Origin of the sequence: Pedobacter montanisoli (assembly GCF_022809115.1) — a bacterium.
In the GTDB taxonomy this organism is placed as follows: Bacteria; Bacteroidota; Bacteroidia; order Sphingobacteriales; family Sphingobacteriaceae; genus Pedobacter; species Pedobacter montanisoli.
The window spans coordinates 1,319,929-1,549,182 of record NZ_JALGBH010000002.1 but is presented as its reverse complement, the minus strand read 5'-3'; the positions used below and the strand labels follow the sequence as shown (position 1 = coordinate 1,549,182).

The 229,254-nt window shown below is 36.7% G+C and carries 190 protein-coding genes and 3 tRNA genes (1 of these 193 only partly in view); 101 read left to right on the top strand and 92 right to left on the bottom strand.

Annotated features, from left to right (window positions below; genetic code table 11):
- Positions 1-296 precede the first annotated feature (296 nt).
- Complete coding sequence (locus MMF97_RS14545) at positions 297-1,277, top strand: acyl-ACP desaturase (protein WP_243363285.1); 981 nt, start codon at positions 297-299, stop codon at positions 1,275-1,277.
- A 39-nt stretch (positions 1,278-1,316) separates the two neighbouring features.
- Here the strand turns inward: MMF97_RS14545 and MMF97_RS14540 are convergent, their stop codons facing one another.
- The 11 genes from MMF97_RS14540 to pyrR form a co-directional block, all read right to left on the bottom strand.
- A complete protein-coding gene (locus MMF97_RS14540) occupies positions 1,317-4,679 on the bottom strand; it encodes a methylmalonyl-CoA mutase family protein (protein WP_243363284.1) in 3,363 nt (1,120 codons plus the stop codon).
- Between the two features lie 169 nt (positions 4,680-4,848).
- The gene (gene pafA / locus MMF97_RS14535) at positions 4,849-6,504 is read right to left on the bottom strand and encodes an alkaline phosphatase PafA (protein WP_243363282.1); all 1,656 of its coding nucleotides are present in this window, start codon (positions 6,502-6,504) and stop codon (positions 4,849-4,851) included.
- A 70-nt stretch (positions 6,505-6,574) separates the two neighbouring features.
- The gene (locus tag MMF97_RS14530; protein WP_243363281.1) at positions 6,575-7,861 is read right to left on the bottom strand and encodes a bifunctional folylpolyglutamate synthase/dihydrofolate synthase; all 1,287 of its coding nucleotides are present in this window, start codon (positions 7,859-7,861) and stop codon (positions 6,575-6,577) included.
- A gap of 43 nt (positions 7,862-7,904) precedes the next feature.
- Positions 7,905-8,720 carry an energy transducer TonB gene (locus MMF97_RS14525; protein WP_243363280.1) on the bottom strand — a complete coding sequence of 272 codons (816 nt, stop codon included), beginning with the start codon at positions 8,718-8,720 and terminating at the stop codon, positions 7,905-7,907.
- Position 8,721: 1 nt separating this feature from the next.
- Positions 8,722-9,123, bottom strand: coding sequence for an ExbD/TolR family protein (locus MMF97_RS14520; protein ID WP_243363279.1), 402 nt, complete (start codon positions 9,121-9,123; stop codon positions 8,722-8,724).
- Positions 9,123-9,830, bottom strand: a complete 708-nt coding sequence (locus tag MMF97_RS14515) for a MotA/TolQ/ExbB proton channel family protein (RefSeq protein WP_243363278.1) — start codon at positions 9,828-9,830, stop codon at positions 9,123-9,125. The genes MMF97_RS14520 and MMF97_RS14515 overlap by 1 nt, the downstream gene beginning before the upstream one ends.
- Positions 9,831-9,841: 11 nt before the next feature.
- A complete protein-coding gene (locus MMF97_RS14510; RefSeq protein WP_243363277.1) occupies positions 9,842-11,179 on the bottom strand; it encodes an HU domain-containing protein in 1,338 nt (445 codons plus the stop codon).
- Between the two features lie 33 nt (positions 11,180-11,212).
- Positions 11,213-12,925 carry a TonB-dependent receptor gene (locus MMF97_RS14505; RefSeq protein ID WP_243363276.1) on the bottom strand — a complete coding sequence of 571 codons (1,713 nt, stop codon included), beginning with the start codon at positions 12,923-12,925 and terminating at the stop codon, positions 11,213-11,215.
- A 15-nt stretch (positions 12,926-12,940) separates the two neighbouring features.
- Positions 12,941-15,958 carry a tetratricopeptide repeat protein gene (locus MMF97_RS14500; RefSeq protein ID WP_243363275.1) on the bottom strand — a complete coding sequence of 1,006 codons (3,018 nt, stop codon included), beginning with the start codon at positions 15,956-15,958 and terminating at the stop codon, positions 12,941-12,943.
- A gap of 196 nt (positions 15,959-16,154) precedes the next feature.
- Positions 16,155-17,090, bottom strand: coding sequence for an aspartate carbamoyltransferase catalytic subunit (locus tag MMF97_RS14495; protein WP_243363273.1), 936 nt, complete (start codon positions 17,088-17,090; stop codon positions 16,155-16,157).
- 81 nt (positions 17,091-17,171) lie between these two features.
- Positions 17,172-17,732: a bifunctional pyr operon transcriptional regulator/uracil phosphoribosyltransferase PyrR gene (pyrR, locus tag MMF97_RS14490; protein WP_243363272.1), complete on the bottom strand. Its 561-nt coding sequence runs from the start codon at positions 17,730-17,732 to the stop codon at positions 17,172-17,174.
- A gap of 223 nt (positions 17,733-17,955) precedes the next feature.
- Here pyrR and MMF97_RS14485 point away from each other — a divergent pair, with 223 nt between their 5' ends.
- From MMF97_RS14485 to MMF97_RS14470, 4 genes are read left to right on the top strand one after another with little or no spacing between them, the layout of a single operon-like run.
- Positions 17,956-18,408: a MarR family winged helix-turn-helix transcriptional regulator gene (locus MMF97_RS14485; protein WP_243363271.1), complete on the top strand. Its 453-nt coding sequence runs from the start codon at positions 17,956-17,958 to the stop codon at positions 18,406-18,408.
- The gene (locus MMF97_RS14480) at positions 18,405-19,793 is read left to right on the top strand and encodes a TolC family protein (protein ID WP_243363270.1); all 1,389 of its coding nucleotides are present in this window, start codon (positions 18,405-18,407) and stop codon (positions 19,791-19,793) included. Before MMF97_RS14485 ends, MMF97_RS14480 begins: the two co-directional genes overlap by 4 nt.
- Before the next feature lie 2 nt (positions 19,794-19,795).
- Complete coding sequence (locus MMF97_RS14475) at positions 19,796-20,758, top strand: HlyD family secretion protein (protein WP_243363269.1); 963 nt, start codon at positions 19,796-19,798, stop codon at positions 20,756-20,758.
- Positions 20,758-21,921 (top strand): ABC transporter permease, encoded by a 1,164-nt coding sequence (locus MMF97_RS14470; RefSeq protein ID WP_243363268.1) that lies wholly within the window; start codon positions 20,758-20,760, stop codon positions 21,919-21,921. The genes MMF97_RS14475 and MMF97_RS14470 overlap by 1 nt, the downstream gene beginning before the upstream one ends.
- Positions 21,922-22,018: 97 nt before the next feature.
- Here the strand turns inward: MMF97_RS14470 and MMF97_RS14465 are convergent, their stop codons facing one another.
- Positions 22,019-22,867: an aminotransferase class IV gene (locus MMF97_RS14465; protein ID WP_243363267.1), complete on the bottom strand. Its 849-nt coding sequence runs from the start codon at positions 22,865-22,867 to the stop codon at positions 22,019-22,021.
- A gap of 79 nt (positions 22,868-22,946) precedes the next feature.
- Here MMF97_RS14465 and MMF97_RS14460 point away from each other — a divergent pair, with 79 nt between their 5' ends.
- On the top strand, positions 22,947-23,366 hold the full coding sequence (locus MMF97_RS14460) for a thiol-disulfide oxidoreductase DCC family protein (protein ID WP_243363266.1): 420 nt from the start codon (positions 22,947-22,949) through the stop codon (positions 23,364-23,366).
- Between the two features lie 9 nt (positions 23,367-23,375).
- Here MMF97_RS14460 and MMF97_RS14455 read toward each other — a convergent pair whose 3' ends face one another.
- From MMF97_RS14455 to cmk, 16 genes are all read right to left on the bottom strand, one after another.
- Positions 23,376-25,055: a beta-N-acetylhexosaminidase gene (locus tag MMF97_RS14455; protein ID WP_243363265.1), complete on the bottom strand. Its 1,680-nt coding sequence runs from the start codon at positions 25,053-25,055 to the stop codon at positions 23,376-23,378.
- A gap of 453 nt (positions 25,056-25,508) precedes the next feature.
- Positions 25,509-27,440: a 30S ribosomal protein S1 gene (gene rpsA, locus MMF97_RS14450; protein ID WP_243363264.1), complete on the bottom strand. Its 1,932-nt coding sequence runs from the start codon at positions 27,438-27,440 to the stop codon at positions 25,509-25,511.
- A 250-nt stretch (positions 27,441-27,690) separates the two neighbouring features.
- On the bottom strand, positions 27,691-27,888 hold the full coding sequence (locus MMF97_RS14445; protein ID WP_243363263.1) for a hypothetical protein: 198 nt from the start codon (positions 27,886-27,888) through the stop codon (positions 27,691-27,693).
- 24 nt (positions 27,889-27,912) lie between these two features.
- Positions 27,913-29,079: a DUF1624 domain-containing protein gene (locus tag MMF97_RS14440; RefSeq protein ID WP_243363262.1), complete on the bottom strand. Its 1,167-nt coding sequence runs from the start codon at positions 29,077-29,079 to the stop codon at positions 27,913-27,915.
- A gap of 6 nt (positions 29,080-29,085) precedes the next feature.
- A complete protein-coding gene (locus tag MMF97_RS14435) occupies positions 29,086-29,841 on the bottom strand; it encodes an alpha/beta hydrolase (RefSeq protein WP_394801177.1) in 756 nt (251 codons plus the stop codon).
- 143 nt (positions 29,842-29,984) lie between these two features.
- Complete coding sequence (locus MMF97_RS14430; RefSeq protein ID WP_243363260.1) at positions 29,985-30,512, bottom strand: hypothetical protein; 528 nt, start codon at positions 30,510-30,512, stop codon at positions 29,985-29,987.
- A 42-nt stretch (positions 30,513-30,554) separates the two neighbouring features.
- Positions 30,555-31,187, bottom strand: a complete 633-nt coding sequence (locus MMF97_RS14425) for a class I SAM-dependent methyltransferase (protein WP_243363259.1) — start codon at positions 31,185-31,187, stop codon at positions 30,555-30,557.
- 76 nt (positions 31,188-31,263) lie between these two features.
- Positions 31,264-31,662 (bottom strand): nucleoside 2-deoxyribosyltransferase, encoded by a 399-nt coding sequence (locus MMF97_RS14420; protein ID WP_243363258.1) that lies wholly within the window; start codon positions 31,660-31,662, stop codon positions 31,264-31,266.
- Between the two features lie 3 nt (positions 31,663-31,665).
- Positions 31,666-32,025: a cupin domain-containing protein gene (locus tag MMF97_RS14415; RefSeq protein WP_243363257.1), complete on the bottom strand. Its 360-nt coding sequence runs from the start codon at positions 32,023-32,025 to the stop codon at positions 31,666-31,668.
- Positions 32,026-32,119: 94 nt separating this feature from the next.
- A complete protein-coding gene (locus MMF97_RS14410) occupies positions 32,120-32,554 on the bottom strand; it encodes a carboxymuconolactone decarboxylase family protein (protein ID WP_243363256.1) in 435 nt (144 codons plus the stop codon).
- An 86-nt stretch (positions 32,555-32,640) separates the two neighbouring features.
- Complete coding sequence (locus MMF97_RS14405; RefSeq protein ID WP_243363255.1) at positions 32,641-33,345, bottom strand: DUF4386 domain-containing protein; 705 nt, start codon at positions 33,343-33,345, stop codon at positions 32,641-32,643.
- A gap of 68 nt (positions 33,346-33,413) precedes the next feature.
- Positions 33,414-34,112, bottom strand: a complete 699-nt coding sequence (locus tag MMF97_RS14400; protein WP_243363254.1) for a CPBP family intramembrane glutamic endopeptidase — start codon at positions 34,110-34,112, stop codon at positions 33,414-33,416.
- A gap of 56 nt (positions 34,113-34,168) precedes the next feature.
- Positions 34,169-34,690, bottom strand: a complete 522-nt coding sequence (locus MMF97_RS14395) for a hypothetical protein (RefSeq protein WP_243363253.1) — start codon at positions 34,688-34,690, stop codon at positions 34,169-34,171.
- A gap of 29 nt (positions 34,691-34,719) precedes the next feature.
- Positions 34,720-35,574 carry a sulfurtransferase gene (locus MMF97_RS14390; RefSeq protein ID WP_243363252.1) on the bottom strand — a complete coding sequence of 285 codons (855 nt, stop codon included), beginning with the start codon at positions 35,572-35,574 and terminating at the stop codon, positions 34,720-34,722.
- 10 nt (positions 35,575-35,584) lie between these two features.
- Positions 35,585-36,421, bottom strand: a complete 837-nt coding sequence (locus tag MMF97_RS14385; protein WP_243363250.1) for a 3-keto-disaccharide hydrolase — start codon at positions 36,419-36,421, stop codon at positions 35,585-35,587.
- Positions 36,422-36,458: 37 nt separating this feature from the next.
- Complete coding sequence (gene cmk, locus MMF97_RS14380) at positions 36,459-37,145, bottom strand: (d)CMP kinase (protein ID WP_243363249.1); 687 nt, start codon at positions 37,143-37,145, stop codon at positions 36,459-36,461.
- 184 nt (positions 37,146-37,329) lie between these two features.
- On the opposite strand from cmk, the gene arfB reads away from it, so the two are divergent.
- Positions 37,330-37,740: an alternative ribosome rescue aminoacyl-tRNA hydrolase ArfB gene (gene arfB / locus MMF97_RS14375; RefSeq protein ID WP_243363247.1), complete on the top strand. Its 411-nt coding sequence runs from the start codon at positions 37,330-37,332 to the stop codon at positions 37,738-37,740.
- A gap of 166 nt (positions 37,741-37,906) precedes the next feature.
- Here arfB and MMF97_RS14370 read toward each other — a convergent pair whose 3' ends face one another.
- Both MMF97_RS14370 and lon read right to left on the bottom strand, forming a co-directional pair.
- On the bottom strand, positions 37,907-38,824 hold the full coding sequence (locus tag MMF97_RS14370; protein ID WP_243363246.1) for a lipid A deacylase LpxR family protein: 918 nt from the start codon (positions 38,822-38,824) through the stop codon (positions 37,907-37,909).
- 43 nt (positions 38,825-38,867) lie between these two features.
- Positions 38,868-41,336, bottom strand: coding sequence for an endopeptidase La (gene lon / locus MMF97_RS14365; protein ID WP_243363245.1), 2,469 nt, complete (start codon positions 41,334-41,336; stop codon positions 38,868-38,870).
- Between the two features lie 264 nt (positions 41,337-41,600).
- On the opposite strand from lon, the gene MMF97_RS14360 reads away from it, so the two are divergent.
- Entirely contained in the window at positions 41,601-42,227 is a 627-nt protein-coding gene (locus tag MMF97_RS14360) for a tetratricopeptide repeat protein (protein ID WP_243363244.1), read from the top strand.
- A 44-nt stretch (positions 42,228-42,271) separates the two neighbouring features.
- Here MMF97_RS14360 and MMF97_RS14355 read toward each other — a convergent pair whose 3' ends face one another.
- Complete coding sequence (locus MMF97_RS14355; protein ID WP_243363243.1) at positions 42,272-42,598, bottom strand: DUF3276 family protein; 327 nt, start codon at positions 42,596-42,598, stop codon at positions 42,272-42,274.
- Positions 42,599-42,698: 100 nt separating this feature from the next.
- Positions 42,699-44,480, bottom strand: a complete 1,782-nt coding sequence (locus MMF97_RS14350; protein WP_243363242.1) for an ABC transporter ATP-binding protein — start codon at positions 44,478-44,480, stop codon at positions 42,699-42,701.
- 120 nt (positions 44,481-44,600) lie between these two features.
- On the opposite strand from MMF97_RS14350, the gene MMF97_RS14345 reads away from it, so the two are divergent.
- The 5 genes from MMF97_RS14345 to MMF97_RS14325 all read left to right on the top strand — a co-directional run bounded on the left by MMF97_RS14345 (position 44,601) and on the right by MMF97_RS14325 (position 48,489).
- Positions 44,601-45,689, top strand: a complete 1,089-nt coding sequence (locus MMF97_RS14345) for a Glu/Leu/Phe/Val family dehydrogenase (protein ID WP_243363241.1) — start codon at positions 44,601-44,603, stop codon at positions 45,687-45,689.
- An 85-nt stretch (positions 45,690-45,774) separates the two neighbouring features.
- Positions 45,775-46,695, top strand: coding sequence for a transcription antitermination factor NusB (gene nusB / locus MMF97_RS14340; RefSeq protein WP_243363240.1), 921 nt, complete (start codon positions 45,775-45,777; stop codon positions 46,693-46,695).
- 7 nt (positions 46,696-46,702) lie between these two features.
- Positions 46,703-47,140 carry a DUF1573 domain-containing protein gene (locus MMF97_RS14335; protein WP_243363239.1) on the top strand — a complete coding sequence of 146 codons (438 nt, stop codon included), beginning with the start codon at positions 46,703-46,705 and terminating at the stop codon, positions 47,138-47,140.
- 23 nt (positions 47,141-47,163) lie between these two features.
- Positions 47,164-47,478: a preprotein translocase subunit YajC gene (gene yajC / locus MMF97_RS14330; protein WP_243363237.1), complete on the top strand. Its 315-nt coding sequence runs from the start codon at positions 47,164-47,166 to the stop codon at positions 47,476-47,478.
- 111 nt (positions 47,479-47,589) lie between these two features.
- Complete coding sequence (locus tag MMF97_RS14325; protein WP_243363236.1) at positions 47,590-48,489, top strand: MBL fold metallo-hydrolase; 900 nt, start codon at positions 47,590-47,592, stop codon at positions 48,487-48,489.
- A 230-nt stretch (positions 48,490-48,719) separates the two neighbouring features.
- Here the strand turns inward: MMF97_RS14325 and MMF97_RS14320 are convergent, their stop codons facing one another.
- Positions 48,720-50,264, bottom strand: a complete 1,545-nt coding sequence (locus tag MMF97_RS14320) for a M20/M25/M40 family metallo-hydrolase (protein ID WP_243363234.1) — start codon at positions 50,262-50,264, stop codon at positions 48,720-48,722.
- A gap of 185 nt (positions 50,265-50,449) precedes the next feature.
- Between MMF97_RS14320 and MMF97_RS14315 the strand changes: the two genes are divergently transcribed.
- Both MMF97_RS14315 and MMF97_RS14310 read left to right on the top strand, forming a co-directional pair.
- Positions 50,450-51,448, top strand: a complete 999-nt coding sequence (locus MMF97_RS14315; protein ID WP_243363233.1) for a phosphatase PAP2 family protein — start codon at positions 50,450-50,452, stop codon at positions 51,446-51,448.
- 46 nt (positions 51,449-51,494) lie between these two features.
- Positions 51,495-52,553, top strand: coding sequence for an NAD(P)-dependent alcohol dehydrogenase (locus tag MMF97_RS14310; RefSeq protein WP_243363231.1), 1,059 nt, complete (start codon positions 51,495-51,497; stop codon positions 52,551-52,553).
- 153 nt (positions 52,554-52,706) lie between these two features.
- Here the strand turns inward: MMF97_RS14310 and MMF97_RS14305 are convergent, their stop codons facing one another.
- Entirely contained in the window at positions 52,707-53,435 is a 729-nt protein-coding gene (locus tag MMF97_RS14305) for an N-acetylmuramoyl-L-alanine amidase (protein WP_243363230.1), read from the bottom strand.
- A 132-nt stretch (positions 53,436-53,567) separates the two neighbouring features.
- Positions 53,568-54,413 (bottom strand): acetyl-CoA carboxylase, carboxyltransferase subunit beta, encoded by an 846-nt coding sequence (gene accD, locus MMF97_RS14300; RefSeq protein WP_243363228.1) that lies wholly within the window; start codon positions 54,411-54,413, stop codon positions 53,568-53,570.
- 170 nt (positions 54,414-54,583) lie between these two features.
- Here accD and fbaA point away from each other — a divergent pair, with 170 nt between their 5' ends.
- Positions 54,584-55,663, top strand: coding sequence for a class II fructose-bisphosphate aldolase (gene fbaA / locus MMF97_RS14295; RefSeq protein WP_243363226.1), 1,080 nt, complete (start codon positions 54,584-54,586; stop codon positions 55,661-55,663).
- A 78-nt stretch (positions 55,664-55,741) separates the two neighbouring features.
- The gene (locus MMF97_RS14290) at positions 55,742-56,167 is read left to right on the top strand and encodes a GNAT family N-acetyltransferase (RefSeq protein WP_243363224.1); all 426 of its coding nucleotides are present in this window, start codon (positions 55,742-55,744) and stop codon (positions 56,165-56,167) included.
- 270 nt (positions 56,168-56,437) lie between these two features.
- Here MMF97_RS14290 and MMF97_RS14285 read toward each other — a convergent pair whose 3' ends face one another.
- The 3 genes from MMF97_RS14285 to MMF97_RS14275 form a co-directional block, all read right to left on the bottom strand.
- Positions 56,438-57,103 carry a response regulator gene (locus MMF97_RS14285; RefSeq protein ID WP_243363223.1) on the bottom strand — a complete coding sequence of 222 codons (666 nt, stop codon included), beginning with the start codon at positions 57,101-57,103 and terminating at the stop codon, positions 56,438-56,440.
- Between the two features lie 11 nt (positions 57,104-57,114).
- Positions 57,115-58,755 (bottom strand): tetratricopeptide repeat-containing sensor histidine kinase, encoded by a 1,641-nt coding sequence (locus tag MMF97_RS14280; protein ID WP_243363221.1) that lies wholly within the window; start codon positions 58,753-58,755, stop codon positions 57,115-57,117.
- Positions 58,756-58,849: 94 nt separating this feature from the next.
- Complete coding sequence (locus MMF97_RS14275) at positions 58,850-59,032, bottom strand: hypothetical protein (RefSeq protein WP_243363220.1); 183 nt, start codon at positions 59,030-59,032, stop codon at positions 58,850-58,852.
- Between the two features lie 357 nt (positions 59,033-59,389).
- Here MMF97_RS14275 and MMF97_RS14270 point away from each other — a divergent pair, with 357 nt between their 5' ends.
- Both MMF97_RS14270 and MMF97_RS14265 read left to right on the top strand, forming a co-directional pair.
- On the top strand, positions 59,390-60,223 hold the full coding sequence (locus tag MMF97_RS14270; protein WP_243363218.1) for a hypothetical protein: 834 nt from the start codon (positions 59,390-59,392) through the stop codon (positions 60,221-60,223).
- Between the two features lie 337 nt (positions 60,224-60,560).
- Entirely contained in the window at positions 60,561-61,355 is a 795-nt protein-coding gene (locus MMF97_RS14265; protein ID WP_243363217.1) for a Cof-type HAD-IIB family hydrolase, read from the top strand.
- A gap of 2 nt (positions 61,356-61,357) precedes the next feature.
- Here the strand turns inward: MMF97_RS14265 and MMF97_RS14260 are convergent, their stop codons facing one another.
- The 3 genes from MMF97_RS14260 to MMF97_RS14250 are packed head-to-tail and all read right to left on the bottom strand — an operon-like array spanning position 61,358 to position 63,936.
- Positions 61,358-62,236, bottom strand: a complete 879-nt coding sequence (locus MMF97_RS14260) for a hydroxymethylglutaryl-CoA lyase (protein ID WP_243363216.1) — start codon at positions 62,234-62,236, stop codon at positions 61,358-61,360.
- Positions 62,208-62,657: a methylglyoxal synthase gene (locus MMF97_RS14255; RefSeq protein ID WP_243363215.1), complete on the bottom strand. Its 450-nt coding sequence runs from the start codon at positions 62,655-62,657 to the stop codon at positions 62,208-62,210. The genes MMF97_RS14260 and MMF97_RS14255 overlap by 29 nt, the downstream gene beginning before the upstream one ends.
- On the bottom strand, positions 62,647-63,936 hold the full coding sequence (locus MMF97_RS14250; RefSeq protein WP_243363214.1) for an NAD(P)/FAD-dependent oxidoreductase: 1,290 nt from the start codon (positions 63,934-63,936) through the stop codon (positions 62,647-62,649). The genes MMF97_RS14255 and MMF97_RS14250 overlap by 11 nt, the downstream gene beginning before the upstream one ends.
- A 204-nt stretch (positions 63,937-64,140) precedes the next feature.
- On the opposite strand from MMF97_RS14250, the gene MMF97_RS14245 reads away from it, so the two are divergent.
- From MMF97_RS14245 to MMF97_RS14195, 11 genes are all read left to right on the top strand, one after another.
- Positions 64,141-68,142, top strand: a complete 4,002-nt coding sequence (locus tag MMF97_RS14245) for a DUF5977 domain-containing protein (protein ID WP_243363213.1) — start codon at positions 64,141-64,143, stop codon at positions 68,140-68,142.
- Positions 68,143-68,153: 11 nt separating this feature from the next.
- Positions 68,154-71,312, top strand: a complete 3,159-nt coding sequence (locus tag MMF97_RS14240) for a DUF6443 domain-containing protein (RefSeq protein ID WP_243363212.1) — start codon at positions 68,154-68,156, stop codon at positions 71,310-71,312.
- 1 nt (position 71,313) lies between these two features.
- A complete protein-coding gene (locus tag MMF97_RS14235) occupies positions 71,314-71,697 on the top strand; it encodes a hypothetical protein (protein ID WP_243363211.1) in 384 nt (127 codons plus the stop codon).
- A 543-nt stretch (positions 71,698-72,240) separates the two neighbouring features.
- Positions 72,241-73,260 carry an RHS repeat domain-containing protein gene (locus MMF97_RS14230; protein WP_243363209.1) on the top strand — a complete coding sequence of 340 codons (1,020 nt, stop codon included), beginning with the start codon at positions 72,241-72,243 and terminating at the stop codon, positions 73,258-73,260.
- A complete protein-coding gene (locus MMF97_RS14225; RefSeq protein WP_243363208.1) occupies positions 73,232-73,621 on the top strand; it encodes a carboxypeptidase regulatory-like domain-containing protein in 390 nt (129 codons plus the stop codon). Before MMF97_RS14230 ends, MMF97_RS14225 begins: the two co-directional genes overlap by 29 nt.
- 50 nt (positions 73,622-73,671) lie before the next feature.
- Complete coding sequence (locus tag MMF97_RS14220; RefSeq protein ID WP_243363207.1) at positions 73,672-74,613, top strand: RHS repeat-associated core domain-containing protein; 942 nt, start codon at positions 73,672-73,674, stop codon at positions 74,611-74,613.
- Positions 74,610-75,185 carry a hypothetical protein gene (locus MMF97_RS14215; protein WP_243363206.1) on the top strand — a complete coding sequence of 192 codons (576 nt, stop codon included), beginning with the start codon at positions 74,610-74,612 and terminating at the stop codon, positions 75,183-75,185. The genes MMF97_RS14220 and MMF97_RS14215 overlap by 4 nt, the downstream gene beginning before the upstream one ends.
- A gap of 714 nt (positions 75,186-75,899) precedes the next feature.
- Positions 75,900-76,361 (top strand): RHS repeat-associated core domain-containing protein, encoded by a 462-nt coding sequence (locus tag MMF97_RS14645; protein ID WP_317228613.1) that lies wholly within the window; start codon positions 75,900-75,902, stop codon positions 76,359-76,361.
- Between the two features lie 11 nt (positions 76,362-76,372).
- Positions 76,373-76,762, top strand: coding sequence for a hypothetical protein (locus MMF97_RS14205; protein WP_243363205.1), 390 nt, complete (start codon positions 76,373-76,375; stop codon positions 76,760-76,762).
- Positions 76,763-77,258: 496 nt separating this feature from the next.
- Positions 77,259-77,699 carry a tetratricopeptide repeat protein gene (locus tag MMF97_RS14200; protein ID WP_243363204.1) on the top strand — a complete coding sequence of 147 codons (441 nt, stop codon included), beginning with the start codon at positions 77,259-77,261 and terminating at the stop codon, positions 77,697-77,699.
- Between the two features lie 107 nt (positions 77,700-77,806).
- A complete protein-coding gene (locus MMF97_RS14195) occupies positions 77,807-78,058 on the top strand; it encodes an RHS repeat-associated core domain-containing protein (protein WP_243363203.1) in 252 nt (83 codons plus the stop codon).
- A gap of 47 nt (positions 78,059-78,105) precedes the next feature.
- On the opposite strand, the gene secDF is transcribed toward MMF97_RS14195, so the two are convergent.
- The 3 genes from secDF to MMF97_RS14180 all read right to left on the bottom strand — a co-directional run bounded on the left by secDF (position 78,106) and on the right by MMF97_RS14180 (position 82,586).
- Complete coding sequence (secDF, locus tag MMF97_RS14190; protein ID WP_243363202.1) at positions 78,106-81,075, bottom strand: protein translocase subunit SecDF; 2,970 nt, start codon at positions 81,073-81,075, stop codon at positions 78,106-78,108.
- Between the two features lie 109 nt (positions 81,076-81,184).
- Positions 81,185-81,691, bottom strand: a complete 507-nt coding sequence (locus tag MMF97_RS14185; RefSeq protein ID WP_243363201.1) for a dihydrofolate reductase — start codon at positions 81,689-81,691, stop codon at positions 81,185-81,187.
- 100 nt (positions 81,692-81,791) lie between these two features.
- Positions 81,792-82,586 (bottom strand): thymidylate synthase, encoded by a 795-nt coding sequence (locus tag MMF97_RS14180; RefSeq protein ID WP_243363199.1) that lies wholly within the window; start codon positions 82,584-82,586, stop codon positions 81,792-81,794.
- 173 nt (positions 82,587-82,759) lie between these two features.
- Between MMF97_RS14180 and MMF97_RS14175 the strand changes: the two genes are divergently transcribed.
- From MMF97_RS14175 to MMF97_RS14150, 6 genes are all read left to right on the top strand, one after another.
- The gene (locus MMF97_RS14175) at positions 82,760-83,347 is read left to right on the top strand and encodes a DUF1287 domain-containing protein (protein WP_243363198.1); all 588 of its coding nucleotides are present in this window, start codon (positions 82,760-82,762) and stop codon (positions 83,345-83,347) included.
- 47 nt (positions 83,348-83,394) lie between these two features.
- Complete coding sequence (gene ispE, locus MMF97_RS14170) at positions 83,395-84,198, top strand: 4-(cytidine 5'-diphospho)-2-C-methyl-D-erythritol kinase (protein WP_243363196.1); 804 nt, start codon at positions 83,395-83,397, stop codon at positions 84,196-84,198.
- A 126-nt stretch (positions 84,199-84,324) separates the two neighbouring features.
- The gene (locus tag MMF97_RS14165; protein WP_243363195.1) at positions 84,325-84,741 is read left to right on the top strand and encodes an OsmC family protein; all 417 of its coding nucleotides are present in this window, start codon (positions 84,325-84,327) and stop codon (positions 84,739-84,741) included.
- Positions 84,742-84,769: 28 nt separating this feature from the next.
- Positions 84,770-85,930, top strand: a complete 1,161-nt coding sequence (locus MMF97_RS14160) for an O-succinylhomoserine sulfhydrylase (protein WP_243363192.1) — start codon at positions 84,770-84,772, stop codon at positions 85,928-85,930.
- Between the two features lie 112 nt (positions 85,931-86,042).
- The gene (locus MMF97_RS14155; protein WP_243363190.1) at positions 86,043-87,794 is read left to right on the top strand and encodes a tetratricopeptide repeat protein; all 1,752 of its coding nucleotides are present in this window, start codon (positions 86,043-86,045) and stop codon (positions 87,792-87,794) included.
- 108 nt (positions 87,795-87,902) lie between these two features.
- On the top strand, positions 87,903-89,711 hold the full coding sequence (locus MMF97_RS14150; RefSeq protein ID WP_243363189.1) for a T9SS type A sorting domain-containing protein: 1,809 nt from the start codon (positions 87,903-87,905) through the stop codon (positions 89,709-89,711).
- Between the two features lie 59 nt (positions 89,712-89,770).
- Here MMF97_RS14150 and MMF97_RS14145 read toward each other — a convergent pair whose 3' ends face one another.
- Together MMF97_RS14145 and MMF97_RS14140 are read right to left on the bottom strand one after the other, a co-directional pair.
- Complete coding sequence (locus MMF97_RS14145; protein ID WP_243363187.1) at positions 89,771-90,601, bottom strand: CvfB family protein; 831 nt, start codon at positions 90,599-90,601, stop codon at positions 89,771-89,773.
- A 222-nt stretch (positions 90,602-90,823) separates the two neighbouring features.
- Positions 90,824-92,599 (bottom strand): aminopeptidase P family protein, encoded by a 1,776-nt coding sequence (locus MMF97_RS14140; RefSeq protein ID WP_243363185.1) that lies wholly within the window; start codon positions 92,597-92,599, stop codon positions 90,824-90,826.
- Between the two features lie 104 nt (positions 92,600-92,703).
- Between MMF97_RS14140 and MMF97_RS14135 the strand changes: the two genes are divergently transcribed.
- The 5 genes from MMF97_RS14135 (at position 92,704) to MMF97_RS14115 (ending at position 98,331) form a co-directional block, all read left to right on the top strand.
- On the top strand, positions 92,704-93,579 hold the full coding sequence (locus MMF97_RS14135) for an AraC family transcriptional regulator (RefSeq protein WP_243363183.1): 876 nt from the start codon (positions 92,704-92,706) through the stop codon (positions 93,577-93,579).
- Positions 93,580-93,667: 88 nt separating this feature from the next.
- On the top strand, positions 93,668-94,585 hold the full coding sequence (locus MMF97_RS14130) for a dihydrodipicolinate synthase family protein (RefSeq protein WP_243363182.1): 918 nt from the start codon (positions 93,668-93,670) through the stop codon (positions 94,583-94,585).
- A gap of 10 nt (positions 94,586-94,595) precedes the next feature.
- Positions 94,596-96,074 (top strand): aldehyde dehydrogenase (NADP(+)), encoded by a 1,479-nt coding sequence (locus tag MMF97_RS14125; protein WP_243363180.1) that lies wholly within the window; start codon positions 94,596-94,598, stop codon positions 96,072-96,074.
- Positions 96,071-97,069, top strand: coding sequence for a 4-hydroxyproline epimerase (locus MMF97_RS14120; RefSeq protein ID WP_243363179.1), 999 nt, complete (start codon positions 96,071-96,073; stop codon positions 97,067-97,069). Before MMF97_RS14125 ends, MMF97_RS14120 begins: the two co-directional genes overlap by 4 nt.
- Before the next feature lie 8 nt (positions 97,070-97,077).
- Positions 97,078-98,331 (top strand): NAD(P)/FAD-dependent oxidoreductase, encoded by a 1,254-nt coding sequence (locus MMF97_RS14115; protein ID WP_243363177.1) that lies wholly within the window; start codon positions 97,078-97,080, stop codon positions 98,329-98,331.
- A 2-nt stretch (positions 98,332-98,333) separates the two neighbouring features.
- Here the strand turns inward: MMF97_RS14115 and MMF97_RS14110 are convergent, their stop codons facing one another.
- Positions 98,334-98,783 carry a universal stress protein gene (locus tag MMF97_RS14110; RefSeq protein ID WP_243363176.1) on the bottom strand — a complete coding sequence of 150 codons (450 nt, stop codon included), beginning with the start codon at positions 98,781-98,783 and terminating at the stop codon, positions 98,334-98,336.
- Between the two features lie 91 nt (positions 98,784-98,874).
- Between MMF97_RS14110 and MMF97_RS14105 the strand changes: the two genes are divergently transcribed.
- On the top strand, positions 98,875-99,654 hold the full coding sequence (locus tag MMF97_RS14105) for a C40 family peptidase (RefSeq protein ID WP_243363174.1): 780 nt from the start codon (positions 98,875-98,877) through the stop codon (positions 99,652-99,654).
- A 260-nt stretch (positions 99,655-99,914) separates the two neighbouring features.
- On the opposite strand, the gene MMF97_RS14100 is transcribed toward MMF97_RS14105, so the two are convergent.
- On the bottom strand, positions 99,915-100,565 hold the full coding sequence (locus MMF97_RS14100) for a YceH family protein (protein WP_243363173.1): 651 nt from the start codon (positions 100,563-100,565) through the stop codon (positions 99,915-99,917).
- A 94-nt stretch (positions 100,566-100,659) separates the two neighbouring features.
- Here MMF97_RS14100 and MMF97_RS14095 point away from each other — a divergent pair, with 94 nt between their 5' ends.
- Positions 100,660-101,748 (top strand): serine hydrolase domain-containing protein, encoded by a 1,089-nt coding sequence (locus tag MMF97_RS14095; protein ID WP_243363172.1) that lies wholly within the window; start codon positions 100,660-100,662, stop codon positions 101,746-101,748.
- A gap of 7 nt (positions 101,749-101,755) precedes the next feature.
- On the opposite strand, the gene MMF97_RS14090 is transcribed toward MMF97_RS14095, so the two are convergent.
- The 10 genes from MMF97_RS14090 to hisG are packed head-to-tail and all read right to left on the bottom strand — an operon-like array spanning position 101,756 to position 110,309.
- Positions 101,756-102,655, bottom strand: a complete 900-nt coding sequence (locus MMF97_RS14090) for a WD40 repeat domain-containing protein (RefSeq protein ID WP_243363171.1) — start codon at positions 102,653-102,655, stop codon at positions 101,756-101,758.
- 12 nt (positions 102,656-102,667) lie between these two features.
- Positions 102,668-103,039: a hypothetical protein gene (locus MMF97_RS14085; protein ID WP_243363170.1), complete on the bottom strand. Its 372-nt coding sequence runs from the start codon at positions 103,037-103,039 to the stop codon at positions 102,668-102,670.
- Positions 103,040-103,041: 2 nt separating this feature from the next.
- Positions 103,042-103,653, bottom strand: coding sequence for a bifunctional phosphoribosyl-AMP cyclohydrolase/phosphoribosyl-ATP diphosphatase HisIE (gene hisIE / locus MMF97_RS14080; RefSeq protein ID WP_243363169.1), 612 nt, complete (start codon positions 103,651-103,653; stop codon positions 103,042-103,044).
- 24 nt (positions 103,654-103,677) lie between these two features.
- Positions 103,678-104,433, bottom strand: coding sequence for an imidazole glycerol phosphate synthase subunit HisF (hisF, locus tag MMF97_RS14075; RefSeq protein ID WP_243363168.1), 756 nt, complete (start codon positions 104,431-104,433; stop codon positions 103,678-103,680).
- Positions 104,434-104,452: 19 nt separating this feature from the next.
- Positions 104,453-105,202 carry a 1-(5-phosphoribosyl)-5-[(5-phosphoribosylamino)methylideneamino]imidazole-4-carboxamide isomerase gene (gene hisA, locus MMF97_RS14070; protein ID WP_243363167.1) on the bottom strand — a complete coding sequence of 250 codons (750 nt, stop codon included), beginning with the start codon at positions 105,200-105,202 and terminating at the stop codon, positions 104,453-104,455.
- Between the two features lie 10 nt (positions 105,203-105,212).
- Complete coding sequence (gene hisH, locus MMF97_RS14065; protein WP_243363165.1) at positions 105,213-105,848, bottom strand: imidazole glycerol phosphate synthase subunit HisH; 636 nt, start codon at positions 105,846-105,848, stop codon at positions 105,213-105,215.
- 8 nt (positions 105,849-105,856) lie between these two features.
- Positions 105,857-107,020 carry a bifunctional histidinol-phosphatase/imidazoleglycerol-phosphate dehydratase HisB gene (hisB, locus tag MMF97_RS14060; RefSeq protein WP_243363162.1) on the bottom strand — a complete coding sequence of 388 codons (1,164 nt, stop codon included), beginning with the start codon at positions 107,018-107,020 and terminating at the stop codon, positions 105,857-105,859.
- 3 nt (positions 107,021-107,023) lie between these two features.
- Positions 107,024-108,079: a histidinol-phosphate transaminase gene (hisC, locus tag MMF97_RS14055; protein ID WP_243363160.1), complete on the bottom strand. Its 1,056-nt coding sequence runs from the start codon at positions 108,077-108,079 to the stop codon at positions 107,024-107,026.
- 32 nt (positions 108,080-108,111) lie between these two features.
- Entirely contained in the window at positions 108,112-109,398 is a 1,287-nt protein-coding gene (gene hisD, locus MMF97_RS14050) for a histidinol dehydrogenase (RefSeq protein ID WP_243363158.1), read from the bottom strand.
- Between the two features lie 59 nt (positions 109,399-109,457).
- Positions 109,458-110,309: an ATP phosphoribosyltransferase gene (gene hisG / locus MMF97_RS14045; RefSeq protein ID WP_243363157.1), complete on the bottom strand. Its 852-nt coding sequence runs from the start codon at positions 110,307-110,309 to the stop codon at positions 109,458-109,460.
- 262 nt (positions 110,310-110,571) lie between these two features.
- Between hisG and MMF97_RS14040 the strand changes: the two genes are divergently transcribed.
- The 19 genes from MMF97_RS14040 to MMF97_RS13950 all read left to right on the top strand — a co-directional run bounded on the left by MMF97_RS14040 (position 110,572) and on the right by MMF97_RS13950 (position 131,284).
- Complete coding sequence (locus MMF97_RS14040) at positions 110,572-112,155, top strand: L,D-transpeptidase family protein (protein ID WP_243363155.1); 1,584 nt, start codon at positions 110,572-110,574, stop codon at positions 112,153-112,155.
- A gap of 178 nt (positions 112,156-112,333) precedes the next feature.
- Complete coding sequence (locus MMF97_RS14035) at positions 112,334-114,379, top strand: BatA domain-containing protein (RefSeq protein WP_243363154.1); 2,046 nt, start codon at positions 112,334-112,336, stop codon at positions 114,377-114,379.
- Positions 114,376-115,638 carry a dihydroorotase gene (locus tag MMF97_RS14030; RefSeq protein WP_243363152.1) on the top strand — a complete coding sequence of 421 codons (1,263 nt, stop codon included), beginning with the start codon at positions 114,376-114,378 and terminating at the stop codon, positions 115,636-115,638. Before MMF97_RS14035 ends, MMF97_RS14030 begins: the two co-directional genes overlap by 4 nt.
- Positions 115,631-116,305 carry a hypothetical protein gene (locus tag MMF97_RS14025; RefSeq protein WP_243363150.1) on the top strand — a complete coding sequence of 225 codons (675 nt, stop codon included), beginning with the start codon at positions 115,631-115,633 and terminating at the stop codon, positions 116,303-116,305. Before MMF97_RS14030 ends, MMF97_RS14025 begins: the two co-directional genes overlap by 8 nt.
- 11 nt (positions 116,306-116,316) lie before the next feature.
- On the top strand, positions 116,317-116,907 hold the full coding sequence (locus MMF97_RS14020; RefSeq protein ID WP_243363149.1) for a DUF4199 domain-containing protein: 591 nt from the start codon (positions 116,317-116,319) through the stop codon (positions 116,905-116,907).
- 98 nt (positions 116,908-117,005) lie between these two features.
- On the top strand, positions 117,006-117,959 hold the full coding sequence (locus MMF97_RS14015; protein WP_243363148.1) for a glycosyltransferase family 2 protein: 954 nt from the start codon (positions 117,006-117,008) through the stop codon (positions 117,957-117,959).
- Positions 117,960-118,019: 60 nt separating this feature from the next.
- A complete protein-coding gene (locus MMF97_RS14010) occupies positions 118,020-118,988 on the top strand; it encodes a glycosyltransferase (RefSeq protein ID WP_243363147.1) in 969 nt (322 codons plus the stop codon).
- Entirely contained in the window at positions 118,985-119,863 is an 879-nt protein-coding gene (locus MMF97_RS14005) for a hypothetical protein (RefSeq protein WP_243363146.1), read from the top strand. The genes MMF97_RS14010 and MMF97_RS14005 overlap by 4 nt, the downstream gene beginning before the upstream one ends.
- A 36-nt stretch (positions 119,864-119,899) precedes the next feature.
- Complete coding sequence (locus MMF97_RS14000; protein WP_243363145.1) at positions 119,900-121,399, top strand: GH3 auxin-responsive promoter family protein; 1,500 nt, start codon at positions 119,900-119,902, stop codon at positions 121,397-121,399.
- Between the two features lie 36 nt (positions 121,400-121,435).
- Positions 121,436-121,813 (top strand): four helix bundle protein, encoded by a 378-nt coding sequence (locus tag MMF97_RS13995; RefSeq protein WP_243363144.1) that lies wholly within the window; start codon positions 121,436-121,438, stop codon positions 121,811-121,813.
- Between the two features lie 70 nt (positions 121,814-121,883).
- Positions 121,884-123,050, top strand: a complete 1,167-nt coding sequence (locus MMF97_RS13990) for a 1-deoxy-D-xylulose-5-phosphate reductoisomerase (RefSeq protein WP_243363143.1) — start codon at positions 121,884-121,886, stop codon at positions 123,048-123,050.
- 19 nt (positions 123,051-123,069) lie between these two features.
- Positions 123,070-124,470 (top strand): RIP metalloprotease RseP, encoded by a 1,401-nt coding sequence (gene rseP / locus MMF97_RS13985; RefSeq protein WP_243363142.1) that lies wholly within the window; start codon positions 123,070-123,072, stop codon positions 124,468-124,470.
- An 83-nt stretch (positions 124,471-124,553) separates the two neighbouring features.
- Positions 124,554-125,075, top strand: coding sequence for a Fe-S protein assembly co-chaperone HscB (gene hscB / locus MMF97_RS13980; RefSeq protein WP_243363141.1), 522 nt, complete (start codon positions 124,554-124,556; stop codon positions 125,073-125,075).
- 176 nt (positions 125,076-125,251) lie between these two features.
- On the top strand, positions 125,252-126,154 hold the full coding sequence (locus MMF97_RS13975; protein WP_243363139.1) for a LysR family transcriptional regulator: 903 nt from the start codon (positions 125,252-125,254) through the stop codon (positions 126,152-126,154).
- Between the two features lie 90 nt (positions 126,155-126,244).
- Positions 126,245-127,411, top strand: coding sequence for a threonine synthase (locus tag MMF97_RS13970; RefSeq protein WP_243363138.1), 1,167 nt, complete (start codon positions 126,245-126,247; stop codon positions 127,409-127,411).
- 82 nt (positions 127,412-127,493) lie between these two features.
- On the top strand, positions 127,494-127,787 hold the full coding sequence (locus tag MMF97_RS13965; RefSeq protein ID WP_243363137.1) for a DUF3817 domain-containing protein: 294 nt from the start codon (positions 127,494-127,496) through the stop codon (positions 127,785-127,787).
- A 103-nt stretch (positions 127,788-127,890) separates the two neighbouring features.
- Positions 127,891-127,973, top strand: a tRNA-Leu gene (locus MMF97_RS13960).
- A gap of 415 nt (positions 127,974-128,388) precedes the next feature.
- Positions 128,389-129,786, top strand: a complete 1,398-nt coding sequence (locus tag MMF97_RS13955; protein WP_243363136.1) for a S41 family peptidase — start codon at positions 128,389-128,391, stop codon at positions 129,784-129,786.
- A 379-nt stretch (positions 129,787-130,165) separates the two neighbouring features.
- Complete coding sequence (locus MMF97_RS13950) at positions 130,166-131,284, top strand: alpha/beta hydrolase family protein (RefSeq protein WP_243363135.1); 1,119 nt, start codon at positions 130,166-130,168, stop codon at positions 131,282-131,284.
- Here MMF97_RS13950 and MMF97_RS13945 read toward each other — a convergent pair.
- The 3 genes from MMF97_RS13945 to MMF97_RS13935 form a co-directional block, all read right to left on the bottom strand.
- On the bottom strand, positions 131,281-134,376 hold the full coding sequence (locus tag MMF97_RS13945) for a lantibiotic dehydratase (RefSeq protein WP_243363134.1): 3,096 nt from the start codon (positions 134,374-134,376) through the stop codon (positions 131,281-131,283). The two genes, MMF97_RS13950 and MMF97_RS13945, sit on opposite strands and share 4 nt — an antisense overlap.
- Before the next feature lie 6 nt (positions 134,377-134,382).
- Positions 134,383-135,567, bottom strand: coding sequence for a lanthionine synthetase LanC family protein (locus tag MMF97_RS13940; protein ID WP_243363132.1), 1,185 nt, complete (start codon positions 135,565-135,567; stop codon positions 134,383-134,385).
- A 112-nt stretch (positions 135,568-135,679) separates the two neighbouring features.
- Positions 135,680-135,958, bottom strand: coding sequence for a class I lanthipeptide (locus MMF97_RS13935; RefSeq protein WP_243363130.1), 279 nt, complete (start codon positions 135,956-135,958; stop codon positions 135,680-135,682).
- Positions 135,959-136,253: 295 nt separating this feature from the next.
- On the opposite strand from MMF97_RS13935, the gene MMF97_RS13930 reads away from it, so the two are divergent.
- Genes MMF97_RS13930 through MMF97_RS13920 form a run of 3 tightly spaced genes read left to right on the top strand, consistent with a single transcriptional unit; the run spans position 136,254 to position 152,790 of the window.
- The gene (locus tag MMF97_RS13930) at positions 136,254-149,822 is read left to right on the top strand and encodes a T9SS type B sorting domain-containing protein (RefSeq protein WP_243363129.1); all 13,569 of its coding nucleotides are present in this window, start codon (positions 136,254-136,256) and stop codon (positions 149,820-149,822) included.
- Between the two features lie 13 nt (positions 149,823-149,835).
- Complete coding sequence (locus MMF97_RS13925) at positions 149,836-150,822, top strand: PorP/SprF family type IX secretion system membrane protein (RefSeq protein ID WP_243363128.1); 987 nt, start codon at positions 149,836-149,838, stop codon at positions 150,820-150,822.
- A 12-nt stretch (positions 150,823-150,834) separates the two neighbouring features.
- Complete coding sequence (locus MMF97_RS13920) at positions 150,835-152,790, top strand: OmpA family protein (RefSeq protein WP_243363127.1); 1,956 nt, start codon at positions 150,835-150,837, stop codon at positions 152,788-152,790.
- Between the two features lie 40 nt (positions 152,791-152,830).
- Here the strand turns inward: MMF97_RS13920 and MMF97_RS13915 are convergent, their stop codons facing one another.
- Together MMF97_RS13915 and gpmI are read right to left on the bottom strand one after the other, a co-directional pair.
- A complete protein-coding gene (locus MMF97_RS13915) occupies positions 152,831-153,355 on the bottom strand; it encodes a hypothetical protein (protein ID WP_243363126.1) in 525 nt (174 codons plus the stop codon).
- Positions 153,356-153,363: 8 nt separating this feature from the next.
- Positions 153,364-154,884 (bottom strand): 2,3-bisphosphoglycerate-independent phosphoglycerate mutase, encoded by a 1,521-nt coding sequence (gene gpmI, locus MMF97_RS13910; protein ID WP_243363125.1) that lies wholly within the window; start codon positions 154,882-154,884, stop codon positions 153,364-153,366.
- Positions 154,885-155,031: 147 nt separating this feature from the next.
- Here gpmI and MMF97_RS13905 point away from each other — a divergent pair, with 147 nt between their 5' ends.
- The 4 genes from MMF97_RS13905 to MMF97_RS13890 are packed head-to-tail and all read left to right on the top strand — an operon-like array spanning position 155,032 to position 157,896.
- Positions 155,032-155,430 (top strand): DUF4783 domain-containing protein, encoded by a 399-nt coding sequence (locus tag MMF97_RS13905; RefSeq protein WP_243363124.1) that lies wholly within the window; start codon positions 155,032-155,034, stop codon positions 155,428-155,430.
- Positions 155,431-155,476: 46 nt separating this feature from the next.
- Positions 155,477-156,319 carry a carboxylating nicotinate-nucleotide diphosphorylase gene (nadC, locus tag MMF97_RS13900; protein ID WP_243363123.1) on the top strand — a complete coding sequence of 281 codons (843 nt, stop codon included), beginning with the start codon at positions 155,477-155,479 and terminating at the stop codon, positions 156,317-156,319.
- A gap of 57 nt (positions 156,320-156,376) precedes the next feature.
- The gene (gene plsY / locus MMF97_RS13895; RefSeq protein WP_243363122.1) at positions 156,377-157,024 is read left to right on the top strand and encodes a glycerol-3-phosphate 1-O-acyltransferase PlsY; all 648 of its coding nucleotides are present in this window, start codon (positions 156,377-156,379) and stop codon (positions 157,022-157,024) included.
- Between the two features lie 56 nt (positions 157,025-157,080).
- Positions 157,081-157,896, top strand: a complete 816-nt coding sequence (locus MMF97_RS13890) for a M48 family metallopeptidase (protein WP_243363120.1) — start codon at positions 157,081-157,083, stop codon at positions 157,894-157,896.
- A 23-nt stretch (positions 157,897-157,919) separates the two neighbouring features.
- Here MMF97_RS13890 and MMF97_RS13885 read toward each other — a convergent pair whose 3' ends face one another.
- Positions 157,920-159,179: an anthranilate synthase component I family protein gene (locus MMF97_RS13885; RefSeq protein ID WP_243363119.1), complete on the bottom strand. Its 1,260-nt coding sequence runs from the start codon at positions 159,177-159,179 to the stop codon at positions 157,920-157,922.
- A 76-nt stretch (positions 159,180-159,255) separates the two neighbouring features.
- On the opposite strand from MMF97_RS13885, the gene MMF97_RS13880 reads away from it, so the two are divergent.
- A complete protein-coding gene (locus tag MMF97_RS13880; protein WP_243363117.1) occupies positions 159,256-159,855 on the top strand; it encodes a hypothetical protein in 600 nt (199 codons plus the stop codon).
- A 45-nt stretch (positions 159,856-159,900) separates the two neighbouring features.
- Here the strand turns inward: MMF97_RS13880 and MMF97_RS13875 are convergent, their stop codons facing one another.
- Both MMF97_RS13875 and lpdA read right to left on the bottom strand, forming a co-directional pair.
- Complete coding sequence (locus tag MMF97_RS13875) at positions 159,901-160,740, bottom strand: MBL fold metallo-hydrolase (RefSeq protein ID WP_243363116.1); 840 nt, start codon at positions 160,738-160,740, stop codon at positions 159,901-159,903.
- A gap of 86 nt (positions 160,741-160,826) precedes the next feature.
- Positions 160,827-162,215, bottom strand: a complete 1,389-nt coding sequence (gene lpdA / locus MMF97_RS13870) for a dihydrolipoyl dehydrogenase (protein ID WP_243363114.1) — start codon at positions 162,213-162,215, stop codon at positions 160,827-160,829.
- A 314-nt stretch (positions 162,216-162,529) separates the two neighbouring features.
- Here lpdA and MMF97_RS13865 point away from each other — a divergent pair, with 314 nt between their 5' ends.
- Entirely contained in the window at positions 162,530-165,871 is a 3,342-nt protein-coding gene (locus tag MMF97_RS13865) for a TonB-dependent receptor (protein ID WP_243363113.1), read from the top strand.
- 292 nt (positions 165,872-166,163) lie between these two features.
- Here the strand turns inward: MMF97_RS13865 and MMF97_RS13860 are convergent, their stop codons facing one another.
- Both MMF97_RS13860 and MMF97_RS13855 read right to left on the bottom strand, forming a co-directional pair.
- Positions 166,164-167,342 (bottom strand): AIR synthase related protein, encoded by a 1,179-nt coding sequence (locus MMF97_RS13860; protein ID WP_243363112.1) that lies wholly within the window; start codon positions 167,340-167,342, stop codon positions 166,164-166,166.
- Between the two features lie 221 nt (positions 167,343-167,563).
- Complete coding sequence (locus tag MMF97_RS13855; RefSeq protein ID WP_243363111.1) at positions 167,564-169,750, bottom strand: glutamine synthetase III family protein; 2,187 nt, start codon at positions 169,748-169,750, stop codon at positions 167,564-167,566.
- 185 nt (positions 169,751-169,935) lie between these two features.
- On the opposite strand from MMF97_RS13855, the gene MMF97_RS13850 reads away from it, so the two are divergent.
- From MMF97_RS13850 to MMF97_RS13840, 3 genes are all read left to right on the top strand, one after another.
- The gene (locus MMF97_RS13850) at positions 169,936-170,826 is read left to right on the top strand and encodes an energy transducer TonB (RefSeq protein ID WP_243363110.1); all 891 of its coding nucleotides are present in this window, start codon (positions 169,936-169,938) and stop codon (positions 170,824-170,826) included.
- A 116-nt stretch (positions 170,827-170,942) separates the two neighbouring features.
- Positions 170,943-171,902, top strand: coding sequence for a hypothetical protein (locus MMF97_RS13845; protein WP_243363109.1), 960 nt, complete (start codon positions 170,943-170,945; stop codon positions 171,900-171,902).
- On the top strand, positions 171,903-173,081 hold the full coding sequence (locus MMF97_RS13840; protein ID WP_243363108.1) for a glycosyltransferase: 1,179 nt from the start codon (positions 171,903-171,905) through the stop codon (positions 173,079-173,081).
- On the opposite strand, the gene porU2 is transcribed toward MMF97_RS13840, so the two are convergent.
- Together porU2 and purL are read right to left on the bottom strand one after the other, a co-directional pair.
- Positions 173,066-177,940 carry a putative type IX secretion system sortase PorU2 gene (gene porU2 / locus MMF97_RS13835; protein WP_243363107.1) on the bottom strand — a complete coding sequence of 1,625 codons (4,875 nt, stop codon included), beginning with the start codon at positions 177,938-177,940 and terminating at the stop codon, positions 173,066-173,068. The two genes, MMF97_RS13840 and porU2, sit on opposite strands and share 16 nt — an antisense overlap.
- A gap of 134 nt (positions 177,941-178,074) precedes the next feature.
- Positions 178,075-181,740, bottom strand: a complete 3,666-nt coding sequence (gene purL, locus MMF97_RS13830; RefSeq protein ID WP_243363106.1) for a phosphoribosylformylglycinamidine synthase — start codon at positions 181,738-181,740, stop codon at positions 178,075-178,077.
- A 119-nt stretch (positions 181,741-181,859) separates the two neighbouring features.
- On the opposite strand from purL, the gene MMF97_RS13825 reads away from it, so the two are divergent.
- Genes MMF97_RS13825 through fbp form a run of 5 tightly spaced genes read left to right on the top strand, consistent with a single transcriptional unit; the run spans position 181,860 to position 186,966 of the window.
- Positions 181,860-182,567, top strand: coding sequence for a tRNA1(Val) (adenine(37)-N6)-methyltransferase (locus MMF97_RS13825; RefSeq protein WP_317228612.1), 708 nt, complete (start codon positions 181,860-181,862; stop codon positions 182,565-182,567).
- Positions 182,568-182,624: 57 nt separating this feature from the next.
- Positions 182,625-184,796: a tetratricopeptide repeat protein gene (locus MMF97_RS13820; protein WP_243363104.1), complete on the top strand. Its 2,172-nt coding sequence runs from the start codon at positions 182,625-182,627 to the stop codon at positions 184,794-184,796.
- Between the two features lie 10 nt (positions 184,797-184,806).
- Positions 184,807-185,394: a response regulator transcription factor gene (locus MMF97_RS13815; RefSeq protein ID WP_243363102.1), complete on the top strand. Its 588-nt coding sequence runs from the start codon at positions 184,807-184,809 to the stop codon at positions 185,392-185,394.
- A 36-nt stretch (positions 185,395-185,430) separates the two neighbouring features.
- Positions 185,431-185,922, top strand: coding sequence for a metallophosphoesterase family protein (locus MMF97_RS13810; protein ID WP_243363100.1), 492 nt, complete (start codon positions 185,431-185,433; stop codon positions 185,920-185,922).
- A 24-nt stretch (positions 185,923-185,946) separates the two neighbouring features.
- On the top strand, positions 185,947-186,966 hold the full coding sequence (gene fbp / locus MMF97_RS13805; protein ID WP_243363316.1) for a class 1 fructose-bisphosphatase: 1,020 nt from the start codon (positions 185,947-185,949) through the stop codon (positions 186,964-186,966).
- On the opposite strand, the gene rnhA is transcribed toward fbp, so the two are convergent.
- A complete protein-coding gene (gene rnhA / locus MMF97_RS13800) occupies positions 186,961-187,434 on the bottom strand; it encodes a ribonuclease HI (protein WP_243363098.1) in 474 nt (157 codons plus the stop codon). The two genes, fbp and rnhA, sit on opposite strands and share 6 nt — an antisense overlap.
- A gap of 175 nt (positions 187,435-187,609) precedes the next feature.
- On the opposite strand from rnhA, the gene MMF97_RS13795 reads away from it, so the two are divergent.
- Positions 187,610-187,685: transfer RNA gene (locus tag MMF97_RS13795), tRNA-His, on the top strand.
- A gap of 110 nt (positions 187,686-187,795) precedes the next feature.
- On the opposite strand, the gene MMF97_RS13790 is transcribed toward MMF97_RS13795, so the two are convergent.
- Positions 187,796-188,905 carry an Ig-like domain-containing protein gene (locus tag MMF97_RS13790; protein ID WP_243363097.1) on the bottom strand — a complete coding sequence of 370 codons (1,110 nt, stop codon included), beginning with the start codon at positions 188,903-188,905 and terminating at the stop codon, positions 187,796-187,798.
- 89 nt (positions 188,906-188,994) lie between these two features.
- Positions 188,995-189,972 carry a GlxA family transcriptional regulator gene (locus MMF97_RS13785; RefSeq protein WP_243363095.1) on the bottom strand — a complete coding sequence of 326 codons (978 nt, stop codon included), beginning with the start codon at positions 189,970-189,972 and terminating at the stop codon, positions 188,995-188,997.
- Positions 189,973-190,104: 132 nt separating this feature from the next.
- Between MMF97_RS13785 and MMF97_RS13780 the strand changes: the two genes are divergently transcribed.
- The 6 genes from MMF97_RS13780 (at position 190,105) to MMF97_RS13755 (ending at position 194,097) form a co-directional block, all read left to right on the top strand.
- A complete protein-coding gene (locus MMF97_RS13780) occupies positions 190,105-190,524 on the top strand; it encodes an SRPBCC family protein (RefSeq protein WP_243363093.1) in 420 nt (139 codons plus the stop codon).
- Entirely contained in the window at positions 190,524-190,895 is a 372-nt protein-coding gene (locus tag MMF97_RS13775) for a DoxX family protein (protein WP_243363091.1), read from the top strand. The genes MMF97_RS13780 and MMF97_RS13775 overlap by 1 nt, the downstream gene beginning before the upstream one ends.
- A gap of 5 nt (positions 190,896-190,900) precedes the next feature.
- Positions 190,901-191,350 carry an SRPBCC family protein gene (locus MMF97_RS13770; protein ID WP_243363089.1) on the top strand — a complete coding sequence of 150 codons (450 nt, stop codon included), beginning with the start codon at positions 190,901-190,903 and terminating at the stop codon, positions 191,348-191,350.
- A 10-nt stretch (positions 191,351-191,360) separates the two neighbouring features.
- Positions 191,361-191,759: a VOC family protein gene (locus MMF97_RS13765; RefSeq protein ID WP_243363088.1), complete on the top strand. Its 399-nt coding sequence runs from the start codon at positions 191,361-191,363 to the stop codon at positions 191,757-191,759.
- Positions 191,760-191,924: 165 nt separating this feature from the next.
- Positions 191,925-192,782 carry a DUF5694 domain-containing protein gene (locus tag MMF97_RS13760; RefSeq protein ID WP_243363087.1) on the top strand — a complete coding sequence of 286 codons (858 nt, stop codon included), beginning with the start codon at positions 191,925-191,927 and terminating at the stop codon, positions 192,780-192,782.
- Positions 192,783-193,002: 220 nt separating this feature from the next.
- Positions 193,003-194,097: an acyltransferase family protein gene (locus MMF97_RS13755; RefSeq protein ID WP_243363085.1), complete on the top strand. Its 1,095-nt coding sequence runs from the start codon at positions 193,003-193,005 to the stop codon at positions 194,095-194,097.
- 28 nt (positions 194,098-194,125) lie between these two features.
- Here the strand turns inward: MMF97_RS13755 and MMF97_RS13750 are convergent, their stop codons facing one another.
- Genes MMF97_RS13750 through MMF97_RS13730 form a run of 5 tightly spaced genes read right to left on the bottom strand, consistent with a single transcriptional unit; the run spans position 194,126 to position 204,212 of the window.
- Complete coding sequence (locus tag MMF97_RS13750) at positions 194,126-196,468, bottom strand: hypothetical protein (RefSeq protein WP_243363084.1); 2,343 nt, start codon at positions 196,466-196,468, stop codon at positions 194,126-194,128.
- 4 nt (positions 196,469-196,472) lie between these two features.
- Complete coding sequence (locus MMF97_RS13745) at positions 196,473-200,063, bottom strand: BamA/TamA family outer membrane protein (RefSeq protein WP_243363082.1); 3,591 nt, start codon at positions 200,061-200,063, stop codon at positions 196,473-196,475.
- 3 nt (positions 200,064-200,066) lie between these two features.
- Positions 200,067-200,960 carry an SdiA-regulated domain-containing protein gene (locus tag MMF97_RS13740; protein WP_243363080.1) on the bottom strand — a complete coding sequence of 298 codons (894 nt, stop codon included), beginning with the start codon at positions 200,958-200,960 and terminating at the stop codon, positions 200,067-200,069.
- Positions 200,957-202,990: a polyphosphate kinase 1 gene (ppk1, locus tag MMF97_RS13735; protein WP_243363079.1), complete on the bottom strand. Its 2,034-nt coding sequence runs from the start codon at positions 202,988-202,990 to the stop codon at positions 200,957-200,959. The genes MMF97_RS13740 and ppk1 overlap by 4 nt, the downstream gene beginning before the upstream one ends.
- Before the next feature lies 1 nt (position 202,991).
- On the bottom strand, positions 202,992-204,212 hold the full coding sequence (locus tag MMF97_RS13730; RefSeq protein WP_243363078.1) for a Pycsar system effector family protein: 1,221 nt from the start codon (positions 204,210-204,212) through the stop codon (positions 202,992-202,994).
- Positions 204,213-204,453: 241 nt separating this feature from the next.
- On the opposite strand from MMF97_RS13730, the gene MMF97_RS13725 reads away from it, so the two are divergent.
- Positions 204,454-204,828, top strand: a complete 375-nt coding sequence (locus tag MMF97_RS13725; RefSeq protein ID WP_243363077.1) for a hypothetical protein — start codon at positions 204,454-204,456, stop codon at positions 204,826-204,828.
- Between the two features lie 73 nt (positions 204,829-204,901).
- Here the strand turns inward: MMF97_RS13725 and MMF97_RS13720 are convergent, their stop codons facing one another.
- The 5 genes from MMF97_RS13720 to MMF97_RS13700 form a co-directional block, all read right to left on the bottom strand.
- Positions 204,902-205,306 carry a ribosomal maturation YjgA family protein gene (locus MMF97_RS13720; RefSeq protein ID WP_243363076.1) on the bottom strand — a complete coding sequence of 135 codons (405 nt, stop codon included), beginning with the start codon at positions 205,304-205,306 and terminating at the stop codon, positions 204,902-204,904.
- A gap of 19 nt (positions 205,307-205,325) precedes the next feature.
- A complete protein-coding gene (gene creD, locus MMF97_RS13715; protein ID WP_243363075.1) occupies positions 205,326-206,711 on the bottom strand; it encodes a cell envelope integrity protein CreD in 1,386 nt (461 codons plus the stop codon).
- 53 nt (positions 206,712-206,764) lie between these two features.
- A complete protein-coding gene (locus MMF97_RS13710; protein ID WP_243363074.1) occupies positions 206,765-207,073 on the bottom strand; it encodes a winged helix-turn-helix domain-containing protein in 309 nt (102 codons plus the stop codon).
- Complete coding sequence (locus MMF97_RS13705; RefSeq protein WP_243363073.1) at positions 207,070-207,690, bottom strand: hypothetical protein; 621 nt, start codon at positions 207,688-207,690, stop codon at positions 207,070-207,072. The genes MMF97_RS13710 and MMF97_RS13705 overlap by 4 nt, the downstream gene beginning before the upstream one ends.
- Before the next feature lie 82 nt (positions 207,691-207,772).
- Positions 207,773-208,645, bottom strand: a complete 873-nt coding sequence (locus tag MMF97_RS13700; RefSeq protein WP_243363071.1) for a ChaN family lipoprotein — start codon at positions 208,643-208,645, stop codon at positions 207,773-207,775.
- A 154-nt stretch (positions 208,646-208,799) separates the two neighbouring features.
- Here MMF97_RS13700 and MMF97_RS13695 point away from each other — a divergent pair, with 154 nt between their 5' ends.
- From MMF97_RS13695 to MMF97_RS13675, 5 genes are read left to right on the top strand one after another with little or no spacing between them, the layout of a single operon-like run.
- Complete coding sequence (locus MMF97_RS13695; protein ID WP_243363069.1) at positions 208,800-209,594, top strand: LiaF transmembrane domain-containing protein; 795 nt, start codon at positions 208,800-208,802, stop codon at positions 209,592-209,594.
- A gap of 10 nt (positions 209,595-209,604) precedes the next feature.
- Positions 209,605-210,666 (top strand): sensor histidine kinase, encoded by a 1,062-nt coding sequence (locus MMF97_RS13690; RefSeq protein ID WP_243363068.1) that lies wholly within the window; start codon positions 209,605-209,607, stop codon positions 210,664-210,666.
- A complete protein-coding gene (locus tag MMF97_RS13685) occupies positions 210,644-211,387 on the top strand; it encodes a LytR/AlgR family response regulator transcription factor (protein ID WP_243363066.1) in 744 nt (247 codons plus the stop codon). Before MMF97_RS13690 ends, MMF97_RS13685 begins: the two co-directional genes overlap by 23 nt.
- A gap of 56 nt (positions 211,388-211,443) precedes the next feature.
- Positions 211,444-212,625, top strand: coding sequence for a DmpA family aminopeptidase (locus MMF97_RS13680; RefSeq protein WP_243363065.1), 1,182 nt, complete (start codon positions 211,444-211,446; stop codon positions 212,623-212,625).
- Positions 212,626-212,661: 36 nt separating this feature from the next.
- A complete protein-coding gene (locus MMF97_RS13675; RefSeq protein ID WP_243363064.1) occupies positions 212,662-213,405 on the top strand; it encodes an aspartate/glutamate racemase family protein in 744 nt (247 codons plus the stop codon).
- A gap of 323 nt (positions 213,406-213,728) precedes the next feature.
- Here MMF97_RS13675 and MMF97_RS13670 read toward each other — a convergent pair whose 3' ends face one another.
- Together MMF97_RS13670 and MMF97_RS13665 are read right to left on the bottom strand one after the other, a co-directional pair.
- Entirely contained in the window at positions 213,729-216,161 is a 2,433-nt protein-coding gene (locus tag MMF97_RS13670; RefSeq protein WP_243363063.1) for an AsmA family protein, read from the bottom strand.
- Between the two features lie 81 nt (positions 216,162-216,242).
- The gene (locus tag MMF97_RS13665; RefSeq protein WP_243363062.1) at positions 216,243-216,728 is read right to left on the bottom strand and encodes an ABC transporter ATPase; all 486 of its coding nucleotides are present in this window, start codon (positions 216,726-216,728) and stop codon (positions 216,243-216,245) included.
- Between the two features lie 51 nt (positions 216,729-216,779).
- Here MMF97_RS13665 and MMF97_RS13660 point away from each other — a divergent pair, with 51 nt between their 5' ends.
- Positions 216,780-217,268, top strand: a complete 489-nt coding sequence (locus tag MMF97_RS13660) for a hypothetical protein (protein ID WP_243363061.1) — start codon at positions 216,780-216,782, stop codon at positions 217,266-217,268.
- A 57-nt stretch (positions 217,269-217,325) separates the two neighbouring features.
- On the opposite strand, the gene MMF97_RS13655 is transcribed toward MMF97_RS13660, so the two are convergent.
- Positions 217,326-218,114, bottom strand: a complete 789-nt coding sequence (locus MMF97_RS13655) for a (Fe-S)-binding protein (RefSeq protein ID WP_243363060.1) — start codon at positions 218,112-218,114, stop codon at positions 217,326-217,328.
- A gap of 57 nt (positions 218,115-218,171) precedes the next feature.
- Positions 218,172-219,467 (bottom strand): 4Fe-4S dicluster domain-containing protein, encoded by a 1,296-nt coding sequence (locus MMF97_RS13650; RefSeq protein ID WP_243363059.1) that lies wholly within the window; start codon positions 219,465-219,467, stop codon positions 218,172-218,174.
- A gap of 235 nt (positions 219,468-219,702) precedes the next feature.
- Between MMF97_RS13650 and MMF97_RS13645 the strand changes: the two genes are divergently transcribed.
- The 5 genes from MMF97_RS13645 to MMF97_RS13625 all read left to right on the top strand — a co-directional run bounded on the left by MMF97_RS13645 (position 219,703) and on the right by MMF97_RS13625 (position 222,150).
- Positions 219,703-219,775, top strand: a tRNA-Phe gene (locus MMF97_RS13645).
- A 135-nt stretch (positions 219,776-219,910) separates the two neighbouring features.
- Positions 219,911-220,699 (top strand): aminoglycoside 6-adenylyltransferase, encoded by a 789-nt coding sequence (locus tag MMF97_RS13640; RefSeq protein WP_243363057.1) that lies wholly within the window; start codon positions 219,911-219,913, stop codon positions 220,697-220,699.
- A gap of 153 nt (positions 220,700-220,852) precedes the next feature.
- Positions 220,853-221,053, top strand: coding sequence for a hypothetical protein (locus tag MMF97_RS13635; protein ID WP_243363055.1), 201 nt, complete (start codon positions 220,853-220,855; stop codon positions 221,051-221,053).
- A gap of 26 nt (positions 221,054-221,079) precedes the next feature.
- Entirely contained in the window at positions 221,080-221,643 is a 564-nt protein-coding gene (locus tag MMF97_RS13630) for a YeeE/YedE family protein (RefSeq protein WP_243363053.1), read from the top strand.
- A 9-nt stretch (positions 221,644-221,652) separates the two neighbouring features.
- Positions 221,653-222,150, top strand: a complete 498-nt coding sequence (locus tag MMF97_RS13625; protein ID WP_243363052.1) for a DUF6691 family protein — start codon at positions 221,653-221,655, stop codon at positions 222,148-222,150.
- A 56-nt stretch (positions 222,151-222,206) separates the two neighbouring features.
- Here the strand turns inward: MMF97_RS13625 and MMF97_RS13620 are convergent, their stop codons facing one another.
- The 3 genes from MMF97_RS13620 to MMF97_RS13610 all read right to left on the bottom strand — a co-directional run bounded on the left by MMF97_RS13620 (position 222,207) and on the right by MMF97_RS13610 (position 226,324).
- Positions 222,207-223,484 (bottom strand): adenylosuccinate synthase, encoded by a 1,278-nt coding sequence (locus MMF97_RS13620; protein ID WP_243363050.1) that lies wholly within the window; start codon positions 223,482-223,484, stop codon positions 222,207-222,209.
- A 32-nt stretch (positions 223,485-223,516) separates the two neighbouring features.
- Positions 223,517-224,005, bottom strand: coding sequence for a Fur family transcriptional regulator (locus MMF97_RS13615; RefSeq protein WP_243363049.1), 489 nt, complete (start codon positions 224,003-224,005; stop codon positions 223,517-223,519).
- A 108-nt stretch (positions 224,006-224,113) separates the two neighbouring features.
- Positions 224,114-226,324, bottom strand: a complete 2,211-nt coding sequence (locus tag MMF97_RS13610) for a RelA/SpoT family protein (protein ID WP_243363047.1) — start codon at positions 226,322-226,324, stop codon at positions 224,114-224,116.
- A gap of 112 nt (positions 226,325-226,436) precedes the next feature.
- On the opposite strand from MMF97_RS13610, the gene MMF97_RS13605 reads away from it, so the two are divergent.
- From MMF97_RS13605 to bshB1, 3 genes are read left to right on the top strand one after another with little or no spacing between them, the layout of a single operon-like run.
- On the top strand, positions 226,437-227,054 hold the full coding sequence (locus MMF97_RS13605) for a DUF4294 domain-containing protein (protein WP_243363044.1): 618 nt from the start codon (positions 226,437-226,439) through the stop codon (positions 227,052-227,054).
- Between the two features lie 15 nt (positions 227,055-227,069).
- Positions 227,070-227,576, top strand: coding sequence for a glutathione peroxidase (locus MMF97_RS13600; protein WP_243363043.1), 507 nt, complete (start codon positions 227,070-227,072; stop codon positions 227,574-227,576).
- Positions 227,576-228,292, top strand: a complete 717-nt coding sequence (gene bshB1 / locus MMF97_RS13595) for a bacillithiol biosynthesis deacetylase BshB1 (protein ID WP_243363041.1) — start codon at positions 227,576-227,578, stop codon at positions 228,290-228,292. Before MMF97_RS13600 ends, bshB1 begins: the two co-directional genes overlap by 1 nt.
- A 50-nt stretch (positions 228,293-228,342) precedes the next feature.
- Here bshB1 and MMF97_RS13590 read toward each other — a convergent pair whose 3' ends face one another.
- Together MMF97_RS13590 and MMF97_RS13585 are read right to left on the bottom strand one after the other, a co-directional pair.
- Positions 228,343-229,056 carry a rhodanese-like domain-containing protein gene (locus MMF97_RS13590; RefSeq protein ID WP_243363040.1) on the bottom strand — a complete coding sequence of 238 codons (714 nt, stop codon included), beginning with the start codon at positions 229,054-229,056 and terminating at the stop codon, positions 228,343-228,345.
- A gap of 8 nt (positions 229,057-229,064) precedes the next feature.
- Positions 229,065-229,254, bottom strand: partial view of a GNAT family N-acetyltransferase gene (locus tag MMF97_RS13585; protein WP_243363039.1) — the 3' portion only. The gene runs 290 nt beyond the window's last position; 190 of the gene's 480 nt are visible here — the last part of the coding sequence; the start codon falls outside the window, past its right edge — the gene reads right to left on this strand; its stop codon occupies positions 229,065-229,067.

Genomic DNA, 229,254 nt, shown 5'->3' with positions numbered 1-229,254 from the left:
GAAGCCTTTCGTCATTGACGGAGGGCTTTTTCTGTTTAAGGGCGTTCCAGCCCAGGGGCAGCCGTGACCGTCCCCTTCCCCCGACAGCACCTCCCCGCGCAAACAGAAAAGTGTTAACGTCTGTTAATTAAGTAAAGCATGTTGTCTACAGAAAATTAACTTTGATCAGATTATATATTGATATTCGTCATTTTTCTGTTTTTCTGCTATAAATGATACATAGAAATGCAAATAAATCCATATAAAACAGTACTTTATGAGTATATTTGCGGTTCGAAATTAGAATGTAATCACAAATGAATTTTTTTGTTGAAAAAAGAAGGGAAGTTATGCAACATATTGAAAAATATATGTTGGAAATGATGCCTGAATATTTGAAACCTATTGATGAGATCTGGCAACCTACAGATTTCTTGCCTGATGCAAGCAAAGATGACTTTTTTGACAAAGTTAAAGCATTACAGGAAAGTGCTAACGAACTTTCTTATGACTTGGTTGCTGTTTTAATTGGAGATACCATAACTGAAGAAGCTTTACCAACTTATGAAAGCTGGCTTTCAATGGTTGAAGGTGTAAGTAAAGATGAAGCCGGTGGCTGGATGAAATGGAACAGACACTGGACAGCAGAAGAAAACCGTCACGGTGATTTATTAAATAAATATCTATACCTTTCAGGAAGGGTAGATATGCGTCAAATGGAAATTTCTACTCAATACTTAATTGCTGATGGTTTTGACATAGGAACCGGACATGATCCTTACAGAAACTTTATCTATACTTCTTTTCAAGAGATGGCTACCAACATTTCGCATAGGAGGGTAGCTTCTCTGGCTAAGAAAGACGGAGATACTTTATTGTCGAAAATGTGTGGTGTAATTGCCAGTGATGAGGCAAGACATGCCAAAGCATATAAAGATTTTATCAAGCAGATTTTTAAGGTTGATGCAAATGAAGCGATGCTTGCATTTGATGATATGATGAAGAAAAAGATTGTAATGCCTGCTCATTTCTTAAGAGAAGTAGGTTTACCAATTGGCCAGGTTTTCGGTCATTTTACTGATGCGGCTCAGCGTTTAGGTGTTTATACTGCGATAGATTACGTAGATATCTTGAAACAATTAATCGTAGAGTGGAATATCGAAAGTGTAAAAGAGCTAAATGAAGCGGGAGAGAAAGCAAGAGATTATATCATGAAGCTTCCTGATCGTTTACTGAGAGTAGCTGAAAGAATGAAAAATCCAACAATAGATTATAAATTTAAATGGATTTTAGCTTAATAAAAAAGGTCTGAACATTGTTCAGACCTTTTTGCTTTCCTACATATTTCTTCGGTATTGACCACCTACTTCATATAGTGCATTACTGATTTCTCCTAAACTGCATATTTTACAAACATCCATTAGTTTATTAAAGATATTTTCGCCTTTTATGGCAGCCAATTGCAATTCTTTTAAGGAATTAGCTGCAGTATTTTTATTACGTTCTTTAAACTCATTTAACGCCTTAATCTGATATTGCTTTTCTTCCTCAGTTGCCCTGATTACTTCTGCAGGAACAATGGTTGGAGAACCTTTTTTGTTAAGGAAAGTATTTACACCTATAATAGGGAATTCTCCTGTATGTTTTAAAGTTTCATAATATAAGCTCTCTTCCTGTATTTTACCACGTTGATACATGGTTTCCATTGCACCTAAAACACCTCCACGATCATTAATTCGTTTAAATTCAGCCAATACAGCTTCTTCTACCAGGTCTGTAAGATCTTCTATAATAAATGAACCTTGTAATGGGTTTTCATTTTTAGCCAAGCCCAATTCACGGTTAATGATCAGCTGGATGGCCATTGCCCTACGCACCGATTCTTCAGTAGGTGTAGTAATCGCTTCATCATAAGCATTGGTATGCAATGAATTACAGTTATCATAAATGGCATATAAAGCCTGCAAAGTTGTTCTTATATCATTGAAATCGATTTCCTGAGCATGTAAAGATCTTCCCGAAGTCTGAATATGATATTTTAATTTCTGAGAACGATCGTTGCCCTTGTATTTGTTCTTAATGGCTTTAGCCCAAATTCTACGTGCCACACGGCCAATTACCGAATATTCAGGATCTATACCATTACTAAAGAAAAATGAAAGATTTGGTGCAAAATCGTCAATATGCATTCCTCTGCTCAGGTAGTATTCAACAAAAGTAAATCCATTACTTAAAGTAAAAGCTAGCTGAGAAATAGGATTGGCACCAGCTTCAGCAATATGGTAACCAGAAATAGAAACCGAATAAAAATTACGTACATTATGATCGATAAAATATTTCTGAATATCGCCCATCATTCGTAAAGCAAATTCTGTAGAGAATATACAAGTATTTTGTGCCTGATCTTCTTTTAAGATATCCGCTTGTACAGTTCCGCGGACAGCACTAATAGCTCTGGCTTTAATCTGCTGATACACATCCGCTGGTAAAACCTCATCACCAGTTACACCCAATAGCATTAAGCCTAAACCATTGTTCCCTTCAGGCAAATTACCCTGATATTTCGGTCTTTCTAATCCTTTTTGCTTATAGATGTTTTCTATCTTTTGTTTTACTTCTTCTTCCAGACCGTTTTCAATGATATATTTTTCGCATTGTTGGTCAATAGCGGCATTCATAAAAAAGCCTAAAAGCATTGGAGCCGGGCCATTTATGGTCATTGAAACAGAGGTAGAAGCTGCACATAGGTCAAAACCTGAATATAATTTTTTGGCATCATCCAAAGTAGCTATACTTACACCTGAGTTGCCAATTTTTCCATAAATATCAGGTCTGTGATGAGGATCTTCGCCATATAAGGTTACCGAGTCGAAAGCAGTTGACAAGCGGTGTGCAGGTTGTCCTAAAGACACATAGTGGAAACGTTTGTTTGTTCTTTCAGGACCTCCTTCGCCGGCAAACATACGGGTAGGATCTTCTCCATCACGTTTTAAAGGGAAAACTCCTGCTGCATAAGGAAATTCGCCCGGAACATTCTCTGTTAGTAACCAGCGTAAAATATCGCCCCAATCTTCATAACGAGGTAATGAAACTTTAGGGACCTGTAATTTAGAAAGCGATTCGTAATATAAAGGTTGTTTAATTTCTTTATCTCTTACTTTATAAATAAAGAACTCATTTTTATAACGCGTTTTGGTTTCTGGCCAAGCTCTTAATAAACGTTTGCATTCTCCGTCCAACAGATCTTCATAATAACTGAAAGTATTTTTTAAAGATGAGGTATCCTCATTCTTAGGACCTAATAATTCTATTACACCATTTAACTGATACATTTTGCGAGCTAAATCAACTTGCTTAGCTACCCATTCATCGTAAGCTGTACTGGCTTCTGCTATTTCTGACAGGTATCTTATCCTGTCTGGAGGTATAATATATATTTTTTCAGACTGCGTTGAGGTGATCTCCATTTTGGCATTGAAATTTACACCTGTTTTTTCTTCTACTTTGTGAAGCAATGAAACAAACAGATTATTCATACCGGGATCGTTAAACTGTGAAGCCATGGTTCCGTAAACCGGAATTTCTTCATCTTTGGCATCAAAGATATTGTGGTTGCGTTTATATTGCTTCCTTACATCTCTTAATGCATCTAAGGCACCTTTTTTGTCAAATTTATTGATGGCAACAAGATCAGCAAAATCAAGCATATCGATTTTCTCCAGCTGGGTTGCCGCACCAAATTCAGGAGTCATTACATATAATGAAACATCACAATGTTCTGTGATTTCGGTATCAGACTGTCCGATACCTGAGGTTTCCACAATAATCAGGTCATAACCTGCGGCCTTGCAAATGTCAATGCTTTCCTGTACATTTTTAGAAAGAGCCAAATTAGCCTGTCGTGTAGCCAATGAGCGCATATAAACACGAGGATTATTGATCGCGTTCATTCTAATTCTGTCACCTAATAGTGCACCACCTGTTTTTCTTTTGGATGGATCTACAGAAATAATGGCTAAAGTCTTTTCAGGTACTTCTATCAGAAATCTACGTACCAGTTCATCAACTAATGACGATTTACCGGCACCGCCTGTTCCTGTAATACCTAATACCGGAGGATTATTTTGATTGTTCTCCTGCAATTTATGTATCAGTGTAAGTCCTTCGTCAGGATTATTCTCAGCAATGCTAATGGCATTTGCGATCTGATGAATATTTTTTTCTTTAATTTCAGTAGTACTTACCTGAGTATTTTTAGTAGTTACAAAATCGGTTTCTTCTAACATGAAATTGATCATGCCCTGTAAGCCCATTTTACGGCCATCATCAGGTGAAAAGATTTTGACAATACCATATGCCTGCAATTCTTCTATTTCTGAAGGAAGGATTACACCGCCACCGCCACCAAAAATCTTGATATGACTTGCTCCTCTTTCCTGAAGCAAATCATACATATATTTGAAATATTCTATGTGCCCACCCTGATAAGAAGTCATGGCAATTCCTTGTACATCTTCCTGTATAGCACAATTTACCACTTCATCTACTGATCTGTTATGGCCTAAGTGGATAACTTCTGCTCCTGATGACTGTAAAATTCTGCGCATAATGTTAATGGTAGCGTCATGTCCGTCAAAAAGTGCAGCAGCAGTTACAAATCTGATTTTATTTTTGGGTTTATAAACTTCTATTTTTTCCATAATGAAATTAAGTTTAACACATTAAATGTGTTAAAAAGCCAGTTTTATTTTGGTTAGCGTTAGAGCTGTAAAGTTACGTTTATATTGCGGTTTTGGCAATATAGCGGCTCAAGTTTAGGTAAGATTTTGGTAACAAAAAAGCCGCTTTAAGCGGCTTTTTTGTTTGTTTTTATTTGATCAGTTCGGTAATTGCTGTACCAATGTTACCACTAGGCTCCTGTATGTGCAGCAGCGCTGCAAGGGTAGGGGCAATATCTGTCATATAATATCTTTTATTGGTTTTTCCTGGTTTTACGCCCCAGCCCATAAATACCGCCGGTATATGGCTATCGTAAGGGTTCCAGGCCGCATGTCCGCTTCCAGGGCTTGTTGAAGGATAAACTCCTGGTTTTAAAATCACATAAATATCACCGCTGCGTTTAGCATTATAGCCGTTTATAAGGCGGTTTTTAACTTCTTCAGGAAGTGTGGCATTTGAAATGTTTTTAATGTCAACGGCTTGCAAAACCGCATCCTGCTTGTTCAAGTAATCGATACAGCTTTGTTTTACTTTTACATAATCTGCATTAGCCGCTTTAATTATATCTAAATCAAATATTACCTGATTGTTCTGTAAAGCTGAGATACCTTTTTTTACATTGAAATCTTTTAAAAGCAGGCTGTCTAAATCAGTTTTATATTTTCTGATAGCTAAACCACCGCCTGGTAATTTATTCTCTGTAGTAAAACCGGGCGCATGGGTTACGCCGTGATCTGCAGAAAGGAAAAATATATAATTGCCTTTTCCAATGGTTTTATCCAGGTAGTTAAAGAAATCTTCTAAATCTTTATCTAATCTTAAATAAGTGTCTTCAACTTCGATAGAATTTGGACCAAACTGGTGTCCGATATAATCTGTTGATGAAAGACTAACTGCTAAAAAGTCAGGGACTTCATTTTTTCCTAAATTTTCTTCCTTGATTGCAGTTTTAGCTAAATCTAAAGTGAAAGTGTTACCGTAAGGAGAACTTTTAATTAATTCGTAATCCTTGCCTATAAACTGTTTAAAAAGGTGAGGGAAAACAGGTGCTTGTTCGCCTTTATATTTTCCTTCAAAAGGTTTATCATCTGCTGTACTTTGTTTATAGGTAGTGATAGGATAAAGCGTATGCCAGTCTTTATCAAAATATTTATCTACCAGTTTTTGTGCATTAAAATCATTTACCCACTTAGGTAATTGTTGAATATAATGTGTGCTACTGATCCAATTTCCATTGCTGCTATCAAACCAGTAGGCCGCATTAGCTACGTGGCCTCCCGGTAAAATAGAACCTCTGTCTTTAAGTGAGACACTAATTACTTTGCTCCTGAAATTGGTCGCTAATCTTAACTCATCTGTAATGGTAGTGGTTAACAGGTTTTTGGGCGACATTTTTCCCGCATTTGATGTACTGCCAACAGATACTACACCATTATCTTCGGTACAATACACATCTCTTTTCAATAAAGGATCAAACCAGTTATTGCCAATAATTCCATTAATAGCAGGAACACTACCTGTATAAATACTAGAGTGGCCACAGGCAGTAGCTGTTGGAACATAAGGGATATAGGTGTTTTCTGCAGAGAAACCTTCATTCAATAAGCGCTTAAAGCCTCCATTACCATATCTTTCATTAAAACGGTAAAGATAATCCCAACGCATCTGATCAACCACCATTCCTACAATAAGTTTGGGTCTTTGTACACCGTTGGTATGATTAATAACCGCTTTCGGTTTTTGAGCAGTGCCTGTAAAAGCCAGGCTAATGATAAATAAGAAAAAGAATAATTGTTTTATTTTCATGCTTGTGTAATAAGTGGTTGGTAAATGTAGGTATTAGCTATTAAGTAGGGGCTAATTTTATGTAAATATATTATATCACTTCTGCTACTACAAAGGTACTTCCACCCACAAAAATAAGATCCTGTTCTGATGCTTCTTGTTTTGCAGCTTTAAGTGCCGCTTTTACGCTGGGATATGCTGTTCCTTTAAGATTGAAGTGCGCAGCTTGTTGTTTCAAATCGTTTGCATTTAATGCTCTTTCCAGATCAGGAGCACAAAAATAATAGGTAGCTGTTTGCGGTAATAATTGCAATACGCCACTAATATCTTTGTCTTTTACCATACCCATAACCATGTGCAACTTTTTAAATTTTTGGTTTTGGATATTTTGAATAATCTCCGTTATACCTGCTTTATTGTGGCCGGTATCTGCAATAATCAGTGGCTTTTTACTTAAGGTTTGCCATCTTCCCTGCAAGCCGGTAATTTTCTTTACTTTTTTTAAAGCATTATAAAGTGCCCGATTACTAATATGATATCTTAATTCTCTTAAAATGCTTACAGTCTGTATTACAGTTAAAATATTTTTATCCTGATATGTTCCGGTTAGATCTGTTTTAAGGTTATCTAGTATAACCTCATCATCCTGCCAGATATTGCCTATCAGTTTATTGTTCCCTCTTTTAAGTACTTCAAATTTTAAATGATCTTCTGCAAAGTATAAAGGTGCTTTAAGTTTTTTTGCTTTTTCGATAAATACGGAGTCTGTTTCTATATGGTGTTCACCAATAATTAGAGGTGTATTTTTCTTAATGATACCTGCTTTTTCAAAAGCAATTTCGGCATGTGTATTACCTAAAATATTGGTGTGATCTAAACTGATGTTTGTGATGATAGAAAGATCTGGATGAATGATATTGGTAGAATCCAATCTGCCACCTAAGCCTACTTCAATAATAGCCACATCTACTTCTGCATCGGCAAAAGCTTTAAAGGCCATAGCCACGGTAACTTCAAAAAATGAAGGCTCAATCGTTTCTATTAAGTGCTGGTTCTGCTTTACAAATTGTTTTACAAAGTTCTTGCTAACTTTCTGACCATTTATACGGATGCGCTCCCTGAAATCTTTAAGGTGAGGGGAGGTATATAATCCGGTTCTGTAACCTGCTTTTTGTAAAATTGCAGCTAACATGTGTGAGGTAGAACCTTTTCCATTGGTGCCGCCTATATGTATGGTTTTGTACCGCTGTTGAGGGTTGCCCAGTGCGTTACAAAATTGAATGGTATTGTCAAGATCTTTTTTGATGGCCGATGCACCCACTTTGGTAAACATCGGCAATTTACTGTACAGGTAATCGACAGTTTCTTTGTAGTTCATTTTGATACGAATTTTCGTAACAAAGGTAAGAAAGCGAAATGTTTTATTTTACCTTAAACTTAAAAGGAACATAAAAAACGCGTACATCAGGACCATTACTGATGGCATTAAGTTGAGCATTGAGCATGGCATCTTCGCATTTTCTGAATAGCGTGCTATTTGAAAAGGTAGTGCCTTTTGCACCTGCAGTTGCTTCAATAATACGACCTTGTTTGTTAACTCGTATTCTTACCATAATGGTTCCCGTTTCCTGTCCGTTATCTTCAGGTTTTACCAGATTTTTGAAATGATTTAGCGGTAAAGGTTTGTTTCCAAAACCTGAGCCTCCATCTCCATAAAATGGCGTTAAAGGATCGCCATCAGGATCTCCCTGGTTACCTGGAACAGTTCCGGTGCCATCACCACCGCCGGTAGCATTATTCTTATTGCCTTTATATAAAGCATTAGGATTAATGGCTGGCTCTGCTGGTTTATTTTCTTTGTTGGTATTGTTAGCCGAAGTACTTTTTGCCGCTTTGGTGTTTACGTTTACGGCTTCTTCAGTATTTTGCGTGGCAATATCCTTATCCGTGAATTGCGATGAAGTACTTTCTTTAACCGTTTGTTCTGGTGTAATCTTATCTGGTTTTTTATTATTGGCATCAGGTGCTGTAGAAGGTTCTTCTATACTGGTATAATCTGTACCCATACCTTCAACAGAAGTACCGTAATTCACAACCATACCACCCATTCCTAATTCTTCGGGTGGTTGAAAAGCTCCAATTACCCAAAAGAAACTCAGGCCAATAAAAACCGCCATAATACCGGTAGATATAGCCAATGCTTTAGGGTAATTATTTTCTTCGTTGTGTGCTGCCATTTTATTTTTTCTGCTCTACTGCTAAAACAACTTTAAGTTTTAATTTATTTGCCACATCAAAAACCTGCATAGTATTCTCTATGGAAACCCCGCGTGCCACATATAATACAATTGTAGCATCGGTGTCTTCTTTAAGATGACTCTGTATGGCAGTTTCCATATTTTCTAAGGTAACCGGCTGTTTATCTACAAAGTAATTTAAATTTTCATCTATACTTACTGTTATCGATTTCTGTTGGTTGGCCTGCTGCCCTGCTTCAGAACGCGGCAGCAGTAGTTTTACCACTTGCGGATTTACTACAGCCGAGGCTAAAAGAAAAAACAGCAAGAGAAAAAACATGATATCGTTAAGTGCCGAGGTATGCACTTCAACGTTTCCTTTTTTCCTGTTCCTTAAGTTCATTATTTACCCGGTTCTTCTAATAAATCAATAAATTCTAAGGCTTCTGTTTCCATTTTAAGGATGATTTTCTCAACCATCATATTCAGGATATGGTAAAGTACATAAGCAATGATACCAATGATTAAACCTGTAGCCGAAGTGATCATCTTTGTATATAGACCACCTGAAATGGTTCCAATTTCAATGGCACCTTTTATAGATACATCGTGGAAAATGGTAATTACCCCGATAATGGTACCTACGAAACCTAACATGGGAGCTATACCCGCTATAATACCTAAAATACCAATGTTTTTTTCGAGCTTAGAAACTTCTAATTTTCCGGTATTTTCAATAGAACCTTCAATTTCTTTAATCGGGCGACCAATTCTTTTTAAGCCTTTTTCTAACATTCTGGCCAATGGAGAATTGGTGTTTTTGCATAAAGCTATGGCATTTTCCAAACGTCCATCACGTACATTCTGCCTGATCTGAAATAAGAGATTTGAATCATTTTTAGATGCCTTTCTGATGGTTATATAGCGTTCGGTAAATATAACCAGCCCTAAAAATGCCAAAAGCGCTAAAGGTACCATTACCCATCCGCCTTTAAACAGAAGGTCTATAAAATGAAGTTCTTGGGGAGGCGTACTTACCGGTGTTGTGGTTACATTGTTTACACTATCGGTAATTTGTTGTAAGGTGTCTATTGCGGTTAATAAAATCATCGTTTATGCGTTTATTTATGCTCGTTTATAAAGATATATAATTCAGGGTTTTTAAATTTTGCTCTTAATTCTTTCAGGTCTTTTTTTGCAGAGTCTATATTGCTGTATGAGGCAATACTTACTTTTTTATAGATTTTTCCAGGCATTGCCGGAATAACTTTTGCATCAATACCTTTATTTTTCATGGTATGAATGAAGTCATCTACTTCTTTTTGCGTGGCAAAAGCGGCGCCGATAACTTCATACGTAGTTAGCTGTAAAGGTTTGACCTGAGTGGTAACCTTTAAAGTATCTTTTGATGGTTCAACCTTTAAACCTGCCTGGTGTGCTGCACGCATAATGCTGTCTGCAAGTGACAATGAATCAGCCTGTGTTTGAACAGCTTTACCCTGATGCGCCGGTAATGTACCAACCGGTTTATTGTTTTTTGAAAAGTTAAATAAATCCGGTCTTACAAAATATGCAATAGCACCTAATAACAGTAAAACCAAAAGAATGATAAAGAAAATCTTAAGTCCGGAGCCTGATTTTACAGGTTCGTCTTCTGTATAGTCTGTACCTGATTGTCTTTGTTCAAATGCTTTATCAAAATCGTTGGCGAGTTCATTTTCAACCTCGTCGTAACTTTTTTCTACAGTTTCTATCTGGTTGTTGAAACCTTCACTTTGTGTTTCTGTTTTAGTCTGGGTTGTTAATGGTGCTTCGCTGATTTCTTCAAATATTTCTTCCTGTGCCGGGATATTTTCTGCAGATAGTGCCTCATTAACAGGTTCTTCTCTCTGTTCCGGAATATCATTAACAGTGTGTGCTGTTTCTTCAGATTTTACTTCTTCAGAAGCCTGTTCCGTTTCGGTAGGTATACTATTTTCCTCGCTTAAGCTTGTATCTGTCTTTTCTTCGACCGGAAGGGGAGCAGGAATGTGTTCTTCTGTATCCGGAGCAGAAGCATTCTCAGAAACAGCAGGTAAGGCATAATAATCAAAACCAGTGTTTACACTTGATTCAGGAGAAAAGCTGAGCGAACCATTTTGGTTCGATAGTTTGCCTATGCCTTCCAGTTTAAACTCGCCTTTTTGTTCGAGTTCCTTATGAATATCGTTAACAAACTGAGCAATAAAATACTTGGCCGAATCAACCGAAATATTTCTTTTTGCAGTTACATAACTTAAAAGGTTTTCATCTTCTTTAATCTCTGTGGTAAAAGCCAGAATGTAACTTGGGGGAAGAAACATATGTGTATCCACATCGTATCTCCCCGGTTTTTTTTGTTTATATATTGTACCCAAACCGTCTATGCCCACTTCTTTATGACTCTGCAACAGTTCTAAAAGGTATTGTAATATATCCATTCTGGTAAATTTAATTTTGCCTTAGATTTTTTCCTAGTTAAAAGAATAGGTTAAACCTCCAAAGATATTAAAACCATTTACACGATAGTATAAATATTTACTGTAATTGCTGTTTAAAATATTATTTGCTTTGGCAAAGGCCGAAAATTTGCTGTTAAACTTATAGGTTGCACCTACACCCAGGTCTACAAATCCTTTAATGTTTACCATTTGTTCTTTGGTATCGTCTGGTAGGGCAGGATAAGAACCATCAGGATTTAACGGGTTGGCTGTAAATACTTTGGCTTTGCTATCATCTTGTAGATAAACACCTGCATCAAAGCTTAACTTTTTGTCAAATACAAATAAAAGATTAGAACTTAACCTCAATTGTGGTTTGTAAAATACATTATGCTCTTTACCGGCTTTGTAATCTTCTATGTTCAGTTTGCCTGTCCATTTCAGATTGTCACTTACCTGTACAGATAACTCACCTTCTAATCCCAGTAATTTAATTTTATCAAAATCATAGATGACATCAAATTTATTAAAATCGGTAAAGTTGTTTACAAACATAGGCAGGTTATCGATCTCTTTACTGTAGAAACGGGCTTTATAGCCAAATCCAGGGCCACCTGTGCCTTTGATACCTGCGCTAAAGCTTATTTTTTCTACGCTATTTTTTAACAGGATATTGCTGTTGAGGAAAGGATTTTCATCTGTAAGGTTTTTCAACGTGTTTCGGTTAACATCGCCTTTAAGTTCTCCAAAAACCTGTAAGAAATCAGGAATTAAAGTGAAATCGGCGGTAACGGCAGGGAAAAATCTCAAGCTCGAAGAGAAACCGAATTCCTGAACAATATTAGCTCCGGCAACAATCTTAACGCCTCCGGCCTGTAATTTAATATATGGGTTTATACGTAACAGATTATTAGAAATATCTGTTTTTACATCTTTTGAGCTGCCAAATTCTGCTCCAGCAGCCAAACCTAAATTAAAACCTTTAATACGTTTGTTCAAGTAACCAGTTAGGGTTAATTGTTTTTCTTTGGCACTGAATTTATCATTCCAGAAATAAGCATTTACTTTAGCTGCATAGCTCAAGGCATTTTCATCGGGTGTATATTTATTTATTGCTTCACCTTCCAGTTCAAGGAAATTAAAAGCCTGTTTTTGAGGGTCAGGATTTAATGTGGGCTTATTATCATCTATGCCATAGAAATATACACCGTGTCTTTGGTAATTGGCACGGCCACTTAAAGTAGTCTTTTCGCCAATGCTGCGCCCAAAAGCGCTAAGTTGCTGGTTGCTCTCATTTTGTTTATTTAAGCTGCCCTGCTGGCTAAAATGTCTAAAAAATGCTCCGGCCTGTAACGCAGGATCTTTGCCCATGGCTATATAAGCCTCGCCCAGAAAAGTTGTTAAGCTACCTACACCGCCTTTTACATAATTGTTGGTAGGTTCTTCTATTTTGGCATCTGCAAGTTGTTGAGCTTGTAATTTCTTAATGTCGGTATTCAGCTCAAGCTTCTTATCTAATAAAAGATAGTTGTATTTTGCTTTATAGGTTCTTACATTTTCTAAATCAGGACTGCGACGCAATTTTACCGCTTCGGCTAAAATCGGTTTATAGGGCCTGATAATTTCAATTTCCTCACTAATGTTTTTCTCTGTCTTTTCAGGCGGTTTAACATCCTGTGCTTTGGCATAATACGTTGCACATAAAACAAAAGACAGCGCCAGGTATATATTCTTATTTAAAGTCATTTCTCTGTGTGTTGATTATTTGATTTTAGCCAGTTTTTCTTTTGCCGTAGGTACAATGTCATCTTTGCCTTCATAGCCATCGATGATACTCATCAATGTACTTTTTGCCTGCAATTTATCGCCTAATGCTAAATAATTATCTGCCAATAATATAAAGGCTTTTGCTACCCAGTAATCATAAGAAGGCATATTGTTGATTAGGTCAAAGCATGTTTTCTGTGATGTTTTATAGTCGCCTTTGGTGTATTGCAAAGCAGCAATGTTATATTTTGCTTCGGCAGCAGCTAGTGTTTTTGTGTGGGCAACTACATTGTTAAATGATTTGATGGCCGCAGTAGTATCTGCTTTTAATAATAGTGCTTTGCCAGCGTAAAGATCTGCCGAATTTTTCTCCTCCTCAGATGATTTATCAGAGTTTTTGATCAGATCGGCATAATTCAACATATCATCAGGCATACTCAAAGCAGTATAGGCTTTAATTAAGTTGTTGATGGCATAAGTATAGTTTGCCTTATAGTCGGCAGTGGTTTCAAGACGTTTTAAGTAAACAATGGCCTCGTTGTATTTTTTCTCGTCCATTAAAACTTTGGAAACACTCATTAATGAACGCTCAGTATAATCGCTGGTCCAATCGTTTAAAATGAAATCGTAATCTGCAATAGCTTCAGTAGAACGGCCTAATTTTACCAGAGATTCAGCACGAATAAATTTAGCCTGTTTCAAATGGATGGCTTTAGGAAATTTTTCTAAATAAGCGTTAATGGCTTCATAAGCACCTTTTGCATCACCTTTTAGGTAAATATTATTAGCAGCCTGGAATAAGATATTATCTTGCTCGCTTAGAGAATAATTACCCAGAGGTGTAGTAGCAGCATAAGCTATAAATCCATTGGCATCTCCACGATCTACATAAATATTCTTGATGGCCTCTAATGCCTGTTTGGCTTCAGGTAAACTTGGGTAATCTCTAATAACTTTCTTGAAAGATTCTAAAGCCATATCATCCTGATCCTGATTGTACTGCACCAAGCCAATGGTAACCAAAGCTTTTGGTACATAGCTACTACGTGGATATTTACTTACCAGAGCAACTAAATCTGTTTTAGATTTTTCAAACTCGCCTTTGTTGAAATAAGTATAGGCCATTTCAAACCCAGCATCATCGGCATAATTGGATGTAGGAAATTTAGACAGCAGGTTTTGCATGGTGGCAATTTTTGCATCGTCCTGTTTTTGTAAGCCTTGTATCATGCCTCGTTGAAATAAAGCATAATCATCGCCTGTAAGCTTACCGTTAATGATCTTGTTATAGTAGTTTAGCGCATCACCATAGTTTTTGTTTACGAAATAAGAATCGGCCAAACGGGTAATGGCATCGGTAACGGTTTTACTGTCTTTATCTTTGCCATTTAAGAAACGTTCAAAGTAGGTTGCTGCTTTGGCATATTTTTCGTCTTCAAAAGCGGCATAGCCCAAAGCATAGTTAGCAAAATTATAAACCTCTGTTTTAGGTGCTTCTTCCATGCCTAGGAAAGTTTCAAAGGCTTTTACTGCTTCGCCATATTTGCGGAGTTCATACATGCTTTCGCCCATCCAATAAGTACTTAAAGCATGTATCTCTTTGTCTTCAGCAAAATTATTTGAACGTAAAAACATGGAAAGGGCATTAGGGAAAGCTCTTTCGTTATAAAACTCCAAACCTCTGAAATAGGTTACTTTCTGGTAAGCTTCTTTGGCCTGCTTTGTTTTATTTTGTATAGGCTCTAAAATATCAATGGCTGCCTGGTAGTTCTTAGAAGTTAGTAAGATTTCGCCTAAAAGTGTTTTAGCTTCGTTTGTTTTTTGAGAATTAGGGAATTGCTTTAAGAAATTTTGCGTGTACTCTAAAGCTTGTTGATTAAATTCTAATTCATAACTTAATTTGGCATAGTTTAACCAGGCATCTTCCTGTAAATTCTTATCGAAATCTAAACGTGACGCTCTGTAAAATGCGCTTCTTGCTTTTTGCTTGTCGTTTAATTTTAAGGCAGCATTGGCAAGTGTGTACATTCCGCTTTGAAGGTAAATATCTTCGCCATTTAATTTTTCGAGCACATTTACCGCATCTTTATATTTTCCGTTCTGAACTAAAGCATAGCCATATTGGTAAATGAATAGGTTCTGTTTTTGCTCATTCTTGTCTTTTTCAAAGAATTGGGCAAAGTATTTTTCTGAATTTTTAAATTCTGATTTGGCAAAGTAAGAAGCCGCAACCAAACTCAGCATTTCGGGCTCATATTTTTGTTTGGTTTTTTGCATTACGGGAATAGCATAATCGATTACATCATCATAACGTTCATCTAAATAATACATAGAAGTGATGTAATAAGGATAGCTGGCTTCATAAGTAGGAGAGCCCTTTAACTTTTCAAAGTTAGCAAGGGCTGTTTTATATTCTTTATTCAGGTAATTGATATAAGCAAAGTAATAAGTGGCACTTTCCTGAAAAGGTGATTCCTGTTTTTTTACTTCTTCAAATAAAGGTTCTGCTTTTTCAAAATCCTGCAATTCAAAATAAGCGTAAGCCTGTTTAAATTGGTATTCTAATCTTTGTTTTTGCGAAAGAGAACTGGGATCAGCTTTTTCAAACCATGATAAAGCGCTTTTGTAATCGTTCTTATTGAAATAAGATTTACCGATATGGAAATAAGCTAATTTAGTATTTGGATTTAAGGGGTATTCACGTATAAACTCCTGTATCAGTGCTTCAGCATCATCGTTTCCAAGTTCAATAGCACAAATGGCATTGTAGAATTTTGAGTTTTCCTTTAAGATAGATAGCTCTGCATTACTCTGTGTCTGGGTGCTGGCTTTATCTCTTGCCTGTTCAACCAATTTAAATTGCTGCGCAGCTGCTACATATTTTTCATTTTGCAACAACTCCAAACCTGTAAGGTAGTTTTTGTTTAACCGGGTAATCTCACTGGTTTGAGCATAAGTCAAACCTAGTCCTGAAGCAATAAAAACGGGAACTAATAGGTACTTTTTTTGCATTTGGTGTTAAATATGGTTGCTACTAAAATATAACTTATGTTATTAGATATCAACAATAGAAATTAACATCTGTTAATAACACAAATAACGAAACGTTTTGAGGATTGGTATTTGAGAAAATCTCAAATCCATAATTTGTGGAAAAATAACCAGCGTAGTTATGATGATTTATCCGCTCAAGCCAATGGCAAAAAGATCACATATCATTTTGGCTTGCCAGTAAATAAAGTACGGCCATACGTACGGCTACTCCATTTTCTACCTGCTCCAATATAATAGACTGTTTGCTATCAGCCACATCGCTGGTAATCTCTACACCTCTGTTGATCGGGCCCGGATGCATTACGATAATTTCTTTATCCAGATTATCCAAGATTTGCTTATTCAGACCGTACATCATCGAATATTCTCTGCTTGTAGGAAAATATTTAATATCCATACGCTCTAACTGAATGCGCAACATGTTAGCTACATCGCACCAGTTTAGCGCTTTGATCAAATCATGTTCTACTTTTACGCCTAATGAAGCAATATGTTTGGGGATAAGGGTAGTTGGACCGCAAACCATTACTTCGGCCCCTAACTTACGTAAACAAAGAATATTTGAAAGTGCTACACGTGAGTGAAGAATATCCCCTACAATCACTACTTTCTTACCGGCCACATCGCCTAATTTCTGTTGTATGGAGAATGCATCTAAAAGTGCCTGTGTAGGGTGTTCATGAGCACCATCGCCAGCATTTACAATCTGTGCGTTTATATGCTTACTTAAAAACTGTCCGGCTCCGGCATAGGGATGTCGCATCACCACCATATCCACCTTCATAGCCAAAATATTATTTACCGTATCTATCAGGGTTTCGCCTTTGCTTACCGATGAAGATGAGGCCGCAAAATTGATCACATCGGCTGATAAGCGTTTTTCTGCCAGTTCAAAAGATAACTTTGTACGGGTTGAGTTTTCAAAAAAGATATTGGCAATGGTAATATCCCTTAACGAGGGAACTTTCTTGATTGGTCTGTTAATGACCTCTTTAAAATTGGCAGCAGTTTCTAAAATCAATTCAATATCATTTCGGTTAATATCCTTAATGCCCAAAAGATGTCTGCTTGATAATTTTTCTGCTCCCATTTTTATTGTTTTTTATCTGTTTTTTATCTTGTTTTCAGCTGTCAAATAGAGCTTACCCCGTCCAAATAATGTTTGTTTTAATTAGGTTTTTTTGGACGGGGACGGTTCTGATAATAAGATTACTTTATCTTCTCCGTCGTTTTCTTCCCAGCTTACTTTTACTTTTTGCGAATCAACGCTATCTACTTTTAAGCCTACATAATTGGGTTCGATAGGCAAATGCCTTGAAAATCTGCGGTCTATTAACACCATCAGTTCAACACGTTCAGGTCTGCCGTACGCCAATAGAGCATCCATTGCTGCACGTATGGTTCTACCAGTCCAAAGCACATCGTCAATTAAAATCACCTGCTTGCCTTCAATAATAAAATCGATTGTATTGCTAGATGCAGTAACCAAACCATCTTTCCTTCTGAAATCGTCCCTAAAAAAAGTAATATCCAGATTACCCTTTTGAATGTGGTCGTTTTTAAGGATAGCAGACAATTCCTGATAGACACGATCTGCGAAGAAAGCGCCACGGGGCTGTATCCCTATTAAAACTGAATTGCTAAAATTGTTGTGATTCTCAATTAACTGATGACAAAGTCTTTTAATTGTGATTTGAAGTTTCTGACCGCTTAAAAGTGTTCGCTTTTGCATTGGACTAAGATTTGGCAAATATAATGAAAATCAAAAAATAAAGACAAAAACTTTGAAAGTTTAGGGTTTGATACTGTGCTTTTATTCTAAGTGCTTAATTGTTAAAAACGTACAGATAAGTATTTAGAGAGAGTTTTTACCAAAAGAATAAAACAATTATAAAAAATAGTTGTTTAACTAACTAAATTGATTTACCTTTGTGGTTGTTTATGCAACTATTGTTATGAATACTAACTTAATTTCTTTAGAAGATAAATACAATTTGCTAACCGGGCGGTTGTTTATGTATGTAAACAGATACCTGGCGCAAAAGTTTAAAAATAATGCGGTTTCACTTACCCGTGAGCAATGGACTATCTTGGTTCAACTGTGGAAACACGATGGTGTATCGCAGCAAGTTATCGCAGATGAAACCGGCCGAGATAAGCCCAGTACAACCAGATTGCTGGATAATTTGGAGCGAGATGGTTATATTGTAAGGAAACCAGATGCTCATGATAGAAGACTAAACCTGATTTTTTTAACCGAAAAAGGTAAAAAGGCAGAGAAAAATATCATGAAAGTAGCCAATGAAGCACTGAATGATATTTCTGTAGGTTTAACTGCAGAGGAAATGCAAACGGTTAAGAATGTATTTGAAAAAATTTATAAAAATATAGACACTGCCAAATCATGAAAAAACTATTTACCACAATTCTGATCTTGTGCTTTTCGGGTTTGCCCGTATTGCATGCGCAGCAGGTCAGAATCTCAAAATCATTAAAGCAGGCTATTGATGCTGCCATTAGCCAAAGTACAGATTTAACCAATCATTATCTCGAAACAGATAAGATGGAACTGGAAAGAAAAAGTGTTTTAAGTAAATATATTCCAACAGTAAGTGCCAATGCCATGTATGGCTATTTTAACAATACTTTAAGTTTGGATATACCTACGCTTACTTTACCGCTTACGGGTATAAATCTGTTTTCGGGCGATCAAAAGTTTGAAAATAATGGAAACCTGCTATTGGGAGGCGTTACAGCTAAAGCCATACTTTTTAGCGGCGGACAAATTTTAAATGGAGCCAAAGCACTGGACGCTAAGAAAAAGGGAACCGATTTAATGGCCGAGCCTAAGAAAGATGCTATTATTAAAGATGTGATCAACTCTTTTGACCAAATCAGATTATTGAATGAGGCTAAAAAACTGATTGATGAGAGCGAAGTGCGTTTAAAAAAAGAAACCGAGCGGGTTGAAAAAGCCATTGCAAATGGTTTGGCTATTCCTTACGACAGAGATAAGATCAAACTTGCTATGCTGGAACTGAGTTCTAAACGCTTTGAGATAGAAGGTAAGCATAAAGTGCTTTACCAGAAAATTAGCATGGTAACACATTATAATGAAGCCCAGATTGATAGTGTGGTTTATGATCTGGAACCCATTGTGCTTACAGATGGTTTAAATACAGAAAACCGTTCTGAATTGAAAGCTTTAGCTCAATTTAAAAATGCTTATGAGTACGCATTGAAAAAAGAAAAAGGTTCTTTATTGCCAAATTTAGGTGCTTTTGGAAATTACAGTTATGCGTCTGTATTTGATGCAAAAAGCAGTTTTTCGGGTCCCATAACTGGAAATAATTATAAAATGAAGCTTAATTCAGCTACTTTGAGTCCAAGTTTTGTAGTAGGTGTAGCTTTAAAATGGGATATTTTTAGTGGTTTTGAACGTAAGCATAAGATAGATGAAGCGAAGATCAATATCAGGCAGATTGAAAATCAGATCAGCGATTCGAAAGAGAAAATGCAGTTGCAGTTACAAAATAATAATGTGCAATATGAAACATTGTTAAAACAGATTGAGGTTGCCGATCAACGTGAGAAAATTGCAAAAAATAACCTGAACATGGCTCAAAAGCAATATAGTGCCGGATTGATCAACGTAACTGAACGCTTAACCGCCGAAACAGATATTTATCAGGTATCATTAAATAAAATAACGAATATTGTTGAACAGCGTAAAATGGCTATAGAAACGCTTTCATCAACAGGAAATTTACAAAACGCTATTCAAGTAAAATAATCATGAAAAAATATTCATTACTACTCATCAGTTTAATTGCATTTACAGCATGCAATAGAAAAGATACGGCTAACAGCCTGATACAGGGAAAGGTTGAGCGTGAAGAAATAGCTGTGGTAAGTAAAGTACCCGGCCGTATTCTTAAAATTAATTTTAATGAGGGTGATCAGGTGAAGAAAGGTGATACTCTAGCTATTTTGGATATCCCCGAGGTTGATGCTAAGAAAGCACAGGCTCAGGGCGCTGTAAAATCAGCCGATGCGCAATATGCCATGAGCGTACGCGGAGCTACTGCCAACCAGCTGAAACAATTGGATGCGAAAAGAAATGCGTTGAAAGAACAATATGATTTTGCCAAGAAATCTTTAAGCCGCATACAGGCTATGGTGAGCGATTCTTTGGTGCCGCAACAACAATATGATGAAGTTTATGCGAAATATCAGGGTGCATTGGCGCAGTACACCGCTGTTGAAGCAGAGATAGCTGATGTTAAAAATGGGGTGAGAATAGAACAGCAAACCATGGCATTGGGACAGAAAGACCGCGCCTTAGGTGCTTTACAGGAGGTGCAGACAGCAGAAAAAGAACGCTATATTATTGCTCCGCAAGATATGACCTTAGAAAGCATTACTCTAAAAGTAGGAGAGTTGGCACTGCCTGGTTATACCTTATTTACGGGATCGCTTAAATCGAGTACTTATTTCAGGTTTACCGTGCCCGAAAGTAAAATAGAACAGTATAAAAAAGGTGAGCAGATTGAGGTTACTATTCCTTATCAGGATAATAAAAAAATAGAAGGAACCATCAGAAATGTTAAGCAGATAGGGGCTTATGCCAATATTGCAACAGCATATCCTGATTATAATATGCAGGATGCATTATATGAGATTACGGTAGAACCTAAAAATATAGCCGAAGCCAGTGAGTTGTTCTCGAAATCTACGGTTACCATAAACAAAAAGTAATGAAAACATTTTTTGAATTGCTTAAGCGTGAATTCGCGATGTTCTGGAATAACAGCGTTTTACGTATCCTGTTTATAGGAGCACCCATTATGTATGGTGTACTTTTAGGCTATGTATATAACAAAGGAAAGGTAACACATTTACCTATTATTGTGGTAGATCATGATCAGAGTAAGTTGAGCAAGAGAGCCATTGAAATGATGGGAGATAATGAAGTATTATCTATTGCTGTGCTTCAATTTGACGAAAATAACCTTTCTAGATTGATGATTGAGAAGGATGCTGCCAGTGTGGTTATTATACCTGAGGGTTTTGAAAAACAGGTTTTAACTAAGAAATACCCTGAAATTACCACCATTGTAAATACGGCAAATGTTTTAACGGCCAATTACGCATCAACGGCCATACAAGTTGTTTTAGGTACGTTGAAAGTAGGCGTACAATTAGAAACATTGCGCAAACAGGGTGTGCCCGAAAATTTACTGATGAGCCAGTATGAGCCTTTTAAAACAACTTTCATTAAGAAAAACAACCGCTCAACCAATTACATGTATTTCTTGTGGCCGGGTATTCTTGCCACGGTATTGCAACAGGTACTTATGTTAGGTTTAGCTTTGTCTTTTGCGGCAGAATTTGAGAATAATACCTTCAAAGAGCTTGTTTATAAATCATCATCAACGTTTAAATTGCTGATGGTTAAAATTATACCTTATCTTATCATGAGTTTTGGTATATGGTTGTTGTACTGGTTCTTTACCTGGTGGTTTAAAATCCCGTTTTATGAAAACCTGGGTACCTTAACCTTGATAGCTGGTTTATTTGTGGTTTCGGTATGTTTTATTGGGGTGCTGGTCAGTATTTTACTGCCAAACCAATTAAAGGCTACAGAGGTATTGATGGTAATTGCAACTCCCAGCTTTATCTTATCGGGTTTTACCTGGCCTTTAAGTCAGATGCCGGTATGGATACAGGATATTGCGAGTATCATACCTTTAACCCATTTCTTACCCATATTCAGGATATTGATCATAGAAAACGGACCTGTAGATCTGACTTATCCATATATCCATAAGCTATTGCTTATAATGGTTATAGGTTTTGTACTGTCATTTATAGCTTTGTATATTAAAAAGAGAAAAGTGCTGAAAGAGGTTAAAGCTTAGACTAATAGTTAAATTTTTAAAACATGAAAGCTTACAAGAATAGGTGTAAACGCATCTTTTGTAAGCTTTTTTATTTAATTTTCAGAAAGATCGAATATTAAAAACCGTTTTTACTATCGATGTCTTTGTTGATGAGTTGCTGCAACAGTACACTTAAGCTGCGGGTAATCTCACCTATATTTCCTTCATTAACAGGTTTTCCGTCAATTTGTAAAACAGGACATATGTTTTTGGTGGTAACTGTAATAAAAACCTCATCTGCGGTTTGCAGTTCTTCCAGAGAAAAATCTCTTTCTGTAATGTTTAGATGAGCTGTTTCTAAGGATAGCACTTTGCTCCGTGTAATGCCTCGCAGAATATCGGTTTTAGGTGTGAAAACTTCCTTGCCTTTTACCATAAAAATGTTGGCACGTGGACATTCTCTAACTGCTCCGTCTTTATGGTATAAAATATCATCAGCATGATGACCAATAACCTGCGGCCATGTTTTTATCGCTTGCAGATAATCTATGGTTTTAACAGAAGGTACCTGTCGTTGAAAATTGTTGGTAATCAGTTTAAGTCCTTTTTCAAAGCTCTCATTTCCGATATTTAAAGGACTTTGCACCATCATAAAATTGGGCTTGGTAGTGATGGTAAAACCATCTTCAGAAAACCCACCCGTTAGTATCAGTTTAATACCCGAATTGGCAATATTATTCTTTTCTATCAATTGCCTGACTAAGGATTTAAGCTCGTTACGTTCATAAGGAGGTTCCAAATTCATTTCTTTTGCAGAGCGGTAAAAACGATCTAAATAATCATCTATAAATACAGGATGAAAATCAATGGTTTTCAAAAAATCAAATATGCCGTAACCTCTTTGAATACTTAGATCTGATACGTGTAATTTGGCTTCGGTATGAAGAATAAACTGATCGTTTACGAAAATATATTTGTTCTCCATTTTAGTTCAGTATCGCAATTTGCGTAATTTTATAGTGGATATCAGTTGTTGCCTGTCATTGCAAGTTAAAAATAAAAGAATGAACGAAGTGCGGTTTCCTGAAAAAAAGCTAGTGGTTTTCTTTGACGGGGAATGTAACCTATGTAACCGATCGGTACAGTTTATTATAAAAAGAGACCGTAAAGATTGTTTCAGTTTTGCTTCTTTGCAGGGCGAAACCGCTAAAGGTATGCTTGCTGATCTTGGTTTGAGTAATGGAACAAATCAGAGCATTATTTTATGGGAGAACGGTCGCTTGTACCGACAGTCTGATGCAGCACTGAGAATAGTAAAGCGTTTAAATGGTTTTTGGTCTTTGTTGTACGGATTTATAATTATACCTGCATTTATAAGAAACCCAATATATAATTACATTGCCCGGAACAGGTACAAATGGTTTGGTAAAGCAGACCACTGTTTAATACCTGCACCGGAACTCAAACATAAATTTTTACCTTAAACAATAAATTTATTTTCCTGTATAAGCAGGATCTAAATATCGTTTGCTATAAGTAATTCCCATCAGATCATAGCGTTTAAATTGCGTTTTTAGCCTGTTTAAAAATTCTGGATAGTTTTTTTGTTCTTTGGGCGACCATTGCATCTCACTTAAGGCATCGATACGCGGAAAAATCATATATTCTACTTTTGCAGGATTGGCAATGTACTCAGACCATAAATTGCCCTGTGCGCCCCAAATATATTTTGCCTGTTCTGCATTAAGTTCTGCTGGAATTGGTTCGTAGTTATAAACCGTTTCAAGTGGCAAGAATTTATTCGCTGCTAAACTATCCTCTTTCATAAATTGCTTATGGTTGAGGTATAATTTTTCTTCGGGACTCATAATTACCTTTTGTTTTACTTTTGCTGCGGCAATACCACCTTTTTCTCCACGCCAGCTCATTACCACTGCATTAGGAGCTAATCCTCCATCTAAAATTTCGTCCCAACCAATAATAGTCTTGCCTTTGTTGTTCACAAATTTCTCGATACGATGGATGAAATAACTTTGCAGAGCAACTTCGTCTTTGATGCCTTTCTCCTTCATGATTTTCTGTGTTTCTGCAGATTGTCTCCACCATATTTTAGAAGCTTCATCGCCACCAATATGGATGTATTGTGAAGGGAATAGATTCATGACTTCCGTAAGCACATCTTCTAAGAAAGAAAATGTTTTTTCGGTAGGTTGAAGTACATTATTGTACTTGTTCATCATGCCCCAGGTTTCGGCTACCTGATATTTTTTATTTGGTTCGGTTCCAAGCTCTGGATAAGCTGCCAAAGCTGCCATGCTATGTGCCGGCATCTCAATTTCAGGAATAATGGTGATGTATCTATCGGCGGCATATTTGATTACCTCTCTGATCTCGTCTTGGGTGTAGAATCCACCATGGCGAATGCCATCAGTCTTGATCACTGCATCTTTTGGCGTAATTTTTACGTCATCAGGTAAAACCTGATACTTAATATTTTCATTGCCTTTTCCTGGCCAAAGTCCTATAATACTACCATTTCTCCAGGCTCCAACCTCAGTAAGTTTTGGGTATTTCTTGATTTCAATTCTCCAGCCATGATCATCAGTTAAATGCCAATGAAAATAGTTCATTTTATGTAGTGCAAGGTAATCAATGTATTGCTTTACAAAAGCTACATCAAAAAAATGACGGCTTACATCTAAGTGCATACCGCGATAGCTGAAACGAGGATAATCGGTTATAGTAACTGAAGGTATATTAAGTTCGTTCTTTTTTTCGGTAGGCAATAATTGAATTAGGGTTTGAATGCCATAAAAAACTCCGGGTTTAGAAGTTCCGGTAATAGAAATGTTCTTTGATGAGGTACTCAGAATATAGGCATTGTCAAATTCGCTTACCTTAGTGTTAACTGTTAAAGAAATATAATTGGTTTCGGGTTTAACGTTGGTAATGGTAAGCTTAAATTGAAGATATTTTTGTAAATAATCATTAAAGAAAACGGCTGCATTTTTTAAAGAATCGCTTTCAATAACAATTCTTGTTTGATTATTAATGGTAAAACCTTTTTGCTGAGCTTCTTCTTTTAAATAAACGGGCTTAGGGATAATGTTTATTTGTGCTATCGACAATAATACACTGGCCAACATTAATCCGGTCAATACTAATTTCTTCATATTCAAAATTAGTATTTTTTGTGAGTTTTTTTAATGGAATTTGCAGGTATTTGCGGAAATATCTTGTTGCGCATATTAATAAACCTGATTGAAAGAATAGCCCACAAGAGACCATAATTAGTGTCATTAAATTAATAAGAAAAGTAAAAAAATATTGTCACCCAGAGCCCTGTCGAAGGATAAATATTTTTACTTTTCAACTGTGAAAATTAGTCTTCGACAAGCTCAGACAGACACTAGAACCCTAATTAATGACAGCGAAATGAGGATACTATGTTTAAGGCAGGACAAGGATAGCCCAAGAATTAAGGAATTGATTTTAATTATTAGCTAAACTAAGGTCTTAAAAAATGAACAGAGATTCCTCGTCGTTATGTTTCCCTTGGAATGATAAACAAAAAATCCCGATAGCGAAAGTTATCGGGATTTAATATTTATGGGTTGGTTAAAGAATTAGCCTTTAGCTTTTTTCTCTTCACCTTCCATTTGAGATTTCAATTGAGCCAATACATCAAGATCACCTAATGTTGATTTCTCTACTGAATCTTTCACTTTTTTAACTGCTGAGTTAGCTGCTTTAGCTTCTTTTTTCTTAGCTGCTTTTTCTTCAGCTACGGCTTCAGCTTTAGCTTCTTCCCAAATACGAGCGTGTGAAACTACGATACGTTTAGCATCTTTGTTAAACTCGATGATTTTGAAATCAGCAACTTCTTCTGCTTTTAATACAGAACCGTCTTCTTTAGCCATGTGTTTTGTTGGTACAAAACCTTCAACTCCGTATGGTAATGCAATTACAGCGCCTTTATCAGTTACTTTAATTACTGTACCTTGGTGAATTGAATCTAAAGTGAAGATTGTTTCGAAAGTATCCCAAGGGTTTTCCTCTAGTTGTTTGTGACCTAAAGATAATTTGCGGTTCTCAACATCAAGTTCTAGAACTACAACATCTAATGTATCACCAACTTTGGTAAACTCGTTAGGGTGATTGATTTTTTTGCTCCAAGAAAGATCAGAAATGTGGATTAATCCGTCAATTCCTTCTTCAATTTCAACAAACACACCAAAGTTAGTCATGTTTTTAACAACTGCTTTGTGTTTGCTTCCAACTGGATATCTCTCAGCAACATTTTGCCATGGATCTTGAGTTAGTTGTTTAATACCCAAGCTCATTTTGCGCTCATCGCGGTCTAAAGTTAATACTTCAGCTTCGATTTCGTCACCAACTTTTAAGAACTCTTGTGGAGAACGTAAGTTTTGTGACCAGCTCATTTCTGAAACGTGGATTAAACCTTCAACACCTGGAATGATTTCTAAGAATGCACCGTAATCTGCAACAGTTACGATTTTTCCTTTTACTTTAGAACCAACTTGGATAGCTGAATCTAAGTTCTCCCAAGGGTGAGAAGTTAATTGTTTTAAACCTAAAGCGATACGTTTTTTCTCATCATCAAAATCTAAAACAACAACGTTGATTTTCTGATCTAATGCTAATACTTCTTTAGGGTGGTCTATGCGGCCCCAAGAGATATCAGTGATGTGTAATAAACCATCTACGCCACCAAGATCGATGAATACACCAAAATCAGTGATGTTTTTAACTGTACCTTCAAGTACCTGACCTTTTTCTAATTTAGAAACGATCTCTACTTTTTGGCTTTCTAGATCGTCTTCAATTAATACTTTATGAGAAACTACAACGTTTTTGAACTCATGGTTAATTTTAACCACTTTGAATTCCATAGTTTTACCTACGTAAATGTCGTAATCGCGGATTGGTTTAATGTCAATCTGAGAACCTGGTAAGAATGCCTCAACACCCATAATGTCAACGATAAGACCACCTTTAGTACGTGATTTAACGTAACCGTTGATGATCGTGTCATTGTCAAGGGCTTCGTTGATGGTTTCCCAAGAACGTTGAGTTTTAGCTCTCTTACGAGATAGAATTAACTGGCCATTAGCATCTTCAGGTGCTTCTACAAACACGTCAACTTTATCGCCAATTTTCAAATCAGGAAGATCACGGAACTCTGAAGCAGATACTAAACCGTCTGATTTAAAACCAACGTTTAATACTACGTCTTTGTTGTTGATTGATACTACTGTACCAGAAATGATCTCACCTTGAGTGATTTGATTGAAAGTATCTGAATACATTGCTTCAAACTTTTTACGGTCTTCTTCATTGTAGTTACCAAATACTTTTTCGTCAGCATCCCAGTCAAAATCTTGATCTGGAGTTGCCAATTGTGATTTGATCTGTTCGATCGATACTGAATCAGCTTCTGATTCAATAGTTTCTTTTTGGTTCAAACGGGCGTCTGCACCTTGTAGTTCGGCTTTTTTAGCCTCTAGTTCTTTTTCTGCTACTTGTTTTTTAGCCATTAATTAATTATCTCCTTTTTCCCTGTTTAGGGACCGCAAAGGTACGGATAATTTTAATAAAGCAAAAGATTTTTGAAATAAATATGGCTGATATTTAGTGGGTTACTTTTGGCTATTTGTTTTTTATACAACATTCTCGCATAAGAGGTAATTTGGTATAGGCAGAATTATGTAGAATACAAGCTTGCTTCAAATTTATAAAGCAAAAGACTGATGAATAAAGAGTTGTTTTTATTTATAAATAAATGAGTTAGCTGTTTTTTGCCAATTCCTTAAATAGCTGTTCATACTCTTCAAACCGATGTGCTCTTATAGGCCTCACTTTAGGTTCGGTATTAAAATGCAGCAATAAACAGGGCGATATGTTCTTATAGCGTTCTACGTATTCATAACGAACCAATTCATTATTTGCTATTCTTTGCTTAATTTTATTATGGTAGGGATACATGGTAATAGTTTATGAATTCGTTTCTCATAAATAACTTAGCCACCATTGCTTATGCTTGTTCGCAGCTTTATATTGTGCGTACCACAAACAGGGTTTATAAAGTATGACAACCACACTGATCCAAACAATATAGATCGCCCATAATGGTAGGCCACTTTGCAAAGCTCTTGGTCTGCCAAAAGTACCTGTTGCAAATTCCATTTGTGAAAAATTAAAACCTTGTAATAACAACATTAAGATGGCGAGTAAATGGATAAAATAAAAATGTACGATAAAATAAAATAAAGGTACCTGTCCATACACAGCCGCAATACTTTTTACTTTGTTGGTAAACTGCTCGGCAAAAGCCAGTAGCAAAAACATAATGCCTAATGTAGATAAACAGAATACCAGCGATGGTGGGTATTTGCTTACATTCATAAAAGATAAGAAGGTAAACCATCCATTTTTTTGTTGCGACCACTGTAAAGAATCACCATATAGATTAATAAAACGAACAATTACGAATAGAATTAAGGCTCCTAATCCCAACTGTGTAAAAACCTTTTTTCTTTTTTCTGCAGAAAGTTCAAATAATTTACCACTGGCAAAACCAATTAGCATTATGCCTAGCCATGGAATAGGTGGGTAGGCTATGATAAATGCTTTTCCTGAAAGAAGAGGAATGATAGTTAGGTTAAAAAGAGGTGTTAAAATACTTTTGAAAGGAGAAGTTTCTGTGAATGGAATAAGTGGGGTAAGGTTATGAAAGAAAATAATAATCAGTCCTAAGATTCCTATTTGACGTGGAGATAACTTTAACATCAAGCCTAAAATAATGAAACCGATACCTATGGTAGCAATCACTTCAAAAAGAATGGAGTGAAAACCGATATCAAAGAATATGGCAAAATTTACAATGGTAAATTCTAATACAATTAACCATAAGCCTCTTGTGATGAGGGTTTTTCTGAGGATAGAAATTGTTTTTTCTTTTAGCGAAAGATATACCGATGTACCTGCCAGAAAAACAAAAACCGGGGCACACAGATAAGTAATCCAACGTGTAAAAAATAATGCAGGTGTAGTAGTTAGCAGATTGGTTGGGCTTTCTGTAATTGAATTGATGTGCATTAAATCCCTTACATGGTCTAAAGCCATGATGATCATTACAATTCCCCTTACAATATCGATAGAAACAACTCTTTTCATTTTCTTTTACTCGATTTGTGGTTTAAGATATATGTGCCTAAATGCATTGGAAACAGCCTGATGCATGATCGTTGCATGGTTTTCTAAAGGTAAATAATCAAAATGTACGGTCACATTTTTTCTGTTAAGGTTTTTGATTTTATCTGCAAGCACATTGGCATCTACTTCCATTACCCGTGGAACAGCAGTAGGTGTTAACCCTTCTTTACCTACGGCAATATAAATATCTGTACGCTCAAAGTTAGCAATGGATTGATTGAGCAAAGAACCATTATCCCACCATAAACTCGGGCTAATGATGATGTATTTATTAAATAACTTAGGTTTGTTAAATAAGATTTCTGTTACTAATAACCCACCTAAAGACTGCCCGATAATGGTTTTTGTTTGATTTGTGCGATATTTTGACTGGATATAGGGTTGCAGCTCTTTTTCAATAAATGCTATAAAGCTATTGGAATGTCCTGTAGTAGGATATGCTTTTTTATCTGCTTCTATAGTGGTTGGAAAAGTAAAATCTCTTCTTCTATCAACCGTAGCAATGCCAACTACAATTGATTTTGGAATATAATTAACCCATTCAAAACTATTGAATTGAACAAGACCAGCAATATGGATAAAATCTTCATCAGCAGAGCCGTCTAATAAATAGATAACAGGGTATTTTACGGTGTCTTGCGGGTTGTATCCTTCCGGCAAATAAATGTTCAATATTCTTTTTTCATTGAGTTCTTTTGACTGGATTTCATCAATTTGACCAATTATAAATGGCCTGGTTTTATTGGTTTGCGCAAAAATTGAATTTGTAAAAAGGATTAAAAAAAAAAGTGGTCAGTATTTTATTCATTTTTGTGATATCTTCAAATATAGTTTGGTGTACTTAAGATAGGCGCATTTTTATATACTTACTTAGACCAAATGATTTGATTTGTTCTGCTAAATTTAATTTCTTTTGCGTTTGTCAAGAACGATTGCTCAAAGGTATTTGATTTGGTGAAGTCTTTTAATTCTGCAATAATCTTGTCTAAAATTTGATTATGGGATAAGTTTTGAGCAAACTCTTTAGGGAGCTTGAAATAGGCGTTTTTTGGAATGAAATCATTACGTATTTCTGAATGATTAGCTTTATTGTAGGTATTTGTACCTATTAAATGAAGCATATATTCCTTGTTCCCTTTAAGATCCTCTCCTTCAATAAGTCCGATTTCAAATTTTGAAATTTCGACTTTAGGTTGGTCATGGCTGCAGATATCGTTTAGCCAGTCATGAATATTTTTAAAATTTGATTGTAAAATAGGTGGTGGTGTATCTACATCAACAGAGACTCGAGAGGTTATTGTTTGTGTAGTTAGTTCTTCTTTATTAGATTCTGGATTTGAAGAGTTGCATGCCATAATTAAAAATGTGAGGTAAATTATTTTGTTGGTTTTCATGATAAAATGTTCATAGATTAATACTGTTCATATGAAATGATTTTATGATCTTGTTGCAGTCAGAATGGTATGTGTCTCTGTTTCGGTTTCTGATTTTTTAAATTTTACATTGAATACTTGTATATCCTGAAATTTATGAACCGTTAATTGCTGGGTTAGTTCGGTTAAATCATGAAAATAAAAATAGATTCTGTTACCACTGCTACTTGTTTGATAACCCGATCTGTTGGGATGGCCTTCAACGAAACTTAAATACAACAGTCCATTGCTGTTTAACAAATTATAAGAATCTGCAATGAGTTTAATTACATCAGTATGTGATAGATAGGGTAAACAAAAGCCACAGATGATGCCATCATATGTATTTTCAAGTTTGCTGATCTGTCTACTGTCCATTACTGCAAAATTTGCTGCAGGGTTGTTCTGTTTGGCAAGCTGAACCATATTTGGTGCAATATCAATCCCCAAAATATCAAAATCAGGCCGTTTAGCTAAAAGGTACTTTGTAATATTGCCGGGACCGCAACCTATTTCTAATAACTTGGCGTTTTTAGCGCCGATAGAATTGCAAATAAAGTTGTAAGATTCATTATAGAGGTCTAAATCCATGAACTTATCCTGATATAATGTAGCTACCTTATTCCAGGTATCAAAAGTTTCTTGGTATTTATCCATTTAAATTATAGTCTGTTTAATATAAAGATACTATTCTCTTATGATAAATTGCCTATAACAAAGAGCGTAATCAAAGCTAAGCTTTCAGCATGTTTACGGTTTGGGCAAGCTGCTTTTCTAAATCTCCCGTATCTGTGTAAATGATCCTGAAATCGGCAATTCCTGAAACGGTTGTAGAATGTTCAGCATCCGCTTTGCGCATATAGATAATTGGTTTGCCCTTTGCTTTTGCATAGCCAACTTCTATTCCAATGCCAATGCCTTTGTCTGATGTTTCTGCTATAAGCAGATCACAACCGTTAATATCTGACATGGCCTGTAACATCATTTGTTGTTCTTGATGAGGATAAAATTGGTACTGATCAACAAATACAATAGACGCGATGTCAAATTTATTTAAAGTATGTACAATTGTTGTAATCTCAGCATCCATTGATTTTCTTTTGCTGAAACTGACCGAAATATATGCCCGCATAGCTTATATCTTATCTAAAATGTGTTTTGTAAGCTTGCTTTCTGTATTGCCCGTATTCAATGTTGAAGCTGGCTCAAAAAGCATGATAAATACCTCTTTTTCTGCAACGGGCCTATGTTCAATACCTTTTGGAACAATGACAAATTCATTTTCGTTTATTATAACTGTTCTATCACGGTATTCCATTTTGAAACTTCCTTTTACAACGAAAAACAGTTCATCTTCATTATCATGTTTATGCCATACAAACTCACCTTTGAGCTTAGCAAGTTTTACATGTTGACCGTTAAGTTCACCAACAATTTTAGGTGTCCAGTATTCGTTAAACAGAGCAAATTTCTCTTCAAGATTTACTTTTTCCATGTTTTCTTTGCTTAAACAATCATTTTTGAATTTCATCGTTTGTTAAAAATGGAATTACAATGCTATTATAAAAGTAACGACAGTTATAAGCTTATTATACAGGTGTACGTGAACTAATTGCAATGCGGTTCCAACCGTTTATGGTTACTATTGCCATGATAATTTGTGCAATGTAGTTTGCATCAAAATACTTCTCAGCCTGTTTATAAGTTTCATCTGATAATCCCTTTTGGTAAATCAAAGTGATTTCTTCTGTCATGGCCAAAATGGTTCTTTCTTCTTCGCTAAATAAAGTTGTTTCTCTCCAGGCATTGAGCAGAAAAATACGCTGGGCTGTTTCGCCTTGCTTTAAAGCATCAGTAGTATGCATATTGATACAAAAAGCACAACCATTAATTTGTGATGCCCTGATCTTGATCAGTTCCAGATGTGTTTTAGAAAGCTGAGAATTTTGCAGGTAGTTTTCTAAACCCAGCATTTGTTTATAGGCTTCTGGTTCAAGTTTTGAGATATCCATTCTTTTTTCCATGATCTTTTGTTTTTAACAAAGCTAAAAAGTTTGGATGTAAAAAGAACGTAAATTGGATTAAGGATGGTTTTTTAAATAAATTTAATTTAATTTGATTGGCTGGGCTCGGTTAATTTTTCTCTTGCCCCTATAAAAAGTAGCCATAAACAAGTTCCGATTTCTCCTATTGCCGGTAATAAACTTAAATATTGCGATACGCCGATTTCTCTATAATTACCTGATAAGGTATTTCCAAAATAATTGATCAGATAGCCTAAACCACCCAGCATTAATAGAATGCCCAAAAATTTAGGCAGAAATGTTGACTTATAAACTAAATATCCAAAAGGTAAAAGCCATAAACCCCAGAAAATTGTTACAACAAAAATACCATGATCATATTGGTTAAGATAGAGCATAGTCTGTTTGTGAATCTCTCCTGTTATTGCTCCGGGTTGTTTGAGTGTTTCAATTAAAGAAAGAACAGCATATTTATTTTGTAGATTGCTAAAAGAGATGGGAATGCTGATCATTACTAAAAGCACCATGATCTGCGCATAAAATTGATTTACAGACTTTAAAAGATGGTATAATGCAATGGGTAAAAAGATAAAGGCAATATAACACAGCACACTAGATGCAATGCTTAGCCTAAATAAACTTTCATGCGTAAGAATGTTGTTAAATGTCTGGGCAGGATTATCCCAAATAAACAATTGTTTAGGCACATAGGCCAGACTGAACATGCCTGTTACCACTACCACCAGATAAAGAACCCCTGCTATTCTGGATATACTTCTCTTGTTTGTCATACTTGGTTTTAATATTGAGATGTAGAAAACAGGGCTTTGTTACTCAGTGTATTTGCTTTATTTATTTTTTAGTTTGAAAGTGCTATTTTTTGCTTTTTAGATAAGTATTTAAAATATAAAAATGTTAAAAGAGGCAGGGCGAATATCTGGAATAAAAATACCAATAGCGATAAAATTCCTTCAAGTCGGTTAGGGTTTGCTTTTGTAAGGATTTGCTGACCCAAAGGTCCATTAGAAAAAACTACAATGTTTAATAGGTTCCAGCCAAAATGTAGCCCTATAGGTAAATAAAGTGATTTGGTTTTTGCAAAAGCAAAGGCCAGCATTAATCCAAAGATGGCTGTCATAAAGAAAATGATGAGCATCTGTACAGGATTACCAAAAGCATTGTAAGAGAACCAATGGTAAATGCCAAAAAGAACTGCCGAAAGAATACAGCCTTTTTTGATACCTATTTTTTCTATGGCAATGTATAATAATGCGCCTCTGAAAATGAGTTCTTCAAATAATACAGATTTGAACGTAAACCATAAACCAGATCTTAACATTTGTGCATTCAATTGTGGGTTCAAAATCCATTTGTTATCTATAAATGCGGTTGACATTAAATGATAAATGCTACAAACTGAAGCCGCAAATAAAAAACCGATCCCTAAATTTATCAATCTGCTTTTGGTTGGTTTGAAGCCTAAAACAGAAAGTTGTTTTTTCTCTATGAACCAAAGTATCAACCATGAGATCAGGAGTTCAAGTATAATTCCAATCATTGTTTAAGTTTTTATAGTTGGATATGGTTAAATGCTGTTGTTCAATGAAGTCACTTTCAATTTTGCTTTGTAGATTGTTTATCAATAAAGGCAACAATAGATCTGCTATTTGTCATTAATAGATATCCTATTAAACCCTTTATAAAATGAAAAATGATCCAGCCAGAGCTAGGGCTTTCTCCAAATACATTTTTCTGCTGGAAAAACACAAAGATCTGCTGACATAACTGAGGAAGGCTATCAATACACATTATTCCGCCAATAACAATAATAGCTATACGTAAAATGGTTTGAAGTTGAATATTCAGATTAATCTCCTCTTCATTGAAACCTTTGTCAAGTCGTAATTTATCAATGATCCAGTCTGTTTTAAAAACAAGAAGTCTAAGTATGAGAATGTAAACGGAAATGGTTAATAATAGCAAAACTATAGTTAATGCAATATCCTGAATAGTGTTATTATTTGAGTACGTATAGTAGAATACAGAAAGAAACTGAGGTATAACAGTTATACTTCCTAATATTAGCCATATACCTAAAATTTTTATGAAGATTGTCCAAAAGGTTCTTATTGTCATTTTGTTAAAATAGTTTGTCGTGTTTGGTTTTATATTAATTTACTTGTTACTATCTTTTTGTGATTTCTGCTCCATTCGCTCCATGAACCCACATAAAGTTTAGGTATATGCAGCCCTGCATAGGCAATTGCCAGTAGGGTATGACATGCAGTTACGCCCGAACCACAGTGTACAATGATGTTTTTGGGATTGATATGGTTGAATTTTTGCTCATACTTCGTTTTTAACTCTTCAGGATTTAAAAACAGTCCGTTGCCATCTAAATTTTCTGTAAAAGGAATATTGGTTGCACCTGGAATATGACCAGCAATCAAATCAATGGGCTCGGTAATTCCGGCATAACGTTGGGCATCTCTTACATCAATTATAAGATGATCAGGGTCTGTTGAAACAGCTTCTACTTCATCCATTTGAGCAATGGGTAATTTCCAGTTCTCAACAGGATAGGGTTCCATTATAGTTTTTACTGGTTCAGCTTTTGAACTTAAAGGAAAATGATTTCTTTTAGCTTCATTCAAACCTCCATTCAGCACCTGAGTTTTTTCATGACCAACAGCCTTTAGCATCCACCAAAATCTAGCAGCAGCATTCGAGCCATTTTTATCATCATAAATTACCACATGGCTCTGCTTTGAAATACCCATATTAGCTAAAGTTTTTGCAAAGTCTTTAATATCAGGTAAAGGATGCCTTCCACCATCGGCCGGATCGCTTTTAATGGCTGCTAAATTAGAATCGAGGTCAACAAATATTGCACCTTCTAAATGCGCATTCTCATAATTGGACCTGGCATTTTTACCATTACTGGCATCAACTAAAACCAGATCTGGCATTTTATATTGTTTCAAGAGCTCGGCAACCTCAATTATGGGAGAAATTTTCATATAAGTAACTTTATTTTTCTGCTCTGAGTTTTGCCAAAACCTTTTCTAATTTCTTCTGATCATTTACATAAGGTTGCAGGTCAAATAATTTTACTACCCTGAATTGTACCGGGTGGCTTTCGCTTTGTAAAGAAATGTAACCGCCGGTAAGGGCTTTCCCATCTTGTTTAACAGCAGGATCGTAATTGCTTACATTACCCCCACCAATTTTTGGATGGGTATAAGTAAGTACGGTATCGCCATTAACAATGTGTTTGATGATAGAATCACCTAAAACCAGAAATTCTGCAGTAACCCATTGTTCGCCATGATAGGTTTTAGAACTGCTATTAAGGCAATGAGGTGTAAATAATTTGTCTTTGATTTCTATGGTGGTACCTGGTGTACAAACATTTCCGGTTGGTCTTTCGTCTTTGCCGTTACCGCCTAATAATTGTCCTTCTATTGAAATGGGAAAATCCTGATCTTTAAGCATAGTTGCCGGATCCTGACAATGTAACATTACGCCACTGTTGCGTAAAGCCCAACCTTCGCCACCTTTAGCCTGCTCGCCTACAAAGCGATATTCTACTCTGATGAGATAGTTTGAAAATGGTTTTTTATAGAAAATATGGCCGTATTGCTGGTTAAAGGTATCGTAAGAATCGTATTTTACTTTTAAAATACCATCCTCAACATAAAAAGTATTGCCAAAATTTTCGTTATAGGCGTGCTTGCTAATTTTGATGTTCCAATCTTTAAGGTCTTTACCATTGAAGAGATTGATCCAGCCTTTTTGTGCAAATGCAGTTACATTATATGCAAAAAGTACACCTAGTATTAAAGCGAGCCTTTTTTTCTTTATCATGTATTAAAGATAGAAAAAGGCTGTTAAAGAAATACAACTAAGCAAGGTTTTTTAACAGAGGTTCTACTCTGTCTAAAGCAAACTTTAGCTGCTCTTCTTCGGTAAGATTGGTGTTATCCAGTACAATTGCATCTTCTGCACGGGTTAACGGACTTTCTGCTCTTGTGGTATCTGCATAATCGCGGTGTGCCAGATTTTCAAAAACATCTTCAAGCGTAGTTTGGGTATCGCCTTTAGATTGCAATTCTTTGAAACGTCTTTCGGCTCTTACCTTAGGGTCGGCAGTCATAAAGAATTTTACCTGAGCATCTGGAAAAACAGCAGTGCCAATATCACGCCCATCCATTACAATGTTTTTGGATTTGCCCATGCGTTGTTGCTGTTTCACCATGTCGTGTCTTACCGCCTTGATGGCAGATACCGGACTTACTGCTTCAGATACGTACATCAGTCTGATTTCTTCCGATACTTCTTCGCCGTTCAGTAAAATATGCGACTGGTAATCGCGTGAGTGGAAATTGAGTTCTATTTTTTCTAAAGCCTGTTTAACGGCTTCTATATTGTTGATGTCAATCTGGTTTCTGAGAAAATAAAGTGTTACGGCCCTGTACATGGCTCCACTATCTATGTAAATAAAACCTAATTTCTTAGCTAAAGCCTTTGCTAAGGTGCTTTTTCCGCATGATGAATAGCCATCAATGGCGACAACCAAATTTTTTCTCATTACAAAAGCAAAGGTAAAAAAAGACTTTAAAAGCTACGCCTAAAACTTCAGGATAAAGACAATTTTCAAAATGATTTTTAAAAAATTTTCAATAAACTGTTGTTAAGCTTTTTGTAAACACAATGTTTTGTTTTATTGTTAAAAAACATAATTTACACCATCCAAATTTTAGAGAGATAGATTCATGTTACCATTAATAGATGAGATTAAAAAAGTAGTGACCTTTAAAACTTCGCGTAGTGGAGGTAAGGGTGGGCAAAATGTAAATAAAGTTTCGAGTAAGGTAGAATTGCTTTTTAATATTGATGAGGCTGGCTTTTTTACTGATGAAGAAAAAAATCGTTTGAAAGAAACATTGGCCTCAAGATTAGACAGTGAAGGTATATTACATATTGTATCGCAGGAAGACAGAAGTCAGTTGCTGAATAAACAACGTGCAATATTAAAACTGAACGACCTGCTTAAATCTGGCTTGAAGGTGCAGAAGGAGAGGAAAGCAACTAAAATACCCAAAGCGGTTAAAGAAAAACGTTTGGTTAATAAAGCGTTACTTGCCCAAAAGAAGGAAGGTAGAAAAAAGCCAAATTGGGATTGATATCGTGCTCGGCTTTCAACCTAGGTCTTCAGACTTTCCTATTTCCAGCCTCAGTAGTTAAATGTTAGTATTTAGAGATGAGACGTGAAACTTTCGTTTTTCATTAATATTCGCTTGTTAATAGTTTTTTTGCTTTCAGCTTTTATCTTTCCCTGTCTTTTAGTCATTAATTAAATCTATAGTACATAGATATACTACCGTACTGGTGTGGTTTGGCTGTACTTTTAATTTCTCTTGATTTAAAAATAAGATGATAATCTAAAGTAAAACGTGGGGTGCTGTAATTAAAACCAATCTGTTGTGCAAATACCCATGGTTTTACGCCAAAAGTTACAGGACTGTTATGATTGAACATACTGCCTTCAATGGTAGCATCATAAGCTATATAGTTCAGTTGCGGCTTTGCATAAAAGAAAAATTCATTTCTTACCAGCTTAGGCGTTTTGCTGTTATGGCTTATAACTGTGTTTGTGTAGGCACTGTTAAACAATTGATTTATAGCTCCTGCTCTAAACAAAATACCTGCACCTGCTCCGCTAAAAGTTGTACCTAAATTACCATAACCTTCAAAGCTGAAATCTGTTTTCTGATCTTCGCTGCGGTGCAGCAAATGTGTATATTGTGCTGTAAGATTGATTGCAGTAGAGTTTCTGATCTGGTATTCCCAGCCCTCTACTTCATAAAAACCTACAATTTTATGGAGCAGTTTCTGTGCATCTTCACCCAACGCACCTGGACCTACAGTGCCTATTTCTAAACCAGTTTTTAAAACACTCTCATTTTTATAAAGAAGATTTACATTTACAGCTCCGTATAAATAAGCTGCAAATGGACGATCCTGACGGTCTTTCTGCGGGCTGTAACCCGAAATAGGGTTGTACATTTTTTGGGCAGCAGTAATTTCATAAGTCAGCTTTTCGAGCTTGTTACCTAATTTTTGCTGGTTAATTGCTCTTCTGAAATTAATGAACAATCCATTGGTATAATACCTGTCCTGTCCGTACCATAAGTAAGAATCATTATCGCTTTTAAAGCCGAATTCATTCTTGTATTCCTGTGCTTTGCTTCGGATGGTTAAACCCACTAGCAGCAAAGCACAGTATATTATTTTATTTGGAGCAGATCGCTTAATCAACTTTATCAGATTTTATACTCAGATCAATAGGGTCTTTAACTTTGTCTTTGGTTAAAGCTACATCTATTACTTCTTTCATTTCGCTAACATAGTGAAATTTAAGGTCTTTAATGTAGTCTTCTTTGATCTCGAGAATATCTTTTCTATTTGATTTGCATAGAATAACTTCTTTGATGTTCGCTCTTTTAGCAGCAAGGATTTTCTCTTTGATACCGCCAACAGGCAAAACTTTGCCACGTAAAGTGATTTCGCCGGTCATAGCTAAATTTGATTTTACTTTACGTTGTGTAAAAGCAGAAGTAAGCGCTGTTAACATGGTTATCCCGGCCGATGGTCCATCTTTAGGTGTGGCACCTGCCGGAACGTGTATATGCACATCAAAATGATCAAATAATCTGTGATCAATGTTGAACTTAGCAGAATGTGCCCTTAAATAAGCCAGTGCAATTACTGCTGATTCTTTCATTACCTCACCTAAATTACCAGTTAAGGTCAGCTTACCTTTACCTGGGCTTAAGCTTGCTTCTATAAATAAAATATCGCCTCCAACCTGTGTCCAGGCCAGACCAGTTACTACGCCTGCAACTTCATTGCCTTCATACAGATCTTTATCAAAAATAGGGGCACCTAAAATACGTTCAACATCTGCATCATTTAAGCTGATGTCATGCGTTTCTTCCATAGCTATTTTGGTGGCTGTTCCTCTCACCAAACTACCAATTTTCTTTTCTAAACCCCGTACACCACTTTCTCTGGTATAATCTTCAATTACCTTTTCAATCACACTGTTTTTAAGTGTAATGTCTTTGCTTGCCAAACCATGCGCCTCACGCTGTTTGGGTAAAAGGTATTTTTTGGCAATTTCTATTTTCTCCTCTATGGTATAGCCGTTTACTTCTATAATTTCCATACGGTCTAACAATGCAGGCTGTATGGTGCTTAATGTATTTGCAGTAGCAATGAACAATACGTTAGACAAATCGAAATTAGTTTCTACATAGTGATCATTGAATTCGTGATTTTGTTCTGGATCTAATACCTCAAGCAGGGCAGAAGAAGGATCGCCTCTAAAATCGGAACCAACTTTATCGATCTCATCCAATACAAAAACAGGGTTTGCAGCTCCGGCTTTTTTAATAGACTGTATAATACGTCCCGGCATAGCGCCAATATAGGTTTTGCGATGTCCGCGTATTTCGGCTTCATCTCTTACGCCGCCCAATGCCATACGTACATATCTGCGGTTAAGCGCTTTGGCTATAGATCTTCCTAAAGAGGTTTTTCCTACTCCGGGAGGGCCCACCAAACATAAAATAGGCGCTTTCATGTCTTTTTTAAGCTTTAAAACCGCTAAATATTCTATGATACGTTGCTTAACTTTCTCGAGCCCGAAATGGTCTTTATCTAAAGTGCGTTGTGCACGTTTAAGGTCAAAATTATCTTTGGTAAAGTTGTTCCAAGGTAAATCCAACAACAGCTCCAGGTAATTCATCTGTATAGAATAATCAGGTGCCTGAGGGTTCATCCTGCCTAATTTCTCAAGTTCTTTGTCAAAGTGCTCTGCAGTTTCTTTAGCCCATTTTTTCTTTTTGGCGCGTGTTTTTAATGCTTCAAATTCCAGGTCTATAGAGTTGCCGCCTAATTCTTCCTGAATGGTTTTTAACTGCTGATTTAGGAAATAATCACGTTGTTGCTTGTCTAAATCGGTTCTTACTTTAGATTGGATCTGATTTTTTAACTCGAGCATTTGCAGCTCGGTGGTAAGCAGATCCATGATCATCTCGGCACGTTTGCGCAAATTGTTCATTTCGAGCATTTTCTGCTTCTCTTCAACATCGGCATTCATATTTGACGAAATGAAGTTGATCAGGAAAGAAGTGCTTTCAATGTTTTTCAATGCAATGGCTGCCTCGCTTGGAATGTTAGGCGAAAGCTGTATGATCTGCGTTGACATTTCACGGATGGAAGCCACCAGTGTTTTAAATTCTTTGTCTTCTCTATGCTTGGTTTCGGTAAACTTGGCCACAATGGCTTTAAAGAAAGGTTCAGATTGAACTTCCTGTACCAATTGAAAGCGTTGTTTTCCTTGTATGATTACAGTAGTATTGCCATCGGGCATTTGCAGCATTTTAATAATTTGCGCTATTGTACCCACTGTGTTAAGTTGATCAAAAGTAGGATCTTCTATAGAAACATCTTTTTGAGAAACTACTCCTATAACTTTATCGCCTTTGTAGGCTTCTTTGATCAGTTTAATGGATTTATCTCTGCCTACCGTAATAGGAATTACAACACCTGGAAATAAAACGGTGTTTCTGAGCGGGAGGATAGAAAGTATTTCAGGAGTTTCCTCGTTATTCATATCTTCTTCGTCCTGCTGCGACATGAGCGGAAAAAACTCAGTGTCTTCACTTATGATCGGTAATGCGTTGCTAAAATCGAAAGGATCTTGTTTGCTCATTAAATTTTATATATATGATTAAACGCCAATGTGGCAGTTTATGATTGACTAAATTATTTTTTGTTACAATTTTCTAAAATTCAACTCTTGTGCCAAAGCATATAGAAGCTGTTGGTACTGTAAAAAAGTCAGTATTAAAAAAAAGAATATGTCTATCATATTTAACACTTTTTTACGTTAAAAGAAGCAAAGATTATCGTAAAAGATGTATTTTGCACTTTCTTTGCAAAGATTTTTTATATATTTAGATAAAAGAACCCTTAAATGGTAAAAGTTAAAAAAAGTTTATTGCTAGGCGCCATTGTATGTTTAGCTGCGAATAGTTTTGCGCAAAGTAATTTTGAGAAGCTTGGTGCTCAGGCCTGGATGAAAGGAGACTTTAAAACTGCTGTTGTACAATTAGAAAAAGCAGACAGTAATGACCCATCTAATATTAACGTGTTAAAAATGTTAGGCTATTCTTATTTTCAATGTGCTGATTATGAGAATGCGGTGGGTACTTATACCCGCCTTGTAGCCTTGAAAACGGACGATTATTCTGCCTATTACTACAGGGGCAAAGCGTATTTAAATATAGCCAACGCTTCTAAAGAGGATATGAGCCAGACCCGTGATAACCTTTATGCAAATGCCATTAAAGATTTTACCAAGGCGATGGAAATTAATGGTGAAGAAGATATTCAGATCTTGCAAAATCGAGGCATAGCTTACAAAGATTATGGCATTTTTAAATCGTATAAGATTAAAAAGGCGGTTGATAAAACCAATTGTGTGGCCTTGCTGAATAAATCTATTAATGATTTTCAGAAAATCATGACTATGCAACCACTTAGAAAAGATATTGTATCTCTTATAGATTATGTGAAGGCGCAAATAGCCAGCTTGAAATAAAAAAAATCCCGGAAAATTTTTCCGGGATTTTTTATGAAGTTTTATTAAAAAGTAAAATCGTCAGCTTCAGATCTTGAATTGAATTCTCCGTTTTCAGAGTATTCATAGCGTTTTTCAACTACATCCTGATGAGATTTGATATATTCAACAGTTTCTGTTAAACCTTCTGTAAACTTTTCGAAATCTTCTTTGTACAAGAAAATTTTATGCTTTACAAAAACACCATCCTCTAATCTCTTTTTGCTCTCAGTTAACGTAAGGTAATAATCGCCCGAACGTGTTGCTTTTACATCAAAAAAATAAGTGCGTTTACCTGCTCTTACTTTCTTTGAAAAAACTTCTTCTCTCTCTTTGTTGTCGTAATCTCCCATTGTAATGTGTGTAGTATTTGGTTTTTGGTTGGGGTAAATATAAAATATTAATTTTCAAAGTTCAAAAAGAATGTAAAGTAAAATCGCATTCTTAAAAAAATTATTGTTCTTCTTCTAAAAGTTGATTTCGGTAAATTTCTGCATATACCTTATTATTGGTAAGTAGTTCTATGTGTGTACCCTGTTCCACAATGTGCCCATTATCAAGGACAATGATCTTGTCTGCATTTTTAATGGTAGATATACGGTGGGCAATTACCACACAGGTTTTGTTTTGCATTATCCTGCCCAGATTGCCTAAAATTTCTTCTTCAGTTTTGGTATCTACGGCCGAGAGGCAGTCATCTAGAATAAGTATTTTCGGTTCCTTAACCAATGCTCTGGCTATAGAAACCCGTTGTTTTTGTCCGCCAGACAGCGTAATACCCCTCTCGCCCAGTAAAGTATCAAACTTCTCTTTCAAGTACATGATGTTGTGGTAAACGGCTGCGTTTTTGGCTGCGTTTTCAACCTGGTTAAAAGAAACCTGATCCAGACCAAAAGCAATATTGTTCTTAATGGTATCAGAGAATAGAAATACTTCCTGCGGTACAAAGCCAAGCTCATTACGGTAAGCACTTAAATCCAGACTTCTTACATCTGATCCGTCAATTTCAATGCTGCCCTGCTCAACATCGTACATCCGCATCAGCAAGTTGGCAATGGTCGATTTTCCTGATCCTGTTTTACCGATAATGGCTAGAAATTTTCCTGGTTCTATTTCAAAATTTACATCTGATAGCGCTTTGATGCCCGTATCAGCATAAGTAAAACTAACGTGATTAAATCTGATACCTCCTTTAAACGGTTGTATGGTTTGAGTACCCGATTTGATTTCGGGTTCGAGGTGTAAAAATTCGTTGATCCGCTTTTGCGATGCTGCGGCTCTTTGGATTAGCGTGGTTACCCAGCCCAGCATCGTAACCGGGAAAGTAAGCAGGTTAATGTAGATAATAAACTCTGCAATATTACCAGGTGTTATGGTGCCTTCTATAACCTGTTTACCGCCAATAAAAACGGTAATAATGGTACTGATACCTACCAGCAACAGCATAGCCGGAAAAAACAATGCCTGCACTTTTACCAAACCCATAGCACTGTGCTTATAAGTATTGCTTTCTACGGCAAAAACCTGTTGTGCATAAAATTCTCTTACATACGCCTTAATTACACGTATGCCCGAAAATCTTTCCTGCACAAAAGACGACAGCTTTGAAAGTTGTTGCTGTATGCTTTCACTTTTCCGGTTTATAGATGTGTTAACATTATAAATGATCAGTGTTAAAACAGGCAAAGGTAAAACCGCATAAAAAGCCAGTTTTGCGTTTACCAGAAACATAAAGGTCAAAGCTGTGATAAAGAGTACGATGGTATTGGTTGTGTACATAATGGCAGGTCCTACATACATACGTACCCGGTTTACATCCTCAGTGGCGCGGTTCATTAAATCGCCCGTGTTATTTCTGCGGTAAAAACCTAAACTTAATTTCTGGTAATGTGCATAAATCTCATTTTTCATGTCAAATTCTATGTGACGTGACATCAGTATGATGGTTTGTCGCATAAAAAAAAGAAATAAACCTCTTAACAGATATAGAAGCAGAATAAGCAATGCAAAGAACAGGAGACCGTAACCAAAAATATCGTAAGCCAGACTTTGTTGATTAAAGCCATTGAAGAGCCTGTATATGCTGATGTTAGCTGTAATTAAATTGAAAGCATGAGCCACTACTTTGGCCGGAACAACCTGGAACATGTTAGATATAATTACGAAGATTAACCCCGGAATTATCCTCCATTTATATTTGATAAAATATTTGTTGAGATACAGCAGCTCTTTCATGTTGGTGTAAAGGTAACAAAAGCAGAAATTTTGTTCAAAATATTTAAAAATCAAACAAAAATGTTTTTTTTGTAGTTGTTTATAGTACTTTTGTAGGCTCGACGCTTCAAACTATTTGGTATGTCTGTTCATAATGCGAATTTCCCTTCAGTTTTAGATCAACTGGCCGCTTCTGGCCATAAAAAAGTTGTTTTTTGTAACGATCCAGATACTGGTTTAAAAGCCATTATTGCCATTCATGATACTACTTTAGGGCCCGCTTTGGGAGGTACCCGTATGTGGAATTATGTTTCGGAAGCTGAAGCGCTTGAAGATGTATTGCGCCTTTCAAAAGGCATGACCTACAAATCTGCAATTACCGGGCTAAACCTTGGAGGAGGTAAGGCTGTGATTATTGGCGATCCGCGTAAGATGAAGACCGAAGCGCTGATGCGTAGTTTCGGCAGATTTATCAAAAATCTTAACGGTGAGTTTATTACTGCCGAGGATATGGGAACCACCACCCGCGATATGGAATTTATACGGATGGAAACAGAGTTTGTAACCGGGGTTCCTGAATCTATAGGTGGAGCGGGTAATCCGGCGCCATTTACGGCAAAAGGTGTTTTTTTAGGTATAAAAGCCTGTGTTAAAGAAGTTTTTGGTACAGATATGTTGGCCGGAAAATCGGTAGTGGTACAGGGGACCGGAAATGTAGGCGAGAACCTAGTAGAACTTTTAAGACAGGAAAACGTTGAAGTTTACGTAAGCGACATTAATGAAGAACGTCTTCAAATGATCGCTCGAAAATATAAAGCAAAACCTATAGAAGCGGATAAGATATTTACTATAGGAGCCGATATTTATGCGCCATGTGCTTTAGGGGCAACGGTAAACGATAAAACCATTAAGAGCATGAAATTTGCCATTATTGCAGGTTCTGCAAATAACCAGTTGGCAGATGAGCAGGTACATGGGCAAATGCTTTTAGATAAAGGAATTTTATACGCTCCTGATTATCTGATCAATGCAGGCGGTTTGATTAGTTGCTATTCTGAACTTACAGGCTTTGGGAAAAAACGTACCATGCAGTTAACAGAAAATATCTACGACGCTACAAGAGAAGTCATCAAGCTTTCAAAACAAGAAAACATTCCTACAAACAGTGCTGCGGCACATATCGCCGAAAAGAGAATTAGCGATATCAAAAAAATTAAATCTTCATATTAAAACATAAAAACACACAATTAAATAATAAAAAAAATCGTTCTTACATTTATTTATGCTAAACAGAAGGCACTTAAGAATTAAAGCCATGCAAAATATTTTTGCCTGGTACACCACAGAAAAAAAAGATGTAGTTAGCAGTCAGAAGCTATTGATGCAAAGTATTGATGATGTATATGAAATGTACATTTCTATGCTTGCTTTAATTGTAGATATTACAGAATATACTGCTCATGACGCTGCCGAAAGAGCTAACAAGCATTTACCTACACATGAAGATCTAAACCCTAACCAAAAACTTTTACATAACAAATTTGCTAATGTTTTAAAGCAAAATCCTGAGTATGTGGCTTTGGTTAAGAAATATGGAATTAACTGGTTCTCAGATCCCGAACTGATCAAAGCAGTTTTTAATAAACTTAAAGAATCTAAAGAATATCAATCTTATTTAGCCGAAGATTTTGAGGAAACTTTAGAGAGCTCTAAAGAAATCATCAAATTCATTTTTAGAAAAATGCTGTTGAAAAATGCCAATGTAATTCAGGCATTTGAAGATAATTTTATCAATTGGCCTGTTGACAGAGAAGTGATGCAGGGCATGGTGGCTAAAACGATTAAAAACTTTGTTTCTGATGACCCTTTTGAGAATAAACTTACACCTATAAGTGCAGATTGGACAGAGGATAGCAGATTTGTAAAAGATCTTTTTGCTTATACGCTGAAAAATGAAGATAAATACCAGGAACTGATTGCCGAGCGTACCAAGAACTGGGAATCTGAGCGTATTGCCTTAATGGATACTATTTTAATGAAAATGGCCATTTGCGAACTGATGAATTTTCCTTCTATACCGGTTAAGGTTACCATTAACGAATACTTAGATTTATCAAAAGATTACAGTACACCGAAAAGTAATACTTTTATTAATGGTATATTAGACAAAATTTTAAATGACCTGAAGAAGAACAACAGCATTAAAAAGGTTGGAAGAGGCCTGATAGACGAATAATTTGCAAATGAAAAAAGTTATAACAGGAGTTTTTATTGCCATCAGCTTAATGGCTTGTAAAAATAACGGGAAAACTACCGCAGGTTCAGGTAATGAACAGCAGGTTGCAGAAGTATCATTTGAAGATGCACCAAAAGTTACTGTAGAAAAAGCGATCTATGATTTTGGTACCATTAAACAAGGTGAAAAAGTGCATTATGACTTCAAGTTCAAAAATACAGGTAAAACCCCGCTGATTATATCAAGCGCAAATGCAACCTGTGGCTGTACCGTACCAGAATATCCCAAAGATCCCGTTAAACCAGGAGAAGAGGCTGTAATTAAAGTTATTTTTGATAGCCATGGAAAAATGGGTAAACAGGACAAAGTGGTAACCATTACTTCAAATGCCCAGCCGGTTTTTGAGGAATTGCATTTAGTAGGTGAAATAGTAGAAAATAAGTAGAATCAATTTAAAACACAATTTATATGTTATTAACAGTAATCTTACAGGCAGGAGGAAATCAATTATTTAATACCATACTTCCTATGGTATTAATTATGGTCGTTTTTTATTTCTTTATGATAAGACCACAAATGAAAAAAGCTAAAGAACATAAAAAGCTTGTAGAAGACCTTAAAATAGGTGATAAGATCATTACCACTGCTGGTATTCACGGAAAGATCGTAGGATCTAATGACACTACTTTCTTAATTGAAGTAGAAGGTGGAACTAAAATCAGATTTGATAAATCTGCGATATCTTTAGACGCTACAAAAGCTGCAGCTAAATCTGCTAATTAAAATATATTTCAGTACATGTAAGCCGCTTATTAAGCGGCTTTTTTGTTTTTATAGAAATTGATAAAGGCAAAATAAAATGCTAAATTTAATATCAGTTTAGCGTGTAATGTTATGAACAGAAGAAATTTTATACAGCAATCTACTTTATCGGCACTTGCTCTGGCGCTCTTTAAATCAGATGCATTTGCAGGCAGGGGCAACTTTCAAAACTTTAAATTTGAAACCCTGCGTAACAATATTGGTTTTTTTACAGAACAGGGTGGTACTATTGGCTGGTTTAACAGTCCGGATGGTTTTCTGGTTATAGATGCGCAATTTCCGAATTCTGCACCTCATGTTATAGCCGAACTCAAGAAACTCGGAGACAAGCCTTTTAAGTTTTTGCTGAACACACATCATCATGGCGATCATACAGCCGGTAATATTGCTTTTAAAGGTCTGACAGAACATGTAGTAGCTCATAAAAATTCTTTGGAAAACCAGAGGAAGGCTGCTGAAAAAGCAAATAATCTTTCGAATCAATTGTTACCTGATACTACATTTGAGAAAGACTGGAATGTTAAATTAGGGAAAGAAAAAATTTCAGGACATTATTTTGGTGCAGGTCATACGAATGGTGATGTGATTTACCATTTTGAAAATGCCAATATTGTTCATACGGGAGATTTGGTCTTTAACCGCAGATATCCATATATAGATCTCGAAAATGGCGCAAACATTGGAAACTGGATCGTGGTATTGGAGCAGATACAGAAGAAATTTGATAAAGACACCATTTTTATATTTGGTCATAGTTTAGAGCCTTATAAAATAACAGGTAATAAAGATGATGTAAAAGCTTTTCAACATTACCTGCAATCTTTGTTAAGCTTTGTTTCCAAAGAAATTAAAGCGGGAAAATCAAAAGAAGAGATCTTAAAAACTACGCAGATTCCTGGTGTATCAGAATGGAGTGGAGACGGCATACAAAGAAGTTTGACAGCCGCTTATACTGAGCTTACAAGGGTTTAAATAAAAAAGGAGGTTGCCTCCAATTCTTGAGATTCGTCATTCTGAATTCCTCGATTGAATTCTGGACAAGTTGTTTCAGAATCTGAAGCATATTTGTATCTCTACAAAGAGACCCTGATCTGACGACCAAATTTTGAGACAGCCCTTACACCAAACTTACAAGGCTTAAATAAAAAAAGCTGTGGTTGATAATCCAACCACAGCTTTTTTAAGTAAAACGATTTTTAGGTTTAGTCGATACCGCCTTTACGTGTAGCTTTTTGCTGTTTAGGCCATTCAGTTGCTTTCCCTGTACGTGGGTTAGCCGGTAACTCAGCTTTTTCACGAGAAGTTCTTTCAGGATCTTCACAAGCCATATATACCAAGATAGCCGCTAAAACCACGTTATTTCTGATCTCATCAAAAACTAATTTATCATAAGAGTCGCGGTTGGTATGCCAGGTATAGGTGCCATAATCCCAGCTGGTAGAGCTTAGTGAAAAGCCTGGAGCTCCTACAGCTACAAATGAAGCAAAGTCTGAACCACCTGCGCCTGGCATGCCAGGGAAACTGGTTTTGATCTGGTTCTTAATGGTATCAGGTACTTTTTCTAACCATTTAGTGATATAGTCCTTAGCTTTGGCAAAACCCTGTCCAGAGATGTTTACTACACGTCCGGTTCCGTTATCCTGGTTAAATAACGCTTGCAGGTTGTCAATTATTTTAGGATTGTCTTCCACAAAAGCACGAGAACCGTTTAATCCTTGTTCTTCGCTGCCCCAGTGACCAACTAAAATGGTTCTTTTAGGATTAGGATAGAATTTTTTCAGGATACGCATGGTTTCCATCATTAAAATGGTTCCTGATCCGTTATCGGTAGCTCCACTTGCGGCATCCCATGAATCTAAGTGAGCAGATAACATTACATACTCATTTGGTTTTTCTTTTCCTTTGATTTCTGCAATGGTATTGAAAGTTGGTACTACACCGTTTTCTTTAGATTCAGATACGATATTAACCACTGGTTTAGAACCGAATTTAGCTAAACGATAAACCAATCCGTAATCTTCTACAGAGAAGTTAACTGTAGGTATTTTTTTGGTGTTTGCGCCAAAAACTTTATCTACACCAAAACCTTGCGACCAGTTGTTGATTACAATAGCTGCTGCTCCTGCATTTTCTAACGCAAGAGCTAATGCTTTTGCATTTAAACCTGTTTTAGCTAAGTTCTGGCTAAAACTTCTGGCTGCATCAGCTTTTTCTTTTTTATATTTTTCAAAAAGATCTTTGGTAGCAAACTTCTCCCAGTTATCATCAGGGCGACCAGAAATTTGATTATGTGAAATTAAAACCACTTTACCTTTTACATTTGGTAACCATTTTTGAAATGATATAGAATCTGTAATAACTTCAGGTAAAATAATGGCTTCGGCTTTAATGGCTTTTCCATTTGTAGATGGACTCCATGCCAATTGAGTGGCTTCAAGAGTTCTTAAACGAGGGCTTATTAAATCTACGTGGGTAACACCGCGTTCCCAGCCACGCCATTCGCCCCATTTTTCATTTTTTGCAGATATATTCCACTCTCCGTATTTTTTTACGACCCAATCATTAGATTGTTTCATTTGAGGACTTCCCACTAAACGTGGTCCAACCACATCCATCAATTCGTGAGCTAATTTTTCAAGCTGTGAATTTTGGCTGGCCTCTTTAACAACATTTTCTACAAACTTATCCTGTGCAAAAGCGAAGGAAGATGTAAACAGAAAAAAAGCAGGTAAAAATTTTTTAATCATGTTTAGGATAATTAGATAAAAACAAAGGAACTAAAATAGCAATAAAGAAATGGATAAGCTTTTTAATAATAGAAATGTTGCATTATAAGCCCACGCAAGCGGGTAAAAATTTAATTATATTTTAATTCCTGTTTCAACTGTTTTATGAGTTACGGAAATGTTTTTTTGTTAGTTTTATAGGGTAGATGAAAAAAACACTTTTATTGACTATCCTTTTATTGTGGGGTAGCTTTGGTTTTGCGAAAACAATAGACAGTTTAAATTTAACAAGTGATAGCATCCTGATTTCTGAAAAGCGTAAACAGTATTATCAGATAACAGATAACAGGGTTTTGATATACCAAAGACCCAAATTATCAGATGCGGTTAATAACATCCCTAAAAACTTTATCAATAGCGCCTTAGATCTGGTATCAAAATCATATTATCCTTATTCTTTAGCAGCGTTGGGTGCTACTGCGGCGATGGTACCGGCAGACCCCTGGCTCATTAAAGAAAGCCGTAATCTTGGTGAAAGCCTAGGTTTGTCAGAAGACCATTATTATAAAAATCTGGGATTTTTAAAGATCATCCCAGGTAATGTAAATTCTGCATTTTATTTTTTGGGAAATGGCACCACCGTATTTTTAATCAGCGGCGGACTTGCGACTTATGGTCTTATTCAAAACGATTATCGTTCTTTAAGTACATCTCTGCAATTGATAGAAAGTTTAGTCGTAACAGGCTTATTTGTACAGCCTTTCAAAAGGCTTAGTGGGAGAGAAAGTCCTTTTGTGACTGCAGGTGATGGAAGAACGCATAGTAGATGGCATTTTGCACCAAGCTTTAAAGAATACCATCACCATACCTCTAAATATGATGCCATGCCTTCGGGGCATTTAACCACAGCCATGTCTGCTTTGGTGATCATTGCAGAGAATTATCCTGAAAAAGTTTGGATTAAACCAGTTGGTTACAGTTTATTGGGTGTTTTATGCTTTGAAATGATGCAGAGTAAAGTGCATTGGGGTTCAGATTATCCTATTGCTCTGTTGTTAGGTTATGTAATTGGAAAAAATATAGCCGGAGAAAGAATAGTTAAAAAAGAGAATAATATGGCTGGTAGAGCAAAAAGATATAAATTGCAATTTACAGCATCATCTGTAGATGCCATGCAAACCATAGGATTGAAATTAAAAATGTAAACATAAACGTTGTGTTATACGTTTAAATACCATAAAATCAAAGAAAATGAATACATATACCGTAAAAGCTTTTGGAACTGAAGCGGCTGATGCTGACTTAAAAGAGCTGAAAATTGAACGCAGGGAAATCACACCTACAGATGTTGAAATAGAAATTCTGTATTGTGGGGTTTGTCATTCAGATCTGCATACAGCAAGAAATGATTGGGGAGGAACAAAATATCCCTCTGTTCCGGGACATGAAATTGTAGGTAAAGTAACCCGGGTAGGAGCAGAGGTAAGCAAGTTTAAAGCGGGTGATCTTGCCGCCGTAGGATGTCTGGTAGATAGTTGTCGTACCTGTGATAGTTGTAAACAGGATTTGGAACAATATTGTTTAAATGGGTTTACAGGAACTTACAACGGAAAAGATAAACATCTGGGTACACACACTTTTGGAGGATATGCCGAAAAAGTGGTTGTAGATGAGCATTTTGTATTAAAAGTGCCTAAAAATTTAGACTTGGCAGCAGTTGCACCGTTACTTTGTGCAGGCATTACCACCTGGTCGCCATTGCGCCATTGGAAAGTAGGCCCAAATTCTAAGGTAGCAGTAATAGGTCTGGGTGGTTTAGGACACATGGCTATAAAATTGGCTAAGGGATTAGGTGCAGAAGTTACCTTGTTTTCGAGAACTCCCGGTAAAACCGAGGATGCAAAAGCGCTAGGTGCAGATCATGTGGTTATTTCTACAGATGAGGTACAAATGCAGGCCGTGAAAGGGAAATTTGATCTTATTATTGATACAGTACCTTATGTACACGATGTTAATCCTTATGTAACTACGTTGAATATAAATGGAACTATAGTGCTTGTGGGTTATTTAGGTGGTCTGGAACCTATTTTAAATTCTGTGCCTATGATTATGGGGAGAAAATCTGTTGCCGGTTCGGTAATAGGTGGCATAGCAGAAACACAGGAATTATTGGACTTTTGTGGGGAAAAAGGAATTGTTTCTGAAATTGAACTGATTAAAATGCAGGATATCAATGAAGCTTATGAACGTATGCTGAAAAGCGATGTGCGTTATCGCTTTGTAATTGATATGGCAAGCCTTAAAAACTAAGGATGTATTGAAACTCAAGATGAATGCTGACTTGTATCAGGGCTAAAAGCTATGGGCAATTATATCAGAATTCGTTTTGAGTTCATATTGTTAGGAATACTGAAACGACTTGTTCCGAATTCAATCGGAAAGTTTAGTATGACGGTATTTAAACTATTTAAATCCTTTTTCTTCCAGCCACTTAGCCAATTCTATTTTTATAGTCTGGCCTATTTTCTTTTGATTTTCAGGATACTCTAAAAAGGTTTTACTGATACCCATATCACCGATTTCTAATAATACCCTGTATTTGGCTTTATTTACATTTTCATCTAAACTGTAAAACGCTTTTTTGCCTGTGTTTTTACAGACATAATCGTTACGTCCGGTCCAGCTGTCAAATAATACACCTTTATTAATTAAGCCGGTTGCTTTTGATACAGCATTTACCAGTCTTGAGGCCAATTCCTTGTTTTCGGCTTCATAAGAGTCGCCCTCATGTATAAAACCCCATATAGCATGCTGATTGGTGCCACCATTATTGTGCAATGCAATAAAAACATCAGCATTTAGTTCATTGGCCTTATTAATTTCATAAGCGTAACCTGATAATTTACCATCTATTACTGCCGAAGTATGCTCTACCACCGTATTACTGCCCACATTGGCATGATGCAGGTTAGGTTGGTTTAAACTCCACACTTTGTGCTCATTGAGCTTAGGTTTTTGTTTCATGGCCGCTTCTGCAATGGCATTACAGGTTAAAGCTTCGCTAAAGTCTTTACCTGTGTCTGTTTGGTGAGAAGGCTGCCATACAATCACGGTTTTTTTAGACTTGTTTTCAGGATAAATAAAGCTACTTAAAGCCAAAAAGGCTAAACTTAATGTAAATAAACGTTTCATTTTTGCATTGGTTTTGGTTAAAGATATGGATTTTTTAATACTGACCTTAACCCAATGTGGTGCATAAAGAAAAAGCAGGCTTACATTCAAAAAAATGTGAGCCTGCTTTTTTTAAATTTAATAGGATTGGAATTAGTTTTTCATCATTTTCAGGAAGTCTGCAATTTTATCTTTCATTTCTCTCCTGTCAACAATAAAATCAAGGAAACCATGTTCCAATACAAATTCTGAAGTTTGGAAACCTTTAGGAAGATCTTTTTTAATAGTTTCTTTAATTACACGAGGTCCGGCAAAGCCAATTAATGCACCTGGTTCTGCAATATTGATATCACCCAGCATAGCATAAGAAGCCGTTACTCCACCTGTTGTAGGATCGGTAAGTAAAGAAATATAAGGTATTTTGGCTTCGCTTAATAAAGCCAGTTTAGCTGATGTTTTGGCCATCTGCATTAATGAAAATGCAGCTTCCATCATACGTGCCCCTCCTGACTTTGAAATCATCAGGAATGGAACTTTGTGCTTTAAACTGTAATCTATAGAACGGGCAATTTTTTCGCCAACCACAGAACCCATAGACCCCCCAATAAAGTTAAAGTCCATACAGGCAATCATGATATCTTCGCCATTTATTTTCCCATGTGCAGCACGGATAGCATCTTTAAGCCCTGTTTTTTGGGTAGTTTCTGCTAAACGTGAAGTATAAGGTTTGCTATCTATAAAATGCAGGGGATCGCCCGAAGTTAAATTGGGAAATATTTCAGTAAATTGATTGTTATCAAATAACACATTGAAATATTCTTTAGATCCTATTCTTAAATGGTAATTGCAATACATGCAAACCCATTTGTTTTCTTCTAAATCGGTTGTATGCAGCGCTTTTTTACAGCTCGGGCATTTATTCCACAAACCATCAGGCGCTTCTTTTTTTTCTTGGGTGCTCGTGCTTATACCCTTTTTCTCTCTTCTAAACCAGGACATGTTATTTTAAAAAAATGAGACTACAAAGAAACAAAAAAAAAAATTAACACAATAATAGTTTTAACGCCATCTTAGTGTATATTGTACAATATCTAATCGTTTAAATGGTCTAATATTATTGAATGTGAGATTAATTTTTTAACTTCGAAACATATAAATCTAAAATAAAAATGAGTTTAAAAGGTTATAAAGGCGTAATTTATGGCGCTGCTGTAAAGGAATTATTCGAGATAGCTAAACAACATCAGTTTGCATTACCAGCTGTAAATGTTACCGGAACCAATACTATAAATGCTGTTATGGAAGCAGCAAAGAAAGTGAATTCGCCTGTTATGATACAATTATCAAACGGTGGAGCTCAGTTTTATGCAGGTAAATCATTAAACAACGATAATTTACAGGCCTGTGTATTGGGTGCCGTATCGGCTGCAAAACATGTGCATTTATTGGCCGAACATTATGGCGTTGCGGTTATTTTGCATACAGATCACGCAGCTAAAAAGTTATTGCCATGGATAGACGGACTTTTAGACTATGGTGAAAAGTTTTTTGCTGAAACCGGAAAACCTTTATTCTCATCACACATGCTAGATCTTTCTGAAGAACCTATTGAGGAAAACCTGGAGATCAGTAAAAAATATCTTGAGCGCATGAGCAAAATGGGTATGACTATTGAGATTGAGCTTGGCGTAACAGGAGGTGAGGAAGACGGAGTGGATAACAGTGATGTGGACAGCTCTAAATTATATACCCAACCAGGCGAAGTAGCTTATGCTTATGAAGAATTAAGTAAAGTAAGCGATAGATTTACCATTGCAGCAGCTTTTGGTAATGTTCATGGTGTATATAAACCAGGTAATGTGAAATTACAGCCTGTTATTTTAAAGAACTCGCAAGATCATATTAAACAGAAATTTAATTTGTCGGCTGCAAAACCGATTAATTTTGTATTCCATGGTGGTTCAGGTTCATCTCAGGAAGAAATCAGAGAAGCTATTTCTTATGGAGCTATTAAAATGAACATTGATACCGATTTACAATGGGCCTTCTGGGATGGTGTTTTAGGTTATTATGGTAAAAACGAAGCTTATTTACAAGGACAGATCGGTAATCCTGAAGGTGAGGATAAACCGAATAAAAAATATTATGATCCACGTGTGTGGCTACGCAAAGCTGAAGAATCATTTGTTAACCGTTTAATGGTAGCTTTTGAAGACTTAAACTGCGTTAACGTTAACGATAAACTTTAAGCAAGATACTTTTAATATACAGGCACAATTGAATTCAATTGTGCCTTTTTTATTCATTTAAATACAGATTTTAAATATATGGGAACCGTAAGGGTTGTAAAGGCCACCACCAAAGAAGATTTAGAAAAAGTGTTTGCCATACGTAGAACAGTTTTTGTTGATGAACAAAATTGTCCGCCTGAAATTGAGTACGCAAATGAAGAAGAATCTATTCATTTTCTGGCCTTATCAGATCAGCAACCATGTGCTGCATGCAGATGGCGTAAAACAGATCTGGGCTATAAATTAGAACGGTTTGCCGTGCTTAAAGAATTCAGAGGTAAGGGGATTGGTGCAGCTTTGGTATCGACTGTTTTAGCTGATCTACCCGCTGATGCTCATTATGTTTATTTGAATTCGCAGGTAAATGCAGTGGGGTTGTATGCTAAATTTGGTTTCGAGGCCGAGGGTGAAGAATTTGAAGAAGCGGGGATTAAACATTATAAAATGGTCAAACACTTCTAAACTTATTATAATGTAAAAGCCCAACCCGATTATCGGGTTGGGCTTTTTAATCAGTTCAAATAATTAGGTAGATGAAAAATTAGTTGAACTTTGAGCGCTTTTTTAGTATTAATTCTCTGGTTATAAAACTTATTCCTTTACTAACACTTCAAAGTTAAACACAATAATGAAGACAGTTTTACGGGAAACCGTAATTATTGTTTTTTTATAAAATTATTTTGAATTGGGTTTAACGGAAGAATTGTGATAGCCCGAGGAGGTGCTCAGTAATTAGATGATGCCCATGTCTTTACAAAAAGCCACAAGTTGCTCATTTTTAGAAAGATCTAAGACTTCTTTCATTTGGTTGAGGCGCTTTTCTATGCTGCTTAAACTTGAAGGTTTAATCTTGTTGCTTTGCAAATAAACAGGAATATCTTTTTGCAACATGCCATTTGATAAGAGAGAAATTATTTTGATATCGAAATCAGTAAATTCATAACTGTTTTTCTCTTTGATGTTCTGGTGTATTTCTGTACTGATGTATCTTTTTTCGCAATAAATGGTCTTTATGGCTAATCTTAATTCTTGTGCATCATAACGGGCTTTTCTAACATAACCGTCAATATTCAGTTCGTTGAAAAGTGTATCCATAATTGCAGCTTTATTTTCTGCCGAAAATACCAGGACTTTAAGCTGAGGTTGTACATTTTTTGCAGCTCTGATCAATTCAATGCCATCATTAATTTCCTGTTTAACATGGTCTTCTTCAAAGTGAATATCTGTGATCAACAGATCAAAAGGCTGATCTTCATACAATGCCTTTTTAATTCTGGTTAAAGCATCATCACAGTAATAAACATAATCTTTGTTTGTTATCTCAAGATCTGTCAGTGTTTTCTGCACCGAGATATTTGCACTTTCATGATCTTCTGCTATGAGTATTCGTCTGAACATTATTTTAAATCTTATAATCGCGGGAATGATAGCTGAATTTTTAAGCCTTTTTCAACTCCCAAATTAAAATTAATGACTCCGCCAATACTTTTAATACGGTTTCCCGTATTATTGAGTCCGTTTTTAAATTTTGTTTGCTTTGAAATGCCAATACCGTTATCTGCGTAGTTGATATGTACAGCATTATGATGATTTTCAAAGCGTATAACCACATTGGTGGCCTTACTATGTTTTTTCATGTTAACCATGAGTTCCTGTAAAATATGCTCAATCTCATATTTAATAGTGGCATCAACTTTCTTCCACAGATCTGTAGTATTGCCTACTATCAATACCTTAGTATTTTCTGTGGCGAAAGATTTGAGGAGATTTGAAATCTTTTCATTAAAATTCTTATCTGTATATTCTAACTGTTCGTATGAAATATCTCTTGATTTTTCATACAGGGCTTCCATTTCATCAATGAGCGTATGATCTTCAGATTGCTGATTCTCGAGTTTAGACATGATCCTGTAAAGACCATTGGCTACCACATCATGTACTTTTTTAGAAGTTTTTAACTGACTTTCTCTAATCGTATTCTGCGTTTCCATTTCCAGCCTTTGTTTTCTCTTTTTATACCAAATGAAACCGGTAACCGATAAGAGGAGTATACTGAAAATCAAAACAGATATCTGGTATTTCTTATCTGTATTTTCTTTTTGCAGTTTTAAGATATCGGCTTTGTGTCTTTCAGTTTCATAGCGTATAAGAGCAAATTGGTTTTTAGCTGCATTGCGGGCAGTTTGAAGACTATCGTTTAAGTTGTGGTAAATTCCAAAATATTTTTTGGTAAGTTGGGTTGGGCTAAATTTTATGAGTTTCTGAAGCGCTTGGAGCTGATCGTCAGGGCTATTGATCTGTTTCGAAACTTCATACATTTTATTGGCATAAAATAAAGCTGTATCTAAATTTTGATTTTCATAATAATCAGCAAGATGAGCATAACTTGCATTCTGTCCCCATAAATCATTTTCTTTTTCTCTTATTCTTAATGAATGCATTAAGCCTGGCTTTGCATTATAAGCTGGGTTTTGTAACCATTTTGCCCAAGTAAGATTATCTAATACCTGTGCAAATTTAGATTTGTTGTTTCTGATTGTGTTGTTAATCAGGAGTTTTTGTAAAATTTTAATGGCTGATTTGTAATCTTTCTGGTCAATAAGTGCTACCGTAATATTATTCTGATAGAGCAAAATGTTTAAACTGTCTGTGCTAACACTAACTGCTTTAGAGTACCAGTATAAAGCATCTTTATAGTTTTTCAGGTTATTCTTTGCTATAGCGATGCTGTTATATACACCGGGTAGATATTTGTTATCATTTTGAAAATAATTAATAGCCTTTATCGCACTTTCTTCGCTTCCAAAATAATCACCCTGATCACATTGAATAATAGCCATATTGGCATAAGCTTTAGCTATTAATGGGCTGTCAGTATTATAAGTGGTTACTTTAGAAAAATACAAAAATGCGCTGTCCTGATTTTGGTTATCACGATACTCTATGGCCTTATCATAATACAAGTTATTGCTTGCCGCATCCTGTTTCTTGCCCTTTTGATAACAACCGATAATAACAACGGCAAAAATGAGAATAGTGAACTTTTTCAATGGTGATTTGTTAATCACCTAATTTATAAAATAAATAAATAATATTGAATTTAATAAATTAAGGCAGGTAACACCTGCCTTAATTTATTGTTTTTTATGGTTTTGGAGGAGTTTGACTAGTTTGACCACCTGTTCCATCAGCTCCGGTATTGTTTGTATTTCCCGGATCTTCTTCGCCGCAATTGGTTATGGTGGTATCATTAGTACTGTTTACGGTTTGACCGTTATATGAAGGGGATGCCAATCCCAATAAAATGGCGATGATTAATTGTAACATTTTCTTAAAATTTAATAATGAATAAATCCTGTAGTTGCCAGCGAAACAGATCGGAGGTAGTGCTACAATTCATATAAGAAGCGCTTCTTATATTTTTTATAAGGGAAGGGTAGTGGAGAAAAAACGGAGCTTATAAATATCTTCCCAAACCATTTACCAACGCCATTTTTTCTCTTTCTTAAAATCGGTTTTTAGTGCACTTGCGTCTGTAGCTAATAGACGCTTAAACCGATTTACGAAACAAATTTATGGGCTTAAAATGTTTGTTATCAATGAATTCCTGTAATTCAACAGAGATTCAGGAAATGCCGGAAGTATTCAGGAAAACCGTTTAATTTTACATTAAAATTCTAAATTATGATGTTTGAGAAGTATAAAAAACAGGTAAAACTGGCCTACGAGAGAAGGCAGTATGAACAGAAGCTTTCACTTAATTTAATTAAACCTTCTGCCGCTAAAATGAGAGAAGAATGTCTTATTGTAATTAATGAAAGGAGTGACCAAAAAGATGATGATACCTTAAGGTTATTTTTTGGTGCTAAAGGTGAGGCTAAAGATTATGAAAGCATTATTGCTCACGTTGACATTGACAAGTTCAGGCCTCTGATCAACTTTATTAAGGGTAAAACCTATAATCCTGATGAGAAGAATGTGGAATTGCTGGCTTGGCTCATAGATTTTAAACCCAGACCTTATGCGTTCTGGCGAAATCGCCTGAATGAAAAACGGGCAAATAAGCATGCAGAAGCATTGAGGGAAAGATTTGGCGAAGAAGAGGATGATTTTGGAGATGAAGTTTATGACAAAGAATGGATCAAAAGAAAGATCAGGAAATTTAAGATGGCCGGCTCCATGTCATTGTGTTCGTTAACTTCAGTTGTGGTAGGTGGTTTTTATGTTCATGTTAATGAGGGCCAGCAATGTATGTATTGGGAAACAGATCGTTATAAGCCGATACTGTGTAATGAACGCATTGAAGGTGTAAAAATGATTGCTATGGATCCACAAAAAATGGTTCATTTTAAAAAGATTACAGTTACAGATACGCTTACCAATTATTCTATAGGTAAGGTCTGGTACTCAAAAATAAATGATGAGGTTGAGTTTTTTACAGCAAAAGGTAGACATCCTGTACACCCCGAAGAAGTTTTAAAGCCCGCTACCCAGTATATTATAGATACTTATAAATAATACCTGCAGAACCCGTAATTTTCGCTTTTATCTTTAACGCTATATAAATTCCAGGCACTTATCTTTAAATTCAGATCAACTGAAAAAGATGCCTCTTCTTAAAAAATCACATTATTAATTAAAAGTATATCAGAGTACTTATATCTCTGTTCCGGATATTTAATTTTTTTTAAAATTAAGGGCTCTGTTTTACTGTACCGATTATTTTTAAGTTTGGACGCCTGTTTACAGAGAAGCACAGATACTGTTATCTCCTTGATAAGATTTGGACTTCTCTGTTTTTAATCTGTTCAGATGTTAGCTATTTGCAATCACATTGTGTATTTTTACCCTTAACATGCATGAACCTCTACATCAGACTGAAGCAGTTTTTTTTGATTTTGACGGAACTTTACAAGGCTTTGATACACATCAGATCAGTTCATCTACGATGCGTTCATTACATGCTTTAAAAAAGAAAGGCATTAAAATATTTATAGCTACAGGACGTAGTCTGGATGGTTTTCCAGCTTTACAGGAACTGGAATTTGATGGCTATATCTTTAATAATGGCGTAATCTGTGCTGATGATAAACGCGATATTTTTCATATTTCTTATATTGATGAATGGGATGTAAAGCAGCTTATTGAGTATTCAGTACAGGAAAAATTGGCTTTTTCTATTATGAAACTAGGGCATTTTTCTATTAACCATGTAAATGATTATGCAGAACAGGCTTTTAATTTTTTAAATATTCCTGTTCCGGAAATTGCTGATCCTTCGTTATTGCGTACAGATGATATTACACAGCTTAATATTTTTGTTGATGAGGATAAAGAGCATTTTGTGGTAAATACGGTAATGCGTAATGTAGAAAGCTCAAGATGGATGCCTTATTTTGCAGATATTAATCCCAAAGGTTTAAACAAAATGGCTGGAGTTGCTAAAATGGCCGAACGTTTTGGCATAGATCTTAGCAAGACCCTAGCTTTTGGCGATGGAGGAAATGATAAGCCCATGCTTGCAGGTTGTGGTTTTGGTGTTGCAATGGGAACAGCCAGTACAGATGTTAAGCAAGCTGCCAATTATGTAACTCACTCTGCTGATGAAGATGGGGTTTACAAAGCACTTAAATACCTGAAACTGCTGTAAAGCTACATAAATATCTGTCCGGTAAAAGCTATGGCTTTAGATAAGTACACATGATCAAGTTGGAGTACTTCTTTTTTTTCTTCCAGATAATAGATTACATCTTCGGTTGCAATATTGCCGGTAAGATCATCCTTAGCCATAGGACAACCGCCGTATCCTTTTAATGCACTGTCAAAACGCTTACAGCCCGCCATATAGGCTGCGTTAATTTTTTCTATCCGCGTTTGCGGTGTACTGTGCAAATGAACACCTATTTCTGTACGATCAAATCTTTTGATCAGAGGAGGTAAAATATGTGTTATTTTTTCAGGGGTAGATACGCCAACTGTATCGGCCAGTGAAAGAATCTGCGCACCTTTGCTGACAAGGATATCAGTCCATTTTTCTACAATCTCAATATTCCACTCATCGCCGTAAGGATTACCGAAACCCATTGATAAATATACCACAGCTGTTTTATGGTGCTTATGGCAAAGGTTAAGCATTTCTTCTACCGTAACGAGAGACTGCGTTATGCTACTGTTGGTGTTGCGTTGCTGAAAAGTTTCTGATATGGAAAAAGGAAAGCCTAAATAACTAATTTCAGGATGTTGTACCGCATCTTCAACACCTCTTAAATTCGCTACAATAGCCAGTAATTTTGTTTGTGTGTTGTCTAAATCAAGAAGCTCCAAAACTTCTCTGGTATCACGCATTTGCGGAATGGCTTTGGGAGAAACGAAACTTCCGAAATCTAAAGTATCAAACCCTGCTTTTAACAACAGGTTGATGTACTCGGCCTTGGTTTGCGTAGGTACCCAGTTATGTAAACCCTGCATAGCATCACGAGGGCATTCAATTAGCTTAATAGAATTATAATTTTCTGTTTTTATAGGCGTCATAATCTGTAAGTTCTGCTTTATAGGTATTTTGCATAAATGGCGATGACATAATGAAATCGGCAGTAGCCACATCGCAGGCCATAGGTATATTCCAGACAATACCTACTCTTAACAAGGCTTTTACATCAGGATCATGTGGCTGCGCTTCCATAGGGTCCCAAAAGAAAATCAAAACGTCTATTTTACTTTCGGCAATGAGTGCCCCAATTTGCTGATCGCCGCCTAATGGGCCGCTAAGTAATTTCTGTACAGGTAAATTTAAACTCTGCTCAACCAGTTTTCCAGTAGTTCCGGTAGCGATCAGGTCATGATCTTTTAACAGGTCTCGGTGCTTATCTACCCACCGTAATAAATCATCCTTTTTATGATCATGCGCAACTAAAGCAATGGTTTTGCGTGCTGAGAGTTCTTTATATATCATTCGAAGTGTTTTCTAAATTTTTCTTTTTATACGGACGTATAATTAAGCGTGTGCCCCTGTCGTAGCTAAAATAACTCCAAACCCAGTTTACAAAGACTACAAGCTTGTTTCTGAAACCCACAAGGGTCATCAAATGCACAAACATCCATGCAAACCATGCAAATACACCTTGAAAACGTACTTTCTTAATGTCTACTACTGCACGGTTACGGCCAACCGTTGCCATAGAGCCTTTGTCAAAATATTCAAATGCTTTAGTTGGTTTATTTTCCAATATCGCTAAAAGATTTTGAGCCAGTTGTTTGCCCTGCTGTATGGCGGCAGGAGCTACGCCGGGATGTCCGTTAGGGGTTTGGTCAGTAATCATTGCGGCTACGTCGCCAATGGCAAAAATATTTTCATAGCCTTCTACCTTATTGGTTACATCTACTTTAATTCTGTTGCCTCTAACTATAGCATCGGGATTTAAGCCTTCTATAATTGCACCTTTTACACCTGCACTCCAGATTACTGTTGATGAATGAATCTGTTTTCCTTCGCCCAACACCAATGTTTTTCCATCATAAGATTGTACACGGGTTTCGGTATAAACCGTAACGCCCATTTCTTCCAGAAACTGCCTGGATTTTTCCTGTGCCTGAACAGACATGGCCGATAAGAGGGCAGGAGAGCCTTCTACCAGATAAATGTTTACTTTTTTGAGATCTAGCTCAGGGTAATCATTTCGTAAAACATGTTTTTTAAGCTCGGCAATTGCGCCAGCAGTTTCTACTCCTGTGGGGCCTCCGCCAACTACTACGAAATTTAGCAAAGCAGCTTCTTGCTCTGGTGTTTCAGCAATTAATGCGGCCTCCAGATTTTGTAAAATCATACTGCGAAGATTTAAGGCTTCGGGTATGGATTTCATGGGCATGGCATTGTATTCTATTTCACTCTGCCCAAAAAAGTTGCTGGTTGAGCCGGTAGCTATGACTAGGTAATCATAGTCAATATTGCCAATGGTGGTATTTAATCTGTTTTTTTCAGTATCTATTTTTTGAACCTCGGTTACTCTGAATTTAAAGTTCTTTTGTCCCTTAAAGATTTTTCTGATAGGAAAAGCGATTGAATCTGCTTCTAAACCGCCTGTGGCTACCTGGTATAAAAGAGGTTGAAAGGTATGGTAATTGTGCTTGTCTAAAATGAGTACATCTACATTTGTATTTTTAAGCTTTTTAGCCAGTTCTATCCCCCCAAATCCTCCGCCAACAATTACGATTTTTTTTCTGCTGTTTTCCATATTTATGTAACCGATAGGGGTGAGCTTTAGTTTTTGTAAATATAAGAAGATTGCGGTATAAGACTACCATTGAGGTATATTGTATGATGAATAAATTTTTCAAAAATAGTTTAAGGTTATTGAAAGAATAAATTTTACAGCGAGTAATCATAATAAAACTAAAAAGAATAATTTTAGCTTTGCACAACCAAGCAAATTTTAAGAATGACCCTTTATTTAAAAGCAAATAGTTTTGTTAAGAAAGCTATTTTAATTTTCTGCTGTATATTGGTATGCAAAGTTGGCTTTACACAGGGAGGCGGGCAGCAATCTATTAATGCACCTGCTTTAACAGCTGTTCTTTCGCCTGCCCCCAATGCTTATGAGTTAACTAAATATAGCGGATTATCAATAAATGCTTCTACAGGTGGTTTTCAAACCGCTATTCCTCTTTCAAAACTTAAAGTTGGTACAATAGAACTGCCCATAAGTTTATCTTATAATTCGGGAAATGGCATAAAAGTAAATCAGATTGCAACTCGTGTGGGTATGAGCTGGAATTTGGAGGCTGGTGGGGCTGTTACACGAACGGTAATGGACAAAGCAGATGAATTATATAAAATGCTTACTGCTCCGGCAAATTTCAGAGAAGGTAACTTTAGTCAGGATAGTTATAATTATTTAGATAGTGCTACAAGAGGTGCGTATGATACACAATCAGACCTGTTTAGTTTTAATTTTAATGGTTATTCAGGTAAGTTTTATCTGAAACCAAATCATGTAACAGAGGTTGTGCAGCTTGCCGCTTCACCGTTGAAAATTGAAACCAATTTTTACGGGCATAACAGCGGAGACTGGACTATTAAAATCACAGATCCTGCAGGTACTCAATATTACTTTGGAGGTAGTAAAGCTACTGAAAAAAGTAAAACATCTTCTTTTAATTGTGGCAAGAATTACGATGCATATATACCTACTGCATGGTATTTAATAGCTATAAAAGGTGTAAAAGGCGAATATATTGACTTTGAGTACAGCAGTTGTACTTATGATTATTATGCAGATATTAGTGAAACATTAATTAGAACTCCATCAACTACCCTGCTTCAGAGTTGTGCTGGCGATAATTGTCCTCAACGTAATGAAAGCCAGATTTGCCCTAATAATCTGAGTACAAAAGGAGTAATTTTACAAGGAATTTACTCTAAGTTTTCAGAAGTAAAATTTAATTATAGTACAAGATCAGATCTGATAGGCGACTTTCTTCTTAGTTCGGTAAAATATTATAAAAAAGATATTATAGATACCTTACAAAAACAGCTCTATAATAATTATGATCTTGAATATGTATATAGTTCAAATTCTGATTACTATAATTTTATGGGTAACGGATATTATTTGAATGACCGGGCCTTTTTAAATAAAGTTACCCGTTCGCTGCCCGGTATTACACCTCAGGAATACAAAATAAGTTATTATAATATTAACAGTCTTCCATCGCGTTTATCATTTGCACAGGATTACTGGGGTTATTTTAATGGTAAAAATAATACGCATTTAATACCCACGGGTAAAGCAGAACATTCTGCTCTATTTGGGGTTTTGGCTGATCGTTCACCAAATGGCTCTGTTTCCTATTATGGTTTAATGAGTAAAATCGTTTATCCAGGTGGGGGTACTGATAGTTTGGAGTATGAGCCGAATACTATTTTTGAAAATCGCTATTTTCCGGCATCTTCCAATATGGTAAATCAAAGAGTACAGGGAACAGGAACGAAAGATCCTGTGTTTTATACTTTGAGCTTTTCATTAGATGAAGCAAGGAATGTTAATTTTAACCTGAGTTGTAGTTATAGTGGTATAGGAGTTAATGATCTTATACATCAATATTCGGCTTTAGAAATAAGAGATGCCAATTATAATTTAGTGTATAACTATGCCTTAAAAATTGATACTTCTTATTCGGGAAGCATTACGCTTCCAAGCGGAAGTTATACTTTAAAATGGGTATCTTATGGCCAAGCGGCGGTAGGAGACCTCAGCTTTATATATCAGCCTGAAGGATATTATGCATGGGGTAATTATGAGGTAGGAGGTGTAAGAGTAAAACGAAATATAACCATTTCCACAATTGGTTCGGTTTTAAAGAAGAAAATGATTTATGCTTCACTTGAAAATCAAAACCAGTCTTCAGGTAAGATAAGGAGTTATGTTAATACAGGATTGTATTATTCCAATTTGAGAGATGCCAAAGTATGTTATGTTTTAGGATACCCGATAACTGTGTTTTGCGATTACCGCATTGCATATTCAAAGCCCATTAATGATTTATCTTATCCTTCTGGTACACATATTTATTATAGTGATGTAATAGAACTAAAGGATGACAGCTGGGATTATGGAGGAAAAAGCAGGCATTTTTTAGGAGGAGAAGGATTAAATGCGCAAATATTGTTTGGAAATAACACAATGTTCGCTGTTCCCATTTCAAATTCAAGTTATGAGATAGGATTAGAAAATATAGAAAAGGACTTTATTACAACAGGTTCGTTAGGAGGAAATTATACGTATAAAACCGTTAAAGAAATAAGAAAGAACTTTATTATAGATACAAGAGTTAATGAAGAGGCAAGTAATTATGTAATAAAGTCTAATTATACGCCTGCTATAACTTATAATCCGCCAGATGAAACCCAGTTTGCACCTTTTGATGTTCAGATGTTTAATCACAGAGCTATATGGATATATGTAGATACTGTAACTACCACAGAATATGATCTGGAAGGCAACAATCCTATACAAACACAGCAATTCTATACTTATAATAATATAAAGCATTATCAGCCAAATGAAATCAGTTATGTGAACAGTTTAGGAGATGTACGGACAGAAATTAAGAAATATCCACATGAAATGTATGCTTTAACAAGTCAGCCGGTTTATCAGCAGTTGATCCAACAGAACAGAATAACTGTTCCATTAGTAAATACATTTAAAAATAACCTCACCCATATTCAGACAGATTCTTTGGTATATGGGCAATGGTCAGGTAATATATATGAACCGCAGAACATCTATTTTCGCACACAAAATAATACGGCCGAACCTTTTATAACTTATCATGCATACGATACAAAAGGGCATTTGCTTAGCCAGTCCAGAACTAATGGATTAAAGTATGTTTACCTTTATGGTTATAGAGAAGAACTTCCAATTGTTCAGGTACAGAATGCAGCAATAAATGAGATTTTCTTTGAAAACTTTGAAGATAATTCAACTGCTGCACTTTTAAAAGGACATACGGGCTTAAGGTATTATGCAGGAAGCTATCAGGTTAACTGGGCCAAGCCAAACAATAAAGATTACCAGATAAGCTATTTTTACTTATCAGGAGATAAATGGTATTATAAAGTAATACCTTATACTTATGGCATGGTGCTAAGCGATGGTTCTGGCATAGATGATATAGCGGTTTATCCTGTTGATGCTTATATCAAAAGCTTTACTTACGATCCTGTGTTTGGCGTAACGGGAATTGTGGACGAAAAGGGATTTACCACTTCTTATGAATATGACGTATATGGGCGGTTAATAAATATCAAAGATCATAATGGCTATATTGTCAAGAATTATGTGTATAACGAAACCGGAGAACCCTATGTTATTTACTATAATACCCTAAAATCACAGAAATTTACTAAGCAATGCACTATTGGGCAGGGCAGTGAAGAAACGTATGTTGTATCAGCAGGGAAATATAGTTCAACTCTTAGTCAGGCAGATGCAGATAATCAGGCTTTGGCCGATATTATAGCCAACGGCCAGACATATGCAAATTTGAATGGCATATGTACAATGCCTAAAATCAGTCTTGTGTATACTAATAGCACAAAGATTAATCCAAGTACAAGCCAGCGAAGCGGAGGTGTACAAACCTTAATATTCAAAGACACAAGCAATAATGTAGTATATACCTTTACCGAAGCACAGCTTGTAGCAGGGGCTAGTATAGACGCAGGTACTTATAATTTGCAGATCGATACCTATGGTACCATTGCAGGTTTCCCTAATTTTTACGGTTGGAACAATTTTAAACTAATAGATTCTCTAAATAATGTATTAAATACAATTTATCATAATGGAGCGAGCAGTTATACCCAAAATGGAGTATCAATTAGCGGATCAAAATTTACCATTATGATTGATTGGATTGACACAATAGAATAAAACAAAAAACGATGCGACGCAATCTCTTAATTTTTTTGCTGATCCTGAGCGGTTTAAGTTACGGACAGACACCCAGCACAAACCAGAACCATGTAATGGAGACGGTGGTGAAGGTACCGGGCAAGACCACCATCAGCTCACTGAACGGGCTGCCGGTAAGCCAGGCCAACCGCACCATCCAGTATCTTGACGGGCTGGGCCGTCCCCTGCAGACGGTACAGTGGCAGGGAAGTGCCACGGGCAAGGACCTGGTACAGGTATTCGAATATGATGCCCTGGGCAGGGAGGTGAAAAAATACCTGCCCTATGCCGAGCAGACCGCTACCGACGGCAGTTATAAGCCGTCAGGCATCAGCAGCCAGCTGAACTATTATACAGGACAGGCCACGGGCAGCAGCATCAAGGCCACCGGCAGCCCCTTCAGTATTACGGTATTCGAGGCCAGCCCTCTGAACAGGGTAGAAAGACAGGGCTATCCCGGGGCAAGCTGGCAGCCTACCGGCAATACCGGCACCGAGCATACCGGCAGGCTGAGCTACGGCATCAATAACAGCGATACCAATTATGGCACCACGGGCCATGCGGTGAGGCTTTACAGGGCCACAGCAGGTACGGCCAGCTATACCCGCACCCTGATCAGCCCGGGCTACTACAGTGCCGGCCAGCTGTACCTTACCATCAGCAAAGATGAGAACTGGCAGGGCAGCGACGGCAAGGCCGGGACCACCGAAGAATACAAGGACAAGGAAGGTAGGGTAGTGCTCAAGCGGGCCTTCAACTACAAGGCCGGCCAGATCGAAATTCTGAGCACCTATTATGTATATGACGACTATGGCAACCTGAGCTATGTGCTGCCACCGGGAGCCAATGCCGATGCAAATGTCCCTACCCAGGCCCTGCTGGACAACTACTGCTACCAGTACCGTTACGATGCCAGGAGAAGGCTGGTAGAGAAGAAACTGCCCGGCAAGGGCTGGGAGTACATGGTGTACAATAAGATAGACCAGCTGGTACTGAGCCAGGACAGCAACCAGCGGGCAAAGAGCAGTCCCGAGTGGCTGTTTACCAAATATGATGCCTTGGGCAGGACTATTATGACAGGGATACTGAACAGCAGCGGAAGCAGGATAAACCTGCAGGCAGCGGTAGATGCAGAAGCCGATGGCACCAGCCCGGACTACCCTCTGTGGGAGAGCCGCACGCCCGGCAACGACTACAGCAATACGGCCTATCCCCGTAGCTATACTTCCCAGCTAACGGTGAACTATTACGACGACTACAGCTTTCCCGGAAACAGCTTTGGCGGGCCAACAGGCAGCCAGGCAAGCGGCGGTAAAGTACAGAGCCTTTTAACAGGCAGTAAAATACAGGTACTGGGCACCGGTACCCAGCTGCTCACCACCCATTACTATGATGAAGAGAGCAGGGTGATCCAGATCAAAAGCCAGAACCATTTAAGCGGTACCGATATAACCGATAACACCTACAACTTTGACGGCAGCCTGAGCAGCAGTACCCGTACCCATACGGCCTACAGCGCCACTACCACCATAGCCACCGCTTATGACTATGACCACATGGGCAGGAAGCTCAGGACCAGGCAGCAGATCAACGGCCAGCCCGAGGTTACCCTTTCAGAATATGTGTACAACGAGCTGGGGCAGTTAAGAGAGAAGAAACTGGCCGATGGCAGGCAGAGCACCACTTACAGCTACAACGAGCGTGGCTGGCTGACCAAGAGCAACAGCAGCGAGTTCAGCATGGAGCTGAAATACGACAACGGCAGCTATCCGCAGTACAACGGGAACATAGCAGACCAGGCCTACACCAACAGCAGCGGCAACAGCTTCACCTACCAGTACGACAGGCTGAACAGGCTGACAGCGGCAGCGGCCACAGGTATGAGCGAAGTGATCAGCTATGATGTGATGGGGAATATCACGAGCCTGGATAGGGACAATGCCGGGGCAAAGACCTATAACTATACCAACGGCAACCAGCTGCAGAACATACCGGGGCTGACCGGTACAGACTATCAGTACGATGGCAACGGCAACGCGACCACCGATGGCAGGAACGGCGTAACCCTGAGCTATAATTACCTTAACCTGCCGAGTACGGTAACGGGACCGGTCAATATCACCTATACCTACGATGCCACGGGCAGGAAGCTGAGGAAAACGGCCACGGGCAGCAGCACCACCACAACTGATTATGTAAATGGCATCCAGTACACCAACGGTGCGATAGACTTTATCCAGACCGGGGAGGGCAGGGCATTGAACAGCGGCGGCAGCTATACCTACCAGTACAATCTTACGGACCACCTTGGAAATGTAAGGGGAAGTTTCGATATTTATAACAATGCTGTGCGGATGCTGCAGCGAGATGATTACTATGCCTTTGGCAAGCGTAAGGAAGTACAGTCTGGCGGCACAAACCGGTACCTTTACAACGGTAAGGAATTGCAGCAGGAACTGGAGCAGTATGATTACGGTGCGAGGTTCTATGACCCGGTGATTGGTAGATGGAATGTAATCGATCCGCTTGCAGAGATATATGAAGATCTTTCTCCGTACAATTACGCTTTTAATAATACTGTTAGATTTACTGATCCTGATGGAATGAGGGTTGAGGATAAAATTGATCCCCCCGAAAAGAAGCCTATAGAATTAAAGGAAGTAAAAATTACCGCCAAACCAAGTATAGCGAAAGCAGCGGGAATGATTTTATTGGCTACGGGTGCTAGAACTGGTGTAGCATGGGGTATTTCGGGTGCAGATCCTGAGCCTATAACAAAGACTATTCTTACAGTGGGAACTGCTCTTTATAGTATTTATGTTATAGGAAATGAGATTTATAAATATAACAAAGCATCTGTAAATTCGGAAAAAACGGTTGATGATTTAAAGGAAGATGCGAAACACGAGAATAAAACTGGAAATGGAACCGATGTTTATAGTAAGGAGGGAGGATTAAAGCAAGCTGAAAATGATTTTGACGATATAGTAGTTCCAGGATCAGCAAAACCTATTGCGAATGGAAAAGTTGGCAAAACCGCTGACGGAAAAACGGTGAATGTTAGAAATAAAAGTTCAGACGGGAGACCAACTTTGGAAGTATATAATCCTAATACCCGGCAGTCAGAAATAAAGATTAGATATAAATAAAATGGAAATTGATAACTATGAATTGTGGAGGCCGATAGCTGATCTTCCGCAATCACCTTATTTCTTTGAGTTGCATCATGCTACAGGAGAATTGATAATTCTGTTGAAAGAATTTGACAACCCCGATAAAGCATTAAAAATAAAGTTTACTGGAGTAATTGGATATCGAGTTGTAAATGAGGCCGGCCGACTCATAAGTTTAGATAATCCTTCACTTTCTACATTTTGTAAATCGACAAATACGCGATTTTTAAAATGGATTAAAGAAGAAAGCAGTGGTATATTTGAAGATTTTGAATTAGTCCATTATGTAATCTGTAACTCTGATAATATAATTGATATTATCAGCGGCCCCCCTGTTATAGTTGAGTGGCAAATGATGTAAGAGTCATTAATCTTTTAATACCTGCAAGTTGTGTTTTTGGGTACCCAAAAACACAACTTGTCTTCTGCTGATGGATACTACAATGTTTACACGGTATAATCTGTGTTGCCCCAGAATTCGACTTTTTTTTTAAGGTTAGAAATCCAAAATATAAAAAAGGTACAGTAGTCACAATTCAGGACGGGAAACCTTCTGAGCAAACAGATGCTTTGGTGTATGACATAAAGTTAGACTATAATGTTTTTGTAAATGCAGATGAATATGAAGCGAAAAAGTTGTTATCTATAGAGCTTTTAAAATCATTTGCTGTTTTTAATTCTATGAAAATAAAATCCTTTGATAGAGAGAGCTTTGAAAGGGATATGTCTTGTTATTTGAAGATATAAGAGTATGGTTTTTCATTTTGTTAAACCTATATCTTGATAATTCCCATTTGGCGCAAGTCTTGAGTTTCGGGATTGAGAGCAGAGGATTTGTGCCTGTTAGTATTTACTTTTATTATTATGTATTTAGATTGAGTAATATAAAGGTAAAGCACATTATGTGGATGGGATCCAGTACACCAATGGTGCGATAGACTTTATCCAGACTGAAGAGGGCAGGGCACTGAACAGTGACGGCACTTACACCTACCTGTACAACCTTACAGACCACCTTGGAAATGTAAGGGCAAGTTTCGATATTTATAACAATGCTGTGCGGATGCTGCAGCGTGATGATTACTATGCCTTTGGCAAGCGCAAGGAAGTGCAATCAGGCGGCACGAACCGGTACGTGTACAACGGTAAGGAATTGCAGCAGGAATTGGAACAATATGATTACGGTGCAAGGTTCTATGATCCGGTTGTTGGAAGATGGAACGTGGTGGATCCCTTGGCAGAGAAGTACTTTAATTTCTCTCCTTACAATTATGTAGCCAATAATCCTATAAAGTCTATTGATATAGATGGTCGTGATTATGTAGTTATAATAAATCATAATCATCAAACAGTAACAATAAAGGCTACTTATTATACGCAAATAGGTGATAATCGTTCAAAAATGTCAGCTGAAATTTCCACTCAATTTTGGAATGATCAGAGCGGGAAATTTACTTATGAAATAGGAAAGGGAAAATCAGCAATACAATATAAAGTAAATTTTGACCTTAATGTAATGGAGATAACTGATCCTCTTTATCAAACTAATATGGATCGACTTGATAATGATGAAATAAAATTTACTCAATATGACGCAAGTAATGTTTATGGAATTGTATCTGATAGTAATTTGCCTGAAAATACAAATGGAAGCACTAGATCAGGAGCATTAATAAAAGTAAAGAAATCTCGTGAGGTTTCTGAAACAGGAGCTCATGAAATAGGACACTCTTTAGGCCTTGAGCATTTTGATTCTGGGTTAATGACTGAAACAAGTAGTGAAGTAGGGAGGAGGAGTAAAATATTAAAACAAAATTACATTAGACAAATTATAAAGAATGCTAAAAAACAAAGCAGCGATGCTAAAGGTAAAATCATAAATATTTCAAAACAAGATGAAGAAGATAATAAAAACCAACAATAAAATACTTCTTTTAATTCTCTTTTTATTTTTGGCAAACAGTTGCTCACAAAAAATACAATTTAAAAGCAATTATAGTATTAATAGAAATGAAGATAGCCAAAGCGGTATTAGAGGTATTATAAAAGCAAGAGAAAATAATCAGCCACTGGAATATGCTTTTGCAAGGATTGTGAGTAATGAATTTAAGAAAGATATAAGAACTGATAAAGAGGGTAACTTCAATATTGATCTAACCCCCGGAGAATATAGCGTCGAATTTATAAGTGTTGGGTTTAAACAGTTATTCATTAAAAAGGTACATGTTAAATCAAATGAGAGGATAACTTTTAAAGTTTTTCTTGGTTCTAGTATTATTTATTGAGGTGAACAGTTCGGATTACATAAAGCCTTATTTATAACAATGCTGTGCGGATGCTGCAGCGGGATGATTACTATGCCTTCGGAAAAAGAAAGGAAGTGCAATCAGGCGGCACGAACCGGTACCTGTACAATGGCAAGGAGCTGCAGGAGGAGCTGGAACAGTATGATTACGGCGCAAGGTTCTATGATCCTATAATCGGCAGGTGGAATGTGGTAGATAAGAAAGCTGAGCTGTATTTTCAGATAACACCCTATGCTTACGCTGCTAATACGCCCACAAATGCTATTGACCCAGATGGTCATTTAGTGATTTTTATTAATGGACAACATGGAGGAAGTGGAGGCTCATATAAGTATTGGGGGGCTTTTGCTGATAAGGTACAAGCCCATTTTAATGATTATCCTACTGCTCAACAAGTAAAATATCAATATTATGATGGAGCTCTTGGAGGGTGGAGTAGTACTTTTGGCTACCAACGAACTCTAAATACTATGGTAAGTAGTCGATTTGATGAGGGACGTAAAATGGGAGAAAAAAATGCAGAAGCTATAATCGCTTCTTTGACTCGAACGAATGGAGTTATTACAGAAAGCCTAAAAATTGTAAGCCATAGTATGGGAGGGGCTTATGCTAAAGGTTTTGTAAAGGCAATCGTAGAATATGCAAAAGCACATCCAGAGCTATCTAATGGGTTACGTATTAGTGAATTTGATTTTGATCCTTATCAAGCTGGCTCCTTGTCAGCAGAACCCAAGGTACATACAGAACAATATACTCATAATGGTAAAAAGAAAAGCTCTTGGTGGAAATTTTTTGATAAAATTGCTGATGAAAAGCAGAAAGGATTAGATGATAAAGAAAATGGAGATAATAATTTATATAGAGAGGATCCGAAACAAGGTAGCCACAGTATATCTTCATTTATACAGGACATAAGTGGAATGGAGGAAGGTACATATAAATTTAAAAATGGTCATTGGGTAAAGCTATGAAAAAATCAACGTTTCCTATAATAGGAATAATAATATTATTATTTGGATTAATATTGGGTTCATGTAATAATAAATCAACATCAGAACGATATAAATATCAAGTAAGCTTTAGCACTATTGAATATCAAAGGGATAGCTTAAACTTATCTAAAGTTTTAAATATAATGTTAAATAAAAACATAAAGCCCTTTAGACCTCCAGCTAAATATGGTAAGAATACAGATATTTATATTGATAGTATTCTTTATGGGCCTGATAAATTACGATTGGTTGTTCTTTTAATCACTAAGTTACAGGATGAATCATATGATGGTTTTTTTCTATTTTGTAAGAAAGATGATATAAAAAGTTCAATTAAAGTTTATGATGAAAGCTCATTTGGATTTATAAATTTTCAGACTTATAATGACGTTAAGAATGCCTTAAATGAATATTGTTTTAGAAGAAGAGTTACAGATCATCCATGGAAAAATAAAGAGCCTAAGTATAATATGGATGATATACGATTTTGGAGCTCTAGAGAGTTCATAGATATTACATCGGATAGTTCATTTGTACAGTTAGATAAATAGCAAATATTGCTTCATGATAATTTTTTTAAAAATATCATTGCTATGAGCGTACCATCATGATATGAATGTATTTTATTTTATTAAAACTATAATTACCGTTTCAATTTATATATTATTGGGCCTAAGTATTATTCTTTTAGGTTATGATTTAGTTAACGCAAATAATTATGAGTTAGGGATTTTTATAGTATTATTACAAGATATTGGAATAATACTATATTACTTATTGATTTTATGGGTAGTAAAAAAGATGTATATAAAGTATGGTAGTAAACCTAATCTTATTTTCATCTTTGGTATAATTATTATTGAGTTAGTACCTATTTTATATTTACTTAATAATATGGATTATTTATAAGTATTGATTTAATCTATACTTGTTATTTACTGGAATAGTGCCTCTTGCTGATGCGAACTTATCGCTCTTGTCAAAAGCATTACTTCGCTTTATTGAACAGAGGTCTTAGGATGAGAGGTTTGGACTTATAACTATATCGTTACGCTTAGGAAACTTGAGAAACAGACAAAATTAATAATGTCACTATGAGATAGATTATGTAAACGACATAAGTATATTGCGGAGCAATAGACTTTATCCAGACTGAAGAGGGCAGGGCGCTGAACAACGGTGGCACTTACACCTACCAGTATAACCTTACCGACCATCTTGGAAATGTAAGGGGAAGTTTCGATATTTATAACAATGCTGTGCGGATGCTGCAGCGGGATGATTACTATGCTTTCGGAAAAAGAAAGGAAGTGCAATCAGGCGGCACGAACCGGTACCTGTACAACGGCAAGGAGCTACAGGATGAACTTGGACAGTATGATTATGGGGCTAGGTTTTATGACCCGGTTATTGCAAGGTGGAATGTGATAGATAATAAAGCAGAGAAATATTTAAATGTAACACCTTATATATATGCTGTCAATAATCCAATAATCTTTATAGATCCAGATGCTAATGATATAGTATACTTTAATTCTAAAGGCCAAGAGGTGAGTAGAACAGCATCAACTACACAATTTCAAACATTTGTTGATGTTAATGGCTCTTACGTCGAAGCATCCATGCCTAAAATAATTAAAGGATATAATGGTGTTTCTACTAATGAACGTCCGTATATTGGAAAGAGGACACAAGGAATGATAATTCCTCTTCCTGTTAAAAATTAATAATTAAAGATATGAAGCAAATACTTTTATTATCATCCATATGCATCGTTTTAGGATGTACTAAACCATATAAGACTATTAATCTTTATATAGACCCATCTCAGGCTTTTGATTACAATATAATCCATGTAAAGACGAAACTAAATAATGAAATTGTTTTAGATACTTTAATAGAGAATAAACATATAGCTTATAGTTATTTTATAAAAAGTTTAGATTATGATAAAGGAAAACTTTTAGTTGAAGTTAATGGAAAGATAAAAAATATAGAGCTGTTAAAAAACGTCTCACAGTGTACGGATATATTTATAAAGTATGATGATCATTCATTACTTTATAAAGCTGCTTCCGAAATTGAAAATAGAAAAAAATATTCCAGTAGATTTCAATTATTTGGTTGATAGTTTAAAAACGATTAAAGATTATTCTTTTATAGATGTAAGTATAAAAAAGGGAGAATGTAAGAAATAATAAAGAAATTAGTTTTTATCATCTTTATCTGCTTTGCTAGCTCCTGTTCAAAGTCAAGAGCAGGTACAACTGGTGTTTTCTTATATCAAAACAAGGATCTTGTAGCCCCAAAAAGTTTCAGATCGTTTAGTCTGTTATAAATGAGGATATATTCCTTGCTGATATGGGCATGGTGCTTGTGCTCTTTGGCAAGCGAAAGGAAGTACTGTTAGGCGGTACGAACCAATATCTGTACAATGATAAGGAGCTAGAACAGGAACAGTATGACTATTCACAAAAAGTTTATGTTTTTTATTGGTGTTCATGAGCTCGGTAAAACCCCGGTTACGGGGCGAGGTTCTATGATCCTATTATTGGTAGGTGGAATACTGTGGATCCGTTGGCGGAGAAGGATAGAGGTTGGCCGCCAAAATAATATTTAATAATATGAAGGGAGATAGAATATATCAATTAGCCTTAAAGAAGGCATTAATGGATAATGCTGATTTAAATGAGGTTTTTGCTTTACTTATGAAAGCAAAAAAAGTTAGTAACTATAAAGCAATATATGCATTGGGGACATGGTACCTATTTGGAACTCACGTTAAGAAAGATGTTTATAAAGCTTTTGAATTACTTTTAGAAGCAGCAGAAAATAATATTCCAGAGGCTTGTTTTGATATTGCAAATTCATACGAAGAAGGAGTTGGAACAGTAAAAGATGTAAATCAAGCGTTTGTTAATTATATGAAAGCAGCTTTGCTAGGGCATAAACAATCTATTTATGAGGTCGGAAGGCTGTATTATTATGGTATTGGTGTAAAAAAAGATAAGCAATTAGCTAAAGTATGGCTTGATATTGCAAATTTTTACGGTATCTCAGAGTAAGAGGCATAGTACCTTAACTTGCAGATGAAGGGCTTTGCTGATTAGCCCTACCAGACCATCTTGGAAATGTGCGGGGAAGTTTCGATATTTATGGTGGAGCTGTGCGAATGCTGCAGCGTGATGATTACTATGCCTTCGGGAAAAGAAAGGAAGTACAGTCGGGAGGCACAAACCGGTACCTTTACAACGGCAAGGAGCTTCAGCAGGAGCTGGAGCAGTATGATTACGGCGCAAGGTTCTGTGACCCGGTTATCGGTAGGTGGAACGTAGTAGATGCGCTTGCAGAACATCCGAAGCAAATTAATACATCTCCATATGCGTATACCGGAAATAATCCTATAAGTAGAATAGATACATAAAAAAAGCCCCGGAATTTCCGGGGCTTTTTCAATTATTTAAAACGAGTTTATTTTTTGTCTTTATCGCTTGAAAGATCAATTACGATTGGTGTAGAAATACATAATGAAGAGTATGTACCAATGATACGTCCGATCAATAATGCGAAGATAAATCCGCGGATACTGTCACCACCAAAGATGAAGATAGCGATCAATACAAAGAATACGGTTAATGAAGTTAAAATGGTACGGCTTAAAGTACTGTTTAACGCAAAGTTGATCAACTGAATTCTTTCTTCGCCATGTGCAGCATCTTCTTTTCCGTGTTGTGATAAACGCTCACGGATACGGTCAAACACGATAACGGTTTCTGTCATGGTATAACCCATTACCGTTAAGATTGCGGCTATAAAATCTTGCCCGATTTCCAATGGGAATGGCAATACGCCATCTAAAATGGTATAGAAAGATAATACCAATAACACATCGTGGAATAACGCGATTACCGCACCTAAACCATATTGCCATTTTCTGAAACGGATCAGAATATAGATAAACATTACAATACATGAGAACAAAATAGCTCCGTATGCTCCGTAAATAATGTCACTTGCAATAGTAGGGGTTACTTTTTGAGAACTTCCAATTTCGTATTTAGCACCTAACTCATCTAAACCTTTTCTCAATGCCGTTTCTACAATTTTATCAGCATTAGGATCCTGATCAGAAATATGATAAGGTGTAGTAATTTTTAAAGAGTGATCTGTACCAGCAGTTTTAACCAGTGCTTCTTCACCTTCAAATTTCTCTGTTAATTTTTTAGATACATCTTCGGTACTTAAAGCTTTATCAAACTTAACAATATAAGTTCTACCACCTTTAAAGTCAACACCTAAGTGTAAACCACCATTTTTAACATAGAATACAACACCTAAAGCAATAATAAGAGCTGAAATAGTGTAATATAATTTACGGTGACCAACAAAGTTAAAGGCTAAATTTTTAAATGCATTACGTGTAACGTTGTTATCAAAAGTAATGTTTGATTTTTTCTCGATCATAGATTCGAAAATCAAACGAGAAATTAACACTGCTGCAAATAATGAGGTAAGGATACCCACACATAAAGTAGTCGCAAAACCTTGAACAGGTCCTGTACCAAATATGAAAAGGATAATACCTAATATGAATAAAGTAACGTTAGAGTCGATAATTGACGACATTGCGTGTTTAAAACCTTCTCTGATGGCTACTGCGGTATTTTTACCATGTGCCAGCTCTTCACGTACACGTTCAAAGATCAGGATGTTCGCATCAACCGATAAACCGATTGTTAATACGATACCCGCGATACCTGGTAAGGTTAATACTGCACCAAAAGCGGCCAGCACACCCATAATGAAGAATACGTTGATCAATAAAGCGATGTTAGCAACCCAACCTGCTTTGTTATAATAAAATGCCATGAAGATCAGGATCACGATAAATGCGATCACGAATGACATTAAACCACTATCAATAGCTTGTTTACCTAATGAAGGACCAACCACAAAATCTGAAACGATTTTAGCTGGTGCCGGTAATTTACCCGCTTTTAATACGTTTGAAAGGTCTTTGGTATCTTCAACAGTAAAGCTACCGGTAATAGAAGAAACACCATTTGGAATTTCGTTCTGAACGGTAGGGGCAGAATAAACTGTATTATCTAATACAATAGCAATTGCTTTTTTGTTATTTGGATCAGCTGAAGCTTCAGCAGTGATTTTTTTCCATTTTGCTGCACCATCGCTGGTCATGTACATGTTTACCTCAGGTCTGTTGTTCTGATCGTAACCATAACGAGCGTTAGAGATCGCGTCTCCACCTAAATCTGGACGTCCATCTAATGAAGTAACCTTTATAGCATACAATTCAAAAACTTTGGTGCCTTGCATAGGTTTAAGGCCCCACATGAATTTAAGTGTTCCAGGAATTAAAGGTTTTACTTCAGCACTGTGTAAGTAAGCATTAACTCTGGCAGTATCTTTTTGTTGTACCCAGCCTACTACCGGTCCCGGACGTAAACCTTGCTGACCATTTTCTGCTGTATAAGTAGGGATACTTAAAACAGAGAATAAAGGATTGCTTTTCGCAGCCTCAGCAGCTTTAGCATTTGCTGATGTATCTTGTTTATTTTCTGTAGCACCTTTTGTTAATCCTGCTAATTTACCACCTGCATTTTTTGTTGTATCTGCAGCTTTTGCAGCAGTTGTATCTTTAACATGATTTTTAACAGATACGGCAAGTGTTTTATTGATGTTTTCTAAAATTCCGTAAACTTCTTCGTTTTGATATACTTGCCAAAATTGTAATTCGGCAGAACCTTGAAGTAATTTACGTACACGTTCTTTGTCCTGAACACCAGGCATCTCAATAAAGATACGGTTAGAACCTTCCTGCTTTTGCATGTTAGGGCTAACTACACCAAAACCATCTATACGGCTACGTAAGATGATAAAAGAACGGTCTATAGCACTTGTAGCTTCTTTATTTAAGTAAGACTTAATTTCTGAATTGCTGGCACTTGGGCTCAACTGGTTAGAGTTGTCAGGATTTACAAAGAAATCAGCCAGTTTGCCATTAGGAACAAGTTTTTCATATTCATTAACAAACAAAGAGATGAAATCTTTTCCACCTGCGTTCATTTGAACCTGTGCGTTTTGTAAGGCTTTGTTAAAATTCTCGTCTGAAGTATTACCTGCTAAAGACTTGGTAAGTTCAGCCAAAGAAATTTCCATGGTAACGTTCATACCACCTTTAAGGTCTAGCCCTAAGTTAATTTCTTTGCTTTTTACCTGTTGGTAAGTTAATCCGAAAACCGGATATACAGGTACTGTAGCCATCGAGTCTAAATAGGCTTTTTCTTTAGCCTCATCGCCTTTGGCGTATTCTTTGGCCTTTTTCTCTACGTTATAAGTAACTAAATTGAAAGAAAGTGAATACAGACAGACAATACCCAGAAGTATTGCCATAAATTTAATAAAACCTTTACCTTGCATTGTTTGTTTATTGTTTTTCTATTCTATGCTAATTTTTTACAAGTCGGCAAATCTAATTAATTTTTTAATTAATAAAACCCCCTAATGTAATTTTGTTATATATAAAGCGTTACATTTTTTCTAATGTTGAAAAAGTGTAGTCGAATTCATTTCTCTCGTCGGCTTTGTGTTCTGCTTTTTCGGTCTCTTTCCATACCTTTCTATCTATTTCAGGAAAAAAAGCATCGGCATCAAAATGATGATGTACAGTAGTAAGATAAATTTTATTGCAAAAAGGTAGCACCTGATTGTAGATTTGTGCACCACCTATAATAAATCCTTCTTCGTTCTCACCCAACAGATCAAGCGCATCGTTTAAAGAATGTACAACTTCTGCACCTTCTATTTTGTAATCTTTGTTATGGGTAATCACAATGCTCCTGCGGTTTGGAAGTGGTTTTCCGATAGATTCGTAGGTTTTACGGCCCATAATAATAGTATGACCGGTTGTTATGTTTTTAAAATGTTTAAGATCGGCAGATAAATACCAAAGTAATTCATTTCCCTTACCAATGGCATTATTAGAAGAAACTGCTACTACAATGGATAATTTTTTGGTTATTAGGGTATCAGTCATTTCGGTGTGTTGTTCTTGTTTTACGTTGATTGTTTTTAGTCTCCAACCAATTGGTCAATTCAACAATTAATCAGTTTATCAACTTATCAATTAACCTGATTTAAACCGCAACCACACCCTTTATATGAGGATGGGCATCATAATTTAATAAAGTAAAATCTTCGTATTTAAATTCAAATATATCTTTAACGTTTGGATTAAGCTGCATTTGAGGTAGAGGTTTTGGATCTCGGCTCAATTGCAGTTTCGCCTGCTCAATATGATTGTTATACAAATGGGCATCGCCTAAAGTATGGATAAAATCTCCGGGTTGCAAGCTACAAACCTGAGCTACCATCATAGTAAGCAGTGCATAAGAGGCAATATTAAAAGGCACACCTAAAAAGATATCGGCACTGCGTTGATACAACTGGCAGCTTAATTTACCATCGGCAACATAAAACTGAAAGAAAGCATGGCAAGGCGGTAGTGCCATATTTTCAATCTCCGCAACATTCCAGGCCGAAACAATAATACGTCTCGAATCGGGATTGTTTTTAATGGTATTAATGACTTGGGTAATCTGGTCTATATGACCGCCGTCTGGCTTTGGCCAACTGCGCCACTGCGAGCCATAAACCGGGCCTAAATTTCCATTTTCATCTGCCCATTCGTCCCATATACGCACACCATTTTCTTTAAGGTAATTGATATTGGTATCACCTTTTAAAAACCAGATCAACTCATGTATAATCGATTTTAAATGCAGTTTTTTTGTGGTTACAAGTGGAAACCCTTCCTGCAAATCGAAGCGCATCTGGTAGCCAAATACACTAATGGTACCCGTACCGGTTCTATCATGTTTTTGCGTTCCGTTTTCCAGCACATGCTGCATTAAATCTAAATATTGTTTCATGGTGAAGGTTTTTAAGAAAACTCAGGATTTGTACAAAACTAATAAAATTACCCCGCTATCTTTAAGGGAGCTAAGTTGATTTTTCCACAATTAATGCCAACATAAAAATAAGGCTGTTTAGACTTTACTTAAAACATCTTTTTTAACTTAGCCATCTGGATAATAATTGCAATATGTTTATAAGAAAGCTTTTGTTCACGGTAATTTTTAAGGTATGGATTGTAAGTGCTATGGCACAAAACCCAGTAGCACTTAAACTAAATGATGCCGCAATTGAACTTACAAACCAGAAAGTGGTTTATGATCCTGCTTATTTTAAAATAAAATATCCAAACGGAGATGTGCCTGCAGATAAAGGTGTTTGTACAGATGTGGTTATACGTGCTTACAGAAAATTGGGTATAGATATGCAGCAATTGGTACACGAGGATATGAAAAAGAATTTTAATCTTTATCCCAACAAATGGGGCTTGCGCAAGCCCGATACCAATATAGATCATCGCAGGGTGCCAAACCTGATGGTGTTCTTTGGTAGAAAAGGGGTAAAGAAAACCATTTCTAATAAGGCAGATGATTATTTACCGGGTGATATTGTTTGCTGGGACTTGAATGGCAAACAAAGCCATATTGGTTTGGTAATCAATAGAAGATCGGCTGATGGTAAGCGATATTTAATTGTACATAACATTGCCAATGGGCAGGAAATAGCAGACTGCTTATTTTCGTGGAAGATCATAGGCCATTACCAATACAAGCTATAGAGTTGAGCATACAGATTTTTAAATGACCGATAACCAATTACAATAAGATGTTAACTTTTGCAAATGCCAAAATCAATCTGGGACTTTTTCTAACCGAAAAGAGAACCGATGGTTATCACAACCTGCAAACGGTTTTCTACCCGATAAAGATTTATGATGTAGTTGAACTGATTGATGCAGAGGAAACATCTTGCATGGTTAAAGGCATTGAGGTACCTGGAGAAACAACAGATAACATTTGCCTCCGTGCTTTTAAAATGCTGCAGGCAGAATTCAATTTACCAAATCAGCGAATTATTCTATTAAAGAATATACCGGTTGGCGCAGGTTTGGGCGGAGGATCTGCCGATGCTGCGTTTTTGATCAAGCTGATCAATGATAAATTCAATTTGGGTATCAGCATAGCCGAAATGGAAAATTATGCCCGCAAATTGGGAGCAGATTGCGCTTTTTTTATTCGGAACCAACCTGTTTACGCATTTGGAAAAGGTGATGAATTTGAGGAAGCTGAGATTGATCTAAGTTCTTATTTCCTGGTATTGGTAAAACCTCCTGTTCACGTATCAACGGCACAGGCTTATGCTAATGTAAGCGTAAAACAACCTGTACAACCGCTCAAAAGACTTATAGAACTACCTTTATCAGAATGGCAGTCGGTAATGTTAAACGATTTTGAACCTTCTGTTTTTGCAGCATTTCCACAGATTGCCGAAATCAAAACAAAGCTTTATGAGGCTGGAGCTAAATTTGCATTAATGAGTGGTAGCGGTTCATCGGTATTTGGCATTTTTGATCGGGCGGTACAGTTGCCTGAGCTGGAAAAAGAGAACTTGGTTTTTTATAATCTCTAACTTTTTAATATTTGTTCAAAATTTTATTCTGTGTGTTGAGCTAAAAATAATTGACTTAAGAATAATATTTTGGTTTTTATCATTAAATTTGCTTTTAAATTCTTTTTATCATAGAACACATCACAAATGGAAATCAATCTGACACGCAAAAGCGGAAAATTTAATTTCGAAGCGATTAATGAGCAAGGACATGCTGTTTTATTAGATGGTAAACCTGCCATTGGCGGCGAAGGAAAGGGTTTCAGGCCCATGGAAATGCTTTTGGTGGGCTTAGGTGGATGCAGCGGAATAGATGTAGTAAACGTTTTAACCAAACAGAGAGAACCGCTCAATGATATCAAGATTCATATTAAAGCTACACGTAAAGAAGAAGAAATACCGCCTATTTTTGATGTAATAGATATCAGGTTTGATTTATTTGGAGATGTGAGTGAAGAAAAAGTTAAGCGGGCATTGCAAATGACCTTTGATAAATACTGCTCGGTTTCTAATATCTTAAGCCGTTCAGCAACCATCAATTTTAGTTATACCATAAACAAATAAAAGCACCTATAATATAGTTCCTCATACAATGGAAAATTTTGAAACCATAGCCATACGCACTCAAACTGAAAGAAGTGCTCATAAAGAACATTCGGCACCTATTTACCTTACCTCAAGTTATAAATTTGATGATGCCGAAGAGATGCGGGCTTTATTTGCTAATGAAAAAGAAGGTAATGTATATAGTCGTTATTCTAATCCCAACACCTCTGAGTTTATAGAAAAAATGGCTCTGCTAGAAGGTGCAGAAGATGGTTTTGCTACCGCAACAGGTATGGCTGCAATATTTACTACTTTCGCCACTTTCCTTAAAAGTGGCGATCATATTGTTTCGAGCCGCTCGGTTTTTGGTTCTACCCACCAGTTGCTTACCAATATTTTTGCCAAATGGGGCGTAACTTTTGATTATGCCGATTTAGATAAACCTGAAGATTGGGAAGCTTTGATTAAACCCAATACCAAACTTATTTTTGTAGAAACCCCTTCTAATCCAGGCATTGATATTATAGACTTGGCATTTTTAGCTGATCTAGCCAAAAAACACAATACCCTTTTAGTGGTAGATAATTGCTTTGCTACGCCATACCTACAGCAACCCATAAAGTTAGGCGCTCATATTTCTATTCACTCGGCCACTAAATATATAGATGGACAGGGCAGGGCTTTGGGTGGTATTATCTTAGGTAGTAAGGTGCTAATCAGTGATGTGGTGGCTTTTGCTCGTCACAGCGGACCGTCTTTATCGCCATTTAATGCCTGGATCTTGTCAAAAAGTTTAGAAACATTGGCTGTTCGTATGGATCGCCATTGCGAAAATGCTTTAAAGGTTGCGCAGTATCTGGAAAACCATCCTCAAATTAAACTGGTAAAATATCCTTTCCTGCCATCACATCCGCAATATGAAATTGCAAAGAAACAGATGAAAATGGGTGGCGGTATTGTAACCATTGTGGTTAAAGGCGGTATTGAAGGCGCACGTAAATTTATGGATGGACTTAAATTGTTCTCTATTTCGGCAAACCTGGCCGATACCCGTTCTATAGCTACGCATCCGGCAACAAGTACGCATAGTAAACTAACCGAAGAAGAAAGAAATATTGTAGGGATAGAGCAAGGCTCTGTACGTTTATCTATCGGTTTAGAGCATATTGATGATATTATTGCAGATATTGAACAGGCTTTGAAATAAATCAGAAAGAAACATTTTAATAAGGGTCAGTTTTTTAATTTGGCCCTTTTTTATTTGATCATATAGCAGGGTTCATGTTATCTCTTATATTTGAGGTAAGATGCTTTCTGATATGCGCCTTTCATTAGTTTTGTTCATCTTTATGGTTTTTGCTTGGTCAACTGGCTTGGCACAGGAACGGTATGTTGAAGCATTTGCAGATGCGTGGTCCAAAACGGGAACTAGCCAAACGGATCATGCCGAAAATACTTACACGATCTTAAGAAAAGAATTCAATGCCAAAAGCCTTGTAAGATTTGTAGATCAATTCAAGATCTACCTTCAGAAAAATCCTGATGAACGTTTAAAAGCCCGTTTATGGATGTTTGATGTATTGGGTAGAAGAGGGTTTAAAATTAGACTGCAGCGTCAGGATACACTAAAAGTTACCGAAGCTATAAAGTTAGCCCGTAACCTGAAAGATGATCAGTTGCTAGCAGAGATTTATGCCTTAGCTGCTGATATGGATTATGAGGGAGGATGCTTGCTTTATAATCTAAAAGCATTGGAAATACAAAAACGCATAGGCCATAAGTATTTTTCTTATGTTCAAAACAGGTTCTTGGGAGCCAGTCTGGCCTTGTATAAAACCAAAGATTTTTTAGAAAGCATCAAATACGGGCAGCAGTGTTTGGCCTTTAAGCATATTAAAGTACATGAATGGGATCCCAAAGTTTATATCTTTCAGTTAGATGTAATGGGCGCTTCTTATCTTGCCTTAAAGCAATACGATAAGGCTATTAATTATTATGAGCAGATTTTAGATACACTGCATAAAAAACCTTTACCAGCGGGTACGCAAGAACTTTGGCAGGCTATTGCCAAAGGTAATATAGGCAAATGTCTTTTTTACCAAGGAAACACTAACCAAGCCTTGCCCTTGATCAATGAACAGCTAAAAGCCGGTATTAAATATAATCAACCCAATAATGTAGCTATTGCTCAAAATGCCAGGGCAGAGATTTTTCTAAGTCAGAAGCAATACCAACCTGCTTTAACCGCGTTTAGAGCAGCTTTTGGAGCTGCACTTGCCAGCGAGAAATTAGATGATCAGATCAAAGCACTTAAAGGCATGGCCACCATTTATACTTATCTGGAGCAAACAGATAGTTCGCTCTATTACCAAAATCGTTATGGTCATTATCTTCAGAAAGAGGAACAAATGCTTAATAACAGTAAATTATCGGCAATAAATGCTAAAATATTATTTGATCATACCCAAAGAAATCTAGAAGAAGCCAATACCAGTATCCAGAAATTAAAACAGACCCGTACAGCTATTATTATAGCCATTGTATTGTTGAGTATTATAGGCTGGCTGTTATACAATAGGCAAGCCCTTAAAGCCAGATTAGAAAAACAAAAACGCATTTTTGAAGGCTTACAGGCGAAGGCTGAAGTGGATAAGGCCAAAAAGAGCCTGCAGCATTTTAGAAACCAGATGCTAGAAAAAGACAAGCTCATTGTCAATTTAAGTCAGTCATTACAAAAAAGTATGCTTCAAAATAATTTGGATGAAACGCTAATTGGAAAAAAACTATGGGCTTATGTGTTGGTAACTGATGCTGAATGGGAGAATTTCAGAAATGATTTTAATAAGGCTTATCCTGTTTTTTATCCACGTTTGCACGCCGTTCTACCCAGTCTTACAGCAGCAGAAGAACGTTTGGCCAGCCTGATGTTTCTGCAGATGGACAACAAAGAAATTGCAGGTACCTTGGGTATTGCGGCGGATAGTGTAGCCAGAAGTAAAAGACGCTTAAAAAATAAATTATCTCTTAACGAAGGCGAAACTTTAGAAAGTTATATCTTATCACTTGTATAGCAGTAATTGTTATCTTTTTAACCAATTGTCCGCTTTTTGTCCGCCCTAAAACCTTGCACTAGCCTTGTTTTAGGCTCAAATTTGTCTTTGAACCATTCAAAGATTAAGATGAAAAAGTTTCCTTACCTGATCCTGTTATTTATGATTTCAGGATTTTTAGCATCTGCCCAAACTCCTGATGCCAATGGCATTATCTATGTAAACAAAACAGCCGCAGGAAATGCTGCAGGTGATAGTTGGGTTAATGCTGTGCCAGAACTGGCTGATGCCTTACTGGCAGCAAAGAATCTGAATGCAGCTAATGCAGGTACAGTGAAAGAAATCTGGGTAGCCAAGGGTACTTACAAACCTAAATACAGCCCTCAAGATGGGGCTAATTTTGGTACAGATAAGGGACGTGACAATACCTTTCTCTTAGTAAGTAATGTGAAAATTTATGGCGGATTTCCGGGAACGGGTAATCCTGATATGACCGATAGAAACTGGAAAGCAAATCCTGTTATTCTGAGTGGAGATATAGACAATAACGATACTTTTGATGCCAATGGTAATATAACCAGTAATAAGTACATTGGTAATGCTTTTCATGTGGTAGTTGCCGTTGCTGTAAGTAATATAGAGCTCAATGGCTTTACCATTATCAGTGGTAATGCAAGTGGTGGTGGTTATTTGATTATTAATGGTAAGCTGATATATCAATATAATGGTGGCGGTATATATAACTATTCTTCCAGCCCTGCTTTTAGCAATGTAATCATTGTTAGTAATATGGCAACCAGTGGAGGAGGAATGTATAGTACTTCTTCATCCAACCCAATTCTTACCAATGTAACTTTTAGCGGTAACTCTGCTGCTTCGGGAGGAGGGATGTATAATTCATCATCCAACCCAATGCTTACCAATGTAATGTTTAGTGGCAATTCAGGCAATCCTAATGGTGGCGCTATGTACAATACAAGTTCTGCTCCAATTCTTATCAATGTAACCTTGAGCGGTAATACGGCTACAAGCGGGGGAGCGCTATATAATAGTGGTTCCAATCCTCAAATTCGCAATAGTATTATTTACGGTAATAGCTCAGGAATATCTAACAGCAGTTCTACTCCCGTAATTTCTTATAGCTTAATAGAGGGAAATTCCAGTACAACCAATAATAACATTGATGCAACAGGTATAACCGTAAGTCAGATTTTTACCGCTCCATTAACTCCTGCTATGGGCACCAAAGGAGATTATACGCTTAAAACAGGTAGTCCGGCTATTGGTATGGGCAATAATGCTTTGTTTGCAGGGCTCGATGCCAGCACCAAGGATTTAGCAGGTAATCTTCGTTTAGATGGAAGTAATATTGATTTAGGTGCATATGAGTATCAATCCACTTTATCGGTTAGCTTAGGAAACTTTACAGCTGCGGTACAAAATAATGGCGTTAAGTTGCAATGGAATACTTTGTCTGAAAATAACAATAAGGAATTTATCATAAGCCGTAGTGCCAATGGCCAGACTTATAGTGAATTGGGTCGAGTAAAGGGAGCAGGAACGGTATCAACTCCTCTTAATTACACATACTTTGATAATAATCCGTTAAATGGAATTAATTATTACCGGTTACAACAGGTGGATTATGATAGTGAAATAATCAAAGTGGGAGAAAAAGCCTTAACCTTTGGTTTGGCAACCATGGATTTAAAGATTTATCCAAACCCGACAAATAGGGTTGCTAATGTGAAATTTGGAATGGGTTTATACCATAAATCTTATTTAACCGATTTAACGGGACGCTTGTTAAAAACCAAAGAAATAAAAGCCGGAGAGAACGAAATTAAATACGATCTTACAGAATACCCTAACGGGATATACCTAATCAGATTAGAGGGTGCTAATCCGCAAATGCTTAAAGTGATTAAGGGAGGATAGCAAAATAAAAAAGGTTCATTCTTACCTAAGAATGAACCTTATAAAAAATATATTCGAGCTTACTTTACTAAAGCAATTTCATGATCAGATACGGTAATCAGTCTTTCTTTATATAAACCACCTATCGCTTTTTTAAAAGCACTTTTACTTACTTTAAAGCGATGGTAGATTTCTTCAGGTGAGCTTTTATCGCCTAAATTAATTTTTCCACCTGTTTCCTTTAGTTCGTTTAAGATTACGTCTTTGGTGTCTAAAATATGTCCAAAGCCCGATGGTTGCAGGGTAAGGTCAATCTTGCCTTCAACCCTTATTTTCTTGATCCAACCTTTACAGTGCATGCCTGGTTCAAGGTGGGTAAATAATTCGTTGTTATAAAGCAAGCCTATAAACTCATTATTGATAATGGCATTGTAGCCCAGATCAGATTTATCTACAATTAATAAATCAACCATATCGCCTTCCTCAAAGTCATGGTCAACATGCTCAACAAACTTATCTACTTTAGAAGAGGCCAGTAATCGGTTAGAAATTTCATCTACATATACATAAACCACATAACTTTCATCACGTTGCATCGGTCTTTTTTGTTCGCGGTTAGGAACAAATACATCTTTATCTATACCCAGATCTAGGTAAGCTCCGTCGTCGGTTACATCAACCACAGTTAACAGCGCAAATTCATTGGCAGTAGCTAAAGCTTTTTTGGTTGTGGCAATGGTCTGATTATCCTTGTTTTTATAAACAAAAACCTCAATGTTATCGCCCAGTTCTATGTTTTTAGGTACTTCGGTAAAGGGTAGAAGTACTTCTTCGCTACCATCAGATAAACTTAATCCCTGACTGTTTTTGGCCGCCACACGTAAATTATTGTATTCTCCTGTTCTGATCATGCTATATAATTATAGTGCAAAGATAGTTTATAAGCCGGGTTTTATGGCATACAAAATGTGTCTGAAAGGTAGAATGCGTCATCCCGTACTTGATACGGTATCTTAATACATGAGATTAATTTCTTTTAAGATCCTGAAATGAATTTGCTTCGCAGCTACTTCGTGCTCAGGATGACGTTTTCTTCTTTACAGACACATTACAATAAGAACAAAATTTTGTTCTTAAATGGCTTTGGTCATTTCTGCAAGAAATGCTTTGGTTTCGTTATCCAATAACGGACTAACTTTCTCATAAACTTCTTTATGGTAATTGTTTAACCAGTTAATATGATGTTTTTCCAGTAGTTCTGTTTTTACCAAAGTGGTATCAATAGGTGCTAAAGTAAGCGTTTCAAATTTGTAAAACTCATTAAACTCATTTACTTCATCTTTAACGGTTAATACCAGATTTTCTATACGCACACCATGTTTGCCTATGCGGTATATTCCTGGTTCTATTGAAGTAATGGTGCCTGGTTCTATGCTTACTGGTGTAGCAGAGGCATTAAATACATGAGGGCCTTCATGAACATTTAAGAAATAACCAACACCATGTCCGGTTCCGTGTCCATAATTTAAAGCATGATCCCACATCGGTTTACGTGTAATGGCATCGATAGCATAACCGCAAGTGCCTTTAGGGAAACGTGTACGGCTACCCTCTATCATGGCTTTAAGTACCAGAGTATAGTCTGTTTTTTCTTCTTCGGTATTGTTACCCAGAGGAATAACACGAGTAATATCTGTAGTGCCATATTGGTATTGTCCGCCAGAATCTACAAGAAATAAACCTTCCGGTTTTATCGCTACATCACTTTCAGGTGTTGATGAATAATGTGGTAAAGCGCCATGTTCTTTGTATCCGGCAATAGTGTTAAAACTTTCGCCAACAAACCCTTCCTGAGCTGCTCTGAATTGTCTTAATTTTTCGGCAGCAGAGATTTCGGTGATTGCTGTTTTACCCACATTATCTTTGATCCATTTAAAGAAAAGCGTCATGGCTGCACCGTCTTTAGCCATGGTAATGCGAGTGTTTTTGATTTCGGTTTCGTTTTTAATAGCTTTAAAAACGGTAGAAGGGTTGGTTTCTAAAACCTTATGTACCGAAGCCGGTATTTTTTTGTACAAGGCGAAACAATTGCGATTAGGATCTACAAAAATACTTGACTGCTCAGGGATATGCTCAAGATCTGTACGGATAGCATTATATTCTTTAACCGTAACGCCCGACATTTCTAATTTGGTAATGCTTTGACTGGTTAACTTGGCTTTTTCGATGTATAAAGCAGCTGTTTCGTTGGTAATCAATGCGAAACTTAGCACAACAGGATTGTAACCTACATCAGTACCACGCAGGTTAAAGATCCAGGCCATATCATCCAATGAAGAGATCAGGTGATACTCGGCTCCGTTTTTCTTCAGGGCTTTTCTAATTTCAGCCAGTTTAGATTCAACAGACCGACCAATAAATTCATCATTAATTAAGAAAGCTAAATTTGAAGGGAGCTGCGGTCTGTTATCCCATATTTTACCTACAAAATCGCGGTTAAGGAATTTAATTTGTTTAGGTGCAAGCAGTTTTTCAAGGTGCAGACCTAATACAACAGATACAGTATTTTCGTCAAAAGCAACTGTATCTCCGTTATTTAAATGATCGGCTAACCATTCAACATATTCAGGTACGCCCTGAGCTTTTAGCTTAACCAGTTCAAATCCGCTGTTTTTTAATTGCTCCTCGGCCTGTACATAATATCTTGAATCTGCCCAAAGTCCGGCAAAATTCTGGGTAATTACTACTGTACTTACAGAACCTGTAAAACCGGTTGTAAAAGCAATAGATTTATAATGTTCAGGAAGGTACTCGCTAATATGAGGGTCTGCCGAAGGAATAATATAAGCTGCAATACCTTCGGTATGCATTTGCTGCCTTATGGCATTTAATTTTTCTTTGTAGGTCATAACACAAAGTTTAAAAACTACAGTGATAAATGAAAATTTTAAAATGATTTTTACTTTTAATTGTCTTTAAAATCATGTTATTTTAACCTTATAAAGGTCGAATAATGAAAGTTTTGCAATTTGCCGTTCCGGTTGCCGCCACACAAACTATTATGGTTCAGGAAGACCTGATGCCTCATTTTTATCCGCATTTGCATAAACACGAAGAAGCCCAGTTGATATGGATAAAAAAAGGTACAGGTACTTTATTGATCAATAATGATATGCATCTTTTTAAAGGTGGAGATGTGTTTTTTATCGGTGCAAACCAACCGCATTTGTTTAAAAGCGATTCAGCCTATTTTAAAGAAGATACGTCTTTAAAAATAGAGGCACTTTCTGTTTTCTTTGATCCTGAAGGGAAAATTTCAGGTGTATTTAACCTGCCTGAAATGCAGATGGTTAAACAGCTTCTGAGCGAAAAAGCAGCTTTTAAGGTCAGCGAAAAACACCAGGATAACATAGCAGGTCAAATATTAGGTATTAAAAATGCAGAACCCAGATATGCGGTAGTCAAATTTCTGGAATTATTACTGGGTTTGCTCGCTATCAGTGCCGAACTTGAAAGCCTTACGGTAATTCAGCATTATGCAGCCGATGCCGATGCGCTTCGTATCAATTCGGTTTTACATTTTCTGATGAAAAATTACGAAAGACAATTGAGCCTTTCAGAAGTAGCTGCTTATGCCAGCATGACCCCACAGGCATTTTGCAGATATTTTAAAAAGCATACGCGACAAACTTTTACCACTTATGTTAATAACCTACGCATCAATGAAGTTTGCAGTAAACTGATCAGAGGTGAATATCCTAATATATCAACAGCAGTTTATGAAAGCGGATTTGCCAATGTCACGAGCTTTAACAGAGTCTTTAAACAAATAAAAGGCAAAAACCCTAAATCTTATTTAAAACAGTATTATGCAAATGTAAGTTTATAGGTTAATATTAGTAAATTAATTGTTAATAAGAGTTAAAAAACGTAAATATTTGATGCTTAAATTTGGATAAACTAAATATAGATCAGATATGAAAAACGTTGCATGGAAAGGCATATACCCTGCATTATTAACACCTTTTACGGCTGGTGATGAGGTTGATTATCCAATTTTCTTTAAAAATTTAGAAGCCCAGATCAAAGCTGGTGTAGATGGGGTGATCATTTGTGGTTCTTTAGGTGAAGCCAGTACGCTAAGCACCCGTGAGAAGCTGGATTTACTGGATTTTACGGTAAAACATGTAAACGGGCGTGTTCCTGTAATTATTAATATAGCAGAACAGATTACCAAAGAAGCGGTAGAATTTGCAGAAAATGCAGAGCGTATTGGTGCAGATGGATTAATGGTTTTGCCGCCTTTGCGTTATAAAGCTTCAGATGAAGAAGTTCTGGCTTTTTACAGCGCCATTGCCGAAGCCACATCTTTACCTATAATGGTGTACAATAATCCCGTTGATTACGGTATAAAAATTACCTTAGATATGTTTGAACACCTTTCTAAGTATCCTAACATACAAGCTGTGAAAGAAAGTACACGTGATATTTCCAATGTAACCCGCATGATCAACAGATTCGGCACCCGTTTTAAAATTTTAGGAGGAGTAGATACCTTATCTTTTGAATGCCTGGCAGTAGGAGCAGATGGGTTGGTAGCCGGCTTGGTTGACGCATTTCCTGAAGAAACTGTTGCAATTTACCGTTTAATTAAAGCCAACCGTTATGCAGAAGCTTTAACTATATACAGATGGTTTTTACCTTTACTGGAGCTTGATATTCATCCAAAACTGGTTCAGTATATCAAGCTTGCCGCACAGGCCACAGGAATTGGTTCTGAATATGTACGTGCACCGCGTTTACAATTAAAAGGTAAAGAACGAGAAGAAGTTTTGGCAATTATAGAACAGGGTATAGCTAATCGCCCTAAATTGCCTGATTATTTATCCTTATAAAGATTTTGCCATGTCGTTAAATACACAGGAGTTAGATAAAATATTAGGAAAAGCTGATGAGGCATTTCGTATATATAAAAAAATGAGCTTAAAGCAGCGAGCTGATTTTATGCGAACCATAGGCGAAGAGATGATGGCTTTAGGCGATGATCTGATTAAGACAGCTGCTGCAGAAACCAATCTGCCCGAAGCAAGATTGATAGGTGAGCGGGCCAGAACAGTTTTTCAATTGAACAGTTATGGTGAAGCGGCAGAACGTGGCGACTGGCTTGAGGCGAGAATAGATACGGCTGATACTGCAAAAACACCTCCTAAACCTGACCTGAGGAAAATGCTGGTTCCTTTGGGACCTGTACTGATGTTTGGAGCAAGTAATTTTCCTTTTGCTTATTCAACTGCCGGAGGCGATACGGCTTGCGCTTTTGCTGCGGGATGTCCGGTAGTGGTAAAAGCACATCCGGCTCATCAAAAAACTTCAGAATTGGTAGCACAGGCTATTCTGAAAGCAGCAGAAAAATGTAAGATGCCCGATGGAATATTTAGCCATATTGTAGAACCGGGCAATGCCATAGGTGAGTATCTGGTAAAACATCCGGTAATTAAAGCTGTAGGTTTTACAGGTTCTTATGGCGGCGGACGTGCATTATTTGACGCCGCTAATCAGCGTAAAGTACCTATTCCGGTTTTTGCAGAAATGGGAAGTTTGAACCCGGTTTTTCTAATGCCTGATAAATTGGCTACAGATGCCGTAAACACCGCTAAACTTTATGCAGGTTCTATTACTTTAGGGATGGGACAGTTTTGTACCAACCCGGGCTTGATATTTGGTATTGAAGGTGAGGCTTTGGAGCTTTTTAAGCACACATTGGCACATGAAATAGAACAGGTTGCTCCATTTAAAATGCTGCATCAGGGCATTGCCGATAATTTCAGCAATAAATTGCAACAATCGCTGGAACAAAAAGAAGTACGTGTTTTAGCACACACCCAAGCGGCAGTTAAAACAGGCGAAGGTAATATAACCGTAGCTCAGGTTGATGCAGCTACTTTTCTAAATAATCCACTCTTGCACCAGGAAGTATTCGGACCTTATTCTTTAATCATCAGTTGTAAAGATATGGATCAGATGAGAGCCATTGTAGCTCATCTAGAAGGTCAGCTTACGGCAACGGTTATGGCAACAGCTCAAGATGCAGTACAACATCAGGATTTATTTGCTGATATACAGGAAATCTGTGGTCGTTTTATTTTTAACAATGTACCTACGGGCGTAGAAGTTTGTTTGTCCATGCATCACGGAGGACCTTTTCCGGCAACAACAGATAGTAGATTTACTTCTGTTGGTGCAGATGGCATTAAACGTTTTGCACGTCCAGTGGCTTTTCAGAACTGGCCAGACCAATTTCTTCCAGAAGAACTGAAAAATGCTAATCCATTACAAATCTGGCGTACGGTAAACAATCAATTAAGCAAAGAAGCCCTTTCATGAAAAAGACATTCACTTGCATAGATGCGCATACTTGCGGAAATCCGGTTAGGGTAGTGGCCGGCGGCGGTCCCATTTTAAAAGGGAACAACATGATGGAACGCAGGCTGCACTTTTTAAAAGAGTACGATTGGATACGCAAAGGTTTAATGTTTGAACCACGCGGACACGATATGATGAGCGGTAGTATCTTATACCCACCTGTAGATACTGCTAACGATATTGGTGTTTTATATATAGAAACCAGTGGTTGTTTACCCATGTGCGGTCATGGTACTATAGGTACGGTAACCATTGCCATTGAAGAAGGACTTGTTATACCTAAAGTGCCGGGTAAACTGCGTTTGGAAACACCTGCCGGACTGGTATTGGTAGAATACGTACAGGAAGGCGCAAAGGTAAAATCGGTAAAACTGATCAACATCAAATCCTATCTGGCGGCTCAGGATTTAACAGTAGATTGTCCGGATTTAGGTGAGATTAAAGTAGATGTGGCATACGGTGGAAATTTTTATGCCATTGTTGATCCACAGGAAAACTTTAAAGGTATAGAAAATTATAGCGCTGATCAATTGATCAGTTGGAGCAGAGCTTGTCGTAAGCAAATGAACGAAAGGTACCAGTTTGTGCATCCTGAAGATAGCAATATCAATGGATTAAGTCATTTTTTATGGACAGGAAAAACGTTATCTGCCGATGCTACTGCACGAAACGCTGTTTTTTATGGCGATAAAGCTATAGATCGTTCGCCCTGCGGAACGGGAACTTCGGCCCGTATGGCGCAATGGCATGCTAAGGGCAAATTAAAAAAAGGAGATCAGTTTATCCACGAAAGCATAATCGGTTCAAAATTTAAAGGAACCATTGAAGAAGAAACCACTATCAATGGTATGCCGGCTATTATTCCGGGTATAGAGGGTTGGGCAATTGTAACCGGTTATAATACTATTTTTATTGATGATGCAGATCCTTATGCACACGGATTTCAGGTTATTTAAGCTTTAAAATGGGTAAACAAAAAGTAATTATAATAGGAGCAGGAATTACGGGCTTATTTTCTGCTTATTATCTCTTACAGGAAGGTTTCGAGGTTACACTGATCGATAAAGGTAATCTTACAGATAATTGCTCATCAGGTAATGCAGGTATGATCGTACCTAGCCATTTTATTCCGCTGGCAGCTCCGGGTATGATCAGTAAAGGTATTAAGTGGATGTTCAACAGCAGAAGTCCGTTTTATGTAAAACCCTCACTTAATCCTGAATTGTTGCGATGGGGTATTCAATTCTGGAAACATGCCAATGCCAAACATCTGGCTGTAAGTGCAGAACCCCTTCGCGATTTTCATTTACTAAGCAAAAACTTATACAATAACTTAACATCAGAAGGAACCATTGAATTTGGTTTAAAGCATAAGGGTATTCTAATGCTTTATAAAAATGCTGAAGTAGGAGAAGAAGAAATACATGTAGCCAAGCAGGCAAAAGATCTAGGTTTAGATGTAGATATCCTTGATGCGGCACAGGTACAGGAACTCGAACCATATGTTACATTAGATGTTGCCGGAGCGGTACATTATAAATGTGATGCCCACCTTTACCCTAATCAATTGGTACAAAATCTAATTACTTATCTTAAAGAAAGAGGTGTTGGTATTTTAACAGATAGCGCTATTACATCTATAGAGATTAAAAACAATCATATCAACGCTGTGCATACAGCTCAGCAAAAACATGAAGCAGATTTATTTGTGCTTACAGGTGGTGCATGGTTGCCCGGGCTGGCAAAAAGAGCAGGGCTTGATATTCCGTTGATGCCAGGTAAAGGCTATTCATTTATGCATCAACCGGGAGATGATCAGATTGTCCACCCGGCATTGTTGCTCGAAGCAAAGGTAGCGGTAACGCCTATGAATGGTCAGGTACGTTTTGGCGGAACGATGGAGATAGCACCTGTAAATAATAAAATCAATATGAAACGGGTTGAAGGTATATGGAATGCCATACCGCAATACTACCGTAATTACAAGGTGGCAATGCCTCAGCCTGATCAGATATGGTATGGATTTAGGCCCTGTTCGCCTGATGGCTTACCTTATTTAGGTTATACTAAAAAAATTGAGAACCTAATTGTAGCAGGAGGGCATGGCATGATGGGTGTAAGCTTAGCTCCGGCAACCGGTAAAATGGTTGCGCAGTTAGCTGCAAGACAACAAACCTTAATGGATATCAGCTTATTTAGCCCTGATAGATTTGCTTAAAATTATACGTCGGCCTTAGTAGGTACAATCAATACCGGACAGGCCGATTTGCGGGCCACGTGTGCGGCAACACTACCAACCAAGAAACGGTATAAGCCGCCTCTGCCGTGTGTACCCATAACAATCAGATCAGCTCCCCAGTCTTCAGCCTGCTGTAAAATGCCATGACTAGCCGTATCTAAAACCGAAAAATAACTGGTTTTTATACCTTTTCCGTATTTATTTTCGATTTCTTTTAACAATATATGACTATTTTCTTCGCTGTTATCATATACTTCAAGAAAAACAGGTGCCAGTGTAAAATCAGGAGTGGTAGCGGCCGGCGCAGGTTCAACAATATTCAATAAAGCAACCTCAGCATCATAATTTTTAGCTGTATCGTAGCCGATCTTTGCCGCTTTTTCAGAGCAAATACTATTGTCAACAGCAATTAATATTTTTTTGTAGCCCATAATATTGAGATTTAACCTACTGTATAAACAATTTTAGAGATAAAAAGTTTATCAGTATTTGTGCATATTTGCGTTAGTTATATATAAATATATGGAAATTTATCATGTTTGCCGCGTAGCGGTAGCACCTTTAAGAAGATCAGCAGCCGATAGCAGTGAAATTGTTTCGCAGTTGTTATTTGGAGATCGTGTTACTTTAATAGAAAAGACCGAAAAGTGGTGTTATGTAAAAACACATCATGATAATTATGAAGGGTGGATGGATTATAAACAACTTCAGCTTATACCCGAAATCCAGTATAAAGAAGAAAATGCTTACCATTTTATAACAAAACCTCAGTTAGATAATACACTGATTGATGCAAAAGGAACAAAATACTATCTGAGTCCGGCAAGTACCCTGCCATTTTATGAGAATGGTTTTTGTTATCTGGGTAATGAAAAATTTGAGGTAACTCAAGAACCTTTTATTGCTGATGCAGCTAATTTTATGAACAAAGTAGAAAAGGTAGCACACTTTTATGAAAATACGCCTTATTTATGGGGCGGACGTACCTTATTTGGCATAGATTGTTCAGGTTTTACCCAAACGGTTTATAAATTATTAGGATTAAATATCAGAAGAGATGCTTCACAACAGGCTGAGCAAGGAAATTTGGTAGATTTTCTAGCTTCTGCAAGATTGGGCGACCTTGCTTTTTTTGATAACGAAGAGGGTAGGATAACTCATGTGGGCCTCATGTTAGCCAACGATAAAATTATTCACGCTGCGGGAAAAGTTCGTATCGATCCTATTGATGATCAAGGGATTTACAATGCTGAACTAGGAAAATATACCCATAAGCTGCGAATCATTAAACGTTTTGTTTAAGGGATAATAAAGCTATATTTTACTTCTTTAAATCGTCATTCCGAATTTATTTCGGAATCTATCGAGTAAGATGCTGAACCAGCTTGTCCCGAGCCCATCTCGGAAAGCTCAGCATGACGTTAGGGGAGAGGGTCGCATGATGTGGAATTTAATGAGCTCAGAAATGATGTTAAACTGGGCTTTACAATGTACTGAGACAAGTAGTTGAAGTCAAAATTCACATTTCGAAAAGCTCAATGTGACAAATTCTTTTAAAACACTTACACGCCTAACTCTTTCAATAATGCTTCAAAGCGTTCTTTCAGTTCGGCCAATTCAGTTTCTGCTGTACTTAAGCGTTCTTCTAGTCCGCTATGGTCAGAACTGTTATGAGCTACCACATCATCATCAAAATCTAGATCCTCTACATCACCGCTAAATAAGTGCATGTAACGTTGCTCTTTCTGTCCGGGTCTTTTAGGCAAGAGTTTAATATAACCTTCATTACTCAGTTTCTGCAAAATTTCGTTCACTTCTTCAAGGCTTTCAAACTCGTACATGCGGCCTGAGTTGCTGTTGATTTCGCCCGGAGTTAAAGCGCCTCGTAAAAATAACAGGCACAATACACTGGTTTCTGAAGGAAGGAGCGGATAAGCCACAGCAAGGTTATGCTTGTATTTGATATTACGGATGGAACCACCTGTTACCGTTGCACTCAAACCAACAATTTTTAAACTGTTAAGAGCCGATACTACTGTTGCTTCATCATAATTTACTACCGGTTTACGGGAGCTTTTCTGATTGCAGGCATTCAATAAACCGTTTAAGGTCATCGGGTAATAATCAGGAGTAGTTTTTGATTTTTCAATTAAGGAGCCTAAAACACGAATTTGAGCTGCATCTAATAAAGGTAATTTCAATGTTTCGTTCATGCTTTAAAAGTAGAAATAATTCGGAAATATCGGGGTTAAATTGACAAATCTTAATTAAAAGTATAATTTTATGGGCAATGCCAATATGCTTAAAATGAGAAAGAATTTATCCCATATGATCCTTTGCCTGTTACTGGCTCTAAGTTTTGTTAATGTTAATGCGCAGGAAAAAGAGGTTGCGCAAATTGCAGCTAAAGTAGGGGCGCCGGCTATTCAGGTGGTACATATTAAAAAAGGAAAAATTACAGCTGTGAATTTTGGAAAGAAAAAAGCAGATTCTAGCGCATTAATTACCGAAAATACAGCTTTCCAGGCGGCATCCCTAACAAAAGTAATTGCCGCTTATACGTTTTTTAAGCTATATGATAAAGGGCTCATTGATTTAGATAAACCTTTATCTGAATATTTTACCTATAACCGCTTGGTTAATGAACCACAAGGACGCCTGATTACTGCCCGTATGGTACTTACACATCGTACTGGTTTTTTAAACTGGGAAGGAGCAGTAGGCTCAGCCGAATGGTACAACACACCTTTACATGTGCAGTTTGTGCCGGGTACCAAATATAAATACTCGGGAGAAGGATTCTATTATCTGCAACTGGCTATGGAAAAGGTAGCGGGTAAACCATTCAGAGAGATTGTAAGAGAAGAAGTGTTTAAACCCCTAAAAATGGAGCATTCTGATATGCAATGGAATGAAGCACTGTTTATAGATTATGCTTATGGGCATTACAGTGCCGATAAACCTCGTAAATTGGCTAAATGGAGCTATACCAATGCTGCTTATACACTTTATACCACTGCTTTGGATTATAGCCGTTTTGTTCAGCAGGCTTTAGTAGAAGGAAAAGGATTAAAAAAGAAAACACATCTTTTGATGATCAGCAAGGCTAACGAGGCACAGAAATCTTCAGGAGAAGTGAATGATGACGATAAACATGTACCCTGTGCCTTGGGTATGCGCATGCAGATCAATGAGAAAGGCACCTGGTTGTGGCACACAGGTTCAAATCCCGGGTTTAGATGTTTCTTTATTGTAAATCCTGCAACTAAAGAAAGTTTGGTGGCTTTTAACAATTCAGATACTGGCATGCCTGCCTTTAATGAACTGATGCATTTATTTTTAGAGAAAGATCAAACTTTCTGGGCTTATAAATGGCGTAACGGAGAATTGGATTAAAAGAGAATTAAGCCTTTAACTCCCATACAATGACTTTTCTATCATCGCCGGTAGAAATCAACTTTGAGCCATCTTTAGACCAGATTACTTTGTTTACCGAATGCGTATGGCCTGTTCCAGTTTTATCTAAACTTAAAATCTTATAGAGTTTAAAATTATTCGCATCCCAAAGCTTAATGCTTTTATCCTGACTGGCAGTGGCAAAGAGCGCAAGTTCTGGATGAAATGCAATGTCATAAACCGCAAATAAATGGGCAGGGATAGATTTAATGAGACGATAAGAAGGTAGATCCCATATGTGCAACTGGGCATCGCGGCCACCACTGATCAGGTAATTTCCTTGTGGATGATAGGCTATTGAAGTAACAGGATGGGTATGGGCCGTGAGTGTTTGTTTTAAGCTAAAATCTGCCGCATGGTAGATTTTTATCGAATGATCTTTGCAGGCAAATGCAATTTCCTGTTCATCGGGAGATACGGCTATTGCCCTTACAGTATCGGCAGCAACAGGAAAGCGGTATTTTTCTTGAAAATCTGTTAATGACCAAACAGCCACATCACCATCTTCTCCGGTGGTTAACAGTTCATTTTTGGATGCCAGTGTCTTGATAGAGAAAATACCCTTATGATGTGCATTTATCCTTGCAATAACTTTCTGTTTCATAAAATCGAAAACGCTGAAAGCACCGCTACGTTCACCTACAAACATCTGGTCGTTATAGTTGTGCAAGGTATATACCGAGCTTTGTACAGGCATCTTAACCATAATAAAAGCCATTTTATTGAGGCTCCATTCTACAACACCTTTATCATTGCCGGCACTAAAAAATATACCTGCTTTATCAGAATTAGATAAGGTGTAAACGGGATTTTGATGACCGATGAAAGTATGTAGAAGTGTAAGCATGTGTATTTATGATTAAGATTTAACAGAAGGCTGTTCTTTTTTATCGGCTTGCCAGGCTTTGATAAATTGTAGGACCACGATGATTCCAAAAATAAGCTGGAGCAAGCCCATTCCAATTAAAAATGGTGTGTTAAGGCATGAAGTAATGAACAATATGAGAAAAACTAAGATTGAAAAAACACCGTATAATAAGCCCAATATACCCATTACTTTATGCCATAGTTTTAAAACAAAGGTTTGATGGTTTAGTAGTACAATTGCAATGAGGTTAAACATAATAGGGAATATGATGAAAATAGATTCCAGCATATTGTTTTGTATTTTTAGAACAGCAAAAAATACCAGTCCAAGAACCAGGTTGATGTACGACAGTTTTTTTAACATGGTTAACCTTTATGTCTTTCGGCCAAATTTAATGCAATATCCTGGATAGTCAGCTTTTTCTCCTTTAAAAGGAACATTAGATGGAAAATCAAGTCTGATGCTTCATTGATGAGGTCTTTTTTGTTTTCGACCAATGCGGCAATTACCGTTTCAACACCTTCTTCGCCAACTTTTTGGGCTATTTTATGAAGTCCCTTATTGCGCATTTTGTTGATGTAAGAACCTTCTACAGGGTTTTCATAGCGGTCTGTTATAATATTTTCAAGCTCAAAAATAAAGTTCTGGTTAAAATCAGTATTAAAGCAGCTTCTGTTACCCGTATGGCAGGTGGGCCCTTCGGGTTTTGCTTTAATAAGGATGGTATCACGATCACAGTCAAGATGTATGGATTTTACCCATAAAAAGTTACCACTTTCTTCTCCCTTGGTCCATAAACGGTTTTTGCTCCGCGAAAAGAAAGTTACTTTTCCTTCTTTTTGGGTTTTCTCAAATGCTTCGGCATTCATATAACCCAGCATTAATACTTCAAGCGTTTGTTCGTCTTGTATAATTACAGGCGCAAGACCTTCGCTTTTGCTAAAGTCAACCTGATCGTTATTTATAATAGTTGTCATTGTAAGTTTTTGTAAAAACTAAATTTATATTCTTACGGGGATGGCGCTTTGCTGTAAGGTTGTTTTTAAATCGGGTATTAAAATTTCTCCGTAGTGAAATACCGAAGCCGCAAGGGCTGCATCCACATCGGTTTCTTTAAAAACTTCCACAAAATGCGCTTTGCTACCTGCACCACCTGAAGCAATCACAGGAATATTAACCATTTCATTGATTTTTTTGAGCAATTTGCAATCAAAACCTGCTTTTGTGCCATCATGATCCATAGAGGTGAGCAGTATTTCTCCAGCTCCCATGTTTTCGGCTTGTTTGATCCAGTCTTCTGTTTCCAGATCTGTAATTACACGGCCCCCATTTAAATGGACTTTATTCTTCCCTTCTATATTTCGCGTATCAACAGCCAGAACCACAAACTGAGCACCAAAATTGGCAGCTAAATCAGCAATGAGCTGAGGGTTGCGTACTGCCGCAGAATTGATACTGATTTTATCTGCACCGGCATTTAATAAAGCTTCTGCATCGGCTATGGTAGCAATACCTCCGCCAATGGTAAAGGGAATATTAAGTTCTCTGGCTACGGCTTTTACCATTTCTATAGTGGTTTTTCGGTGTTCATGGGTTGCAGTTATGTCTAAGAAAACCAGTTCATCGGCACCTTGCAAAGCATATTTAGCCCCCAGTTCAACAGGGTCACCGGCATCGCGTAACTCTACAAAATTTACACCTTTAACTGTTCTTCCGTCTTTTACATCGAGGCAGGGAATAATACGTTTCGATAACATTTAAATCAGATCTATGCTGTTAAATACTGGTTAGTGCCTTTAAGTTCCATGCCTTAACCTCATCTATTGAGATTTTATTTTCATAGATGGCTTTTCCAACCACCACGCTTCTGATAGGTAATTTGGCCAGTTCTTCAATATCTTGCATAGAACTTACGCCACCCGAAGCAATCAGTTTGATCATAGGTGAGTGGTCAAGCAGTTTTTTGTAAAGCTCAATAGCTGTTCCGCCTAATTTGCCATCTTTATTGATATCGGTGCACAAGAACCTGAAAAAGCCCAGACTTAAGCATTTATCTACATAATCCATCAATTTGATAGGCGAGCTTTCCATCCAGCCCGAATATTTAATTACTTCGTCCAATACATCTATGGCAATTACAATGCGATTGGCATAATCTTCAGTATGGGTAAAAGCTGCACTTAATTCGGGTAAAAAATCAGGATTGCTTACGGCCTGCGTACCTACAATTACACGATGCACACCGGCATCGAGCAGTTGAGTAACCTGTTCTATGGTGCGTATTCCACCTCCATATTGCACTTTCATGTCTGTTTCTTTAATGATCTTAAAGAGTTCAGCCTGATTTCTAAAATCACCTTTAGCCCCGTTTAAGTCTATAATGTGAATAAAATCAGTACCATTTGAATGGTAACGTTCGATCATTTCCTGTATGGAAACCTGGTATTCGGTCTTTTGGTTGTAATTACCTTCTACAAGGCGAACTACTTTACCATCTAAAATATCAATAGCCGGAATAATATACATGTTATAAGCTTTATAGGGTTAGGTGTGCAAAATTCTTTAATAATTGTTCGCCAGCCGCACCCGATTTTTCGGGATGAAACTGAACGCCAAAAAAATTATCTTTTTGTATAGCTGCAGAAAATCTACCGCCATAATGGGCAGAAGCTATATCAAAAATAGGGTTATATTCTATAAAATAAGAATGTACAAAGTAAAATTGTGTAAGATTTAAGATGTTGTAAAACAATTTGTTGTCTTTAAAATCAACATTGTTCCAGCCCATGTGTGGAATTTTGATGTGCTGATCTTTATCGAACAATCTGGTTTGTAAGGGAAACAAATCAAGTAATGCAGAATTGCCTTCTTCAGAATGGGCAGTAAGCAACTGCATGCCTACACAAATACCCAATACAGGTTTTTTAAGTAGTTTTATGGCATCTGACAGACCTGAAGCTTTTAACTTTGACATTGCAGCTCCTGCATGGCCTACGCCGGGTATAATGATATGGCTGTATAAATCAAAATCATCAATTTTATTGATCATGCCATAAGTAATATTTTGTCGCTCTAAGGCACAGCCCAGCGAAAAAAGATTACCCGCACCATAATTTACGATTCCAATTTTGGAAGAGGCAGTTTTGCTGTTGTCGCTTATATTGTTTTCCATTTCTTCGTTTATAACATACCCTTTGTACTTGGAAGTACCATTTTCTCACTGTCGCGTTTTAGAGCCATTTTTATGGCTTTTGCAAAAGCTTTGAAGATTGCTTCAATTTTATGGTGCTCGTTCTGGCCTTCGGCTTTGATATTGAGATTGCATTTTCCCGCATCGCTAAACGATTTAAAGAAATGGAAGAACATTTCTGTAGGCATATCGCCAACTTTTTCCCGTTTAAAATCGGCATCCCATACAATCCAGCTCCGGCCACCAAAATCTATGGCAACTTGTGCAAGGCAATCATCCATGGGCAAACAAAAACCATAACGTTCAAGCCCTAATTTGTTGCCAATCGCTTTGGCAAAAGCTTCGCCCAGTGCAATGCCCGTATCTTCGATGGTGTGATGCTCGTCGATATGTAAATCTCCCTGGGTTGTAATCGCCAAATCGATATTTCCATGACGTGCGATTTGCTCCAACATGTGATCAAAAAAATGCAAACCTGTTTGGATAGAGGCTTTACCGCTTCCATCTAAATCTAAGTTCACATAGATTTTAGTTTCATTGGTATTTCTCTCATGTGTTACAATACGGCTCCCGGCTCTTAAAAAAGTATAGATGTCTTCCCAATTCTGGGTTTCAAGAGCTATAATGTCTTTTAATCCTTCACGCTTTTCTAAAGCTTCGCCTTTGCCTAAATTGTCGTTCTGTCTGATGTAGATACTTTTAGCACCAAGATTTTTAGCTAGAATTACATCGTTTAACCGATCGCCAATTACAAATGAATGTTTTAAATCGTAAATGCTTTCATCAAGGTATTTGGTTAGCAGTGCTGTGCCCGGTTTTCGGGTAGGGGCATTGTCTTTAGCAAAGGTTTTATCAATGATTACATCTTTAAAAACCACACCTTCGTTCGCATAAGTATCCATTACAAAATTGTGCACAGGCCAGAAATTTTCTTCAGGATGCGAGGTGGTTCCCAAACCATCCTGATTGGTAACCATTACTAAGCAGTAATCCAGTTCTTTGGCTATTTTTGAAAGGTAGTAAAGTGCTTTTGGATAAAATTTTAGCTTGCTGAAACTATCTACCTGTTCATCTTCGGGTTCGAGGATTAATGTCCCGTCGCGATCAATGAACAGCACTTTGGTTTTTGCGATATTATCTGTATTTGCAGGCATTGTTTAAACAGTTTGTTCGGTAAGTATGGAAATGGCCTTTAACAATTCATTGTTTTCTTCTGTGGTTCCTACGGTTATTCTTAAACAATTTTCACAAAGGGTAACTTTTGAACGGTCTCTTACCACAATGCCTTGTTCTAATAATTTGTAGTACAAATTCTGGGCATCTTCAATTTCTACTAAAATAAAGTTAGCGTCAGAAGGATATATCTTTTTAACGACTTCTATTCGGGCCAGTGCATTGCTAAGCCTTTCACGCTCAATTACGGTAATTCTGATCCATTCGTTAACCTGCTGAATGTTTTCTAAAGCAGCAAGAGCCAGATCTTGTGTAGGCTGATTGATGTTGTAAGGTGGTTTAACCTTATTGAGGATATCGATTACAGGTGTAGAAGAGAAAGCCATACCCAGTCTGATAGCCGCTAAACCCCAGGCTTTAGAGAAAGTTTGTAAAACTACAAGATTGGCGTATTCGGTCAATTCTTGAATAAATGACTTCTGACGAGCGAAATTGATATAAGCCTCATCTATTACCACCAAGCCTTTAAAGTTGGCTAAAATCGTCTCTATATCGCTTCTGATTAAAGAATTTCCTGTGGGGTTGTTGGGTGAGCAGATAAAAATGATTTTGGTATTGCTGTTAATGGTTTCTGAGATACGTTCCAGGTCGAGCTGATAATTTGGGAGCAGGTTTACTTTTTTAACTTCAACATCGTTGATATTAGCCGAAACCTCATACATGCCATAAGTTGGCGGCAGGATAATGATATTGTCTTTACCGGGATTACAAAATGCACGTATAAGCAGGTCTATGGCTTCATCGCTGCCATTTCCTAAAAATGTATTTTCTATGGGTACACCTTTAATTTTGCTGATCGCATCTTTTAAATCTAATTGTAAAGGGTCTGGATAGCGGTTGTAATTGGCTGGTAAAGGTGAACCGAAACTGTTTTCGTTAGCATCTAAAAAAATGCTGGCCTCTCCCTTAAATTCATCTCTTGCGGTAGAGTAGGGGCTAAGGTTTTTGATGTTGTCTCTTTGTAAATCGCGGATGTCCATTTTGTAGTTTTTAGGTTGATGTACCGTTAAATTTATTTTATATCTCTTAAACGAATACTAATGGCATTTTTGTGTGCCTGTAATCCTTCGGCTTCTGCAAGTGTTTCAACAGTGGTTCCAATATTTTTTAATCCATTGATATCTAATTGTTGAAACGTAATTTTCTTGATAAATGTATCAACTGAAACACCTGAATAAGCTTTGGCAAAGGAACTTGTAGGTAAAGTATGATTAGTTCCAGAAGCATAATCACCTGCACTTTCGGGAGTAAGACTGCCGATAAATACCGATCCGGCATTGATTATCAAAGGAATAATTTTTTCATTATTTTTTGTGGCTAAAATGAGGTGTTCAGGCGCATATTGATTGCTAAAATTTATACTTTCATCAAGATTTTCGCTCAAGATGATGAAAGAATTACGCAAGGCAGCGGCAGCAATTTCTTTTCTTGGTAAAATATTTAGCTGTAAGTCAATTTCTTTTAAGGTTTCTTCTATAATATTTTGTGAAGTAGAAACCAAAATAGACTGACTATCAATTCCATGTTCTGCCTGTGCAAGCAAATCGGCTGCGAGATATGACGGATTGGCAGTTTCATCTGCAAGTACGAGGACTTCTGAAGGGCCTGCGGGCATATCAATAGCGACTGTATTTTGTACAGTTTTCTTTGCCTCGGTTACATAACGATTACCCGGCCCTAATATCTTGTAAACACGAGGTACGGTTTCGGTTCCATAAGCCATTGCGGCAATGGCCTGCGCTCCGCCCATAAGGTAAATTCTGGTGATCCCTAAAAGCAAAGCAACATAGGCAATATAGCAGTTTACTTTTCCATTAATTTGCGGAGGAGAGCAAACCACAATTTCCTTACATCCGGCAATCTTAGCCGGAATACCAAGCATTAAAAAAGTGCTGGGCAGAACCGCAGTACCTCCGGGTACATAGAGGCCAACTTTCTCTATAGGTCTATTCTCGCGCCAGCAGGTTACGCCAGGCATAGTCTCGATTTTAGGTTCGGCAATAACCTGGTTTTTGTGAAAAGCATAGATATTCTGGTAAGCAATATCAATGGAGTTTTTTACTTTTTCTGGAATATGTGCCGCAATCGATTTTAGCTCTTCTTCATCCAGAAAAAGTTTAGGTAAGGTTACGCTGTCAAACAATTCACTGTATGCAAAAAGAGCAGAATCTCCTTCTTCTTTTACCCTTTTCAGGATTTCTGCTGTCCTTGATTTAACCAGATTGTCGTCAATTATACTGCGCGAGCATATGTTGTTAACTTCTCCTTTAGTTAAATTTTTTAAATTATAGATTTTCAATTTATTAATATTTAAAATTAACTAATAGTTAATATGTTTTTTTAATATTTATTGTGGATTTACGCTATAATTTTTTCAATGGGCATAACTACAATCCCCTGAGCACCGGCAGCTTTAAGCGCATTGATCTTTTGCCAGAAATCTTCTTCAGGAATTACAGAATGTACGGCTACCCACTCTTCTTCAAACAGCGGTACTATAGTAGGACTTTTTACGCCTGGAAGTAAATCTACAATGCGCTGTAAATTTTTCTTTTCTACATTAAGCACTACATATTTTGTAGCCTTAGCCCTGAGCACCGACTGGATACGTTTTACCAATTCTAGTACTTCAGCATTCAGCTCCATACCCTGAGTTGAAATTAAAACAGCTTCAGAATCCATTACACTAACAAAAGGTTTAAGCCCGTTGTTTTTTAAAGTACTTCCGGTCGATACAATATCAAAAATGGCATCACTTAAACCCAATCCTGGTCCAATCTCTACCGAGCCAGATATGTTCCTGATCTGGGCGGTGATGTTATTTGCTTTAAGATACCTGGAAAGAATTACGGGATAAGAAGTGGCAATGGCCTTACCTTCCAGTTCTTTAATTTCATTGATATCACAAGTATTTTTTATGGCTATTTTTAGCGAACATTTGCCAAAACCCAATTTTTGCAGATAAGAAACCTTGGCATTGGTTTCTATGATGATATTTTCGCCCACAATGCCTAAATCGGCAATTCCGTCTTGTACGTATTCGGGGATGTCATCATCTCTCAGAAATAAAATTTCGAGGGGAAAATTACCCACTTTTGAGATTAACGAGCTTTTGTAGTTTTCGAAAGAGAGACCACAATTTTTTAAAATCTCTACAGATTTTTCATTTAGCCTTCCAGATTTCTGGATAGCAATTTTTAAAGTTTTCACTAGGAATTTATAAAAGATACAAGAAATAAACTATTTAATTTAAACCGTTTTTGACGTACAAAAACATACCACTATCTATCGCCATGATGGCGATGATGGAAATGATAATGGAAGTTTAAAGTTAAATTCATTTTAATGTTTATTCCCTTCTTAAAGAAGACGATATGCAAATATACATCTGATACTTCAAAAACAAAAAAATAATGGCATTTAATTTGTTATGAGCTTGACATATTATGGTGCAATCCATTTAAATTAATACGTGAACTTGAGGAAATTATTACTTTTTACGCTTTTTTCTATTGTTTTAACTGCATGTAGCTGGTTTAAAGAAAAACCTGAAATAGCAAAGGTGCTGAGCAGTCATTTTAACAATAAATTGTACAATCAATTTGATACAGCAGCTTATAAACCGATTTTTAAAGAGGTTTTAGCTAAACATATTAATGCCAGTCTCAATCCCAAAGTTATAGAGGCCTATTATCAAGCTAATGAATATTTACCGCTGTTAGTTACCAAATTTTATGTTAACGGCGGATTAGATAGTTTAAAGAATTATATTTTAAGCAGCTATGAAGATGGTTTTAATCCTGAAATTTTCCTGTCCTCAGCATTAGAAAAAGATTTAGCCGTACTCAAGGCCAATAAATTTAAAAATATTGATGAAGTGTACGCTGCGGTTGCCGACTTGGAAGTTAGCTCAGTCTTGGCATTGAGCAAATACACTAATTTTATGCGTTATGGGGCTATCAATCCGGCCAATTTCTTAAACCGTTATTACATTAAAAATCTAAGACCAGACAGTGCTAAAATGGACTCTGTTTTAAATACAACAGATCTAGTAGCTGAACTCAAAAAATCACAACCTGCTGCTCCTGCTTACTTAGCGCTGAAAAAGGGTCTTGCTTTATATCGCGATAGTTTAAAGAATGAGGACAATGAAGCGATAAAGACGATTAAAATTAATTTGGAACGGATGCGTTGGCAATTGCCCGTAAATACCAGTGAAGCAGTATGGGTAAATATACCTGATTTCAGGCTAACCTGGATTAAAGGAGCAGATACCTTAACTTCAATGAAGGTTTGTGTAGGTGAGAAAAGGGAAGCTGGTTATGCAGATAAAATGAAGGCTTACCTTAAATCGGGTAAACTGGACGATAAACCTAAAAATCATGAAACCCCACAATTGGTGAGTGTTTTTAACTCTATTCAGGTAAATCCTATCTGGAATATACCAGCAAGTATTGCAAAAAGCGAAATCTACTGGATGGTAATGAAAAATCCGGCTTATTTATCGAACAATAATATCAAGGTTTACCAGAATGGCAAACTTATAGATGAACCAGATACCATACAATGGGATAAATATCCGAGAGAAAAATTGCCTTTCTCTTTTAAACAGGGTTCGGGCGATGGAAATGCTTTAGGGAAATTCAAATTTGTTTTTGATAACAGTTCTAGTATTTACTTACATGATACCAATGCTAAATATGGTTTTAGTTTGAGTAAAAGAGCCATTAGCCACGGCTGTATAAGGGTAGAAGATCCGCTTAAATTTGCGCAGTTGCTGGTAAATAATGATAAGGAATACGATAAACTACGCATGGAAGTAGATTTGCCACCTGTTGATACTGCCAAGACTGAGTTGTTTAAAACCAAGATGGCTAAAAAAACAGATACCTTAAATACCTTTCAGTTAAAACCTACTTGGTTTGCAACAAGAAAAGGCGTTGCAGTGGTGGTATCGTATTTTACAGCTTGGGCACATAACAATAAAGTAGAATTCATACCCGATGTTTATGAGTACGACCCTATTTTATGGGAAGCTTTGAAAAGGTATATGTAAAAGATCCTGAAACAGCCTGTCCCCAACTCATTTCGGGAAGTTCAGGATGACGGTTGGGAGAGAAACAATAGTTATGCTGAATTTGTTTTAACACCTTTTACGCTATATTCTATAGAAAAACTTTTTTACAGCAGGCTACGTTAGGTAAATTGTATAAAATTCCTAACTTTGGTTTTTAATGAATTTCCTTTATCCGGGTTTTTTGTTTGCATTGCTGGCTATAGCCATTCCTATTGTCATTCACCTATTCAATTTCAGAAAATATAAAAAAGTTTACTTCAGTAATGTAGCCTTTTTGAAAGAGGTGAAAGAGCAGAATTCTTCCCGTCAAAACCTTAAAAACTTACTGATTTTACTTTGCAGGATATTAGCCATTGTATTTCTGGTGCTGGCTTTTGCCCGTCCTTATTTTACGAACAATACCCAGACAGACCTTGATGTAAGAAAAGTAATCAGTGTATTTGTAGATAACTCTTACAGCATGGATGCTGTAAATAAGGAAGGAAGTTTATTGGACGAAGCGAAAAGAACAGCCAAAAAAATAGTAAGTTCTTATGCGTTAAATGATAAATTCCAACTGCTAACCAATGATTTTGAGGGTAAGCATCAACGCCTGCTGAATAAAGAAGAAATCTTGTCGGCCATAGACGAAATTAAAGTTTCGCCTATACACCGTGAACTGCAACAGATAATTAACAGGCAACAGGCTGTTTTTACCGGAGAAGGGAGCTATATCTCTTATGTCATTTCAGATTTTCAGGAAAGTTTTGCAGGAAAAGAACAAATCAAGAAAGAAGAGAACAATCAGATATCTTTAATTAAACTGAATGCAAATGCGCTGCCCAATATAGCGGTTGACAGTGTGAGCTTTCTTTCTCCGGTTCATTTACCGGGTACTTCAGAAAAGATAGTGGTAAAAGTACGCAATTACAGCGAGGAGGATGCGCAGAACATCCCACTTAAATTGCTCATCAATAATCAGCAAAAAGCAGTAGCTAATGTTACGGTAAAAGCCGGACAAAGCAAATACGATACCTTATCATTTAATGGACTGAGCACAGGTTGGCAAAAAGCAGTGGTCAGCATTAAAGATTTTCCGTTAACTTTTGATGATAACCTTAATTTTACCTTTAACGTAAACCAGAACCAGTCGGTTTTGGTTATTAATGGCAAGCAGGAATTGTCTAAATATGTAGATGCTTTATATGGGGCAGATCCATATTTTAACTTAACCCGGGTACCCGAAAATAACATCAATTATACGGCTATATCAAAATTTAGCCTGGTGGTTTTAAATGCACTTCAAAATCCCTCAACAGGTTTGGCTAATGAATTAAAGAATTATATTAATAATGGTGGTTCTGTTGTTATTTTTCCTGATGTTAGTGCAAGTAAAGAAGTTTATAATGAATTTCTAAAAACATTGAATCTTCCAACGGTTGTTCAGGTTAATAAGGCAGATATTAAAGTTAATCAGGTAGAGCTTAAGCACCCTTTATTTAAAGATGTATTTGAGCAGTTACCCGAAAAAATGGATTTACCACAGGTTCATCAATATTTTAGCTATGCAAAAACGCAGGGACAATACCAGGAAAATTTAATGCAATTGCCCTTAGGTAATTTCTTTCTGGCTAAATTTTCAAAAGGTATAGGTAGTGTTTATCTCTTGTCGTCGGGTTTAAATGAGACGGAAAGCAATTTTGCAAGACATCCCTTGTTTATTCCTGTAATGTACAAGATTACATTTGCTAGCGTAAAAGATCTTCCTTTGTTTTATACAGTGGGTAAAGACCACGCTATAGAAACAGCACAAACCACTTTAGGCAAAAATCAAACCTTAAAAATAATTAACGACGATTTTGAGGTTATACCTGAAGTTAAACAAAATGCCAATAAGACCTTGTTGTATATAGACGATCAGATTAAAAAAGCAGGTTTTTATGAAGTGAAAAAAGCCGATTCAACTTTGGCAATTGTTGCTTTCAATGACGATCGTTCTGAATCGTTGATGAAGTTTTCTACTCAGGATGATCTGGAGAAACTTTTCGGAAAGCAGCACATTCGTTTTACAGATACCAGCAACAAGAGCATTCAATCGGCTGTTGACATCAAAAATAATGGAACAGAGTTATGGAAACTTTGCCTAATTTTGTGCCTGGTTTCTATTTTAACGGAGATTTTACTGATTAGATTTTATAAAATTCAAAAACATACACATTCATGAACCTCTTAGTTAAGAGCATTAAAATTGCAGATCCGAAGAGCGAGTTTAACAGCAAAACTTGCGATATCAGAATTGAAAAAGGAAGTATCACGGCTATAGCAGAACATTTAACCGCAAATAAAAATGAGCAGGTATTTGAAGCTGCCGGATCCATCTTATCGCCGGGATTTATGGACCTGAACTGTATGATTGGCGATCCTGGATTTGAAACCAAAGAAGACCTGAAGACCGGAACTGCTGCGGCAAAAGCCGGAGGTTTTACTGCTGTAGCTGTGCAACCTTCGACAAAACCGGTAATCCATAGCAAAAGCGAGGTAGAATATTTATTAAATAAAGCTAAAGGAAATCTGGTAGATATTTATCCTTTAGGCGCCATTAGCCAAAATCTGGAAGGAAAAGAACTTGCCGAGATGTACGATATGAAAACAGCCGGAGCGGTAGCTTTTTCAGAAGGTAATAAAACCCTTACCGATGATGGTTTTATGAGTAGGGCTTTACAATATGCCTTAGGATTTGATGGATTGCTGATTACATTTCCTGAAAACAAAGCCATTTCAACTAAGGCACATGTAAACGAAAGTGAAAATACCATTTTACTAGGCATGAAAGGCATTCCTGCTTTGGCAGAAGAAATGCAGATATCAAGAGATTTATTTCTTGCGCAATACCATGGTGCGCCTGTGCACATCAGTAATATTTCAACTGCCGGAGCGGTTACTATGATAAAAAAAGCTAAAAAAGATGGTATAAAAGTAACCTGCGATGTAGCGGCACATCAATTGATTTTTACCGATGATCTTTTGAGTGGTTTTGATAGTAATTATAAAGTAAAACCTCCTTTGCGTAGTAAAGCAGATGTAAAAGCTTTGCTTGCAGGTTTAAAAGATGGAACAATAGATGCCATATCAACCCAGCACCGCCCGCATGAAATCGAATTCAAAGATGTAGAGTTTGAGATTGCTGCTTATGGCATCATAGCTTTGCAAACCGCATTGCCATTATTGTTACAGGCAGGCCTTTCTCCCGAGTTAATCGTACAGAAAATGGCGCTTAACCCACGTAAGCTTTTAAAACTAGAAACTCCGGTAATCAAAGTGGGGTCAAAAGCGAATTTCGTGGTGTATAACCCTGAGCAGAAATGGCAATATACCTCACAAAATAATTATTCAAAATCTGCAAACTCTCCATTGTTAAATAAAGAGCTTACAGGTAAAGTTCAGTTAGTGTATAACAACAGTCAATATCAATCTTATGAATAGTAATGTAAAAAAAGCCTTAGAAGAGGCTATTAATCAATATGCAGCAATAGAAGGTGCCGAAGGTCAGTCATTTATAGATGGGCTTTTACCTGTTTTTGCCATGGAAGCCAATTTTATGGATAAAGTAGAAGCTTTTGATGCTGTGGTAGATGATAATCCGAAATTTGACGAATTAAGAGAGGTGTTGTTTGATCTGTTGATGATCAATTTCTTTACCAGTGATGTAAACAGACTTGAAGCTGACTATCTCGATTCTAAGGAATGGGAAGGCATAGAGGAAGAAACCATAGATAGAGGCACAGAGCTACTTAACCTGTTGCTGTATATCAATGAGTGCAATGATGAGCAATTGAAACCAGGGCTCGAAGACTTTTTAAAGGAGTTCTTATTGGTAGAAGAAGATGAATTTCAGGATGAATTTCATATTTATGAGGACATCATCAGCAACCAGCAATTGGCCGAAAGTAGTGTTGAAGATATTTGTCTGAATGCTAAAATCTTAAATCTTGGAGAAGAAATGGAAGCGCTTTTTGTTCCATTTATGGCTTTCTTTCATCAACCTAATGGAGGAGAACAGATTGTTAAAGATCTGATTAAATTTAGCAATAATAAGGCCTTTGATGCGGCTGTTTACAGTTTAATTGCTAAATTTAACAAAACTAAATAATTTAAATTGCTATGGTAAACAATCAACCGGGTGTAAACCTAAAAAGCGAGGCGCTCAAAAATGGATTAATTTGGGGCATTATTAATATCGTTATTTTTTTAATTAGCTGGTATGTCATGCCATCTATAATGGGTTCATATACTTATGGTATCTTAACTATGTTGATCGGTATAGCCTTAGCTATTTTCTTCTGTTTAGACATGAGGAAAAAAGCTGGAGGTTACTGGACTTTTAGCCAGGCATTAGGACCGATTTTTGTAACCTTTCTTCTTTCTATGGCTATCATGTATATTTTCAACATCGCTTTCGGTAAATACATAGATCCTTCTTATCCAACAACTATGAAAGAGATGGTATTGTCTAAAAGTGAAAGTACCATGAAATCATTAGGCTTAAGTGATGAAGACACTGCAAAAGCATTGGAAAGCACTGAAAAGAGCTTAGATAAACAGTTCTCTCCAAGCTTTGGCCAGGCAATAGTAGGTTTCGGTATTTCGGCAGTAATGTACTTTATAGGCGCTTTGATTTTCGCCTTGATATTTAAGAAAAGCGATCCTAACCCCTTTGCCAATGTAATTAACGAACAACCCTCAGAACAATAAAAATTACAAATAGAAATTAAACAACGTGCAGATTTTATCAATTTATTTGATGAAATTTGCACGTTGTTTTTTGAATACCTTAACGTTAATCAACATAAATGGATATATCAGTCGTAATTCCTTTATTTAATGAAGAAGAATCATTGCCCGAATTAATGGCCTGGATTAATACCGTAATGATTGCAAATAACTTTAGTTACGAGGCTATATTTGTTGATGATGGCAGTACAGATGATTCATGGCAGGTAATTAACCAGCTTAAAGAAGAATATTCAACCGTGCGAGCAATTAAGTTCAGGCGAAATTATGGTAAATCAGCGGCTTTAAACGTAGGCTTTGCAGCTACAAAAGGCGATGTGGTTATCACTATGGATGCAGATTTGCAGGATAGTCCTGATGAGATACCAGAGTTATACAGAAGGGTCAGGGAAGAAAAATACGACCTGATTTCGGGCTGGAAAAAGAAACGCTATGATCCTATTACCAAAACCATTCCTACCAAATTATTCAATGCCGCAACCCGTAAAATGAGCGGTATAAAACTCAATGATTTTAATTGTGGTTTAAAAGCATACCGTAACGATGTGGTAAAAACCATAGAGGTTTACGGTGAAATGCACAGATATATTCCGGTAATTGCAAAATGGGCAGGATTTAGCAAAATAGGCGAGCAGGTAGTAGAGCATAGAGCCCGCAAATACGGTGTTACCAAATTTGGCTTAAGCCGTTTTGTAAATGGCTTTTTAGATCTGCTTTCTATCTTTTTTGTAGGTAAATTTGGCAAACGTCCGATGCACTTTTTTGGCTCTTTAGGGGTGCTAAGCTTTTTATTGGGTACCATTATGGCCTTGTGGATGATCGGGGTAAAACTCTATCATATCGCCATGCACATCCCCTATAAAAGAGAGATTACCGATCAACCACTGTTTTATATTGCACTTGTAGCTATTGTTGTGGGATCGCAAATGTTTTTAACAGGTTTTGTGGCCGAACTGGTAACACGTAGCGCTCCTGAGCGTAATCAATATTTAATAGAAAAAGAAATTAATTGAGTTTAGCGACTAAAGCTAAAAGAGCTTTGGTTCGTCGTCTTTCGGCTTTCATTTCAAGATATGTTTTTTTCCATCATTATACCTTTATACAACCGTCCGCAGGAAATTAATGAGCTGTTGACAACCTTATGTAAACAGACCTATACGCAATTTGAAGTGCTGGTTATAGAAGATGGTTCAGTTAATGATGCAAAAAATATTGTAGCTGCTTACAACGATAAGCTTGATATAAAATACTTTTATAAAGAAAATTCAGGACAGGGTTTTTCACGTAATTTTGGTTTTGAACGTGCTCAAGGCGATTATTTTATCATTTTCGATTCAGATATTTTAGTGCCTTCAAACTACCTTGAAATTGTAAAGAATTACCTTTATGAGCATAAGCTCGATGCTTTTGGTGGACCCGATGCCGCTCATGAGAGTTTTACACCCATACAAAAGGCTATCAGCTATGCCATGACCTCTCCTTTTACCACCGGAGGCATACGCGGAAATAAAAAACACATCGGACAGTTTCATCCACGTAGCTTTAATATGGGAATATCAAGAGAGGTTTATGAAAAAGTAGGTGGATTTATCCTTACCCGTTTAGGAGAGGATATTGAATACAGCATCCGCATACATGAAAACGGATTTAAAATTGGCCTGATCCCAGAGGCAAAAGTTTACCATAAACGCCGTACAAGCTTTAAGCAGTTTTATAAACAATTGCATTTCTTTGGAAGAGCACGGATCAATATTTATAAACATTTCCCTTCAGAATTAAAACTGGTTCACTTTTTTCCGGCCGTTTTTACTTTAGGTTTGTTGTTCACTATAGTTTGTAATCTGTTTTGTCCACCTTTGGCATACATATGCAATTTTTTTGTGCTGCTTTATTTTTTGTTGATATTTTTTCATGCCTGGCAGGTTAATAAATCAATAAAAATTGCATTTTTGAGTGTTATTGCATCGTTTATACAGCTTACAGCCTATGGTTTAGGTTTTATGCAAGACCTTGTAAAAAGAGTTATATTTAAAATGTCATGATAAACTATCTTAAAGAAAGTACTTTCGCGGTTAAAGATGTGGTTATGCAAGCCTGGAAGGTTACACGTGATAACTATTTTTCCATAGCTACCCTGTGCTTTCTGGTTTTTATAACGGCATCAACATCTACATTAATGGCGTTTTTCCTTGAAGAACTACATGTGGGTATCAGAGCGGTAATGCTCCTGATCTTTATCCTTTGTTATTGTGTAATAGAGCTTTGCCTTATTAAATACATTCTAAGACTTTTAGACCATACAGAAAATGAAGAAATACAGATTGTAGATACTTTACCTACCCGAAAAGAAGTGATTAAATTCTTAGCAGGCACTTTGTATTTTGGACTAAGTATATTTTTTATCGTTGTGCTTTTAATGCCTGTACTTTTTATCATAGACTGGGTAATTAAATTTCTTTACCATCAGGATTTGATTTCCAATTTAAAGGCCGTAGGCGATGTGATTGTAAATGTAGCCGTAGGTATAGCCATTTTATCAGTATTCATCATTTTTATCCGTATTATCTTTTATCCGTTTTTTATTATTGATAAGCAAAGTCCACCTTTTGAATCTATTAAGCTAAGTTTGGCTACAACCAAAGGAAATTTTGTAAAGCTCTTAATGATTTTTGCAGGACTTGTTGCTGTACAAGCTGTAGTATTTGCATTTTTTTATGCGGTGATAAGAATGGGCTTTGAACTCATCAACTGGATATTTGATTACAATATCAATCAATATATATCCCTAATTGTAGTTGTTTTCAGTTCATTTGTTATTGTACCATTTACCACAGCGTTTTTTGCAGTAGCTTACCGCAAGATCATGAGCGAATATAAAGGGGACGAACATCCGGATATTATCCATAATATCGTATAATTGATAATTTAACGAGGTTACTCAGGAGAATTGTGTATGGGATTAAAATCAGCATTAAGTAAGCCCTTTGCAGCGTGGGTAGTAAAACAGATCAGTAAGTGGAAATACAATGCTGTTGCAGCACAGGAACAAACCTTGGTGCGGTTGGTTAAAAATGCACGACATACAGCTTTCGGCAAAGATCATCAATTTACTTCCATAAATAATTACCAGGATTTTAAAGCTCAGGTTCCAATAAGAGATTATGAAGGCCTAAAAACTTATATAGACAGAGTTGTTGGTGGCGAAGAAGATGTGCTTTGGAAAGGTAAACCCCAGTATTTTGCAAAAACCTCAGGTACTACATCAGGCGTAAAGTACATTCCGATTTCTAAAGAATCTATGCTCGAGCATATTAAGGCCGCAAGAAATGCGTTGTTAACTTATGTGCACGAAACCGGTAAAGCAGATTTTGTGAACGGCAAAATGATCTTTTTACAGGGAAGTCCGGTGCTTAGCATTAAAAACGGGATAAAAACAGGCCGTTTATCGGGTATCGTTGCGCATTTGGTACCTGCATATCTCCAAAAAAATCGCTTACCAAGTTATAAAACCAATTGCATAGAAGACTGGGAACAAAAAGTAGATGCCATTGTAGAGGAAACGATCAATCAAGATATGACCTTGATTTCCGGCATACCACCTTGGGTACAAATGTATTTTGATAGATTGAGCCAGCAATCTTCGGGCAAAAAGATCAAAGATATTTTCAAGAATTTTAGCCTGTTTGTTTATGGCGGCGTAAATTATGAACCTTACAGAGCAAAAATAGAAGCTAGCATAGGTAAAAAAATAGATTCTATAGAAACTTACCCGGCATCAGAAGGATTTATTGCCTACCAAGATAGCCAGCAATCACAGGGTTTGTTGTTATTGGCCAATTCGGGTATGTTTTATGAGTTTATACCGGCTGATGAATATTACAATGAAAACCCAACACGTTTAAGTCTTGGTGAGGTAGAATTGGATAAAAATTATGCTTTAATTCTGAATACAAATGCTGGTTTGTGGGGATATAGCATTGGAGATACCGTTAAATTTGTTTCTCTAAATCCCTATAAAATTATCGTAACTGGGCGTATCAAACATTTTATTTCGGCTTTTGGCGAGCATGTAATAGGTGAGGAAGTAGAGCAGGCCTTGCTATCAGTAGCAAATGATGAAAATGTAGAGATTACAGAGTTTACAGTAGCCCCTCAGGTAAATCCGGCTGAAGGAGAGCTGCCTTATCACGAATGGTTCATAGAATTTGCTAAAGAACCTGTAGATTTAAAATCCTTTTCTAAAAAAGTAGATCAGGCCTTACAGCAAAAAAATATCTATTATTATGACTTGATAGAAGGTAATGTATTGCAACCTTTAATCATCAGGTCTTTACAAAGAGATTCCTTTGTAAATTATATGAGATCTCAGGGTAAGCTCGGTGGACAGAATAAAGTGCCACGTTTAAGTAACGACAGAAAGATAGCAGAAGAGTTAGTTCAGTATATAATGTAAGAATTTAATGCAAAATTGTTTTATTGTTCCATTGTTATGGATAAAAATTACCTACAATTAAATCAGATTAAAGCTTATACAAATGCTTTTCACTTAAGTAATCTTATTTGGAATTTGATTTCTTCATGGGACAATTTCTCTAAATATTCGATTGGACAACAATTTGTAAATGCAGTGGATTCTATCTCTGCCAACATTGCAGAAGGTTTTGGACGTTATCATAAAAAAGATAAGATTAAGTTTTATTACTATAGCCTTGGCTCGATAAAAGAATGTTTAGACTGGAACGAAAAAGCTAAGGTTAGAAAACTGATCAATGAAGAAGATTATATTAAAATTTTTGATACTTTAAGTGCTTTGCCAAAGGAAGTATATTCATTGATTAAGTTTACAAACGAAAAGTTGAAAGTTTAGTTAAAACAATAAGACAATTCAGCAATAAAACAATTCAACCATAGACAATTAATATAACAACCATATCAATTTGAAAAATATTTCAATCTTAGGTTCAACAGGTTCAATAGGTACACAAACTTTAGAAGTGGTACGGGAAAACCCGGGCTTATATAAAGTTAATGCCTTAACCGCGCAGAATAGTGCCGACCTTTTGATACAACAGGCTTTGGAATTTAATCCCGATTTAGTGGTAATCGGCAATGAAGTGCATTACACCAAAGTTAAAACAGCATTACCGAGCATAAAAGTTTTGTGTGGTGAAGAAGCTTTAATAGAAGCAGTAACCCTGCCCGAAACCCATTTCGTAATTACTGCTCTTGTTGGCTCGGTAGGACTTAAACCAACCATTGCGGCAATTAAGGCTAAAAAAGATATTGGTTTGGCCAATAAAGAAACCTTAGTGGTAGCGGGCGAATTAGTGATGGAACTGGCCCAGCAAAATGGAGTAGAAATTATTCCAGTAGATTCAGAACATTCTGCTATTTTTCAGTGCCTTGTGGGCGAAAAGAATAATCCGGTTGAAAAAATCATACTTACTGCATCTGGAGGTCCCTTTAGAGGTAAAGACAGGACTTTTCTAAGTTCAGTTACTAAAAAAGAAGCACTCAAGCATCCTAACTGGGTAATGGGCGCAAAAATTACCATAGATTCGGCTTCTCTAATGAATAAAGGACTTGAAGTGATAGAGGCCAAATGGCTTTTCAACTTACAGCCCGAACAGATTGAGGTGGTGGTGCATCCGCAATCTGTGATCCACTCAATGGTACAATTTAATGATGGGTCTATAAAAGCCCAAATGGGGGTACCTGATATGAAATTGCCTATTCATTATGCATTGGCCTATCCGCAGAGAATAAGAAATAACTTTAAACGTTTTGATTTCTTAAACTATCCCGAGTTAACATTTAGTCATGCAGATACAAAAACTTTTCGTAACCTTGAGCTGGCTTATAACGCGATGAAAAAAGGAGGTAATATGCCTTGTATCATCAATGCGGCAAATGAAATAGTGGTAGATGCTTTTTTAAAAGATCAGATTGGGTTTTTAGAAATGAGCGATGTAATTGAAGAAGCAATGGAAAACGTTCCTTTTATCGCACATCCTACATTACAGGATTATTTAGAAACCGATGAGCAGACACGTATATTTGCGGCCGAGGTAGTAACAAAACATTTATTAACTAATCTAAAATAGAAAAATACAAAATTACAATATGGATGGATTGATCATGGCGGGCCAGCTTTTGCTGGGTTTATCGATACTGGTTATTTTACACGAATTAGGGCATTTTTTAGCGGCAAGAGCTTTCGGAATTAAAGTAGAAAAATTTTACCTGTTTTTTGATGCCTGGGGCGTAAAGTTAGTAAGCTTCAAGGTAGGAGAAACGGAATACGGCATAGGATGGCTTCCTTTGGGCGGTTATGTTAAAATATCGGGTATGATAGATGAGTCTATGGATACCGAGCAAATGCAACAACCTGCGCAACCTTGGGAGTTTAGAGCAAAACCAGCTTGGCAGCGCTTAATCGTCATGTTAGGCGGTATCATCGTAAACGTAATCGTAGGTATCTTTATTTTTTGGATGGTTACCTTTAAATATGGTGAAGATTATATCCCTAACGATCAATTGGTAAACGGTGTGTATCCGGGTATTATAGGTAGAGAAATAGGTTTAAAAGACGGTGATAGGATTTTAGCTATCAATGGTCAGAAAGTAATCAAGTTCGATGAGCTTTTAAGTTCTAAAGTTTTACTTGGTGGGTCTAAACTTACCATCTCAAGAGCAGGTAGAGCAATTGATTTAACTATCCCCGAAAGCGTTCTGAACAGTATCAGCAAGTACGGTATCGAAGAATTTGTGATCCCTAAAATGGTGGCCGCAAAAATTAAAAAAGTAAACGGCCCTGAAGATGTGAAAGTTAAAAAAGGACTTTTGGCTAAACTGAGAGGTTTGTTTATTACTGAAGAGCCTGTAAAACCAGTTATTCCGGCATTTGATGCAGGCTTTAAAGAAGGAGATAGTATTTTAACGATCAATGGAAAAAATGTTAAGTATTTAACAGATTTTACAGGAGAAGTAGAAAAATCTGCGGGTAAACCCATTCAGGTAAATGTTTTACGTGATAGTAAAGAGCTTACTTTAACACCAAAAGTAGCAAATGATGGTACCATTGGTATAATGATAGGTCGTTTAGCTTTGCCAAGCAAACACATTGCATATGGCTTTGGCGAATCGTTTTCAATAGGAATACATAAAGGAATAACTACCATAACAGATAATGCCAAAGGTATTTGGAAAATGATTACAGGTAAAGTAAGTGCCCGTAACATCAGCAGTCCGATTGGTATTGCCCAAGTGTATGGTTCTGAATTTGACTGGGAAAAATTCTGGCGCTTAACAGGGCTGATTTCTATGGCTTTGGCTTTTATGAACTTATTGCCTATACCAGCTTTAGATGGAGGTCACGTCGTGTTTTTGTTGATTGAAATGATCAAAGGCAAACCCTTAAGTGATAAATTTATGGAAAAAGCACAGATTGTTGGTTTTGTAATCTTGCTTTGCTTGATGGTATTTGCATTTGGTAATGATATTTTAAAATTATTCGGGAAGTAGATTGTTTTAAATTCAGACCAGATATCCGGGTTGGGGTTCATTAACTATTATCCGGATATCTGGTTTTCTTATTTAAATTCGTTATGATGAATTATTTTGAATTTTATGGATTGCCGTTAAGCTTTTTTCCTGATCAGGTGATGGTAAAACAACAATTTTATGCATTAAGCAAAAAGTACCATCCCGATTTCTATATCAATAAAAGTGAAGCAGAGCAAGAAGGGGCATTAGAATTATCTACCCTTAATAACAAAGCCTTTCAGGTATTAAAAGATCCTAAAAAGACTTTAAAATATATTCTTGAACTGAAAAATCTTATTGCAGAAGGAGACCATTATACTTTACCACAATCTTTTCTAATGGAGATGATGGATCTGAATGAAGCCATTATGGAATTGCAATTTGATGCGGATCCACAAAAACTGGCAGAAGTAAATGCACAGTTGCAAAGTATGAAACAAAGGTTAAGCGATGAACTAGAGACCTATACAAGAGGTTTTGAATCGGTTTCAGCTGATCAGCAAGATGCCAGTTTGTTAAAAATAAAAGATATTTACTATAGAAATAAATACCTGCAGAGAATAGAAGAGCGGTTAGCTAAGTAGATGCTAGATATTAGATTTGAGATGGGAGACTTTCAACTTTGCTTCAAGTCAGTATCTTTTGTTGTAGATATAGACCCTGAAACAAGTTCAGGGTGACGGTAAAGGATGGTATACCCTTATCTCGAAATTACATTAATTAAGTATCTTAAATTATATTTTTTGGTAATTTTAACCAAATGTTATCCTTTGGTCACCTCGTTTTTATTGAAGTAGCTAAATACCTGAACTTTACAAGGGCTGGAGAAGTGCTCTTTATTAGTCAGCCGGCTATAAGTAAGCACATCCATAACTTAGAACAGCATTATAAAACACCACTTTTTGAGCGTAAGAGAGGTGTTGTTATACTTACCCCTGCCGGAAAAATATTGCAGAAACATTTACAGGACGCTTTATCCCTCGCTAAACAGATAGAATTTGATATCGGAAGTATTAATGATGAACATCTACTAAGGGGAGAGCTAAAACTGGGTGCCAGCACCACCATCGCATTATATGTTATACCGATGGTGCTTTCTGCATTTAGAAAGCAGAATAAGGCCGTTAAAATGAGCCTCCTGAACAGAAATTCAGAGAATGTAATGGCAGCTTTGCTCAACCATGAAATAGACCTGGCTATTATTGAAGGTAAAGATAAGATGTTTGATGTGCACAGTCAGTATTTTATGACCGAAAAAGTAGTAGCGGTATGTGCAAGCAAGAGTTATTTAGCACAGCGTAGCGACTACAGTTTAGAAGAACTGAAGCAAATGCCCCTGTCTTTACGAGAACGGGGTTCAGGAACTTTAAAAGCAATTATAGAAGCCCTTGCTGTACACGAAATCAAAATAACTGATTTGGATGTAAGCATGCGTCTGGGTGGAACAGAAGCCCTGAAAAACTTTATACTGGCAGATGACAGCTTGGGATTTTTACCACTTAAAGCTGTAAGCAAAGAACTGGAACAGGGAAATTTGGTTCAAATTAATATTAAAAATTTAACTATTCAGAGACATTTCTATTTCGTGCAACGTCTGGGAGAGGAGAATGACGGCATGAACAAAGCCTTTATTCGGTTTGCTAAAAATAACTATAACTTTTAGTTATGGTTTATGCTAAAATGATATTGGCTTAGAGTTTTGTTTTGGGCTAAATTAGCCTTGTTAATCAACAAAACTTTCAGAATTCAGCTAATGTCTATAATTAAAAATTATCATTTGAAGTGCACTTCATGTGGCTCACCCTATCCAAAAGAAGAACTTAATACTTTTTGTAAAGTCTGCCATTCGCCTATAGAAGTGGCGTTTGAGCTTTCTCAAGTAATGCCAAACTCTGTAATTGATTCTAACGAAAGATCTATGTGGCGTTATGCTCAGGTAATGCCCCTATTAGCGAAGAAAAATAGGATAAGTTTAGGAGAAGGTTTTACGCCAATACTAGAACTTTCTGCTCTGGCAAATAAATTAGGTCTCGATAATCTCTTATTAAAGGATGAATCCTTAAATCCTACCGGATCATTTAAAGCCCGAGGATTGAGCATGGCGGTATCAAAAGCAAAAGAACTAGGCGTAGAAGGTTGTATTATTCCTACAGCCGGAAATGCGGGCGGTGCTTTAAGTGCTTATTGTGCAAAGGGAGGCTTAGGAGCAATTGTTGTAATGCCTCAACATACACCATTGGCATTTAAAAAAGAATGTATTGCTTTTGGCGCAGAGTTGGTTGAAGTGAAGGGTTTGATCAATGATTGTGCGAAGAAGGTAGCTGAGATTAGACAAGAGAGGGGTTTCTTCGACATTTCTACCATGAAAGAACCCTATCGTTTAGAAGGGAAAAAAACCTTGGGTTACGAGATTGCAGAACAGTTGAATTGGGAGCTGCCCGATGTAATCTTATATCCAACCGGAGGAGGTACCGGATTGATTGGTATCTGGAAAGCATTTGAAGAAATGAAGACAATGGGCTGGATAAAAAATGCGCCCACCCGGATGATTGCTGTTCAGGCAGAAAACTGCCAGCCTTTGGTTGCTACTTATAAAGGAATACAAGCTAATTCGACTAATTATAATGGAACAGCTACTATAGCGAACGGATTAGCGGTGCCGCGTCCTTTTGCCGAAAAAATGATGCTTGATGTACTGTCTGAATCCAATGGTTATGCTTTGGCTGTAAATGAAACAGCTATTGCAAAGAGCTTAAAAGAAATAGCAGTTGCCGAAGGTTTACTCGTAGCACCTGAAGGAGCAGCGCTACTCGAAGCGCTTAAAATACTGATCAGCAAGAAACAAGTGCTAGCTCATGAAAAGGTGTTATTGCTCAATACGGGTTCGGCTTATAAATACTTGGATAATATGAATTTTTAGTAAGGTTGATAGATTGTCAAAAAGGCAATTCAACTCCTTTAAGTAAGTTACAATGGCTACTTTTGGGTAAACTCATTATCGTATGTCTTCATTAAATATTTTCAGAAAAGTAGCCTTAACAGAAGGAATTTCATACCTGCTGTTGTTGTTTGTAGCAATGCCTTTAAAATACTGGGCCGATTTGCCCCTGGGCGTAAAATATGTGGGCTGGATCCATGGTTTGCTCTTTGTTTTATATGTAGCATGCCTAGTTATGGCATGGAAAGAACAAAAATGGAAATTCACAAAAGTTGTGTTTCTGTTTATCGCATCATTATTGCCTTTTGTACCTTTTTATGTAGAGAAACAATTAAAAAAAGAAGTCGTAGTTATATAAGGTATTGTACAGTAGCTTACTAAAAATAAAAAGAATAATAATAAAATAAAATTTGTGTAATAGAGGGCATTTTTTTAGATTTGCATCCCGCTATTAAGCAAATGCCCAGCTGGCGGAATTGGTAGACGCGCTGGTCTCAAACACCTGTGGGAAACCGTGCCGGTTCGACTCCGGCGCTGGGTACCAAGCCGGGATTAGTTCTAATTTTAGTTCTAATCTCGGTTTTTTTGTTTCCTAACTTATTGTTAATCTGATAGATGAGTAGCGTCGCTTCATTGATGACTGCGGTTCGATATAGATTTTCAGAAATTATCCATTATTCGGCATATATCGAACCAACGATATAGCGTTTTTCTTCAATATAGCCGTTCATATATAGTTTAGATAGGATCTTTAGCTTGCTTCCATTTTAGTCAGCATATTTCCTTGTTCTTTTGAGCAGTCCAATTTTAGCATCTGTGAAATAGTATAAAATTCAAGTAGAATGTGTTAAATAGTATTCTAACTGTTTTTTTTTGCCGGGATAAAGTGCTTATAGCCTTATGCTATATTTTTTATGCAACCAAATTGCATATTTAGTCGTCTTAATAAAAATGCTAAAATGAAGACTATAAAAATAAATTTTGTACTGATACTATTAGTATTGTTATCCTTCTCAACCAAGTCGCAACAGTTACGGGTGTTAACGCCTATACAAATGACCAATGATGTTGACACCTTGGTTAGGTTTCTTGAAGAAACACACCTTAACCCGTACTATAAGTACTCGAAAGAAAATTTCGTTAAGGATGTCGCTTTAATAAAAAAAGGATTGACTAAACATCTAACTGTGATTGATTTTTATTTGAAAATAGAGCCTCTCCTTGCAAAATTACAAGATGGTCATACGGATTTGCCCGTACCGAAAGAACTCTATAATTTACAAGACCCATACGAATTGCCGTATGTTTTTATCCTTAGCACTAAGGCTCCATATATTATTTGCAAGATGTCTAAAGCAAACCTGCCGTCACTAATACCCATCAATTCAGAAATAATTAGCATCAACAATATGCCAGCTAAGCGCATAGTTGAAGACATAGTTAATCTCAATACAGGTGAAACCCCTGATTTTAGAGCGGAATTTGGTGCTAGGAATTTGAGTTTTTATTTGGAAAATCTTTATAAAACCAATGGAAACTATAAGGTTAAATACAAATTCGGAAGTCAAATAAAGTTAATTGAAATAGAAGGTATTAAACAGAAAAAGTTATCGGAAATAGTCAACAAAATTGACTTAAAAACCTCCAAAGGCAATAATGAAAAATCTAACTTCGATTTTGAGGTAGTAAACAATGTGGCAATAATTAATTTCAGAAAATTCGACTGGAACGGTTTCCGGAAATTTGCGGATTCGGCGTTTTCAGTAATCAAGAATAATAAGATCAATAATTTAATTATAAACTTGATTGACAATGGTGGAGGTGAATCCGAGGTTGGAGATGAATTTTTACAATATCTTTTGAGTAAGCCTTTTAAGCAATACAACAAGGTTGTTATTAAAAATAGCCAACTATATAAGGCTCGACTAAAAAAGAATATAGGCACAAAAAAGCCCGATAAGGAGGAATTGGAGTTCCTAAATCAAAAAAATGGTACAGTTGATACTTTTTACGTGGACAGCAATAAGATTAAAGAAAACTCATTTCGGTATAACGGCAATGTATATTTGCTCGTAAATTCGCAAACTTATTCTTCAGCAGCAGATTTTGCTCAATGTTTTAAATACTATAAAAGAGGACTGATAATAGGGGAAGAAACAGGGGGATTGATTAAAAGCTTTGGAGATATAGTAACTACGCATCTACCTAATTCTAATTTGAGGTTTACAATTTCCAGTACCTTATATTATAATGTTGGGGTAGATGAAGAAGATTTTTGTGGTGTAATTCCAGACTTTTATTCTACGAGCGACAAAGCTTTAAAAAAGGCATTTGAAATCATTGAAAATCAAAAATAATTCATTGCTGGTGCCATAGATTCGGTAGGCTCAGAGTACTTCCAACTTTTTATAACAATCGCATATATTATCCCGATTTCCACCTAAGTACCAAGCCGAGATTGGTTCTAATTTTAGTTCTAATTCTGTTTTTTTGTTTCTTAACTTATTTCGATCTGATAGCTAAACAAAGCTTTTAGGTTAACGATTGAAGTTCGACTAAGGTTAGATTGCAGTGTTTGATTATAGTCTTTAATCTTGTTTTTTTGCTATTAATAGCCTAATCACGGTTGTCTGTCTATGAACTTGGTTTTTATCAATGCGATTAACAACATTTGAGAATGTTAGCACCACTATATAACTAATAACATTTGCTGTTGATTAAATTCCACCAATTGATATGAGAACCCTTTTTTATAATTTCGCTTTCCTAATATGTTTATTGACCAATTTTATTACTGTTAGTGGACAGGAAAGACCGCAAACTCCCGTACCGCCATTTCCTTATCAATCTATAGAGGTTTCATATGTAGTGAAAACAGATACCGCAGTTCGTTTGGCAGCCTCACTTACTATCCCGGAAGGAAAAGGGCCTTTTCCGGCAGTGTTAATTATTGGTGGGTCTGGACAGGTAACCCGTGATCAACCTTTTTACAATCATAAAACCATGTGGGTGTTAGCAGATTTCTTAACAAGAAGGGGATTTGCTACGTTGAGGTTCGATGATCGGGGAGCAGGAAAATCAACCGCTGGGACTAAGAAACAGAGTGAGCTTTTAGAGGCTGATCTAGTGGCAGATGCAGCCGCTGGATTTGATTTTTTGAAGCAGCACCCATCTATAGATCCAGATAAGATTGGTATCATTGGCCACAGTGCCGGAGCTCGTCAAGGGGTAGAAATCGCTAGTCAGGAAGGAAGAAATGCTTATTTCACCATTATGCTGGCAGGCGCCGTAGAGAGTTTTCCGCATGATATTGTAGCTCATCAAAGTAAATTAATGAACAAAGCCGCTGGTCGCTCGGCCGCAGCTCAGAAAGCCGATAGTAGTTTTATGGCCAGATCTATCTACTATACTATCAACGAACCTTCGTATGAGAAGAGGAAAATGGAAATCAGGCGCATTGCAGATGAAGAATTGCAAACGATTTCTGTTCCTGAAAGAGAGGTAATGACAAAAGGGTTTTATACACGAGTGAATATCCTTTCAAGTGAGCAATTTCATAAAGCTGCGCAAATTAAACAGGAAGACTGGTTGTTAAAAATTAAATGCCCAGTGTTGATTATAAATGGGGACCTCGACCTAAACGTTGATGCCAAAATCTACATACCTAAAATGGCTGCCTCGCTAAAGAGAAATTATAACAAAAAATCCAGTCTTTATATGCTTCCTGGCATCAACCACATGTTGCAACAGGGCAAAACCGGGCTCTCTGAAGAATCGAATGAAATTGAGGAAACAATTAATCCTCGAATATTGGATATCATCGGTAAATGGCTATCTAATTTAGAAAGCTTTTAAACTTGGATTATGCTATTTTTTTGTGAAATAGCAAACTGAGAACTATAATATCTTTCTAAAAACTGAGTAATTACCAATTCATATTTTCTTTGATTATTTATAAATAAACGATTGACAAACATATGTATATAGCTTCTCAATAAGTCATCTCGTTTTTCAATATTGTTATCAATGTTTTTAAATATGGACTTAACAACCTGCTTATTCATTTCAGAACGTTGGTTAAAAATAAAAACGGCATCTTCTATCTCATTCTCTATATCAAATTTCATGTCGAGATGAGAAAAAATTTCTTTTTGATAATTGCGGTATTTGTTATTGATACGTTTTTCTAAAACAGATTTCCCACCAAATTCTTGCAAAAATGTTTTTGCAATTTCTTTCAATAAATTTTTCTTCTCAGCTATAGAAAGCCCAAAATCATTTAACAAATGGTCTATTCCTCTAAGCGCAAATAACATGCGGTATTTTTCAAACTCTTCTCCCTCAAGTAAGTTTATAAATCTCAAAACAGCTAGACTATCATTAAAAAATAAGCTTTCTGATGCCTCTATATTATTTTCACCATATCTTTCAATCTCTCTTACATATGTATCTGTCATGATCTTTTCTACAAGATCACTATTCAAATATGGTTGAAGCATTTCAGCTAGCCTTTTTTGAATTTCAAACTGCTTATTGGTATCTGAATTAAAAAAGCGTAACCTTATATGAGAAAGATCATCCCTATACCTTATAAAAAAGAACTTTTTAAAGAGATTATCTTTCAACCCCTGTTCCACAAATGCGAGGATCTCGTTCTTTAATAGTTTCTCTGCCGTTGCAGGTCCGCAATAAATTTTAAAGTACAGCCATTCGCTATTAAGCGAAAATTTTCTTTTTACAGTGTTTTTAATTGTTTTATTATACAGTGTTTTTTCTTTTGTTTTACTTTTTCTGTGTAAGGGAATAATAAATTCATTGGTATAAGATTTACCATGAATATCTTTAACAATACAGTTGTTATTTGTGAAAAGAAATTCTTCGATTGTTATCGTTCCATATTTTTTTAAATAGTGTAAAAACAGTTTTATTCCTTCTATATGTTCAAAGCTTATTAATAATTTGTTATCTGATTCTATGTATAAAACTGTTTGTGGTATTTTTAGTTTTCTGGTAAATTCATTAAAATATGATAAATAATCTTCTGTGTTTTTTGGTAAGTCTGTCAATGATTTGTTATCTATTTTCCATTGTGCCTTTTTGATAATTAAATTTTTATAAACCACTCGTGGCAGATGAGATAATGAGCCTAACACTCCCCAATCCCAAAAGCGTGTTTGTGCTAAATTTTGAGATTGCAGATCTCCCAAAAACCGATAAATTGGTAGCGACATTTTAGAGTAATTATGCGCAGTTGTTATTCGTGGAATAACACGTTTATTATGTTTAATGCTTCGTAGAATGATCTCGTTACCTTGTAGACTTACCATTAAGTCACTAATTGGTATTTGATTTTCAGATACTATACCAGATTTTCCAACATATGGTATTTCATAATTTCTTAAGATAGGTCGCAATAGTATATTGCCTACACGTGCCTGAGGTAAATGGGCTATTTCTGCATATATAATATCCTTATTTTCACTTTCTTCTTCTCTTAATATCTCTTTGGTAAGCTCAAGTATCTCCGTATCTCCATGAGTAAATCTAGCTAGTAGATTTCCTGCTGATGGTCCTGAACAGGTACTCAAATCAAATGTGATACTTGAAGGATTTAGATCATCTATATTTCCTAGGATACTTCCAAATAGAAAAAAACTATTGGGAAGATGAATAGATTGGGGAAATTTTTTTAACGATGAAAGTTCCTGCTCTTCTAATTCAATAACATCAGTTTTATTTTTGAGGTAAGCGTGATATTTTGAATGGATAAAATGTTCAATATGATCAAATTGATAATTTGTGTTTGGAGCACCTGTTACCGCTGCAATTCCGTTAATTAGCGTATCTTCGCCGGTAGACGACTGATCATTACCTGCATAGCCTATTCCAAGCTCAACATCAAGGGCCAAATCCAGCGGTATCTCTTGTCCTTCGTATTTATTGTAGAATTTTTTCTTGAAATCTTCCAGTACCATATTTTTAGCATCTTTTGCTAATGCGTACAGATCTGAATGTTGATCTACAATGAGTTGAATGATCTCTTTTTTTATATAATTTTCCTTAACGGAAAGTACCAGATCTGTTTGAATAGTATTTTTAGGAATTGCTATATCAAGGTTAAGTTTTTCTAGTTCTTGTTCAATATGTTGATAAAATGCAACTCCCTTTTCTGGTTTATTAATTATTTGTTGTATGCTTTTTAGTTGATCTAATATATGACTGGCTGTGTTCAGTTCTTCAAGATGTATGATTAAATTGTCTAGCGGTTCTAATCCGGTAACATTAGGTTCTAAAGCTGAAAATAGCAGTTGAGAATCATACATACTCAATATAAATTCAGTAGCTTCTTCTTCTTTTACATCTTCAATTTGCATTAAAAAAGCAGATAGCTCTTTTATCGTAGCTCCACGTTCTGCAAAATGAAGAACTGCTTTCAAATATTCTGTTTGTTCTAGAGATATAAGCTCATAATACCGATTGTTGTTTCTGACAAAATATTGCGCATACCGATAACTATCTCCAATTTCATATATGCTATTATTGGGAAACATTTTAACTGCATCCCTGACAGGAGGTAGCTTCATTAGTGCATTAATGATCTCGGTCATATAATTCATATCTATTCTTATTTTTCTGATATGATTTTCTGCGTCATTAATAATTATGTTGGTATGATCAGATATATGTACCAATCTGCTTCCGGCGAAAGTTCCGTATGGTGTACATCTACAGCAACTACGAATATGATATTTTGTGAAAGAAAGATGTAGTTTTTCCTGTTTATTAGCAGGCAAGGTTTCTTTTCTTTGAAGCTCGTTCCATAAGGTTTCTGATGCGAGATAAACCCCTTCATGAAAAAGAGTAGGAGCTTGTTTAGAAAAAGTATAGGCATATTGAACACTTTGCAGAGGTGTTCGCATTAATATAGATGAGAAAGAATGCGTCATAAAAAATTAGTCGTTAAGCATTAAACAATAATCCCAGCTAAAATCACCGGTCAGGTAACTTATAAATGTTAGTCCGATACTTGCCGGCCCGTCTAAAAAAGAATAAGAGGTGTTGTAGGAATTAGTGCCAGGATAATATGTTTTATAACCGGCTACGCCATCAGTATGAATGGCCATTTCGAGAGTTCTTTTCATCCAATAATCACGGGCGTTTTTAAAATTTTCATCATTTGTATAATGCCACATCCTATTGTAGATATGAGAAATACCGGAAGCTCCATGACATACATCGGCATCATATACAGAGGTTGCTGCCAATGTTCGCCTATTTGTAGTATGCATTAGCAGTTTTAATGCATAATTTTCTAAGTCTTTATCATTAAAAGCAATTGCGGTTTGATATATTATAATTCCGATGCCCAGATCGCCGTAACACCAACCTAAGCGACTGGGTTCAAATTTTTCAGAACCGATTGTTGCCGAAGTGGGGAAATAACAGTACGAACCACATTTGTCAGCATAGTTTTTAAGGAGCCTTACCAGTTGCAAAACCAGTTTTTTTGCTTTTTCTATGCATACTTTTTGCTTATAGCATTGTAAACAGAATTTGATAATGCTGGGTATACCATGAGCCAAACCAAAGTTTATTTTATCTGCAGTTGGTTCCAACCTACTTCGATTGAAATCTGGAATAAAAAACTCTCCATTATTATGATATTTTCCAATCTTTTGCAATCCATCAATAAAATCATGAAAAAATTGCTGGTATATATCTTCATGGCCTCTTGAATAAAGTAAATGATAGGCAATACCTATTGCGCCATGAAGGAAATCATAATGACCTTGTTTTAAAAAATTAATGGCATCATTTGCTAATTTCATGTCATCGTCACAAAGCATATTCCAATCTGATTTGCTTAAAATTTCGTTTTTATTCAGATAAGAAAAAAACCAGTTAATACCAGCTTTGCCATTGCAAAATGTAGGGTATGTTATCCCGATAGAATTCTCTGCAAGATTTTGTAAGTTATCTTGAAATTTAGATATACTACTATTATCAAAGTGTTGAACATAGAATTTCTCAAATAAGCAATAACCTGCTTCTCCCTGTAAAAGACTAGGAGGTAAAGCGTCTCGGTTTTGAAATGATGAATATATTTTATTTAAAATTGACGCAATTTCCTCTTTCATTATTTGATGGAATGAATGATTACTAAAAAACACTATCCTAAATAATGAAATTTATCAGATCACATTACTAAGATAGTGTTAAATGAAATGTAAATAATTGTTTTAAAGATCGCTATCCAAACGTACACCCAACATTGAAACTAACGCTTTCGCAAGGTTCCCAATCTGATAAACCACATTTCCCTTCACAAGTTCCCATTGAAACTTCTATTGGACAGCTATTTGTATCTCTTGGAATAGTGTCTTCATCAGGGTCAGTACAGCCTCTTGGGTCACAGAAGTCAGTATAATGTACACCACCAACTATTCTATTCATTTGATCTTTGGTTAAGGATGCGATTTTTTCCTTTTTCAGGCTTAATTTTTTAGAGTCTAGGTTAATTTTTTTCATGTTTTAGTAATTGAGGTTGTTAAAAGAATTAGTTAAGTAAAAATTAAGAATAAAAAAAAGATGTAAAGTGTATTGTAATAAAAAAAATACAAAAAAATAACTTGTTAAATTTTCACAAACAACTATTGATATAAATCGTAAAATAAATATTGCTTTGTCAAAACATTTTTACGATATTAAGTGTTGTAAAAAAAATCTCAAATACTTATTAGTTCCTTCCGTCCGAGAATAAAAATCTATTCTCTTAATTAAACCGAACAACTGTTTTTTTAAGTTAAATTTTAACGCTTGTTGTATGATAAAAATCTACGGTCGCTTTTTTTTATTCCTAGTCTTATTTACGCTGTTCATCAATGAGAAAAAAGCTTTTTCTCAGATTTGTGCAACCCCAGGTGCCGATGGTGCGGTAAATTCAACCTTACCCAATAATACTTTCTTTCCTTCTAAGCCAGGTAATTATTCTTTACCGGCAGGAAGTAAAAGCATGGAACTTTCAGCAGTGCCAGGTTCTTTTACCGTGGGTGGGGTAGTATATAGTTTCGGTAATACCCAGATCAGTAAAGGCAATCTGCTTTTAATTATACAAATGCAGGGAGCTGGCATCAATACAGAAAATTCGGCTAAATATGGTTCGGGTTTAGCTTCAAATAATGGTTCGGGTTACAGTAATATAGCCAATGTAGGTTTTTATGAATACGTTGTGGCCTTAAACGATGTACCCTTGTCAGGCGGAACACTAAATTTTAAAGGTGCTGGTACTACAGGCGGATTGGTAAATACTTTTCTCAATGAAAATGCTACGGCCACTTCCGGTCAGAAGCGTTTCCAGATTGTGCGTTTAATGCAATATTCCAACCTGACTTTATCGGCAGATATTAAAACAGTTCCCTGGAACGGTACTGCGGGTGGGGTAATTGCCTTGGATGTTGCAGGTACTTTAGATTTTAATGGCCATGTAATTGATGCCAGTATGACTGGTTTCAGGGGTGGATATATGCCTGTAAGGGCTATTGCAAATCTGAACCAATCGCTTTATGTAACAACAGATGATAATAAAGCCGCAACGAAAGGCGAGGGGGTTGCAGGTACGCCAAGATACATGTGGGATGGATATAATGAAGTGGATAACGGCGTAGCCTGGTTGGGTTATCCCGGAGGTGATTATGGTAGAGGTGCACCCGGAAATGCCGGAGGTGGGGGTAATAACCATAATGCCGGAGGTGGCGGTGGGGGTAACATTACTGCGGGTGGAGCAGGAGGGTATGGCTGGAACTCAGGACAGGGAGATCAGACACAAGCTGGAGGTAAAGGAGGTGCGGCGGTACCAGCGAGTTTAAGTCGTTTCTTTCTAGGCGGTGGTGGCGGTGGTGGCGACGCGAATAATGCCACTTCAGGTGTAAAAGGAGGAGTTGGAGGTGGTATTGTGATTATCAATGCCAATAAGATTGTAGGCAATGGTATTGTTTTGGCTAACGGTGGAAGAGGGGAAGCAGGTAGAGCAGGAGCTGCTGCTGATGGAGCGGGTGGTGGTGGTGCCGGTGGTACCATTTATATTCGTACAAAAGAACCAAGTCCTACAGCAAATCTGAATATTCAGGCAAAAGGCGGAAATGGGGGTAATACTTATACCACAACACCACACGGACCAGGCGGTGGTGGGAGTGGCGGTGCTATTTATCTATATGTGCCTAATGCTATTGTAAATGCAAACATCAGTCCGGGAGTAAGTGGAACCATAAATGATGGAGCCAGTACTAACAGTAATGGCGCTACAGCGGGTTCAGCGGGTTTTGTTAATAATTTTAATCCGGGTGATCTCCCTCCTTACATAGGTGGAAACAGTGCAACCTGTTTACCCACTCTGGTAGTCAATAAATCGAGACCTAATCCAACCGTTCCTGTTTTTTCAGGCTCAGCAATTACATATACAATCAGGGTTACCAATAACGGAGATGGAGGTGCGGCTGGCGTAAGAATAAAAGATGATCTGCCGGCAGGCTTTACTTTTTTATCGGCAACGGTAACTTCAAGTGATAATGCCACACCGGTATCTATTTTTAATCAGGGAGGCAGTTCAGCTAATCTTGAGTTTGGCTCATTTACCATACCGGGAAATTCTTTTCTGGAAATAAAAGTCGATGTTAACATTTCGTCGAGTGTAACACCAGGAACCTACCATAATGGAGCACAGGTTTATTATTTAGATCCTACAAGAAAATCTTCAGATAATTCGAGGTTAATTACTCCTGCTCAGAACGCAACGGATGGTAATACCAATTATATGGATGGTAATGGAACTGTACCTGGTAGCAATTATGATAAAAACCGTCCTGATGAAGATGTTATTGTGGTACAGGGAAATATAGCTATAGAAAAAACAATAGCCGATTCATGTCCTTCAGATGGAAAATATACATTTAACATTATTGTTAAAAATACCGGAACTTCCAGCTTTGCTGCCGGATCAGTAGAGGTAACAGACGCTTTACCAGCTGGTTTACAATTGGATGGAAGCAGAACAATAGGGGGTACAAACTGGAATTATACAGCTGGTTCACCCATGAAATTTGTATTGAGTACAGCTTTAAATGCCGGTGCTTCCTCAACAGTCATTTCTATTCCCGTAACTATTGTGCCGGGTAATACTTCATCCCAATTTGCCAACACTGCACAGGTTAAGGTTACAAGTAGTATTACAGCAAGTTCAACAGCTATATTATACAATAAACCCACTACAGCTACCGTAACGCAGGATAATGCAGGAGCATGTGCAACAGACACTTATTATCTTAGAGGAAACGTACCGGTTATAGGGGTAGGTTCATGGGAATTTGAAGGAAATAACTATGGAGCTGTTATTGCTACACCTCATCAAAATCAAACTGCTGTAACCAATTTACCGGTAGGTCAGTCGGTACGTATAAAATGGGTAATCAAAAATGGCGATTGTAAATCAGAAAGCATATTTGATATTACCAGATCAGCCGGTGCAACAGCTACATTAAGCACCATAAATGGAAATTATTGTGGAACTGTGAGGCCAAAATTAACCTTTACTTTACAAGGTACAGCTCCTTTTACGGTTACTTATCTTGATGGTATAGGAGAAATAAGGCAATTTACAACCAGCAGTAATATATATGAAGTGATACCTACCACAGATGGTACTTTTAATATAAAATCTGTAAAAGATGGCGGTGGCTGTAATGGTGTAGCAACAGGTACGGTGGTGATTACCCAATCTCCGGCTTCGGTAGGAGGAAGCGTTGCATCTGATCAGGTTATTTGTTATAACAGTACGCCTGAACCTTTGGTATTATCAGGGTTTACCGGAAATGTATTAAGATGGCAATCTTCACAAAACGGAGGTGCATGGACAGATATACCAGGTTCAGAAGCCACAACAATTTATACTCCACCAACATTAACTGTAAATACTAAGTACAGAGCAGTGGTACAAAGCGGTACCTGTGCATCACAAAATTCTACCGAAGTAAGCATTACTGTAAAACCATTGATTACAGGATCTGCCAGTATTGTGAGCCAGACTGTTTGTAATAACAGTGCCATGGCAATGGTTAATTTTACGGCCAATTCAAGTGGTTCAACGCAATTTAGCTGGGTTAGAGATAATGTAGCTAATGTTACAGGAATAGCATCTAATGGTATTTCTGCCAGCATATCAGGCGTATTAAGTAATTCAACAGCAGTCTTACAGAAAGTTACTTTTACGGTAACACCTGTTGTGGATGGATGTGCCGGATCGCCTTTTACTGTTGAAGTAAATGTGTTGCCAACCATACAGGGAGGAACCATTGGATCAGATCAAACCATTTGTGAAGGAGATACGCCTCAGCAGATCAAATCTTTGACCAGTGCAGAGGCTGGCACAACCTATTTATGGGAACAATCTCAAAACGGTGTAAACTGGACTGTAATTAATGGAGCTAATGGAGCTACATATCAGCCGGGTCCACTGGCTGTAAATACGTATTTCAGAAGAACAGCACAAAAAAGTATTAATAGCGTATTGTGTACATCTGTTGATCCTAATGTGGTTACTATAACCGTTAATAAAAAGCCGAGTACTGCTAATGCTGGTCCGGATATGGTACAGAACAATTCGGGTGAGTTTACCATGAATGCCAATGCGCCCGTAACAGGAATTGGGGTATGGACGGTAAAGAGTGGGAACGCAATTATTGAAAACCCAAATAGTAGGACCACAAAAGTAACCATACCTGAAAATACAACAGCGGTACTTACTTGGACCATCAGCAACGGAGTTTGCGCAGCATCAGCAGATGATGTTCAATTAACCTACACTACAATTGCTGATCTGACTGTAACCAAAACCGTTTCAAACGCAACGCCTTTGGTTGGAGAAACAGTCATATTTACAATAACAGCGAAAAATAACGGACCAAGTAATGCGACTAACGTAAAAGTAACAGAACTGTTAAAACCAGGCTATGACTTTGTTTCAGCAACACCTTCTGTTGGAACTTATAATGCTACAATGGGTATATGGGATATTGGCAACCTGAATAATCAGGCCTTCCAAACTTTAAGCATAACAGCTAAAGTAAAACCAAATGCAGCAACAGCCGATTACAATAATACAGCAAGTGTAGCAGGCAAAGAAACAGACCCTGATCCGGTAAACTCTACAACAACCATAACGGTAACACCTACACCTGTACATGATCTTGCGATAGAAAAAACAGCAAATCTGACTAAAGCAGTAGCAGGAGAAAACATTATATATACCCTTAAGTTAACGAATAATGGCTTATCTGATCTTAAGGGAACACAAGCCGTAACGGTATCAGAAAATCTTCCAGCTAACTTTGCCGTACTATCTGTAACATCATCAACAGGAACTTATGATATAGCTACTGGTAAATGGACGAATTTGCAATTGGCAGTAGGTCAAAATGCAACGATAACTATCACAGGAAAAGTGTCTGCTAATGCTACTAATAGTATTTCCAATGCAGTAAGTGTAACACCGCCATCAGGAACAGTTGATTCTGATCTTTCTAACAATACATCTACAGTTACTACGCCGATAGAAAGGAAGGCTGATTTAGCAGTCGTAAAAACAGCTAATAAAACCGAAGCCATAGCAGGTGAAAGCCTGAAATATACTATTGTACTAACCAATAATGGCCCAAGCGCTTTATTGAGTGCAGATGTGGTGAAGATAACTGAAACTCTTCCGTCTAAATTTGCAGCAAGTAGTTTTGTACCACAAAGTGGTGTTTATGATGCTACAACAGGACAATGGACAGGATTAACCCTAAACAACGGGCAATCGGCAGTACTGGAAATCAATGGTATAGTATCGGCAGATGCTAAGGGAACTTTACAAAATACGGTAAATATTACCCCACCTGTCCAGATTACAGACCCCGTACTATCTAATAATACTTCAACGGTAACCACGCCAATAAAACGTGTTATTGATTTTGAAATTGTAAAAAGATCGGATCCGACTGTAGTTGTAGCCGGAGAAAACCTGTCGTATATAATTACTTTAAGAAATAACGGACCTGGGCAAATCCTAAGTAATGATATTCTTTCTGTAGTAGATAACCTACCTCAGGGATTTACGGCTACAGGCTATACAGCCCAAGACGGAACTTACAATTCTGGCAATCAGACCTGGACAGGTTTAAATCTGAAAACCAATGAACAAACCACACTTACCATCACAGGTAAGGTAGATGCCGCAAGGGTACAGGATTTGAGCAATACGGTAAAAGTAACCCCTCCGGCTGATATTACAGATAATGTACCTAATAATAATACCAGTACGATAACCACAACAATTACAGCCAAACCAATTCTGGATATTGTAAAAAATGGTATGCCTGGTTTAACGGCAGGCGGAGATGTAACTTATACACTTGAGATCAATAACAGAGGAAGTAGTAATGCCGTTAATGCGATTATTGCAGATAACATACCTAACGATATTGTTGATGTAACATGGACAGCCACCGAAAGTGGTACGGCTAAAATAAAATCGGCAGCACAGGGAACTGGTAATGTAATTCAGCTTACAGCCGATTTCCCTTCAGATCCGGCAAGTAAGGTTACAGTTACAATTAAAGGTAAAGTCCTTTCATCAGCAAAAGGAGCCATTACTAATATTGCAAGTGTTACACCGGCAGAGCCAAGTGGTATAGGAAGCAATTCTTCTGTAACCTCTAATTTAACCAGCACTTCAGGAGTATATATTTCTAAAACAGGAAATGCAACTGTAAATGCCGGAACAGAAATCAAATACACCATAGAAGTTGGTAATAACGGGCCTTCAGATGCGACTGGAGTAAAAATATCAGATTTGATAGACAGTCACATTACTCAGGTAAAATGGACCAGTAAAACACAAGGCAGTGCTACCATTGTATCGGGAGCAACAGGTACGGGTAATACTTTAAATAGTGTGGCCAATATTACGTCGGGCACCAATAATAAAGTAATTATAGAGATAACCGGAACAGTAAGTGCCGATTTTGCAGGGGTAATTACCAATACCGCTACGGCAACTCCAACAGAACCGGGTAGTACACCCGTTAACGGAACAACAACGGCTAATGTAATTAATACGGTAGCTTACACCATAACCAAGGCTGGACCTGCAAGTGGTGTTGCCGGAGCTCCGATAAGTTATACAGTGCAGGTAAACAATCAGGGACCGTCAAATAGTAAAGATGTACTGATAACCGATATTGTACCATCGGCAATAAATAATGTTTCATGGACAGCTACAGTCACTTCAGGTACGGCAACCATTCATACAGGAGCAACAGGTGTAAACAATCAAGTGGCTTTAAGTGCAGATATGAATGCCAACAGCCGTATTACAATTACGATAAATGGTACAATCAATGCCAATGCTATAGGCACCATTACCAATACCGCAACAGTAAAACCCAATGAGCAGGGTAATAATCCGGTAAATTCAAATACAGTTAATACAACTTTAACTGCGCAATCAGGTTTAAAAGTAACCAAATCTGCAGTAGCTGTTATAAAAGCTGGTGAAGAAATCACTTATACCATAGAAGTAAGTAATGACGGGCCAAGTGATGCTAAAAATGCAGAGGTATTAGACAATATTCCTGTAAACATTTTGAATCCTGTTTGGACTTCAGTTACTACCGGCAATGCTTCTATTGTAGATGGGGCAAATGGAAATCAGAATACCTTACATGCTACGGTTAATATCGGAGCAGGACTAGGTAATAAAGTTACATTTATCGTAAAAGGAAAGGTTGACCCTTCATTTGATGGTAACATTGTTAATCAGGTAAACGTTACCGCTACAGAACCAAATAGTCCTAATCCGCAAGCTACGGTAACAACCAAAACAGAAAGAAAACCTGTACTAACTATCGTAAAAACCGGACCTGCCACACTTAAAGCCGGACAAGTGATTAACTATACAATCAACGTTTCTAATACAGGTACATCAGATGCTAAAAACCTGAATGTTTCAGATATAGTAAATGCCAATATTACAAATGTAAGTTGGAATGCAGTAACAAGCGGAACGGCGCAATTATTGGGGGCATCATCGGGAACAGGAAATAATATTAGCTTACAGGCTGATCTTGCGGCAGGAGTGGGGAATAATATTATTATTACTGTAAGTGGTACCGTAAAACCTGATTTTGGTGGTTCATTAGTGAATACAGCTACAGTAACCCCGGCTGAAACAGGAACTACTCCAGCAAGCTCTACTGTTACAACTGTAGTGGACAGGAAACCAACTTTAACCATTATCAAATCAGGCCCGCAAACCCTCAGTGCAGGTGAAGACATTACCTATACCATTGTAGTCAATAATATTGGTACGGCCAATGCATACGGTGCATTGATAGCAGATAATATTGATCCTGAAATTCAAAATGTTACTTGGGCAGCTGTAGCAAATACCTCTGCAACTTTACTGGGCCCTGTTTCGGGAGCAGGAAATAATATCAGTATGAATGCCGATATATTAGCAGGAGGAAGGATAACCATTACTGTGAAAGGAAGCCTTTCTCCTGATAAAGCCCTAACGATTAAAAATATAGCTACAGTTACACCAGCAGAACCTGGAACTACACCTGTACCGTCTAATGAGGTAATTACCAATGTAGAAAAGAAATTCAATATAGAACTGGTAAAAACCGGAACAGCTAAGGCCACTTCCGGAGAAAGTGTATCTTATGTAATTAATGCAATTAATTATGGACCATCAAATGCAAAAGATCTGACAATTACAGATTTGGTACCTGCTCAGCTTAACAATGTTACTTGGACAGCTATGGCCTCAGGTGCCTCATCGGTAAATATGACTAATGGAACCGGGAATAATATTGCTGTAATAGCACAATTGCAACGTGGACAAGCCAATGGTATTACGATTACCATCAATGGTAAAATACCTTCAGAATTGTTATCAACTACGCTGACCAATATCGCTAAGGCAACTACACCAGATGCCCCCGGACAGGAAATCCCATCTAATCCCGTAAATACACTAGTAGAAACAAAAAGTGTATTAAGTGTAATTAAATCAGCACCAACTGTAGTGCACAAAGGTGAGAATATCGTTTATACGCTCCTGATTAAAAATGCAGGTCCAAGTGATGCAAATGGTATAACCATAACAGACGTTGTACCAAATGGTATTACAGATGTTAAATGGACAAGTGTAGTAACCGGAACAGCAAATGTTACGTTTGGTTCATTTGGAAATACAGCCAATGTATCTTTACAGGCAGATATACCAGCTGGTAATGCCAATACCGTTTTGGTCACCATTACCGGAAAAGTAGTGGCTGATTATGCAGGAACGGAAATAAAAAATACTGCTACGGTGAAACCATCAACCGGAACACCTGTAAACTCTAATGAAACCATTACCAAGATTACAAAGCTTTCTAATGTTATTGTAGAAAAATCCGGACCCTCGCAAGCTGTGGCAGGCGAACAAATCTCTTATACTTTAACCATTACCAATAATGGTCCAAGTGATGAAGATAACCTGCAGATAGAAGATATTTTAAATGCATCTATTAAAAATCCGGTATGGACAGTAGAAACTTACAACGGAGCAACAGCAACGGTAACAAATGGTACAGGAAATGTACAGTTTGTAGGCGGATTAAAAGGAAACGGAGTATCAAAAATAATCGTTAGGGTTAGTGGAACGGTAGATGAGGGAGCGACTATTACCAGTATCAGTAACATTGCCAAAGTAACTTTACCACCTGATAATGAAGGCCCGTCTCCGGTTTCTAATGAGGTAATTACAAACATATCAAAAGTAGCCGATGTGAGGATGGTAAAAATAGGTCCGGCTAATATAGGCGCGGGCGAAGAAATTACTTATACTTTAAAGATTACTAATCAGGGGCCAAGTACTGCTGTAAATACAGCTATACAAGATTTAGTTCCGCAAAATGAAGAATATAATGAGAACGGACCTACAGGAAATAAAACTCCGTTCTTACAAAATGTAACCTGGACCGTTACCAATAACGGAGGTGCTACATCGAACGTAAACAATGGTGCAGGAGATGTAAATTTTACGGCTAATATTCCAAATGGAGGAGAAGTGATTGTACAGATTAAAGGAAAGTCAGATCCTTCTTTAAGCAATGGAACTCTTATCGTAAATGAAGCCAAAGCTATTCCAGATGCGAGTATAACCGATCCTAATCTGGGTAATAACAATAGTCGTGTACAAACCAGTGTAGATAATAATCCAACGTTTAGATTAAGTAAAATAGGGCCTGATAAAGCCAATATCGGAGATCCGATCTCATATATAATCTATGTCAACAATGTGGGAGCAGGAAATATTACCGATCTTAAAATTGTAGATTTTGTACCGAATGAGGTTAGAGTAGATAGCTGGGTGGCTACAGTTATAAACGGAGCCGTAATCAATGGTACGAGCTCAGGTGCAACTAACAACATTGAAGTACATGCAGATTTACCAGGAAAGGTAGGTATTACAGAAAGTGCAGTAGAAATTAAAATAGAGGGAGTGGTTGTTCCAAATCAGAGCACTAAAATAGAGAATTCGGTAGTTGCATCTGCGGCTGATACTAAAATTAGTGTGGTAGTTACCGCACTAAGTGGAAGTACAGATATCCGTATTGAGAAAACTGCACCTCAGAAAATTGCTGCAGGTCAGAATATCACTTATAATCTGAGAGCGTATAATAACGGTCCATTGGATGTAAACGGAGTGGTGATTAAAGATTTGGTTCCCGCTATTATAGAAAATGTAACCTGGATAGCTACAGCTAACGGAACATCTGCTATCAATACGGCTACTTCGGGTTATGGCAATAACATTCGTTTGGAAGGAAACCTGAAAGCAGGTTCAGCCAATTATATCAACATCCAAATCAATGGTTACATACCTGCAGCAACAGCAGCACAGGTAATCAACAATGAAGCAACTATAGATATGCCTGCCAACACCAATATTGTTGATTATAACCTGACTAACAATATCTCAAAAGTTGCCAGTAACCTTATTAATGATGCTAAGGTATATATTCAGAAATCCGGACCAAATAAAGCAACCGCAGGCAATCAGATCAATTACTATGTGAAGATAGGTAACAATGGCCCTTCAAATGCGCTGGCTGCATTAATAACAGATAATGTTGCGGCAGATATTGAAAATGTAACTTGGAAAGTTACAACATACGGAAACGCTACGGCAACACTAACAAACGGTACAGGAAATAACGTCAGTTTTAATGCCGATATACCATTTGATATTAATAGTTATGTGGTTGTAGAAATCAACGGTAAAATAAAAGAGAGTTTTGTAGGCAATATTGAAAATACTGCAGAAGTAAATGGTATAAAATCTGAGAAAGTGGTTACCGAAGTAACGGCAACAACTGCATTAAATATTAAAAAAGCCGGCCCAACAACTGCAGTGGCAGGTTCAAACATTACCTACTTGATAGAAGTAAGCAATGCAGGGCCAAGCATGGCAAAAGATGCATTAATAGAAGATGTTGTAAATAGCGGTATAGATAACGTAACCTGGACAACTACAACAGAAAATGCAACCATTAAATCAGGAGGAAATGGAAGCGGAAATACAATTAATACCGTAGCAGACATCGGGGCAAATGGAAAAGTAACAATTATAATAAGTGGAAAATTAAAAGCTTCAGTAAATGCAGCTACCATAGAAAACACGGCAACTGTTACTGAAACAGGAAATCCTCCGCAAGTGTCGGAAAAAGTAATTACCCAGATATTGGTTAAACCAGATCTGAAAATTACCAAATCGGGCCCTAATCAGATTGCAGCAGGATCTAGCATAACTTATAACCTAAAAATAACCAATAATGGCCCGAGTGATGCCCGGTCAGCTTTAATTGCAGATATTGTTCCTGATAAGATCAGTAATGTTAGCTGGACAACAACAGTTAATGGTGCTACTATCAGTAATGGAGAAAGCGGAAACGGAAACAATGTAAGTGTAATTGCAGATCTGCCTGTAAACGCGAGTTTAGAGGTCACAATAACAGGAACAGTAGATCCGACTTATCAGGGAAGTATAGTTAATACTGCCACTGCAAATCCTGCTGAACCTGATGGAACCGGAAGTACGGCAACAGTTACAACAGAAGTAAAAACACAATCATTGCTTACTTTAGATAAATCTGCGCCTGAGAAAGCAAAAGCAGGAGAAAATATTACTTATATCCTGAAAGTAAGAAATAATGGGCCAAGTACGGCTATTAACAGCTTAATAACAGATAACGTTCCGGCAGAGGTTACACAGGTTAATTGGACCGCAACCCTGAAAGGAAATGCACAGATCAATGGGCCTTTAAGTGGTACAGGTAATAATATAGCTATTACTGCAACATTGCCAACAGCCGCTACAGATGAAATAGAGATCGTAATCAATGGGGTAATATCGGCAAGCTTTAGCGGAGCATTAACCAATAATGCTACGGTTACACCAAATGGAGGTACACCTGTTCCGCCTTCGGTTGTAGTTACAACAGTTAGCAGAGAACCTGTAATAGATATTGTAAAAACAGCACCTTCAAGTATTGCATCAGGTAGTAAATTAACTTACCAGATACGGGTAAGTAATAAAGGAAAAGGCGATGCAGTAAATCTGGTCATTTCAGATCAGGTGCCTGCTGCTTTAAGCAATGTAACTTGGACAGCAGTTGTACAAGGCAATGCAACGGTAATGGCCAATAGCGGGTCTGGAAATGGAATTAATGTAACAGGAAACATTCCTGCCAATTCGGCTAATGCAATCGTTATTAATATTATTGGAGATATTTCGGCCAATTATGCGGGTACTATCATTAATACAGCTAAAGCTACACCTTCAGAACCTGGTATTGCAGAAAAAACATCAACGGTAACTACAGAAGCAAATCGTAAACCGATCATAAAAATTACCAAAGAAGGTCCGGTAAGAACAGCGGTAGGTGAGAACCTTACTTATAAAATCAAAGTCGCTAACGAGGGAACTAGCGATGCATTAAATCTGCTTATCACAGATCAGGTGCCTGCATCGATAGCTAATGTATCATGGTCAACTATTGTTGCAGGAGCAACCATTATCAGTGGAGCTAACGGAACCGGTAATCAGTTAAGCATAAGAGTTAACATACCAGCCGGAAACAATGGAATGGAAATAACCCTTACCGGAAAAGTAAATACATCAGTAGGAACAACCATAGAAAATTATGCAAGTGCTATTCCATCAGAACCAGGTACATCTGAAATCAAATCAAATACCGTGGTTACAGGTATAGAAAAACTGGAAAGTTCAAAAACCGTAACTGATGAAGAAGGCGATAAAGTAGCACACGCCAACGAAATCCTCACCTATCAGATACTGGTGAAAAATATAGGAGGAGCAATACTTAACAATGTAAGCATTGCAGATGCTATTCCGGCAGGTACAACTTATGTAGATAACTCTGCCAATGAAAATGCAACTTTCGACGCTACGGCTAAGAAACTGAACTGGACTACCAACCTTGCACTTGGTCAAAGTAAACTGTTTAGCTTTAAAGTTAAAGTAACAGCAGATGTAAATGGAATCAAGCAAATTAAAAATGTAGCGGCGGTAAATCATGCTCAAAGCGGAATTTATCAAGAGCCACAAGCCGTGATACCAATAGAACAATATGCAGATATTGCCGTGATTAAAGAAGCATTAAGTACAACTAACCTGAAAACAGGAGATTACATTAGCTACAGAATTACCGTAACCAATAAAGGCCATAACAAGGCCACGGGCGTAAAAATGACAGATGTAATTCCAATAGCGCTTGATATGCCAAAAGACATGGTAATGGATAAAGGTACAACTGCTTATGATGCTTCAAGCAGAACATTAACATGGAATGTAGGAGAACTGTTACTTGGCGAAACTGTAAGTATTACCTTTAAAACAAGGATTATCATGGCTCAGGAAATTGAAAATACCGCACAGGTTCAGGCCGATCAGCCAGACAGAAATCCAACAGATAATGTAGCTATATCTAAAATTACTATGATAGCAGGTGAAGAATTACTGATACCTAACCTGTTTACACCAAATGGAGATGGCATTAACGACACTTTTGAAATTCGCGGACTTTCTAACTATGCCGAAAATGAACTGGTTATCATAAACAGATGGAACAATGAAGTATATTCTAAAAAGAATTATGACAACAGTTGGGCAGGTACCGGTCTTAATGAAGGAACATATTATTATCTTTTAAAAGTGAGAAAGAATAGTGGATCAGAATGGAAAGTATTTAAAGGATACATCACTTTAATCAGAGCATTTAAAAAGTAGGGAGGAAAGCGAAATGAAAAGAACAAACATGAAACTAAATATAGCTTTATTGATAAGTGTTGTAACGCTTTTCGTAACTGACCTTAAAGCACAGCAAGATGCGCAATACAGCCAGTATATGTTTAACGGAATATATATCAATCCGGCCTATGCGGGTTACCGTGAACAGCTCAATGCACATGCTTTCTATAGAAATCAATGGACAGGAGTAGAAGGCGCACCTAAAAGCATGTCGCTGGCTATAGATGCTACGGCAAATGAAAGAAAAGTTGGGTTGGCCTTGCAATTATCAAGTGATAAATTGGGAGCTCAGCAAAATCTGGCTGCTTATGCCAATTATGCTTACCGTTTAAAAATGAATGCCGATGGTTCTTCAAGACTGGCTTTTGGTATAGGTTTAGGTGTGATACAATTAGGAATAGACGGTAGTAAACTAAATCCCAATGATCCTGAAATTAATCAACCGGTAAGTTCGCAGTATTCGGTAATGCCCGATGCTCGCATTGGTGTTTTTTATTCGGATGACAGGTATTATGCAGGTTTATCGGTAGATAACCTAATTTCAAAATATATAGATGTAACCCGCTACGCATATATTCCGCAACCCAAAGAACACATATTTCTTACTGCGGGTATGCTGGTGCCTTTTTCAAGAGAAATGGTTTTAAAACCTTCTTTCCTGATCAAAGATGACCTTGCAGGGCCTACTTCATTAGATATTAATGCCTTTCTGATATTTGATGATAAACTTTGGGTGGGAGGTTCGTACAGAACAGCCGTTAAACTCTATGATAAATCACATCTGCAAAAAGATCTGGTAAAGCAAAGTGCATTAGTAGGTGCAATAGAAATTTTTCCAAGTGATAGGTGGAGGATAGGCTATGCCTATGATTATTCATTAGGGAAACTAAAAAACTACGCAGGCTCCACACATGAAATATCCATAGGCTATTTCTTCAGAAATAAAAATGTAAGGATGTTAACACCAAGGTATTTTTAACCAAACCATTAAATGAAAAAGATGAAATACATATATATAGCATTCTTAATGAGTTTAACACTGGTATCAAAAGGACAATACATCCTTAACCAGGCCGATAAACAGTTTAAGCTGTATCAGTATGCCAAAGCAAAAACATTGTATGAACAGGCTTTTAAAAAGAAAGAAACGCTTTATACGGCCAAACAACTGGCCATAAGCAGTGAGAAGAATAAAGAGTATGAGGAAACCGAAAAATGGTATGCAAAAGCACTTACTTTTCCAGATGCCGGAACAGATCTGTTATTGGCCTATGCCAAAGCCTTGCAAAATAATTCTAAATATACCGAAGCAAAGGCAACTTATCAGCAATATATTCAAAAGGCAGGAAATATACCCAAAGCCAATCAGGATCTTTGGTTAAAATCCTGTGATTCTGCTTTGTTGTGGATGGCAAATCCAAAAAAGGTGAACATAGAAAATATCTCAACTATAAATACCAATTATACCGAATATGGAGCAGTGAAATATAAAGATGGTCTTGTATTCGTTTCAGACAGGGTTTTTCCTGATAACTATACACAAAAAAGTAAAAAAAGTATTTTACGGTTTGATAAGGGTAATTATCCAGACAGGAACTATTACAGTTGGACGGGAGAGAATTACCTTAAACTGTTATATGCAGATAAAGATCATCAGATCAGTGCATTTCCTCTTAATACAGAAACCGACTACCATATAGGAATGCCAACTTTTTCAAAAGACGCTAAAGAAGTGTTTTTTTCGCTGACCAGGGTAGCTAAAGACTTAACTTTTGACAAAACAAAACTTAGGATAGGAACGGTAAATGTAGAAATATACAGCGCTCGTATGCAGGATGACGGTACATGGACTAAGCCTGTAGCTTTTCCTTATAATAACATCAATGCCTATTCAGTTGGCGATCCATTTTTAATGGAAGATGGCAAGACTTTGTATTTTGTATCGGATATGCCTGGAGGAAAAGGTGGCTTGGATATTTATAAAACCATAAGAAATAATGATGGAACTTGGTCTAAACCAGAAAATATAGAAGCATTAAATACCTCTGGAGATGAAAGAACGCCTTATTTCTTGTCAGAAGATGTACTGTATTTTTCTGCCGATGGAAGGATAGGAATGGGCGATCTTGATATTTACAAAGCGGTTCATCGAAATGGTACATGGCAAATTCAGAATATGGGCTATCCTTATAACACACCACAAGATGACTTTGCTTTTTCTGTAGAAAAGCTTACAGGAGCTTGGAGTGGATATTTCTCCTCTAACAGAATGAAAGGAAAAGGCTCAGATGATATTTATAGCTTTAATGAAGCCATTGTACCTGTATTACAAAATATATATGTAAAAGGAATTGTTTATGACGAGCGTACACGTAAACCACTTAATAACGCACAGGTAAAAATAACGGGAGCAGACGGATTGGAGAAAAATATAACAACAAATGAAACAGGTTATTATAAATTTCCACTTCAGGAAAATAGTAATTACAATCTAAAAGCACAAAAAACATTGTTTAATGAAAGAGATACCACTTTTACAACATCAGATAAGAGCATAGATAAAGACTTTTTTCTTAGCCTGATCCCAGTAAATAAAAGCTTTAAGGTACAGAACATTTACTACGATTTTGATAAGGATAACATTAGGCCTGATGCAGCTTTAGAGTTGAATAAGCTTGTTGCTATACTTAAAGAATATCCTGAAATGAAAGTAGAATTAGGTTCGCATACAGATAGCCGTGGACCAGATATTTATAATCTGGACCTATCGCAACGTAGAGCACGTTCTGCAGTAAATTATATTATAAGTAAAGGTATTAACAAAGATAGAATTACTGCCAAAGGTTATGGAGAAACCCAGTTGGTGAACAAGTGTGCCAACGGGGTAAAATGTACTCCGGATGAGCATCAGCTTAACCGAAGAACTGAGATAAAAATACTGGAATAAATTCCTACATAATAAAAGCCCCAAATTCGGGGCTTTCTTGTTATTTCAAATATCCTGAAATCTTGTAACGTTTTTCCTTTAATAAGGTTACTCTTTGTCGGCTGTTTATCTCATATAAACTATCAGGATAATAATAAAGGCTATCTTGTTTTTTATAGAGATAATTATCTTCGTTGATAAAGATTGAGATTCCTTTAATGTAAGTACCTACTTTTTCTACAATCAGTTTTTTCACTGGAATATTGGTGCTGACTGACGTATAGATTAAACTATCACCGGTTTTATCTTCTTTAAAAAGACCTTTCCATGAGGTTTTGTTGATGTCTGCATTAACAAACATGCTCAGTTCGGTTTTCCAGTCTTTTATCTCAATATCCTTATTTTCTTGGGTATCATTGATCCAAACTTGTTTGTGTACGGGCATTTTTCGGGCAGATAACCTCTGTATCTCGCCTTTAAAATAGCCTGATACATCAAAATAAGTAACTTCATTTTGATGTAAGGCTTCCTGATTTGTATTGCAACCCAGAAGCAAGATAATGATGATAACAGGTATAAAACGCATTTTAATTTTTAAATTAAACAATTACCGGTCATTTCAGACGGAGCATTTACGCCTATAATTTTTAATACTGTAGGAGCAATATCACCCAGTTTTCCGTCTTTAATATGTTTGTAGTCTTGATCAATTAAGATACATGGAACCAGGTTAGTGGTATGTGCTGTATTTACAGAACCATCTTCGTTGATCATAAATTCAGCATTTCCGTGATCTGCTAAAATGATAAAAGAATAGCCATTGGCAATACCAGTTTCAACTACTTGTTGCATACAATGGTCAGCGGTTTCAACAGCTTTCACAACAGCACTAAATACACCCGTATGACCTACCATATCAGGATTGGCAAAATTTAAGCAAATGAAATCGGCCCATCCACTTTTAAGTTCAGGTAAAATAGCTTGGGTTATACCCTCGGCGCTCATTTCGGGTTGCAGATCATAAGTGGCTACTTTGGGTGAGGGAATCAAGATGCGCTTCTCATTCTCAAATTCTTTTTCACGCCCACCCGAGAAAAAGAAAGTTACATGTGGATATTTTTCTGTTTCAGCTATTCTAATCTGTTTTTTATGGTGAGCAGCTAAAACTTCACCTAAAGTATTGCTCAAGTCGTCTTTTGTGAAAATAACATTAATATGCTCAAAATTCTCATCGTAAGTGGTCATGGTAACATAGTACAATGGCAACTTATACATATGATAAGCCTCAAAATCTTTTTGCGTTAAGGCTGTGGTAATTTCTCTTCCTCTGTCTGTACGGTAATTAAAGCAGATTACTACATCATCCGGTTTAATGGTTGCAGTAGGGGCACCTGTCTCATCGGTAATTACAATAGGTTTAACAAATTCATCAGTTATACCCTCATCATAAGATTGTTGGATGGCTGTTTCCGCATTAAGAGCTGCTTTACCAATACCTTTTACCAGTAAATCATAAGCCAGTTTTACACGTTCCCACCTGTTATCTCTGTCCATAGCGTAATATCTTCCTATAACGCTCGCAATTTTTCCTGTCGATGTTTTTAAATAATCATCAAGTTCTTTGATAAAACCTAAACCCGATGTAGGGTCAGTATCTCTACCATCTAAAAAAGCGTGTATAAAAACATCCTTTAAATCATATTGTTTTGCAGCATCGCATAATGCTTTAAGATGATTGATGTGCGCATGTACTCCACCATTGCTGGTTAAACCAATAAAATGAACAGATTTGTTATTAGTTTTTGCATAGTCAAGTGCTTTTACAAGTTCAGGATTGTTAAAGAAAGAGCCATCTTGTATGGATTTATTAATCCTGCCCAATTCCTGATAAACTACCCTGCCTGCACCTAAATTCATATGCCCAACTTCAGAATTTCCCATTTGTCCTGCAGGTAAACCTACAGCTTCGCCCGATGCCTGGAGCTTAGAATGTGGGTAATTGGCAATTAAAGAATCAAAAAAAGGTGTATTAGCTTTATATGTTGCATCAGAATTGTCTTTTTTTCCATAACCCCATCCGTCAAGTATCAATAGAACAAGTTTTTTTACGTGCATATCAATGTATTTTGAGTGAAAGTAAAATTAAGAGCATTAAAAGAAACAAATATAGATGTAAAATATTATTTACTTTGCATCGAAAAGGTATTTAATAGCTAAAAATGGCATAATTTTAGTTGCAATAAAACGGGAAAACTATTTTTAATGATGAAATCTATTGTTTCAATTTTGGTGTTGCTTTTGCATATTCCAATGTATCAGCTTACACAGGCTGATATTATTGATGAATTAGCCAACTATTTTAAAGCAGGTAACGCTAAAGAAATTGGAAAAGAATTTGCGCCTTCTGTAGAGTTAATTATCATCGATCAGGAAGATGTATATAATAAAGCACAGGCAGAACAAATCTTAAAAGATTTTTTTATTAAAAATCCTCCTAATAAAGTAACCGTTATTCACCGGTTAAACAGCAGCCAGAATTACCGTTTAGGAATTTTTCTACTACAGACTAAAACTGGCAAATTCAGGGTTACGGTTACCATGAAGAAAAATTATAATGCATTTTTAATCAGTGAGTTAAGAATAGACCCTGATAAAGAATAAGGTTTGCTCCGTCAATTTGTTATTTTTGTAACAAAATCAAAGTGTATTGGATAACATTTTAATTCAGAAATTCATTAAGAATGCAATTGCTGAAGATGTGGGTGATGGAGACCACACATCTCTTTCTACAATTCCTTTAAATACTCAGGGTAAGGCCAAATTATTAGTTAAAGAAAATGGTATTTTGGCTGGAGTAGAACTCGCCGAGGCAATTTTTACTGAAATAGACCCTCAGCTTCGTATGGAAGTTTTGATTAAGGACGGAGAAAAGGTAAAAATTGGTGATATAGCTTTTACAGTTGAAGGTAGCACACATTCAATTTTGCTAGCAGAACGTTTAGTTTTAAACTGTATGCAGCGTATGAGTGGTATTGCAACCGTTACCAAAAAAATCGTATCGTTACTTGAACCTTATAAAACCAAAATTCTGGACACCAGAAAAACTACTCCGGGCATGCGCTATTTAGAGAAATGGGCAGTTAGGATAGGAGGTGGTGTAAATCATAGAACTGGCTTGTACGATATGATACTGATTAAAGATAATCATGTTGATTATGCTGGAGGTATAGCCAACGCCGTTAATGCGGCTCATGCCTATTTGGATAAGAATCACAAAAAATTACAGATAGAAGTAGAAGTTAGAAACCTAAATGAGCTTAATGAGGTTTTAGAAGTGGGAAACATTGATCGGATCATGTTAGATAACTTTACTTTAACAGATCTTAAAGAAGCTGTTCAAAAAGTAAATGGTAAATACTTAACAGAAGCATCGGGAGGTATCACAGAAAGTAATGTTGTTGATTACGCTCAATGCGGAGTAGATTATATATCAATGGGAGCTTTAACGCACTCGGTAAAAAGTTTAGACTTAAGTTTAAAGGCTTTTTAAAATCTTAATTGGATAAAACGGATTTTAAACTTTAAAATTTTATTATCATTGTAAAAAATGATTTCAATCTACTCTATTTCGGCTCTTCTGGGGGCATATTTGTTAGGTTCTATTCCAACAGCAGTATGGTTGGGGCAGGCTTTTTACGGTGTTGATGTACGCGAATATGGGAGCGGAAACGCCGGAGCTACAAATACATTCAGGGTTTTAGGTAAAAAACCAGGTATAGCCGTAATGACTATAGATATCTTAAAGGGTTTTACCGCTACAAAACTGGCTTATCTTATTGGTCTTTCTGTTACTGGACCCAAACATTCAGTGCAATTTGTAAATTATGAACTGGCTTTAGGAGTAATAGCTGTTATGGGACATCTTTTTCCTGTATTTGCAGGATTTAGGGGAGGGAAAGGAGTTGCTACCTTATTTGGAATGATATTAGCCGTTAACTTTCCGGCAGCTATGTTGTGCGTGAGTGTATTTGTAATTGTTTTACTGACCACGAAATATGTTTCTCTGAGTTCTATATGTGCAGGGTTTACTTTTCCAATTGGTATAGTATTTGTTTTTCATACCTCTGTTAAAGCAGAGGTTCTATATAGTATTTGCGTTTGCCTGCTTATTTTGGTTACGCATCAGAAAAACATTGAGCGACTTTTAAAAGGCAAAGAATCTAAAGTCTATCTATTTAAGAGAAAGGCTGCTTAAGTTTACTGTTTTTAGGACATCTTGCGTATATTTTTAATCACTTACATATTTAAACGATGAAAAAAATAATTTTTGTAGGCTTCGCGGTTGCAATAATGGGTCTTGCATCATGCTCTACAGTACCTTTAACAGGAAGAAGCAGATTAAGTATTGTTGATGATAGTCAGTTACAACAGCAAGCCGCTATCGGATATGCACAATTACTAAGTGACCCAGCAACAAAAGTGGTATCGGGATCTTCTGCTGATGCACAAATGGTAAAAAGAGTAGGCCAGAAAATCGCACAGGCTGTTACTCAGTATATGAACCAGAATGGCTATGGCGAACAGATCAAAAATTATAAATGGGAATTTAACCTGATTCAGAGTAACGAAATAAATGCCTGGTGTATGCCTGGTGGTAAGGTAGCGGTATATACCGGTATTTTACCTATCACAAAAGATGAAAATGGTTTAGCTACTGTAATGGGACATGAAATAGCACACGCTATTGCTCAGCATTCGGCAGAACGGGCTTCACAATTAACACTCGCCCAAACAGGAGGAGCCGTTATAGGAGCAGCTACAAGTAACAAATCTCAAACCACCCAGGCTATAGTAAACCAACTTTATGGAATAGGAGCGCAAGGCTTGTATATTTTACCAAACTCAAGAAGTCAGGAACTGGAAGCCGATAAAATGGGCTTATCTTTTATGGCAATGGCAGGATACAATCCTACAAGTGCAGTTGGTTTTTGGCAACGTATGGCAGCAGCCAGCAAAGGTCAATCTAAACCTCCAGTATTTTTAAGTACTCACCCTACAGATGATTCACGTATAGCACAAATTCAGAGAGATCTGCCTGAAGCAATGAAATATTACAAAGGAAAATAAAAAAATCAGGAGACTGTAGATTTTTAAGACAGTCTCCCTTTTAAAACCTTTATCATAGCAGATGCTTTTAACAGGCATTCTTCATATTCACTTTCGGCTGTACATTGATGGGTAATTGCTCCTCCCACCTGAAAAGACAGATAACGGTTTAGGCTATTATATAGAATTGTACGGATTACCACATTAAAATCAAAATCCCCTTCAGGTGTTATAAAGCCAAAAGAACCAGAATAAACACCTCTTTTACTTTCCTCATATTGATCAATCAGTTCCATAGCTCTTAATTTAGGAGCTCCCGTCATAGAACCCATAGGAAAAGCATTTTTTAAAGCATCTACAAAATGTATGTTTTCATCTAATTCGCAACCAATGGTAGAAATCATTTGATGAACCTGTGGAAAAGAGTAGATACCAAACAATTCTTCTACTTTTACGGTTCCCTTTTTTGCTGATTTAGTGAGGTCGTTTCTTACCAGATCTACAATCATTACATTTTCAGTCTGCTCTTTTAGATCATTCTTCAGTTCGGTTTTTACCTTTAGATCTAATTCCTGATTATCTTGTCGTTTGGCTGTACCTTTAATAGGTTGAGATATTAATTGGTTTTTGCGCTTACATAGAAATCTTTCTGGTGTGGCAGAGATGATATATTTATCTTCTATTTTAAAATATCCAGAGAATGGAGTAGGAGATATTGCATTTAATTCCTGATAAACGGCTAAAGGATCAATGGAAGTGTTGTCTGCATAAAATTCCTGACAAAAATTTACCTCATAAATATCTCCACGTAAAATATGCTGCTTTAAACGATCTATTTTTTCAATATACTGCTGCCGTGTAAGCCTGCTTTTAATATCTAAGGGACTAAAAAGTATTTTGTTTACTTTTTCCTGTTCAATTGCGTTAATAATATCAGGATTACCTTTCAAGATTTTTATTGTATCATTTTGTATCCCAATAATATATTTTGGAATAAAGAAGAACAGGTCAGGAAACCCCAGGTGATCAGGATGTAGAGAAGCCAGATCTTCTATTTCATTTTTAAGATCGTAACTTAAAAAACCAAAAAGCCAGGTTTTATGATTCTCATAAAAAATCTTTAATGCATGAAAAGCATTACCGCTATTTAAGCTTATTTTTTTTTCTACACCTGCAGCAATGATACAGTCAAAATGTCCGTACTGATCGTGATATTGATTAGAATCAAAGTAGCAGCAAACATCAAAATTGTTAGCCCATGTTAAGGCTTTCTGTTTGAAGTTATGTATGGATGAAGTATTCATTTTTCTGCCCAAATTTACAAAAGCCTGAATGTAAAAATAGATTTTAATGTGAATAGAAAATACTTAGCTTAGGAAAATGAAAAATAGACTGCTGCTCCTGTTAACTTTTATGATGATAGTTAACTTTTCTTTTGCCCAAAAAGATATAACAGACATGTATGATAGCTTTAAGGTATTCAGAAATTCTAATTTAGATCATGCTTCTTATGAACAAAGATGCAGGCTCTTACTGGAAAATACATCCTTGCTTTCAAAGAAACAGCTGATTAATATAAGGTACCATATGGGCAGAAATTTTGAAAGAATGAAACTGCCTGATAGTGCCTTAAAATATTATCTTTTAGTAGAACCGGAAGAACCTAATTATGAAGTGATGAACTGGGCTATTGGATTTATTTATATTACTAAAGCTACGCCTTATGTGGCAAAAATAAATGAGGCTGTGGCAAAAAAAGATGCTGTAGCCAATAAAAATGCCTTTGAAGCCTACAAAAAACAAATTTATAAAGCGCTGCCATACCTGGAAAAATATTATGCTTGTACTCAGGATGAAGATACAATGAAAGCTATAAAACGTTTATATACACAGATAAAAGATACACAGGGATTAGCTAATTTTGATCATAGGGTTAAAAAACTACCCAAAGATTGCGTCACCCTTTTAGAAGATAACTAATTAAGAAGCAGAAACACACTCAATCAGTATTTCTGCTTCTATCAATTAAATGTCAGATAATTTTAAGGTATCTTTAAGGCGAATGCCTTTCTCGGTTTGTTGTACGGTACAGCATTCATTCACAGGGTCATGCTCCAGGAACAAAATATATTCGTTCTGTGCGGCTTCCTCTAAAAAGTCTTTCTTTTCCTTTAAAGTCTGCATAGGGAACATGTCATAAGCCATTACATAAGGTAGAGGAATATGCCCGGTTGAAGGCAAAAGATCGGCCATATAAACAATAGTTTTATCCTTATACTGTAATTGAGGTAACATCATGGCGTCTGTATGTCCGTAAGCAAAGCGGATATTGATATCCTGGTGGAACTTTACATTATTTTGTGTCGGGATAAATTTTAACTGTCCGCTTTCCTGAATAGGTAAAATATTTTCTTTCAGGAAAGAAGCTTTTTCTCTGGCATTAGGATGTACAGCCCATTCCCAATGTTGTTCATTGCTCCAGTAAACAGCATTCTTAAATGCAGGAACAAGCTTTTCTCCTTCACGTTCTATAGCACCTCCACAATGGTCAAAGTGAAGATGGGTCAGAAAAACATCGGTAATATCAGATCTGTTGAAACCCTTAGTAGCTAAAGATTTATCTAAATTATCATCTCCATGCAAATAGTAATGACTAAAGAATTTATCATCTTGTTTGTTTCCTATCCCATTATCAATCAAGATTAAACGATTTCCATCCTCTATTAATAAAGATCGCATTGCCCAAGTACACATATTGTTGGCATCAGCAGGATTGGTTTTTTGCCAAATAGATTTGGGCACTACACCAAACATGGCACCTCCATCTAATTTAAAAAAACCGGTTTCTATAGTATATAGTTTCATAGTTTTGATTATGATATAGAGATAAAAATACAAAAACCTATTGAGCTTAGCCCAATAGGTTCTTATTTATTACTGTTATAGAATGATTATAAGTGGATTACTTCTCCATATGCATCAGCTGCGGCTTCCATGATCGCCTCACTCATGGTAGGGTGAGGGTGTACTGATTTGATCATTTCGTGGCCGGTTGTTTCTAATTTGCGGGCAACTACAATTTCAGCAATCATTTCAGTTACGTTAGCACCAATCATATGTGCACCTAACAATTCGCCATATTTAGCATCAAAAATTAGTTTTACAAAACCATCTTTTGCGCCAGCTGCACTTGCTTTACCTGATGCAGAAAATGGAAATTTACCAATTTTAAGCTCATACCCTGCGGCTTTAGCTGCTTTTTCTGTATAACCTACAGATGCAATTTCAGGTGAGCAATAAGTACATCCAGGAATGTTATTGTAATCTAAAGGTTCAGTATGCATACCTGCAATTTTCTCTACGCAGATGATACCTTCTGCAGAAGCTACGTGCGCTAACGCCTGACCAGGAACAACATCTCCGATTGCATAATAACCCTTAACGTTAGTATTGTAATATTGATCTACTACAATTTTGCCTTTATCAGTTTTAATACCTACTTCTTCCAGACCAATATTTTCTATATTGGCTACTACACCTGCAGCAGATAGTACAATGTCGCACTCAATGGTTTGCATGCCACTTGCTGTTTTTACCTGAACTTTACAGCCCGAACCGCTGGTGTCAACACTTTCAACACTCGAAGAAGTCATGATGTCGATACCAGTTTTCTTCAAACTGCGTAGCAATTGTTTCGATACATCTTCGTCTTCTACCGGAACAATATTCTCCATAAACTCTACAATGGTAACTTTTGTACCCATGGTAGCATAAAAATAGGCAAACTCAACTCCAATAGCTCCAGATCCTACAACTACCATAGATTTTGGCTGTTGAGGCAATACCATAGCCTGACGGTAACCGATTACTTTTTTACCATCCTGAGGTAAATTAGGCAATTCTCTTGAACGGGCACCAGTTGCAATGATAATGTGCTTTGCACTTAGTTCTTTTTGTGTACCATCAGCAGCTTTAACTTCTACTTTGTTACCTGGCTTTGCTTTTCCGGTACCCATAATCACGTCAATTTTGTTCTTTTTCATTAAAAACTGGACGCCTTTACTCATACCCTCGGCAACACCGCGACTACGTTTAACTACTGCCTCAAAATCGGCTTTAGCCTCACTGGTTTGTATCCCATAATCGGCCGCGTGGTTTATATATTCAAAAACTTGTGCGCTTTTTAAAAGAGCTTTAGTTGGTATACAGCCCCAGTTAAGGCATATTCCACCTAAAGATTCGCGTTCAACAATGGCTGTTTTTAAACCTAATTGAGAAGCACGTATTGCAGTAACATATCCACCCGGACCGCTACCTATAACTATTAAATCGTAATTCATTTCTCTATTTAAGGAGGGTTTTTACTTAAAATAACTTGCCAAAAATAAAAAAAATGTTGGTTAAATCTATTAGATGTTCCTGTATTGATAACGAACCATGCTGTAAAATAAGGCAGATAACGCTATTTATTAATTGAAAAAGCTATATCTCCACTTTTTTGATTTAATGTTCTATGTTAAATGTGGATAACTAATGATATATTTAATAATTATTTAACATTGGAATTCCGCAACGAATTGAATTTAATAATTAAATTTGCAAGGAATTTTAACACAATTTAACAAAAAAACAAAACAAAAATTAATTAAAGAGCATGAAAAAATCTTTACAATTAAAGGTTGTATCGCTGGTTCTTGTTTTTGTGGCTTTCTGCGGTTTTGCTTATGCGCAGGTTACTACATCTTCAATGACTGGTACAATCCGGGACTCGAAAGAGACCTTGCCTGGAGCAAGTGTAAAAGCCACTCACACGCCTACGGGTTCTGTGTATGGAACTATTACAAATAATTCCGGACGTTTTACTATCGGTAATATGCGTGTTGGAGGGCCGTATGTAATTGAAGTAAGTTTTGTAGGTTACAAAACACAAAAGTTTGATAATGTTTACCTTAAATTAGGAGAAGCTTTTAACTTAGATGTTAAGTTAGATGATAATTCTTCTATTTTAAGTGAGGTTGTGGTTTTAGGTAAAAACGATCCGATCATGAACTCTAAAAGAAATGGTGCATCAACAATCATTTCAAGAGCTAAGATTGAAGAATTACCTTCTATTACAAGAAGTGTAAACGATATTACTCGTTTAACACCACAGGCTAACGGTACAAGTATAGGTGGAGGATCTTCTCGTGCAAATAACTTTACTGTAGATGGAGCTAACTTTAATAATCAGTTTGGTATTGGTCAAAACATTCCTGCCAATGGTTCTCCAATTTCGATCGATGCATTGGAAGAAATTTCAGTTAACGTAACTCCTTTTGACGTTCGTCAGACTGGTTTTACAGGTGCATCTATCAATGCTGTAACCAGATCAGGTAAAAACACTTTCTTTGGTAATGCTTTATATACTTTCCGTTCAGAAAAACAGCAAGGCGTGCGTGTTGGTGATAACGTAATCACTAATATTCAAGCTTTAGATGAAAAACAATACGGTTTTAGTTTAGGAGGCCCGATCATTAAAAACAAATTATTCTTCTTTGTTAACTTTGAAAAGAAGAAAACTGTTGAACCGGGACCAACCAAAGTGGCTTCCGCCAACGGTACAGAAAATGCATCTTTAAATATAGCAAGACCATCTGTTGCCTTTATGGATGGAGTTAGCAGTTATTTAGCAAATAATTACGGTTACCAAACCGGACCTTATCAAGGCTATTCAAATAACAGCAATAACGATAAAATATTTGCTCGTTTAGACTGGAATATTAATACACAGCATAAATTTAACATCCGCTATTCTCAGGTAGAAAGTAAAAGTCCTTCTCAAATCAGTACTTCTACTTCAGGATCTGGTTTTAATGCAGGTGATAATAGACAAAGTATTTATGCAATGTCTTTCTTTAACTCAAACTACTACCAAGAAGCTAACTTATATTCTGGTACTGCAGAGTTGAACTCTAACTTTGGTAAATTCAACAATTCATTAAGAGCTTCTTTTGCTCATCAGAACGATCCTAGATCTTCTCCTGGTGCAGAGTTTCCTTTGGTAGATATCCTTGACGGAAAATATTCAACTACTAAAAAGTTATCTACTTTAACTTCATTTGGTTATGAGCCATTTACTTTTGGTAACCTGAGAGATGTAATGACTTATACAATCAATGATGATTTAACTTTTGCTACTGGTAAGCATAATTTTACAGTAGGAGCACAGGCAGAGTGGAGTAAAGTAAAAAATGGTTTCCAACGTTTTGGTACAAGTTATTATGTATTTAACAGCTGGAATGATTTCATTACTAACCAAAAACCAATCAACTTTGCTTTAACTTATCCATTAACAGCTGATGGTTCTCAGGCTTTCCCAAGCTTTAAGTTCTTCCAGTTGTCTGCTTATGGTCAAGATGAGATTTCATTTAACGATAAGTTAAAAGTAACTTTAGGTTTAAGATTAGAATTACCTACTTATCCTGATGTTAGCGAAATCAAAACCCACCCTTTAGTAGCAGCAGCTAGCTTTAATGGAGGTGAAACTATTAATACAGGTACTTTACCTAAAGCAAGATTAATGTTTTCTCCACGTATTGGCTTTAACTATGATATCTTAGGAGACAGAAGCTTACAATTGCGTGGTGGTTCAGGTATCTTTACAGGCCGTATTCCTTTTGTATGGATTGTTGCTCAGTCTGGTGATGCAGGTATGTTGCAATTTACTCAGAGCATTAGTTCTAATTATAACTCAACTACCGGCGCGATTACCATACCATCGAATATGCCAAACTTTAACCCTAATTACAAGGAGATGTATCCATCTACATTGCCAACTGCAGGTGCTTCAGTACCTTCAAGTATATCAGCAATGTCACCTGATTTGAAATTTCCTCAACAATGGAAATCAAGCTTAGGTTTAGATGCTAAATTACCATTTGGTTTTGTAGGTACCGTTGAGTTGATTTATGGTAAAGATATCAATGCTGTTTATGCTCGTAACGCTAACTTAGTTAACCCTGATCCATTAAACGTATCTGGTTATCCAGATAATAGAATGATTTATCCATCTGGAGTTAACAGATATATTAATAAGTTAAAAACTGATCCTGTTACCAAAAACGTTTTAATTGATCCAACAGGAACAAGTAACTTTGATGCTATCGTAATGGATAATACCAAAGGAGGCGACTATTTCTCTAGCAGTTTCCAATTGACTAAACCATTTGGTAATAACTGGGAAGTAACTGCAGCTTATACTTATAGCTATGCTAAAAACTTTGGAGACCAATCTGGTGACCAGATTGTGAACTTATGGAGCTTACCTTACCAATACGGCGGTAATTCAAACAATCCTGAGTTAAGCTATACTTCTAACGTAATTCCTCACAGAGTTGTAGGTAGTGTTAGCTATAAAGCAGAATGGATTAAAGGATTAAAAACAGGAATGACCCTATTCTATCAAGGCGGATCACAAGGTAGATACTCATACTACTACTCAAATGATCTTAACAGAGATGGTCAGAACAATGACTTAATCTATGTACCTAAAGATCGTTCAGAGATTACTTTCGTACAGAATGGTGCATTTACACCTCAACAACAAGAAGATGCATTCTTTAACATGATTGAAAGTGATAAATATCTAAGCTCGAGAAAAGGTATGTATGCTGAAAGAAACGGTGCGGTTGCTCCTTGGAGAAACCAGTTTGATTTCAGATTCTCACAAGAACTTTTCGGTAGAAAAATAGGTAATGTTAAAAATTCATTAGAGATTTATTTTGATATTTTCAATGTAGGTAACCTAATTAACTCTAAATGGGGAGCTTATACAATTAATAACAACAATATCTTAAGTGTTACTAACATATCTTCTTTAACTCCTGGAGGTACAACAAAACCAACAATCAATCTGAATACTGTAAGTGGTGCATTAATTTCTGAATCTAACAGAATTAACACCAGTATTTCATCAACTTACTATATGCAGTTCGGTTTGAAATATGCTTTTAACTAATTATTAGTTGAGTTAATACAAAAAGCCCCGATGAATTTCATCGGGGCTTTTTTATATTTATGTCCATCCTGATTTGTAACGAAGCGAAAAGTCACGTAAGTAAATTCAATTCAGGTTTTTTTTTCTCACGAACAGATACTGAAACTAATTAAGCATGACGCACTGAGTTATATATGAAGACGTGTATGTAGTATGAGCTTCATAATCTTTTATCATTTAAGAAGATTTCCTTTTAAATAAAAAAGCTCAGAAACACATGCTCCTGAGCTTTATAATAAAATTTTAATTATACTTATGTGTAGATAAATTCGCCAAACTCGCTTTTTAGACTTACTTGCTTACTACCTTCTTCTACACGACCTATAAGTTGGGCCTCAATATTAAAACTTTGAGAAATATTGATGATATCTTGAGCAATCTCTTCAGGGCAATAAATTTCCATGCGATGACCCATATTAAATACTTTGTACATTTCTTTCCAATCGGTACCCGATTGCTCGTGGATCAATTTAAAAAGAGGAGGAATAGGAAATAGGTCATCTTTGATGACATGAACTCCATCATTGATAAAATGCAATACTTTGGTTTGCGCACCACCACTGCAATGTACAATGCCGTTAATTTGCTTACGGTATTTATCCAATACCTGTTTAATTACGGGTGCGTATGTACGGGTAGGAGATAACACCAGTTTTCCGGCAGTGATACTTTCTGTATCATTGATCTGAACAGGATCGGTTAGTTTTTTGTGGCCAGAAAATACTAAGTCAAAAGGTACTCCCTGATCAAAACTTTCAGGATATTTTTGTGCTACATCTTTACTGAAAACATCATGACGGGCAGAAGTTAATCCATTTGAACCCATGCCGCCATTGTATTCTTTTTCATAGCTGGCCTGGCCATAAGATGCCAGACCCACAATTACATTTCCTGGTTTAATATTGTGATTGCTGATCACATCCTCCCGTTTCATGCGGCAGGTTACAGTAGAATCTACAATAATGGTTCTTACTAAATCGCCTACATCGGCTGTTTCTCCACCTGTAGAGTAAATAGAAATACCTAAATTTCTCAACTCCGTCAAAATTTCTTCCGTTCCGTTAATAATAGCAGCGATTACTTCGCCCGGGATCAGATTTTTATTACGACCAATGGTTGATGAAAGCAGGATATTTTCTGTAGCACCCACACAAATCAGATCATCAATGTTCATGATGATAGCATCCTGTGCTATGCCTTTCCAAACAGATAGATCTCCGGTTTCTTTCCAATAAGTATAAGCTAGAGAAGATTTTGTGCCGGCACCATCAGCATGCATAATATTGCAATAAGAAGAGTCGCCTGACAGTATATCAGGGATAATTTTGCAAAAAGCCTGAGGGAAAATCCCTTTATCGATATTTTTGATTGCTGCGTGTACATCTTCTTTTGAAGCAGATACGCCACGCTGATTGTATCTCTCGTTACTCATAATTGCTGCAAAGATAGCTTTTTAAGGTGGAAGGTTAAATGGTTAAATGGACTGAAATGTTAAATTGTTGGAGGTTTAATGTTTGAACCTGCAAAGTTGAGAAGTGATATTAAGAGGATAAAATTGAATAATCTGTTGTTTTAGAATTACACCCAACATGTATTAAAATAAATAAGGTGCAAAAATTAATCTGCACCTCATTTAAAAAATTTATTTTGATCTTATTTTAAGAATAATAATTCTCTGAATTTAGGCAATGGCCAAATGCTATCATCTACTATTTGTTCAAGTTTATCGGCATTGTAACGGATGGTATCAAAATAAACCTTAACTTTTTCATCATAAGCGATGGCTTTTTCTCTGCTGTCTTCAATTTTGTTGACTTTCTTACGTTCTTCAAGCATCGTATCTACAGTATTTTTAAGCACGCCTAAATAATCTGATATTTTATTGATAATACTTAAAGGAGCAGCTATAACATCGTTATTTAGTCCTATCTCTTTTAACCCTTTTACGTTTTCAATGAGCTTGTTTTGGTATTCTATTACCGCTGGTATGATCTGGCTATTGGTCACATCACCCATAACACGAGCTTCGATCTGTAGTTTTTTGTAAAAATTCTCCAGCATAATCTCATGGCGGGCATGTAATTCTCTTTTGCTGAAGATGTTTAGAGTAGAGAAAAGATCCATCGTTTTTTCACTCACATAAGCATCTAAAGCCTTAGGTGTGGTTTTGATGTTTGATAAACCTCTTCCTTGTGCTTCTGCTGCCCACTCATCGCTATAACCATTACCTTCAAAACGGATGTTTTTTGATTCTTTGATGTACTTGCGAATAATCGTTAATATGGCAACATCTTTTTTCTCACCTTTTTTAATCAGTTTATCAACCTCAACCTTGAATTTGTTTAATTGATCGGCAACAATAGCATTTAAAATAGTCATTGAAGCAGATGAGTTGGCAGATGAACCTACTGCTCTTAATTCAAACTTGTTGCCTGTAAAAGCAAAAGGAGAAGTTCTGTTGCGATCTGTATTGTCTAATGCAATTTGAGGGATTTTAGGAATACCTAACCAAAGATTGTCTTCTTTTTTAACTTTATTAATAATAGCTCTCGAGCTTTCTATTTCATCTAATACATCATTTAATTGAGAACCCAAGAAAATCGAAATGATAGCAGGAGGAGCTTCATTGGCACCTAAACGGTGATCATTACTTACAGAAGCGATGCTGGCTCTTAATAAATCGGCATGTTCATGAACGGCTTTGATCGTATTCACAAAAAAGGTCAAAAACATTAAATTGTTTTTAGGTGTTTTGCCTGGAGCCAACAGGTTTTTTCCTGTATCGGTAATTAACGACCAGTTATTGTGCTTACCTGAACCATTGATGCCTGCATAAGGTTTCTCATGTAATAATACCTTAAAGTTATGACGACGAGCTACTTTCTCCATCAAATCCATTAATAATTGGTTGTGATCTATAGCAAGGTTGATTTCTTCATAGATTGGGGCACATTCAAATTGAGATGGTGCTACTTCATTATGACGGGTTTTTAATGGAATGCCTAATTTTAAGGCTTCATTTTCAAAATCTACCATGTAAGCAAAAACACGTTCAGGAATAGAACCAAAATAATGATCTTCTAACTGCTGACCTTTGGCAGACATGCGTCCAAATATGGCACGACCAGCAAAAACCATATCAGGACGTGCATTATAAAGAGCCAAATCAACCAAGAAATACTCCTGTTCAATACCTAAAGAAGCATTTACTTTGGTAACTCCCTTATCAAAATATTGGCAAACTTCTACTGCTGCTTTATCTATAGCGGCTACTGCTTTTAACAAAGGAGCTTTATAATCTAAAGCTTCACCGGTATATGAAACAAATACGGTAGGAATACACAGTGTTTTTCCAGCTTTATTTTCCATGATAAAGGCAGGAGAAGTAGGATCCCATGCGGTATAACCTCTTGCCTCAAATGTATTACGGATACCACCGTTAGGAAAACTTGAAGCATCTGGCTCCTGCTGTACTAAGGCACTTCCTGCAAAAACTTCTATAGGACCGTCACCACTCGGCTCAAAGAAAGAATCATGCTTTTCGGCAGTTGAGCCTGTAAGCGGCTGAAACCAGTGTGTATAATGGGTAACGCCTTTTTCCATAGCCCAGGCTTTCATAGCTGCGGCGATCTGATTAGCGTCTTCTTGGTTAAGAACTTCGCCATGATTAATGGCCGACATCAGTTTTTGAAATACATCTTTTGAAAGATATTCTTTCATTTTCTTTCTGTCGAACACATTTGAGCCAAAAAAACTAGAAATTTTTGTAGAATTCAACTTTATTTCAGGTATAATTCTGTTTTGTGCTTCTTTTACAGCTATTGTCCTTAGATTTTTCATTTGATTTTGGTGATTTTAGTTAAATTTTTAACAAAAATAAATATTTAATGTCTTAAGTTGTATGTGTTTTTGTATTAATATTCTTAAAATGTTTATTGTTTGTTGTTGATTTTTGTTTTTAAGTAGATAATTGAGGTTTTGGAATGAGAAAATTAAATTGATTGGAGTTTATGGAAAAATAAAAGATGAGCATCATAGGGAAAAATATGAACGCTATGTTTAACAAAACCTCAAATTTATACAACAGCGAGTGGCTCGCTCTTGTATTCGCCAACAGAAATAAAAGCTATGGTGCTTATGTTTTAAGAAAACAATCATCATTAATGCTGGTTAAAGCTTTTTTAATTGCAGCTTCGTTTTTTATATCCCTGTTTATAATACCTGTAATATATAACAGGTATAAAGATAAAGAGGTTAAAACAGTAGTTGAAAAAGATGATAAGCGGATTATAGATGTAACCATAGTTCCTAAAAAGATAGAGGATAAGGAAGAACCAGGGTCTAAATCTAAAAAAGAAGTGCCTAAGGCAGCTCCGGTTAAAGCTCAAAAGACGGTTAATTTGAGTAGCAATATTAACGTGGTGAAAGATGAAAAGGTAACTGATGTTCCTCCTCTAACTTCTGAATTGGATAAAGCTGTTATTGGATCTATTACCCAAGATGGCGAAGAAAATAAAGGAAATGTAGCAGTAAGTGCACCTAAAGCAGGAAACGGAGGAGAAGCAGGCGCAGAGGGTTTAGGAGAAAGCAATACAATTTATGACGGTATAGGAGTAGATGTTTACCCTGAATTTCCGGGGGGAATGAATGCCTGGGCAAAATATATACAACGCAATTTAAGATACCCCGGAATAGCACAGGAAGAGGGAGTACAGGGTAAAGTATATTTAAGTTTTGTAATTGAAAAAGATGGTTCCATAACCGATGTTAAGATTATTAAAGGTATTGGCTATGGTTGTGATGAAGAAGCTGTAAGGGTAATTAAAAAATCTCCGAAATGGCAGGCAGGAAAACAGAACAATACAGCTGTAAGAGTAAGATACAACATGCCAATCAGTTATACTTTATCTAATTAATTCTAATTAACGCAATAAGCGCTGCTTAAACAAAGGCGGCGCTTTTATTTATAATGTAAAATAAAAACATTAGCTCTTTTTAAGAAATTGTTTTATAATTTCGTCATTAGAGCGATATGGAATTTAAGTTTCAAATTTTATCACCTGATGAATGGGCACATTATAGCTCATTATACAACTGCGATACGCTCAAAGCAGGTAAAAGCTTTTTAAATTCGCTGGCAGACACTTATAATTTAAAGATTTTATATGTTGCCATTAAACAAAAAGAAGATCTCTGTATTTTAACCAGTTTTTTAATAAAAGATAAAAGGATACTTTCTCCAAATCATTATTACTATCAGTTCTTCTGGCAAAATCCTGATAAATCTCAATGGCACCATACAGAAGCTTTATATTTCTTATTAGATGAACTTAAGAAATCATATAAAACTATAAATATTAGGTTACCTATAACTTTAAAAGATATTCGTCCTTTTAAATGGCATGGGTTTACTATAGAAATCCGTTATACGCTGGTTAAATATTTAAATGATGAGAAGTTACACAAGAACCTTAGCCGTATATTAAAGAATGATGTAAACGCAAAAGGCTATAAGTTTGAAACTAATACCTTTTGGAAAGAAAGTCTGGCTTTTCACGATAAGGAACTAAAAAACTTTAAATTTGCCAAAACTTATATACAGCAGGTAATAAGATGGTTTTCTGCATTACAGCAAGCAAATCTGGCTTATACCTTTAATGTGTTTTATAAAGATGAGTTTGTTTCATCAATCATAGCTATTGTAGATGAAAAAGACAAAAAGGCTTATTTCCCATTAATAGGAACAGTAAAAGAACATTCTTCTAAAGGCATTTCATCTTTCTTATATCAATATGCTTTAAACCAACTTAAGGACTTTGGTGTAGAAAAAGTAGACCTGTATGGAGCCGACATGCGGGAGATAGCTACGTTTAAACAAAAATTTGAACCTGAATTGCAAAATTTCTATGTGGCAAAATATTCTGCTTACAATAATAAGGTGCAAAATCTGACTATGTATCTTAAAACATTTGTGAAGAAAATTGTAAGATAGATGGATAATAAAGATCTTAAAGTATTTTTTTTGCCAGCGTGGTATCCAAATCCAGATAACAGAATAGGAGGAATTTTTATAAAGGAACATGCAAAAGCTCTGGTAAATAAAGTAAAACTTTTAGTCGTGTTTTATGTGTTTCCTTATCGTAATTCAAAAAAACTTATTGAAATTCATCAATATCAGGAAGAAGGCATTCAGCATTATATTATCTATCATAAGCGTTTTAAGGGTGTATTGTTCATTCTGAATTATTTTTTATATGCCTATTGCTTATTTGCGGGTTATTTTAAGGTCTTGAAGCTATATGGTAAACCCGATATCAATCATGTGCATGTTTTAACCCGGGTTGGGCTGCCTGCTATGCTGATGAAGTTTCTATACAATGTTCCCTACGTAATAACAGAGCATTGGAGCAGATATTTATTAAATTCTGATCAATATAGAGGAGCAATTAGAAAATGGATAACTAAAAAGATCATAAATTATTCGGATGGTTTGTCAACTGTTTCAGATAACCTGCGATTTGCAATGAAAAAAAGAGGATTACATCATTCTAACTCTCAGGTAATTTATAATACCGTAGATGTAAACTCATTTTATAAAATATTTCCTGAACATTCTAATAAAAAAATAAAGTTCTTACATGTTTCAGGTATAGAAGATAATGTTAAAAATGTAAGTGGTATATTGGAAGCGGTTGTTTTATTAAGGCAAAAAATCAGAAATTTTGAATTACATATTATAGGTAACCATGCAGATAGGAGAAAGTATGAGGATGATGTGAAATTGAAAGGATTAGATAATGTGTTTTTTTATGGGGAATTATATGGAAGCGACCTGATCAAGCATTATCAGAATAGTGATGCATTTGTTCTTTTTAGTAATTATGAGAATTTACCCTGTGTTTTATTGGAAGCTCTTTGTTGCGGGCTGCCACTAATAGCTTCTGCTGTAGGCGGAGTTGGTGAAATTGTAAATGAGAATAATGGTATTCTGGTAAAATCAAAAGATATTACAGGTTTATCAGAAGCAATGGAATATATGGTAAATAACCTGAAAATGTTTGATACATCGAAGATAATAGCAGATGCCAGAAATAAATATGCTTACCCAAGCGTATCTGAAGAGTTTCTGGCTTTTTATAACAAAGCGCTGGATAATTACCGCATTAAATAAATTTTTCCAAAATTGTTTTTAAAGTATTTATCCGTTGAATTGTATTTATGTTTTACATCTGACTTATCGTTGTTCTCATAAGTAACATTATAAAAATACACGCCGTTTGCAAGTCTGTCGCCAAATTGATCTGTTCCATCCCATTTAAATGTACTGATGTTATTTCCTATATAAATAGGACCCAGTTCATTCTTGAAAATTTCTCTAACAATCTTACCGGTAACTGTCATAATCTGTACCTTAATATTATCGGGTATTTTTCCTGTAACCTGAAACACAAACTGCATTGAAGTAGTAAATGGATTAGGGTATGGCAGGAAATTGGTGATTGTTTGTTCGTTTATAACCTCAAAATTAATCAGATAATCGTTAGTGGTGTTATAATTACCACTAACATCCTTACTTTTTATCTTAAGCGTATAATTTCCATCTTGTAAAAGTTCAGGTAAATAAATAAAGCTGATCCGATTGTTATTGGAAGACCCTGCGTTTTGAATATTAAGTTTGTTGGAGCTAAAAGAAACACGTTTGAATGCGGCATCTTTTAGGCTTTTAATGTAAACTTCAACAACGGTAGTGTCTTTTAGGATAAGGAATTTATTCTCATCAGTGATACTGATCTGAATTTGCGGTTTGGGTGAAATTATTTCCCCGTTTATAATTCTTTTATTATCAAATAACACATCTACAAGAGGTTCTTTCTTATCTGAGATTACCTCAAAATTGTAATTAACAAAATTATTTGCAGGTAATTTATCTTTCTGGTCTTTAGGTTCAGCATCAAATTGTATGATATTGTTTCCGGTTAATCCGTTGGTAGGATATGCAAAGGTTACTTTCTCTTTGTCGTCAATAATTAGAGGTTTCAGAGTTACAATATTGCCTGTTACTACAGAGCGATCTGCTTTGGTAAGCTTATAGCTAACTTTAACAGAATCAGATTTTATATTTTCAAGATTAGAAACACCGATCCGAATTTTTAGAGAATCTCCTTCTTCAATTTTGTTTTTATAAAAATAATTAACAGTTCTTGCATCAAAAGTAATATCAGGATAACCTTTGTACAATACTTTCCACGATTTCAAATTAGCTGGTTTTTTATCTATGTTATTCGTGGTATTTGCCTGTATTCTCAGGAAAGGATAAGTCGCAGCAGAAATATCAGAAATGTCGATTTGATCATTTGAAATATTAGTTTTTAAACTGGTTTCATCCCCATTAGATTTTACGCCTATAATCGTGTAGTTAAGATTATCATTACTATTCTTAACCAAATTAAAAGTAACGCTGCTCCATTTAGATGAAGGTCCTATCTTTTCAGACAAGTAATAACCATTATTGCCAGGCGTAGGCAGATCATAAGTAAAGTCCAGTAGCTGTTCAGATGGTAAAATAGCGGAGCTGTAATCAGCTGTTTTTTCTATGGATGTGAAGAAGCTATTGTTCTTTCTTCCCCAAAAAGCATAAGGTTCTCCATTTTCCAAATTTTCAAATAGAGAAAGCCCTAAGCTTTGAAAAGCGGCTTTAACTGCAGGAGGTAGATTTTTAGGTGCAAAATTGTTTCCACTCATACCAATAACATAATAGTTATTGGGTACCTGATTTAAATAACTGAGCAGAGAATCTGTTTCTAGCGGAGAATTTGTATTAAAGAAAAACTGCCCTGTACCATGTACATTATCATTTTTAAAATTAAGAGGACTCGGATAATTAAAAGTCAGTAATAGATTCTGTGGATTTAATGCTACCAGACTGATACCTTCAAATTCAGGCCCATTAAAAGCAATGGCGCCTCCAGAAACACTTGTTCTTATTCTTCTTTCGGTTAGTTTGGGGGCATTATTGCCTCTGGTTTTAACCTGAACAGGAAAAGCAATATTGGCATAATTAAAACTTTGATAATTGCTGGTGGTAATATTTTTTAAAGTAAGATTATCCAGTTGCTGGTAATGTCCCTGATTCCAGCCTTCTTCACTACTAGCTATGAAGGTAAAGGAGCTGCTTTGCCAATTGTTATTATTGCTATTGTCATTTAATTTAGCTCTCCAATAATATACTTTGTTATTTTCTAAATTAATTTGAGGTTTCCAGCTTGTTAAAGCATTACCATTTATCAAACCCGAATTTATCTTCCAGTTACTATTAAAACTACTTAAAGTATCTAATTCAAAAATATAACTAAGGTTTTCTTGAGTTAAGTTATTGGATTGTACGGTTAGAGATACGCCCTGATTACTTACAATAGCAAACTTAGCTGGAGAGATTATATTAATGCCATTAGAAGGGATGTAATAAGTAAACTCAGCTTTATTGTTGATTTTAGTTAATTCATCAATACTGTTTTGCGGATCTATAGATACAGAAAATTTATTGTTTCCAGCTGAATTGGAAATATTATTATCTAAATCAAAATATAAGGTATCTGTATTGTATAGCTTACTGAAAGTCTTTATGGGATAATTAATTATAGTATTATCAGATAAGGTACGGGTTACTGCAACAGTTACATTGTTTTGTATGGCTTTGCCATTATTTTTTACGATAACAAAAAGTTTTAAAGAATTGTTATTTGCGTTAATGTTATTGCCTTCTAATCCTATAGACTTGTTGGTTATTTCATAATCAGGTTTTTGGGGCGCATAAAAGGTTATGGTAGGATCACCTATAAAAATATACTGTCTGAGATGGGCCCGGTTATATTCATCATTTGGATTTTGATAGGCTTTAGAAGCATTTAACAGGTTTTTGGCAACAGACTTTCCGTAATTGGAATAAAAAGAATTCTGGTAAAACAGGTTGGTAAAGTTTGACAGGTAGGATGCAATTCCTTCGCTGCTGCTGCCAATCCAGCCAATGGCGCCTTTATCTGGCTGGAAAATATAACTTTCGGCCATTGAGCCATTAACAAAAGCATTACCTGTGCTGCAACCATTTATAAGATAAAAAAGCAATTTGTTCTTGTTGTTTAAATAAGAAGGGCTACCTACAGAAACGGCGGTATTGGTACTGCTACCATGTCCGAGATAGGTTACCATTGCAGCACCTTCATTAATATGGTTACTTATCTTACCTACAAGATTATCTGTAATAGGATCTGTAACGCTTTTATAAAAACTGATGGTGTTACTGCCAAAATATTCCTGAGATGATATGCCTGAATGTGTTTTTAAGAAATTAGAGAATGCAAGGTCTTCGCCACTATTTGCGCCACCTGTGATATTGATGATGTTTTTTCTCCAAATGGAATCAGGTTGATTTTCGTATAATTTTAGTTTATCTAAATAAATTCTGACTTCGTTATCAGATGTAGCAGGTATGCGTCCGGTTGCAATTTCAGGCGCTAAATTATTACCGGTTAATCCAGAACTCAAGAAAGAATCGGATGCAGGATAACCCATAGTGGGAACCAAATTATCAGCAAGTCTGTCTTTAGGTAGCTCGTAACCTTTTCCCAATAATAAAAGATATTCGGGTTTTATTGAGCTTTGGGTAATCAGGTACTTTAACAGATTCTTAATCGCTAGGGGATGATGCTGACCATAATAAAACTGATCATAAATGTCATCGGTAATCAGAATTAGAGGTTTGAATCCTTTGCTTGTCTTATACGAAGCATATTCACTGGCAGAAGCACTAAGTTTCTTGTTTGTAATGATCAACAAATCATAATTGAAGCTAGAGACCGTTGGTATATTCTGAAAAGACACATTTTCAAGAGCCGGTGTTAAATAAGCGCCTTGTTCATAAACTATAAGCGGGTTATTTTGAGAATTATTAACCTTAAAGCTAAACAGATTACCATTCTTAGTGCCGTTATATTTTTCTGCAGTTGTTGGATTTAATATCCAGGCTGCGTTCCAATTGGTATTTGTAAAGTTTAATAAGGTTTTATCTAATGTTGTATTCAGTTTAAAAGTTAAGTAGTTTAAGCCTGAAGCATCAAAAGATCTGCTATAAGTAATTCGGGCATAGGCCGGAGCCTGATAGTCACTTTCGGCCCCCAAATCATTAATAGAAGAAAAGGTTAGAGCAGAACCAGAAGAAAGATTTTGGTTTAGAAAAATTTTAGATCTGATGATCTCGTAACCCCTGAATAAAGTATCTGCTATTGTCTGGTTGTTTAAACTTAACCGTAAATGATGATTGAAGTTTTGAGGATTGGTACTGCTGGCATTTGATCTTCCTGCAACATAGTATTCTAAAAAAGGTTTAAAAGAAGGAATCGAAATAAAAAATGGTGTGTTTAAGTTCCTGTTTTGTGAGCTCCCAAGGCCATAAGAATTCCCTAAATAGCCTTCACCTTCAATATATTCAGAAAGAGATAATGCACTGATGAGAAACCTGCCGGGATAATACGTTTCGGCAAAATTACCTGAAGCAGTATAAATCATGTAATTTTCGGGTACAGATATATTGTCGTTTATGGTAACGGTCTGGTATCTTTTGCCTTGAACAGTGCCAATAGTTATAAAATAAGCAGAGAAATCATCAAAAAGACTAACTTCAGGGTTGGGTTGTAAAGTAGAGGGCGTGTATAAAGGTTCGTCTAATTTACCATCATTTTTTTGGCCATAAAATTCTATAAAGTCATTACTGTCAAAGGTGTTATCACTTTCTCCCTCAATATATACAGGTATTTCTTTTCCTCTGAAATAAATCTGAAAATTTTTAGGATTGGGATTACCAGTAAGAAAACCAAGACTGCTGAGCTGGCTGTGGGTTATTTTATATACGCCATCCTGGTTTAGCTTTATTTTTATGTATTTCTGGTTTTTTTGAATCCATTCATTTCCATAAATGGTTTGTGCCTTGCAAAAAAATGAAAGAAAAATAAATACTAAAGCGTACAGGTATTTCATTTGGTTTACTTCTTGAATCAAAAATAACAATTATGTAGACTGAACCTATACAAGTAGATCTTTATTTTTAGAGATGTTCTAAATTTTTAAATGATAGGGGTATAAAAAAACCTGCCGATTAGCAGGTTTTTATTTTATTTGTTTTTATTCTCTATCCATTTTCTGGCATTTACAAATGCTTCCATCCATGGCGAAACCTCATCTTTTCTGCCGGCTGGGTAGTGAGCCCAGTGCCATTGGAATAAGGAACGTTCTATGTGTGGCATCATTACCAGATGTCGGCCTGTTTCATCGCACATCATAGCTGTATTGAAATCAGATCCGTTAGGATTAGCAGGGTAGCTCTCATAAGCATATTTAGCTACGATCTGATATTGATCCTCATTTAACGGAAGGCTAAATTTACCTTCTCCATGCGATACCCAAACCCCTATGGTACTGCCCGCAAGCGTAGAAAGCATTACGGAATTGTTTTCCTGTACAGTTAATGAGGTAAAGATACTTTCATGCTTTTTACTGTCGTTATGTAGCATTTTTGGCTTTACTTCGTGGTTTTTATTGATCAGTCCTAATTCAATAAATAACTGACAACCATTACATATACCAACCGATAAAGTATCTTCACGATCGAAGAAATTTTGTAAGGCAAGCCTTGCTTTCTCGTTGTACAAGAATGCGCCAGCCCATCCTTTGGCCGACCCTAAAACATCTGAATTTGAGAAACCTCCAACAGCGCCGATAAATTGGATGTCCTCTAAAGTTTCTCTTCCCGAAATCAGGTCTGTCATGTGCACATCTCTAACCTCAAAGCCAGCTAAGTGCATGGCATTTGCCACTTCGCGTTCAGAGTTACTTCCTTTTTCACGTAAGATAGCCGCTTTAGGACGTGGTTTTGAATTGTCGATTGCCGGTTTTTCTCCTGTAAAATGAGCAGGGAAATTGAAGTTTAAAGGTTGATTTTTATAATTATCAAAACGGGTTTTAGCTAATCCATTAGCCGTTTGCTTTTGATCTAATAAGAACGAGGTTTTAAACCATACATCACGTAAGTGATTGATGTCAAAATTGTATTCCTCTTCCTGATTTTTAAGTGTTAATTGAGCTTGATCGGTTACATTACCCAATTTTACAAAGTTTACACCCTTAGCATTTAAAGTTGTTTCAATATCGGCATCAGCTTGGAAAACAATACCAATATTTTCAGCAAAAAGCACTTTAATGATATCACTTTCGTTTAATGCACTAAGATCTATATTTGCTCCAAGATTTACATCAGCAAAACACATTTCTAATAGGGTAGTGATCAAGCCTCCACTACCAATATCATGTCCGGCTTTGATTTTTCCTTCTTTAATTAATTGCTGTAAAGTATTAAATGCGTTTTTAAAGGCTTTGGCATCCTTAATATCAGTGGTTTCATTACCAATTTTATTTACAATCTGAGCAAATGAAGAACCACCTAGCTGATAAGTATCGTTAGACAAGTTAATATAATAAATGTTGCTACCATCTTTTTGTAAAACAGGTTCAACAACTTTTCTAATGTCGTTACAGTTTCCGGCTGCAGAAATAATCACGGTACCCGGAGCAATTACCTCGGTATCTTTGTATTTCTGTTTCATTGAAAGCGAGTCTTTTCCAGTAGGAATATTGATACCCAGTTCAATGGCAAAATCTGAACAAGCTTCTACAGCTTGGTATAATCTGGCATCTTCACCTGCATTTTTACAAGCCCACATCCAGTTTGCAGATAAAGAAACGCTTTGCAAACCATCTTTTAAAGGTGCCCATATGATATTTGATAAAGCCTCTCCAATAGCATTTCTGCTGCCAGCGGCAGGATTGATCAATGCAGCAAGAGGAGCATGTCCAACCGAAGTAGCAATACCTTCTTTACCCTGAAAATCTAAGGCCATAACGCCACAATTGTTCAATGGTAATTGTAAGGGGCCGGCACATTGTTGTTTGGCAACACGACCGCCCACACAACGGTCAACTTTATTGGTTAACCAGTCTTTACAGGCAACAGCTTCAAGCTGTAAAACCTGCTCTAAATATTGTTGTAAATTTTCTTTTTGGTAAGATACAGGCTCATACGTATAATCAATGGTTTTATCCTCCATGATCATTTTTGGCGAGCTACCAAACATATCGCTCAAAGCCATGTCCATAGGTTTAGAACCTGTGGTTGCAGATTCAAAAGTAAAGCGGTGATCGCCAGTTACTTTTCCTACTGTGTACATTGGTGAACGTTCCCTGTCTGCGATTTTTTGTAAAGTAGCAATGTTTTCTTCGCTGATTACCAATCCCATACGCTCCTGAGATTCGTTACCAATGATCTCTTTTGCCGAAAGGGTAGGATCGCCAACAGGAAGTTTATCTAGATCAATTTTTCCGCCTGTAGCTTCAACCAATTCAGATAAACAGTTCAAGTGACCACCAGCGCCATGATCGTGTATAGAAATAATGGTGTTATGATCGCTCTCAACCATACCACGTACAGCATTGGCTGCACGTTTTTGCATTTCAGGGTTAGAACGTTGGATGGCATTTAACTCTATGCCACTTCCAAAAGCGCCGGTATCAGCAGATGATACTGCAGCACCGCCCATTCCGATGCGATAATTTTCTCCACCTAAAACAACAATGTTATCGCCTGCCTGAGGTTCTTGTTTCTTGGCCTGATCAATTTTACCATAACCAATACCGCCTGCCAGCATGATTACTTTGTCGAAACCTAATTTTCTAGCATCTTCTTCATGCTCAAAAGTTAATACCGATCCCGTAATCAATGGCTGACCAAACTTATTCCCAAAATCAGAAGCTCCGTTAGAAGCTTTGATCAGGATATCCATTGGAGTTTGGTATAACCATTTTCTTTCTGCCATTCCTTTTTCCCAAGGACGGGTTTCTTCTAGACGAGAAAGGGCAGTCATGTAAACCGCAGTTCCGGCTAAAGGCAAAGAGCCTTGTCCGCCTGCCAAACGGTCTCTGATCTCACCGCCTGAACCTGTAGCCGCACCATTGAATGGTTCAACAGTGGTTGGGAAATTATGGGTCTCGGCTTTTAAAGAAATAACCGATTCAAATTCTTTTACTTGGTATGAAGAAGGTTCATCGGCACGTTCTGGTGCAAATTGTTGAACTTTAGGTCCTTTGATAAAAGCAACATTGTCTTTATATGCAGAAACGATATCGTTAGGATGTGTTTCGGAAGTTTTCTTGATCAGCTTAAATAAAGAAGTCGGTTTTTCTTGACCGTCAATGATAAAAGTACCATTAAAGATTTTATGACGACAATGCTCTGAGTTTACCTGAGAAAAACCAAAAACTTCAGAATCGGTAAGTTTACGACCTAATTTTTTGCTCAAGTTATCAAGGTAGCTAACTTCCTCGTCGCTTAAAGCCAATCCTTCCTGTTTGTTATACGCAGCAATATCACTTATTTCAAGTATAGGTTCAGGTTGAATATTAATAGTGTAAATATCCTGATTTAAACCCTGGTATTTTTGCGATAGCATAGGGTCGAAATCTGTGTAACGCTCATCCACTTTTTTAAACTCTTCGATCCTGATTACACCATCCATACTCATGTTCTGTGTAATTTCAACAGCGTTGGTGCTCCATGGAGTAATCATAGCAGCTCTCGGACCTACAAAAAAGCCCTCTAAAACAGGTTGTGCCACTAATTTGGCACCGCCAAAAAGCCATTCTAATTTTTCGATATCAGTTGCAGAAAGTGTATGGTTTGCCTGTAATGCAAAAACCTCGTCAGATTGACCTAGAAAGAAATGAATCATGCTTGTATTTTGAACTGCAAATTTACGGTTTATAATTTAAAACTGCCATGAAAATAGGGTAATATGTTTGGCTTTTTTTAATTTGGAGGAGTTTTTTGTGAAACCTTTATTTCCACTTTGTGCGTAAAAATATTTTCAAGTTTAAACAGTTTGAAGTTGATCAGAGCGGTTGCGCTATGAAAATAAACACAGATGGTGTTTTGCTGGCAGCTTTAGCGCAAAGCGAAAGTCCTAAGCGTATTTTGGATATCGGCACCGGTACTGGCGTGTTAGCACTTATGCTTGCCCAAAGATTTGCAGATGCAAAGGTAGAAGCCGTTGAAATAGATCAGGATGCCGCAGGTACAGCCAGCAATAATTTCATGCATTCTCCTTTTAAAGAGCGAATGACTGCTCATTGCACCGCGATAGAAGATTATTTGAGCCCTGAAAAGTTTGATCTGATCGTATCTAATCCACCGTACTTTGTGAATGATTTTAAAAATGCCAATTTCAAAAAAGAAGTAGCCAGGCATGCCAGTTTTCAATTTTTTAAAGATCTGGTTGCCAAAACAGCATTTTTATTGAGCGAAAAGGGTAAATTCTGGTTCATTTTACCACCCAAACAGGCAGATTTTGTTATAAATGAAAGTGTAGAAATTGGTTTGTTTGTAAATCAGATCGTTTCAATACATTCTGATCAGAGCAAGCCCGAAATCAGAAAAATAGTTTGCTTGGGAAAAGAAAGCAGCCTTGTTCATCACAGCGATTTTTACATTTATGAAGTCCAAAATCAGTACACAACTGCCTACCAAGCCTTACTTAGCGATTTCTTTTTGATATTTTAATCCTAGTTTAGAGAATACCTGTTATTTTTATATCAAATAAACCTGAACTAAATAAAAATGAAGTATCCAAAGCTGATCTTGTGCTTGCTTATTTTTATGGTTATTTGCTTGTTTAAAAGTAAAGGACAGACCAAAATCATCGATAGCTTAACTAATGCTATAGAAAATGCTTCGGGCATACAGAAAAGGGCTGGTCTTTATCTGCAACGTAGTAAATCGTGGCCTGTTCAGCAATATGAGAATATCATAGCCGATGCCCAGCAATCGTTCAATTATTTTCAGCAACTCGCAGATACAAGCGGTATGATCAATACCAGTATGCAACTTGCCAATACATACACTCGTCAGAACAAATATGGCACAGGGATAGAGTTTGACAATCTGGCCCTTCAACTGGCTGAGAAGAAGAATGATACCAAGGCTATAATTACTGCTTTGGCACATCGCGGACGGAATTATGTGTCTTTAGGCAACGTTCAACTGGCTGAACAAGATTATACACAAGCCCTAAAATTAAGCGAGAAAGGCGATTTTGAATTTGAGACTATAAGCATTTACAACGGACTTGCTGTTTTGCTAAGACAAACAGGGAAGTTCGAGGAATCAGTTAAAAATTCAGATAAAATGATTGCTTTGGCCGAAAAATTTAGGCTGAAACCTACTTTGGCTACAGCTTTAATGAATAAGGCCAATGCTTTATCACAATTGGCACGTTATGAAGAGGCAATGGCTGTTCATTTAAAAGGTTTGGCTATAAAAGAAAGTTTAAATGATAAAATAGGTTTATTGCAATCGTACAATAATATTGGACTGATCTTAAGAATGATGAAAGATTATGAGAAAAGTATCCAATATTATAGAAAAGCCTTACAAATTTCTATTCCTCTGAAACAATATAGCTCCATTGGCAATAATTATTCAAATCTGGCCATTTCTTATATCGATTTAAATAAAAACCTGGATTCTGTTCCATACTTTTTCCAGCAGGCCATCAGTGCTTTTGAGCAAAATAAAGAGCAGAGGGGCTTGGCCATGAGCTTACATAACTATGGAAACTTTTTGCTGGATCATAAAAAGGATTATGAAAATGCCGAACAATTGCTGCAACGGGCATTAGCTATAAGACGTAATCTGAATTCGAGTTACGATTTGGCCTCAACCATGAACGTTTTGGGAACCCTAAAACTGAAAACAGGGCATAAAGCAGAAGCTGAACAATTACTTTTAAAAGGACTGGAGTTTTTACAGACCGAGAACGGAGAGAAAAAGAAAGATAATTACCTGCGTTTGGCCCGGTTCTATAAAGAAAATGGTGATCTGGATAAAGCGTATCAATATCAGGCTCATTATGCAGCTATGCAGGATACGCTCTTAACAGAAGGAAAAATTGTAAATGCACTTAAGCTGCAAAACAAATATGAAATAGAGAAAAAGAACAATGAACTGGCTTTAGCTGGTAAAGAAAATCAATTGCAAAAAATAGCCCTGAGTAAGCATCGGTTACAGATATGGTTTTTAGCTATTGTACTGATTCTGTTCCTGGCAATCATAGGTATCGTTTATAAAAATTATCTTGCCAAAAAACATAATGCAGAAGTGTTGGTGGTAAAAAACAACCAGATTGAGACCTTGGTTAGAGAGCAACATCATCGTGTTAAAAATAATCTTCAGGTTATATCTGCTTTGCTATCCTTGCAAAGCAATAAGGTAGAGGATGAAAAAGCCAAAGATGCACTGGAAGAAGGTAAGTTGCGTGTTGATGCCATGGCACTTATACACCAAAAACTTTATCTGAATGATAATCTGGCTTCTATCCATATTGGAGATTATGTTAGAAATTTAAGCAATGCGCTTGCAGAAAGTTATGGCTATAAAGCAGAGGTAATTAAAACTTCTATTGACATGCCGGATCAGACTTTTGATTTGGATCAAGCTATCCCGATAGGTTTAATTATAAACGAATTGATCAGCAATAGCTTTAAACATGCGTTTAAAGGACAGGAAAATCCAGAGATTAAGATAAGTATGTTGCAAGATCAGGTTGAGCAAACCCGGTTAATTGTGGCAGATAATGGAATAAATGTACAGTCTGAGGCCGACCAGACTCATAAAAGTTCAACTTCGTTTGGATTGCGCTTAATCCGTACCTTAGTAAAACAACTTGAAGGTACGCTAGATGTGCAGCAGGCTGCCGGAACAAAATATACAATCGTTTTTAAGAACAATTAAATTTTAGATTTTGAGTATCCTTATTGTTGAAGATGAATTGATAACCGCCGAAGAAATTGCAGAATTTCTAACAGATGAAGGGTTCGAGGTATTGGAAACCTGGCCATCGGCCCAAAGTGCATTAAAGTTTTGCTCCAGCTTGTCAGAGCCTCCTAAAGTTGCTATTTGCGATATTAACCTTAAAGGAAATACCACAGGCATTGAGCTTGCAGCCAATTTAGTAGAGCAATACCAGTGTGAGATTATTTTCCTCTCAGCTTATGTGGATGCTTCTACCTTAAAACAGGCTTTTAATGTAAAGCCGGTTATGTACGTATCAAAACCTTATCTCAATAAGCAGCTTTTGGTGGCGGTACATATGGCTATGCATAATTATTATCAGAGACAAAAAGACCATCCGCAGGTTGTAATAGAATTATCAAAGCGTGAAAGGGAGATTGTGGCATTGATTGCTGATGGTTTATCGTCAAAGCAAGCGGCCGAGAAATTATTTATCAGTAAAGATACCGTAAACACGCATCGCCGCAATATCTTACATCGCTACAAGTTGAACAACTTCTCGCAACTTATTTATTTGTTGAGTAAACAAGAGAAATAGTCATAATTTTGCTTTAAAGGGCAAAATAAAAACCTGATGAAAAAAATAGGACTACTTTCTGATACGCATGGTTTCTTGGATGATGCGGTTTTCAGGCATTTTGAGGATTGCGATGAGATCTGGCATGCAGGTGATTTTGGGCCTGATGTTGCCGAACCTCTAGCCGCCTTTAAGCCTTTACGCGGTGTGTATGGAAACATCGATACACAAGATATCAGACAGCAGTTTCCGGAGCATAACAGGTTCATGTGCGAAGACGTGGACGTATGGATGACCCACATAGGCGGTTATCCGGGACGATATTCTTCTTTGGTGAAGCCGGAAATTTACACTAAGCCTCCGCAGCTTTTTATTTGCGGACATTCGCACATCTTAAAGGTGATATATGATGATAAAATTAAATGTCTTCATATTAACCCCGGTGCTGCCGGAAAACATGGTTGGCATAAAAAAAGAACTTTGATTCGCTTTTGCATTTCAGAAGAAAAAATACATACCTTAGCGGTCATAGAACTAGGGAATAGATAACGTAAAAAATACACTAAGTATATGATGTCAGGTATAACCACGCTGGGGCAGTTTATCATAGAGAAACAAGCAGATTTTCCATACGCTAAAGGCGAGCTTTCGAGATTATTAAGAGATATTGGTATTGCGGCAAAAATTGTAAACCGTGAAGTAAATAAAGCCGGACTGGTAGATATTTTGGGCGATGCAGGTACAACTAACATACAGGGCGAAGGCCAGAAGAAGTTGGATGTATATGCCAACGACCAGTTTATATCAGCTTTAAGAAGCGGGGGAGAGTGCTGTATTGTTGCTACAGAAGAGGAAGATGATTTTGTACCGATAGATTCGCCGGTATCAAAAAATGCCCGGTACATTGTTTGTATCGATCCTTTGGATGGTTCATCTAACATTGATGTAAACGTGGCGGTAGGAACTATTTTTTCTATCTACCGTCGTAAATCAACAGAAGGATTGGCTACTATTGATGATGTATTGCAAAAAGGTACTGAACAGGTGGCTGCGGGTTATGTAATCTATGGTTCATCAACCATGTTGGTTTACACTACCGGAAAAGGCGTAAATGGTTTTACGTTAGATCCATCTATAGGAGAGTTTTGTTTATCGCATCCAAAAATGAAAGTGCCAGAAGATGGTGTAATCTATTCAATTAATGAAGGTAACTATGTACATTTCCCGGAAGGCGTAAAGAAATACCTTAAATATGCGCAGGTAGAAGATAAAGAAACCAGAAGGCCTTATACCTCGAGATATATCGGTTCAATGGTAGCAGACATTCACAGAAACCTGATCAAAGGCGGAATTTATATTTATCCTACAACGGCTGCTTCGCCAAAAGGTAAACTGCGCTTATTGTATGAGTGTAATCCTATGGCTTTTATCATAGAGCAGGCGGGCGGTATGGCTTCTGATGGTTTAAACAGGATACTGGATATTAACCCAACCGAATTGCACCAAAGAACGTCCATTTTTATAGGTTCCCCTAAAATGGTTAAAAAAGCAGAAGAATTCATGGCTGAGTTTTCGCCGGTAAAAAAATTATAACAGCGCGTTATTGTTCCTTTCCTGCTCAAAAGCCTGGTCTATAGCCCAGTTGGCTTTGTCTTGAGAGGCGGCAACTGCTAAACGGTCACAACGTTCATTCTCTGGATGTTCGTTGTGGCCTTTAATCCATACAAATCTGATCTGGTGTAATTTATGCAGTGCTAAGTATTGTATCCACAGATCTTTGTTCTTTTTCCCTGCAAAACCTTTTTGCACCCAGCCAAATACCCATTTCTTTTCAACAGAATCTACTACGTACTTACTATCAGAAAAAATCGTGACCTGATGTCCGGTAGTTTTTAAAGCTTTTAAACCTACAATTACAGCCAGCAGTTCCATGCGGTTGTTGGTGGTAAGCCTAAAACCTCCGCTAAGTTCTTTATAATGTTTGCCCGATCGTAATATCACGCCATATCCACCGGGTCCGGGATTACCGCTTGCTGCACCGTCTGTATAAATTTCAATCATAGTTTGCTTACAAAACTAACTTTTTACTGGCTAAAAACAGAATAGCAGCTAAAGGTGAAAAAAACAAAGTTTTTAATATGTTGAAGATAAAGGTATTGCCGGCCTATAGCTTAAAATTTTTCAAAAATATTTGATATGTTATGATATATTTCTATTTTTGTAGCCTCAAAAACACGGTGATTGTAGCTCAGTTGGTTAGAGCGTCGGATTGTGGTTCCGAAGGTCGTGGGTTCGAGACCCATCATTCACCCACCAGTTTTAAAAGCAGTTCTGAAAGGAGCTGCTTTTTTTGTTTATAGTAGTTTTAATTTAACAGATAGCTAGGTCTTAAGAGAAGCGTTTGTGTTTGAGGTAGCTGAATTTAGTAAGATCCAGTATTAACATACCTCCTAACATCGGCGACATTTTCATCAATAATTGCCTTAAGCTCAGCCAAAGTGACATTGTCTGAATATTTAAAGCTATAAACCTTTGTCCGAGTCCCTTTGATTTCCCAGTTCTTTTGTAGAAAATTGATTTCCAGTAATAATATTCCCATTCTAGATGTATTAGGAAAAAGCTCCATATAAAAGTTAGAATTGATTTTAAGCACGTCGCCGGCTGGCATCTTCAAATTACTGAACATGGCTTCAACATATCCTGGAGTGGTTGTGATATAAGTATCTTCTATGGCAGATTTGGCCATAACAATGTAACCCGTTTTTCCTGCTTTAAGTTCTTGAGACAATGATTTGCCTTGTTGCTCATTGTATAATATAAGTGCATCTAGCAGCTCACTCTTTATCTTAGTAAAAATTTGGCTTGAATACAATACCTCTGGTATCACTTCTACATTGCTTTTGGCTGTTACTTTTCCATCTTCGCTTGCAGCTGTAATTACAGCATTTCCAGGTGATAAGGCGCTTACTAAACCTGCGGACGTAACCTGAGCAACTGAAGGATTTGATGAAGTCCATTTAAGCGTAGCGCCCTGAGCAGCCAAAGGAAGAATTGATGGAGTTATTTTTTCTTGTTCATTTACCGTCAATTTGATCTGTGTCTTATCCAAATTTATAATTAAAATTGCATCGGGTACCACAGTCAGCTTATATTCGGCATAAATATCACTATTTTTAACTTTTGCAGTTATTATTGCACTTCCAAGGGCGCGTGCATACACAGTTCCATTTTCTACATATAAAATATTATAATTACTAGATGACCATTCATACTCGGGTTTAGCAGCATTACTTGGTAAATGAGAAGGTTTTATCTGTAGTGTCTTTCCAAGAGCTATATTTGATTCGTTATTTTCAATTTTTATAGAAGAAACAGATGGTAGCAAAGGTTTGGTGGTATCGTTCTTTTTGCAGCTAATGCACATAAGAACCATCAAGAAAAGTAGCGTTATTCTCATTAAAGTATTTCTAATTTTATATGTCTTAAGTTTTCCTAAGCTAAAATATTGAATATTCTTTAGATATGGCTTCATGTATTTGATTTTTTGCAAATTCTATCTAAATAAACGGTGAATCTTCAGGTTAAAATAAACAATAATTTATATTGTATTCCAAACTATTCCTAAACCTCATTAAATAACTTTGCAAATTTATTCCTATACTCAATAGGTGTAAGTCCTGTAAGTTTTTTAAAGGTGTCTCTAAATGATTTGGTATCGGTATAACCTACATCAAACATGATTTCGGTCACATTCTTTCTCGAGGCTTCGAAAAAAGTTTTAGCGGCTTCTATCCTTACTCGCTGTATGTATTCTAATGGGGTGTTATTGGTAGCCTCTTTAAATCTTCTTTCGAAAGTTCTGCGGCCAGAATTGATTAATCTGGCTAAAATTTCTATGGATATTTTATCGCTATAGTTTTGTTCGATATAATCCTGTACTTTTTGGATATCCTCATCGCCATGGTTTCTTTGACCTTTGAAGATGGCAAATTGCGATTGACTATCTCTTCCGATATCCAATGCAAAGTATTTTGAAACCATTACGGCAATTTCTCTGTCTGCGTATTTTTCGACCAAGTATAAGATTAAATTCCACAAGCTGCTTGCGCCGCCACTGCTGTAAATATTATCATGTTCTGTAATGATGGCTCCATCTTCTACGCCCACATTTGGGTATCTTTCTTTAAACTCATTGATATAGGCCCAGTGCGTAGAACATTTTTTGCCATTGAGTAAACCTGTTTCGGCTAAAAGGAAAGCCCCGATACACAAGCTGGCGAGGCTTGTTCCTTGATCATGCAATTTTTTAAAATAGGGAATAGCTTCTGCATTGGCTTTGATACCTTTAGTAGTATCGCCAAAGGTGGGTGGTATGATCAACAGGTCTGTTTCAGTTACATCCTTGAGCAAACGATTGGTTTTGATCATATATTCGCCATTGTTGGCGGGTACATATTCGTTCAAACCTACATATTCTACTTTGAAAACAGGTTTTTTACCAAAGGCGGTTAAAAACTCATTGGCGGTATGAAATGTTCTAAAAGGTGGAGTTACGGCTTCAATTGCCCCATACTCAGGCACAAAAACAGAAATCTGCATATCAATATATCTTATGGAACTACAAGGTAAAGATTATTTTGTCACAATTGCCCCTTTATTTGTCGTTTTCGCAATAGCTATGGTTTTAATCGCCAGCGTATCTTTGAAATATCAAATCAATCTAAAAAAAGAATGACACAATTATCAAAAATTACGGTAGAAGCAACTGTGAATGCTCCCGTAGCAAAAGTATGGGAGGCTTGGAATACGCCAAGCGACATTATGCAATGGAACACCGCTGATCCTAATTGGCATACGCCAAGTAGTGAAAACGATTTGAGAGTTGGTGGCAAATTTAAAAATAGGATGGAAGCTAAAGACGGCAGCTTTGGTTTTGACTTTGAAGGGATTTACGACAGCGTAATACCACACCAGGAAATTACCTACACCATGGGCGATGGCAGGCAGGCAACCACCTTGTTTACCGAAAAAGATGGAAAAACCCATTTAGCAACCAACTTTGATCCCGAAACAGAGAATGATCCTGAGTTTCAGAAAGCGGGATGGCAATCTATCTTGAACAATTTTGTAAAATATGTTGAATCGAAATAATGATGAAAACGAATAAAATTATCTTTTGGGTGGCAACCACTATCATTGTACTTTGGGAAGGTATAATGCCCTTGAGCACGTTGCTATTTAAACCAGAATATGCAACGGCAGGTACCAAGCCGCTAGGTTACCCTGATTATTTTGCTTACGCTTTAATTATCTGTAAAGCACTTGGCGCATGGGCCATTGTGTATCCTAAAACACCAAGCAGGTTAAAAGAATGGGCATATGCAGGGCTTACATTTAACTTGATCTTTGCTTTCATCAGTCATGCCTGCGTAGATAAAAATATTGGCTATATGTTTATGCCACTTGTAGTATTGGCTATATTGATGATTTCATATATCTATAATCGTAAACTTAAATCTTAATAATCATGAAAAGTAACAGCGTTTCTTTGCATAGGGTTATCAAAGCAAGTCCTGAAAAAGTATTCAGGGCATTTGCAGATCCTTTAGCTCATGCTACTTGGCTACCACCTTACGGTTTTATATGTACCGTACAACAAATGGATTTTAAAGAAGGTGGCCAATTTAAAATGACCTTTATTAATTTCAGTACAGGCAATAGCCATTCTTTTGGTGGAACGTATCTTGAGATCAAACCAAATGAATTCATTAAGTACACCGATACTTTCGACGATCCCAATTTACCTGGACAAATGACCACAACGGTATGGCTAAATAAGGTTTTGTGTGGTACCGAACTTAAAGTGGTACAGGAAGGCATTCCTGAAATGATACCTGCTGAAATGTGCTATTTAGGCTGGCAGGAATCCTTAGAGAAATTGATGAAACTGGTAGAACCTGAAATTCCGGATGCTTAATACTTCTGTTATGACTGCACCTAACTGTAATCCATTTGTGAGCGCTGTTTTCCTTACCTTCTCCGGAAATTGTAAGGAGGCACTCACATTTTACCAAAGTTGCTTTGGCGGAACATTGCGTTTGGAAACCTTTGAAAAAGGATTACAGGGTTATGCAGAAATGCCTATAGTAAGCGCATCGCTTGTTGCTGAATCCATCGTTATCCACGGTTCTGACCTGGTACACAACGAAGGAAGAATACCTGGAAACCATATGGCTATTTTTATACAATGTATCGATGTTAAAGTAAGAAGAGCACTCATTCAAAAACTGGAATTTAATAAAAAGATTCTTTTTGAGGGGAATTATAATGAAAAGCTCATAGAAATTACGGATGTTTTTGATGTAAGGTGGGTATTGTATGTTTGATAAATTATATACGCAATAATCCTAATTTAAAGCAGCTTACAAAGGCTGCTTTTTTTGTGGTCTCTATCTATTCTGAATAATATTTACGGAAAATTCTACCATGCAACGTTTCTTTAAATAAGGTGTCATATGAGCAAATTCTACTCATATTTTAAATTATTGTTTATGAAAAAACTAGGCATCTTATTATTCTCTTTCTTGGTGCTCCATTTTTCGGCCGTTGCCCAAACTAAAAAAATTAATGTTTACCTGTTGGGTACTTTTCATTTCAATCAGGTTGATACCTTAACCTATGATGTGAATGATGAAAAGCATCAGGAAAGCATTAAAAAACTCGCGAAAATGGTAACCGGCTTAAAACCTGATAAGGTTTTTGTAGAGCGCATGCCAGAATGGGAATATAAAAACAAAATGGATAGCTCGTATCAGGAATATAGAAACGGGAAGTTAAGAAAAATGAGAAATGAAATTTGGCAAGTTGGTGCTCGTGTTGCCGCTGCACTTAACCATCCACATATCTATCAATGTGATCATCCCGGTATGTACGGTGTTTATTATCAAAAATTGGCTAATTATATCAAAGCTCATAACGAACAAGATAAGCTAGTTAAGAAAAACGGTTTGGGAATGACCGTACCTTTAACTACACTCATGAAAAGTGATTCCGTTCGTAGCACTGTAGACTTATTAGAATATCTCCGTTGGCTTAACTCAGCAGCTGTACAACAAAGTTCTCAGGCACATTATATTAATGTGTATCCACAAATTGGTAATACTAATGTATTCAGCAGAGAAGCTGATTATTTTCTGGGAGCCGATTTAACGGCAGATTGGTACCGTAGAAATATCTTCATCTATTCAAAAATCCTTGCGCAGTTAGATTATAAAGAAAATGCTATATTTCTGGTTATTGGAAATGATCATATTCCTATTATTAAACAGCTCTTTAAAGATAACCCATATTTCAATGTAGTAGAAACCGAGAAATGGCTTGGCCAAACTAAAATAAAAACAAAGTTTTAATGTATCGCAGTAAATAACCTGATGCGATAGTTGAGCTGTTAATAAGATATACCGGCTTTTAAAGCAGTTCTTTTTGAGCTGCTTTTTTATTTATACGAATTTTTTAGAGGATTTACTCTGCTCATTTATCACTTGCTTGAATTATTAATTTTAAATACCTTGCCGAACGACAAACTAAGGGCTACTCTTGCTCAAATTTAAGCTGATTAGAAATAAATTAATGAACACCAACCCAACTACTGCAATAGACTTAGAGACAAAAAAGCATTTTGAAATCCTTGATGGGCTAAGAGGTATTGCTGCCATTGCGGTGGTCATCTTTCATTTTATGGAATGGGTTTATGCGGATCTTAGCCAGAATTTTATTGCACATGGTTTTTTAGCAGTAGATTTTTTCTTCTGTCTTTCGGGCTTTGTAATTGGTTATGCTTATGACGACCGCATTGCAAAAATGGGAGTTCTGGAGTTTTTTAAATCGAGAATCATCAGATTGCATCCTTTGGTTATAGCAGGATCGGTATTAGGTTTGCTGGCATTTTTGTTTGATCCCTTTGGCGGGCATCCCGAATTGTACAGCGCTACTAAGATTATTTTGGTGTTTTTATGTTCCATGCTATTAATTCCGCTGCCTATAGTAGCTGATCGTGGATTTAACCTGTTTAGTTTTAATGCTCCATCATGGTCGTTGTTTTGGGAATATATTGCCAATATTGTTTATGCATTTATACTTTGTAAGCTTAACCGCAAATATTTAATATTGTTAACGATAATTTCAGCAGTAGCTATTTGCTTTGTTTGCTACCGTTCAGGCAATTTATTGGGCGGATGGAGTGGGCCTACTTTTTGGGATGGAGCAGCCCGGATCTCTTATTCTTTTTTAGCGGGATTGCTGATTTACCGTTCTCAATGGATCATTAAAAACAAGTTGGGATTTATCGGTTTAGCTATTTTGTTGTCTCTGGCATTTGTGATGCCTTATTCAAAATGGAAGGTGGTATCTGAGCCTTTGGTGGTTTTGTTTTATTTTCCTCTGTTGATTGCTTTGGGAGCAGGGGCAGCCTTAGCACCCGGTTTAAAGAAGCTTTGTACCTTTTCAGGAAAAATCTCTTATCCGCTGTATATGACGCATTATGCCGTGATGTGGATGTTTGGAAATTATTATACCAGCCACAAAGTGGGTACAACACCATTAACTTTAATCGTTATAGGCGGATTGTTTCTGCTGCTTGGAGCAGCTTATCTCGTTATGTTGTTTTATGATATTCCCGTAAGAAAATATTTAAATGATAGGCGGAATAAAAAGTTTGCCAAATAAAGAACTAAAGATATTTAAGCATTAGTAATTAATCCGCTTCATAATTTACACCAACTCTTAAAGCTTTAAGACCGCTTATGCCCTGAAGTTCTTCCAGTTCAAGCATTTCTACGTCTGTTGTTAACAATTTCTGTTCCTGTAAATAACTGATATAGGTTAAATATTCGTTCGCTTCAAAAGTATTGTGATAAATCAAGGCTATTTTTCCGGGCTGTGTTAACCTTTCATCTTTATCTCTGATCTTAACCTTGTCTATCCGTTTCTTGATCACTTCATAACGGATATTATAGCTTCCCTCTACATCAAAACGTCGTTCGTCATTTCTAAAGCTAATATCTATAGGATTGGAATGAATAAAGATGAGTTGCGTAGTTAACAATGGTTTAACCATTTTATTTACCAAACGATTGGTTAAACGTGCGATTTCTACCATAGATTGCAGTTGCCAAAGTCGCATATTTTTAAGGAAAAGCGTATCAAAAGGAATATCCGGAGCAATCTCCTGACCAATATAGATGTCATATTCTACGCCATCAGTCCTGAATTTCGCAAAATAAAATGGAAAGGTTTTCTGTAATTCTTCCTGTGCACGTTCTAAATATTCGCCTACTGATGAATTAATAAATTGCATAGAAGTTTCTAAAGTTCTTCTGTTCTGGTAGGCCATCCCTGTATCGGGATTGATGCTTGCAAAATAATCATCCACAATCTCTTTTGCCGCAGGGTGGTTTTTCTCTACATGCTTTAACACCGGATATACTTCAAACTCCAAGAATTCGTTTAATGCATCTTCATCGCTTGAACTGATAAAGTCGCTTGTTTTTTCTATCCAGTTTTTGCAGTTGTACAGAATTTTATCAATCAAGTCTAATTTTATAGTTTTTTTCAGGGCCGTAAGTGAAGAACTCAGCTTTTCCAATTGCATTTTCAGATCTTCTTTTAAGGCCAGGTTTCGCTCTACGGTAGAGTTTCTGATATCAATGGCTCCAAATAAGGGATATAAGTCTTTAAAAGTGACTGTTTCAATATCCTGGGCATTTTTATTGCCTTTGTTCTTCTTGATGAACTCCCATACCTGCTGGTTAAATTTCCATTGTACTGATGGTTGCAAAGCGGTAAATTTATCTTTTAGCACTTCGTCCATCTTGGCGTTAAATTCCTCTATACGGTACTGAAAAAGCTGGCCTAAAAGTGGCATAGCAGAATGCAGGCGTGAGAGCAACAGGTCATCTATTAAAACCTCCTGTTTGGAGTAGATTTCTAATATACCAACCAGTTGTGCATTATAAAACGCAGGTAAGATAGAATAAGATTTGATACCACTTTTTCTGATGGCATCCATAAATGGTGTTTTGGCTACCTGTTCATCTGTAATCTTATTAAAAAACAGAGGTTGCGGATTATTCTTGTATAACTCTAATTGCTGGTAAAAAACGCTGTCGTCTATACCAAATTGCTTGCCTGCATTAATGAGCATACTCGAATCATCATCATCATCCAAAATAGGTTTATCGTTTACCGTAATTAAAGGCAATAATCCAAATTCTAATTGGGCATTTCCGCCTAAAGTTCTCAGCGTTTGTATAATGTGATTGTAAGCCTCGGTTTGGTAATTGTGGTTAACCAAAGCCTCTCTTATACCATCTATGGCATGTTGTAGGGTAACATCGGTAATTGAAATTACTGTAAAGCCATCGAACTTAAAATCGCTTAAAGGTAAAGCGGTATGCAACAATTCTAAACCATGTTCATCATCCACAAATCCAGAGAACTGCTCGAAATTGAGTGATGGTAATTCATTTTTCTTGTAGGTAATATCTACAAATTGGGTATCTACATTAACATTATAATACTGGATTAAACCTGTTTGCGGATTATCGTAGGCAAAGCGCATTTCATTATTGGTAAGTACCGAATAATTGTAATACCGCTTTAGGATAACATTGTAAATGAATTTTAACTGATTTTTTTCTTTTTGTTTTACATATTCTTCATCAACCCTATCTTTTTCTTCTACATTTTTCTGAATGAAATTATAAAGCAGGTCTGTGCTGAAAAAAATCTGATCCGGAACAGGCGTACTTAAAGCCCAATACAATTCTTTCTCATTCGCCATTAACGGCGTTAAAATGGTAAAAATAAGTTCGAGGGTTTCTTTGTGTTCAGATAGGTTTTCTACCACTAGATTTTTGGCTAGGGCACCTTCTTTTTCTATTTTTTCAAGCAGGAACCTGTAAAACTCCTTTTTAATGGTTTCTTCGGTTTTTAATCTTCTTTTCAGATAGGCCACCAATGGTCTGAAAGACAGGCTCCATTCTATCTGACGGCCAATACATTCATTATTATTGATCTTTATAACGTTGGTGTTCATTGCTTTAAAATCTGAAATTCATTGAAAATTGAGGGTACCATCCTTCTTTTGAGTAAACTGCAATTGCTCTTAATATGGTTAACTGAGCAGGAGAGAAGTATAAACCGCCCCCAACGCCATGATGCCATTGGTTAGAAGGATCATTTTTTGCCCATACACGTCCTACATCATACAGCCCCATAATGCCTACCTGTCCCGGTAATACATAGCTTACAAAATCGCCCAGTCTTATCCTGAGTTCTAAATTATTATAGAAACTATGTTCGCCTGCAAATCTGTACTGTCTGTAACCTAAAAGTGTGCCTTCGCCACCTAAATAAGCATATTGATAAAAAGCGGGATTGCCTACAGTTATGGCACCACCAAACCTGTTGGCTAAAACCAAATTGGCACGTCCATCTAAATTTTTGTACAAGGCAATAGAACCAGTAAACTGTCCAAATGATCTTGCGGCACTGCTTATGCCTTTATAAGCCGATAGTTTAAAATCTATGTAGCTTCCTAGAGTTGGTAACAATTCGTTATCGCGGGTATTGTTAATGAAATTAACTATTGCACCTGCATACAGCTTGTTGCGCTTTATTACAAAACGATCTGATGAGTTGAGCTCATCTACATTATTGATAAATTTATCCTGGTTATTTTTCTGATCAAAAGAATAATACTGGAAACTCGGCCCGATGCTAAAAGTAGATTTTGGCCTGCGCCAGCGCATGGTGGTTTCCAGCTGGATAAGATTTGTTCTGGTACGGTAATATCTTATGCCATTGTTAAAAGAAGTTTCGTTGCCCACACCGAAAAAATTGCGGGTATTATCTGGTGCTTGTACATGGGCGTGTACTACTACATCGGCTTCACCTAAGGCCTTTAACCAGTCGCCAATGTATTTAAATCTGATGGCAGAGGTAGCAAAAGCGTACAGAAAGCTAAAAGATTGTGAATTGCCGTAAGGTTGTTTTCTAAATCCCGGATTGGTGATCTTCATGAAAGCGCCTAAAGATATGCCATCATCAAGGTTGTAGCCTACATTGGGATATAAAGATGTTCTGCTGTACAGATCTTTGCTCAGATAAGTTGCATTTCCGGTATCGGCAGATAATTTAGGGCGAAGTTTATTTACCTCATCTCCTTCAAATACATTTTCATCTTTAAGTCCAAACAAGCGCACAGACTGGCGTGAAGCAGTTACACTATATACCTTTTTACCATGTCCGGAAATTATTTTCAAAGCGATGGGCGAAGTTTTATTGTTGATATATACGCTGTCATTTCCGTCTCTCATATATAAGCGGATCTGCTTGGTAATTTCTGGATCGAAAACGCGGCTGAAAGTTACGTCTTTTATATTGCCTGATTTGTTGATCTTGTAGAGTTCTACTTTTAAATGACCATTTTCTAAGCCATTGATTTCGGCTTTTTCATTTTTATGGCTTGCCTGCACATCAACAATGCGGTTAAAAAAGCGATAATATTGGCCCATTACTTTTGGCAGACTGGCTTTGCGTTGTTTAAGTTCGGCCAGAAACTGGTCGTGCCTTAATGCATAACTTTCTTTAGGTAATCTTTTCAGTGCTTCTTCAAAAACCTCATCGGTAAAAAGATCACAAAATTCCTTAATCTCCTTGTTCCATTGTTGCTCGGTGTATTGCGATAACCAGGTGCTGTTTATCGCTCTTCCTTCCCATAAAAACCAATCGCCGTCTTTTAAATCCCGTTCTATTCCCTGCATCATAGGTAACAAATCTGATTTTTGGGCATATCGTTGTATTTTACCGTCAGATCTGAAAAATACCTGATCGCGATCTCTAGGTACAGGTAAATACTTTAATCCTTTCTTGGTTGTATCGGCTTTCCAGCGCCATTGGTCCTCGTGCCTGTCCCAATCGCCAAGCAATACATCTAAAGCTTTTGCTCTGAGATACATCTTCGCATCGTAGGTATTGTCGTTATCTTTAGCCAGTTTTTTGAACATTTTGGCGGTATTATCTGAAGGACCCAAAGGATTTCTTTCTTCCAATAAACAGATGGTATTTTCAAACAGCGGAGCATAATCTCCTAAATTTTTATCGGGAGAAACCAGACCTATCATCGGATTGCTGTGCGGTACACCTGCGGCTTTGGCTAAAACTGGTACGATTAAAGCAGAAAACGGATGCTGAGATGCCATGTTATCTCGTATTACATCTTTTGCAAAAGTGTTTCGTAAACCTTGTGGCAACAATACTTCAGGGTATTTTTCTACACTACGCAGGGCATATTCTTTACCATTTTTATCTACCAGTCTGAGTGAACGAGATTGGTTACCTCCACCCAGTTGGGTAGGTTTTAACCCACCCATAATTTCAGAAATACGGATTACAGGCAATTTCGTATCGGTGGCATAATCTTTTCGGTAATTATCGCCAAACAGATACCTGTGAAAATTGCTTACCGTATCAAATGAGGGTTTTACCTTTACAAACATACTATCAGCAGTAATTACTTTTGCCATTTTAAGCGGAGTATCTTCTACTTGCTGGTAAGCTTGTGTATAGCTGAAAACTTTTGTAACGCCGTTGGTGCCATAAGTATAATACTCATAACGCATATCATTGTTTATCAACTGATCGGCTATCACATAACCGTTTTCGAAACTATGGAACAATGAGTTTTTGCCCAGTTTGTTAGGGTTGTGTTTTGCACCTGCACCACTTACAATTTGTAGCTGTTTACTTTTGATCAATTGTAAGCCATGTTCATGTCCGGCTGCATAAACCACATTGGGCAAATCGCCAAAAACACTGTTTACCTTTTCAATCATCTCTTTGTACAGCGGGTGCCCCATATCTTCGGGATTAAGAAAAGTTGTTCTTAAAAAAGGATAAAGAGAGCCAATGATAGGTAAGGGAATGTATAAATTGCTACTTAGTGCAGTAAGCGGGAAAATATGGTTTTTTAAAGTAAAGTAACCGCCGTGTGAGCCATAGCTTTGAAACGGATGATGAGAAGCCAGAATAATCATCTTATCCTTGTTTTGGGCCAGTAGTTCTCTCATGCGCATAATAACCTGCTCTTTGGTATCACACTCACAATCTGGATTTGATTTATCGTACGGAAAGAGCCACCATTCGCTGTCATAAGCAATAATGGTCAGTTTATCGGTTAAATTAATGGCTACCGGATTTGGACAACCATTATCGGGAACGAGTTTTAACAAAGGGTCGTTAAAGGAAGCCAAGAATTGGCCTTGTGCCTGAATTTTTGCTAAGCCATTGGGACCTGATTTATCCCAATCGTGATTGCCCGGAACAAAATAAACGGCAGCACCATTTGCCCGCATGGGCTCAAACTGCGATTTTAAGATTTGTTCTGTTTCTTTAATGTTATTGCTTCCGGGTAAAGCCATTCCGGTTGGATAAATGTTATCTCCTAAAAAAAGCGTAGTTGTTTTTCCCTTGATTACATGGTTTGCAGCGCTTTTTAAAGACTCCAACTGTCCGGTGTTCATCTCTCCGGCATCGCCAATCAGTATTACGCGGTATTTTATGTCCTGTTGTGCAAAGCCATAAAAACCGGTTAAGATAAGGAGAACAATAAGCGTAAATTTTTTAAGCATAAGCTATTTTTTAGTTGCTTTATAATCAAATCTTAAAATATTGCCGTATTGGGTGTCACTCCCTTCATTAGAGATAAACAGGTTACCCTGCTTATCAAAAGCGATACCTTCAGGCTGATTAAATGTATTTGAGCTTAAATGATAGGCCATTTTAATTTTCCAATTGGGATCTGTTACCACTAGTGCTTTATTAATGGCCGATACGATATACCACTCTTTGGTGAGAGGGTGCTGGCTCATAGCAGAAGGGCGAAATGATCCTTTTTTTCGTCCGGTTAATTTTTCAAGTGAACTGGCATCTACGTTAAAAGTTTTAGTTAATACAAAACGACCATCGTTTTGCATGTTTAAAATAAAACCGCTGGTTTTTTTAGTGCCCTTATCTTGCTTGCACTCTTTGCATAAAATATAAAGCTGTCCTGTGGCAGGGTCGGCGTACAAACTTTCATATTCACCTTTAGGTAAAACCGATTTGGTTTCTACCACGTTTGCAGCTTCAGCTTTTGGAATTTCACTAATAGGAAAAGCGTATAGATCGCCGTTACTTTTAAGTACTATGATCTTGTTTTTAGCAATAGCAATATCTTCATAATCGCCTTTTTTCGCAAATCTGGTTATGGTGTGTTTCTTAGAACCCAAAGTAAGTACAAAGACTTTACCATCTTCATCTTGTTCTGCATAAACGGTGTTGCTGTTTCCATTTAAAAAGGCAATACCAGATATTTCCTGCAATACATCGGGCATATTATATTTTTGTGGTGCATTCAAATTGTAGCCTGGAGGGCTAATATTTTTTTTCGTTTTTTCCTGAGCGCACGAAAGTAGGGTAGTGGCACAGCCGAAGAAAAGTAAAAACAAAAATTTCTGGTATTTTTTCATGGCATAGTGTTGTATCATTGTGGCTTATTCTTTAAATATTGATAAATAGCATATTGTGACTGAACCAAATCGCCTTTTACCGGAACAGGGATATTATTCATTTCATCATCTATATATACGGCCTGTACATTATCCTGTAATTGAAACGATAACAATTTTTTAAGTTCTGTCTTTATCTCTTCGTTTAAAATAGGGAAACAAACCTCAATGCGCCTGTAAATATTTCTGCTCATCCAATCGGCCGATCCCAGGAACATTTCTGCATTTCCGTTGTTATGGAACAAGAATATTCTGCCATGCTCTAAATAACGATCAACAATTCTTCTTACATTAATGTTTTCGGTAGGTATCAATCTGCAGATTCCTCTTATGATCAATTGTATTTTTACACCTGCCCTGGCAGCCTCGTAAAGCTTGTTGATCATAACTTCTTCTTCCAGATTATTTAGCTTAATGGTAATAGCGGCAGACAGTCCTGAATGAGCAAATTCAATTTCGCGCTGTATGAGTGCCAAAAATCTGGATTGTAAGTTAAATTGGGCAACCAGCAAATGATTAAATGCAATTAAATTGGGATCAGAAGGTTTTTCACGTCTGGCCAAAAACAGGAACAACAGTTCAAGTTCACGTAACATGCCTTGATGCGCGGTCATTAAAATATGATCGGTATAAAAATTGGCTGTAGTTTCGTTAAAATTTCCGGTAGCAAACAAACCGGTATTTTGGGTTCTTATGCCTTGTTTCCTTTTAACCAAAGCCACTTTTGCATGCACTTTTAAGGCCGTTACACTGTAAATGATCTCTACACCGGCAGCTTTCATTTTTTTTGACCATTTGATATTGTTGGCTTCATCAAAACGAGCCTTTAATTCTACCAGTACCGTAACTTTTTTACCATTTTTAGCTGCGGTAATTAAAGCGTTTACAATTTTAGAGTTGCTGGCAACGCGGTATAAAGTGGTATAGATTTCTGTGGTCAGTTCATCTGTAGCGGCTTCATTAAAAAAACGCAAAATGCTATCGTAAGATTGGTATGGAGGATTAAAGAGCAAATCTTTTTCTGTAATCTGCTGGTGCAGTGTAATTTCTTTTTTAAAACATGGATAAGCTATTTTAGGCCATTTTTCATTGCTCAAGTCGGCATCTTTGATTGGGAAATCTGCCAGATCTTTTAAGTTATGGTATCTGCCGCCTTCAACTACATTGGCATGTTTCAGGTTTAACCGCTGGATCAAAAATACCAATGCAGACTGCGGAACACCGGGTTCGTGTAAAAACCGGGTAGCAAGGCCTAAATCGCGCTTCTGGATTTGTTTTTCTATCAGGTCTGCTATATCCATATTATACTCATCTTCCAGCTCCATTTCGGCGTTACGGGTAATCTTAAAGCTGTAACAACCTTTGATCTGCTTGTTTTTAAATAATAAAGGAAGATTATTTCGGATGATATCGTCTATGATGAATACATATCTTTCGCCATCATAACGGGTTTCGTAAAAACGTGATAATTCATTTGAAGGGATGTTAACCATGTAATCGGCTCTGTTACCTTCGGTTTCTACATTGACCAAAAAATAGAGCTGGTTATTGTTCGGGAAAAAACTTGTATCAGGATTGGAAATTTCAACGGGTTGGATAAATGCTAAAATGGTACTTAAAAAGTAATTGCTCAATTCATCGTCTAATGCTTTAGGTATGTCCTCATTGTAGATAAAATGGATATGGTAAGATTTTAACTGAGGCAATACAATACTTTTTAAGATTGTACCAAACATTTCTTGCTGTCTGTAAATCGTTTCAGTAGCCTGCTTAAGTAAATTATCCTGTTGTTGTATAGCGTTGTTTTCCTTTTTGCTCAATTTTTTAAGTGCCTGCAAAACCGGCATACGCACCCTATAAAACTCATCCAAGTTAGAAGAATAGATAGACAGGAACTTGATTTTCTCTAAAAGTGGCGTAGCGCTCCTTTCTGCCTCCAGTAAAACCCGTTCGTTAAATGAAAGCCAACTCAGATCTCTGTCAAACATATGTGTTGCAATAGCTTGCATATTAGATTTTATCATAAATGGCTGAAAAAATGATATAAGCCAATACAGAGGTAATTAAACCGAACATGAATATATTGTAGGCTATTCTAATAAGCTTATATTTTCTGCCCAGTACCACGCCTTGTGAATACACGTCTTTGATTAAAGTTCCATACAGAAAATCTTTATCGGCCATTACTTTTTGCATACCATTGTGGTATTCTTCTAATGGCATGTTATAAAAATTACCAAAGAACACCAGGTTTACCCGTTTTTGATCAATATCTTCTTGGGTAAAAACACCTTTTGGTATGCTGGGCCTGGTAGCGAGAATAGAAAATATGATACAGGATAAGCTTACCAACAATAAGATAATGGTTGGTCCAACCAGATAAGGATTATCTTCTAAGCGGCGCAACAAAAGACTCACAATTAAGGAGATGATGATTGAATTAACCGTGATGAGTAATTGAGCTTTGTTATCGGCCATATCGCTTAAACGCTGGTTATTTGCCGAAGTAATACGAAACATGGTTTCTACACCTTTACTTGGCTGTTCATTTTTGTCTTCTTTAACGTGCTTGTCTGATTTTTCCTTTTTCAATGTGGTAAGGGTTTTATTTTCCTGATCTGTTTCCTTTAAAGCATTTTCATTTAACTTCTTTTTGAGCTTTTCAATGTTTTTTGCTTTTTTCTCATCGAGCAATAGCCTGCAATAATCGGTATGATAGGTATGTTTTTCTAAAAATTCGATATCTCTGATTCGCCAGTTTTTCTTACTGATCTCTTTGTGGCATAATTGTTCTACCTCTTTGTGCAATAATTTTGATCTTTCATTAAAATCATCGCTTCCAAGATGAAATAAATCAGCATCACATAAAATCTGTTCGTTTAAATTAGCCGGATTTTGGGGTAATTTTGTAGCTAATATGGCACTTTTAACCGCGGTTATTATTTTTTCATCTACATGCAAACCGCTTAAAAAGGTAGCAGCATGCTCAGCACCCTTTTCTTCATGTGATATGGTCTCTATGAAATATCCCGTATCATGAAACCAGGCACTGGTATAAACAATAAAAAAATCATCATCTTTTAACTGATAATGATTGGCTATTTGTACAGCGGCCTCAACCACTCTTTTGGTATGTGCTAAATTATGGTAAACAAGGCTGGCGTTATGGTGGTTATTAAAATAATTGACCACATAAGTTTCTACCTCTTGTTGTAATTGATGGTAGTTCATGTTTTACAAATTTGTTTGAAAAATATTAACCTAGAATGAAATCTAAACAAATTACATCTGGCTAACGTTTTTAAATTGTTCGTATCTGTTTACAATATGCTACTAAGTTACCACAAAATATTCTTCAACCCATAAATAATAGCTTATAAACCAGATCATGACTTATCGTAAGAGATAAGGCTTGCCTGTATTCTTAATTTAGCTATATTCGTACAAATAAAAACCAACCTCACTTAAATAAATGATGAAGATATTTGTTAATGTAATTCTCGCTTTTAGTTTTGCCTTATTTCAGGAAATTGATGTTAAGGAACTGAAAAAAGACCCTGTTTTTATAGAATGTAGAAAGGCACAAAAGGAATTGATAGATGGTATGATCACTAAAAAATACCAGTTGCCTAAAAACATATCACGTGAGCAAATTAGAAATAATCGCAATAAGGCCTCTCTGATTAAGTTATACAAAGATGCGGGTATGAAAAATGCAGAAGAGTATTTCAATCTCCAAGAGAAATGCAGTATGTTAATGATTTCTTTTTTGAAAAAACATCCGGAGCTTCAAAAACTGGACTCACAGAAAAGAAAAGAAACATTGAAAGCTTTGTTTAAAAGTTAATTATAGGGTGAAATAAAAACTTAAACGAATTAAAAATACGGCCTTTAGGAGAAACTAAAGGCCGTATTCATTTTTAGATTTCAGCTATCTTACCGAACGCTTTCAGATAACGGGTTTTTCGGGTCTTCTCTATAAATAACACCATAACAAAGCCTGCTGTATAGGACAATATATCTACCCACGAAAAATAGTTGCCTATCATAACACTTAAAATTTTAAATTCAGATAAACCCAGAACCTTAACAATATTGAAATATTGCAGGGTTTCTATGGTGTAAGCAAATAGTAACACGCCAATTGCTGTTTCTCTAACGGGTGTATCTAAAAAACTTTTAATAAAGTAATAAATCAATATAACTACCAATACATCGCCAATATAGGGCCTGATGATCTGATCTCTGATGAAGAGAGCAATGCCTATTTCTATGAGCAACAAGAGGATTGCTACTGCAAAATTTCTTCGATTGAATTTAAGCATATCTTTTATTTTACTTATACTATTCCTGTATTTCTGAAGCTGATTTCCTTTCCCAGTTTAGTTTGGTAGAAAGGTACATCATCGTTGCGATGATAATAAATAAGCCTACGCTGCCAAAAAGCAGTGAAAAATCCTGTAATTGGATAATGACAAATATAAAGGCATAAAATACGGACAGTATAATGCCAAATACCAACGCGGGTTTTTTACTTTTTAAAAGCCCCAGTAAGAAAAATATAATCAGTACAATGGTAGCTGCTGAGGCAATAAGATAAGCGATATTAAATCCAAACTGTTCACTAAATGAAAGTAAGAGCGCATAATAAATGATCATGGCGGCACCAATTAAAGCGTAATGTAAAAGATGGATTTTTTTCTTGTTGAGGAGTTCAGTAAAAAACAGAGAAAGGAAAGTTAATAAAATAATAAGGATGGCGTATTTGGCCGATCTCATGGTTTTTTGATACTGATCTACAGGTAAGATAAATCTTACGCCAAAAGTGTTGTCATTATTGGCCGAAATATAGGGCTTGTTATTTTCTGAAGTGGTTAAAGCCTCTTTATCCATCCATTGCTGAGGAAAGGATCTGTTAAAGTGAGGTATTTTCCATGTTGCTTTAAAACTATCATTGGTAATATTACGTTCTTCGGGCAGGTAACGGCCGGTAAAACTTGGATCACCCCACTTTCCTTCCATTTTAAGCGTAGTGGTTTTTCCTAAATGAAAGAAATTAAGTTCGCTGCTGCCTCTCAAATCCATATTGAAACTAAAAGGAATGGCGGTATTTTGATCTGTGCTCAAATCTATAAGGGTAATCAGATTGTTCTGAAATAACTTTGCCTGCGTAAATTCAGGTTCAATTTCATAAGGTTTTCCGCCCAACATCATACTCGGATTATTTTTCAACCCTTTTAGGTCGCTCAGGCCGATAACCACTTTGGCTTTGTTCCAAAGAACCAGTTTAGGATCTATGCCCGATTTTTTAAGTTCTAAGGCACTGAATTTACCATTTACACTAATGTTAGAATTATATACCACGGTTTCAAAAATTCCACGATGTAAGGTTTCGGGATTTACCTTGCTATCGATGTTCAGTTCTTCGGGCAGGATATAGATGTTTTGAAGATCCTCTTTATAAGTCACTACACCTTTTTCATTTTTTTCGGCAATGGTTTTAAGGTAGGGGAGTACCAAAATTGGTCCTTCCAACAATTGTTCTCCAGACCATTTATCAGAAATTTCTGTAACCACTTCGCCCTGTCTTTGCTGTCGTTCTCTAACTAGATCCTGCAACAATACCGAAGGAATTAGAAGTACGAGCGTAAGCATGCCGATAAAGCAAAGTTTGATCAATATTGATTCCCTGAACCAATTAACTGTTTTTGTGAGGTTTTCCTGTAACATGTTATTTGTTTTTAAAAAGTACTTTGATTTTCAAAGTTAAAAAGTAAAAAAATTTAATTATTGTTTTTTTGTTGTTGAATTAAGTTTGCCAAGGCTTCTAAATGCTTTTTAAAAGCCTCTTTGCCTTTTGCCGATGCGGCATATTGTGTATTAGGCTTACGCCCGATAAAGCTTTTGGTTACAACGATGTATTCTTCTTTTTCCAATGCTTTTAAATGCGACGCAAGATTTCCGTCTGTGGCATTTAACAGATCTTTTAAAGCATTAAAATCATAATACGCATTGGCTGCCAAAACGCTCATGATCTGTAATCGTAAGCGGTTTTCAAAAGCTTTATCAAACTGTTCTAAAGAGATTTTCACTTGTTGTATTTAAAATGCATTACAGAACCATATATAATGTGCAAAATGCCAAAACCTATGGTCCAGAAAATTAAACCGTAACCGGGAAATAAAGCAGATAGGAGACCCAGAGCAATTTCACAGAAACCCAACCATTTTACATCAGAAAAAGTATAATTGCTGCCCGATATGAGTGCCAGTCCATAAAATAAAAGACAGGTAGAAGCAATGATGTCATAATTGCCACGGTACAATAAAATCAGGATAAAAATCCCACCCGTAAGCAATGGAATTGAAAGGCTGCTTAGTAAACGTTTGCTTACCGGGTTCCAGGCACTTTCTCCTTTTTTACGAGCCTGCCTAATGGTTAACCAAATACCTGTTGTTAAAGAAAGGATCAATACAACAAGGGCAACCATACATAATTGAAAAAATATTTTAGGGTCGTTTACATAATAATCCCTGTATTCGAGACCGCCCTGCGTTGCATAAACGATTTTATAACTGATAAAAGCACCGATAAGCGCATAAATACCAGCCATAATTCCGGATAAGCCGCTTAACGAAATAAACTTAGAGGAACGTTCCATTAAGTTTCTGATGGAACTCAGTTCCGCATAAATATCTTTTTCTTGCATTTTGAAAAGAACTTTGAATTACAAAGTAAAATATTTTATTTTAAAAAAGAAAATATTTCGAAAAAATTTTATTGATGTAGGCTTAAAAAGTCTTTTTCACTTTAGGATCGGTCACAATGATATAGTCGCCTAAAGCTGTGTATTTTTCCCAGACTGGATTTTCAAAATCATCTGCAGCAAAAGAAGAGATGTTTAAAGCTTTGATTTTAGGGTTAAGCTTAATCAGTTGTGCATAAGTACCTAACTTTTCATCGCTGTGAAAACGACCATTTACCTGAAAAATCTTAAAGTCTTTATGTGCTTTGTAGAAGTTATGGATAGACCATGCCATAGTCGCGTCCCAGAAATTCTGGGTTTGGTAAACTTTCATGCTGCCCATTCCGTGTCCGCCCAAAGTTTCTATAAATTTATCATAATACCTTCCGGTAGCGGTATCAACAGGTAATTTGGGCAGAAAAGATTTAGAAGCAGCAGGCAGTTTTTCCAATATGCTTAATCCTTCTCTGGTAACTGCATTACTGTATCTTGCGGCAGCATTGCCACCTATTACCATTAAATTTTGCTGTTTGGCCAGCTCTACCATAGGTCTGTAATCTTTGTAATTGTTCCAGGCCCTTGCTTCTTTAATGAAATTCTTTTCGGTAATTATATTTTGAAGATATTCGTTAATAATGGGCTGTACATCTGTATGGAACATTTCTAAGGTAAGCGCTGTTTTACCCGGATAAGCTTTGGCCAGGCTCTTAAATATTTCGGCTTCTAAATAATGCCCTATAGAATCATTATGCTCTTCGCCAAAAAACAAGACATTGGCCTGTTGCATATCTTGTATAATCTGATCTAAAGAAATAAGGCTTTTCTTTTTTACATCAAAGATTTTATAATGCTGTTTAATATCCTGTGCTTTCAGACATAAAGGAATAAGAAAACTGAGTACAAGTAATATTCTTTTCATGTTTATGGGGTAAAAATTTTAAAATTCCAAAATAACAAATTATTTTACCGATGTTTTAAGGCAACTTGCCGACACTAATTATCAGCTAAACGTAGTGTTATTGTTGAACGTAAATATAGCCAATACCTTTGGATCAACAATTAACACTACAAAAATGGAACAATTTAAAAATAAAGACATGATCAATCGTTCAGGAAAAGTCTGGGCAGGCTTATTCATCGTTACTATAGGGGCTCTTTTATTACTTAAAAATTTAGGGTTAAATTTACCCGACTGGCTTTTTAGCTGGAGTACCTTTTTAATAGGCTTAGGTTTATTTATTGGTTTCAAGCGTAACTTTGAAGGCTTAGGCTGGTTTATACTGATCGCTATAGGTAGCTATTTTACCTTAGAAGAGGCTATACATAGTTTTGATATCGGCCAACTGGGCTTGCCTATCTTATTGTTGGTTATCGGCATATTTCTTATCGTTAAACCTAAACGAATGAGCGTAAACAGATGGGAGAGAAGACGAAACAGAATGAAGAACCGCTTTGACCGCTCTTTTCCGTACAACGAAGGCGAGGCATTTACTGCAACGGATGAAGAGACTAAAAACACATCAAATTCAAGCGATTATCTGGATTCGGTAAATATTTTTGGAGGCAGTCAGCAAACAGTGTACAGCAAAAATTTTAAAGGCGGACAGGTTATAGCCATATTTGGAGGCTGTGATGTGAACATTACCCAGGCTGATTTTGAAGGCGAGATTGTTATTGATGTAACGGCAATTTTTGGTGGAGCTAAGCTCATTGTACCACAGGGTTGGGAAGTTAAATCGGAAGTTACAGCCATATTGGGTGGTATGGATGATAAGAGAGCGATTGTTCCTTTAAATCCTGAGCAGAAAAAGATATTAATTTTAAGAGGTGTAGCGATGTTTGGCGGGATAGAAATTAAAAACTTCTAAAAAGCCAGTTGTGACAGTTACTCCACTATCCATAAAAAATGTAAAAGTAATAGCCAACCTCTTTTTGGCAGGATGGATTGCGGCCTGCGCTTTTGTGATACATCTGGTTTATGGTTTTGATTGGACCATTTCTATTGCAGACAGCGCAGTTAGCAATCTCCTTTTTGCCTTAGCCTGTGTGGTTATCAGCAATATATTGGCTTATTATCAGGCTAAAGACGAAAAGTTATTGTTTGTAGTACTGCTTACAGGCGCTTTGGCTTCGATCATCGCTTTTTTGTCTAAATATGCACTGGTCTATCTTTTTGCCAAGCATCCTTATTACATCAACTTTATTAATCTTACGCTCATTTTTAGAGGAATGCTGGCTTTTGTAATGCTGTTATGGTGTGCACTGGCTAATATATTGTGGTATAGGTTAGAAGAGCAGAATGAGGCGCAACAGCGTTTACTGGCAACCCAAAATCTGGCAAAAGAAGCCGAACTGAATAAATTGAGACATCAGTTGCAACCCCATTTTTTGTTTAATAGCTTAAACTCGGTATATGCATTAACCATTGTAAATCCTAAAGAAGCAGGTACCATGATCACTAAACTGGCTGCTTTTTTAAGAGGTACCTTAAAGCGCGATGATGAGATTTGGGTAAGTGTAAGTGATGAAATGGACTACATAGGGCTTTACCTTGATATAGAAAAAGTGCGCTTTAGCCACCGCTTAAATATAGATATACAGGTAGAAGAAGATACTGCAGATCTTAAACTACCGGGAACATTATTGCAGCCAATTGTAGAAAATGCCATTAAGTTTGGCTTGTATAACACTTCGGCCGCAGTAACTATTGCCATAAAAGTATTTGTAGAAAGCCATAATCTTAATATTATTGTATCAAATCCTTTTGATCCTGAAATGCAACTCGTAGAAGGCACAGGTTTTGGATTATCAGCCATCAAAAGAAGATTATATTTGCTGTTTGCCGATAGTAATTTATTGCAAACTCAAACCTTAAACGATAACTTGTTCATTACCCAGCTAAAAATACCACAGTCTTATGATCAGAACCCTATTAATTGATGATGAAGCATTGGCGAGAGATGTGATCAAGCATTATCTGCAGGCACATACAGAAATAGAAGTTGTGGCCGAATGCTGTGATGGTTTTGAGGGACTAAAAGCAATTGCCCAACATAAGCCAGATTTGATTTTTTTAGATGTGCAGATGCCAAAGATCAATGGCTTTGAAATGCTGGAACTCATTGATGAGCACCCTGCAATTATATTTACCACCGCATTTGATGAATATGCCATTAAAGCATTTGAAGTTAATGCCATAGATTATCTTTTAAAACCTATTGAGCAGCAGAGGTTTGATCAGGCTTTACAAAAGTTAAGCGCTAAGTTAGCATCTAAACCATTGGATAAAACAACCGAAGAACTGATCGAGAATGTAGCCTTATCGCCTGCGCAACAAAACAGGGTAGTGGTAAAGAGTGCCGGAGTGATCAAGATCATACCGGTAGAACAGATCAATTACTTTGAGGCAGATGATGATTATGTAAAAATCAACACTACAGAAGGCAATTTCCAAAAGAACAAAACCATGAGCTTTTTTGAAAAAACGCTCAGTGCTAATCAGTTCATCCGCATACACAGATCATATATAGTTAACCTTGCTCAGGTAACCAAAATAGAACTGAAAGAGAAAGACAATTATATTGTGCTTTTAAAATCGGGTATATGGCTGCCGGTAAGCAAAACAGGATATGCAAAACTAAAAGAAGCATTAGGCTTATAATCTCAAATAGTTTCATAGATTTGGCTAAATAACCTAACGTTTAAGCTGAACTAAAAATGAAACTACATTTCCGGAATATCGTATGTATAACTGCGGCCTTAGGGTTTACTATAACGGCTAATGCGCAAGAAAAAAGAGGCCGTGCAAGAGATTTTGGCGTATATACAGGAATTCTTAAAACCGGAACAAACAATGCCATAACTGATGTTGCCGGCGTAACCGTAGGACAAAAAACGGTTATAAAAGGCGATTCGGTAAGAACCGGAGTTACAGCAATTATCCCACATCAGGGTAATGTTTTTCAGGATAAAGTGCCTGCTGCAGTTTATGTAGGCAATGGTTTCGGCAAATCAATGGGCTTATCGCAAATTAAAGAATTAGGCAATATTGAAACACCTATTGTACTTACCAATACTTTAAATGCGCCTCTTGTAGCCAATGCAGTATTAGATTATGTACTCGCTTTACCGGGAAATGAAAATGTGAAATCGGTAAATGCCATGGTAGGCGAAACCAATGATGGCGGACTAAACGATATTAGAGGTAGGCATGTAAAGGCAGAAGATGTACTTGAAGCGTTGAAATCAGCTAAATCGGGTACTGTAAAAGAAGGAAATGTAGGTGCCGGAACAGGAACAGAAGCTTTGGGGTTTAAAGGTGGTATTGGCACAGCTTCAAGAGTATTACCTGTTTCAAAAGGCGGATACACCGTTGGCGTGCTGGTTCAATCTAATTTTGGCGGTGTTTTATCCATTAATGGTGCGCCTGTAGGCAGGGAGTTGAATAATTTCTACATGATGGATAAAACCAAAATCTACAAAGCCGATGGCTCATGTATGATCATTATCGCTACCGATGCACCACTTTCAGATCGTAATCTGGAGCGTTTGGCTAAACGTTCTTATATTGCTTTTGGCAATGTAGGCGCTTTTTCGTCTAACGGAAGCGGAGATTATGCAGTAGCATTTTCAACTTATCCAAAAAATCGCATCCCTTATAATGCTTCATCTATGGTAAGAACTATAGATGATCTGAACAATGATGATATGTCGCCTTTGTTTATGGCTGTTTGGGAAGCTACGGAAGAAGCCTTGCTGAATTCGCTGTTTATGGCAGAAGATATGAAAGGAAAAGGTGGACGTACGGTTAAAGCGTTGCCTATAAAAGAAACATTAAACATCTTAAAGAAGTATAATGCCTTAAATCAAAACAAATTACCATTGGCAATTGAAAAATAAATCTATCTTTAGGGTACATTAATAAACAGCAAGATTATGATAGGTATAGTGGGAGGAGTAGGGCCATTAGCAGGTTTAGATGTATTTAAAAAAATAATAGAAGAAACAGAGGTAGAAACAGATCAGGATCATTTACCGGTCTTGCTGATGTCATACCCGCATAAAATAGTTGACCGAACCGAATATATAATAGGTAAGGTAAACACAAATCCTGGTTTTGCATTGGCAGATATTATAAGAAGTTTAGCAGCTAATGGTGCTAAAGTTGCGGCTATACCTTGTAATACTGCACATGCTCAACCAATTTTCTCCGTCATAGAAAGTGAACTTGAAAAAAGCGGTACCGCTATCAAATTGTTGCATTTGGTAAAGGAAACTGCGAAATATATCGGTGAAACTTCTCCCCAGGCTAAAGTAGCCGTTCTCTCTACAACAGGAACTCATAATACAGGTTTGTATAAGAACAATCTTGAAGAAAATCGTTTGGAAGTTGTGGAGCTTTCTGATATTTGGCAGGAGCGTGTACATGAGGCTATTTATAGCAGATCATATGGTTTAAAGGCATTTTCTTCTCCCGTAAAACATAAAGCAGTAGAAGAACTTACACTGGCTATGGATGAGCTGATCAAAAAAGGAGCAACACATTTTGTTTTGGGATGTACGGAACTGCCTTTAGCTTTAACACAAAGTCATTATAAGGGTTTGCCTTTAATTGATCCTAACCGTATCATCGCTCGCTCTTTGATCAATGCGGTTTCTCCTGAAAAATTAAAGCAATAATTATTCTGTGTCATGCTGAACTCGTTTCAACATTTTTAGGGATTTAAAGATTCCGAAATAAATTCGGAATGACGTTAAAGTGACTTAAAACCAAATAGTTATGTTGTCTTTGTTGCATTGAGCTTCCCGAATTTAATTCGGAACAAGTTGTCGAAATGTCCTTAAGTTGATGAACAATCCCGGTCTTTTTCAGTTTTGAATAAAGAACTCACCACATACCGCTTTTGTCAGCTTCTTATAAAAATAGATTCTGAAACGAGTTCAGGATGACGCTAAATTGTAATTATGAATCTTATATTCGTCATGTCGAATTAGTTAAGCATCTAATCATGGTCTTTATTCCATTTAATCTTTAGCTTACCTCCTTCATCTACAGCTTTAAGGTGCAGTACTATACCTTTCATACGAGCTAATTGCCTTTCTTCTTCATCAACAATTCCTGCGCTTTTCTTAGGGTCGCGTAAAGGAACATCCAAGGCAATATTGGTTCCGGTGGTAAAGCCATAAATACCTTTCACATTAAAATTGAGTGCAGTAGAATTAACCTGCATGGGGCTGATGTTAACCTTGTCGCCATTTAAAGTAAGTAAACCATTTAGTTTATCTAATTCTACATTGGCTAAATTCCTGCTCCTGAAAATGAATTTCCCGATTTTCTCCAAAGGCTCAAAACCTACCAATGCTGCTTTGTTCAATGTGAATTTTACCGTCCCAAACATAGACCGCGATACGATGGCACCTTTATCAGTAATATTACCGCTTGCATTTACATTGGCCGATAAGAAACCTTTCAGGTTTTTACTGGTAACGGAGCTCTGTCCAAAATTGTCGAACGCATAGAAAAACTCCTTTACATTCACATTATTAATATTACTGCTAAACTGGTAACGGTTTATGGCACCCGATTGCGTGAGCTTACCCTTAAGTGAAAGATTACCTCCGGCATGACTTACATTGATCTTGTTAAAATAGACCCCATTGCCCAATAAAGCAATATCTGCACTGAGATTATTGGCCGTAAACTTATTGTATATGGCACGGTTCACCTTTAACTGTATATTGATTTTAGCAGCTTCTAAAACGGCATCTAACTGGTCTGATACCTGTTTTATGGTATTTTCTTTGACAGTTTTCTTTTTTACGGTTCCTTTTCTTGGCCCTAAGAAGGGAATAAATTCAGCTATGTACAGCTGCGGACTTGTCATTTTAAGGGTAGCCTGTATTTTATTAGGATCGGTATAATAGAAATTGAGAAAATTACCAATATTGCAATCTACAGCAACAACGCTTTTACCCAATTGTATGCGATTGCTTTTGATGTTCAGGTCTTTCTGATTAAATTTTAAAATAAGGTTGCTGTTAACCAAACGCATTTGTCGTGGCAGATAAGTAATATCGGCATTGCTGATATTTACATCGCCCCATATTACAGGTTTGGTAAACAGAAAATGATCAATATCGGCTTTGCAAAATAACCTGATATCTGCAGTGCCATTTTTAAACAGAAAAGTTTCACCACCTATCGAACTGTTTAAATTAGTTAAGGGGAAGGAAGACTTAACCAATCCTGTAGCAATAGGTCTTGAGAAATTGGTAACCGTTAAAGTATCTACACTGACGGGCGCATTGTAATAATCGGCTTTAAGATTGTAAAATCTGATAATGGAGTTTTCATCTCCTATTTCTTTGTTTAAAGTATCTTTATTGGTAAAAGTACCTGTAAAATTACAGGCATTTAGCTCGCCCGATGGAATGGTAATCTTGTTATCCTTTACAATCATTTTAACATGAACCAAAGGATCGGGACTTTTAGAACCATCATCTACAATGCTTCCCGTTATGTTTATAGGCTTTTCTATACCAAATTTGAGCAGTTTTGAAGAAATGTTAGGCGCTAACAAGAGCGAAACATTTTTATATAGGATGTCATCGGTTTTGATATCTATCTTAAAACCCGATTTTCCGTGTGCAGTTTGTATCTGAGCACCTATATAGAAGATATCATTTCCTATTTTAAGCTTGTTCTGGTCTATGGTAATTTGCTTACTGTTATCGTTAAAATGAGCGATAATGGTTCCTTGAATCTGTTTGTCTTTTAAAAAGCTTCCTTTGTTTATGTTAAAGGCAAAACTGTTGATATAGGTCTTTACTTTGATATCGCCATCCCAGCCATTTAGGCCATATTTGATTTTTCCGTTAAGGGCATCAATTTTAAAGTTGAACAACTTAAAACGCTTACGGTTATCGATGATCAGGTTAACATCTTTAAAATCTATCCTGCCTATTTTTAGGTTATCCTTATTTGTATCGGCTTCCGGATTTTCAACTTTATTTTTTTTGCTTTTAAAGGCGCTGGTGTTGCTGTAGCCAGTACTATCAGTATAAATGTAAATATTAGCATTATTTAAAACTGCCTTGCGAATATTGACAGTACCAGCAAGAAGAGAGAAGATATTTAAAGAAATTTCAATCTTCTTTGCATTTACAAGATCATGATGATGGTTTTTCCACAGGCTGTCGCGAATAAGAACTTGATTTAAAGACACTGAAACATTAGGAAATCCTTTCAACAAGTTAGGAGCCATGCTGCCAATCGTAACCTGTCCGCTAACTTTTTCGTTAACCTGCGTAAGGATCTGTGAGAGAATTTTCTGGTTGTTTTGTTTGATGTAATAGGCGGCCCCAAACCAGATCAATGCCAATACAATACATAAACCTAGTAATACTTTTAAAATAATGCGTAACCATTTAGACATAGGCCCTTTTAGTTAAACATAACAAAAAAAAGTAACAGTTGTTTGTGAGGTTAAAAGCTTAAAATTATTCCGACTTGGAACTTAACTGTTTAAAAACTCTGCAAATATATTTTTATGCCAGCTTTGGTGTAGCGGAACTTCCCACTTGGTATTGAATTCATCCAGATCCTGTACTAAATTGTTGAAAACAATAGTATCGGCATCTATTTTTTTAATACTGATCAGGGTTTCAAAATCTTCTTTAGGAACCACATGTACTTCTTCATCAATCTTGTAAGCCATATTAAAGCGGTTGAACAGATCTACATGATACTGATTTTCAATTTCTTTGATCACACGCACAGAAGCATCAATAGAACAACCTGTTGATGAAGCCTGATCCTGATCTACGACTAAAATAATGAAAAAACCATACCTGATCTCAGCCTTGGCTTTAAGCTGATGCCCGTGAGCTTTCCATTGTGCCGTGAACTCATCCAGCTTTTGCTGAATTTCGGTTTGTTCGGTTTCTGTGAACCTGCGGTTGCTTTGGTATATCCAAATTTTAGATTGTGGAGAAAAAATCATACTTCAAATTTATTAAAATATTTAATTTAGGTTGGGTAAAATGCTGCGCTCATGAAAAAGTTTACATTTAATTTAAAAATAACGGTTTTAAGCTGTATTGCCATGTTTTTTGTGCTGTCTTCGGGTTTTATACAGGGAGAAGACAGTCGTACCTATATACAAAATGTACTAAACCGACATTACGATACTGAAGGCCAGAACGTGTCTTTAAAGCGTTATGAGATCAATATTACTAACAATGGTTTTTGTCGTTACAGAAAGGTTTATACCAATGGTAAAGAAGAGTATTTTGCTATGAACTTAAGTCGTTTTAAGGATATTGATTTTTACGGAAGCGGACAAAAAGGCGTTTTATATTTGCGTACAAATAGTGATGATGTGATTGTACAAACCCGTAATGATAAGGCCGGAGCAATAGATACAATGGGAACTTATATGACCATTCCTTTAAAAGATATTGATGTAGATGAGCTGAATACTTTAGCAGAGCATTTCAGAAACTGGAATCGCGAGCTAATTGCTTCGGCTAAAAAAGAATAAAATAAAAAGCCCCTTTTAATCTCCATCGGGTTAAAAGGGGCGATAAATAGCTATAATTTACAGGCCGTTTGCGCGGGCAGTAATTTCGGCAATATCCAATACCTTTACTTCCTGTTCTTTTTCTTTAAGTTTAACGCCATCGCTTAGCATGGTCATGCAAAATGGGCACCCTGCTGCAATAACCTGTGGCTCCATGGCCAAAGCTTCTTCAATACGCTCTATGTTAACGTCTTTATTGCCTTTTTCGGGTTCTTTAAACATTTGTGCTCCACCGGCACCACAACAAAGACCATTGGCTTTGCAACGTTTCATTTCTACCAGTTGAGCATCTAATACCTCAAGCGCTTTACGAGGTGCTTCATATACTTCATTGGCACGACCTAAATAACAAGGGTCGTGAAAAGTGATTTTCTTGCCTTTAAAGCTTTCGCCACCTTCGGCACGTAATTTACCCTGATTGATCAGCTCCTGTATCAGCTGGCTGTGGTGTATAACTTCATAATTGCCACCCAAACCAGGGTATTCATTTTTGATGGTATTGAAACAATGCGGACAACCGGTTACTATTTTTTTAATGTTGTAGCCATTTAAAACCTCAATATTGGTCATGGCCTGCATCTGAAACAGGAATTCGTTACCTGCCCGTTTGGCCGGATCTCCTGTACAACTTTCTTCTGTGCCTAAAACAGCATATTTAATGCCTACATGATGTAAAATTTTGCAGATATCGCGTGTAATACGTTGTGCCCGTTCATCATAACTTCCGGCGCAGCCCACCCAGAATAAAATCTCAGGTTCTTCGCCGTTGGCCATCATTTCGGCCATTGTAGGTACTTTAAACTCCATATTCAGTATTTATTTTAGCATGAGGAATGGTGTTCCTGCTCGTATTCGTATTAATTTCTAATTATTTTCTGCCCAGTTGAACCTGTCGGCCGGAGAATATTTCCACGGTGCGCCATTGTTTTCTACATTGCCAAACATGGCATTGATACTGGCAGGGGCTACAGATTCTTCCATAACCGCATAACGGCGTAATTCAACGATAATAGCCAAAGGATCTATATTTACCGGACAGGCTTCTGTACAGGCATTGCAACTGGTACAGGCCCAAATTTCTTCACGGGTAATGTAATTATCCAATAGGGATTTGCCATCATCATAATCTTTGCCGTGCTTATCTATGTTTTTGCCCACTTCTTCTAATCTGTCGCGGGTATCCATCATGATCTTACGTGGAGATAAGAGCTTGCCAGTAATATTGGCCGGACAGCTTGCCGTACATCTTCCACACTCTGTGCAGGTGTAGGCATTCATTAAATTTACCCAGTTCAGATCTTGCACATCTTTAGCACCAAATTTACCCGGAGCAACATCGGTAGGAGTATAAGACGGATCTAACATTGTCTTAACCTCATTGGTAACACTGGCCATATTGGTAAATTCACCTTTAGGCTCCAGATTGGAAAAATAAGTGTTAGGGAAAGCAAAGATGATATGAAAATGCTTACTGTATGGCAGATAGTTAAGGAAGGCAAAAATGCCCACAATATGGAACCACCAGCAGAAACGTTCAATTGCTATTAAAGTTGAAGTATTGTCGGGTAATAAATTTTGCAGATGTACACTTACCGGGAAAGCTCCTGCCTGTATATAATGTCCAACCTGTAAAGACTGTAATTTGGCATCGGCAGCATTCATGGTTAAAAAGGCCGTCATCAATAAGATTTCGGTAATCAGGATGTAGTTGGCATCAGATTTAGGCCAGGTTTTCATTTCTACACCGCTAAAACGTTTTAATTTTAAAATGTTTCTTCTGATCAAGAAAATGGCACAAGCTAACCAAACTCCTAAAGCCAGCAATTCAAAAGCGGCAATCAGGAAATTATAAAAACCACCCAAACCAGCAAATACGCGGTGCGTGCCAAATATACCATCTATAAAAATCTCTAATACTTCAATGTTGATGATTACAAAACCCACATACACCAATAAGTGAAGAACAAAAGGCACCGGACGTGCAGCCATTTTGGTTTGCCCAAAAGCAACCTTTAACATGGTAGCCAAACGTTTTTGCGGTTGATCTGAACGATTGGCAGGTTTACCTAACTTAATGTTTCTAATTACTTTTTTTGCATTAAGACCAAACAGGATAATACCTGCAATAGCGATAAGGGTAAAAATAATCTGTGCAGCCATAGGGTTAAATCGTGTAATAGGGTAGCTAAGTTAAACTTTTTACTGAAAAATTATATTATTATGCTTGCATAATTTTTGTATTTAGAAGGTTTATAAACTATTTGGAAAAAGGATTTAAAAATTAATTGTCTGATTTATAGCTTTAAAGCTTGTGTTGGTGGTTTTTTATGAAAAAATAAGTACAAATAATTTTGTCTTTCAAAAAAAGTATCTACATTTGCATTCCCCAACGGGAGGTGCCTTAGCTCAGTAGGTAGAGCAAAGGACTGAAAATCCTTGTGTCCCTGGTTCGATCCCTGGAGGCACCACTTCCCAAAAGCCTTGCAGAAATGCAGGGCTTTTTTGTTTTCAATCTAAATCGGATTGAACGATGTATTCTCATTTTTAGGCTTTGTTTTATATCTTGCGTATAAAGTTGAGGTATCTCCAAATAAATCAATAACATGACCATACAAGAACAATTTGCACACCAAGTGGTAGAAGTAATAAAAGATGATAAAAACGTTGTTGGTTTAGCGGTTGCAGGTTCATGGTTAACAAATGAAATAGATGAATTTTCTGATCTTGACCTTATTTTGGTAACGGAAGAGAAAATAAGCGGTGACAAATCTAAAATGCTGGATTATGCCAAAAGTTTTGGGCATTTCCTTTCGGGTTTTACAGGTGAACATGTAGGAGAACCGCGGGTACTGATCTGTCTTTATGAAAATCCGCTTTTGCATGTTGATATCAAATTTGTAACTCCTGAAGAGTTTGGACAGAGAATTGAAACACCTGTTATCCTGCTGGATAAAGAAGAAAGACTTCAAAGTATTTTAGCGCAAACAGAAGCAAAATTTCCTTATCCGGATTACCAATGGATTGAAGACCGTTTTTGGATCTGGGTACATTATGCCTTGCTTAAAATTGGGCGTGGTGAATACATAGAAGCTTTTGATTTCTTTGGTTTTCTTCGAATGCTTGTATTTGGTCCCTTGCTGCATATTAAGAACAACAATTTACCAAGGGGTGTACGTAAGGTAGAAACACAACTATCCTTAAAGGATTTTGAACAACTACAGGCTACATTACCAACTTATTCTAAAGCTGCTTTGTTGGATAGTTTGCAACACTCGGTAAAATTGTATCGTCAGTTAAGAGAAGAGCTTTTTTCTTCTGCAATAACATTACAGTTAGAAACTGAGCAAAGAGTTATGGCTTATTTTCAGGAAATTAAACGTGGCACGGAATAAGTGCTATTTTTTTGTTCTATATTCATCTAAATCATGGAAAGCCTGAAGCCAGTTAAAATTCTTGTAATTGGTCTTATGTAATTAAAGTGACCGTATTTGCTATAAAGTATCGCAACTTTGTAGAGATTAAATTTCGAGTTAAATTTAAAGCGCATGAAAAATTATCTGGCAAATTGGAATATGATAAGGTTAATACGTCTTGCCATGGGGATCATCATTACCGTAAATGGCGCATTAACGCATGAATGGATGATTTTGATATTAGGTGGATTGTTTACGTTAATGGCAATTTTAAATATCAATACCTGCGCAACAGGAAGCTGTACTGTTCCCAGAACCAAACGCAGGATTTAACTCATTAAATCAAAAAATAAGATCAGATGTTAGAATTTCTAAAACAACCCTGGCCATGGTATATATCAGGGCCTTTAATAGGACTTACCGTTCCTGTTTTATTAATTATCGGTAATAAATCATTTGGCATAAGCTCATCATTAAGGCATATATGTGCATCGTGTATCCCTTCAAACATTCCGTTTTTCAAATATGATTGGAAAAAAGAAGTATGGAACTTGTTTTTTGTAGCAGGTATATTTTTAGGTGGATTGATAGCCGCACATTATTTATCTAATCCCGAACCTGTTAAAGTTAATCCGAAATTGGTAAATGAGCTGGCGGCTTACGGCGTTACCCATTATGATAATCTGGTACCGCAGGATTTAATGAACTGGCAGAGCCTTTTTACGCTAAAAGGCTTTATACTAATGGTAGTAGGCGGATTTCTGGTAGGATTTGGTACCCGTTATGCTGGAGGCTGTACCAGTGGACATGCCATAATGGGCCTGTCTAATTTACAATGGCCTTCTTTAATTGCTACCATCTGCTTTATGATTGGTGGCTTTATCATGGCCAATTTATTTTTACCTCTTATTCTTTCACTTTAACTGTATAACATGCAAAATAGAGAAACAAATACCGATTTTGAAGTACGCTCTTTAGATACTGGTTGTATTAATGAGAGTAAACTACAACATCAATGGTATCACAATATCAAATACCTGATAGTAGGTTTGTTATTTGGGATCGTGTTTGTAAAAGCAGAAGTAATTAGCTGGTTTCGCATTCAGGAAATGTTCAGGTTACAATCTTTTCACATGTATGGTATCATTGGAAGTGCAATATTGGTGGGCATGTTATCCGTATTCCTGATTAAGAAATTTAATATTAAAACCATTTATGGTGAACCAATTATTTTATCACCCAAAAAATTTAATAAAGGACAAATTTATGGAGGCTTGATCTTTGGCTTTGGCTGGGCGCTAACAGGAGCCTGTCCGGGCCCTTTGTTTGCTCAGATTGGAACCGGAGCAACGGTAATCATTGTAACCTTGCTAAGTGCTGTTGCCGGTACGTGGGTATATGGCTGGCTCAGAGAAAAGTTGCCGCATTAATTTAGTTGTGCCTGCCTGTAAAATAAAAAAGCCTCGAAATTTCGAGGCTTTTTTATTTATGATAACTGTAATGTTTGTGTTCTGTCTGGTCCAACAGATAAGAACTTAACAGGTACTTCTAATTCTTTTTCTAAAAATGCAATATAATCGTTAAGCGCTGCTGGTATCTGATCTACCTTGTTGATCTGGGTAAGATCGGTTTTCCAACCTTTAATGGCTTTAAATACCGGTTTAGGTTGTACAGAAATGATATCATAAGGCATATAATCTATTGTTTCACCTTCGTATTCATAATGTGTGCAGGCATAAATGGTATCAAAACCATCTAATACGTCTGCTTTCATCATGATCAGTTCAGTAACACCATTTAGCATGATGGCGTATTTTAAAGCAGGTAAATCTATCCATCCGCAACGACGGGCTCTGCCTGTAGTAGCACCAAACTCATGACCTACTTTGCGTAAAGTTTCTCCGGTTTCGTCAAATAATTCGGTAGGGAAAGGACCGCCACCTACACGGGTACAATAAGCTTTAAAAATACCGTAAACCTGACCAATTTTATTTGGAGCAATACCTAAACCAGTACATGCACCTGCAGTAGTGGTATTAGAAGAGGTTACAAATGGATAAGAACCAAAATCAACATCTAATAAAGTTCCCTGTGCACCTTCGGCAAGTACTTTTTTACCTTCTTTTAAATAAGAGTTTACAAAATGCTCGCTATCTACGTGAGGTATAGTTTTGATGAATTCTATGGCTTCAAAGAATTTCTCTTCTTTTTCGGTCAGATCGTATTCAAATTCGTAATGAGACAGAATTTCTTTGTGTTTCTGAACCAACTTATCATATCTGGCTTTAAAATCAGCTAAAGTGGTATCACCAACACGTAAACCGTTACGTCCGGTTTTATCCATGTAAGTAGGGCCGATACCTTTTAAAGTAGAGCCAATTTTACCAGCACCCATTTTCTGTTCGTTAGCAGCATCTAATAACTGGTGCGTAGGTAATATTAAATGCGCTTTACGGGCCAATACCAGTTTGCCTTCGCCAACAGGATCATGACCAGCAGCCTTTAAATTATCTAATTCTCTTTTTAAGATAATAGGGTCTATCACTACACCGTTTCCAATGAGATTCATGGTTTTTTCATTGAAAATACCCGATGGAATGGTGTTAAGAACAAATTTTTTACCATCAAACTCCAATGTATGACCAGCATTTGGTCCGCCCTGAAAGCGAGCTATTAAATCATACTGCGGACTTAAAACATCCACGATCTTACCTTTACCTTCGTCGCCCCATTGCAGGCCCAGTAGTACATCTACTTGCGTCATTACTAAAAACTAAAAGAACTTTATGTTAAAAATTATTTTGATTCTTGTTTGTGCTGAGCATTTTTAACTGCTGCTGCTGCGCTACAGTCAAAACATACTCCATATAAATTGAGAGAGTGGTGTTTAATATCAAATTTCAATAAATCGCCCACCATGCTTTGTATCTGATGAATACGAGGATCGCAAAACTCTACTACCTTACCGCAATCGATACAGATTACATGATCATGTTGGTGATAACCGTACGATTTTTCAAACTGTGCCATGTTCTTGCCAAACTGGTGTTTGGTAACCAGATCACATGATACCAATAACTCTAAGGTATTGTAAACCGTAGCTCTGCTTACTCTGTATTTCTGATTTTTCATATGGATATACAAAGTCTCCACATCAAAATGATCATCACGTGAGTAAATTTCTTCTAATATGGCAAAGCGCTCAGGGGTTTTTCTTAGATTTTTATTTTCGAGATAGGCTTCAAATATCTTTCTAACCAACTCGCTTGTATTCTGTTCAGACATAGTTTTAAACTCCTTTCAAAGTTATTAAAATAGTTTGATTGTTTAAACTTTTAAGGCTTAATGTTAGTTATTTATGTAATGTTAACATCATTTATTGCGTTTGTCAGATTAGGTATCAAAACGGGTTACACCGGTAACGCCTTTAACTTCCAAAAGGTTTCTGATCAACTGGTCTAAATGCTCCTTATCATTTACGAAAACCTTGATCGAGCCTTCAAAAATGCCATCGTTAGTATCAACGGTAATAGAACGGATATTAACTCTAAAATCGTTTGAGATGACCTTGGTAATATTGTTGATCAAACCTACATCATCTATACCTACAATACGTAAACCGGTTAAGAAAGTGATTTCCTGTTGGGTGTTCCATTTTGCTTTGATAATACGGTAACCATAATTGGCCATTAACTGGGCAGCATTAGGGCAATTGGTACGGTGAATTTTGATGCCTTCATTTACGGTAACAAAGCCAAAAACGTCATCGCCAGGAATAGGGTTACAACAATTAGCCAGCGTATAATCGATTTTTTGAAGATCTTCACCAATCAGCAATACATCAGACTCAGGACCTTTAACTTTCTTTAAAAGTGTACTAACCTTTTCTTCATCATTAGTCTTTTCGTTACCACGATTTTCAATTTCTTTTTCAGAAGCTACATACTCTTTAAGATCTTTCAGTTCGATCTTACCTTTGGCAACCTCAATAAAAAGATCCTGGGTAGAAGACAGTTTAAAGAAATAGCTGAGTTTATTCAGGTTATCGGTATTGTAAGTTATTTTGAGTGATTTGAGCTTACGTTCCAGTATTTCTTTACCTTCTTCAGCAACTCTTCTTTTCTCTTCTTTTAAGGAAGATTTAATTTTTGATTTGGCTTTTGCTGTAACCACAATATTAAGCCAGTCTTCTTTAGGAGATTGCTTATTGGAAGTAATGATCTCAACCTGATCTCCGTTTTGCAGTTTGTGCGATAGAGGTACCAGTTTATGATTTACTTTAGCACCTATACACCTAGCGCCTACATCGGTATGTATTTCAAAAGCAAAATCCAAAGCTGTGGCACCTAATGGCAATTGAAGTAAGGCACCTTTAGGCGTAAAAATGAAGATCTCATCAGAGAACAGGTTCATTTTAAAATCGTCAAGAAAGTCTAAAGCGTTAGATTCTGGATTGCTCAATAACTCTCTTACTTTTTGTATCCACTGGTCTAAGCCATTATCATTGCTTGATTCTTTGTATTTCCAGTGGGCAGCAAAACCTTTTTCTGCAATTTCATTCATCCGCTGCGTTCTGATCTGCACTTCAACCCATTGTCCTTTAGGTCCCATTACAGTGGTATGTAATGATTCGTAACCATTTCCCTTGGGAGATGATACCCAGTCACGTAACCTGTCGGGATTTGGCCGATACAAGTCGGTAACAATAGAATAGGCTTTCCAGCAATCGGCTTTTTCTCTTTCAGGCGGACTGTCTAAGATAATCCTGATGGCAAAAAGATCATAAACCTCCTCAAAAGGGATGCTTTTTTTCTTCATCTTATTCCATATAGAATGAATGGATTTAGGCCTTCCATATACATTAGCCACTAAGCCTTGTTCTGCCAATATTTCGTTAATGGGTTCTATAAAAGATTTGATAAATGCATTTCGCTCAGCCTTTTTCTCGTTTAACTGGGTAGCGATGAACTTATAGGTATCAGGCTCAAGATATTTCATGGAAAGATCCTCAAGCTCAGATTTAATGGCATATAAGCCCAATCGGTGTGCTAAAGGCGCATACAGGTAAATAGTTTCAGATGCTATTTTCAATTGCTTTTGCCTCGGCATAAAATCCATGGTTCGCATATTATGCAGCCTGTCGGCAAGCTTAATGAGGATAACCCTTACATCATCGGCAAGGGTTAACAGCATTTTCCTGAAATTTTCGGCTTGTAAAGAGCTGTTGGTATCAAAAACGCCTGATATTTTGGTTAGGCCGTCAATAATTTTAGCACATTTCTTACCAAATTCTCTTTCAATATCTTCAAGCGTTATATCTGTATCTTCAACTACATCATGTAAAAGAGCACATACAATAGAAGTGGTACCCAGGCCAATTTCTTCGGCAGCAATCTGGGCAACAGCAATGGGATGATAAATATAAGGCTCACCAGATTTGCGGCGCATGTCTTTATGGCTTTCGAGCGCCATTTCAAAGGCCTTCCTGATTTCTTTTTTATCACCTTTTTGCAAGGTAGGCTTACAGGCTCTTAACAAAGCTCTGTATCGCTTTAATATTTCTTTCTTCTCGGCTTCGAGATCTATAACCAACGTGTTTTTCATTTGTGTTCTGCAGGTAAAATTATATAGTTTTTTGTTTTTAAAAGACTATATTAGATTAGAAGTTAAAACGAATATATAAAATTAGCTTTAACTTTGTACAGCCATACAATATATGAAATATTATCGTTTTTTTGCTCTGATGAGTGTCATGTTTATAGCACAGCAGGCTTTTGCACAGGAAGCAGAGCAGAAAGCTATCTGGCCTGTATTGGGTAAGAACGATACGATAAGAGTGGCAGCTACCAATGACAATGGTTATATGATTCCATGGATAGCTTTGCAGGAGGTAATCATAACCGGTACACGGATATGGAAATCTCCGCAAGAACAGGCTGCTTATAATCGGTTAAGATATAATGTATTAAAGGTAATGCCTTATGCCTTATACGCCAAAAAAAGATATGAGCAACTGGAACGTGATCTGGCTATAACGGTTGACAAAAAAGAGCAGCGAAAGCTGGTCAAAGCCTGTGATGATGAGATCAAAAAGATGTTTAATACTGAAATCAAGGAATTAACCATTACACAGGGACAGATATTAACCAAATTAATTGATAGGGAAGTAGGCGCTACAACATATGATATTGTTAAGCAAACAAAAGGTAAGTTCGCTGCGTTTTCATATCAATTAATTGCAAGGGTTGTGGGGCATAATTTAAAAGCTACATACAATCCGCAAGAAGATAGAGATATAGAATCTATCATTAGAAGTTCAGGATATTACCAGTAAGCATACCATAATATAATGGATATAAAACCCAATATTTATCCGTTTAAAGTTAAGCTTCTTAGTGGCGAAGATGTTAACTTATCGGCTTATAAAGGCAAAGTGATACTTATCGTAAACACGGCATCGGGCTGTGGTTTTACACCCCAATTGAAAGATCTGCAAGAACTCAGAGATAGTTTGAATACCAATGAATTTGAAATATTAGGTTTCCCGTCAAATGATTTTGGAAGACAGGAACCCTTGGAAGGTAAGGCTATAGGTGAATTTTGCGAAGTGAATTTTGGTGTAAAATTCCCCATTTTTGAGAAAATCATGGTAAGAGGCAACGCCGCTCACCCACTTTATAAATTTCTATCGGATAAGAAATTGAACGGCAATATCAATTCTACACCACGTTGGAATTTTCATAAATACCTGATCAACAAAAAGGGAGAGGTAGTAGATTATTTTTATCCTTTTACTAAACCTAACTCATCAAAAATCAAGAAGAGAATTCAAAAGCTTTTAAACGAAAACAGTTAATGAAATTAGACATTTTAGTATTGGCCGTACACCCCGATGATGCAGAATTGGGATGTTCAGGTACAATTTTGAAGCATATAGCATTAGGAAAAAAAGTAGGTATAGTAGATTTTACAAGAGGAGAACTTGGAACGCGTGGCACCGCACAAACCCGCGATGAGGAAAGCCGCGCCGCTACAGAAATTTTAGGGTTACACGCCAGAGAAAATCTAGAATTCAGGGATGGATTTTTTAAAAATGACGAACAGCACCAGCTTGAAATTATAAAGATGGTGAGAAAATACCAGCCTGAAATTGTACTTACCAATGCACTTTATGACAGGCATCCTGATCATGGCAGGGCTTGCGAACTGGCTAATGATGCATTGTTCTTGTCGGGATTAAGAAAAATAGAAACCCATGTTGATGGGGCATCACAAGAAGCATGGCGCCCGCGTTTGGTTTTGCAATACATACAGGATATGTACATCAAACCTGATGTAATCATTGACATCTCAAAAGAGATGAATGAGAAGTTAAATGCTATCAGAGCTTTTAAAACACAGTTTAATAGTGCTGATAATAGCGAACCACAAACTTATATTTCAACACCGGCCTTTTTAGAGGCGGTTATTGCCAGAGCTCGTGAATTTGGTAAAAGTATTGGTGCTGAATATGGCGAAGGTTTTACATCTAAGAAATTATTAGGTGTAGATAATTTATTTAACCTGTTATAACAGGTTAAATAAATTTATAGGAGATTTCTCTCCAGATCTGATTCGCTTTATTATTTTTCGGAAATTATCTTTTTTAACTGTTGGTCAAGTCTTTTTAATTTAATCTTACCATTGGCTTGCCAAACTTCTTTTTGCTTATTATAAAGCCTGATAGCAGGAACAGATTTTATACCTAATTCATCAGCCAATTGCTGGTTCAACTCTGTGTCTATCCGCAATAAAATCAAATCTTTTTGCATATGGGCTGCCTTAGCAACCAAATCCTTGTTTAATTGTTCACAATTGTTGCATTGTGCATTAAAAAAGCTCACTAAGACAGGTTTTTCAGTTTTTAAAATGCTTTGGTATTGCTTAAGGGTTAAGTCCTTTACCGCTATATAATCAAGCGAAGTTTCATAATCATTGCTGAGCCACTTTTTAATACCTCCGCTTAAAGTATATACTTCTTTAAATCCCTGATTAAGCATTTGTCGGGCAGCTTTTTCACTTCTGCGTCCGCTTACGCAATAAACATATACGGGTAACTCTTTATTGAGAAGATTAAGCTTTTGATTAAAATCCGTATCATCAATGTTAAGATTTCTTGCGCCTTTAAGATAACCGCTCTGCATTTCGTAAGGTGCTCTTACGTCTATTAATTGTACATTTTTAGATTGCTCGGTCTGTTCTTTAAACAGTTTGGCATCTAATTCATGTACATCGTTCGCTTTTTGCGCTTTTGCATTAAAAGCAATAAACAGCATTAAGAAAAGTATTTTTTTCATGGTAGTTTTTACAAGGTCTTTAACATCCAGATGTTGCAACCATCATGGCCTGATTGTCCCATGGGTTGATCTAATTGTTTAAATCCCTGTTTCTCATAAATGTTAACGGCAGTAGCAAATTCAGGCAAGCTTTCTAGGTATAGTTTCTTAAAACCGAGATTTTTTGCAGAAGCCACACATTTTTCCATCAGCGCTCTG

Bases quoted from the DNA above. Each gene is read 5' to 3' on its own strand.
- MMF97_RS14545 (WP_243363285.1), top strand. From the start codon at position 297: ATGAATTTTTTTGTTGAAAAAAGAAGGGAAGTTATGCAACATATTGAA.
- MMF97_RS14540 (WP_243363284.1), bottom strand. From the start codon at position 4,679: ATGGAAAAAATAGAAGTTTATAAACCCAAAAATAAAATCAGATTTGTA.
- pafA (WP_243363282.1), bottom strand. From the start codon at position 6,504: ATGAAAATAAAACAATTATTCTTTTTCTTATTTATCATTAGCCTGGCT.
- MMF97_RS14530 (WP_243363281.1), bottom strand. From the start codon at position 7,861: ATGAACTACAAAGAAACTGTCGATTACCTGTACAGTAAATTGCCGATG.
- MMF97_RS14525 (WP_243363280.1), bottom strand. From the start codon at position 8,720: ATGGCAGCACACAACGAAGAAAATAATTACCCTAAAGCATTGGCTATA.
- MMF97_RS14520 (WP_243363279.1), bottom strand. From the start codon at position 9,123: ATGAACTTAAGGAACAGGAAAAAAGGAAACGTTGAAGTGCATACCTCG.
- MMF97_RS14515 (WP_243363278.1), bottom strand. From the start codon at position 9,830: ATGATTTTATTAACCGCAATAGACACCTTACAACAAATTACCGATAGT.
- MMF97_RS14510 (WP_243363277.1), bottom strand. From the start codon at position 11,179: ATGGATATATTACAATACCTTTTAGAACTGTTGCAGAGTCATAAAGAA.
- MMF97_RS14505 (WP_243363276.1), bottom strand. From the start codon at position 12,925: ATGACTTTAAATAAGAATATATACCTGGCGCTGTCTTTTGTTTTATGT.
- MMF97_RS14500 (WP_243363275.1), bottom strand. From the start codon at position 15,958: ATGCAAAAAAAGTACCTATTAGTTCCCGTTTTTATTGCTTCAGGACTA.
- MMF97_RS14495 (WP_243363273.1), bottom strand. From the start codon at position 17,090: ATGGGAGCAGAAAAATTATCAAGCAGACATCTTTTGGGCATTAAGGAT.
- pyrR (WP_243363272.1), bottom strand. From the start codon at position 17,732: ATGCAAAAGCGAACACTTTTAAGCGGTCAGAAACTTCAAATCACAATT.
- MMF97_RS14485 (WP_243363271.1), top strand. From the start codon at position 17,956: ATGAATACTAACTTAATTTCTTTAGAAGATAAATACAATTTGCTAACC.
- MMF97_RS14480 (WP_243363270.1), top strand. From the start codon at position 18,405: ATGAAAAAACTATTTACCACAATTCTGATCTTGTGCTTTTCGGGTTTG.
- MMF97_RS14475 (WP_243363269.1), top strand. From the start codon at position 19,796: ATGAAAAAATATTCATTACTACTCATCAGTTTAATTGCATTTACAGCA.
- MMF97_RS14470 (WP_243363268.1), top strand. From the start codon at position 20,758: ATGAAAACATTTTTTGAATTGCTTAAGCGTGAATTCGCGATGTTCTGG.
- MMF97_RS14465 (WP_243363267.1), bottom strand. From the start codon at position 22,867: ATGGAGAACAAATATATTTTCGTAAACGATCAGTTTATTCTTCATACC.
- MMF97_RS14460 (WP_243363266.1), top strand. From the start codon at position 22,947: ATGAACGAAGTGCGGTTTCCTGAAAAAAAGCTAGTGGTTTTCTTTGAC.
- MMF97_RS14455 (WP_243363265.1), bottom strand. From the start codon at position 25,055: ATGAAGAAATTAGTATTGACCGGATTAATGTTGGCCAGTGTATTATTG.
- rpsA (WP_243363264.1), bottom strand. From the start codon at position 27,440: ATGGCTAAAAAACAAGTAGCAGAAAAAGAACTAGAGGCTAAAAAAGCC.
- MMF97_RS14445 (WP_243363263.1), bottom strand. From the start codon at position 27,888: ATGTATCCCTACCATAATAAAATTAAGCAAAGAATAGCAAATAATGAA.
- MMF97_RS14440 (WP_243363262.1), bottom strand. From the start codon at position 29,079: ATGAAAAGAGTTGTTTCTATCGATATTGTAAGGGGAATTGTAATGATC.
- MMF97_RS14430 (WP_243363260.1), bottom strand. From the start codon at position 30,512: ATGAAAACCAACAAAATAATTTACCTCACATTTTTAATTATGGCATGC.
- MMF97_RS14425 (WP_243363259.1), bottom strand. From the start codon at position 31,187: ATGGATAAATACCAAGAAACTTTTGATACCTGGAATAAGGTAGCTACA.
- MMF97_RS14420 (WP_243363258.1), bottom strand. From the start codon at position 31,662: ATGCGGGCATATATTTCGGTCAGTTTCAGCAAAAGAAAATCAATGGAT.
- MMF97_RS14415 (WP_243363257.1), bottom strand. From the start codon at position 32,025: ATGGAAAAAGTAAATCTTGAAGAGAAATTTGCTCTGTTTAACGAATAC.
- MMF97_RS14410 (WP_243363256.1), bottom strand. From the start codon at position 32,554: ATGGAAAAAAGAATGGATATCTCAAAACTTGAACCAGAAGCCTATAAA.
- MMF97_RS14405 (WP_243363255.1), bottom strand. From the start codon at position 33,345: ATGACAAACAAGAGAAGTATATCCAGAATAGCAGGGGTTCTTTATCTG.
- MMF97_RS14400 (WP_243363254.1), bottom strand. From the start codon at position 34,112: ATGATTGGAATTATACTTGAACTCCTGATCTCATGGTTGATACTTTGG.
- MMF97_RS14395 (WP_243363253.1), bottom strand. From the start codon at position 34,690: ATGACAATAAGAACCTTTTGGACAATCTTCATAAAAATTTTAGGTATA.
- MMF97_RS14390 (WP_243363252.1), bottom strand. From the start codon at position 35,574: ATGAAAATTTCTCCCATAATTGAGGTTGCCGAGCTCTTGAAACAATAT.
- MMF97_RS14385 (WP_243363250.1), bottom strand. From the start codon at position 36,421: ATGATAAAGAAAAAAAGGCTCGCTTTAATACTAGGTGTACTTTTTGCA.
- cmk (WP_243363249.1), bottom strand. From the start codon at position 37,145: ATGAGAAAAAATTTGGTTGTCGCCATTGATGGCTATTCATCATGCGGA.
- arfB (WP_243363247.1), top strand. From the start codon at position 37,330: ATGTTACCATTAATAGATGAGATTAAAAAAGTAGTGACCTTTAAAACT.
- lon (WP_243363245.1), bottom strand. From the start codon at position 41,336: ATGAGCAAACAAGATCCTTTCGATTTTAGCAACGCATTACCGATCATA.
- MMF97_RS14360 (WP_243363244.1), top strand. From the start codon at position 41,601: ATGGTAAAAGTTAAAAAAAGTTTATTGCTAGGCGCCATTGTATGTTTA.
- MMF97_RS14355 (WP_243363243.1), bottom strand. From the start codon at position 42,598: ATGGGAGATTACGACAACAAAGAGAGAGAAGAAGTTTTTTCAAAGAAA.
- MMF97_RS14350 (WP_243363242.1), bottom strand. From the start codon at position 44,480: ATGAAAGAGCTGCTGTATCTCAACAAATATTTTATCAAATATAAATGG.
- MMF97_RS14345 (WP_243363241.1), top strand. From the start codon at position 44,601: ATGTCTGTTCATAATGCGAATTTCCCTTCAGTTTTAGATCAACTGGCC.
- nusB (WP_243363240.1), top strand. From the start codon at position 45,775: ATGCAAAATATTTTTGCCTGGTACACCACAGAAAAAAAAGATGTAGTT.
- MMF97_RS14335 (WP_243363239.1), top strand. From the start codon at position 46,703: ATGAAAAAAGTTATAACAGGAGTTTTTATTGCCATCAGCTTAATGGCT.
- yajC (WP_243363237.1), top strand. From the start codon at position 47,164: ATGTTATTAACAGTAATCTTACAGGCAGGAGGAAATCAATTATTTAAT.
- MMF97_RS14325 (WP_243363236.1), top strand. From the start codon at position 47,590: ATGAACAGAAGAAATTTTATACAGCAATCTACTTTATCGGCACTTGCT.
- MMF97_RS14320 (WP_243363234.1), bottom strand. From the start codon at position 50,264: ATGATTAAAAAATTTTTACCTGCTTTTTTTCTGTTTACATCTTCCTTC.
- MMF97_RS14315 (WP_243363233.1), top strand. From the start codon at position 50,450: ATGAAAAAAACACTTTTATTGACTATCCTTTTATTGTGGGGTAGCTTT.
- MMF97_RS14310 (WP_243363231.1), top strand. From the start codon at position 51,495: ATGAATACATATACCGTAAAAGCTTTTGGAACTGAAGCGGCTGATGCT.
- MMF97_RS14305 (WP_243363230.1), bottom strand. From the start codon at position 53,435: ATGAAACGTTTATTTACATTAAGTTTAGCCTTTTTGGCTTTAAGTAGC.
- accD (WP_243363228.1), bottom strand. From the start codon at position 54,413: ATGTCCTGGTTTAGAAGAGAGAAAAAGGGTATAAGCACGAGCACCCAA.
- fbaA (WP_243363226.1), top strand. From the start codon at position 54,584: ATGAGTTTAAAAGGTTATAAAGGCGTAATTTATGGCGCTGCTGTAAAG.
- MMF97_RS14290 (WP_243363224.1), top strand. From the start codon at position 55,742: ATGGGAACCGTAAGGGTTGTAAAGGCCACCACCAAAGAAGATTTAGAA.
- MMF97_RS14285 (WP_243363223.1), bottom strand. From the start codon at position 57,103: ATGTTCAGACGAATACTCATAGCAGAAGATCATGAAAGTGCAAATATC.
- MMF97_RS14275 (WP_243363220.1), bottom strand. From the start codon at position 59,032: ATGTTACAATTAATCATCGCCATTTTATTGGGATTGGCATCCCCTTCA.
- MMF97_RS14270 (WP_243363218.1), top strand. From the start codon at position 59,390: ATGATGTTTGAGAAGTATAAAAAACAGGTAAAACTGGCCTACGAGAGA.
- MMF97_RS14265 (WP_243363217.1), top strand. From the start codon at position 60,561: ATGCATGAACCTCTACATCAGACTGAAGCAGTTTTTTTTGATTTTGAC.
- MMF97_RS14260 (WP_243363216.1), bottom strand. From the start codon at position 62,236: ATGACGCCTATAAAAACAGAAAATTATAATTCTATTAAGCTAATTGAA.
- MMF97_RS14255 (WP_243363215.1), bottom strand. From the start codon at position 62,657: ATGATATATAAAGAACTCTCAGCACGCAAAACCATTGCTTTAGTTGCG.
- MMF97_RS14250 (WP_243363214.1), bottom strand. From the start codon at position 63,936: ATGGAAAACAGCAGAAAAAAAATCGTAATTGTTGGCGGAGGATTTGGG.
- MMF97_RS14245 (WP_243363213.1), top strand. From the start codon at position 64,141: ATGACCCTTTATTTAAAAGCAAATAGTTTTGTTAAGAAAGCTATTTTA.
- MMF97_RS14240 (WP_243363212.1), top strand. From the start codon at position 68,154: ATGCGACGCAATCTCTTAATTTTTTTGCTGATCCTGAGCGGTTTAAGT.
- MMF97_RS14235 (WP_243363211.1), top strand. From the start codon at position 71,314: ATGGAAATTGATAACTATGAATTGTGGAGGCCGATAGCTGATCTTCCG.
- MMF97_RS14225 (WP_243363208.1), top strand. From the start codon at position 73,232: ATGAAGAAGATAATAAAAACCAACAATAAAATACTTCTTTTAATTCTC.
- MMF97_RS14220 (WP_243363207.1), top strand. From the start codon at position 73,672: ATGCTGCAGCGGGATGATTACTATGCCTTCGGAAAAAGAAAGGAAGTG.
- MMF97_RS14215 (WP_243363206.1), top strand. From the start codon at position 74,610: ATGAAAAAATCAACGTTTCCTATAATAGGAATAATAATATTATTATTT.
- MMF97_RS14645 (WP_317228613.1), top strand. From the start codon at position 75,900: ATGCTGCAGCGGGATGATTACTATGCTTTCGGAAAAAGAAAGGAAGTG.
- MMF97_RS14205 (WP_243363205.1), top strand. From the start codon at position 76,373: ATGAAGCAAATACTTTTATTATCATCCATATGCATCGTTTTAGGATGT.
- MMF97_RS14200 (WP_243363204.1), top strand. From the start codon at position 77,259: ATGAAGGGAGATAGAATATATCAATTAGCCTTAAAGAAGGCATTAATG.
- MMF97_RS14195 (WP_243363203.1), top strand. From the start codon at position 77,807: ATGCTGCAGCGTGATGATTACTATGCCTTCGGGAAAAGAAAGGAAGTA.
- secDF (WP_243363202.1), bottom strand. From the start codon at position 81,075: ATGCAAGGTAAAGGTTTTATTAAATTTATGGCAATACTTCTGGGTATT.
- MMF97_RS14185 (WP_243363201.1), bottom strand. From the start codon at position 81,691: ATGACTGATACCCTAATAACCAAAAAATTATCCATTGTAGTAGCAGTT.
- MMF97_RS14180 (WP_243363199.1), bottom strand. From the start codon at position 82,586: ATGAAACAATATTTAGATTTAATGCAGCATGTGCTGGAAAACGGAACG.
- MMF97_RS14175 (WP_243363198.1), top strand. From the start codon at position 82,760: ATGTTTATAAGAAAGCTTTTGTTCACGGTAATTTTTAAGGTATGGATT.
- ispE (WP_243363196.1), top strand. From the start codon at position 83,395: ATGTTAACTTTTGCAAATGCCAAAATCAATCTGGGACTTTTTCTAACC.
- MMF97_RS14165 (WP_243363195.1), top strand. From the start codon at position 84,325: ATGGAAATCAATCTGACACGCAAAAGCGGAAAATTTAATTTCGAAGCG.
- MMF97_RS14160 (WP_243363192.1), top strand. From the start codon at position 84,770: ATGGAAAATTTTGAAACCATAGCCATACGCACTCAAACTGAAAGAAGT.
- MMF97_RS14155 (WP_243363190.1), top strand. From the start codon at position 86,043: ATGCGCCTTTCATTAGTTTTGTTCATCTTTATGGTTTTTGCTTGGTCA.
- MMF97_RS14150 (WP_243363189.1), top strand. From the start codon at position 87,903: ATGAAAAAGTTTCCTTACCTGATCCTGTTATTTATGATTTCAGGATTT.
- MMF97_RS14145 (WP_243363187.1), bottom strand. From the start codon at position 90,601: ATGATCAGAACAGGAGAATACAATAATTTACGTGTGGCGGCCAAAAAC.
- MMF97_RS14140 (WP_243363185.1), bottom strand. From the start codon at position 92,599: ATGACCTACAAAGAAAAATTAAATGCCATAAGGCAGCAAATGCATACC.
- MMF97_RS14135 (WP_243363183.1), top strand. From the start codon at position 92,704: ATGAAAGTTTTGCAATTTGCCGTTCCGGTTGCCGCCACACAAACTATT.
- MMF97_RS14130 (WP_243363182.1), top strand. From the start codon at position 93,668: ATGAAAAACGTTGCATGGAAAGGCATATACCCTGCATTATTAACACCT.
- MMF97_RS14125 (WP_243363180.1), top strand. From the start codon at position 94,596: ATGTCGTTAAATACACAGGAGTTAGATAAAATATTAGGAAAAGCTGAT.
- MMF97_RS14120 (WP_243363179.1), top strand. From the start codon at position 96,071: ATGAAAAAGACATTCACTTGCATAGATGCGCATACTTGCGGAAATCCG.
- MMF97_RS14115 (WP_243363177.1), top strand. From the start codon at position 97,078: ATGGGTAAACAAAAAGTAATTATAATAGGAGCAGGAATTACGGGCTTA.
- MMF97_RS14110 (WP_243363176.1), bottom strand. From the start codon at position 98,783: ATGGGCTACAAAAAAATATTAATTGCTGTTGACAATAGTATTTGCTCT.
- MMF97_RS14105 (WP_243363174.1), top strand. From the start codon at position 98,875: ATGGAAATTTATCATGTTTGCCGCGTAGCGGTAGCACCTTTAAGAAGA.
- MMF97_RS14100 (WP_243363173.1), bottom strand. From the start codon at position 100,565: ATGAACGAAACATTGAAATTACCTTTATTAGATGCAGCTCAAATTCGT.
- MMF97_RS14095 (WP_243363172.1), top strand. From the start codon at position 100,660: ATGAGAAAGAATTTATCCCATATGATCCTTTGCCTGTTACTGGCTCTA.
- MMF97_RS14090 (WP_243363171.1), bottom strand. From the start codon at position 102,655: ATGCTTACACTTCTACATACTTTCATCGGTCATCAAAATCCCGTTTAC.
- MMF97_RS14085 (WP_243363170.1), bottom strand. From the start codon at position 103,039: ATGTTAAAAAAACTGTCGTACATCAACCTGGTTCTTGGACTGGTATTT.
- hisIE (WP_243363169.1), bottom strand. From the start codon at position 103,653: ATGACAACTATTATAAATAACGATCAGGTTGACTTTAGCAAAAGCGAA.
- hisF (WP_243363168.1), bottom strand. From the start codon at position 104,433: ATGTTATCGAAACGTATTATTCCCTGCCTCGATGTAAAAGACGGAAGA.
- hisA (WP_243363167.1), bottom strand. From the start codon at position 105,202: ATGTATATTATTCCGGCTATTGATATTTTAGATGGTAAAGTAGTTCGC.
- hisH (WP_243363165.1), bottom strand. From the start codon at position 105,848: ATGGAAAACAATATAAGCGACAACAGCAAAACTGCCTCTTCCAAAATT.
- hisB (WP_243363162.1), bottom strand. From the start codon at position 107,020: ATGCCTGCAAATACAGATAATATCGCAAAAACCAAAGTGCTGTTCATT.
- hisC (WP_243363160.1), bottom strand. From the start codon at position 108,079: ATGGACATCCGCGATTTACAAAGAGACAACATCAAAAACCTTAGCCCC.
- MMF97_RS14035 (WP_243363154.1), top strand. From the start codon at position 112,334: ATGAATTTCCTTTATCCGGGTTTTTTGTTTGCATTGCTGGCTATAGCC.
- MMF97_RS14030 (WP_243363152.1), top strand. From the start codon at position 114,376: ATGAACCTCTTAGTTAAGAGCATTAAAATTGCAGATCCGAAGAGCGAG.
- MMF97_RS14025 (WP_243363150.1), top strand. From the start codon at position 115,631: ATGAATAGTAATGTAAAAAAAGCCTTAGAAGAGGCTATTAATCAATAT.
- MMF97_RS14020 (WP_243363149.1), top strand. From the start codon at position 116,317: ATGGTAAACAATCAACCGGGTGTAAACCTAAAAAGCGAGGCGCTCAAA.
- MMF97_RS14015 (WP_243363148.1), top strand. From the start codon at position 117,006: ATGGATATATCAGTCGTAATTCCTTTATTTAATGAAGAAGAATCATTG.
- MMF97_RS14010 (WP_243363147.1), top strand. From the start codon at position 118,020: ATGTTTTTTTCCATCATTATACCTTTATACAACCGTCCGCAGGAAATT.
- MMF97_RS14005 (WP_243363146.1), top strand. From the start codon at position 118,985: ATGATAAACTATCTTAAAGAAAGTACTTTCGCGGTTAAAGATGTGGTT.
- MMF97_RS14000 (WP_243363145.1), top strand. From the start codon at position 119,900: ATGGGATTAAAATCAGCATTAAGTAAGCCCTTTGCAGCGTGGGTAGTA.
- MMF97_RS13995 (WP_243363144.1), top strand. From the start codon at position 121,436: ATGGATAAAAATTACCTACAATTAAATCAGATTAAAGCTTATACAAAT.
- rseP (WP_243363142.1), top strand. From the start codon at position 123,070: ATGGATGGATTGATCATGGCGGGCCAGCTTTTGCTGGGTTTATCGATA.
- hscB (WP_243363141.1), top strand. From the start codon at position 124,554: ATGATGAATTATTTTGAATTTTATGGATTGCCGTTAAGCTTTTTTCCT.
- MMF97_RS13975 (WP_243363139.1), top strand. From the start codon at position 125,252: ATGTTATCCTTTGGTCACCTCGTTTTTATTGAAGTAGCTAAATACCTG.
- MMF97_RS13970 (WP_243363138.1), top strand. From the start codon at position 126,245: ATGTCTATAATTAAAAATTATCATTTGAAGTGCACTTCATGTGGCTCA.
- MMF97_RS13965 (WP_243363137.1), top strand. From the start codon at position 127,494: ATGTCTTCATTAAATATTTTCAGAAAAGTAGCCTTAACAGAAGGAATT.
- MMF97_RS13955 (WP_243363136.1), top strand. From the start codon at position 128,389: ATGAAGACTATAAAAATAAATTTTGTACTGATACTATTAGTATTGTTA.
- MMF97_RS13950 (WP_243363135.1), top strand. From the start codon at position 130,166: ATGAGAACCCTTTTTTATAATTTCGCTTTCCTAATATGTTTATTGACC.
- MMF97_RS13945 (WP_243363134.1), bottom strand. From the start codon at position 134,376: ATGACGCATTCTTTCTCATCTATATTAATGCGAACACCTCTGCAAAGT.
- MMF97_RS13940 (WP_243363132.1), bottom strand. From the start codon at position 135,567: ATGAAAGAGGAAATTGCGTCAATTTTAAATAAAATATATTCATCATTT.
- MMF97_RS13935 (WP_243363130.1), bottom strand. From the start codon at position 135,958: ATGAAAAAAATTAACCTAGACTCTAAAAAATTAAGCCTGAAAAAGGAA.
- MMF97_RS13930 (WP_243363129.1), top strand. From the start codon at position 136,254: ATGATAAAAATCTACGGTCGCTTTTTTTTATTCCTAGTCTTATTTACG.
- MMF97_RS13925 (WP_243363128.1), top strand. From the start codon at position 149,836: ATGAAAAGAACAAACATGAAACTAAATATAGCTTTATTGATAAGTGTT.
- MMF97_RS13920 (WP_243363127.1), top strand. From the start codon at position 150,835: ATGAAAAAGATGAAATACATATATATAGCATTCTTAATGAGTTTAACA.
- MMF97_RS13915 (WP_243363126.1), bottom strand. From the start codon at position 153,355: ATGCGTTTTATACCTGTTATCATCATTATCTTGCTTCTGGGTTGCAAT.
- gpmI (WP_243363125.1), bottom strand. From the start codon at position 154,884: ATGCACGTAAAAAAACTTGTTCTATTGATACTTGACGGATGGGGTTAT.
- MMF97_RS13905 (WP_243363124.1), top strand. From the start codon at position 155,032: ATGATGAAATCTATTGTTTCAATTTTGGTGTTGCTTTTGCATATTCCA.
- plsY (WP_243363122.1), top strand. From the start codon at position 156,377: ATGATTTCAATCTACTCTATTTCGGCTCTTCTGGGGGCATATTTGTTA.
- MMF97_RS13890 (WP_243363120.1), top strand. From the start codon at position 157,081: ATGAAAAAAATAATTTTTGTAGGCTTCGCGGTTGCAATAATGGGTCTT.
- MMF97_RS13885 (WP_243363119.1), bottom strand. From the start codon at position 159,179: ATGAATACTTCATCCATACATAACTTCAAACAGAAAGCCTTAACATGG.
- MMF97_RS13880 (WP_243363117.1), top strand. From the start codon at position 159,256: ATGAAAAATAGACTGCTGCTCCTGTTAACTTTTATGATGATAGTTAAC.
- MMF97_RS13875 (WP_243363116.1), bottom strand. From the start codon at position 160,740: ATGAAACTATATACTATAGAAACCGGTTTTTTTAAATTAGATGGAGGT.
- lpdA (WP_243363114.1), bottom strand. From the start codon at position 162,215: ATGAATTACGATTTAATAGTTATAGGTAGCGGTCCGGGTGGATATGTT.
- MMF97_RS13865 (WP_243363113.1), top strand. From the start codon at position 162,530: ATGAAAAAATCTTTACAATTAAAGGTTGTATCGCTGGTTCTTGTTTTT.
- MMF97_RS13860 (WP_243363112.1), bottom strand. From the start codon at position 167,342: ATGAGTAACGAGAGATACAATCAGCGTGGCGTATCTGCTTCAAAAGAA.
- MMF97_RS13855 (WP_243363111.1), bottom strand. From the start codon at position 169,750: ATGAAAAATCTAAGGACAATAGCTGTAAAAGAAGCACAAAACAGAATT.
- MMF97_RS13850 (WP_243363110.1), top strand. From the start codon at position 169,936: ATGAGCATCATAGGGAAAAATATGAACGCTATGTTTAACAAAACCTCA.
- MMF97_RS13845 (WP_243363109.1), top strand. From the start codon at position 170,943: ATGGAATTTAAGTTTCAAATTTTATCACCTGATGAATGGGCACATTAT.
- MMF97_RS13840 (WP_243363108.1), top strand. From the start codon at position 171,903: ATGGATAATAAAGATCTTAAAGTATTTTTTTTGCCAGCGTGGTATCCA.
- porU2 (WP_243363107.1), bottom strand. From the start codon at position 177,940: ATGAAATACCTGTACGCTTTAGTATTTATTTTTCTTTCATTTTTTTGC.
- purL (WP_243363106.1), bottom strand. From the start codon at position 181,740: ATGATTCATTTCTTTCTAGGTCAATCTGACGAGGTTTTTGCATTACAG.
- MMF97_RS13820 (WP_243363104.1), top strand. From the start codon at position 182,625: ATGAAGTATCCAAAGCTGATCTTGTGCTTGCTTATTTTTATGGTTATT.
- MMF97_RS13810 (WP_243363100.1), top strand. From the start codon at position 185,431: ATGAAAAAAATAGGACTACTTTCTGATACGCATGGTTTCTTGGATGAT.
- fbp (WP_243363316.1), top strand. From the start codon at position 185,947: ATGTCAGGTATAACCACGCTGGGGCAGTTTATCATAGAGAAACAAGCA.
- rnhA (WP_243363098.1), bottom strand. From the start codon at position 187,434: ATGATTGAAATTTATACAGACGGTGCAGCAAGCGGTAATCCCGGACCC.
- MMF97_RS13790 (WP_243363097.1), bottom strand. From the start codon at position 188,905: ATGAAGCCATATCTAAAGAATATTCAATATTTTAGCTTAGGAAAACTT.
- MMF97_RS13785 (WP_243363095.1), bottom strand. From the start codon at position 189,972: ATGCAGATTTCTGTTTTTGTGCCTGAGTATGGGGCAATTGAAGCCGTA.
- MMF97_RS13780 (WP_243363093.1), top strand. From the start codon at position 190,105: ATGACACAATTATCAAAAATTACGGTAGAAGCAACTGTGAATGCTCCC.
- MMF97_RS13775 (WP_243363091.1), top strand. From the start codon at position 190,524: ATGATGAAAACGAATAAAATTATCTTTTGGGTGGCAACCACTATCATT.
- MMF97_RS13770 (WP_243363089.1), top strand. From the start codon at position 190,901: ATGAAAAGTAACAGCGTTTCTTTGCATAGGGTTATCAAAGCAAGTCCT.
- MMF97_RS13765 (WP_243363088.1), top strand. From the start codon at position 191,361: ATGACTGCACCTAACTGTAATCCATTTGTGAGCGCTGTTTTCCTTACC.
- MMF97_RS13760 (WP_243363087.1), top strand. From the start codon at position 191,925: ATGAAAAAACTAGGCATCTTATTATTCTCTTTCTTGGTGCTCCATTTT.
- MMF97_RS13755 (WP_243363085.1), top strand. From the start codon at position 193,003: ATGAACACCAACCCAACTACTGCAATAGACTTAGAGACAAAAAAGCAT.
- MMF97_RS13750 (WP_243363084.1), bottom strand. From the start codon at position 196,468: ATGAACACCAACGTTATAAAGATCAATAATAATGAATGTATTGGCCGT.
- MMF97_RS13745 (WP_243363082.1), bottom strand. From the start codon at position 200,063: ATGCTTAAAAAATTTACGCTTATTGTTCTCCTTATCTTAACCGGTTTT.
- MMF97_RS13740 (WP_243363080.1), bottom strand. From the start codon at position 200,960: ATGATACAACACTATGCCATGAAAAAATACCAGAAATTTTTGTTTTTA.
- ppk1 (WP_243363079.1), bottom strand. From the start codon at position 202,990: ATGCAAGCTATTGCAACACATATGTTTGACAGAGATCTGAGTTGGCTT.
- MMF97_RS13730 (WP_243363078.1), bottom strand. From the start codon at position 204,212: ATGAACTACCATCAATTACAACAAGAGGTAGAAACTTATGTGGTCAAT.
- MMF97_RS13725 (WP_243363077.1), top strand. From the start codon at position 204,454: ATGATGAAGATATTTGTTAATGTAATTCTCGCTTTTAGTTTTGCCTTA.
- MMF97_RS13720 (WP_243363076.1), bottom strand. From the start codon at position 205,306: ATGCTTAAATTCAATCGAAGAAATTTTGCAGTAGCAATCCTCTTGTTG.
- creD (WP_243363075.1), bottom strand. From the start codon at position 206,711: ATGTTACAGGAAAACCTCACAAAAACAGTTAATTGGTTCAGGGAATCA.
- MMF97_RS13705 (WP_243363073.1), bottom strand. From the start codon at position 207,690: ATGCAAGAAAAAGATATTTATGCGGAACTGAGTTCCATCAGAAACTTA.
- MMF97_RS13700 (WP_243363071.1), bottom strand. From the start codon at position 208,645: ATGAAAAGAATATTACTTGTACTCAGTTTTCTTATTCCTTTATGTCTG.
- MMF97_RS13695 (WP_243363069.1), top strand. From the start codon at position 208,800: ATGGAACAATTTAAAAATAAAGACATGATCAATCGTTCAGGAAAAGTC.
- MMF97_RS13685 (WP_243363066.1), top strand. From the start codon at position 210,644: ATGATCAGAACCCTATTAATTGATGATGAAGCATTGGCGAGAGATGTG.
- MMF97_RS13680 (WP_243363065.1), top strand. From the start codon at position 211,444: ATGAAACTACATTTCCGGAATATCGTATGTATAACTGCGGCCTTAGGG.
- MMF97_RS13675 (WP_243363064.1), top strand. From the start codon at position 212,662: ATGATAGGTATAGTGGGAGGAGTAGGGCCATTAGCAGGTTTAGATGTA.
- MMF97_RS13670 (WP_243363063.1), bottom strand. From the start codon at position 216,161: ATGTCTAAATGGTTACGCATTATTTTAAAAGTATTACTAGGTTTATGT.
- MMF97_RS13665 (WP_243363062.1), bottom strand. From the start codon at position 216,728: ATGATTTTTTCTCCACAATCTAAAATTTGGATATACCAAAGCAACCGC.
- MMF97_RS13660 (WP_243363061.1), top strand. From the start codon at position 216,780: ATGAAAAAGTTTACATTTAATTTAAAAATAACGGTTTTAAGCTGTATT.
- MMF97_RS13655 (WP_243363060.1), bottom strand. From the start codon at position 218,114: ATGGAGTTTAAAGTACCTACAATGGCCGAAATGATGGCCAACGGCGAA.
- MMF97_RS13650 (WP_243363059.1), bottom strand. From the start codon at position 219,467: ATGGCTGCACAGATTATTTTTACCCTTATCGCTATTGCAGGTATTATC.
- MMF97_RS13640 (WP_243363057.1), top strand. From the start codon at position 219,911: ATGACCATACAAGAACAATTTGCACACCAAGTGGTAGAAGTAATAAAA.
- MMF97_RS13635 (WP_243363055.1), top strand. From the start codon at position 220,853: ATGAAAAATTATCTGGCAAATTGGAATATGATAAGGTTAATACGTCTT.
- MMF97_RS13630 (WP_243363053.1), top strand. From the start codon at position 221,080: ATGTTAGAATTTCTAAAACAACCCTGGCCATGGTATATATCAGGGCCT.
- MMF97_RS13625 (WP_243363052.1), top strand. From the start codon at position 221,653: ATGCAAAATAGAGAAACAAATACCGATTTTGAAGTACGCTCTTTAGAT.
- MMF97_RS13620 (WP_243363050.1), bottom strand. From the start codon at position 223,484: ATGACGCAAGTAGATGTACTACTGGGCCTGCAATGGGGCGACGAAGGT.
- MMF97_RS13615 (WP_243363049.1), bottom strand. From the start codon at position 224,005: ATGTCTGAACAGAATACAAGCGAGTTGGTTAGAAAGATATTTGAAGCC.
- MMF97_RS13610 (WP_243363047.1), bottom strand. From the start codon at position 226,324: ATGAAAAACACGTTGGTTATAGATCTCGAAGCCGAGAAGAAAGAAATA.
- MMF97_RS13605 (WP_243363044.1), top strand. From the start codon at position 226,437: ATGAAATATTATCGTTTTTTTGCTCTGATGAGTGTCATGTTTATAGCA.
- MMF97_RS13600 (WP_243363043.1), top strand. From the start codon at position 227,070: ATGGATATAAAACCCAATATTTATCCGTTTAAAGTTAAGCTTCTTAGT.
- bshB1 (WP_243363041.1), top strand. From the start codon at position 227,576: ATGAAATTAGACATTTTAGTATTGGCCGTACACCCCGATGATGCAGAA.
- MMF97_RS13590 (WP_243363040.1), bottom strand. From the start codon at position 229,056: ATGAAAAAAATACTTTTCTTAATGCTGTTTATTGCTTTTAATGCAAAA.